Below are 230,686 nucleotides of genomic sequence, written 5' to 3'. Positions count from 1 at the left end.
ATAAGAGTTTAAATTTACGCATAAATCCATTTCGTCTAAAGTTTGTTGATAGTATACGGTTTTGTACTGAAAAATGGGAACCAACTGATGAATTACAATAGCGTCGACCTGAATGAACTGGTGGAATATTGCAATCAGACGCTGCGCTCTGGTGATTTCAAGGATTATTGTCCTAATGGCTTGCAGATTCAGGGGCGTCCACAGGTGCAAAAAATCCTGACAGGTGTCACAGCCTGCCAGGCCTTGCTGGATGAGGCTGTTGAGTGGCAAGCTGATCTGGTTCTGGTACATCATGGTTACTTCTGGAAGGGCGAGTCCGCCGTACTGACCGGGATTAAACATCGACGTATCAAAACACTGATGGTGAATGATATCAGCCTGCTAGCCTATCATCTGCCCCTGGATGCCCATCCAACCCTGGGTAATAATGCTCGGCTGGGTTTACGTCTGGGGCTGGAATCTGAAGACAGCATGGAGCCAGGTAATCCGTTGGGGTTGGGTAATATTGGTCATGTCAGTGAGCCTTGTACACTCAAGTCTTTTTCCCGACTTATTGCACAGCATCTGGAGCGTGAGCCTCAGGTGATTGCTGGCGGGGAGCATAAGGTGAGTAAGGTTGCCTGGTGTACCGGTGCAGCTGAACGTCATATCGACACTGCGCTGGCCTTGGGGGCGGATACCTATATCAGTGGAGAAATTTCAGAACCGGTGGTGCATATTGCCCGCGAGGCCGGTATTCATTATATCGGTGCAGGTCATCATGCTACGGAGCGGTACGGTGTTCAGGCGTTAGGCGAGCACCTGGCCCGCCATTTCGGTATTGAACACCGCTTTGTGGATATCGCCAATCCCGTATAAGCTCTTCGGTGGCAGTTTTAATCTTTCTGATTCGGTTTTACCGAGGTTGTTTCGTCATCATTTAAACCGGGATCAGGGTAAGGCGGAGTCTTAGGGGTTTCTTCTTGCTCTTTTTTAAGTCCGTAGCCGTCAGACAGGGTGCCTTGATCATTGGGTTTTTTCGGAGCCCAATCTCTTGGGGCTTCGGGTTCTGCATCAGCTGACGTCTGCTTATCAGCTTCTTTGGCGTTGCTTTCAGGTGGCTGCTGATCCGCCGCTTTTTGAGTGGATGAATCAAGTGCGTCGTCAGCGCGGGTGGCTTCCAGTTTGGGTTGCAGAGACGACTGTAGTGAACGTCCCGGTTGCTGGTCAGGACAAAGATTCTGAGCGCCGGTAGCCAGGTGCTGGTGTACTTTACGGTACTGATCGGTTAACTCATTGACCAGTGCCGCGGTCTGCTCGAAATGCGAGGTGACTTCCTGCTTATAACGGTCCATTTCGGCTCTTGAACCATTCAATTCTTCTTCGAGGCGCTTGCGCTTGATTTCAGTACCACCGGATTTACCCAGCAGGTATCCAATCAATACACCGACGGCAAGTGCAACCACAGCAACGATCCAGATAGTTTCCTGTTCCACGTGACTCTTCCTCTTCTTATCCTGATTGATGTAATTAGCTTATCCCGTTTCGGGCGTGGCTGTAAAATCATCCTTGGTCTTAAACACAAAACGGGAATGTTTTGTGTTAAGGATTTTCCTGCGGTGTGGGTTTCCAGTGTATCTCACTGCCACCGTTTTCCCGTGCCAGGGTTCGTGCAACCACGAACAATAAATCGGATAGTCGATTCAGGTAGCTGACCCCCATGGGGTTGATGGACTCCTGATTCAGGCTGCTCAGTTCGACGATTCGCCGTTCCGCCCGACGGCATACCGAACGTGCCAGATGGGCTGTTGCAGCGGCACGGCTGCCGCCGGGTAAAATAAACTCTTTCAGAGCCGGTAGGCTGGTATTTAATTGATCCAGGCAGGTTTCCAGGCGTGTGACGGTTTCCAGGGTGATGACGGTATAGTTGTCATCGGCTATGGCCAGTTCACCACCCAGATCGAACAGATCATTCTGGATCTGTGCCAGGGTGGTATTTAGCGAATGACTGATATCCAGTTCAGCAATTAACAGACCTATCAGACTGTTTAGTTCGTCAACATCGCCCAGGGTTTCAATACGTGGGTGGGATTTTGGGATACGTTTGCCATTGGCTAATCCGGTCGTGCCTTTGTCGCCACTGCGAGTGTAGATACGGTCGAGTCGGTCAGACATAGTGGTGTGCCTTGGTTGTGAAGGGTTTGAGTTTAAGTATAGCGGGTTCAGTGGTTGTGCTGGTAGTTGCTAGTGCTGCTGGGCAGGCAGGACTCCCCCTTCAATTTGACACGCCGTGAACACATCCTTGTGGGCTCGCTGCTGCCATCCATGGCAGCAGCGGTCAGCTTGAAGGGGAAGCCCTGCCGGCCTTCTCGCTTGCGGCCTCCGCTCTCCTTAAAAGCGGTAGGTCAGGCTGGTTTCGACGTAGCGGCCTGGGGTGTGGTATCCAAGGGCTTGTTCGTAGTCTTGATCGAACAGATTGTCGATTTTTGCGCGTAATGTCCAATCGGATGATAGCTGCCAGTGAGCATGGGTGTTTAGCAATACGTAGCCGCCCATGCGTTGGCCGCCAAAGTCATAACGTTTGCTTTGACCTTCAAGCGTAGCGCCTGCTCCCCAGTTTGATACAGCATAGTCAATATCGATCCGGCCATGTTCACGTGCTCGACGCAGCAATAGCGAGTCATCTTCACGATTGATTGGGTCCTGAAGCGTCAGGGCCCCGGAAAAACGCCAGTTGGCGAGTTGGTATCCCAGTGTGACTTCAGCACCTCTGATACGTGACTCATTGATGTTGAGGTTTTGTCCCGCTGACCAGACAATCAGGTTATCTATTTCATTCTGGAATAAGCGCACTTCAGCATTAAAGGCCGAGCCTGGCTGATAGCGCCAGAAGAGTTCATAGTTAATTGACTCTTCCGGCATAAGATCCGGGTTGGCTCCCCAACTGGCGGGACCGTAGAGTTCCATTAGGTTAGGTGCCCGGTATCCTTGGGAAATGCTGGCCCCAATATTGTGAGCACTATGCAGTTGCCAGTCCAATCCCAGGTTACCTGTGGTCTGATTACCGAAGAATTCATCGTCATCATGACGCACCCCGGCTGACAGTGTCCAGGCATCGGTCAGGCGATAGTGAGTCTGTGCAAATACACCGAAGATATCCCGGCTGTCCTGGGTGAAGCCGGAGCCTTTCAGTATGCGCTCTTTTTGCGCATCAAATCCGCTGACCAGGCTGAAAGGGTCAGTCGACAGTGTTGCCTTGATGCCGAGCTGATCACGTTGGGTGTGTGTTCGACCGTTGTTCTGGCTTTCAAAAAAATCTTCGCGATCTTCTTCCACCCGTTGTAACAGTGCTTCCATTTGCCAGGCGTTGGTTAATTGATGTGTCCAGCCCAGACTGAGTGTTTGCAGGGAATAATCTTCCTTGCAGTTATTTGACGCCGCTGGCCAGATTGAGCAGCTGTCGTACTGGTTGTCGCCCTGACTACGTAGATATCCGGCAGACAGGGTGTTGCGCTCGTTCAGATCGTGTTCAAGCTGCAGGCGCAGACCATAATGCTCATAGCCATCCTTTTCGCCGGAGGTATCAGCTGTTCTGGCATTGATGCTATCAGAGCCACGGTAACTCAAGGATGACGTGAAGCGTGTGGTGGCATTGGCTGCGCTGAAGTTGGCATCGGTCAGCCGGGTGTTTTGCTGTCCCACCCCTAGGCGAATTTCACCCGTGGTTCCGGGAGTGTTCGCTTTTCGAGTAATAATATTGATGACACCGCCAATTGCATCAGCACCCCAGACACTGGATTGTGGGCCGCGTACAATTTCCACGCGTTCGATCTGATTGACGGGTAAGTATTGCCAACTAACACCGCCACTGGTTGGGTTGTTGATCTTGACACCATCGATCATTACCAGCGTGTGGTTGGAGTTGCTGCCGCGCATAAACAGGCTGGTTATCGAACCGGCACCACCGCTACTGGCGAACTCAATACCCGCATGTCCCCGTAGCAGTTGCGCGACAGACTCGGGTTGCTGGCGTTCAATGTCCGCACGGGTGATAACGGTCGTGGCGGCCTGGGTCTCATGCAGGGGCTGCGCCATGCGTAGCGGCGTGGTGACAGTGACCAGCAGGGGCTCGAGTTGCACTGTGTTGGCCAGAAGAGGTGTGCTGACACTTGTCAGGGCCGTGAGTAACAGGGTGTGTCTGTACAGGGGATGTTTCAAGTTTGTATCCTCATACGCTAAGTAGGGCGTGATGAGGGAGGGAAAGCCAAAACACAGCACCACCCAGTACCAGGTGGTTCCGTAAGTTTGACTGGGTGAAGCCCTCCGCAACACCAACAGTAATCTCACTGAGGCCGGTATCCGGGCTTGATGCGGCGCAGAGCGCGCAGTTCATCGCGCCTTCCCATGTTTGAATAACACAGTGGCGTTTGCGATGACAACATCTTACCGTTGCGGGGGCAGCACAGGCTTTTGACGGGTGTCAGCACCTGTTTCCCGTTTAATCGCGTGTATCAATCACGCGACACCTCAGTGAGCATATCAAAAAATCAACGCCATTATAGGGGCCTGGATAGATGAAGTCATCCTGGATTTCCGTTATTCTGCCAGCCTTTGCAGGCAGAGACGGTACTTAAAAAATCATGGGGGAGGGGATGCCATACAGACGCAAGAGGTTGTGGCGTGTGTTACTGTTGGCCTTGCTGCTGAGCTGGGCGCTGGTAGTAAAATCTGAACCCGTGAGGTCGTCGGAACCTGTGCCGGAGTTTGTGCCACCTTTCCCGGAGCGTATCCTGTCACTGGATTTGTGTATGGACTGGATACTGGCATACCACGTAAACAAAGCTCGTGTCGCTGGACTATCGCCCTTGCATAAACGCTACCCTTTGCCTTTGAAGCTGGATGACTGGCCTGTACATGATGGTTCGCTGGAGCAAATTTATCAGTTGCAACCTGATCTTGTTCTGGTGGGGGAGTACAATGCGTTGTTATTGCGAAACCGGCTGAAGACTCTACAGTTGCCGGTAGCGGTCGTCTCGCTGCCTCAGTCGCTTGAGCAGATTGAGGATTATGAACGCACGCTGCTGCAACTGATCGGCTTGCCAGCCAATCTTGCTACTCCTGCCCCAAATGAACAGCCGCTCGACCTATCAGCTCCACGCTTGTTGCTTCTGGGGGCTAATGGTATAGGGACAGGTTCCGGTACTTTTGAAGATCAGATTTTGCGCCAGGCCGGTTGGTCTAACTATCTGACCGATAAAGGTTATGTGTCACTGGATCTTGAAAAGTTGGTCAGCGATCCCCCTGATGCGCTGCTCTGGGCATCACCGGATAGTCCTTCATTGGCCAATCGTTTTGCTGAACATCCGGCATTGGCAGGACGTATTCCTGAGCCGCGCTGGTTAACCACCGACTACTGGCGTTGGCAGTGTCCGGGACCCTGGACCTGGGAATTGATTGAACAGTTACGACAGGCACGAGAGGTGTGGCATTGATTCAACTGGTTTTGCTGTTGCTGGTGTCTTTGACGACCCTGCTCTCGCTGTATATAGGCTCAACCGATGTGGCTGTATGGGCGGGTTTATTGGAGTGGGTAACCGGTGTGGATAGCGTGGCAGCGATTGTGATCGGTGACATACGGTTGCCGCGCACGCTTTTGTCCATGTCGGTGGGTGCCGCTCTCGGCCTGAGTGGTGCGGCGTTGCAAGGACTGCTGCGTAATCCTCTGGCTGATCCTGGCTTGACCGGAGCGAGTCAGGGAGCGGCATTAGGGGCGGCATGCGTATTCTATTTTGGTTTGTTTCCTCTGGCCGGTGGTGCGGCTCCTGCACTGGCGGGGTTACTTGGCGCCGGGCTGGCAATGTCGTTAATGTTGTTTCTGGCGGGTACGGCACGTCAGGGGATGGTGATCATGGCGGGGTTAGCCATTTCAACGCTGACCGGTGCGTTACTGGCGGCTGTATTGAATTTTGCGCCTAATCCTTATGCTATGCAGGAGTTGGTGTTCTGGTTATTGGGATCAGTATCTGAACGAGGGCTTGAGCATCTTTGGCTCTTGCTGCCTGCCTTGCTGGTGGGTGGCGGGTTGATCTTAAGTCAGCGCCGTTTATTGCTGGGGTTAAGCCTGGGGGAACAGGTGGCCCGCAGCATGGGGTTTTCTTATACCCGCGGCAGTCGTCTGATCATACTGGGTGCTGCCTTGCTGGTGGGTACGTCAGTGGCTGTGGCGGGTGCCATTGGCTTTGTCGGGCTGATTGTCCCGCATCTGCTCAGACCGCTGGTCGGTAACCGGCCTGACCGGGTGCTGGTGCCTTCCGCACTGATGGGCGCGATTCTTGTTTGCCTGGCTGATATAGCGGTACGTTTGCTGCCAGCCGGACCAGAGCTGAAGCTGGGTGTGCTCACCTCGCTGCTGGGAGCGCCTTTGTTTATCTGGCTGGTATGGCGGGAGCGCAGGCGATGGCTTTGATCGAAGTCAGCGGGCTGACAGTCGACACCCGGCTTAAAGCCATTGATCTGGCAGTGCAGCCAGGCGAGATGCTTGGGCTAATTGGCCCCAATGGTGCCGGTAAAACCACCCTGCTGCATTGTCTGGCGGGTATTGAGCCCTATCAGGGAGACGTTCAGTTGCACGACGCCCCACTTGAAAAGCTCTCAGTACAGCAGCGAGCAAGGCAGATAGGTTTGCTGCCGCAACGTTGCCAGAGTGCCTGGGCGCTGAGTGTGCGCGATATTATCAGCCTTGGACGTCTGCCGTGGGGTGATGAATCTAAGACGCCAGTGGAACGGGTGGCGCATCAAACCGGTGTGACTCAGTGGCTGGACCAACCGGTAGATAAATTGTCGGGTGGTGAGCAAGCCAGGGTCTGGCTGGCCAGAGTGCTGGCAGGGGAGCCGCAGCTATTGTTGGCAGATGAACCACTGGCCAGTCTGGATCTGTATTATCAGTGTCGAGTACTGGAGTTGCTACGCCACTATGCCCAACGACACCATGGCGTGATCGTGTCACTGCATGATTTGGCACAAGCGGCGCGTTACTGTGATCGCCTGTGTCTGCTACATCGAGGGCAGGTATATGCGCAGGGCACTCCGGCCGAGGTGTTAACGGTAGATAATCTACGTGCAGTATACCAGGTAGAGGCTTGTGTTGATTTGCAGGCCCATCCTCCCATTATTTCTGTGATCGGATAGCTGTGATGTCGCTGAAAAAAAGTAAAAATCCGGATGAAGTCTGTTACCCGTTCATACAGGAGTCTTCGTGTCTGTGTGATTATGAAGTCATCACCGATGAGCTGTGTGCCTTGCTGGGGATGGCCCTGTCCGCCCTGGGACCGGAGATGGACGATATCGCTACTGATCTGGAGCGGCTTCAGCCGCTGGCCTTTCATGCTAATGGCTCTATTCGTGGTCGTCTGGCTGTTGATGAAGCGGATCTGCTCTGGCTTGAGGAGCGGCTGAATCATTACCGCACGGAAGTGGCCGGGCGTAACAGCGGATTTGTGCTACCGCGCGGGGATGTGCCGGTACCACAGCTGCATCAGGCCCGCTCAGCCAGCAAGAAAGCTATTCGCGCATTAGTGCGGGTTGATGCAGAAGGTATCAGGGTGCCTGAAGTGCTGCCGAGGCTGCTTAATATGCTGTGTAATTTCAGCTTTGTGCTGACGCAGGTGATTAATCAGCGCCGTGGAGTCGAGGAGCCGGAATTCATCAGTAAAAGCTATGCTGTCCGGAACTCCCATCAGTAAACTTATCCGCGGGTCAGCTTACGCGCCGGAATACAGATATTCGGGTCAGGGATAATATCGGTTTCCGGGTCTTTGTCCGGGTAGGGCAACTGACTGAGAATATGGCGCATGGCATTGAGTCGGGCACGTTTCTTGTCATCCGACAGAATCACCGTCCAGGGCGCTTCGGGTGTATCAGTATGGCGGAACATGGCATTTTTGGCATCAGTGTAGGCATCCCATTTATCCAGTGACGCCATATCGATCGGCGATAATTTCCACTGTTTCACTGGATCCAGACGTCGGGACTGGAAGCGCTCGAACTGTTCATCACGGCTGACTTCAAACCACAATTTGAACAAGCGAATGCCGCTACGCACAAACATTTTTTCTAACTCGGGTGTCTCACGCATGAATTCCAGGTATTCTGACGGTGAGCAGAACCCCATGACCCGCTCGACACCGGCGCGGTTGTACCAGGAACGGTCGAATAACGCCATCTCGCCGCTAGTCGGCAGTTGTTTGACATAGCGCTGAAAATACCACTGTCCGCGTTCAACATCAGAGGGTTTTTCCAGGGCGATAACCCGCGCATGGCGTGGATTAAGATGTTCCATGAAGCGTTTTATAGTGCCACCCTTACCCGCCGCATCACGCCCTTCAAAGATAATCACGATGCGTTGTCCGGTTTCACGCATCCAGCTTTGTACTTTTAACAGTTCAATCTGCAGCGCACGTTTTTCTTCTTCGTATACCTTACGTTTCATTTTTTTGTCGTAAGGATAGTCGATCTCTGTATAGGTTTCGGTCATGGTGCTGTCCTGATCTTTGTTCGGTTGGATATCACCGACGCTTTCATCAAAGTTTAACATGCTGACTGCCAAGTTGAATCGACCTTTTTCAGCCAAGTAGGGCTAGGTTGCAGATAAGGCGCGCACCTGTGACAGTAAGGCCTTATTACAGGGCAGGTCGATGCCTAGCTGGTCGGCCTGCTGACAGACGTAACCGGTGATGAACTCGATTTCTGTGGATCGTCCATGCGTAACATCTTCTAGCATGGAGGAGCGATTACCCGCCGTAGCTTGCGCTACGTTGGCTGCTTGATCAATCAAGTCGGTTGCAAACAGTGTCATGCCGAGGGCGCGGGTCAGGGTGTCGATCTCTGTACAAATTTGCTGCATCTGCTGATAAAGCTCGGGGATTTCGATCAGAGCACCATTGTGGCAGCCATGCAAGGCGGTCAATGGATTGATAGCACAATTGATCGCCAGTTTGCGCCAGAGGGCTGTTTGAATAGTGTGCATATAGGTGGGTGTAGGAATTTGTGCGGCCCAGCCGACTGGAAGTTCTGTTGCTGGTGTATTTAACGGGCCGATCTGGGTTTCTCCGGCGGCAACACAGATAAGCTCAGCCGGATTGGGGCGCCAGGCCCCTGCGGTGGTGACTCCAGCCCAGAGATTGACTGAGGGGTAGTGCTGTTGAATGCGGTCGTGCTGTCCCATGCCATTTTGTAGTAGCAGGATCGTGGCGTTTGGCGTAAGTCGGCCAGCTACTGAAGCGAGTGCCATTTCTGTGTCATAAGCCTTGGTGGTAATCAGCAATTGGGAGATGGTTTCGGTTGCTGACGCTGGCTGTATTGGCAGGCTATAAGTGCGTCTGGCTTTACCCTCCAGGCAATGCAGTTGATAATAGTCGTCAGGTTTTGGCAGGCGCAGAATAAGGCTGACGTCCTGACCGGCTTGCAACAGCCGGGTCGCGAACAGGTTGCCCATAGCGCCCGCGCCGAGAATATGCCATTTCATAATTAATTTCCGTTTACCTGAGGCGGGTGTGTTGATCACCCGCTCAATACTGACAGGAGTATAGTATGCCTTCATTTGACATAGTTTCCGAACTGGATTCGCACGAAGTGACCAATGCCGTGGATCAAGCTAACCGGGAACTGACAAGTCGCTATGACTTTAAAGGTGTTAAAGCTGAATTTGAGCTGCAGGACGAAACCGTAACGCTGGTTGCTGAGGTGGATTTTCAGTTGCAGCAGATGCTGGAAGTGTTGCGTGCGAAGTTAACCGCTCGCAAAATTGATATACGCTGTATGGAGGTTAAAGATCCGGATCTCAGTGGCGTGAAGGCCAAACAGACAGTTATTTTGCGTCAGGGGTTGGATCAGGTGCAGTGTAAAAAAATCACCAAGTTGATCAAAGACAGTAAAATGAAAGTACAAAGTCAGATTCAGGGTGAGAAGGTGCGGGTGACAGGTAAGAAGCGTGATGATCTGCAGGAAGCGATGGCATTGCTGCGTGAATCCGATGTGGAGCTGCCGTTGCAGTTCAACAACTTCCGCGATTGACGATTAGAGAATAAAGTGAAGGCTGCACCAGCATATCGGCAGCAGCCTTTTCTCAGGCGCGGCGTTAGATACGCAGGCCGCCGTCTACTTCAAAGCAACGACCGTTGACATAGTCGTTTTCCAGAATGAAGCTTACTGTTGAAGCAATCTCTTCTGGTTTACCCAGACGCTTGGCAGGAATGCCCGCTGCAATTTTTTCCAGCGCTTCAGGTTTCATGCTCATGACCATTTCAGTACCGATATAACCCGGTGCAATGGATGCCGCGCGAATACCGTAGCGAGACAGTTCTTTAGACCAGGTAACGGCCATGGCCTGCACACCGGCTTTTGTGGCTGTGTAGTTAGTCTGGCCCATGTTGCCTGAACGGGAAACAGATGAAATATTGATGATGCAGCCCTGAATGCCCAGTTCAATCATTTTGATGGCGGCTTCACGACCACACAGGAAGGTACCTGTCAGGTTGACGTCCATAACCAGGTTCCACTGGTCCATACTCATTTTGCTGACGACAGCACCATCTTTAACTTTGATAAACAAGCCGTCACGGGTAATACCAGCATTGTTAACCAGACCGTGTACAGCACCAAAGTCAGTTACAATATCAGTAAATAGCTTTTCAACATCGGCTTCGACCGAAACATTGCAAATGTAGCCGCGAGCTTCTGAGCCCTTTTCCTTGCACTGCGCAATGGTGTCATCAAGATCTTGCTGGTTCAGGTCGGCCAGTGCCAGTTTGGCACCCTTGGCAGCCAGTTCCAGTGCCATCGCACGACCCAGGCCACGTCCACCGCCAGTTACGACGACTACTTTGTCTTTCAGATCCATAGTTTAATCCTTATTGATTGATTAATATCACTTACATATTGTGCGCCGCATCATGCTGCAGTGCAACAATTATTCAGTTATAAGTGGAGTATATTAGTAGGTTATGGGTAATAAGTAAAAACCCTTATAGCAGTAAAAGGGCTGTACCCTTTTTCAGTGCCCTTTTTTGCAGTGCCTCGCTGCGGTGGTGGTATCGCTTTGATGTGACGCGCTTTTCGCCATCCGTGGCCGCTCGACAGCCGCCTTCCCTGGCGGCTGACGGTCACCTCCAAGTGCTACCACCACCCCGCCCATATTCCTCTGCCAAACCAACTTAAATCTGGCACATGGGTTGATAGGGCTGATGGGACCCCACTAGCCCAAGGCCAATAGCCATGAATCTCAGCATGGTGCTTGTGAAGAGATCCTTGTCTGTGAAGGTGTTTCGCTTGCACCCTTTGATTGAATATGATCACATGATCGGTTAGCAAGCGAGGATCTTTATGCGGGTTATCTTTTTACTGTTTATTATTGTTCCAATCATTGAAATTACCCTGCTGATTAATGTCGGGCAACTGATCGGCGTCTGGTACACCGTCGGGCTGGTAGTGTTATCAGCTTTTATTGGCGTGAACATGTTGCGTATACAAAGTCTTGGCACCCTGATGCGCGCTCGTCAGCGCATGGATCAGGGTGAAATACCGGGTCAGGAAATGGGCGAAGGTATTGTGCTTGCCGTAGGCGGCGCCTTGCTGGTGACACCGGGTTTCGTAACCGATGTGGTAGGCTTTTGTTGTCTGATCCCATACACCCGCAAGGCGTTGGTACACTTTTTGAGTCAGCGTATGACGGTTGTGACATCTATGCAGGCCACCTCAACCCAGGCACCTCACTCCCCACCGTTTGATGGTACGCCAGGCCGCTCTGAGTCGACACCTCGCTCCGGTGATATTATTGACGGTGAGTACACCCGTAAGGACTGAAATTTTTTTCAGTGTTGATATTGAAATCCCTCTTTGCCCACCCCACATATGCGTCAGGGTTCAGCGCCCTGGCTCACTGAAATTTTTTTCAGACTCCCTGTTGAATTTGACCAAGGTTGGCCTTAACTAACTGTCATCCTTCAACAGGACAATGTCAGACGCTGACAATTAAAAAATCAACAATATTAAATCTGTTCCTACATACCAGGAGAAAAACCAGATGAACATTCGTCCACTTCATGATCGTGTCGTTATACGTCGCAGCGAAGAGGAAAAAACCACTGCAGGCGGTATCGTTCTGCCGGGTTCCGCTGCTGAAAAACCTAACCGTGGCGAAGTATTAGCTGTCGGTCCAGGTCGCACCCTGAATAATGGTGATGTTCAGGCGCCATCTGTCAAAGTGGGTGACAAAGTGCTGTTTGGTCAGTATGCCGGTTCTAACGTCGTTAAAGTCGACGGCGAAGATCTGATGATCATGCAGGAAAGCGAAATTTTTGCGGTGATTGAAGACTGATTTCAGCATCTTTAATACCAATTATTTTTACTTTAAACAGAATTATTGAACAGGATTATTAAGAATGGCTGCTAAAGACGTACGTTTTGGTAATGATGCCCGTCAGCGCATGCTGGAAGGGGTTAATATTCTGGCTGATGCCGTAAAGACAACCCTGGGCCCGAAAGGCCGTAATGTGGTGTTGGAAAGATCTTTCGGCTCACCGGTCATCACCAAAGATGGTGTATCTGTTGCCAAAGAAATCGAACTAAAAGACAAGTTCGAAAATATGGGCGCACAGATGGTCAAGGAAGTCGCTTCCAAGGCTAATGATGTAGCGGGTGACGGTACTACTACGGCTACTGTCCTGGCTCAGGCAATCGTTAATGAAGGCCTGAAATCTGTTGCGGCTGGCATGAATCCGATGGACCTGAAACGTGGTATCGATAAAGCCGCAGCGGCTGTTGTGGCTGAGCTGGCTAAGATGTCTGTACCTTGTACTGACTACAAAGCGATTGCTCAGGTTGGTACGATTTCTGCCAACTCTGATTCCGAAATCGGTCGTATCATCGCTGAAGCGATGGAAAAAGTCGGTCAGGAAGGCGTTATCACGGTTGAAGAAGGTTCCGGTTTCGACAACGAACTGGATGTGGTTGAAGGTATGCAGTTTGATCGTGGCTACCTGTCTCCTTACTTCATCAATAATCAGGAAAACATGTCAGCTGAACTGGAAGATCCTTACATCCTGCTGGTTGACAAGAAAATCTCCAATATCCGTGAGTTACTGCCAGTACTGGAGCAGGTTGCCAAGTCTTCCCGTCCGCTGCTGATCATCTCTGAAGACGTTGAAGGCGAAGCCCTGGCGACACTGGTTGTTAACAACATGCGTGGCATCGTTAAAGTCGCCGCGGTTAAAGCACCTGGTTTCGGTGATCGTCGCAAAGCCATGCTGCAGGATATCGCTGTTCTGACCGGTGGTCAGGTTATCTCTGAAGAAGTGGGTCTGAACCTGGAGCAGGCGGGTCTGGAACACCTGGGTCAGGCTAAGCGTGTCAATATCACTAAAGAGAACACCACTATTGTTGATGGTGCCGGTTCGCAGGCCGATATCGAAGCGCGTGTTCAGCAGGTACGTGTGCAGATCGAAGATACCTCTTCTGATTATGATCGTGAAAAACTGCAGGAGCGCGTGGCTAAACTGGCCGGTGGCGTTGCTGTCATCAAAGTCGGTGGCGGTACTGAAGTTGAAATGAAAGAGAAAAAAGCCCGCGTTGACGACGCCCTGCATGCAACCCGTGCAGCCGTTGAAGAAGGTGTGGTTCCTGGCGGTGGTGTTGCGTTGATTCGTGCACTGGATAACGTCGGTAAACTGCTGGGTGATAACCACGATCAGAATATCGGTATCGAGTTGGCCTTCCGCGCTCTCGAAGCACCGTTGCGTCAGATTGTTGCCAACGCTGGTGGTGAAGGTTCTGTTGTGGTTTCCAAAATTCGCGAAGGTAAGGGTTCGTTCGGCTTTAATGCCGCCAATGACCAGTACGGCGATATGATGGAAATGGGTATTATCGATCCAGCTAAAGTGACCCGTGCAGCATTGCAGGCGGCGGCATCCATTGCTGGCATGATGATTACCACTGAAGCCATGATTGCTGATTTGCCGGAAGACAAGCCTGCTATGCCTGATATGGGCGGCATGGGTGGTATGGGTGGTATGGGCGGAATGATGTGATCTAATCACTCTCTGGCCAGTCACTGACTGATCCAAACCCCGTTGTCTGTCAGCAATTACCTGAGGTAAGCTGACAGACAACGGGGTTTTTGTGTTATATAACCCTGATGAATGTGATTAAGTTTGAACAAACAGGTGCGGACCTAGTGAACCATGAGCGATAAACTGGAACCACGATTTAATCCGGAAAGCATCCGGGAAAGTGTTCGAAACCCAATAGCACCGCTTGACGATGAGCCGGAGCCACACCATCCACAGCAATCGCGACGCGGCAGTGGCTTGCTATTGAATCTGGTGTTATTGATTCTGGTGCTGGCCTTGGGTGGGTTGGGATGGTTGCTGCTTGAGCAACGCCAGGTGTTGGATGAATATCAGCAGCGCTTGAGTGTGCTGGAATCCCGCCTATCCATCAACCAGGATACCCTGGAGCGCTCCGGCGATACGTTGCAAGAGCAATTGACTGCATTGCAGGAGGTACAAGCCGCCGATCGTGAGACTTCACAGTCGCAATGGGAGGAGTTGCTACAGCGTGTAGAGCAGGAAATTTCTCAGCGTGAGCAGTTAGAGAAGCAGCAGCAACAAAGCCTGGAGCAACTGCAAAACCTGTCAAATAATGTGGCAGAGCTGAGTGAGCCGCTGGTCGAACTTGAGCGTCTGCAAGGTGAAATAACGGCTCTGCAGCAACAGGTAGCACAGTTATCTGATCTTGTCGGCTCAGGTGGTGCGACAAACGATGAGCGCAGTGAACAATTACAGCACCTGGTCAGCCAGGTTTCAACCTTGACTGAGCAACAGCAGCAATCAGCAACACAATTGAGTGAATTTAAGACACAGCTAGCTTCATCGAAACAGCAATATCAGTCGCTGGAAGGTGATATCAAGCGTCAGTTTTCTGCACTTGAAGCTGAGTTGGTCGCCGAGCAAGCGGCACGTCCTGAATATATGGCTGTGATGGAGATCGGTATGTCTGAGTTGCGTGAAGATATTCGTGCGATTAACAATGCGCGGCAATTAATAAACCGTGATTTGTTGCAGTTGCGTGAACAGCTCAACCGTTTGCAGCTGCAGTCGAACTGAGTCCCGAATGGACCGTTGAATTGCCTTTGTGGGCTGAAATCGGCACAATAGCGCGCTTAATTTCAGAGTAGAGTGATCATGCGACAACCAGAATTACTGTCCCCGGCCGGGACGTTGAAAAACATGAAATATGCCTTTGCCTACGGGGCCGATGCGGTCTATGCGGGGCAGCCTCGCTACAGTCTGCGGGTGCGTAATAATGATTTCAATTACAATCACCTAGCCGAAGGTATAGCTTATGCGCATCAGCGCGGCAAGAAATTCTTTGTCGCCAGTAATATTCTGCCGCACAACGCTAAGCTAAAAACCTATATGGATGACATAGTCCCGGTGATCGAAATGGGGCCGGACGCACTGATTATGTCGGATCCCGGTTTGATCATGCTGGTCAAGGAGCGCTTCCCGGATCTGCCCATTCACTTGTCTGTTCAGGCTAATACCATGAACTGGGCCAGTGTGAAGTTCTGGCATCAGGCGGGTATTGAGCGGGTGATTTTGTCGCGCGAATTATCCTTGGATGAAGTAGAAGAGATACGCCAGCGCTGTCCGGAGATGGAAATCGAAGTCTTTGTGCACGGTTCACTCTGCATTGCCTATTCAGGCCGTTGTCTGTTATCCGGTTACATCAATCATCGCGACCCTAACCAGGGCACCTGCACCAATGCCTGTCGCTGGAAGTATGATGCTCACGAAGCCAAACAGGATGATTCCGGTGATATAGTGCCGGTACAGACCTTTGAGCCGACCCTGGGTGAGGGTCAGCCAACAGACAAGATTGTGCTGTTGCAGGAAGCGTCGCGCCCGGACGATTATATGCCTGCCTTTGAAGATGAGCACGGTACCTACATCATGAACTCCAAAGACCTGCGTGCCATTCAGCATGTGCACCGGCTGGCCGCGATGGGCGTGGATTCATTGAAAATTGAAGGGCGTACCAAATCACATTACTATGTTGCCCGAACCGCCCAGGCCTACCGTAAAGCCATCGATGATGCCGTGGTTGGCAAGCCGTTTGATATGGAACTCATGGATGTGCTGGAAAATCTGGCCAATCGTGGCTACACCGAAGGTTTCTACCGTCGCCATGTGCATGATCAATACCAGAATTATGAAACCGGTAATTCGGTGGGTGTGCATCAGCAATTTGTCGGCGAAGTGCTCAGTCATGATGTGGACAAAGGTCTGTTGCAGATTGATGTTAAAAACCGCTTCGAAACCGGTGATACCCTGGAACTGATGACACCCGCCGGTAACAAACGCTTTCGCTTGAGTGAGTTGCTCGACAAGCGCGGTACTCCAGTGGATGCGGCTCCCGGTTCGGGTCACAAAGTCAGCATTCCCCTCGATTTTGATACCGACATGACCTATGCCTTGCTGATGCGAGACCTCCCTAATGCACCGGTGCGTAATTAGTCTGACTTCATGAGTACTGATTTAAGCAAGTACCACTTTCATCGTGCATTGCGACCTTTCTCGTTTCCGGTGGCAGTGACGGCTTGCCTGGTTGGCATAGCGGCGGCTTATGCTGAAGGCTACTGGTTACCGCTGAATGTGCTGCTGATACTGCTGGCCGGTGTGTTGCTGCAGGCTGGTGTGAATCTTATCAATGACTATGCTGACCTGAAACTGCTGCCTGCTCATCAGAACACCGAGGTGCAATTGGCTTGCCTGCGCATCCATAACAACTTTCGCCTGGGGCTTGCATGTTTCCTGCTGGCAGCACTGATCGGGCTTTTTCTGGTGTCTGTGACGGGGCTGTCACTGTTATGGATCAGTCTGGTCGGTCTGCTCGGTGCATTGGGGTATACCTTAGCGCCCATACACTATAAAAACCGTGGATTGGGTGTAGTTATGGTGTTCTGGTTAATGGGTGTGCTGATGATTACTGGCAGCTATCTGGCCGCAGGTGCACCCTTTGATCTGCGTATTGTCTGGTTATCCTTGCCACTGAGTTGCCTGGTAGCGCTATTATTGCTTAGTAATGAGCTGCGTGATTATGAAAGTGATCGTGCCGATGGGTTGGGTACACTTGCTGTACGTTTGGGTTACCCTCAGGCGGTTCGGCTTTATTGGTTCTTGCTTGTGGCCGCGCTGTTGATGACGCTGGCCCTTAGGTGGGTAGGTTATATGAACCTGATCTGGCCCTTGGCAGCGGTGTTGTTATTACTACCTAAACCCTGTCGATTGCTGCATGCACCTGCCAATGAGCGCGTTGCATTGACTCCGGCAACAGCCCTGCTGTTGTTGGGATTTGGCAGTATTTACTGTTTTCTGTTGCTGGCATAGGTCTATCAGTTACTTGGCTGTACTTAATAGTGCACTCTCAGCTAAAGCGTGTCAGATAATTTGCCAGTATTTCCTCTAGTCTCAGGGTCACCTGTCCCTTGCATTCTGTGCTGAAGTGAAAGCCGCAAAATTCTTTCCAAAGCAAGGTGTTGGCTGTTTTAAGTACTTTAAGCTGTCCACTCTGCACCGCTGGATCAACCAGAGGTTGAGGTAACCAGGCCCAGCCGGCATTTTCCATGACCGCGTCCCGAATCAGTTCATACTGTGTCAGGGCCAGATAGTTACTGCTGTTGAGTATATCGGGAACCAGCTGTTCATCGGCATCCACAAACGCCAAGGTTACCTGGGTTTGTGTGACGAGATCTTCAGGTGTTACTTCTGGTAGACGAGATAAAGGGTGTTGGGTGCTGGCAACCATGATCAACCTTAGACCTGCCAGAGATGCAACCGCGATGCGGTTATCAGTGTGTTTGTTTAGATCCAGACCATAGGCAATATCCACAGTTTGCGAGGACACCAGGGCGGGTAGTTCCTGAGGTGGTGCCAGATATACTGAAATCCCCGTCAGAGGGAAGCGCTGTTTCAGTGAGCGCATCGCCTCAAGCCAGAAGGCTTCAGGTAAAGAGTCATCACGGGCCAGTCTCAAGGTGGTTTCAATCCCCCCTCTCTCCAGTTCGCAGCGCGCCAGGATTTGGCGATAGGTGTGCAGAAAGCGCATACAGTCAGGTTGAATGGACCAGGCTAGATCAGTCGGGTGCACTGATTTACCTGAGCGTTCAAACAACTCAGCATTCAAATCATCTTCTAAGGCGCTGATGGCAGCGCTGATCGTTGTGCGACTGCGATTTAGCCTGCGTGCTGCATCAATAATTGATCCTGATTCCAGTACCGCCAGAAACGCTTCAGCTTGTATGGGCCTCATGGTGATTTGGTGCTCGTAAAGTAGATTCTCAAGAGACGGTTTTTTGGTCGCTAAGCGACTCATTCATCGCTAAGTTAACGGATAAAATCAGCTTTTACCATTAATTAACAGTAAAAATGCCATGCAATATGGCGTAGATGATGAGGTTGTGATGCTTTTCCTTAAAGTTGGCCGTGAAAGGTCAACGCTGATTTTTTCGGCATGTGTCTCAGGTTTTTTTGCACTCACAGGCGTCATTTGGGGGCTGTGGACTGATTCCTTGGCAATTCTGTTTGATGGTGCTTATTCATCTGTCAGTCTGGTTTTATCCATGCTATCGGTAAAGGCATTGTGCTGGGCAGAGTCGCCGGCAAGTAACCGCTTCAATTTTGGCCGGATTCTCGCTGAACCTTTGGTAATCGCCATTAAAGGCTTCATCATCCTGCTGGTGTGTCTGGTTTCGCTGGTCAGTGCCCTTAATGCGCTGATGACCGGAGGGCGAGAGATAATGACTGATATGGCAATAGGTTTTGCCTTTTTCAGCGTGATTGGCTGTGTGTATACCTGGCGCTATCTGAAGCGCTGTAATCTCATTCATCAGTCTGCACTGGTAGACGCAGAGGCAAAACAGTGGTGTATGGACAGTCTGCTCAGTGCAGCGGTGCTGCTGGGCTTCATGATCGTCTGGGGCCTTTCCCAGACAGTCTATGCGCACTGGGCTGTGTATGTGGACCCTCTGCTGGTGGTGTTGGCATCTGTGTACATTATGGCAGTACCTGTGCGCATGATGTTGCAGGGGATGCGAGAAATTATGATGATTTCGCCTAAGCCTGATGTGCGGAAAAGTGTTTACCGCACCTTGTCAGTGATCGGTATTCAACCATCACAATGTAAAATGGCCAAAGTGGGCAGTTATTTGCTTCTGGAAGTCACCATCGGCATTGAACGTGTGCAGCAGATGGAAGGTTTACAGCAGCGGATTGATCTGCAATTAGAGGGTTTTCCTTTGGAAGTTAAGACACAGGTTCTCTTTTATCCTAAGTAGCAGCGCGGTGGACCTTCTCAGCCCAGTGATGCAACGTAAAGCACTGGCAATAACTGGTTTTCTAGCTTGTTTTTTAGCGTGCTGTTGTTCCAGTAGAGCTTATTTAATTAGGGTAGTTACTTGTTATTGCTAATAATCTATTACTATGATGATTTCTTTAATATTATATAAGTGAATACCCTTAAAGAGAGAGTCTTATGCGAAATATGAAATTAAGTGTGTTGCTGACGGCGGGTTTTTCTGTAGTTGCGGTGATTCTTCTGCTGGTGGGTTTGCTCAGCATCATTGCGGCTTCTCGTATGAAGGCTGATGTGGTTAACCTGGGTGAAGTGCGTTTGCCTGCAGTGCACATGCTTGGAGATATAAACGAAAAGCGCATTGAAACGCGATCTCAAACGCTGAGTATGATGTTGCAGAATGAATGGACGGTAAATGCCGGGCGAGAGTTAACTGATCTATTGAATCAGCGCGATGCATCATGGAAGTATTTGGATGAGGTTATGGCGGACTACGATGCTATCCCCAGGACTCAGCAGGGTGAAGCGATGTATCAGCGCCTGCTCAGTGCGATACGTAACTGGCGTGAAGCTGCGATGCGGATGGATGCCGCCGTACTACGTATGAGTCAGGCAGGATCTGCCGATGCCTATCAGCAGGCTTATGCCGAGTTTGAACGACTTTATGAAGCCTTAATTCCTATATCAACGACCATGAACCAGCAACTGGAAGAGTTAATTAATCGTAATTTACAGATTTCAGAAGATACTGTTATTGACGCGATTGCTGAAGCCGAGTTGAATATGGTGATTACGATAACTGTTGTAGTTGTCGGTTTTCTCGTTGCACTGGCCGCGGGTATTCTGATCACCCGTCGGGTCATGGGACAGCTGGGTGGTGAGCCAGCTTATGTGCAACAGGTGGTGCGTCAGGTCGCTGATGGTGATCTGACAGTGAAAATCGACGCCTCTTCTGCTGGTAAAGACAGCTTGTTAGCCTCATTTAACGATATGGTTAATACACTGAAGAGTCTAATGAAACAAATCTCTGATGCTTCAGTGCAGGTGTCTGCGGCGGCAGAAGAGCTGTCTGCTTCCAGTAGCCAGACCAATACCCAGGTGCAGCTACAGCAGATGGAGATTACTCAGGTTGCCACTGCGATGAATGAGATGGCAGCCACGGTGATGGATGTTGCCAAAAATGCCTCTTCAGCTTCCAGCGCAGCGCAGTCAGCACATGCTGAAACCAAAAATGGCATGGAGGTGGTGACGCAGGTGGTCCAGGTGATTAATCAATTGGCCGCCGAAATTGAAAAATCAGCCAATAGCATGACTCAACTGGTTAAAGACAGTGATGAGATTGGCTCGGTGTTGAATGTGATTCAGGAAATTGCTGAACAAACTAACTTGCTGGCTCTAAATGCAGCGATTGAAGCGGCCCGTGCCGGAGATCAAGGTCGTGGCTTTGCCGTGGTGGCTGATGAAGTTCGTTCACTGGCCAGTCGCACCCAGGCGTCAACCGGTGATATTCAGGCGCGCATCAACCGGGTGCAGGAAGGTTCTGCTCAGGCTGCTAAACAGATGCAGCAGGGCAAGCAGCAAAGCATGCAAACCGTGAAACAGGCGAACAATGCCGGAGAAGCACTCAACGCCATCAATGCGTCTGTGACCGCGATTAATGATATGAATGCGCAGATCGCTACAGCGGCTGAAGAACAATCCTCGGTAGCTGAAGAGATCAATCAGAATATTACTAACATCACCCAGGCGATTGATGAAACTGCAACAGCGGCGAATCAGGTGACCTCAGCCAGTCAGGAACTGGCGCGTCTGTCAGCCAGCCTGCAACAACACGTTCAGCAGTTTAAGCTTAGCTGAGTGTCCTCTTTTCACGACCAGTAGCACTACGACTAAAACCTGACGGGAATAACGTCAGGTTTTAGGTATAATGCCCGTTTTCGGATGTCGACCCAGTTGCACATCTGCCTGTCAATTAATTGAAAAATGCCTGACCGGAGAAGTTCCCATGAGCGTAATTCGCCAAGATGATTTCATTAGCAGCATTGCTGATGCGCTACAGTTTATCTCCTATTATCATCCGATTGATTTTGTCAAAGCGGTACATGAAGCCTATCTTCGGGAAGAAAATCCGGCGGCCAAAGATGCCATGGCACAGATTCTGATTAACTCACGCATGTGTGCTGAAGGTAAGCGTCCGATCTGTCAGGATACCGGCATTGTCACTGTGTTCCTGAAAGTCGGCATGAATGTTCAGTGGGATGCGCAGATGAGCGTGACTGACATGGTCAATGAAGGTGTCCGCCGTGCTTACCTGAATCCGGACAATGTGTTACGTGCCTCCATTTTGGCTGATCCGGCGGGCAAGCGTCAGAACACTAAAGACAACACCCCGGCGGTTATCCATTATGAGATAGTCGAAGGAGATGAAGTCGAGGTACATGTCGCCGCGAAAGGCGGTGGCTCTGAAAATAAATCCAAGATGGCGATGCTGAATCCGTCAGACAGTATCGTAGACTGGATTGTCAAAACCGTACCCACCATGGGTGCTGGCTGGTGTCCGCCGGGCATGCTGGGCATAGGTATCGGTGGAACGGCCGAAAAAGCGGCTGTAATGGCGAAAGAGTCGCTGATGGACCCTATCGATATTCATGAAATCCGTGAACGTGGTCCGCAGAACCGTGTTGAAGAGCTGCGCCTGGAGATTATGGATAAGGTCAATGCACTGGGTATCGGTGCCCAGGGTCTGGGTGGTCTGACGACTGTACTGGATATCAAGATCATGGATTACCCAACCCATGCGGCCTCTCTGCCTGTGTGTATGATTCCAAACTGTGCGGCTACGCGTCATGCACATTTTACCCTGGATGGAACAGGTCCAGCCGAGTTGACACCACCGAGCCTGGAAGACTGGCCCGAAGTCACCTTTGAAGTGGGCAGCAATACCCGTCGTGTTAATCTGGACGAGATCACCCCGGAAGAAGTGGCTCAGTGGCAGGTCGGTGAAACTGTTCTGCTGAATGGCAAAATGCTCACTGGCCGTGACGCCGCCCACAAGAAAATGGTGGAAATGCTCAACAACGGCGAGACCCTGCCAGTTGACCTCAAAGGGCGCTTTATCTACTACGTCGGTCCGGTTGATCCGGTCCGTGATGAAGTTGTAGGCCCCGCTGGTCCAACGACCTCAACCCGTATGGATAAGTTCACTCGTCAGATACTGGAGACCACTGGTCTGCTAGGTATGATCGGTAAATCCGAGCGTGGCCCAGTTGCCATTGAAGCCATCAAAGATAGCAAAGCGGTGTATCTGATGGCCGTAGGCGGTGCAGCCTACCTGGTATCCAAAGCGATAGTCGGTGCCAAAGTCCTGGCTTTCCCGGAACTGGGTATGGAAGCTATCTATGAGTTTGAAGTCAAGGATATGCCAGTAACCGTGGCTGTCGATGTAAAAGGCGAATCCGTTCACAACACCGGCCCGGCCAAGTGGAAAGAGATTATCGCCAAGAGCGCATAATATCGTGTTCATTTCGGCTTGATGGGGGCCTCTGTGGATTATTTGACCTCTGTAGGTCATAGGGCTAATGGGATCGGATCTGTCTGACACGCCATGAACCCATCCATGGGGGCTCCAGTGCGCCTTCCCTGGCGCACAGGGTCAGCCATATCCGATCCCATCAGCCCACACCACTTGGGTGCCAGCATCAAGTTGGCTTAAAAACGGAGTGTTTGGAAAATCCTTGCCATGCTGTTCCACTCCTTCCAATATTTGGATTGGTACAGGCTTTCGGCGGGGGTGGTGGTATCGCTTTGGTGGGACCGACTGGCGCCATGGCCGAAAAATGCTCCTGCATTTTCGGCATTCCCGCCGTCCATGGCGGTCAGGGCGCCAGTCGAGCGGTCATGGATGACGAAAAGCGTGTCACATCAAAGCGATACCACCACCCCAGCGTGGCACTAACCCTCATCACTATCCTGCATGGAATCACCAAAAGGGTACTGACCCCTTTACTTAAAGATATGGCGACAACAATCCCGCTGCCGCATTTCGTAAGCGTACCGGAAGTGACTGCTGTTGCAGTTCGCTCAGTGTCACAGGTATAGCTTGGGCAAACTGGGTATCAAAATGCTGATTCAACTGCTGTGTCAGCCAGTCATCATAACACTCCACATTACACTCAAAATTCAGCACCAGACTGCGGTTATCCCAATTAGCGGAACCGAACAATGTCCAGCTTTCATCCAGCATAAACAATTTAGAATGAATGAAACGCTCCGGTCCGAACCTGACTTCAACACCCTGGCGCACCAGCTCCAGTAGATGGTGGCGGCAGGCCCAATCAACCAGTTTCAGGTTGTTGCGCCCGGGTAACAGCAGCTGGATTTGAATGCCCCGTAGTGAAGCGGTAATCAGGGCTTCTTCCAGGCTGGCATCGGGAACAAAGTAGGGTGTCATGATGCGTATCCGGGTTTGTGCTGATCCTATGGCACCTAACATCAGTTGTCGCAGGGTATTGAAGCGGTCATCCGGCCCATCAGCAATGGCGCGAGCCAGGGTACTGCCGGGTGTTTCGGGTGGGCTGAACCAAGGGTGCCCTTCCAGCTTTTCTCCCGTGCTTGAGTACCAGTCTTCTGTAAAAATAGTTTGCAGTTCAGTGACGACTGGACCTTCAACCACAAAGTGAATGTCTTCAATGGGAACGCACTGGCGCTTGTTGCGACAGTGATGATCACTGATGTTCATGCCGCCGGTAAAACCAATACGACCATCTATAATCAGTAGCTTGCGGTGGTTGCGCAGGTTAAGAAAAGGCATAGTGCGTGGCCAGTTGGGTGGCATGAACTCGGCATAGTGCAGTTCTGCGGTACGCAGGCGTTTTTTTAGGGTCGGGAAGGAATAGCGAAATCCCATGTAATCCACTAGCAACCGAATGGCTACCTGGCGTTTGGCGGCACGACTTAAGGCATCTATAAATTGTTTGCCCAGTCGGTCGTTACGTAAAATAAACGTGCTAAGGGTAATGCTCTGTTCCGCTGCATCTATGGCGGCCAGCATGCGTGGATAAGCTTCATCGCCATTGAACAAGGGGGTAATTGCATTGCCCGCCAGCAATGGTTGGTTAGAGACCTTATCAGCCAATCGCGATAAAGTTTGCATGGGTTCCGGTACGCATTGCGCAAGCATATCCGGTAGAAAGGGCTGTAGGCTGTCACGGCGGTGATCGGCCAGATTTTTTTTCCATTCAGTGGCGCGTGAATGCAGGCGGTTGATTCCGAACAGCAGGTAGGTAAATGCCCCTAATACTGGAGCTAGCCAAACTAATCCCATCCAGGCAATACTGGCGCGGCTGTCACGCTTGGTCAATAGAATATGAATTGAACAGACCAAGGACAGAATGAGCGGAATTCCGACCAGTAATAAAATTATGACAAGGTCGAGTAAATCAGTCATTTCATAAGGATGCAATCAGCTGAACCCGACCCTGTAAGGGGATCGGGTTGGCATTTAGAGCGTGTCAATATAGGCGCGCAATGCATCAGCGGTTTCAGGGTGTTGTAGACCGAAGGCAACATTGGCTTGTAAAAGCCCGGCCTTATTACCACAGTCAAACAGCTTGCCTGCCATGGAATAGGCCTGCAGGCCAGATTCCGACAACAGGGTTTGCAGAGCATCGGTTAACTGTATTTCGTCACCGGCGCCTGGCTGAGTGTCTTTGAGCAGGGTCATAATACGTGCGGGCAGAATGTAGCGTCCGACAATAGCGAGATTGGATGGGGCGGAAGCAACATCTGGCTTTTCAACCATACCGCGAATATCGGCGCTTTGGCCTGGGTTTACAGAAACTCCGGCACAATCGACGATACCGTAGCGCTGTACCTGATCTTCTGGCACACCCTCAACCATGATCTGTCCCAGTCCGGAAGCTTTCCAGGCGGCTGCCATAGAGGACATGTCGCGTTGCTGGCCGGCATTATCGATGAGCATATCCGGTAACATCACCGCAAAATCATCATCGCCAACTACTGGCGCGGCGCAGAGTACCGCATGCCCCAGTCCCAGTGCTTTGGGCTGGCGTACACTGATTACTTCGACACCTGGAGGCAGAATGTCACGAATGCTTTCCAGTAACGCTGTTTTGCCCTTACGACTTAGTTCGGCTTCCAACTCATAGTGATGATCAAAATGATCTTCAATAGCTTGTTTACCGCTGCGAGTTACCAGAATGATCTCGGTAAAGCCGGCGGCAATGGCTTCTTCGACAACATGCTGAATCACCGGTTTATCAACCACGGTCAGCATTTCTTTGGGTACGGCTTTACTGGCAGGTAGAACTCGGGTCCCGAGTCCGGCTACGGGGATAACAACTTTACTTAACATCCTTGGCTTCCTTGTGGCTAGTATTTAATGACGTAGAAGTGGCGGGTGTTCAATATCGGCCGATGAAAAGTCATCCAGACTGGGTTCTACCGGTATCTGGTAACTTCCACTGGCCCATTCACCCAGATCGATTAAACGACAACGTTCACTGCAAAAGGGGCGCGAAAGATTCTCCGCTGCATAAAGCGAAGGTTTGCCACATTGTGGGCAGGGTACTTCACGTTTTGTCATAATATTCCATGTACTTCATGTGCTTTTATTAATAGCCCTGGATTTAAGCTGTTGGTGAAGCAGGGCCACCTGTGCTTCAAGGCTGGCCAGGTTACCGCTATTATCCAGAATAAAGTCGGCGCTTTCCACCCGTTGCTGCCGTGGCATTTGAGCGGCGATGATTTTACTTGCGGCGGCGGCTGTCATGCCATCGCGTTGGCAACTGCGTTCTAGCTGAATATCTTCAGGCAAATCAACCACAACCACCGCTTGTGTTAGCTGATGTTGATCGGTTTCCAGCAGCAGGGGAGAGGATAAAATAACATAATCATCCTGCTGGTGAGATGCCAGCCAGTTAAGGATTTGCCGTCGTATTAGTGGGTGTAGCAGCGCTTCGAGCCAGCGACGTTTGTCTGGATGATCAAACACCTGCTGACGCAACCAGCGTCGATTCAACTGACCGGCATCATCCAGTGCCTCAGCACCGAATTCGGTTTGAATTGCTACGAGTGCCGGTTCACCCGGTTCGACGACATCCCGGGCCACCTGATCAGCATCGATAACGGCGACTCCCAATTGCTCAAACAGTCTGGATGCAGCGCTCTTGCCGCTGCCGATTCCGCCAGTTAATCCTACAGTCAACATAGTGGCTAACGCTCCTTGGTTGAGAGCAAGATTAGCATTTTAAAGGTTACAGACAAACTGCATTGGCCATTTTAAAATGCTAAAATAGCGTATTTTTCTGTTGGGTTATCCTGGTTAATGAACCGCTCCCCTGATCTTTTAAATGGACCTATGCGCAGCGTATTGGTGCAGATGACCGTCCCGATGATGTTCGGGATTGTCAGCATCATGCTGTTCAATCTGGCCGATATCTGGTTTGTCGGACAATTGGGTACTCTGCCGATGGCGGCGTTGGCCTTTACCTTTCCGGTTTCTTTTGTGGTTATCAGCCTGGCGATTGGGTTGGGAATCGGAACGTCTGCAACCCTGGCACGGCGTATCGGTCAGGGTGATATCGGGTCAGCTGCACAGGTGGCTACCTCGATTCTTTTTATTACTACGTTTCTGCTGATCCTGGTGGGCTTTGCCGGGCAGTTTGCTATTGACCCCGTTTTCAAGCTAATGGGAGCTGAACCTGAACTGCTACCCCTAATTCGAGCTTATATGCAGATCTGGTTCGCCGGTTCAGTGTTCATGGTGCTGAACATGGTGTGTAACAGTATTTTACGTGCAACCGGTGATGTACGGGGTTCAGCCATGATTATGCTGCTGGCTTCGCTGTTGAACCTGTTGCTGGACCCTTTGCTGATTTTTGGTCTGGGTCCGTTTCCAGCCTTGGGCATACAGGGCGCTGCACTTGCCAGCGTCATTGCCTGGAGTATCACCACGCTGATTGCACTGCATCTGTTGCATCACCGTCGACATATGCTGACCTTACGCTTTCCATCACTGCTAACACTGCTGCGCTACTGGCGTGAACTTTTCAGTATCAGTGTGCCCGCCGCGCTGTCTAATATCACCACGCCGGTTGCCAATGCGGTGCTGACGGCTATGGTTGCCCGACACGGTGCCGAAGCTGTGGCGGCTTTTGGTGTGGGGAGTCGTCTTGAGTCCTTGGCTTTGCTGGTGTGCCTGGCCTTGTCGATGAGCTTGCCACCGTTTATCAGTCAGAATTTCGGCGCCGCTCAGATGCAACGGATTAAAAAAGCCTATGCATTGGCGATACGTTTTGCCTTGGGCTGGCAGGTGTTGATTTACTTGTTACTGGTGCTCTTTTCGGCGCCGTTGGCGGCCCTGTTCAGTGATGATGCTGAAGTGATCCGGCTTATCCGCTTGTGGATTCTGATAGTGCCGTTGGGCTTTGGTTTCCAGGCTACTACCTTCTTGAGCGCATCGGCATTTAATGCGCTGCATCAGCCGATGCTGGCGCTTAAAGTCAGTCTGATTCGCTTATTTCTGATGTATCTGCCGTTGGGTTGGTTAGGCAATCAGCTGTTTGGACTGGAAGGACTGTTCAGCGCGCTGGTACTGGCAAATCTATTAACCGCCATCATCGCCTGGATGTGGATGCGACAGAAGCTGACAGGCCTCCTTCAGATCGGGGCTTAAGTGCGCTGAATAACTGTTACCGAGTGAATGAAGCTAGTAGGATGAAGTTTTGGCTTTTGCTGTACGGCAAAATTTAGAGGCCTGTTCCAATGAAACTCTTTACCTGTACGGCTTGTGGTAATCTGATCTACTTTAACAATGTGTGCTGCACACAATGTGGAGCCACCCTGGGGTTTTTGCAGGATACCCAGCGCTTAAGTGCCATAGTTCCCGCGGGTGATGGACTTTGGCAGCCGGTAGGTGATACGCGGCTTTACCGTATGTGCAACAATTATACCGGTGCAGGGGTATGTAACTGGATGCTGGAAGCTGAAAGTGAGCAGCATTTCTGCCGTGCTTGTGACTTGAATCAAACTATTCCAGACCTATCCGTTCCAGGTAATACCGAACTCTGGCGCATTATGGAAACGGAAAAGCGCCGTTTAGTGTATTCATTGCTGCAACTCAATTTACCGTTAATGTCCCTTAAGCACCATTATCGTGGCATGGCATTTGAGTTTCTGGCAGACCCTCATCCCAGTTTCAGTGAGCGCTCTAACGTCATAACCGGGCATAACCGGGGATTGATCACGCTTAATATTGCTGAAGCAGATCCGGCAAAGCGAGAACAGATGCGGGAACAAATGGATGAGCCGTACCGCACCATACTGGGCCATTTTCGGCATGAATCCGGGCATTATTATTGGGACCGGCTAGTGAAAGATAGCCAGTGGTTACATCCATTTCGTCACCTGTTTGGCGATGATACCCTCAACTATACCCAGGCACTGGACAGACACTATCGCTTTGGTGCCCCGGCAGACTGGCCGTCACGTTTTGTCAGTGCTTATGCCAGTTCACACCCTTGGGAAGACTGGGCTGAAACCTGGGCGCATTATCTGCATATTGTCGATACCCTGGAAACGGCTTATGAATATGGCTTGCAGATACACCCGCGTGTCGGCAGTCAGCATTCGATGAAAGTCAGTCATGATTTTAATCCCTATCACGAAGGGGCGTTTGATACCCTGATTGAGCATTGGTTACCGCTGACATTTGTGATGAACAGCCTGAATCGCAGCATCGGCCATGATCATGCCTATCCCTTTGTGCTGGCCCCGGCCACCATTGAAAAGCTTCGCTTTGTGCACCGTGTAGTGCATGGCTGTAATCTGACAGCGGTTCCTGAATAAGAATAACTTTACCTTGACAGTCAGGGGGGCAAACTTGTTAGGGTCTAAAGGCTATCTTTAATTAATGAAGTTTATTGGCTCGTATAAAAATACTTGATAGGAGTTATTTGAATTTTCAGGCTACAGGAGAACATTGATGCAAAAAAATTTGGATAAAGGCTATATAGCCCTGCTTGGCTGGAGCCTGAGCGCTGTGGAAGCGGCTGAGAACTTTGACCGCCGCTATGTGGTCGTGGCCCCTGATTGGGCTGAAGAGTACTGCACACAACACAATATACCCTATGTCGCCTGGAATTTTGAACGCCTGAATGATCGTTCGATGGAAATTGCTGAAACTCTTCAGGAAATGGGAGTCGATGTTGCCATTCCCATTTTTGAAGAAACGGTGGAGTGGGCCGGTGCAATCAACTCAGTACTGCTGAATAATCCCCGCTTGTTAGGTCAGGCCATGTTGATGCGTGATAAGTCATTGATGAAACGACGCGCTCAACTGGGTGGTATTCGTGTTGGTATTTTTGAAGAAGCGCATGACCGTGAAGATGTAGTGCGTTTTCTGCGCCGTGTCAATCAGACATTGCTGAAGCTTGATGGTGATCCGAATGATCCGATTCACTTTAAAGCCTTTGATAAGGCCGGTTGCCTGGGGCATCGCGTGGTGCGCACACCGGATGATGTTGATGCGATTCCGGATGATGAGTTTCCAGCGTTGATGGAGTCCCATTTGGATGGTTGGGAATTTGCCGTTGAGGCCTGGATTCATAATGGCAAAATTTGTTTTTTAAATATTTCCGAGTATGTCACGCTGGGTTATTCCGTGTTTGTACCCGCTTCACCGGAGCTGGAAAAATACCGCGATCAAATTAAACAGCAGATCGAAAAGCTGGTTAAAACCTTTGATATCGAATTCGGTTTGATTCACCCCGAGTACTTTGTTACTAGTGATGGTGAAATGTATTTTGGTGAAGTGGCTTATCGTCCGCCAGGCTTTAAAGTGTTTGAACTGCTGGAGCGGGTGTATGGCTTTAATGCCTATCAAGCCAGTATGCTGGTGTTTGATCCGAAAACCACCGAAGACGAAATTCGTGAGTTCTTTCCTAAGGAAGTGGTCGATGCCAAGGGGTTTGCCGGTTGCTTTGGTGTTTACCCTCGCCGTCGGGTTGTCAGCCGTCTTGAAATTCCTGAAGAAACCGAGGATCACCCCTATTTTGAGTCGCATGAATTAACCACGCCAGCCCAGGAAACCGTGACCAAGCGTACGGCTTTTGGCACCCATTGGGGGTTAGTGTATTTTGTTGGATCTGAAGCGGATGAAATGAAACGTTTACTTAAGCATCAGGAAGAGCTGGATTTTTATGTCTGATGTTGGATTGGTAGTCATAAAAGGGTGAACATGTGAGTCAGGGTATTGAAGAATTAGAACAGACTAGCCCGAAACTTGTCGCCTTGCTGCAGAAGCTGGATGCCAGTATTGAGCGCCTGACGCAGGCACCCGAGTTTGCTAAATATGACAAGCTACTGGGTGTGCTGGACCTGGTCAGGCGAGTTTTGCTGCAACCGGGTGGCTGTGCCGCATTGGAAGTCAGGGCTGAAGGTATTGAACAGGCGGGTGTGTTTGCTGGATCTGACTGGCAAACACCGCAGATTCTGGTGCCTTCGTTAACGTCACACTCGCTGCAAAGTGCCGATGCCAATCTACTGGTAATAGAAGCACTCAGTGAGATTCGCCTTCTGGCTGTTGCTAAGGATAATTATCGTCATCCATTGATCTCTGCTGAGCAGGCCCACCACTACCTGACGCAGGTTATGGCGATTAATCTGGCCTTGTTATTCACTCCGCCAAGTGAAGCTGAGCGAGAAACACAGGGGCGCCTGGCACAAATTCCACGGTTGTTGTTTGAGTATCTGGCTCAACGGATCGGTTATGAGCATGTGATTGATCAGCTGGTTGACGAAATCTGGCGTATCCTGCAGCAGCGGCCCATCCAGGTTGATGCGGTCAAGCGCATGGTGACTCAGATTGCAATCTGTCAGCATAATCCGGATATCGACCTGGGGAGTAGCGGGCAAGGTGCGGCACGATTGGTCAGTAGCCTGTTTGGCACCACCCAGGCGTGCCGTGAAGACCCTGGAGTGGATGTCTACAAAGACAGACTTGCGACTATGGATAGTCAAGCCTTGCAGTCAGAAGCTACCGGATTTGCCAGAGCCATGCATGATACAGGGTTAGTGTCACCCTATCATGCCGTGTTGCTGCGTCACCTGCTAGCTGTGGATGACTACTTGCTGATCGAGGCGTTGGGCTTGTCTTCAACCGGACGGGATTGTTTCATGTGCTTCCGCCAGTTGATCCAGGCGCTGATTCGTCAGGTTATTCTTCCAGCTACGGCTCAAGGCATTTATGGTCTGGCGTTGATGTTGGAGCGTGGCATTCTCTATCAGCCTCCGGTCGCGCCGGCACTCTGGCGACAGTTAGGGCTGCCCTTGTGCAAAGAAGCTCAAACTCGGTTAGCCTTAGCCTTTGGTGATCAGGTATCCGTTAGTGCACGTTTACTGGAAGGCGTGCTGTGTATTCTGGGGCAACCACTTGGTGTAGGTCAGGGTAACAGCCCGACCTGTCAATCGGCCCGGGCCCTGTCTATGTGGGCCTACAATGATCCAGACTATCTGCTGCAGATGCTGGTCTGGGCGGCCAGGGATGATGAAGTCGTTATGCACTTTGAAGGTCAGACGATCTCTTCACGTGACTGTCAGGCGGGTGTCGCTGGAGAAATGCCCATAGACCTTGATCCGGTTTCCCTGCTACTGGTGCCGCATCTTGATCGTATCTATGCCGAAATGGGGCGCCGCTGTATCGGACGGGAAGGGGACCCGCATCGCTGGGTTAATCCCGAGTTTCATGGCTGGTGGTCGGGCCGTGGATTTCGTATCAATATTGATGTGGCAACGGGTAAATTTCAGGATCTGGATGAGTTTATCCGGGCATTTTATGCCTGCTACCATCCCTATTTTAATGGTAATCAACCGCTTATACATCCACAACCTGCTGGTATTGCCATTACCGATTCAGCGGCACGTTTTATCGGTTGGCATGCGATCACCTTGCTGCGTGTGGCACTGGATCCTGAGGAGGTTATGCGGGTGTATTTCTATAACCCGAATAACGATAGTGGGCAGAACTGGGGTGATGATGTTGTAGTCAGTACATCCGGCAGGGGCGAGCGCTTTGGTGAAGCGTCGTTGCCGTTTGCACAATTTACCTCACGGCTATACATCTTTCATTATGATCCGCTAGAAGGCGGCGCCTTGGCTAAGGTGCCTCAGGATGAGTTGGACGAGGTGCAGGGTTATATGCAGCGAAGTTGGGGTATGGATCGTCAGCCTCCAGATGTGGCGCTACAAGCGGCGGCACAATAAACGCCTGATATCGAACCTAAAAAAAGGGGCCATCCATTGATGGCCCCGGTAATACAGGCTTGCTATTGCGCCATCAATGGATCACTGATACCCACCAGATGCAGCGCGATTAGGGTTATCAGGCCTGCCATGATCAGATAATAGACCGTCGGAATGATGGTCATGCGAAGGGTTTGTCCTTCACGTCCCAACAAGCCCACAGTCGCTGATGCTGCAACCACGTTGTGGATGGCAATCATGTTACCTGCAGCGGCACCAACAGCCTGTGCAGCGATCAGCATGGCACTGGATACGCCGATTAACTGGGCTGTGTCAAACTGGAACTGAGCCATCATCAGGTTGGATACTGTGTTTGAACCGGCGATGAAAGCACCCAGTGCCCCGACTGTGGCGGCAAAGAAGGGATAGACATCACCGACGCTACCGGCTACCAGTTCGGCCATGGCGCGAGGCATGGATGGCAGGTCGGCCAGGTTAACGCCAGAGTTGATCAGAATACGCACCATCGGGATGGTGAACAGTAATACAAAGCCAGCACCCAGCAGGGTTTTGGATGACTCACTCACCGCCGCACGCAACTCACCGAATTGCATCCGATGTAACAGGAAGGTGGCCAGTACAACCATAATCATGATGCCACCTGGCAAATACAGAAACTGTATGCTGCCGGATACACCAGCTTCACCGAGAATATTCTGCCAGCCCAGTACCAGGTTCTGGGTGAAGAAGGTTTTGACATCCGCGTTGACGCGAGATAAAACCAGTAATGCACCCAGTAGCAGATAAGGAAGCCATGCCAGACCCACCGACATAGGGGCTTTGGCTGTCAGGCTGTCGAGTTTAATTTCGATATTACCCATCCACTCAACTGGCCACTCGCTGGCAGCAGCAAAATCCCAGCTCTTTTTCGGCAGCAGGAAACCGGCTTTGGCTGCGGGTACCACGATCAACAAGCCAACCAGTGCACCAATCATGGATGGGAATTCTGGTCCCAGGAACACGCCAGCGGCGGCATAAGGAATAACAAAAGCGATACCGGCAAACAGGGCAAAGGGTGCCATTGCCAGACCCTCGCGCCATGAGCGGTTTCTACCGAAGAAGCGTGTCAGCATCATCACCATAAACAGAGGCATGACGACCCCGATCAACGCATGGGTAATGGCGACTTCGGAGGTGATCAAACGATAGAAAGTTTCCCAGTCAGAGCCCTGAGCAACCAGTGCTTCAGTGATGCCAGCGCGATCCAGACCACCCGTAACACCCACAACAATAGGCGTGCCTACCGCACCAAACGAAACCGGTGTGGACTGGATCATCATACCTACCATCACCGCCCCGAGTGCGGGGAAACCCAGTGCAACCAGTAAGGGAGCTGCCACGGCGGCGGGGGTACCGAAACCTGAAGCGCCTTCGATAAAGCAGCCGAATAACCAGGCTACAATGATCACCTGTACACGACGGTCCGGGCTGATATTGGAAAACCCACCGCGAATGGCGGTAATCGCGCCGGAATGCTTGAGGGTATTCAGCAGCAGGATGGCGCCGAAAATAATCCACAGGATGGCACCGGTAAGAATTAAGCCTTGCAGCGTTGATGCCAGCACGCGGTTAAACGTCATCTCCCAGGCAGTGAGAGCGATCGCAGCGGTAACGACAAAGACCACAGGCATGGCGCGTCTGGCAGGCCAGTGCAGTCCGACCAGCAGAATGGCTGCCAGTACCAACGGCGCAAATGCCAGTAAAGAGAGTAGAGTGGAGTTCATAAAGCCTTCTCTAGTTTGATTAATTGTTTAATTATACTTGTTTGGGTAAATTGGTATGACCAATTATTCGGTGCAGTCAATAAGGTTAGGGACTTGTTAAATGCGAGTCAATCAATCTGAGCCAAACTTAGACCTTTGTCTAGAGTGGAAGAATAACCGTATTTTTTCACTGTATAGGCTAGTCCCGTCATCATTGAGCGACTATGCTTAAGGAGAAAGGCTTGCAAAAGATTGAGTTGCTGGTCTTCGCTATGAAGTGCAATGCTTCGTGCTATGCCATGACCGGCAATAACAATAAAACCGACAGTGTAAATGGGATGTGAACTATGACAAAAAGAGTTGCTTTGGTTACAGGTGGAACAGGCGGTTTGGGAACCTGGATTTGTCGAGCCCTGGCAGATGCAGGATTTCGTGTCGTGGCGGGTTATAACAGTGGCGGCAATCACGATAAGGCCAAAGCCTGGCAGGAAGATCAGCGTCGTGATGGTTACGAAATAGATGTTGCTTATGGTGATGTGACCAATTCGGCTTCCTGTGCTGATTGCATAAAAACGGTAGAAGAACTGACTGGTGGCAGTGTTGACGTTCTGGTAAATAATGCCGGTATCACTCGTGATGGTATGTTCAAGAAAATGTCCTGGGAGCAATGGAATGAGGTGCTGTCAGCTAACCTGGATAGTATGTTCCATATGACCCGTCTGGTAATTAACCCAATGCTGGAAAAAGGCTTTGGCCGCGTTATCAATATTTCTTCCGTTAATGCGCAGAAAGGCCAATTTGGTCAGTGTAACTATTCAGCTGCCAAAGCCGGTATTCATGGTTTTACCAAGGCTCTGGCACAAGAGGTCGCTGCCAAGGGGGTTACTGTGAATACTCTGTCACCTGGTTATATCATGACGCCAATGGTGGCGAAAATATCGGAAGATATTCAAGCTAAAATCTGCTCAACCATACCGGTTGGGCGTTTTGGTAATCCGGAAGAGATTGGCCGAGCCATCGCTTTTCTGGCGGATGAAAACTCCGGTTATATCACCGGCTCCGATCTGTCAATTAATGGCGGTCTGCATATGAGTTGATTGGCCTGGCTAATCTGATAGAGTGAGCCCCGTATTGGGGCTTACTCGTTATGCGACAGTAAATTAGCGAAACGCTGTTGCAGGGTTTCGAACTGTTCACCAAACTCTGCCTCATTCCATTCATCAATAACCCGTTGAACTGCGATCTTACGTTCGCTATCCGAGCAGGGTTCCAGCGCCTCCTGTAAGCGTTGCATCTGGTATTCCATTCTTAAGTATTGATCACTTTCCGGACTGGGCTGATTAAACAGTATTTCCAGACGTATGCAGAGTAATCGTGCGGCTGTTTGCCGTTCTTCAGCTGAAGTGAAGTCTTCTGAATCCTGGTTTTCAGTCTGTTGTAAGGCCCGGAGTTGGGCAAATACCTGATCACCATGATAGCGAAAAGCTTCCCAGAGCTTGCGCTCCTTGTGTTTTGCCGTGCTGCCAATGGTCTTCCAGGCTTGTTGCAAGGCTTTGATGCCTTCAGTCGCTGCGACTATATCCTCTGACTGGGATAAGGCTATGGCTTCATCAACCAGTGCTTGCTTTTGTGCGGCACAGTGGCTGCGGTGTGTTTGCAGAGCCTGTTCAGCCTGGTCTAGCAATTGCTGAAAGCGCGTCTGCAGCAGTTTTCCGGGTGCACGGTCAACTGGTGAAAACTCACGCCATTCGTGCTTGGCTTTTTTCAGTATCTGCTCTAGCGCTCTCCAATCGGGCTGTGACCAGTCCAGGGCGCTGAAGTAAGTTTCCAGGTGTTGGCAAATTAATTCACGCTGTGACAGATTCCAGGCACGCAATCGACTGAGCTCTTTGTAGTAAGCATCACAGGGCTGGTAAGCCTGGCGCGATGCTGCGTGGAAGCGCTCCCAGAGCGGCTTGACAGGAGTTGGTGATTGCTGGTCAAGCTGCTTCCATTGCTGTTGTAATTCACGTATCTGTGTTGCCAGATCTACCGGTTCCAAGGCACTGTCAATCAGTGCTTCCATGGCCATGCATAGCTGTTCTTTCTTGGAGATAGCCGCAAACTGTTGCCAGTCTGTCATCTCGTTGACCTGGGCGGTAAGGCTGCGAAACTGCTGTTGTAACGATTCGGTTAAGTGTAGATGTTTAATCTGCTTGTTAAGTCGCTCAAGTTGCTCTTGTGCCTTCTGGGTTTCACCTTGGTTGATATGACTATCCAGCAGGTTCAACTGATCTTCTATTGCAGCCAGTGCGGCCTTATCCTGCTGTTTTAGTTGTTGCAGGCGTTTTTCAGTCTGTTGCCCAATAGCTGTCAGTTGTTTGAGATCCAGAGATGCCTGTAGAGCCGTTGGCCAGGAGTGCAGTTTTAGTGCCTGCTTGATGGCTTTATGGCTCTCTTGCAACGCATTCAGGTCATTGGCTGCGTTACCTTGCTCCACCAGGCTGCGAAAATGCATGCTCTGCTGTTGCAGCATCCGGCAGGCATCGATGATGGTGACTAGCTTGTTCGCCTCATGGCGCTCAGCCTGTGTCAGTTGATCAGCGTGATCTGCCATGAGGCGTTGTGCTTCGTTGTCTAACTGGGTCAGGTAGTGTTGTGACTTGTTTTGTTCAAGTGAATTCTCGGTCAGTTGTGCTAGCAGTTCAGTGAGTAGATCCTGACATAGGCCTAACTGTCTTGTGGCCTCAGCACGAACAGCTTCAGCATGAGCCAGGGCAGCCTGCTCGATATGCTGCTGTTGCAAAATTGTTTCAGCCTGATGAACCAACTGCTGGTAGGTTTCAGCAATGTCAAGGGGTTGATGACCTGACAGATCATTCCACTGGCTTTGCAGGGCTTGAAAACGAGCACCGAAATGTTGTCTGTCTGTGCTATTGATTAAGGCGTGTAAGTTATCCAGTAGCAGCTGGCGCTGTTGCAAAATAGCCTGCTGTTCTGCCTGGATCTGTTGGCTGCGCTTGTGTATATCACGGGTAATGCGATAAACCGCCTTATCATGATCTTTTGCAAAGTGGCGTACTTTTTCAAGACAGTCTGTATCAGCTAACTGAGTCGCAGCCAATTGACGCGTTGCCGTCAGTGGGGCGCGCATGGCAATGTCAGCCAGAAAGACTTCATTGTGTATGCGAGGGAGGAGTGCATGGTGCAGCCGTTCACTCTGGCTGTGACAGATTAGCAGGCTGAGGGCTGCTTCGTTCTGCACAGTTTCAAATTGACTGGTGTTTATAATACCTTGTTCTGATAACGCGATAAGTCTGGATGCTGCCAGTTCGGCTTGTGCCGGGTCAGTATCTTGTTCAAGCAGTTGAATTAGAAGCTGCTGATCTGTAAGGCGTGTTATGGCAACGGTTCTGACTTTAGGGTCCGGATCATGGTAGGCAAGCTGCCTGAGTTTTCCGGCATCAGATTTCTTGTTGGGGTTGAGTTTTGTTGCCGCGATGCTGCGAACAGCAGCACTCGGATGACGCCATCTGGGTTTTAACAGGTCTACAAACATCAATCACCGTAACCGGACGTTAAGTCCAGCAATCCTTAAGTATGCCAAGCTAATGCTAAGGCGGACTATTCTACCGGTGGCAGGTGCCGCAATAAAAGCCTTGATTGCAGCGTATGATGAAATAGTTTTTCAAACGCTCAAGTCAACCTGCTGAATCAAGCCTGCTTTCCCTTGCTCTGACAGGTAGATACCGCTGGAGCGGATTACGCCGAGGCGCTCTTCACCTAGTGAGCCGTTCAGGGTAAACGGTGTGTCCGCATTACCCAGATAAATGGCACCTAACCCAGCATCTTTCAGGCTGATCAGTTGTTGGCTGTTACCTTCTCCGGGTTTTAGCCAGAGTTGCAGGTGCTCAAAGATAGCATCATTTTCATCGATCCAGCCATTACCGTCGTCGTCATGTTCTGCCAGTTCGGCAAAGCCATCACCTGTGGTGGCCCCAAAAAGCTCGCTACCATCGTTGATATGAGCGTCACCATTACGGTCAAGTGCCAAAAATGCCGCATTACCTGCCAGTTTTGGAATCAGTTCTTGCTGACCATCCAGCGTTAAGTCAAACTCAAAGCGTTCTTGGCTGAGTTCGGCGGCTTTGCCATCAAAACTAATGACCAGAGGATCTTTGAGGGCGCCGCCCAGTTGCAGTGAAAATTCCCGGTGCTGAAGTAATTCACGACTCATATTCACGGAAATGTCGATCTGAATCTGTTTGCCATCGGTGCTGGTGACCTGCCCAGTGGCCTGAAAAGCAGTTTGCTCCTGCTGATAAAAGCTTTCTGATACCTGATAGTCCAGACTGGCTTGAACTGGCACTTCCAAGGGTTGAATCGTCGCTGTAACCGGTTGTGTCGGCTGTACTGGCTGGGCCTCAACAGTGGACTGTTTTGGCAGGCGCAGGTCAATGATGGAAAATTCAATATCCTTACCGGTCAGATTGCGAATCAGAGACTGAATTAACGAAATACGTAACCTATCTTCTGCTGAGAGCACCAGAATATCACCATCCTCAGCGCTGTGACTAATCCCTGCCGAGGCGTCATTGGCCGCTGTTTGATTGCGTTCATTGGCGGCCTCGACTTGTGCTGATAAGCGGTCAGCTTTGACTGCCAATGCTGGATTTCCAGCTTGGCTACGCAGCTCGTTATAGGTCATGAGTTGAGCAGTTTCAACGCTCTTTTGGCTGGAGTAGCTCAACTCAGTCATGTGCCCTGTTGAGCGATCCGGAAGGCTGACATGCAGCTGCTCATTGCGTTGATAGCGGCTTTGCGCCTGGTGTGATGATGTGAACTGCAAAGAAGACGATTCAATACGCATGGTGATAACCTCAGTCGATTTTGAGGTTATCGGCCACTTTGAATACTTCTTAACCAGAAAAAAACCTCAGGTGGGGATGAGTTCCAAGTCACCATCAACGTAGTACCAGCGGCCACTATCCTGGCGAAAACGCGAGGTTTCCCGGAGTATTCCATTGCCATCAGGACTTTCAAAGTGTGCCTCAAAGCAAACTTCGCCTTCTGTGTCCTGCGGTTGGCCAGCCTGAGTCTCAAGAATAGTCAGTTGGGTCCAGTTGGTAATCTGTGTTTGTTCCACCAGTAGTTCGCGATCTTCTTCACGACGAGTTTCTGGTGCAGTGGAGTCGATAAGATAATCAACTGCACCGACAAAAAAAGCAGAATAACGTGAACGCATCAGCGCTTCAGCCGATTTGGCTGGTCGACTGCCGTTAATGGCAGGTGCGCAACAAAAGTTGAAAGGTTTACCCGATTCACACGGGCAGAGTTGATCGCTGCTGGTTTGATCCTGCAACATAGGATGATCCCCGGATTATTAACTGATACTCTTCAGCATAACACGGTAGCAAAGCCGTATGAACGTTACGGATAATCGACTATAGCATGAGATGGTGAGATGGCGCAGGCACAAGCGGGTAGCTTTTTTTGGCATGATTATGAAACCTCTGGTACGGATCCCAAGCGTGACCGACCTATGCAGTTTGCTGGTGTACGCACCGATATGGATTTCAATGTAATAGGTGAGCCACTGGTGCTTTACTGTGCACCTGCCGATGATTTTCTGCCACATCCCATGGCGTCTCTCATCACCGGCATCACCCCGCAAAAGGCTATGGCAGAAGGGGTGTGTGAGGCAGAGTTCATCAGTCGCATTCATGCTGAATTATCCCAGCCCGGGACTTGTGCTGTGGGCTATAACAGTCTGCGTTTTGATGATGAAGTGACGCGCTATACGCTCTATCGCAACTTTTTTGATCCCTACGCACGTGAATGGCAGAATGGCTGCTCTCGCTGGGATATCATCGATATGTTGCGTCTGGCACGAGCACTGCGTCCGGATGGTATTGTCTGGCCAACCTATGAATCAGGTGCCCCCAGCCTGCGGCTTGAGGACCTCAGTCGCGCTAACGGGCTGGTACATGACCAGGCTCACGATGCGCTGTCGGATGTCTGGGCGACACTGGCGCTGGCAAAGCTGGTTAAGGAAAAGCAACCCAAGCTGTTTGAGTTTGTTTTTTCCCAGCGCTCCAAGCAAGCGGTGCGGCAGATGCTGGACACGCAGTCGATGAAGCCGGTGCTACATGTCTCTTCACGCTACCCGGTAGAGCAGGGCAATCTGGCCGCAATAGCTCCCTTGGCACAGCACCCGATCAACAGCAATGCCGTGATTGTCTGGGATCTGCGCCACAACCCAGCGCCCTTGCTTGATCTCACGGTTGAACAACTCCGTGCAGGTCTATACACCCGTCAGGATGAACAGCCTGCTGATGCGCCCCGAGTGGCGCTGAAACTGGTGCATGCTAACCGTTGCCCAGTACTTGCACCGGCCACAATGCTCAGTCCGGCAGAAGCGCAGCGACTTAGCATTTCCGGTGAGCTGTGTCGGCAGCACCTGGCCATGCTGCGTGACAGTCGTGCTGTGTGGCAGGAGAAATTACAGGCAGTTTACGCTGAGTCCGCATTTAATGCCGAAAAGAACCCGGATCATATGCTCTATAGTGGAGGCTTCTTCAGTGATTCAGATCGGCATCTGATGGAAGAGGTGCGACAGACACCTCCAGAGTTACTGGCTGGATTGAAGCTGCCCTTTCAGGATCAGCGTTTACCGGAGCTTTTGTTGCGCTATAAAGCACGTAATTTTCCCTTTAGCCTTACCGAAGATGAGCAGCAGCAATGGGATGAGTATCGCAGTCGACAATTGCTCGGACCCGATAATGATGACTGTCTGACCATGACCGGGTTGTTTGATGAGCTGAATCGTATTGCTAGTGAACGTGAGCTAACATCAATGGAGCAACAGATACTTGAGGATCTGGCTATGTATGCTGAATCTATCTATCCGATGGAGTTCTGACCGGTGAGAAATTTCTGTCTGTGGTGTCTGGTGGGGCTCATGCCATTGGCCGCTCTGGCAAATGAATCTCCAGATTATAGTGTGATAAAACCAGATGCTTATGAGGGCGGACGTTTTCATGCCCGGGATGTATTTGAAGGGCGTGAAAGAGGGTACTATGATCCTGAGCCCATGTTGGAAGTTTATCCGTCTGAACCTGCTGAACCCCTGGAACCTGTAGTCATCATGTACTCAGAGCCTGATGAGGTCTATGAAGTCCAGGAGATGTTTAACCAGCCCGAAGAGCCACCCCCGCTGACCGGCGAAGATCGTATCTTTTCAGAAATTACCTCTGATGTTCGTGAGCAGCAGTGTTTTGCGTTAGGGCTGAGCCAGGATTGCGATCCGGACGTCGGTTTTAGCGGTGAGTTGACCTTTGAAACGGAAAGTGGACAGACAGTCGGTGAAGACATGCTTGGTGCGTCCAATTTTTATCGACGTCTGGAGGCAATGGAAACAGAGCCTGAACCGGAGGAACGGTTCAGGCTGCTGGAAGAGTCGTTTACACCTGATTTGAATGTATTGTTCGACTAATCAGTGGAAATGGCTTTCGCTACGTTGTTGTTGCAGGCTTTGATAGCCACTGAGATCCGGAATTATCGGCACAGCATCACCTTCGGGAAGTAAACTTCCAAAGCTGCGGATCTGATATTGCCGGGTTTGCAACTCTGCCAGTAACGTTATCAGGTCATCACGGCTGATTTCAGAAACCTGCTCAGCAATCTGTTGATGGGTTGTGAAGGCGCCATCACGGTCCAATTCCCGCCAATAGCGCTGAGAGCGCTCAGACAACTTGGTATCAGGTTGTAGCAATCGTGAGCGCAAGCTCTGACGAAAATCGTCTAACTGTTCATCACTCAATTCTTGCAGCTGGCTGTGCATAGCAATCAGGAAATTATCAAAATGCGTTTCCAGTTGAATGGGGTCAGCCATCGGTGATTGCACAATAAGAGCCAGGCCGGGTACATCCACCATCGGTAGGTAATTGGCAAATACGATATAGCCCAGTTGCATATCCGTGCGTAAACGTGAATAAAACGGGGTAGAAATAATCTCATTCAATAGCGCAACAGCCGCTCGATTTTCCAGACTTCGATCACTGGCTTGCAGATAGCGAACCAACGTGGCGTCGTTATGCGCCAGTTTCAGTGTATCGGTAAGTGGTGTGTTTAATGGGATTTCTACAACAGGCACCCGGATACCGGTTACCGAACGCGTATCTGATAATAGTTGAGACTGAATCTGCTGACTCATGTTCAGGGCGGTATCTGCGGTTATATTACCATGTGCCAGTAGGCGTACTTCGGCCTCGGTAAACAGCTCTGAGAGAAACTGCTGCAGTTGTTCGGGGGTTACGTTTTCCAGGGCCGCCAATCGGTCTTCTGTGCTCCAGCGCGACATGAGAGCTGTGAAGAGCTGTTGCATGGCTAGCTGATAAGGCCCCTCCTGGCGTTGATTGATCAGGCGTTCTTCAAGTTGCTGACGTACCCGCTCAAATCTGGCCGGAGTGATTTCAGGGTGCTGCATCTCCTGCAGCAGGGCGTCCAGCAGCAGGGGCTGTTTATCATTGTAACCGGAAATTTGCAGCGAGAAGCCGCGCAGGTGTGGGTAGAGTGACACATTCAGGCCAGCTAACGATGCATCATAGAGCATTTCATTCATCTGATCGTTGAGTACTCGGGTGTAAAGTTCCAGCATAACGGCGTTTTCTGCACTGGCCAGTGCCAAATGGGTCATGAAGGCAAAATACACATCAGCACGGGGGCGCTGGAACTGTTGATCCTGTTGATACCACAGGCTGAAACCGGGTTCATCGCGCAGGGCTATAGGTAAGTCGCTAGCCGGATCATCACGTTCTGTTAAAGCCAGAGAATCGGGAATAAACGGATTCAGCTGGCGCAATTGCAGATCGGTATCCGGGTCGGCTTCCTGCCAAAGACTCAAGCGCTGTGCATCAATAGAGGCAAAGCGGTAACCGGCATTATAACGCGTCTCGGTCAGCTCCGGCGTGACCTGCGGGTGTTGCAGGGTTAACAGAAGATTGTCGGGGGTAAGTTGCTGCAAGTAGCTATCAATGAGTGCTGGCTCAAAACTTTCCAGCAGATAGTTTGCATTCAACAGGTTTTCGGCTGGATAGCGCTGCTGCATTTGAGCCAGCATCATCACTTCATGAATGGGCTGAGGTTGGTCGCGGAACTGAAACTGCAGCGCCGCCAGTTCACTTTCTTCCTGGTAAAGGCTGGCATTAAGGCCCTGTTGCCGTAGTAAATTGACATAGCCAAAGAACAGCGTAGTAATGCGATCTATCTGATCGAGGCCGTCATCGGTTAGCTCGATATTGACCTGAAAGCTGGCCTGGCCGGGAAGATCAATGGCAGTATAGGCTGATACGCCGGTTGCCAGTTGTTGTGATTTCAACAGGCTGAATAGACTGCCTTTTCCCTCATAACCCAGTAGACTGCCAATAAAGTACAGAGGTTTACTCCGCCAATGTTCACGAGTTGGCGCAACCGGAAAGGTTAGTGATAGGGTACGTTGTTGACGCAGAGTCTGTATTTCAAGTTGTAAAGGCAGTTGCTCTTCAGAAAACAAGGGCGCTTTATCGACATAGGGCTCGGCCTGGAAATTGGCAATATCACTGAAGCGCATTTCCACCAGTCCGCGCAACTCGTCCAGGGATTGCGGACCACTGACAACCAGGCTCATCAGATTGGCTGAGTAGTACTGCTGGTAAAAATCGATCAGCGCGTCGCGTATCTGAAGGTTTTCACTGTCTGACAGGGAACGTAAATCGCCTACAGCAAAGTTGCTCCAACCATGTTCTGCATTCATGACCTGTTTGGTGACTTCATGTACGCGACGGCTATCGTCCCGGCGCTTGGCCTGAAATTCAGAGTCAACTGCGTGACGCTCACGTTGCACATAGTCTGCAGTAAATAACGGGTCGATAAAAAAGCGTGAAAACCTATCCAGAGCACCTGCGAATGCTTCGGGACGCACATCAAAAAAATAATTGGTGTTTTCATAAGCGGTGAAAGCATTGTGTGATCCACCGTTGGCGCTGATATACGACTGATAGCTATCAGCTTCCGGGTATTTTTCTGAGCCCAGAAACAGCATGTGCTCCAGGAAGTGCGCCAGACCGGGAATTTCTACCGGGTTAGCACCCGAGCCGACAGCAACGTCCATTGATGCGGCCGCCTTTTCAGCTTCTGGATCGGAAATTAATAATACTTTCAGTTGGTTGGGTAAGATAAAGGTTTCAAGTGACCGGGTGTCATAGGGGCTTTGGATAACCTGAGCTGGAACAAAACCGGAAAAGCTGATCAGAAACAATAAAAAAACAACGCGGAGCATTTTGAATCCTGTAACCCCTGGCATAAGATACCTGTAAGTCTTTGAAGGCTGAAGTTGATATACGATAAGACTGGCCGGTAGTCGTATAGTTCCCGACTACCGGCTGTCCCTAATTACACTCTGTCACGGAAGTAGTTCTATGAACCGGGAAAAAGTGATTTTTGCATTCTTTATTATACTGGCGCTGACATTAAATTTCGGCTTTTTTGTGGGTGAAGTTGATAATATAAATCATCATGATGTCTGGGAGTTGTTTGCAGCGCTGGTTGTCAGTCTGGTTTGTACGGTGCTTAAGTTCGGGGATCGCACCCATCTTGGTGCATTGATGCTGTCTACCAGCCTGGTAGCGGATCTGCAGTTATTGATTGCGGCCTTTATCTGGGGTTATGGCGTGAATATTCATGAAGGGGGTATGACACCTTCCATTACCGCCAGTATGGTCTCTTTTGCTGCCGGCGCACTGATTGCCAATGTGGTATCGGTCATACTGCTGATGGTCGAAACTGTGATTGTGCGCCGCTGATCATGCAGAATAATATTCTCTATCTGGTTTTACGTCGACTGCGTACGCCGCTGATTATATTGATAATAGTCTATGCAATTACCATCGCGGGTTTCGTACTGATTCCGGGGCAGGATGATCAGGGTGAGCCTTGGCGCATGGGTTTCTTTCATGCTTTTTACTTTGTGTCTTACATGGCAACGACGATCGGTTTTGGTGAAGTGCCTTATGTCTTTACCAATGCCCAGCGTATGTGGGCGATGGTCAGCATGTATTTATCTGTTTCGGCCTGGTTGTATGCAATTGGTGCCACCTTGCAGATTTTTCAGGAAGCCGCGTTTTTGCGTCTGCTGCGCTTGCGTCGCTTCATTAAAGAAGTGAATGCATTTGATGAGTCGTTCTGGCTGATTTGCGGCTATGGTGTTACCGGTAGTCTGGTTGTCCGGGAATTGGCCGCTCAGGGGATCCGGTCAGTCGTTGTGGATATTAATCAGTCCAGGGTCGACAGTCTGGAGCTTGAGAATGCGCTGGTGTCTGTGCCAGTGCTTTGTGCTGATGCTTCTAAACCAGATAATCTTGAATATGCCGGTATCCGGCATCCCTGTTGTCAGGGGGTGATGGCATTAACTAACAGTGACAATGCCAATTTGTCGATTGCCATTGCCAGTAAGCTGCAATACCCCAAGCGACAGGTGTTCAGTCGCACTCAATCAGCTTTGCATGCCGCCAACCTGGCTTCATTCGGGACGGATCTGATTGTTGATCCATTTAAAGTTTATGCTGAGTATCTGGCGCTGGCGGTGAGTTCGCCGAAAAAACATCTGGTCTTTGACTGGCTGACCAACCCGCAGCACCGCGCCTTATCCAGCCTGTATAAGTCGCGTCAGGGCCGCTGGATTATCTGTGGTTATGGACATTACGGGCAGGCTCTTTATCAGGCTTTGGTGCAGGTGGGGGTTGCTATTACTGTGATAGAGCCTGATGCCCAACAGCTTGATGCGCTTGACGATATTGTTGTGGGTGTCGGGACGGAAGCCAGCACCTTGCGTCAAGCCAGGGTGGAAACTGCCGTGGGTATTGTGGCTGGCACAGCCAATGATGCCGACAATCTTTCTATTATCATGACCGCGCGCGAGCTCAATCCAGAGCTGACTTGCGTGGTGAGTCAGAACCGACACTCAAACGAACGGGTGTTCCAACATGCAAACTGTGATTTTGTGATGAAGTCGGGGGCTGTTATTGCCAGTCGCATTATGGCCCACAGCCGCTCAAACCTGTTGATGGTTTTTATTGAACATCTGCTGCAACAACCCGATGTTTGGGCTCATACCTTGCTGAATCGTTTGAATCGCAGTGTCGGCGATGAGCGTCTGGAAATATGGGAAGTGATTGTTAATGAAGCCAAAGCGCCTGCCGTGTGCAATTTTATAGCGGCTAAGGGACGCTTGGAATTAAAATACGTGATGAAAAATCCGCATAACCGACAAGCAATGCTTGATTGCATTCCACTGCTGTTGCAGCAGGGGGATAGCCTGGATTATTTACCCGGTGAGCTGCACGCATTACAACCGGGTGACAGAGTATTATTTTGCGGCCGTGCTGAGGCAGGGCGCAAGATGGAATGGCATTTAAATAATTACAATATGCTGCACTATGCTGTGACGGGCAACGATGCAGGTAATAACCTGTTGGCCCGTATGCTACGAAAATGGCATGCAGATGAGTGATGTGATTGGATTATTGCTACCATAAAGTCAAGACTATCAATTAGTCGTATTTCCCCTTATATTTGCCCATAATAATTATATTAGAATCTATGAAATAAGTGCATGTAAAGTGAGGTGCTGATGAGCCGTTTTACACTTCCTGTTATCGCTCTTCTGCTGGGATTATTTCTATTGCCTGTGAATGCGGAAGCCAAACGTTTTGGTGGTGGCATCAGTGGTGGAAAGTTATTCTCTGCTCCTCAGCGTCAGGCTTCTCCGCCTGTACAGCAGCAACGCCAGGAGGGCGCGCCGAGCCAGCAGGTTACGCGTCCCGGAATAGGTGGGCTGATGGGAGGGCTGCTTGCCGGAGGGTTACTTGCGGCTTTATTTATGGGTGGAGCCTTTGATGGTGTGCAGTTAATGGACATTCTGCTGATAGCCGGATTCGGTTTTTTGATTTTCAAATTTTTGAAAGGACTGCGGGGTGGGTCTAGCCATCATCGCGGGGCCTATGCCGGGTCGGGTACATCAACTGCTTTGGATGATGGACAGACTCAAGCATCCATGTCGCGCAGCGGGTTTATGCCGGAACCTCCTGTGTCTGGTCTGGCTACAGGCTATATGATGGAACCTCTTGATCTACCGGAATGGTTTGATCAGGATGCTTTTCTGCAGGCTGCCCGGAAGCACTTTACCCACCTGCAGCGTGTCTGGGATCAGCGGGACTGGGAAGAAATTGCCACTTATACTTCTGATGAAATGCTGCTGTTGCTGCAGCAGGAGCGTGCCGGTCTGGCACATGATCAGCACACAGAAGTGGTCTCGGTGATGGCAGAACTGATCAACTTTATCGACAAGGGTGATTATGTGATTGCCAGTGTGAATTTTTATGGTTGGCTGCGGGAAGAAGGTAACGGTGATACCACTGAGTTCAGTGAGATCTGGCATCTTGAGCGGCGTGTGGATGCGCAGTCGGGTAATTGGATGATTGTCGGTATAGAGCAGCCCTCCTAAATGCTAGCAGGCAGCCACTGACCAAGAGTTTGGCTGCCTGTTTTGATGTAATCAGCTATGATCGCGCAAAAATACCGGTGAATCAGGGCTGGAGTCTTTCGGGCTGTAGTAGTAGCCATCCAGATCAAACTTCAACAAGGCTTCCACTGACTCTATCTGCTGTTGAATCAAAAAACGGCTCATCAAACCACGTGCTTTTTTGGCGTAAAAGCTGATGATTTTATACTGTCCGTTTTTCCAGTCTTTGAATACCGGGGAGACAAGCTGACCCTTCAAGCGCTTTTTATTAATGGCCCCAAAGTACTCATTCGATGCCAGGTTGATAATCAGCGGATCACTAGCCTGAGTGGCTTCTGCATTCAGGTGATCGGTGAGTCGATCTCCCCAGAAATCATACAGATTGTTGCCCTGGTTTGTTTTCAACCGAGTGCCCATCTCCAATCGGTAAGGCTGCATCAGATCCAGGGGTTTTAACACCCCATAAAGCCCAGACAAAATGCGCAAGTGTTGCTGAGCGAAGGCAAAATCCTTGTCAGACAGACTCTCTGCATCCAGGCCGGTATAAACATCACCTTTGAATGCCAGTATCGCCTGACGCGCATTATCAGTTGTATGCTCGGCTTCCCAGCTTTCATAGCGGGCAACATTCAGGCTGGCCAGTTTATCGCTCAGTTTCATTAACTGGGCAATATCCTGAACAGAGTAGTCCCGAAGTTGGGCAATGAGCTGTTTAGCATCGTCAGTAAATTCCGGCACAGAAGTTTGCTCGGTAACGGGCTTTGAGTCAAAATCCAGTGTTTTCGCTGGTGATATCAATATCAGCATAGTGGCAGATAGATTCCTGTGTCAGTTAAAGATTTGCGTCCGTATCAGCCACGCAAACGGGTGTTCAACTCATCAACTACTTCAGCCCAGTCAGAGTCATTGGCGATGGCATCGCGAAGGAATACGGCCTGTGCCTCATTCCAAAAAGTGGCATCTTCCAGCTTCACCTTGTCGGAGAAAAGTTTGTGGGTGTTGATGAACTGATCTATGTGGGCATCCGTTGATGCCAGCCCAAGCTGTTCGAACAAGGTATTAATTGTATGCGTAGACGTATCCATATTCACCTCCGGTGAATTTATACCAGTTTATTTTTACAGTAAGTTTTGGCTAGAGCAATGACTTTGTCAAAGCGCTGGTTAACCCTTAAACGCCTTTCGTGTATGCTTAGCAACCTAAACTTAAGTCATGTGTCACGGGTCTGTCATGGGTAAAAAAACAGTTTTAACCGGTATTACTACGACCGGTATTCCGCATATCGGTAATTATCTGGGTGCGATCAAGCCAGCCATTGATGCTAGCTGCAACCCTGAGTATAACAGCTATTTTTTTCTGGCCGACTATCACGCCTTAATCAAATGCCAAGAGCCACAGCGGGTGGCTGAGTCGACCCGTGCCATAGCGGCTACCTGGCTGGCGTTGGGGCTGGATACGGATAAGGCCACCTTTTACCGTCAAACTGATATTCCTGAAATTCAGGAGTTGACCTGGATACTCACCTGCCAGACTTCGAAAGGGTTGATGAACCGTGCGCATGCTTACAAGGCAGCCGTGGATGCCAATCGTGAGGCTGGCAAAGACGATCTGGATGATGGTGTGACCATGGGGTTGTTCAACTACCCAGTGTTGATGGCTGCCGATATTCTGATGTTTAATGCCGATATTATTCCGGTGGGTAAAGATCAGATACAGCATATAGAAATGGCACGGGATATCGCTGGGCGCTTTAATCATCAATTTGGGTCACTACTGACCTTGCCGGAAGCCCAGGTCGATGAAGAAACCCAGTTGATTCCCGGGTTGGATGGACGAAAAATGTCCAAGAGTTATGACAATACGCTGCCGTTGTTTTCCAGCCCTGATGAGCTGTACCGGCTGATCAAGTTGATCAAGACTGATTCGCGCGCACCGGGTGAGCCCAAAGATCCTGATACCAGCACCCTGTTTCAGCTTTACCGTTGTTTTGCTAATGAATCCGAAACAGCGCAAATGCGTCGGGCATTTGAAAATGGTATTGCCTGGGGTGATGCTAAGAAACAACTGTTCGAATACCTGGATGCGACTCTGTCAGGCCCGCGCCAGCGTTACCATGAGTTGATGAATGATCTGGGTTACGTTGAGTCCATACTGCACAAAGGTGCTGAGAAAGCACGTGCTCAGGCAGCACCCTTGCTCAGCCAAGTACGCATTGCCGTCGGGATTCGTCCTCTGACTTATGTGGCGCCTTCCGCTGCAGATTCAGCACAGAAAAAAGAGAAGTCTGCAGAAGCACTGGAGCGTGCTGAAGCCGGATGGAAACGGGCTATTTTGCTGCAGTTACAGCCGCTACTGGATCAAGTGGCAGCGGCTGAAGACCCAGCAGCAGCGGCAAGGGTGCTGGTGGCTGAGAAAGCTGCAGAGATGGAGAGCTTAAAGAAAAAAGCCCGTCAGAAAGCCGAGAATGAACTTGAACTGCTACAGGAAGCGCTGGTGGAGTGGCTTTGATATGCGCATGATTGGACGATTACTGGCACCGCTGATCTTCTGGATTGCCTATGCACTGTTTCGCTCGCCTTTTGCCCGTGGCAGTAAAGCACGTCATGACTATGTGATGAAGCTGTTTCGTTATGCCGCTGATCATCAAAGTCGACGCGCTTTGTCGGTGTATGGGCATCTGCTGCATTTTCGGGGTGAGGGGGTGAGTAATCGCATTCAGGGTGCCATCTATCTGCAGCAAGCGGCGGATCTTGGCGATATGAAAGCCCAGTATCAGATGGGACGAATCTTTGACAGCGGCTTTGAAGGTTACTTTCGAGTCGATGCGCAAAAAGCACGTCACTACTATTCTCTGGCAGCGCGTCAGGGGCACAGTCTGGCCCAGACGCGCTGCCAGGAGTATGAAAGCGTTAACGATTGATGCGTTTTTTCATCTCGACAGTGAAACGCATGGTTTCTGTACCACCTGCAGGCAGGTGCATGCTCCAGGTCAGTTGACCGGCACCGTCTTCCTGCATTTGATGGTTAGACTCCTTTAACTCCCATTCCTGCTGAAAGCCCGCACTCAGATCAACGCTACGTCCTTCGTTTCCGGCGTTGGTGATGCTGACCTCCTGTTGTATTGTAATGCTGTCAAAGCCATCACTGAACAGGGTTTGACGGCGTGTGATGTTCAGATCAAATGCACGGCCCAGTGACAGAGTGGCTTCTTCACCGGCAGCCAGATTACCCAACTGTGCGGCACCGATAAACTGTAACTCACCTTCGCCATCCGGGCGGAATACCCGCGCCTGACCCGCCGGTAAGGGGGAATTACTGCTATCCAGTGAGGGCGCTTCAAGTACCAGCTGTACTTCGGGTTGCGTCTGGTAGCGTTGTTGATCCATGGTTGGCCACAGGTTGAAATGGTGGCGATAGATCATTTTAACTGGCAGATCGTCAAACTGTACCAGTGGTAACTGTTTGGTTTCATCAGGTTGCAGCGTTACTTTATAGGGTAGGCGGTAGAGGTAAAAATCCTGCATCTGTTCGGGTGCTTTGGCCTGGCTCGCCATTGCATCACTCATTGCCATCGCGCGCATCATTTCTGGCTGCTCCCCTGTGGGTGCGTTGATATCACCCGCTATTAGTCGAAGATCAGCATCCTGGAACACACTGCCAGTGTGGTTATACACAGAAGCTAAGCCTTCGGCAGACAGTGTCTTTCCCCGGCTGTCCAATGTTAATACATAATCCATCTGCCAGCCGAGACCGCGGCTGAGGTAATTGAGTTGGGCGATGCTTTCATTTTGCGTACCGGCGCTGACAAACTGCAGCCCGGCTTGTCCTTTCAGACTCTCCGGTAATTCCGCTGGGAAGATAAAACGCCATTCCGAGCTGTGCATGGGAATAGATTCAATGCGCCCATCACGTCGGACCAGTGCTTGCTGCTCTATACTCAGGAGTTCCACGGTACTGATACTTTCCTGACCCGTAGCCTGATTGATTCGGGCCAACTGAATAAACTTGCCCAGATGTGCTTGCAGCAGGGCGTTGTAGTTTAACGGGCTTTGCTGCAGACTTTGTTCGAGTATCTGACCGGCACCCTGAATACGCAGTGTTTCCGCAAGCATCTGCTGGCTCACATCTTCAACGCTGATGTGCTGACCCGGTGACAGGGCAGGCATTCGGCGTTGATCCTGAATCATAGCCAGGTCCTGATTATACAGGGTCAGAGCCAGATGAACCTGATCGGCTGCATTAATAACACTGGCTTGTAAGGGTGATGACGCCAGTCCGAGGCTTAAACAAAGTGAAGATATTTTAAAAAAACCGCGCATCACAAGGCTCCTGTGACTAAGGTGAAGCGTTAGATATTGGGGTGGGAAGGTCCAGTGCGACTCGGAAGCCCCAAGTGTTACGGGCCGTATCTGGCGGATGCCGGTAGCGACTGGATGAGCGCGTCAACCGCGCCAGATCGAACCAGGAACCACCACGTATCACCCGATAACTGCAGTCACCACTGAGTAGTGCTGATCCATCCTCCGGGGCTCCGCGATAATGATCACTGTAGCAGTCCTGCACCCACTCATCGACATTCCCGTGCATATCTTTCAATCCCCAGGCATTGGCTGGCAGCTGTCCGACAGGGGCGCTTTGTTGACCATCCCATTGAGTTCCACACTCATCACAGACTGCCATCGCCGGAACAAGTTCATTTCCCCACCACCAGGCCGAGATGGTACCGGCACGAGCGGCATACTCCCATTCGGCTTCAGTGGGCAGACGATAGGGTTCTCCGGTAACGGCTGCAAGCCAGGCCGTATAAGCCTGGGCATCCTGCCAACTGACATTGATTACTGGTCGTGAGCCGCGTCCCCAGCCTGCATCATCGGGTAAGGGGCGGTTGGTAGCCAGCGCAAACTGATCATATTCATCAAAGGTTACTTCGTGTACGCCCAGAGCAAAGCTGTAATCGATACTGACGGTACGTACCGGACGTTCATTATCATCTCCCATACGATTCAGGTCGCCCATCAGGAAGGTATCTTGTGGTAGTGTCTGCACCACCGGCGCATAGCCTGCTTCCCCAAAGTGATCCCTGAAACGTGCCAGTCCGTCTGGTTGCTCCAGGGCCTGGCGTGATGTGTCCTGTGCAGCCGGGCTGGGGGCAACCGCTTCTGATTCGTTCAGAGCTGGCAAGGGTTGGGTCAGTTCATCGATGGAGGTTTCGACAGGCTGTTCTGAGGTGACGGGTGAGTTAATACGCGCCTGCTCAAGTTCCTGCTGAAGAAGATCGCGTTGTTCAGTGAGTGTGCGAATCGCTTGCTGTTGTTGCGGGTCCGGTTGTTGTAGCAGCAGGCTGAGCAACAGGCCCAGTATCAAGCCGCTGCTGAACAACAAGGCCGCGGTAACTTTGGGACTCAGGGGAATTTTTTGCAGCAATCGTATGATCGGCTGAAAAGGCTGTAGCCAACCCGTGGGTATCAGTTTTTTGACTCGGGAAATAGCGTTAATAACACGGTTTGGTTTATCCACCGATGGGGGGGCAGGGTGTGCATCTTCAGGCGTATTGGCTGCAGTATCTTCTTCTTCACTGAAAAGTGCTTTGAGCAGCTCAAGTATGGATGCCGGTCGGCTTTGTTGATCCGGGTTAAGGGCCGATTGCAATGCGCTCCATTGTTTGGCTGACAGACTGTTGGGTGCTTTCAGTTCGCGTTGGAAGCGGGCTTTTTCGTCATCATCTGGCAAAAAAGCCGGTTTGTCTGCATAAAGCTGGTAAGCCAATGCGGCAAAGGCATACACATCCGAACGCAGACTGGTAGGTTGAGGGTCAACAAAGCCTTCCGGTGCCTGATACTGACGGTAAGTCGGTTTACTGGGCATAAGATCAAAATAATCATCCACAACATAATGCCAACTGATCATCATCACCCGGACGCCGCGTTTGCTGCTGATAAATATCAATTCAGGTGCCAGACTGGCATGACTTTTGTGGATTTCCCGATGAAAAGCATCCATAGCCTTGCCCATCTGGATTAACAGACCTTGCTTTTGCATAGGCTTAAGCTGGGCGGCTTTACCTGACGCAAACATATCAGCGAGTGTTAGTCCATCCACGGCTTCGAAGGCTAGAAAAAACAGACCTTTAGCGCTGAACAGTCCGTAGCAGTCGAGAGCATTGGGATGCTTGCACTTCCGGCAGACAATGATCAGTTTACGCAGCCGCTCAACAAATTCTGGCTGGCGGATCAGTACATCGGGGAGAAACAACAGGGTAACGGTTGGGCGTCCTGAAGAAGCCTGATCTTCTGCCTGCCAAAGCGTGCCGTAAGGATGAGGCCCTAGCTCAGTTGTTAAGCGAAAGCGGTGCCGTTCGGGGCCAACAAGAGCCCCTATTTCGAGCAGAACACCAGAATCATCCATGTCATTCACCTCAAACGCCTGTTGTTACAGTATGTTAATTGGCTGTATCCAGCACTGGCAATGATTTGATCAGGCTGTCCAGCGCCTTCATTTGGGTCAGATAACCTTCCAGTTTTGCCAGAGGCAAGGCGCAGGGACCATCACATTTTGCCTGGTCCGGATCCGGGTGTGCTTCCAGAAACAACCCGGCAATCCCCTGGGATAGTCCGGCTCTGGCCAGTTGAGCGGCCATTGCCCGGCGACCATCGGCTGAGTCAGCCCGGCCGCCAGGCATCTGCAGGGCGTGGGTGGCATCGAAAATAACCGGATAGCCAAATTCTTTCATGATGGTGAATCCGAGCATGTCGACAACCAAATTGTTGTAGCCGAAGCTGGTGCCGCGCTCACACAGCATTAACTGGTCGTTGCCCGCTTCTTCACACTTATGCAGTATGTGCTGCATTTCCTGGGGTGCCAGAAACTGTGCTTTTTTGATATTGATCACCGCACCCGTGGCAGCCATTGCCTGAACTAAATCGGTTTGGCGTGACAAAAACGCCGGTAGTTGAATTATATCGCAGACTTCGGCGGCTGGTGCAGCCTGGGAAGGCTCATGTACATCGGTGATAACCGGTACCTGAAAGGTTTGCTTGATTTCCTGCAGGATCTTAAGCCCTTCATCTAGTCCGGGGCCTCGATAAGAGTGCAGCGAAGAGCGATTGGCTTTATCAAATGACGCCTTGAATACATAGGGTATGTCGAGCTTTTGTGTGATTTCGACATAGTGCTCTGCAATACGTAACGCCAGGTCACGAGACTCCAGTACATTCATGCCACCCAATAGTACCATTGGGTTGTCATTACTGATGGCCAGCTTACCCACCTGAATCGTTGTTTGTTTCATGTAAATACCCTGTGGAATCCAAAAAGTTATTTCATTATAGGAGGCTATAGAGATCAAGTCTTGCTGCTATCCATCTGACTATAATACCTGAGCCATTAACAGTTCTATACAAAACCAGAGCGCTGCGAGCATAGCAACCAGACAGAGCAGCGCACGTTGTCTGAAGCGCTTAATCAGCCTGGACTCATCCTGTGTGGAGATTAGCAGCGGATGGCCAGGCTTCCCTGGGTGGGTCAGGACGTGCATATCTGGCAGGTTATTCTGATACTGACGCTGCATCTCGGCCTCTTCCAGCGCGGCTTGACGTACAGCTTGCCATTCAATGGTAGAAAACTCAGTCGCCCCAGGTGCCGCAAAACGCGTCAATAACAGTGCGTGATTGCGTTTCCAGTCGCGGATAATATCGGCTTGTAGCTTGTTTAGTGTGGCTGTGTCGCGCCCTCCGCCCACTGTCTGGAAGTGTCCCAGTGCATAGACTTGTTCATGTTCCATGATCAAATGTTCGGTATAGCGGTATCGACTGCCAGACAAGCTGGGTGAACCTAAGGAGGTAGCGTATTTCAGTAAAGATGATGGATTGGGGGTGCTGCCATGCCATATGCTGCGCTGGGCTACATCCATTTCAGCTTTTTCCGGGTCTATCAGACAGACGCCGGTGCCATCATTGATCTGAAACCAGGCATCAGAACTGCCGCGTTCTGCAAGTTTCCAGCCGCCCTTGCCCCCATCGGCCTGACGGTCAATACGGTAACGGTACCAAACACAGGGGCGGCCGGATAAAGGGGCTTGCAACAGTCCCCCCTCACCGCTGATTACATGACCAATAATTTCGACATAACCCTGAGGAGCCGAACGTATCATCGCCGTGGGCGTGTCGGTAATCAGCCGGTAACGGCGTAAGTGCCGGAACATAAAGAACAGCGCCGCCAGAATACTGAGCCCACAGAGGGTGATACCCAATACCTGTTCTTGGCGGTCAATATAAAGATCCAGAAACATGTGTGTAAGTTAGCTAAACAGCTTTTTCATATCTGGATCTTTCAAGTCAGCCTCGTCAAATTCCAATAATGTAGCGGCAAGAAAACCTAACCGTCTGGCAATGAGGATATCCGGGAACTGCTCAATACGAATGTTCAGGTGATTTACTGAATCATTATAGTATTCACGTCGATCTGCGATGCCAGACTCAAGAGAGGTGATGCGGCTGTGCAGGTGCTGAAAAGATTCACTGGCACGCAGTTCAGGGTAGTCTTCTGCCACGGCGAACAGATTGCCCAGACCCAGACGCATCTGTGTTTCTGCCTGCCCCAGTGCGGCCACATTGCCTGCTTCTCTGGCATTGGCAACGGCCGAGCGGGCTCGCATTACTTTTTCCAGTGTTTCCTGCTCATAGGTCATGTGTTGCTTACAGGTTTCAACCAGCTTGGGCAGTTCATCATGACGTTGCTTTAACAGCACATCAATATTTGACCAGGCCCGGCTGACATTATGTTTCAGACGTACCAGGTTGTTGTATAGAAAAATGCCGTAGAAAATTACCAGCGCCAGCAGCACAAACACAATTAGCCAAAAAGGATCCATAGCGTAACTCCCTGTGAAAAAGAAGCTCTACTATAACTGAATCGACAAGGCTGAAAAATACGTGCGGCCGGTTTCAGATGTCCAGGAAGTAGACGACCAGGCTTTTAACCAAAAAAACGCCCAGGCCCAGGCCCAGAGCGAGAAATAGTATGAAGGTGCCGAACTTTCCGGCTTTGGACTGTTTCGCCAGGTCGTAAATAATAAAAAAAATAAACGCACCAAAGCCCGCCAATCCCACGTTAAGCATGATCATTTCAACTTCTGCAAGCCGCATATAGATTCCTCTGGACTGATTGAGAGTGGACAGTCTACAAATACATGTCGGTGATTGGAAACTGTTGGATACCTGGAGTTCAAAAATTATTGGAAAAGTAATTACACATAGCACCCAGGTTTAATTCAGGGGTGATTGTACTGATTACAGCCGAGCGTTATAGTGTTTTCTTATAATTAATTCGAACAACATCTAGTATTTGGTTATAGATAAGGCTGCCATGTCCTCATCACGTGCTCGTTTACATTCGTTAGGTATCGCCAGTGCACTCCGGGAATCCCTGCGTGAAGGTTATACTCGCCGTGACTTTAGCGGTGATCTGATTGCCGGAGTTACCGTCGGTATTATTGCCATTCCACTGGCGATGGCGTTGGCTATTGCCAGTGGTGTTAAACCGGAATATGGTCTTTATACAGCCATCATTGCCGGTTTTTTGATCGCGTTAACTGGAGGATCACGTTACAGCATCTCCGGGCCGACGGCGGCTTTTGTGGTGATTCTCTTCCCGGTGACTCAAGCCTTTGGCTTGAGCGGGCTTCTGGTGGCGACGCTGATGTCCGGTGTCATTTTGGTGGCTTTGGCGGTTGCCCGCCTGGGGCGTTTAATCGAGTATATTCCTGAGTCTGTCACCCTGGGTTTTACCTCCGGGATAGCCATCGTTATAGCCATACTGCAGATGCAGGATTTTTTTGGTTTGCAGCTCAGTGAAGTGCCGGAAAGCTTTGTTGGACGTATTCTGCTGTTGTTTTCGGCATTGCCCGGTTTGAATATGGCGAATACCAGTGTGGCGCTACTGACACTGCTGGTACTGATTTTCTGGCCACGCCTTAAGCTGCCAGTCCCCGGACATTTACCGGCGCTGCTGGGTGGTACGTTTCTGGCCTGGCTGTTTATCCAAATGGGTATGGATGTCGATACTATTGGCAGTCGGTTTAGTTATGAACTGCCGGATGGCACGCAGGGGCAAGGGATCCCACCTTTCTTACCGTCATTCGAGTGGCCCTGGTTGCGTCCCGGACCTGATGGTGAGCCGTTGATCTGGTCCTGGGCGGTTATTCGTGAACTGCTGCCAGCGGCTTTTTCGATTGCTATGCTGGGTGCAATTGAGTCACTGCTTTGTGCGGTGGTGCTGGATGGTATGAGTGGTCGGCGTCATCATGCTAATGGAGAATTATTAGGTCAAGGTCTGGGTAATTTGATTGCACCGTTTTTTGGTGGTATTACCGCAACAGCCGCGATCGCCCGATCAGCGACAAATTACAAAGCGGGTGCAAAATCTCCTATTTCGGCGATAGTGCATGCACTGGTTGTACTGGCTGGATTGTTGATTCTTGCCCCCTGGCTGTCCTGGTTACCGATGGCGAGTATGGCGGCACTGTTGGTTATAGTTGCCTGGAATATGAGTGAGGCTCACAAGGTCGTGGTGCTGTTAAAGCGTGCTCCGGTGGGCGATATTCTGGTACTGATGACTTGCATGTCATTAACCGTGCTGTTTGATATGGTGCTGGCAATTTCGGTTGGTATCGTCATGGCCTCTATACTTTTTATGCGTGATTTGGCAGGCATGACTCGCTTTCAGGATATATCCATGCAACGCAAACATGTGCCTGAGGGGCTGCCAGAGGGTTGGGGTGTATTGAAACTGTCCGGGCCGCTGTTTTTTGCTGCGGCGGAGCGGGTGTTTGATGAACTGGCCGAAAGCGTGAAAGGGTATCGGGGAGTCGTGTTGTATATGGATGGTGTGCCGTTGTTGGATGCGGGCGGCATTAACGGCTTTGACCGCTTTAGTGCTTTTTGTGAGCAGCAGGGGATACGCCTGGTCATCGCTGATTTACAGTTTCAGCCACTGCGAGCCATGGCGCGAGCTGGCATGAAGCCTACTGAAAATCTCAGCTTCACTGCCACACTGGAGGAAGCGCTGGCGCGGCTAAACAGCGCTTAACTCAGACGGGTGGGCCGATAGTCCGCCATCCATGCCACCAAGGCTTCGGCTGGCATGGGTCTGGCGAAGTAGTATCCTTGCAAAAACTCACAGCCGAGGCTAAAGAGTACAGCGCGCTGTTCAGCCGTTTCGACGCCTTCAGCGATCAGCCGCAGCTTAAGGCTTCGCGCCATCGAGATGATGGCTTCAACCAGCAAGGCATCTTCATTAGCCAGCGTCAGGTCACGGACAAACTCCCGGTCAATTTTTAATGTGTCTATGGGGAAGCGTTTCAAATAGCTTAATGCTGAATAGCCAGTACCAAAGTCATCAATTGCCAGGTGAACACCCAAGTCACAGAAAGATTGTAGCCAGGCTATGGTTTCGTCGCTATTGTCCAGCAGCATGCCTTCGGTGATCTCCAGTACCAGTTGTTCGGCTGACAGTTTGGCTTGCATCAGAATGCGGCGTAGCAACGGGGCATCCATCCCCAGGTCGCGTTGACGACCGGATATATTCACTGACAAATACAGTTTCAGCCCTTGCTGCTGCCATTGACTGACCTGCTGACAGGCGGTTTCGAGCACCCACTGACCGATAGGACCTATCAGGCCGGTATCTTCTGCCAGTGGAATAAATTGTTCCGGAGAAACCATTCCCAGGGTTGGATGGTGCCAGCGTAGCAAAGCCTCTACGCCGGTGACTCGCCCGGACTGGGTTCGAACCAGCGGCTGGTAATAGATTTCCAGTTGTTCATGCTCCAGGGCCAGACGTAGGTCCTGTTCCATCTCCATCAGCGTATTGGCATGCTCTTGCAAACTGCTGGTGAAAAACTGAAAGCGATTACGACCGGTTTGCTTGGCTCGGTACATGGCCAGGTCAGCGTTGCGCAACAGAGTGTCGGGATCGTCGGACTCACCTGGATACATGGCGAGCCCGACACTGGCCCCGATGATGATGTCACGACCTGCCAGTGTAAAAGGATCAGAGAGGCGGCGAATGATTTTTTCAGCCACCAGAGCAGCATCCCGATCCGAATGTATATTGTGCAGCAGGATAACGAATTCATCACCGCCGAAACGTGCCACTGTATCGCTTTCGCGAACACAGCTTGTTAGTCGCTTGGCTGCTTCCACCAGCAGTTCATCGCCGTATTCATGGCCAAGGGTATCATTGACGTATTTAAAACGATCCAGATCGATAAACAGCACGGATATGGTTTGCTGGTCACGTTCTGCGGTAATAATGGCGACTTCCAGTCGGTCCAGCAGCAGGCTGCGATTAGGTAGCTGTGTCAGCGCATCATAGTAAGCCTGGTGGCGAATATGTGCCTCGGCTTCTTTGCGGCTGGTAATGTCGGAGAACACTGAGACAAATTCAGTGATTTGGCCTTCATCATCATGCAGTGCAGAAATTGACAGCCACTCAGGATAAACACTGCCATCCTTACGGCGGTTCCAGATTTCACCCGACCAGCAACCTTCGCTATTCAGGCTGCTCCACATGTCATCATAAAATACACGGTCATGGCGGCCAGAGCTCAGCAGGCTGGGGTTTTGTCCGCTGACTTCATCAGCGCTGTAGCCGGTAATACGCTCAAAAGCAGCATTGACAACTTTGATCGTACCTTGATGGTCGGCGACCATAATGGCTTCATTGCTGGTTTCGAAAACGGCAGCGACCATACGTAGCTGTTCTTCAGTTCTGAGGCGCTCGGTAATATCTTCCTTAACTGCAATGAAATGACTGATTTCACCCTCATCGGTTCGCAGGGGGGAGATGGAAGTGGAATCCCAGAATAGGGTGCCATCCTTTTTACGGTTCAGTAGCTGACCTGACCAGGTGTTGCCATCACGCAACTGTTGCCACATCTCGGTAAAAATATCGGCGGATACTTTACCGGATTTAAGAATATTATTATTTTGTCCCAGCAGTTCGTCTGAGGTGTAACCGGTCATCTCTGAGAGTTTCGGATTTATGTATTCTATGATGCCCTGGGTATCCGTGATCATCACCGCACTGGGGCTTTGTTCCAGTGCGCGCCCAAGTTGACGAAGTTTCAGATGTGCTTGCTGGGTTTCGGTTATGTTGGTGCGTACACTGGCAATCCCACCTTCTGCTGTGGGGTTGTTGCTGGCCTGGTACCAACTGCCATCCGGTGTATGCTCCAGGTAGTTTTGGGTGGTATCCAGAGGGACGGCTATGGGTGACGAGGTGGTTACACCCTGTGACTTATTAATACTTTGCAGTGTTGACCAGTCTTCTGCATTACGCTGTTGCAGCCAGGGATAAAATGCCAGCCAGCGCTGGTTATACAGCACTAGTCTGCCGTGCTTGTCGAACAGTGCAAAGGCTTCAGATAGGCTATTTACGGCATCCTGCAGACGTGTGCGAGCTTGCTCAGAACGGTTGTTGAGCTGTTGCAGGCGTCTGAACATCTCGCCAAGCAGTAACATTAACAGGCAGGTTAACAACAACAGTGTCAGGGTAAAGACTTCAGCATGACGTGAACGTTGGTTGTAGTGATTCTGGTAGCTTTTCTCCAGGGTACGCAACTGACTACTGGTATCTACATGGTTAAACTCATCCCGGAACTGGTGCAGGCTTTCCAGATGGCGCAGATTGCTGTTGGCCTGGTTAGCAAAGGCCATCAGTGCCGGTTGATTGTCAAGGGTTGCAAGGTGCAGTTGCTCTGTGGCTTGGCGTAATTCAGTCAGTCGTTTCTGGTCCGGGAATAGGTGGTAGCGAAACAGTTGACTCATCAGCCTTGCTGCGTCATCACGTTGAGGGTGATTCTGATCACGCAGCTCTTCTACCAAAGTTGGCATATAAAGCAAGGCATTACGGATCAAAGCTGCATAATGCTTGATCTCTTCAGTTAATGCATACTTGCGTTGCTGGAGCTGATAGTAACTCTCTAATAGCTCAATAGAGGGCTGGTTGAGCCCTTGATTGAAAGCACTCTCTGTAGTGAGCATTTGATTCATCAGTTGATCATGTTCCCGGCGGAAATTGACCTGAGTGTCATACTGATGTTGCACGCCTGTGGCGATTAGCAGTGTTTGCTCATCCAGAACGGCGTCCAGTTCACGCAGTTGCAGGAGTTGATCCAGTCGTTGGGTGTGATCGACGCTATTAATTGCACGCGTTTGAAAAAACAGGGCGATCATGATGGCTATGATCAGCGTGAGTAAGAGCAGGAATGGACGTGCCATGGATTGCATCAGTGTTCCACCACATCAAGCCGAGGGTGCTCGCCTGTAAGTGAACGGATGAAAGCAGCAATATTGGAAATGTCTGCATCGTTCAGCTCGCGCCCGAGTTGAAAGCGTGCCATGACGGCAATGGCATCTTCCAGAGTCTCTGCGCTGGAATCGTGAAAAAAGAAGCTGTTCAATGAGGCTGTACGCAATCCGGGCACCTTGAAAACATAACGGTGATGTTCTTGACCCGTCACATTGAAACGACCCAGATCGGCTTGAGATATAGCCTCTCCCTTCAACTTAAAATAGTTTTCCAGTGATCCCATGCGAGCAAACATATTGCCTCCGACGTTGGCGCCTTGGTGGCAACTGATACAGCCCAGATCACGAAATGTCTCGTAGCCGCGTTGCGCTTGCGTACTGATGGCGTTTTCATCACCCTTGAGCCAGCGATCAAACGGTGCATTGGTGAGCATCAGGGTACGCTGAAAGCTAGCCAGTGCGCTACGTATATTGCTGGATGTGATGCCATCTGAGAATATGGCGTTGAATTGCTTGAGTAGGTCTGGGTCCTGGTTCAGCTTACCTATTACTTCTTCCCAGTTGCTGGCCATTTCTACCGGGTTATGTACAGGGCCATTGACCTGCGACTCCAGATCACGAGCGCTACCGTCCCAGAACTGCACATGGTTGAGCTGGCTGTTATACACACTAGGTGAGCGGATATGGCCCAAGGCTCCGCCCACACCAACGGAAAAGGGGCGTTGATCTGCGCCGTTACGTGCCAGGTCATGGCAACTGGCACAACTGATGGTGTTATCAGAAGATAAGCGGCTATCATGGAATAGCTGATCACCAAGTTTTACTTTTTCTGCATTCCCGTTTGGTGCTTCGGGTACTGGTAAGATGGCATTACTGGCAAGCACCACACCGCAGAACGTCACTGCAAGGCACAGTGTTGCGGATTGGCTAAAACGTAAAAACATACCATGTAAGGTCAAGCGTATCTCCTGGGCCTGGTGTGGCCCTGCATTAATATTACCGTTTCATGATCCTGTTTGTGTGGGAAGAATTCAACTCACCATCGATCGCTTGGTTGTGCTGCGTCAATAAAACGCAGTGTCTTTAGTATAACTCATAAGCCTTGCGGTATTTGCCGACATAATCAAACACTCTTTCACTCACAGACCAGTAGTGCTTGTGTTGTCTGGCGATGACAAAGTCAGGGTGTTTTAACTGAGTTGCAAAGGCCAGTGCCTGTTGTGCTGAGTTGATTTTGCTGCGCGGTTTGTCGTCATGTCTACGCCTGAATATATGATTAAAAACCTTCTGCTGAGCCGGTTGGCTCAAGTCAAAATATTCACTGAGTGTTTCACCCTCTTCATCATGGTAGGTCACTCGCAAACGTTCATCCTGTAGGGTGAATGTCATACCGGCACAGCGGAGAATTCGGGCATTCTTCAACGATAATGCCCGTTTCAACAGGTCGTCATGATCAATGAGTATACTCTTGCACTGCTCACAGCGTCTTGCAGTGATATCGTTTTCTGCGTTGCATTGCGGGCATTCGCGAAAACGGAACCGAAAATGGCACTGATTATCCAGGGATTCACCCACCAGGCCTTGGCAACGGCGACCAAAGTGTTCCACAACCTGGCCTTGGTCATCGGTGCGTCCCCAGAAGGTATTGGCAAAACCACATTCCGGGCAAAATACCTGCACCGGCTCGGTATTGGCTGCTGGTTTGGGAGAACCGACCTCGGGGCTAAACAGATTAAAACCATTAGCGGCATAGTCTATGATTAAGCAGTCGGATTTACCGGGAAAGAGTCGCAGCCCTCGTCCGGCAATTTGCTGATACAGGCTGACCGAGCGGGTCGGGCGCAAAATGGCAATTAAATCCACATGAGGCGCATCAAACCCGGTCGTCAGAACTGAAACGTTAACCAGATACTTGATCTGCTGTTGTTTGAAGGCTTGCAGCATCTGATCCCGGTCGACTGTGTCTGTATTGCCGGTGATCAGACAAGCCTGTGCCCGCGGCAGGTAGCTCAGAATTTCTTCAGCATGCTCAATGCTGGCAGCAAAAATCATTACTCCCTTGCGTCGGACGGCCTGTTCTACGATCTCTTCGCAGATAGCCCGGGTGACCCGAGGATATTTGTGTAGCAGCCGATTAACCTCTTCGGTGTCATAATCACCTGCACACTCGTTACTGAGCTGGGAAAAATCATAATGGCGAGTGGCTGCATCAATACAAACCGGTGGGGTCAAATAACCTTCGCGAATAAGCTGGCTGAGGGGCAGCTCATAAATACAATGCTCAAAGGTGGCGCTGAGTGTGTCTCTGACAAAGCCACGATAATCCCGGCGGTAGATCCAGCCTTCACCCAGCCGATAGGGGGTAGCGGTGAGACCGAGTAATTTTAAAGCGGGGTTATGCTGGCGCAGATGCGTCAGCACTTGCTGATACTGACTGTCTTCATCGTTACTGACACGATGACATTCATCAATAATTACCAGTGAGAAGGCTCCACTAAATGACTGGGTGTGTCCGGCTAAGGATTGAATGCTGGCAAAAGTAACCTGGTGCTGATGGTCCCGACGCTTCAATCCAGCCGAAAAAATACCGGCTTGTAGTCCTAGTGCGGCATATTTAGCATGGTTTTGCTCGACCAACTCCCTGACATGGGTCAGCACCAATATGCGTTGGCGAGCAAGACGCGCCAGTTCGGCAATGATCAAACTCTTGCCAGCACCGGTCGGTAATACAATTACAGCCGATTCTGAGCTGTGTCTAAAGTGACTCAGCGTTGCTTCGACTGCCTGCCGCTGGTAATTACGTAGTATAATCGGTTGCATTCAAGGCCTTGTATGCTGCAAGTGGCATCGTCGAGGATTCGCTATATATGAATACAGGAAGCAATCAACCATGATAACAATTGTAAAAGCTGATCTCACCCATCCTGAGCATGCCGATGCGTTGCTGCAGCTGCTTTGTGAATATGCTTGCGATCCTATGGGTGGAGGAGAGCCTTTAGCGGAGCAGACGGTTAACAGCCTTGTTACCGAGATGCAAAAAAGGCCTCACTTGCATAGCTTTATTGGGTTTTCAGGTACAGAACCTGTGGCTTTAATGAATACAGTGGAAGGCTTCTCTACCTTTGCGGCTAAACCCCTGTTGAATATTCATGATGTGGTGGTCAGTCGCCCTTACCGTGGCCAGGGTATTTCACGTCTTTTGTTTGAAGCGGCAGAAACGTTTGCGAAAACACAGGGATGTTGCAAGCTGACACTGGAGGTACTGGAAGGAAATGAAATAGCCAGAAATGCTTACAGCCGTCTGGGCTACAAGCCTTATCAGCTTGATCCTGATGCTGGTAATGCGCAGTTTTGGGAAAAGAAAATTTAGAAATAATTCTGTTTTTTCTGTTTTTTCTTTGATAGAATTCTGTTTAACGAATCGCTTCAGCGAGATTCAACAGGAGATCTGAGTTACACCCCAGGACGGTGGTGCAACTCACTGCAACGCAGGCCTCAATCAGCCTGCGTTTCTTTTTCCTGTAAAAATTCCTCACTCAGGTAGAGCTCATCGTTACTGTTTACGCCCACTCCCCGACTGATGATATCAGCAGCGATTTGCTGTGCTTCTGTGAGTGAGTGCATCGTATAGGTGCCACATTGATAGGCATTCAGCTCCGGAATCTCTTCCATCGATTTAACCTCAAGTACATCCTGCATGGCAGCGGTCCAGGCATTCGCAACCTGTTGTTCTGTCGGGGTCCCTATCAGGCTCATATAAAAACCAGTGCGGCAACCCATAGGCGAAATGTCGATGATTTCAATCAGGTCACTGTTCAGGTGGTTGCGCATGAAGCCGGCAAACAGGTGCTCCAGGGTGTGGATACCTTTTTCGGATAAGATTTCACGATTAGGAATACAAAAACGCAGATCGTACACAGTGATTGGATCCCCGGATGGGGTTTGCATCATTTTGGCAGTACGTACCGCAGGGGCCTGCATACGGGTATGATCCACACGAAAACTGTCGAGTAAGGGCATAAGAAACTCCTGATTTCATTTGCATACAATGTAGCATATACGCCGCTCGGACGGTATTCAGATGCCCAGGTCGTCAGACGGTTCTGTTGAAAACTGCGCAATACAAGTGAGTAGTTGGTTATCCGACAAAGGTTTACTGAAATAAAAACCTTGGTAAAAATAGCAGCCGAGTGCCTCAAGTTTTTGCAGTTGCTGCTCAGTTTCGACACCTTCAGCAATCACATTCATGCCGAATGCCTCGCCCATGGCCAGCACACTGCGAATAATGGCTTCATCACTCTGGTTATTCAACAGGTCATGAATAAAGGCCTTATCCACTTTGATTTGATCGAAAGGGAGTTTCTTCAGGTAGGACAGTGAGGAAAACCCGGTGCCAAAATCGTCCAGAGAAAAGCGAATGCCAGCCTGCTTCAGGTGGTTCATTTTGGTAACCGCCTCATCGGTATAGTCAATCAGCAGACTTTCAGTTAATTCCAGTTTTAACCGGTTGGCTGGTGCGTTGGTATCGGTAATATGACCAAGTACCCGTTCGGCAAAATCACTGCACTGGAATTGCCGAGCGCTAATATTGATGGCCAGCGTCCAGGTTGCTGTGAAGGGGTGCTGTTGCCAAATGGTGAGCTTCTGACAGGCTGAGGCGATTACAAAATCACCTATTAGCAAAATCAAATCAGATGATTCCGCTAGAGGAATGAAGTCGGCCGGTGAAATTAATCCCCGAATGGGATGTTCCCAGCGTATGAGCGCCTCACACCCAGTGATTTGCCGATGCTGATTGTATTGTGGCTGGAAAAAAAGCCGCAGTTGATTATGCTCCAGAGCCTGGCGAAGATCATTTTCAAGTTGCACCACCTGGTCCACTTGCTGCTGCATGGCTGGATCATAAAAGCTAATGCTGCTGTGGCTGTTAAATTTAGATTGGTTCTTGGCCAGATCGGCACGTTTTAGCAGTTCATCGGCCGTACTGTCGGCATCAGCACAATGCACGATACCCATGTTAGCCTGGGTGTAAACCGCTTCAGCCTCAATGGAGAAGGGCACCATGAAAACTCTTTCCAAGTCTTTGGTCAGATGTTCTATATCAAACAATGCCTGTTCAGCAGAATGTTCCCGAAACTCACACAAAATCACAAACTCATCAGCCGCCAGTCTGGCCAGGCTGGAGTAGACCGGTAAGGCTTCTGTAAGGCGGGTGGCCACTTCACGCAGTAGTTGATCACCGGCCCGTCGTCCCAGGCTGTCATTGACCAGTTTGAAGTTTTTTAAATCGATTAATATCAATGCAAAACTATGATCTTGCATACTGCTGCGTGTCAACGCTGAGTGGATGCGATCACGAAGAAGGTCAACGTTAGCCAATCCGGTGAGCTGGTCGTAGAGCGAAAGGTGTTCTATGATTTCTTTGGACTCTTTCGCCTGAGTGATATCGGAAAAGGATGCCACAAAATTAAATTGTACCGCATGTGTACCGGGTACTTTGGTGATGCTGAGATGTTCCGGAAAAATTTCTCCGTTTTTACGTCGGTTCCAGATTTCGCCCTCCCAGTAGCCCTGTGTATTAAGCGCATGCCACATGGCTTTATAAAAGTCTTGATGATGGTAACCCGAGCTGAAAATGGAAGGGTTGTGACCGACTACCTCCTCTTCGCTGTATCCGGTGATTCGGGTAAACGCCTCATTAACACGCAGAATTTGGTTGTTCTCATCAGTGATGGTGATGGCTTCATGAGTGTTGAATGCGGCGGCGGCAATGCGCAGATTAGCCGCACGTTTTTTACGCTGGCGAATATCGTAGCTGACCCAGGTGGCGGCTATCAAAATACTTAATACCAATGCCAGTATGATTTCAGACAGATACTTGTCGACAAAGTCGCGCATATCGAAGTGAGAGATACGGTCAGGGTGCACGCGTAGTTCCAGAAGGATGTGTTCCAGGCCAGCGTAATCAACCGGTGGTATAAAACCAAAGTAGCCACCACTGCGGGCAGCGAGTGAGTCAGGTGAAATTGTAAAAAGTGCCTGGGTTACATCTCGAACGACTAATGGGTCCAGTGAGGGCATAGCAGCAAAAGCCCACTCAGGAATAAGCGGGGTTGAATGGATCAGTGGTAATTCAGCGTGTTGTTGTGGATGGATAATTTGCAGTTGATCCATAGATAACTTGCCAGCCTGAACCATTGACTCTAATACCCCTGAGCGTACAAAGGCTACGTCAACCTGCCTGCTGAGTAGCATCTCAATGGCTTTGTCTTGTGGTTGGCCCGTGAATGTCAAACTCTGAACGTCCTGAGGGAGGCGTATGCCGGCTTGATTAAGCGTCCAGTGCTGTATGCGATACGCGCCGAGGGAGTGAGAATGTACGGCGGCCACGCGTTGTCCACGTATCGCATCCAGGCTATTGAGTTCCGGACGATCAGCCAATGCCACTATCACGCCAGCAAAGCGGGCCAGAGGTTGCTTGTCTGAAACCGGCATGAGTGTCGCTGAGGCTGAAACCCCTGAAGAGGATCGCAGCAAAATGTAATGTTCAGGTTGGGTGAGAATAAAGTCTAACTGTTGTTTGTGAACTGCTTCAGTCATGCTGTCCATGAACAGAATCTGCAGCTCCAGATCATACTGCGGGAGCACACGATCTAGGTGCTTCAATGTTTCCTGCCACTGCTGTTGCGTCGATTCCAGGCTACGGAAAGCCAGTATGCCGATGCGCAATTTTTCTGTCTCAGCGGCACCGACAAGTTGTGCACAACTGATCAGCAGTAAAGAGACAAACAAGCCAAAAAACTGCAATGCAGGCTTGATCCGTATGTGCAACAGCGGGTACTCCTTCAGGGCTGGTTCTAACAGCATTTGAATTCACTAACCAATATTGGTCGTTAGTATAGTGTAACTGCTGTTTAAATAAATTGTTGCATGTCAAATACCTCGAGTATAAAGCGGAAAAAACGGAAAACAGTATTGCTTTCTGATTATTCCGTATACAATGCACTTAAGTAAGTTGTGACTAATAATGAACATTGAATTGACTTGGAACTGAAAGGGCAATCAAAATGCGGACAGGCTCCGTGAATCAATGAAGATGGTCTGGCACAGATCTTCGGATAGCTACTGATTGTGATCGGCTGTTTTGAGGTGTTTACAAGGTGATAAATCATCTGATGAAAAAGTACAATCAGCAGCAATTGCTTGAAAAACAACGAACTCAATTTCGTTGGGTAATGATTTCATTAGCTTTTCTGTGTGCCTTGGTTTTTGTTGTTTTAGGGATATGGGTAGTAAAAGGTACAGAAGAAGATCATCTGGTGCGCTCAGCCAGAGCCTATGCAAAAGCAGTTGATTCGTTCCGTGCTTTTTACACCGATGTGATCGTGAAGTCTGTTATTGGAAACCCTTGGGTTGAAGTGACCGAGCACTACCGTGATCAGCCTGGTGCCATTCCCATTCCGGCCACGATGACCATCGACCTGGTTGAGTTCATGAGCTCTCAGGATGAAAATATCAGTGTACGCCTGATCAGTGATTTTCCATTTCCGCAAAGGGCTTCACGGACTCTGAGTGAGTTTGATCTAGCAGCATTGAATGTGATCCGCAATCAACAGGCAGATGAATATTATAATTTTTCTTATGATCAAAATCGTAAAGAGTTGAGTTTTGCATCTCCCATTATTATGCAGCAGACCTGTGTGGCCTGTCATAACAATCATGTAGATTCGCCAAAAACTGATTGGAAAGTAGGTGATGTACGTGGAATACAGGTAGTATCAATACCTAGTGAGGTGGTGTTGAATAGCAGTGACTACCGATTATATTATCTGATTGGCTTTGTACTATTTGCATTTTCTGCTGCGGTGAGTGCGTTGTTTTACATGGATTCCCGTATACGTAAAGTATTTAGCTTGCTGCAAACTAAAAACAGTGAGTTGGAGGCAACGACAACCGAGCTCAAGCAGCAGCAAAAGGCGCTAGACCAGCATGCTATCGTCAGTATGACAGACCTGAAGGGTGACATTATTTATGTTAATGAGCACTTTAAAACAATTTCAGGCTATGCTGACCATGAGTTGCTTGGTGAAAATCATCGAATAATCAATAGTGGTTACCATGCACAAGCCATGTTTGAAAATATGTGGAATCGGGTCTGTTCAGGGCAAGCCTGGCATGGTGAATTAAAAAATATCAATAAGTCTGGCGAGTATTACTGGGTAACGGCGACTATTATGCCACTCTATAATGCAGACGGTGAGATGGATAGGTTTATCTCTATTCGTACAGATATCACTCAACAGAAAAAACTAGAGCATGATCTTAAAAGCAGTAATGAAGAACTCTTTGCTCTGAACCTTGTTCTCGAAGACGCGCGGCGTGAAGCTGAAGCCGCGAGTCAAACAAAGAGTGCCTTTCTGGCTAATATGAGCCATGAAATACGTACCCCGATGACCGGTATTATGGGCATGACTGATCTTGCTTTAGATACCCAACTCACCGCAACTCAGCGAGGCTATCTCGACGTTGTTCGCTCATCCTCGCAGGCATTGTTATCAATTCTGAATGATATTCTTGATTTCTCTAAAATTGATGCTGGTAAATTACAAATAGAAGTTGTTAAGTTTGAGCTGAAAGAGTTGGTATGCTATTGCCTTAAACCTGCCGCTGTTATCGCGCGTAAAAAAGGGATTTCGCTACGGCTGGATATGCCGACGAATATCCCGGATATCTGTATTGCCGATCCAATTCGGCTAAGGCAGGTATTGGTTAATATCTGTGATAATGCGATTAAATTTACCGAGGCCGGTCAGGTGACTGTGTCGCTGCGTTGGACTGCAGATACGCATGCTACAGGACACCTGCATATTGATGTGACAGATCAGGGAATAGGAATCCCAAAGGAAAAACAGCGCCTCATTTTCGACGCCTTTGCGCAGGCTGATAATACCACTACGCGCTCATTTGGTGGTACAGGTTTAGGTCTGTCGATATGTATGAAGCTGATCGAATTGATGCAGGGTCATATGGGCGTAGTCAGTCAAGTCGGCAAAGGTAGCCGCTTTTGGTTTGAGCTGCCTTGTCAGGGGGCTGAGTATAATAAGAAAATACTGAAATCAGTCGAAGTCCAATCTGTTTTTATACTGGATAAACAGATTAATAATAATGTAGTTAATGCCTGTCTTGATAGTAAAAATGTGCAAATAAGCTACTTTGATAATAGAACTGAATTCGTTGAAAATATTTATTTGGCTAGTGACAAGAACGTTAAATGTTTAATTAACAATTGTTTTGGTGACTTTAGTGCTGTTGAGATAATTCATGATTTAATAGCGCATGATATAAAGAAACATAATATTATCCTGATCGCCGATCATGTATCGGAATCTGAAATTAATGATGCTCAAACCTTGGGTGTGAGTCAGTTGCTGACACACCCTGTCGCCCCTGTTGAGTTATTTAATATGCTGGAGGGAATTGAGCATGTTCCTGTGAAGGAAAGGGTGGCTGACGCTTCGGAGTGCTTGAGTATTCTTGTGGCAGAGGATAACAAGGTCAATCAAAAATTAATCACCGCCCTTATAACAAAACAGGGTCATACCGTTACCCTGGTGGAAAATGGCTTGGAAGCCTGGCAAACGTTTATGCAGAACACTTACGACTTGGTGCTGATGGATATGCAGATGCCAATCATGGGCGGTGTTGATGCAACCCGCAGTATTCGTGAGCATGAAACAAGTCATCAGTTGCCTCCCACACCTATCTATGCCATGACAGCCAATGTGTTACCGGCTGACAAGCAAGCATGCTTGTCAGCCGGCATGAATGGTCATTTGGGTAAGCCAATCAAGGTGACAGAGCTAACAACACTTCTTAATAGTCTGATGAAGTCAGGTGTCCCATGATTGAAATATTACCAACAAAAATACTTATTGTAGATGATTCAGCGATTGAGCGCTTGAAAATAAAAGGCTATTTAGGAAAACGTGGTTATCACATTATAGAGGCTGCTAATGGGGTAGAGGGAGTCGAGTGCTTTATACAGCACAAACCTGATTTGGTTTTAATGGATGTTAACATGCCCGTGATGAATGGTTTTGACTGCATTCAGAACATCCGAGCCTATGAGAAAAATATGGTAACACCGATCCTGATGTTGACCGGTGATGATGATATGGAATCAATAGAGTGGGCTTTTGAAGTAGGAGCCAATGATTTTTTCCCTAAACCTATAAATTTTCCACTCCTGCATCAGCGTATCCGCTATGCATTAAGAGATGCTAACAGAGAGCGCGATTTGCGCAGAATAACTGGGCTGCAAGAAACAGCAAGAGCGCTGGCTGGTTTATCTTTTTGGGAGCTGGATGCTAAGCAACAGCAGTTTATCTGGTGTGATGATGCTAAAGCCATTTTACATTGGGTTGATGAATTGAGCCCTGATCCAGAAAAGGCTTTAGCAATTGTTCATCCGGATGATCAAAGTCGACTGAAGGCCGTATTCAAAGATGCATTGGATACCGGGTTGAAGTTTGATATTGAAGTGAGATCACCAGGCAGTCGCCAGGACTACCAGTTAAAAATTGTCGGACAACGTGATGGTGAGCAAGCCCGGTTGGTCGGATCCTTTCAGGATGTAACTACGCAGCGTCGCCTGGAGCAACAATCCAATTTTCTCAATTATCATGATTCGGTAACCGGGTTACCTAACAGACGCCTGTTTCAGCGGGACCTTGAAGAGTCTATACAGCTTATTGTTAGTAACCGCAGTGCTGTGACTGTTGTGGTTCTGGAAGTACTCAGATTTCAGCAACTGGTCGAAACCTATGGCACGGATGTAACTGATCAATTGTTAGTGCTGCTGGCAAATCAGCTAAAGAGCTTTATGCCTAACGATGCGCTTGTAGCAAGACTGGATGGCGGTGTGTTTGCACTAAAGTTGATTGTAGAGGTATCCATTGAGCATCATGAACAAATATTGTCTGAATTGAATCAATGGATAAAACACATTGACCGGGCCTGGATGCTTGATAATAGAGAAACTTTTTTAACCTACACCGCTGGCATTAGTGTGGGGCAGGATAAGACAACCGATGCATCTCTGCTGTTGCGCATGGCGCAGCGTGCTCAGCGTCTACAAAAGCCCTCGGGTAGTATTACTATCGGTTTTTATGAACAAGACCATGAAGACAGCTTGCACAAACGCCTCAAGATGGAGTCGGATTTACGTGAGGCTCTGGAACAACAGCAGTTCTATTTGGTTTATCAGCCGCAGGTTGATTTAAGTAATGACCGTGTCGTGGGTGTGGAGGCACTGATCAGGTGGCGTCATCCGCAGGATGGCATAGTCCCACCGTATGTATTTATCCCCGTATTGGAAGAGATGGGATTAATTAATGCCCTCGGCGAATGGATTTTACAGGAAGCTTGTCAGCAACAAGTGGGCTGGATGAACGAGGGGGTCTCGTTGCGAATGGGGATTAACCTTTCACCGGCACAGTTTGAACAGCCCGACTTACCTGGAAAAATTATTGCCATAGCTAAAGCCTGTGGTGCACAACCGGAACTTATCGAGTTGGAAATTACTGAAAGCTTAGCTATGCACAACCCTGATGAGACCATTGCTATACTAAAACGGTTGCGAGCCTTTGGGTTTAAAATTGCCATAGACGATTTTGGTATAGGTTTCTCATCTTTGGAATATTTACTCCGCTTCCCACTGGATACGCTCAAAATCGATCGTGCGTTTATCAAAGATATTACCGCTGGACGCAGTGACAGAGCCATCGTGCGAGCCTTAACATCCTTATGTCAGGGATTAGGGCTGACCACTATTGCCGAAGGCGTCGAAAACCAACGGCAAAGAGATTATGTGGATGCGTTAGGTGCAACTGAAATACAAGGGTATTTAATCACACCCCCCTTGGAATCAAAGCAACTGATCAGCTTTATCAAAAGAAGAATGACGGAACATGCATCTAATAACCCAAGAAACACTGGAGAGTAGATGTCTATGGATGTTTTTTTTGAGGCTGAACCTTCAGTCGAAGCTTTTGAAAAGAAGTTGCACGGTATCTATGAGCAAACCCAGGCTTCTACGGTTCTGGTATTTGCAGCGGATGAAAATAACTGGACAGCTGAAGCTCTGAATCCAGTGTTGCTACAAGCTAAGGCAAGTGTACTGGGCGGGATTTTTCCTCAAATTATTTATGCGCAACAAAACTATTCAAAGGGTGTTGTTTTTGTTGCTTTGCAGTCCGCCGTTGAGTGGGCAAGCCTCAGCGGTTTGAGTGATATCACTAACAATTTTGATAGACAACTGGAGCCCCTCGCCGAGCACTGGGAGGCTATGCCTGTTCCTGCGATCCAACTGGTACTGGTTGATGGTTTATCAACCTGTATTAGCGCGATGATTGACGCGCTGTTTATGAACTTTGGCCTGGTTAATAATTTCATCGGCGGTGGTGCCGGTTCGCTTAGCTTTATGCAGAAACCTTGTTTATTGACCCCCAAAGGGATGCTGATGGATGCCACACTGCTGGTCAGGCTGCCTTTGGCGAGTGGTGTTGGTGTATCACATGGTTGGCAAGCGATTTCTCAATCCTTCAAAGTGACCTCGTCCGAAAAAACCTGCGTAAAACAACTGGATTGGAAACCCGCATTTGATGCGTATCAGCAAGTTGTTGAAGCGCATAGTGGGCAAGAGTTCAATGCAGATAATTTCTATGACCTTGCTAAGTTTTATCCATTTGGGGTCAATAAACTTGATGCTGAAATGATCGTCAGAGATCCGCTGATGCTTAGTACAGATCAGGCTATGGTGTGTGTAGGTGAGGTGCCGGAAGGCTCTTTTGTGCGTATATTAAATGGTACAGAAGAAAGCCTGCTGGCGGCAGCGGCAGAAGCCTGTAAAAGGGCACAAGCAGCACATCGCCAGCAAACGGATCATCCGGTGCAACTGGGGTGTTTTATTAATTGCATATCACGGGTGTTATTTGAGGGTGATCACCTAAAGAATGAAATAGCTAAGGTGTCTGGCGACTACCCTTTATTTGGCGCACTGACACTCGGTGAAATCGCAAATTCAGGTAAGGATTACCTTGAGTTTTATAATAAAACCGCGGTGCTTGGGCTTCTGTCCGAGGTTGAGAGCTGAAGGTCGTCTAGTGAAGCAGTCACAGCAAATCGAAATTCTTTTTGAGATCTCTCTGGCAATCGGTAACAGCCTGAATTTAGGGGTGATGCTTAAAGAGACATTGAAAACTCTGATGCGCGCCTTAAATGCGAATGGATGCGTTGTCTGGCGCTTTACGGGCAGGGATGAAGAGCTTGAGCCCCTGTCAGCCGCGGTGTGTTCACTTGAAGTTCAGTGGCAAACCGAAATGAGTTTACCCCGTCGGTTTGACCAGCAGGAAGCGGTAACGTCAATTCGTTCCGCCTTGTGCTTTCCGGAACAGCGCCCTCGTCTAGGGGGATTTTGGGCAGAGTTTCCTCAGGTATTCTTAGATAATACTCAAGTCCGTTATGCCTTTGCCTTGCCAGGGTTTGGGGTCTTACTGCTGCAGAAGAGCACTCCGGTGCTGACGGACGATATGCTGGCTTCACTGCAAAAGCTCATGCACAAGCTGGCCAGTGCAGCTAATGCCTGCTTGTACGATGAACAGTTAAAAGCTCAGATTAAATCAGCCGAAGCGGCAAATGTTGCTAAAAGCCAATTTCTGGCCAATATGAGCCACGAGATTCGTACTCCGATGAATGGGGTGATGGGCATGCTGGATCTGGTATTGGAAACGGAGTTGCAGCGAGAGCAGCGAGAGCATCTTGATTTAGCCAGACTGTCTGCAAACCATTTGCTGGAGATTATTAATCACATTCTGGATCTGTCTAAAATTGAGTCAGGTAAGTTCGATCTTCAACCCGAAAGTGTGGATCTATACGAGCTCATAGGCACCTGTGTTAAAGCCTTGGCTTCAAGAGCCTGGTCGAAAAATATTCAGATTCATTATGATATTTCAGAAAATCTGCCGCAGTATGTCTATGTTGATCCGGCGCGTTTGCGGCAAGTACTCATCAATTTGCTGGGTAACTCCATCAAGTTCACCGAAAAAGGTGAAGTACGTCTTAGGGTGATTTATGCCAATCATTCCCCTGAAGCCAATGAATTTCAGTTCCAGGTAACAGATACAGGGATAGGTATATCCGAACAGCGTCTTGACTCAATTTTTAATCCTTTTGAGCAAGTCGATGCTGCAACAAATCGTAAATACGAAGGTACTGGATTAGGGTTGTCCATCACCAAGCAGTTAGTTGAGATGCTGGGTGGTTCAATCGATGTACATAGCCAGTTAGGGCAGGGCTCTACATTTTTTGTCAATCTGCCGCTGGCCATTGTCACTGCGCCAGAGCTACATCAGGCAATCGATATAGACTGGTGTCAGCAGCGTGTGTTGTTGGTGGATGATGAGCCTGCTAACCGTCGAGTGATTGCGGCGATGCTGAAAACGACAGGTGTTCAGGTTGATGTTTGCTCATCTGGGCCTGAAGCTGTGTTTAAAGTGAGTCACGCTAATCGTGCGGGTCTACCCTACGGTGTTGTATTGATGGATGCCTGGATGCCAGGCATGAATGGCTATAAAACCACTGAGAAGTTGATCCAGGATCAGTTGTTGCACAATACACGGGTATTGATATTGACGTCTTCAGCCGAGGCCGGAGATGCGCAGCGCTGCCGTGATATGGGAATATCCGGCTACATGACCAAACCCGTCACGCTGGCAGAGCTCAAGCGAGCGCTTCAGGATCAGTTGAGCTTGCAGCGAGAGGCGCCCAAACAACTCCAGCCAGGAGCTGCCGCGTTGGCGGGCATGAAAGTACTGCTTGTAGAAGACAATATGATCAACCAGCGTATTGCGGTGAAACTGTTGGAGAAAAAACAGATGCAAGTTACTGTGGCTGGAAACGGCATTAAAGCTATAGACTGTTTTCAGCAGCAACATTTCGACCTGATATTAATGGATATGATGATGCCAGAGATGGATGGCTTGGAGGCCACGCAAAGAATTAGATCGCTGGAGAAAAATAATCCTACTCTTTCCCGAACGCCTATTGTTGCCATGACGGCCAACGCGATGGATGGAGATAAAGAGCGCTGCCTTGCGGCGGGTATGGATGGCTATGTCTCGAAGCCAGTCAGGCCTGATGCCTTGTATGAGGAAATGTTGAAGCATACCGAATACATGCTAGCCGCGGAGTCTTGCCCTCCGCTGGCGCAACTCCAATCCCTGGATGAAATGATTGAATCTCTGGAAAAAAATTATCTCCAGTCGGACCAACAGATTTTACACACAACCCACGCTACAAGGGAGCCTGGACAGATTATGCAAGAACACAATGAGTCGCTTTACGATTGGGATCAAGCTCTGGAGTTGATCGGGGGGGAAGAAGAATTATTACTGTCGGTGCTGGAAATGTTTCTGGATGAAGTACCAGAGTATCTGGCAACACTGGAGGCTTCAGCACAGCAGCAGGATCAGAAAACCCTCGTGAGAACAGCACACACGCTAAAAGGGTTACTGGCAACCTTTTGTGCCGGCTCGGCGACGCAGGCATCTTCTGCCGTTGAGCGGCTAGCGAAACAAGGTGAAAATCCACAGGGCTCAGTTGCTGAACTGAAAGTGATCATGGCCAAGCTGATTCCTCAATTACAACAGCGACTGCATGGTTAGCCTATGCTTGATCATAATGATTTAACTGCCGATGGACGTTATTGCATAGCTTTACAGCCTATATGCGATGCAGAGTTTAAGCATGTAGGTGATGAGCTGCTTTATCGTGCTTATGGTGGAGCATTAAAAGCGGACATCACCGACCCCTTGGTTGCCACGGCAAGAGCCTGTAGCACAGCCTTTTATGAAATAGGACTGCATGCCCTGGTTGGGGAGCGGCAGTTATTTCTGAACGTGTCAGTTGAGTGGCTGGCGCAACCTGATTTAATGCCATTACCTGCTGATCAGGTGGTGATTGAACTACCTGATTGTGAAATTGACACACAGCTCTGGCAGCATATCGAGAGTGCAAAAGCCTTGGGATACCGGGTAGCTGCTTCGGCCGAGACCATTTTAAGTGTCGGTGATAAGCTGGCGGATCTGATCGACATTGTAAAAGTGGATGTACGTACAGAGCAGGCCTTTGACAGCATCGAATACTTCCGGTCACATAACTTAATCCTTCTGGCTGCATTTATTGAAAACTCAGAGGCCCTGAATAACTCGGTTGCGCTGGGGTTCGATTTATTGCAAGGCTATTTCTATGCTATTCCCGAGCAATTTCAGACTCAAGCCGCTATAAAACGACAGGGTAATCGTGCGGCCGATATGCGTCTTATCAGAGAGTTATATGCGCAAGAGGTTGATATAGGGCACCTTCAATCCTTGATAGTACAGGACCCACATTTATGTACTTTGCTTTTCAAACGGGTTAACTCGGCATCGGATCGGCGCATGAATACCATCAGCAGCGTCAGTCAGGCGATCATGCTGATGGGGTTTGAAAAAATGCGCGCACTGGTCGCCACACTGTTGCTGGCCAATAATGAACCCGTTAAGCGGTTATTGGTGTTCAAACTGCTTATTAGAGCTTCGTTGGCAAAACGTCTCGCTACCCGGGTAAACGATGTCGATCCAGAGATAGCCTTTACCTGTGGTCTATTCTCTTTGATGCATCAACTGGAAGGGTCTGAGCGCTCTGTGTTGCTGGCAGAATCTGGTTTGGATAGCCAAATAACCGAGGCATTACTGCAACATACGGGAGATCTTGGTAAAATAATGAAAGTTATTGAGTCATTTGAAAGTGCACGCATGGAGCGCCGATCGTTAAAACTTGTGGAGGCATTGAATCGCGAGTATCTGGCCAGTGTAGCCTGGGCTCAGGAAATGATGTCATTAACACAAGACTAGCACTGATACGTGATCTTATGCTGCAGTATAACCAATAGATCTCATAGAGTCTGAATACATATCAATGATATATACTGATGAACGGCTTGCTCGAACCCCTCAGCAACTGCAGTTGTTAAAACAGCAAGGTTACATCCTTGATGCTGCTAATGAAATGATAATCACCGTGTCATTGGATGAGCGTCTGCTGTTTTTGAACCAGTCTGGCAGACACTTGCTGGGAGTATCACTGGAAAGAGACCTGACATCTGAGCCTCTCTACGTTGCTGATCTTCATTCGCCTAAAGTATATGAATTCCTCCGAGAGCATGTGTTTCCGGCCTTGCTGAAAGATACAACCTGCTGGAAAGGTGATATTGAGTTCAGGGATTTAAATCATCAGCCAATACCGGTGTATCTTACGGTAATATCGCACCTTGATAGTGATGGCAAGGTCGCCTCGATTACAGGCCTGGCTAAAGATCTACGTGAACAGAATGCATTAGAAATTCAACAGCGCCTGGCTAAACGAGTATTTGATAATACCATTGAAGGCATTTTTGTGACTGATGCCTCAGCACGCATTTTTCAGGTGAATCCAGCCTTTACAGAGATAACCGGCTACAGCCCCGAAGAGGTTCTTGGTAAAACCCCTCGTCTACTGCGTTCCAATCATCATGATGCGGCTTTTTATGAAAAACTTTGGGCTGAAGTCGCGCTGAACGGAAGCTGGCAAGGCGAAATCTGGAATCGTCGCAAGGATGGCAGTGTATATTTACAGTGGTTATCAATTAACTGTTTGAAGAACAGCCAGGATGAAACCGAATACTACGTAGCGGTATTTCATGATTTGTCGGAGCTACGTGCGCGCGAAGCAGAAATTGAGTACCTGGTTAATCATGACCCGCTGACTGGTCTGGGTAATCGCAGCCAGTTTCGAGATCGCATCGAACAGGGGATTCGCAGTGGGTTCGGGTCACATACCAAAATGGCGGTGATTAAAATTGATCTGGGTGAGATCCAGTTAATCAATGACAGCCTTGGTCATGCCTGTAGCGATCGCTTGATTAAGCAGGCAGGCGATCGTTTGAAAGAATTGATCTCCCGAAGAGATTCACTGGTACGACTGGGCGCCGATGAGTTTGGCCTGGTGGTGGCCGATGTGCGCCAGATGCTGGACATCAGTCAAATGGCCTTTGATTTGAAACTGCAATTACAGGCACCCTTTATACTGGGGGGCGAAACCCTGTATATGAACCCTTCAATAGGGATCTCATTCTACCCAGATGATGCTGATAACGTTGAAGACCTGCTGCGTTGTGCGCGCACCGCCTTGCAGGAAGCCAAAGCCGCCGGACGCAACACTTTCTGCTTTTATAATCAGGACATGAGCCACCAGGCGCGAGACCGTCTGGTGCTTGAACAGGCACTTAGAGAAGCCGTACTGGGTAATGCGCTGAGTCTTAATTTTCAGCCAAAAGTGTTGCTGGAGACCGGAGAGGTTTTTGCTGTCGAAGTACTGGTTCGCTGGCGTCATCCAGTATTGGGATTTATTTCACCAGCGGTATTTATTCCTATTGCTGAACGTTCCGGGCTGATTGCCGAGTTGGGGAACTGGGTTATGCAGGAAACCTGTCGCCAACTGGAAATGATGAAATGCTCAGGCCTAAAAGTTCTGCCAGTGGCAATCAATCTGTCTGTCTATGAACTCGAACGGCCCGGATTTGCCAAACACTTGATGGACCCGGTCAAAAAATTTGGGTTGGACCCGGGCTTGTTTGAGTTTGAAGTGACTGAAACGGGATTAATGTCTCGCGAAGAAGCGGTCATAGATGCATTAAAGCAGCTTCGTGAGGCTGGTTTTAATGTGGCGTTGGATGACTTTGGTACAGGTTATTCCAGTCTGTCGTATTTGCGCAAGTTACCCCTCTCCACGCTAAAGATAGACCGAGCTTTTGTAATTGATATGACCAACGATAAAGTGGCGGCCAGTATTGTAAGAACTGTGATAGCGCTGGCAGAAAGTCTGGAATTGGAAGTGATTGCTGAGGGGGTTGAAACCCTGGAGCAGCAAACTATGCTGTTGAATTTAGGTTGTAAAAAGGCACAGGGCTATCTTTTTTATAAACCTTTAAGCTTGGAAGATTTTTATCAGTTACTTGCCGAAAGCGGCTAGTTTTACCTGGGCTAATGTAAATGATTTTAATTTCTATGGCTGTTTTTTTAGGATAAACGTTAATATTTACAATCAGGGTAACCTTAGTAAAACGCTTGTGTTTTTCACACCGGTTTTTTTTTCTGTGAATCTGTGAGTTGTTCAGTTAGTATTCCCTGAATTCAGATAATAACCGCAACACTCATGTGATGGGCCAGGTCGGAGAGAGGCCAGCTACCGAAATGTGGTAGCCTTATTTTTCGACCAAAAAAAATGAGATCTACACATGAGTTATCGGCAGCTGACCGAGGGACAACGATACCAGATTTCTTTGCTGCTCTCACAGGATTTTTCGCAGCGAGAGATTGCAAGAAAGCTAAACATTGCACCTTCGACCGTCAATCGAGAGTTGCGACGTAACAAAAATGAAGCAGGTCACTATGACCCCGATAGAGCTCAACAGCGCTCATTATTTCGCCGTTTAAAGCCAAAAGCTAAGCGAATATGTGAGAACACAAGGAATGCCGTTGAGTTCATGCTCGAACTTGACTGGAGTCCTGAGCAGATATCGGCTATTTGCACCAGGATTGGTTACACCGTCAGTCACGAGTGGATCTATAACTATGTACTGGCTGATTTTAATGAGGGTGGCACCTTGTTCACCCACCTGAGACATCGGTTGAAACGTTATAAAAAGCGGCTTCACAAGCAGCGGGGCCGTATCCTGGGTAGGCGCTCAATACACGATAGGCCTGGGATTATTGATGATCGAGGCCGCTATGGAGACTGGGAAATAGACACGGTCATTGGCAAACAAGGAACGGGGGCTATCGTAACTATTTTAGAGCGAAAAAGCCGCTTTTATTTAGTTAGGAAAGTGACTAGTAAACGTGCCGATGCGGTGGCTGAAGCAACGATAGATATGCTACAGCCTTTCAAAGCTTTGGTTCACAGCATTACCGCCGACAACGGCTTAGAATTCGCTGACCATGAACGCATTGCTCGTGAACTGGAAACTGATGTTTACTTTGCAGACCCCTATGCGTCTTATCAGCGTGGCGCAAACGAAAATGCAAATGGGCTCTTGCGTCAATACATACCCAAGGGCACGGATTTGCGGACAGTAACCCAAGCCTTGATTGCAAAGGCTCAAGTAAGGCTGAACCTGCGTCCCAGGAAAATACTGGGTTTCATTCAACCAGACGTAATTTTTAAAGAGCAATTGCGACAGAATATAAGCGGGTGTTGCAGTTAATAGTTGAATTCAGGTTCTGCACGTATACAAGGTACTTTAAGTTTTTTGTTCCCTGCAGTTTGAGGACCTTTTTTGCGGATTTCATATTTCATTCCTGCTCTAATACTGCTGGCATTTATTTATGCTGGCGCCGGTGTGTTGGTTGCTGATTCTGGTTTGCATGACCAGATTGTTCCGTTATGGATTCCTGCAGGTATCGGACTGGCAATTGTTATTCGTTTTGGATTGCCATTCCTGCCGGGAGTATTTCTCGGGAGTTTGTTGTTCAATATTTGGTTGCCCTTGGGGTGGCAAGAATTTTTTGACCCCGAAGCTATGCTGGTAGCGATTGTTATTGCCTCTGGTGCTACTTTGCAGACCGCGTTAGCGGCTTACCTGATCGAAAAATACAATGCCCATCCATTGCGTCCTCAGAGTGGTCGCGGTCTGGTTAAATTTATTCTGTTTGCCGGCTTTTTAACCTGTACCCTGAATGCCACGGTTGGTACTTTTGCTGTGCATAAAATGGCGAACACTCAGGGCAGTGCCGGTTTCTTTAATGATTGGTTGAGCTGGTGGATGGGTGATTCCTTTGGCGCTGTTCTGGTTACCCCCTTGCTGCTCGTGCTATTGGAGTCGAAGGTACAGTTAAATACCAAACGCCGGTTGCGTCTGTCTGCACAGTTAGCTCTGGTTATTCTTGCAGTGTTAGTCATCAATAAAATCTTTTTATCTCATTTGGACCAGCAGTTACGGCGTAGTTTTGAGCAGGATGTCAAAGTGCTGGATGCGCAGGTGCAAGCTGTTGTGCAGCATAACCTTGCCGATTTGACCCGTCTGGGTAAGGAATTTTCAGGGCCTTTGGGTGCTGATCCAGATGTGTTTCGGGATATGGTCGCTGAAATTCAGCAATATAACCCCTCTGTACGGGCTTATTCCTGGGATCCGATTGTTGCCAAGGAGGAACTGGATACCTTTGAAGTGTCTACCCGGCAGCTACTCAATGAGCCTGATTATCGTGTCTATGGTGAATCCTTACGTGTTGATGATCCGTTGATTCCGGTACAGATGGTCGAGCCGCTAGAAGCCAATCGTGCAGCGCTGGGTTTTAATCTGCTATCTATTGAGGATCGACGACGCTGGGTCATTGCAGCGCAGGAGCAGGGGCGCCCGGTTGCAACACAAATACTGAATCTGACCCAGGCACCGGATGAACCGGGCATGCTGATTTTGCACCCGGTATATATATTATCTGATCAGCAAAATCCGCTGATGGGTAATATGCTGCTGACCGGTTTTGTTGTGGGTGTGTTTACCGTCGATAAGATGTTTTCGGCGGCACTGGAAATGTCCGATATTGAGCATATCAATTTCAAGCTGTTTGAGTCAGGTGCACAGTCTCCTTTTTTTACTACCACAACATCGAGCCAGCCATCCCGGTCACTGTTCAATGATCACTTTCAGATCTCTATCGCACAGCAAACCTGGGATGTGTATGCAGAAGCAGGCCCCGACTATCTGGCGATGAGTCCAGCCAGCGATGCGCAATTGATGCAAACCCTGTTGGTAGTGGTGGGCTGTATGGGGGCCTTGCTAGTACTGAGTATGCACGATCGTGAGCGGCTGCTAATGGACCTGGTTCATAAACAAACACGAACCCTGGCACATCAGGCCCGACATGATGTTTTAACAGGTTTGCCTAACCGCTACATGCTGATGGAGAGAGTCAGCCAGCGGATTCATGATGTGTCTGAGCATAGCTTCAGCTTACTGTTCATTGACCTGGACAGATTTAAAATGATCAATGACAGTCTGGGACATCAGGTTGGTGATCAGTTGTTAAAAGGCATGGCGAATAATCTTAATCGTCGACTGGTCAATGGTTGTGAGCTGTTTCGTACCGGCGGTGATGAGTTTATTTTACTGGTCACTGGCGAAGCATTGCGTGCTGAGCAGGAAGCCGAACGGTTTTTGAATCTATGTACTATTCCCTTGCAGATTGATGGCCACAAACTGCAGATGACGGCCAGCATCGGCATCAGTCATTTTCCTGAACACGGACAGGACCTGGATACGCTGATCAAACATGCCGATACCGCCATGTATAAAGCCAAGGCCCAGGGTAAAAACTGCTATGAGCTCTACAGCAGTCAACTGACAACTCAGGCAGTACTGTCATTTCAATTGGAACAGGATTTACGCATTGCGCTGAATACCCGCCAGTTGCTCTTGCATTATCAACCACAGTTTTCACTGAAAAGCGGTGATCTATGTGGTTTGGAAGTATTAGTGCGCTGGCAGCATCCGGAAAAAGGCATGATGCCACCCGGTGAGTTTATTCCACTGGCAGAAGAGACAAACCTGATTATCCCCCTGGGCTGGCAGGTGATTGAATTGGCCTGCGAGCAGATTCTGGTCTGGCAGGAGCAAGGCAAGATGGTGCCTCCTGTGGCGATCAATATTTCGCCCAAACAGCTGCTGGAAGCAGACTTCATTGAACATATTAATGCCATTCTGGCGCGTTTCGGTATAGCGCGCAGTCAAATTGAGCTGGAAATTACCGAAAGCCTGATTATGCAAGATCCGGATTACGCTATAGAACAGCTCAACAGCCTGCGTCAAGCGGGCTATCGTCTGGCGATTGATGATTTTGGTATCGGTTACTCTTCACTCAATCGTCTCAAGCAACTACCGCTGGATCGCCTGAAAATTGACTATAGCTTTACCCGAGATATCGGTACCAATCCCAAAGATGAAGCGATCATTCTGACTGTGATTGCGCTGGGTAAAAGTCTGAATATCGAAGTGCTAGCTGAAGGGGTAGAAACCGAAGCGCAACTGGCTTTCCTGAAAGCGCAGGGCTGTGACAGCGTGCAAGGTTTTCTGCTGGGACGTCCTGTTCCGGAACAGGAATTGCTGTCCTTGCACGCTGCCTGATTGTTTGCGGTTTACCCCTGTGGAGCGGCTGCTGAAATACTGTACAGCAGGTAGCCGGTATAACTGATGAACACCAGTATTAACGCCGCACCTTCGACCCGGTTAATACGTCCAATCCTGCCTCTGAAACCATAACCCATCACAAACAGTGCAAAGGTGAGCGCCGCCATCACCGGCCAGTCCCGCGAGAGTAACGCCGGGTCAACATCTAATGGGTGTATCATACCGGCAAGACCGACAACCGCGAGAGTATTGAACAGGTTTGAGCCGATCACATTACCCAGTGCCAGATCATGCTCCCCTTTACGGATAGAGGCGAAAGCTGACGCCAGCTCGGGTAGAGACGTACCGACAGCGACAATGGTCAGACCAATAATCAGATCGCTTACACCCAATGATGTAGCAATATCAACCGCGCCCCACACCAGAATGCGCGAACTGACCATTAGTAGAATTAAACCCAGTAGCAGCCAGAATATAGCCTGTTTCAGCGTCATTTGACCGGCAACATCCTCGACTTCTGTCGTCCCGATAATGGGCTCTGCACGGCCTTTGAACCCTTCGCGAAGGCTCCAGCCCATAATCAGCGCAAATACAATCAGCATAATGCCGGCATCCAGACGAGAAATCTGACCATTTAACAGCAATAAGCCGGATAACAGTGTAATGCCTGCCAGTATGGGGAGTTCTTTACGTAATACCGATGCATTGACTGCAATCGGGCTGAGTAACGCGGTGAGCCCAAGAATCAGACCGATATTGGCGATATTGGAACCATAAGCATTACCCAGCGCCAGGCCCGGATTACCCTGCGAGGCTGACAAGGCTGAAATGAATAACTCAGGCGCCGAGGTGCCAAAACCTATAATAACCATCCCGATCAATAACGGCGGCATACCGGCATAGCGTGCTGTCGCAGCCGCGCCATCGATAAAGCGGTCAGCACTCCAGACAAGCAGCGCCAGACCGAACAAAATTGCAACAATCGGTATCAGCATGGAATAGGGCTCCAAAGCGTTACATTAATGTAAAAAAGGATTGATGTTACAGGGTATCAGGTTGTCCACAAGGGTCAGTGCTCTGCTGATTGAGCAAATTCTGCTGGTCAGATGCCAGTTGCTGGCTCTCTCCCTGGCAGGAAGCATTCAATACATCCGCCGTCCAGGCAGGCAGGGCCGGGTTAATCCGATAGTAAACCCATTGCCCACGGCGCTGATCTTTAAGCAGCCCACAATTACGCAACTGAGCCAGATGGCGTGAGACTTTGGGTTGTGATTCCTGTAACGCTGTCATCAGCTCACACACGCACAGCTCACCGCGCTGCTGCAGCAGATTAATGATGCGCAGGCGAGTTGAATCACTCAGGCATTTAAAAAAAACAACGGCGTCCATAGTCTATCCAGTTGGCTCTGTTCAGAAAAAACGGATTATAACCTATCTTTGACGGCATTCCTCTTGTGCTTTGCAGTTAGTCTGTTAAAATGCGCCGCTCAATACGAAACGGTCAGGTGTCCGAGTGGCTGAAGGAGCACGCCTGGAAAGTGTGTATACGGCAACGTATCGAGGGTTCGAATCCCTCCCTGACCGCCAATTTCCCTTTTAATTCAAAGGGTTATGTCAAATCAAGCTGTTGAAATCGTTAGGTCATGTAAATGTGCCAGTTAACGGTGACAGTACGAGGCGACAGCCATGCCAGCACATATTCCGCACACCTATCGCAAGCCTTCCGGTGTTTATTACTTCCGCTATGTCTTTCCCAAGTCCTTTTTGGAGCAGTTTCCAGCCATTGGCGCTGATCTTCGATTTTCCTTAAAAACCAGAACGCATGCCCAAGCCAAACTGCGCGTATACCAATATGTAAATATTGTCAATAAATCTATTGACCTATTTGTAAGGTGTTATTATAATACGCAGTTATGTCGATTTCATATATTCAAAAAAGATATATTAAATAGGTATAATATCAATTTAAATAATATAACCATATTTTCAGGAGACGCGCCATGCAACCGGCAGGTCGTAACAAAAAAGGACTTTTACACTATGATGGAACTCATTCGCCACACCCATTCCGACGGTAGTATCACAGCATTTAATTTCGGCTCACCTGAGCGCGATGTTGAAGCACTGGCTTTACTTAAAACCAAAGAGCGTTACTTCGCGCATAAGCTAATTCAACAGGATGATATTTCCTGTTCGTTTCCAGTTAGTGATTTCATACCTCAAAGCCCCACGTGGTATTTCAGTCCCGTCACTGAGCTAGACACCTATTCTCCAGACCCTGTACCTGACGTGCCCGACGAAGTGTGGGATCACCTGATTGGATCAAAATTAGAACCAGAATCCGAACCAGACACTTCATTGAGTGCGGATGAAGCCCACGTTGAGCCAGTATCAATTTCCCCTGAACAGCCAAATGAATCCACGCCGATTCCTGAAGCTATGTGCCAAGAGGAAACCATTACAATTGAAGCACTAACAGCCAGATTTTTTGCAGACAATGTTGCGCAGGGTGTGTACATCGAGGGTGATGCGACTTATCGGAAGTACCGTGGCTATATGAAAAATGTGGTGGAAGCTGTTGGGTCAGATACATTGGTGCATACCTTAACACCTCGCAGGATTATGGAGATTCGTAACGTTATCTTACGGTTTCCCAAGCGGCGTAATGATGGAGGTAGGCAGCATCGTACACTCGAAGATTTGCTGGCTGATCCGACGGTTGTGCGTATTAAAAAAGATATGGCGTCTGAATATTTTGACCGATTTAAAGCGGTACTGGATCATGGCTGCATTCTTGGGTATTTGACCAGTAATCCGGCGGATAAAGTGAAAATTCGCAAGGTTAAAGGGCGCACGGGTACTGGGATCGAAGAAGACGACAGCCGCCATCCTTTCAGTGATGAAGATCTGATTAATATTTTAAAGGGTTACATTTATCACGGTGACTACGATGTTGCCCCCAGAAAACTTTATGATGCCCATTTTTGGGTACCCTTGATCGCGATGTATACCGGCATGCGGGTAGGTGAAATCTGTCAGCTTCAAATATCTGACATTCATACCGAAGGTAAACGCTGGCATGGTCGGGTGTTCGACCAGCCGTACATTCAAGTATGCGCTGAGCATGAAACACAGCGCGTTAAAAACGAAAATGCGACGCGAAAAGTACCCATCCATCCGCGCCTCATTGAGATAGGTTTTCTCGATTATGTTGCATTTAGAAAGCATGAAGCAAGACGGTTTGAGGATCAACGCCTGTTTCGTCATATGCGCTATGAATCCAGCTCTAAGTGGGGGCGTGTAATCAGTCGCTGGTTTAACGGTGATGGTGAAAAAGCTGGCGGTGGATACAAGCATAGGGTGCTGGATACCAAGGATCAGGATGGAAAAGTATTCCACAGCTTTCGTCATACAGTGATGGATATTTTCCGTAGCACCCTTGGCTCGAAGGGTAAGCACATCACTTCGGCTTTATTGGGGCACGAGGAAGAGGGAAGTTCAGCGGCTTATGGCGATGGCTACCAGCTGGATCGCTTATCTGAGGCTATGTACACGTTACGTTATTCAGACGAAGTCGAGGCACTGGTCAGCAGCCTGCGATTCGATGATTACGTGCAAAAAATGATCAAGTACGGGATGGAAGGCTACGAACGCAATACGCGTATTCGGTGGCCGAAACAGGACGCTGCCGCCTGATGGCTGGCAGTGTTTTTTGGGGGTTCCAAGGGGGCTTGCCCACTGGCCGACGTCTTATGAAAATCGCCAGATTTTCATAAGACATAGTCGGTCACTTGGTCTTTGACCAAATGCTTTTAAATAAATAAAACAAGGAATTGAAAAATGAAAAGGATTTTTAATTATGGCTGGATATCAGTTTATACACTATGAAGCTTATGCGCGAACCGGAAATGATAAAAAACGGAGCTTAGTTTCTATCGCCAAAGAAGCGGATTGCGACTCAGGCAACCACCCACACGTTACCGCACCACAGCCACCGGAATATCTGCTTGGGTCATCCTTCGTTGACGCGGCTGAAGCTATTGTAGCCGCTACGGATGCCAGCAAGGTTAACCACAGTGGCAAAAAGCGAAATGTGCGAAAAGATGCAAATATTGGTATTGGTTTAATTGCCAGCCACCCCGTATCCATCGAAGACCTTAATGCAATGGCAGAGCCTGAACGAATGCAGGCAATAGCTGAAATTAAGGAATGGGCCGAGGATGCCGTAACCTTTGCAGAAACAGAATTCCCCGGACTGGTTCAAGTGGCCGCTCTTCACTGGGACGAATCGCATCCGCACATCCATATCCTTATTGGTAGTACAGAACCCACGGATGACTTTGAAATAATTCATAAGGGGGAGCAGGCCCGTAAAAATGCACAAAGTAATGACAGAACAGGGAAGGGAAAAAAGCTGGGGAATGACGCATACACCAAGGAAATGCGCCGATTTCAGGATCAATACCATGCAGAAGTTGGCATTTTTTACGGTCAAGCTAGGCTGGGACCAAAACGTAGAAGAAAAAGTCGTGCGGAATGGCGAAAAGAGCAAGCTCAACTGGACTGCGTGGCAAAATCCCTTCAAAGGGGGAAAAGTGTTGATCACCAAGTTGAAATGGCGTTATCAGCTGCCGCCGATCAGGCCCAACATATTATTGATACCACACAAGAAGAAGCCGTACGCCAGCGAAAACTGGTGGAGCAGAAAAAGCAGATAGCTGAACAAGAACTCGCTCAGGCGCAGCAATTGAGAGAGCAGGCAGAGCGAGAAGCCAAAGAAGCCGCTGGATTAAAGCAGGAAGTAGCTAAACTCAAAACCACGTTGGATGAACGTGTTCGTGATCTATCCAAGTACGATGGTTTTTTTGGTCGGGTACTCGGTTGGTTTGGGATACGGCAGAGGATTGAGCAGAGAACTGAAGCCAAGCTAAACACCCAGCTAGTTAAGCTCCGCAAAAAAGTTGATGAGCTGAGTTCACAGGTAGGTAAAGAAAAATCCATGCAGCGTCAGCATCGTGTGACAGCTGATGCTCTAAAATCGCTTCAGAGCGCACTTTCGCTGTCAGTTGATGATTACCCTCACCTGCAAGAAAAGGGTGCACTAGAAAAGCATTTTGTGTACATTCAAGAATTAGTGGAAGCTAATCAAGTACCTGATAAGTTGCAGGAACAGATTGATGCTTACATCGAGGAGTTGCAGATGACACAGTTCAAGAGCCATGTGCAGTCATCGACATTATCAAGTGATTTAGATATGTGAGTGGTTGATTGGGAGCATTAGCAGGTGTCACATTACTGGTAAGCATGCTTTGAATTTTGCGGCGGTAACAAGGCTAACCTGCTAAGAATTGTTATGAGGTACGGTACTTCATGACTGAGCTGTTAAATTACTATTCGCGTTAATCAGAATAGGGAGAAGCAATGAGCACTTTTATAATTACACCAAAGGTAGATGAAACCCAAGAGTTCATCGAGATAGCAAACGACTTCTCTAATCCACTTGACTTGGTCCGTGAAGCAATTAGTAATTCTTATGATGCTGGTGCGATAACAATACATGTTTCTTTTGAGGTCGTAAAAAAATACGGTGAATCAATATTAAAGATAATTATTAAGGACGATGGCTCTGGAATGACCAAAGAGCAGCTTCAAAATTTTTTTGATCTTGGTAATTCAACACGCCGAGGGGACAATGATAGTATTGGCGAAAAAGGTCATGGAACCAAAGTCTACTTCAATAGCAATAGAATCGAAGTAAGGACGTCTTGTGGTGGTATTGGATATTTAGCTGTAATGGATGAACCATTTAAGAAGCTTTTTGATCGTCAGATTCCAAAAGTTGAAGTGGAAAAAAATGATGATGTAGAAAAAGGTACGGAAATAGTAATATTCGGCTATAACAATAATAGAAGAGATAAATTTACTCATCCTATATTAAAAGACTATGTAAGTTGGTTTACTAAGCATGGGGCAATTGAAAGCCAATTCAGTGATTCATATGGAAGAGTTGAACTTTTTCTAAAAGGCCTAGGTTATCAAGAATTCGAAAAAATCGAACAAGGCCATCATTTTCCAGATGATAGCAGGGATATTAATAAATTATTCGAATCTCACCTCACGCAAGCCCCTGATTACTACTCAAAAAAAATAATTAGAAAAGGTTTCTTGAAAAATTATCCTGAAATAAGCTATCAGGCGATATTCTGTATTGAAGGAAAGTACGCAAAGTATAGCTACAATGACATGTTGCGACGCAGGGGATATAGCGCCCCTGAAGGTGCTTATACCATACAGGAACGGTATGGGTTGTGGCTCTGTAAAGACTACATGCCAATTCAAAGAAAAAATGAATGGATTACGCACAAAGGTTCAGAGTATACAAAATTCCATGCTTTCATTAACTGCCAAGAAATGCGTTTGACAGCAAATAGAGGCTCTGTAGACAACACACCAAGTGAGGTTCTTCAGGATATTAAAGAAGAAGTAAAAAAAATCTATGATGATGTTATTAAAAGTGATGAATGGACAGCAATGGAATGGCTAGAGGAAGAGGCTTCATCGTATCAAACTACTGAAAAAGAAAAGAAGAATTTTGACTGGCGAATAAAGAAAATTAATCGCGCGAATGTAGCAGAATATAAAGAGATTAAGTTGGTAGAGCCAGAGCGAGAGAGCGGTGTTTTTTCTATATTTCTAATGTTATCTCAAATAGAAAAAGACTTATTCCCCTTTGTTGTTATTGATTATGACACTCATGATGGTATAGACGTAATTGCGAAAGGAGACAGTTCTACGCCTATCGCAAGTGCCAAGCTATTTTATGTTGAGTTCAAACGTACCCTTAGTAAGGGATTTAATCATTCCTTTGAGAATTTACATAGCGTTGTTTGCTGGGATACCAATATTAAGCATGATGACGTGCTTAGCGATATCAATAGCGAAGAGCGGAAAATGCAAATTGTTGCTCCAGAAAGTAATGACGACTATACACGGTATTTCTTAGATAATCCCAAAAAAGCCCATAAAATTGAGGTTTTTTGCTTAAAAACATATCTGAAGGAAAAGTTGGGGATAGAGTTTAGACCGAGATCATCAAATGCCGTAATTTAACAAGGCTAAGCACGGTGGCGCATTTTTCGTTGCGGCTTGACCTCCAAAAAAACACCGTGACGTTGGCGGTTCTTAGAATTTTCGGAGGATAAGTGGTGAGCTTGGAAGTTAAATTTACCAGATGGACAATGCCTTCGATTGAAATGCTACTAATCCATCAAACCCGTAGATTTTTTCCTAAGTTAAAAAAAGGTGTTCTCAAAAAATTAGCATATAGATTTATTGTAACAATGTAAAATTAGCCTAAACCAGAATGTTAAACACCTTATAGGGTCAGGGGTTTATTGAATACTGTTTTTAGCGCTCTTAAACTTGGTTTTATAGAATATATATGGAGGTCTTGAAGTAATGATCGAATTAGCAATTGATGGACAGATTTATCAAGCCGACTATGTTGTAGTAGAAAATGTTGTAACTGTATATGGTGATAATGGGTTTCAATCAACCCAGCTTGGTGGCTTGTCTGAAGAAAGAGTAGCAAAAATTCTACTCAAAGGTCTGATACAAAAAGGTCTGATTAAGCCTGTTGAATAGATATATAACTAACGTAACCGTGATTATAAATGGAGTTACTATAATGTGTAATGATGATGAAGAGTTGGAGCTCGACCTTTATAGTCTCGGATACAAAGCATTTAATGAGGGCGACCCCTCTGATTCTTCTGAAAGTATAGAGTGGCAGAGAGGTTGGATGGATGCAGAAGATGATGATAAAGAACGTAAGCAAGCTATCGCTCGCCGTAATAATGAGACATAATTGCAAGCAGGCATCTTAACAGTTTTTTCGTTTCGACTTTGCTTCTATTGCATAGTCGCACGGGTCCTTCGAGCATTAGGTTTGATGTAAGGGTTAGTTGGATTTTAATTTTATATCTGAAATATACAAACTTTACCTGTGAGAGTTAAATGAATGATTTATTGATAGGGGCCCTTATTGCTTTAATATCTGTCTATTCTGGACATCGGTTGTCTATTAGTATGGTAGTAAGGAGGGGTAGCGCACTTGAAAGTGGTTTGTATGCTGAGTTTTCAATTCTTAATAACTATTTGAAAGGCTGGCTTTTAAAACTATATGATGAGTACAATAATCCTCTCCGCGATAAATATTCTCGCCTTATGCCATTTGATCTTGATTATTTCAACAATATAGTTGTAGAGCTTATTGCAGTAAATAAGTCGCTAACAAAAGATCAAAGGTCTTTTATTGTTAATGTTAGAAATAGAATGGACACGATCAAGCAAAAAGATGTTGATAGAGCTTCTGTAATAGAAAGAAATATTGATGAGTTAAAATTTTTTGTGAATAAAAATGATACTGCATATTTAATTGCAGATGTCGCTGAGACGATATATTATTTGGATAAGTTCTGTGAGGAAAAACGAAATTTTTCAATTGTTAGGAGTGATATGAATTTTGACCATATTAAATATGGTTTGGAAAAGTCAGGTGTGATTATGAGTGAAAAGGTTTGTGTTGATCTGCTGAGGTATGCTAAGGGTTAATTGCATGATCCGGTTCTAGTAAAGAAGTTACAGAATTTTTTTGAAATTTTATAATTTAATTTCTTGTATTATTGATTTATTTCATCCTGTAAATTTCTCCAAAGAGGTTTTATTTGACGTTTGATTGTTTTGGATTCCATTATTTCGGCAGCTCTAATTGCATACCGAATGAAATTTCTTTTACCAAGGTGAGAATATCGGTCATACAGCTTTCTTTTATATAGAGTAGTGGTTTTTTTTCCACGTCTAATCTTAGTTTTATTTCGCTTGCGGCAGGTTGACTTTGCTAATGTAACTCCACGCTTCATCCGTTCTGAGAAACGAGCGAATGCTGCTGATCTAATAAATATATTTTGTCCGTTGAAAAGAAATCCTAAATACTGAAGAGGCTTCTCGCTGAAGAGGCTGCCTGAACTATCATAGTCAAAAATTCGTCTCTCAGTTTTCTTAGTGTTAATGGTAAGATTAAGCGCTTTAATATCACGTGCTACCATTCCTGCTACACTGTCAGTGAACTCTTTGGGAACAATAAATAGCATATCATCACAATATCTAAAGTAATGTCCCCCCCATTCATTTACGGCTTCAGCCATATGCTGATCAAATTTCAACATGTATATGTTAGAAAGTAATGCACTAATAGGAGAGCCTTGAGGGATACCCATGGAGCCATCATTTTTCTTAATTAGAGCTCCTGAACGAACTAAACGATCGAATTCTTTGGGTGAACAAACTCTTTTCCTACCATGTTTTGGGTTATGTTTCGCTATACCCAATGTACTGTAAAGCTCGTCTCGGTTGACTGACGCATAATGGGTTAATGAGCGAAAAACACGATAATGATCCAGTGGAAGTTGGCTCTTACCCAGCAAATCACACCAACGTTTCTTAAGAAGCATGTGGTCTAAATTGTCAAAGAAACCTGAGATATCTACGCCAACAACGCCGCAGGGGCCAAATGCTCGTATTGCATTGAAAGCATCATTTGCAAAATGGATGTTTGACTTTCCCAAAGACCTAAATGCCAAGACATTTTGTTCTAGTCCGAGCCTTAACAGCTCCTTTTCATAGTGGGAAGATAGTATATGTGAATAATATGCGTAAATATGACTATCTAGATGAGCTGCATAAGCAATAGGACGTTCTTTCGTTTTCTTTTCCAATACACCTGCATCTGATTTTGCTAGTTTTTCCACAATAATTTGGTAGTCAATCAGAGGCCAAAAGGAATACTTAGCAACTGCTGTCGGGTTCTTGACGATGAAAGACGCTTTTTTAAACCCAATTGGGAGGTCGAAGTGAAGGTAGCCGCGTTGACGGTACCATGGGTGCTTCCTTTTATCCATGAATCAACCTTGTAGCTAGCAAAACCAAGTGAGGCATCTGACTGCGGCATCTTAGCCCCACTTGGCTTAACTGGTGCAATTTAATACACCTTTTGGCCAGCGTTTAGTGTGCTTGCCCACTAACGCAAGGCGAACCGCACATGTTAGACATGAATTATGATGTCTGTATCACAGTGGAGATTACAATGAATTGCAACCTTGCCGACTGGATGACGTTAGTTGCCATGGAACTTATCGCATTGTGCGACGGTCTAATGGTACTTGACATCTTGTGACACTCCCTTCGCCCTTTGACGAAGGCACATCAATAATAGGATTTATTTAAAGCAATGTACAGTAGCTGCTGCTAATAATGATGTCTATCTGGATCTGGTCTTTGCCAGAATGGTATAGGTTAGGGGTAAACAGAGTGATAAATTCAGGCTTGACTATTGCAAAATCCAGATCTACTATGACGTTTGAAAGTTGCATTTATATTTCTTTACGAATCATATAAATCAATAGCTTATAGGTTAATTAGGGTGTTCTAATCCGTTTAACCGAATCCCTCCCTGACCGCCAATCCTCGTAAAATCATAGGCCTGGAGTTAGACAAACTCCACTCCGCCTGAAAACTTTCTGTAAAGAATTGCCCGCCCAGTGTTATGGCATTTAACGGTGACACTTGCAGCTGGGAAATACATATCATCACCACTTGCTTAATCATTCAGAAAACCATCCGGTGTTACCTCCTTCCTATCGACGAGTAATTTCCGTATATTCCGAAAATTCTGATGAGTCAAGTCCAAATCCACTCTGTACACGACGCACTTACCCAGCGTAGCTACTTAACCATCTTTATTCCGGTTAGCTCCAAAAGACGCTGTATTAATTAGGGTTATTGCTTTACAAATATATATTTTCATATAAGCGTGGTAACACACAGACTTATTTTTGTAACTTGGATATAGTGCACTAACCGGAACTTTCGGAAATGGCTATTGTTGCGAATAATTTATGGAATTTATGGATTTCTAGTGTCTGCCTGGTAGTGCCGCTTTGGGTCAAACAACCTTTTGTGCGGGTTGCTTTCAATACACATTTATCAATGAAAACTTTGAGCATTCTGAATAGTTATGCCCGCGGATCGCCCGTCTAAGACTGTAAATAACCTAAATTGAAGGCGTGCTCGTGAAAGTTAAATTAATTACTGCTGCTATAGCTGCTGTCATCGTGTCGTGGGCGCCGCATAGCTTGGCGCGTCAATCAGTCGCACTGCCATATCTGTTCGGTGTTGCCCCAGGTGATAGCGTGGGGCAGGAAACCGGACTTGATACGACAGGTGCCGCTCTCCTGACTATCAATCCGGATATCAACATCAACACGCTTAATGATGTCGGTGGTGGTATTACCAACGATGGTGACAATTTAGCCAGCATTCTCTTCCTGGGTAACTCGACGGTCACAGGATTTACGGGCACAAGTTCGCAACGGTTTAACGCCATCACTGCGGGTGCTAATGCGACAACGGTGAACTTGAACGGGGATGTTTTTGTAACCACGTTTAATGTAAGCGGGACAGGAACCGTTAATTTCAATGGCAACGTCAACTCCGGTATTGTTGCGGCCAGCACTATTATTGCTAATGATGGCTTTATTAACATCGGTGCAAATCAACAGTTCAATAGTGCCATCACAACCAATACTGCCAACACTGGTACTTTGACATTCAACAGCGGCAGCAGCGTGATTGGTGCCATTGGTGGCGCAAGCGGCCTGAAGCAGATCAATGTTGTGGGTGGCAATGCTGCAGTGACGGGTGCCGTACAAGCGCGCGAGTTCAACCTTGGCACGAATACCTTGAATATTACTGGGGCCTTAACCACTAACGCTGCCGGCACGATTTCGACCACGTTTGCCAGCGATGCTGTATTCGGTAAGATTGTCGCGACGGGTGACTCTGCCATCAATAGCGGTGGTGTTACCGTGATTACAACTGTTACCGGCGCACTGACAGAAGGCACCACTTACCGGATTGTGGAATCGCCGTCTGGCACTGATGCGGCGCCGGTCAATGTTATCAACAATAGCCCGCGTTACACCTTTACCGGTTTACCGACGACTCTGGGCAACGTGGACATTCAATTGACTGGAATCGCACCTCTGGAAACCCTGGTTACCGATCCTGGTGCTGTGGCCGTTGCTCCGATTCTGGATGTGAATGCAGCGGTTGGCTCCGATCTTCGGGACATCCAGGACGCAATCGCCGTACTTCCCACCGCGGATGCCATCAATGATGCGTTGGCACAACTCGCCCCCGGTAATACCAATCTGGCAGCGCCTTGGGTGACTGCGCAGACGACACGCCTGTTTGATGATCTTTGGATGGCGCAGGTGGATCGAATCCAGACAATCTGTTGCGATACCAGTTGTGATGATCCCAACAACCCTGATAAGCCGTTAGACTTGAATGCCTGCATGGACGCTGACCAAGAGGGTCAGTGGTGGGCGGAGGGTTTCGGCAGCCAAGGCGAGCAGGGCAGCGTTAATAATATGAACGGATACGATACTGAAGCCTTCGGCCTGATGCTTGCCTATGATAAGCCGCTGAGCCATCAGACCCGTGTTGGTTTTGGTGGTGGTTATGCGACGAGCACCATCGATGGTGACAACTCTTCGGGCAGCACCGATATTGACTCATTTCAGATCACTGGTTATCTACATCACGCCCCAGGCCCCATGTTTGTCCAGGCCGCAGTGACGGTTGGTGTTAATGCTTACCAAAGTGACCGTAATATCGTATTTCCTGGAGTGAATCGTACGGCGAAGTCTGATTACACCGGGCAGCAGTACGCTGGTATCGTCACCGTAGGACGGCATTATCAGGTGAACGAAACAATTATCACGCCGCTCGCTTCATTGCAGGCGTCCCATGTTCGTGTTGGTAGCTATACGGAAACGGGCGCGGATGATCTGAACCTGAGTATCGATAGCCAGGATTACAATTTTGTTCAGTCTACCCTGGGTGTGAAAGCGGAGCGTGTGATTCGCTCAGGCAACCGCACTTATGCTCCCGAAGTGCACGCCAAGTGGAAGCATGATTTCAACTCCACTACGATGGCACAGGACGCGACATTCACTGGTGGAGGTGGAAGCTTTAATGCGCAGGGGATCGAGCAGGATAGGGATCTGTTCAATGTTGGCGCGGGTGTCACGTTTCTTTCATGTAATTGTGAAAAGGATGCATGGGCGGTCAAGGCACTGTATGACTATAACTGGAACGACAGTGAATACTCATCTCACCAGGTATCTCTCATCGCAAGCCTGAAGTTCTAAATAGCCACTGTTCTGAATCAAATAGCAGCGCCCCGGCGATGCTATTTTTGTTTGTAACTACTTAATTTTTTTTGATTACACTCAGATGCGCAAAGTCGTTTTGGCAATGCACTTTTTAGTGGTTAACCAAGAGGTCTGTAATGTCGAAACGTGTATCAAAATATAATAAAACAACTATGAGTCTAGCTGTTGGCTCTATTGTTTTACTTTCTGGATGGGTCAACGCATCCTCTTTCTCTGTTGATGGTACTACCATTTCCTCAAATGGGGCGGGGTTTTCTCAGCAGTCTGCTAACACTTATTACCTACCCAGTGCCAATGGCGAGTTAACAACCCTAACTTTTTCTGATGGTAGAGGTCTCACGTTAACATCCAGCGAACAGTCAGCCTTTGCTAGCTCAAGCAGTGCTAATGTTGTTGGCATTTTATCAGGCGGCTCAACCGTTAATGCCGTTCTTGGGTATGGAAATGCATCTACTATAACTATAGCTGATGCAATTAGCGGTCAGAGCCTTGTCACTGGTAGATACGGTCAATTAGGTGCTGGTCTTGGGTTTGAACCTGCTTTTGTTTTTGACTATTCCAATGGTGAATTAGCAATTAGAGCTGTAAAATCTATCAGTGGTATAGATAACACTGGCAGTTTTACTTTTACTTCTGGACCAACCTATTTTTCTTTAGGTAGCTTCCTTCTTGCCATGGCTACACCTTCTTATACATTGGCGGATGCAGCCCCTTCTTTACTATCAGCTTCTTACGGTTTGACAGCTAACCTAACCACGACCAGCTTGCTTCTGCATGGCGCACACAGTCGTCCTATGGGTCGTTATGTAGCTCCTCAGCAAAGAACCTTTTGGGCGGCTGGTGATTTTGGAACAGATAACCATGGCGATCGGGATGGTAAAATTGGGTTGGCTGAGTTTGGTGCGGGTTACAACTATGGAACCGTTCAACTGAATGCGGCTATCGGGCAAACATGGGCTGAGCAAAACCTGATTAATTCAGGTGAAGTTGAAGTTGATGGCATGTATCTGATGTTGGAAAGTATCATTCCACTGTCTTTAGAGCGTGGAATGTATGCAACGTTAAGCGCCTATCATCACTGGGGTGATATTGATATTAACCGTGGTTACTTAGTGGGTGGGGCACAAAACTTCTCTTCAGGTAGTGCGGATAGCAATACATGGGGGCTCCGTGCCCGTGTTGATTGGGTGGATGCTTTTGCTGTTAAAAGCACCAATTTAAGTCCATATGTTGATCTTTCATACAATCACTCTACCCTGGATGCGTATACTGAAACCGGTGGTGATTTTCCAGCTCAATTCGATAAGCGTAAAGATGAGATTACCGAGTTACGTCTAGGTGTTAATTCGGCAACACCGATAAACTCTTCTAAGCTGGATTTTGTCACTAACCTGGAGGCTGTTCACCGCTTTGATGACAGTGCCTCTAATACGGCTGGACAGATTGTTGGAGCTGGCTTTAGCTTTAACGTTGCGGGTCAAGCATACAAGCAGAATTGGCTGAAGGCGGGTGTTGGTCTTGAAGGTGAAGTGGGTGCTGGGAAGCTGTCGGTCATGTTAAATGGAACATCCAAGTCAGAGCTGTCTGATGCGTGGTTGGCTGTATCGTATACCCTGGCCTTCTGAATTTTGACCAAAATGCGCGACAAGCCCCGTACTTTTAGTGCGGGGAAGGATAGCGCTGGGAGGCGGCAGCCTCCCTTAAAGTGGTCGGGTTTGCTGCTCAATATAATGCCGAATGACTGAGATAGGCGCACCGCCAACGCTACCGGCGTAGTAGCTTGGACTCCATAGTGCGTTTTTCATATACGCAGGCTTGATTAACTCTGGGTGCAGTTGCTTGAGCCTCCTACTCGACACACCTTTCAGGCTATTAACCAGTTTCGACACGGACACCTTCGGCGGAAAGTTCACCAGAAGGTGAACATGGTCGGCCTCACCATTAAACTCCACAAGCTCCGTCTCAAAGTCCTCGCACACGCTGCGAAAGATACTTTCCAGCGACCTAAGATGTTCATTAGTGAACACAGCGCCTCTGTACTTTGTAATAAAGACCAAATGAGCATGTAGCTCAAAAACGCAGTGTCTGCCTGTTCTGTATTGGTTGTTTTCTTTCATAGACCAATTATAATTGAAGATATGAAGTACACCAAGACCCTTAAAGTTCGCGTCCGAGACAAGCATCGCCCGCTACTGAACCAGATGGCACGGTCGGTCAATTTCGTTTGGAACTATGTAAACGAACTCAGTCGCCGCTCTATCAAAGAACGCGGTGTGTTTCTGTCCACCTACGATATTCAGAAGTACACCCAAGGTGCGCATAAGGAACTGGGGCCGCACAGCCACACAGTTCAAAAAGTGGGTGCTGAGTACGTTACCCGCCGTAAGCAGTTCAAAAAGAATCGCTTGAACTGGCGCAAGTCAGGCGGTACTCGCCGCTCGCTCGGCTGGATTCCAATCAATACAGGTATGGCGAAGTGGAAGAACGGTCAGATCTACTATAACGGTCACTACTTCAAAGTCTGGGACAGCTACGACCTAGCGTTGTACACGTTTAAGTCTGCATCGTTCAACGAGGATGCCCGAGGGCGCTGGTATTTCAATGTAGTGGTTGAAGTTGAGGTGGACGTGCCAGCAGGTCAGGACAAGATCGGTATCGACCTTGGACTGAAAGAGACTGCCACTTGCTCAGACGGCACCAAGCTAGAGGCTGGTCGGTTCTATCGTGATCTGGAATCGAAGCTGGCTGTTGCACAACGTGCCAGAAAGAAGAAGCGAACCAAAAACATTCACGCTAAGATTGCCAACCAGCGCAAAGACGCGCTGCACAAATTCAGTCGGACGCTGGTCAACCGTGCGGGTGCAATCTACGTTGGCAGTGTGAAATCATCCTCGCTGGCCAAAACCAAGATGGCCAAGTCAGTGCTGGACGCTGGCTGGGCTATGCTGAAAACAATGCTGGAATACAAATGCGATAGCGCAGGCATTGTTTTTAAAGAGGTCAACGAGTCGTACACCACCCAAGCCTGCTCGTGCTGCGGTTGCATTTCCGACAGCAGTCCGAAGGGTAGATCAGGCTTGCGAATAAGAGAATGGACTTGCAGTGAGTGCGGTGTCACTCACGACCGCGATATGAACGCGGCCAAGAACATTCTTGCGGTCGGGCATGGCCGTCCTGTAGAGGGAATCCCCGTGCTTTAGCGCGGGGAGGATGTCAATTCAGCACTCTTGAGCATCTTTAGTTCTTTAACTATGCCTCTACTGCCAGGCTTTGATGAAACATGTCTCAGCCTATAGAATGATCAAAAATTCTATTGGTGCACCCATGGCAACAGCAAGCGCAGTACATATTTTAGTCAAAACCGAACAAGAAGCAGAGGCATTAAAACAAAAACTGGCAAAAGGTGCCGATTTTGCTGTGTTGGCCAAGAAACACTCTATTTGCCCATCTGGAAAAAAAGGAGGGGATTTAGGGGAGTTTCGTAAAGGGCAGATGGTTAAAGCCTTTGATCAGGTTGTTTTTACCAAGCCCTTGTACAAAATCCACGGCCCGGTGAAAACCCAGTTTGGCTATCATTTAATCAAAACACTCTATCGTAGTTAACGAGAAGGGAAATCCAGAGATTGCCAGAGAAGAAGAATGCGTAGTCCTGAGGTTAGTCGAGCCTATTGTTCTCGGCAATATAAACAGCGTTAGTATGTCCAAATTTTATCGTCGCGGTCCTGATCATCGTTATGGTGAGGTGGTTAGTTTTGTAGAACTGCGCAGACGTTTTAATTTCCGTAGTATTGAAATCGGTCGTTGGGTTAAACCGGCAGAGAGTGAACAGGCCGCTATGCATTTTTACGATGCATTGTGTGACTTGATGCACATACTCAATGCCAATGAAGAGGTGGTATCCCTCAGAGGCTGCCTGGCATTCCAGTATGGTATCGGCGGTCGTCCTGGTGTGGCGGCGCACTATCAGCCAGCGACTCGCTGCTTCTCATTAGCCAAGAATGCAGGACCGGGCAGTATCGCACATGAATGGTTTCATGCACTGGATCATTATCTCGCGGACAAGTGCTTTAGTGACGCTCCGCGTGGTTTATTTGCATCCAGTGCCTGGCTGCATGACTGTACCCCCGTGCCCCATCCATTGAATGATTCACTGTATGCCTGCTTTAAGGCGATATTTCTGGATTCCAGCGGGACGCAACCGAGCCCATTGTTTAAGGCCTCATCAGCAGTAGATAAGCAACTTAATAGCGTCTACTGGAGCCTGCCAGAAGAGATAGCCGCGCGTGCGTTTGAAGCCTATGTGCAGGACCATGCCATCTGTAACCATTTTCTGGTGAAGGGTACGAAAGCCTCGAAAGAAGCTGAGATGGGTTTATTTCCACAGGGCGAGCAGCGTGAGCAGAGTAATCGGGCCTTTGCTGAGTATTTTCAACGTCTTGGCAGGGCTATTGCTCGGTCAAACCAATCCTAGTCACACTAGCTGATGGCCGATCACAGCGCGACCTGGTTGCAGGTTTTATTAACTGCTGTTTTAAAGTACAATCCCGCACAGTTTTAGTGGCTATTGAGTGGAAGCTAAGCCAGGTTAACAAAACAATTGTCTGTAATAGATCGGATTTTCAGACTGGCTACATTTGTAAATGATGTGAATTATGCCGTTTCTGGTGAGGTGTTCGTTCTGTATCACGTCACATTGTTTTGTTTTTTGAGCAAATGATTGAAACAAGGATGAAAAAAATGAATTGGTATATTCAAGCCTTAAAAAACTATGCGGACTTTAGTGGGAGAGCTAGACGAAAAGAGTATTGGTTTTTTGTCTTGTTTAATTTTATCTTCGCAGCAGTTTTGGGCTTTGTTGACGGGCTAACAGGTAGCTATATCCCCGAAATCGGTATTGGTATTCTGGGCGGGATATACTTATTGGCAATGTTTATTCCAAGTTTATCTGTAACTGTCAGACGACTTCATGATATTGATAAAAGTGGCTGGTGGCTTCTTATAGCATTTGTACCCTTGCTTGGTTTGATTGTGTTGCTCGTGTTTTTGTTTATGGGCAGCCAGTCGGATGACAATCGGTTTGGTGCAAATCCCAAAGTAGTCGTTGCTTAAGAAATAACCAGATAACCCCAAAAAGCTCAGCATGGCTTTGCTTTTTGGGGCAAAACAAAGTTTATCAGCCATCAACCCGCTCTTTTTACTAGCCAAGGGCGCCGGTTCAGGCAGTACCGTGAATCAACGGCCCGACAACAAGGTGTCGGTGCTGACCACCTCGGCATAGGCGAAGGCCAGTGCGGCCATAAAGGCGGCGTGCACCTGGAGCGCAGGAACCTGCACACCATTAAACTCAACTCCTAGCGTTGCACAGGCATCATGTACCAGGGTGTTGCTGTAGCCTAAATCCGCTGCAGCGCGGGTGATGGCGTCGATGCAGATATGGCTCATGGCACCTGTGATCACCAGGTTAGTAATGTCTTCACGCTGCAGCAGCGCGTGCAGTTCAGTCCCCTTAAAACTGTTGACTTCACTTTTTAGAATCTGAAACTCACCATCAGTTGGCTGCAGGCTGGTATGAATATTGGCACCGTCACTGCCGGGAACAAAAAAAGGCGCGTCGGTGGATGGGAATTCATGCCGTACATGAATGATCGCTAGTCCACGCTGGCGAAAGTCAGCCAGCACGCGAGCGGTTTTGATGGCGGCTTCTTCTACGCCATCCAGAGTCCACTTGCCTCCGGGGAAGTAATCGTTCTGCATGTCGACGATAATCAGTGCGGTTTTGCTCATGTTGTTCTCCTGTTAAATGCTTGTCGCTCATCCTAACGTTTCCTGTTACGCTTTTCCGGTGGCGTAACTGACAATTCCAGGGCCAAAACTGACATGCCTAAGACCATTCTTGTCGCTATTCTAGAGATCCCCGGTACTGCGCTCTCGGCTGTGCATGGCCTGACCGATCTGTTCATGTCGGCTAACCGCATGCTTGTTGAGTTGCAGCAGACGCCTGAGCTGCAGTTCCAGATAGTCCGGTGGCAACTTGAACAGGGGCAACTGTCGCCGCTGGATACCGTGGAGGTCGCGCCTTCACTTGTCATCGTGCCACCGGTATTGGAAGGCCAGGCTTACCTGGAGCCGCAACCTATGGTTTGTGCTTTTCTGCAAGACTTGCACCGACAGGGCGCGTTGGTCTGCTCCGCCTGCGCTGGATCTTTCCTGCTGGCGCAGGCGGGTCTGCTGGATGGACGCAAAGCAACGACACATTGGCACCTGGAAAGCGTTTTCCGGCACCACTATCCCGAGATAGACCTGGATATTAATGCGCTGTTGCTGTCGGATTCCGATCTGGTGACCGCTGGCGGGGTGATGGCCTGGATAGACCTGGGGCTGCATCTAATTGGACGCTATGTGCCTCCCTCTGTCGTGCAGGCGTTGGGACGTTTTCTGGTGGTGGACACCGGGGCGCGTCAGCAGAGTTATTACCGCTTCTTCATGCCGGAGATGTCGCACGGAGATGCCCAGATTCTTAAGGTGCAGCATCATCTACACAAATATTATCGCCCCAAGTGCTCTATCACCGAGATGGCCGAGCTGGCGGGTCTGACCGAACGCACCTTTATGCGTCGCTTCCACCGCGCAACAGGCTTTCGCCCTGCTGAATACCTGCAGCAGCAGCGACTGAATAAGGCGCGTGAAGCGCTTGAGAACAGTAGAACACCCGTAGAGCGGGTTGCCTGGGATGTGGGTTATGAAGATGTTAGTGCTTTTCGCAAAATGTTTCATAAGCAGACTGGGCTGACGCCTAGTCAATATCGGGAAAGGTTTAGTATTTGAAGTAGTCAGCGCTTGCTGACTGTTGAAGTGTTCATCTATCAGCTTCGCCTTGGATGTCTGGATCAGCCGCCCGGCCGTTGAATCGCTTTGCCACTGGAATAGATCGGGTGAGATTGACTATGTCTGGCTGCAAAATGGCTAGGTTTTGGGGTGGCTAGGGTAGTTTTACAGTGAAAAAAGAGGCGGAGGTTTACTTTCTATATATTTGCACTAATATATTCATTATTGAATTAATTCAAATATGGATAAATCTTATGCACACGCGAATCACAGAACGGGAAGTCTTGAAGAGAAAGCTTGAAGCACAAGTGAACATCCACATGCCCGCTCCTAGAAGGATCGGCAAGACCTGGACTATCAATAGGCTTGCCGAAGACCTGCGCAAGGCTGATTGGCTGGTTGTGGAGCTGGATGTTCAAGGGATGTCTTGTCCAGAAAGATTCGCACACCGTCTTTGTCAAAAAATTCAGGGGCAAATTCCGCAGGCAACAGGTCTCTGGACTGGGTTTAAGCAGCGTATGGAAAACCTTGTTGTTGGGGATTGGAGTGGAAACCCTTTAGATGCCTTGAGTAGGATGGCTCCAATTCCCTTCCTGGAAGCACTCATCGAGGTGTTGTCCAAAGAACACAAAAGGTCCGCCATATTCGTTGATGAAATAGCCTTCTTTGTGCTCGCTTTTGCTGATAAGGATCCGACTGGGGCTAAGGAGTTTTTCTACCAACTGCGCGGTATTCAGCTAGCGAATCCATCAGTTCGCTGGCTCTTCACAGGCTCCATCGGGCTAGATGTGGTTGCTGAAAGGTTCAGGCTTGGCGGGGCTTTCGTTGATCTTGAGAGGTTTATCCTAGAGCCATTCACGGAGGATGAGGCTCGTTCCTTCTTGCGTGATGAAACGACCCAAGTTGCCTTCAATCATCGCTTTCGGGCCAGCGACGAGGACTTCGATTACATATTTGGGGAGCTAGGGTGGCTTGCACCCTACTACCTCAAGCTCGTTGGTAATGAGGTTCGCCCGTCTGGTTCTCAGGAAGATGGTGTGCTTACTGCGACGCGAGATGACTTTAAGGTAGCCATAGATCGCCTTCTCGAGCCAAGCCGTAAAGCCGACTTTGCCGTTTGGAAAGAGCACGTTGATAAGAACCTCCCGCAACCTGACAGAGAGATTGCGCGCAAACTCCTCAGTAAACTCTCCCAGGGGGCTGATGGTGAAACGTTGGACACGCTGATTGCGAATTTCCACCCTGAGAAGGCCAGACAGGTACGTACTGTCCTCGATATCCTTCGGAATGATGGGTTGGTGCAGAAGGTGGCAGAGCGTTATTGCTTCCGCTCGGGCTTGATCCGTCGTTATTGGAAGGAGTACGAGGCACAATGACCCTTACATCACCCCCGTCGCTTTACAATCAGTCATTGCAGAGTGATGACGAATTCGTCACAAATTTTGTCGCCCGACGAGAGGTGCTGGAGACGCTCAGCCGCCGACTGGAAGTCAATGGTGCGAAAAGTGACGGTCAGCACCAAATTCTCATCGGCACAAGGGGGATGGGCAAGACGTCGCTGTTGCGTCGCTTGGCAATTGAGATTAATCGCAGTACAGAATTGTCTTCGCGCTTCATACCCCTGATGTTTCGCGAAGAGCAATACAACGTTCTTTGCCTTCGCGACTTCTGGAAAAACTGCGGTGAGTCCCTTGCAGAATGGGCTGAGGCGCATGGCAATGTTAAGCTTGCGGCACAGCTAGACGACGCGCTTTGCTCGGATGCATGGGCCGACGATGAAGGGGCGGCTGATCAGTTCCTTGCCGAAATGAACGCTCTCGGAAAGCGTGCAGTGCTCATGGTCGACAATCTTGATTTGATCGTCGATGCTTTAAATGATACTGATCGATGGACCCTGCGAAGTAGCCTTCAGTTACGGGACGGTCCGATCATAATCGGTGCAGCCACCCAATCGTTGCGTGAAAGTGCTGATCGTAATGCGGCGTTTTATGAATTTTTCCAGCCCAGTTATCTTGAGCCCCTGAGCTTGCCCGAGACGGAGAGGTGCATGCGCGCGCTTGCGCTGGGGCGAGGTGAGTGTGGTAAAAGGGTTGTGTCTATCCTTAACTCCGATCCGGCACGACTGAAAGTCCTGCATCGTCTGACAGGAGGCAATCCACGCGTACTGGCGCTGACCTATCGCTTTCTGGAAACCACCGACACTAACGATGCAATGGGCGATCTCGAAAAACTGCTGGATGAAGTAACCCCTTACTACAAAGCACGGATAGAGGAGTACCAGACGCCACTTCAACGCGCTACGATCGATGCCATCGCTCTGCACTGGGATCCAGTTACTACGGGGCAGTTGTCAAAGATCACAGGACTGCCCAGCACAACCTTATCCCCTCAACTGATACGGCTGCGCAAGGATGGCCTGATTGAAATCACCGAAACCTCCGGCTCATATTCCGGCCACCAGGTTACCGAGCGTTTTTTGAATATATGGTACCTGATGCGTCATGGCACCCGGCGTAACAAACAACGGATGCGCTGGCTGGTTGCTTTCCTTTCTAGCTTCTATTCGAGTAACGATTTGGATGCGCTCGACCGGGAGGCAAGAGCCACTGGTTTGGTTAAAAGCTGGACCAAGGATTATGCTGATGCTTTCGAGCAAGCAAGGCAACGTACAGTGTTTGGTCAAAATGAAAGCTCTTCCCTGGCCATGCGAAGAAGTGCAAAGATTGGTCAGGATGGCGAAGAAGTCACTGCTCTAATCAAGGAAGCCTGGGCGATGTTCAACGAGGCTGTTTCCCTTAACCAAAGCAGCGATACAGTGGCGGAAATCGAGACCTATGATGCGATAATTGAGCGTTTTAGCGACAGCAACTTACCGGAAGTGCAGGAACTGATCGCCAAGGCGATGTTCAACAAGAGTGTTACCCTTGGCCAAATCGGTGATACGGCGGCGGAAATCGAGACCTATGACGCGCTCATTGCGCGCTTTGACGACAGCAACTTACCGGAAATGCGGGAACTGATCGCCAAGGCGATGTTCAACAAGGGCGCCCTCCTTAGCCAAAATGGTGATACGGCGGCGGAAATCGCGACCTATGATGCGCTAATTGAGCGTTTTGGCGACAGCAACTCACCGGAAGTGCTGGAGCAGGTCACCAAAGCGATGTTCAATAAGGGCATCTTCCTTGATCAAAGAGGTGACACGACGGCGGCAATCGAAACCTATGATACGCTCATCGCGCGCTTTGGCGACAGCAGCTCAACGATATTGCAGGAACAGGCTGCGAAGGCCATGGTCAACAAGGGCGTCTTCCTTGGCCACAGTGGTGACACGACGGCGGAAATCGCGACCTATGATGCGCTCATTGCGTGCTTTGGCGACAGCAGCTCACCGATATTGCAGGAAATGGTCGTCAAGGCCATTGTCTACAAGGATATCGCCCTTTGCCAGAACGGTGATACGGCGGCGGAAATCGAGACCTATGATGCGATAATTGAGCGTTTTGGCGACAGCAACTTACCGGAAGTGCAGGAACTGATCGCCAAGGCGATGTTCAACAAGAGTGTTACCCTTGGCCAAATCGGTGATACGGCGGCGGAAATCGAGACCTATGATGCGCTAATTGAGCGCTTTGACGACAGCAACTTACCGGAAATGCGGGAACTGATCGCCAAGGCGATGTTCAACAAGGGCGTTACCCTTGGCCAACGCGGTGATATGGCGGCCATCGAAACCTACGGGCAAGCCTTGGCTTTGATGCAGAGTCTTGATACTGATAGCAGCAAGCGAGAGGGATCAAATATTGCGATCCGACTTGGGAATGTGCTGTTCGACCGTGGAATTGACAAGGAACGTTCTGAGGCACTTTTCCTGCAAGCAGCTGAGCATAATCCGCTCTCGGCCTACGCTAACCTTTTTTGGTTATACATTTCTACGGGGCGGGTTGATGAAGCAAAACAAGCCCTTCACAGGCTTGATAAACTTCCACTCAAAGAGCGCGTTCTGATTGATTCGGCTCTGGCATTTGCAGCCGAGAATTTTGGAGAAGCCACTGGCCATATGCAAGCAGCCCTGACTGAAGATCTTACTGACGGAGATTTCAATTTCACTGATGATATTGAACGCCTTATCCGTCTTGCTATTGCCAAGGGATTCGGGGAGCGATTGATTGCCTGGTTTGAAAAGACTCGACTCGCTGAGCGCTATGCTCCCGTCTATGTCGCTCTGCGGGCTGCAGTTAGGGGTGAGAAGATGTTGCTCGATAGCAATCCCGAAGTGCGCCAAACTGCTAGCGAGATTTACTTGCGCTTGATAGGCGGAAATAGCTCTAAAAAGGGGAGAAAGCCATAGCGATTAGTAATGTGATCCTGAGTTGATGTATCAACCCTAAAATTTCTAATCTTATGAGATTAGTACAAAAACTCGGAGTTATTTTATGTATCTGGTGGTTGTGTATGTTCCAGAGAGTCATGTTGATGAGTTGATCGAGTCGATGTCGGCTGCCGGTGCCGGGCGGATTGGAGATTATGATCAGTGTGCCTGGAAGGTGCTGGGGCAGGGGCAGTTTCGGCCCTTGGCGGGGGCGAACCCTCATATTGGGGCGGTGGGGGCTTTGGAGCGAGTACCGGAATTCCGGGTAGAGATGGTGTGTGAAGAGTCGGTGATCAAGGCGGTGATGACGGCCATGCTGACAGCCCATCCTTATGAGGAACCGGCGCATCATGTGTTGTCAATTTTGTCAGCTAAGGATTTCTGAGTATGAAAATGTGCTGGCAGTATTTTGTTGCATGTCAGCATTTAGTAGTTGAATTCATGGACGATGTTTTACAGAAATTTCTGATGATATTTTTAAAATATCAAAAAGAAATGCTACTGCGCTATCTATTCTTATGGTGGATCTTGATAAATTTAAAGCCATAAATGATACCTTTGGTCATAAAGTGGGGGATGATGTTTTAGTGCAGTTTGCAACTATTTTGGAGCAAGCTTTGAGAAAGAGTGATGTTTCTTGTCGATTTGGGGGGGGATTTGTTGTTTTGCTTCCTGATACTAATATGGAAGGTGGGCTAAAAGTTTCTGAAAATATTAGAGAAAAAGCTGAGCAGGCTTGTATGTATCTAAATTCTGATTTAAAAGTGAAATATACTGTCAGTATCGGTGTATCCCAGATAGATTTTACACATGAGCTTAATATCGATAAAGCACTGCAACGAATAGATGAGGCGCTTTATATTGCAAAAAATAATGGAAGAAATCAGGTGGCAGTTAAATAGTTATCATTCAGTAAAGCTGCCAAGTATGCAGCAGCGTCCTTGCTGGCTACTACTTGGCTACATAGGCATTCTTTGGTCTGAGTAGGGTGGTTTTTCAGTGAAAATGGGGGGTATACTTCCTATACATTAAAACAAAACAGGGAGGAGGCTTCTTGTCTGCTCTTCAAAAAAATATTTGGGCAATTTTTTATTTTTTACTTATTGGGGCTCTGTTTTTCCTAGGGTATGTTTCTTATGCCAAATGGGAAAGTATCCACGAAAAATATGCCGCTGAGCAGGTTAATCAAGTCAGGCTTGTCTCTAATGCTATGCACGCGCTACTGCTCTCCCAGGAAACTTCCCTTAACATTTTGGGGCATCAGCTCCTTAAAGAGCAAGATGCTGCACTTTTGGATGCGTTATTGGCCCTCAATCCTTCAGTAGTTGCCTATGGATTTACCGACCCGGACGGAACCTACTTACATGTAAATTCACACTTTGACAAAACAAAACTTCCCAACCTGCGCCAAAGTCCTCTTACACAAGACTCCTTTGATTACACTCTCACCCAAGACAAAATGGTGCTTGGGCGGACATATTTTATTTCTGGGGGAGGACGCTGGGGTATCCCTATACGTAAGACAATTTTTAATGGAGGTGATAACCCACTGGGCGTGATGACCGCTGGGCTTAGCATTGAGGGGGCCTTTAAGCTTTTTACAGAAGAGCTTTCTTTGGGGGCGCACAATGACGTCATGTTTGTGCGTGATCGTGACGGATTTGTTCAGTACCACTCTTCAGCGCAGACAACCTCCAAGGCTGTATATGCCTCCCCTCTTCCTCGGACATTTCTTGATGGGCTGATGGAGCAAATGAACTGGTCTAATAGATCCGGACACTTTAATTAGCGACAATATCAGTCAGCTATTGAGGTGTCATTATGAGTCAGAAACGAACCTACAAACAGTACTCGGCAGAGTTCAAAGAAGAAGCCGTCGCGTTGGTCACAGATCAAGGTTATACGATTCCAGAAGCGGCCAAATCCTTGGGTATTAATACGAATATGCTTTATCGCTGGAAAGATAAACTAGAAGCTAAAAACAGTGGCAACCAAGTCACTGAGACCGAACGAGAAGAACTGCTTAGGTTACGCAAAGAGAACCGTAACCTACGGATGGAAAAGGAGATTTTAAAAAAGGCTTCAGCCTTCTTCGCGAAAGAAATGAAGTAAAATTTGATTTCATCGCGGCTGAGTCAACCCATTACCCAATTGCTGTTCTTTGCCAGGTAATGGGTGTGAGCCGCTCGGCCTACTATGACTGGCAAAAACGGCCTGGCAAGCTTATACCGGCTGAGGAGTTGACGCTTAGACGCCGGATGAAAAAGCTGTTTAAGCGCAGTCGTTCAAGCTTGGGGAGCCGAGAGATGATGAAAAAACTACGCGGAGAAGGCTTTAAAATTGGTCGCTATCGGGTGCGTAAACTCATGGAGCAAATGAACCTGATTGTACATCAGCGCGTGGCCTACAAAGTGACCACCAAGCGCAAATTCAGCGATGCGGTTGCTGATAACTTGTTGAATCAGAATTTTAATCCCACAGGGCCGAATCAGGTGTGGGCTGGTGATGTGACGTATTGCCGAACTGAAGAAGGCTGGATGTATCTGGCGGTGGTAATGGACTTATATTCCCGCCGTATAGTCGGCTGGCATATAGATAAGCGCATGACGACCGATCTTGTCAGTAAAGCGCTGATGAAAGCGTTTAATTTGCGGAACCCTCCACCTGGGCTGGTGTTCCACAGCGACCGAGGCTCTCAGTACACGAGTCGTCGGTATCGTAAACAGTTGGCCGATTACAACATGCGGGCCAGCATGGGAGACGTGGGTGCATGTTGGGATAATGCCGTTGTAGAGCGCCTCTTTGGAAGCCTGAAGCATGATTGGCTACTGAAAATCCCACAGCCCACACGGCAGCATATGAGAAATGACGTGGCGGCCTACATGCGTTATTACAACATAGAAAGATTACATACGGCCAACGGTGATCGTTCACCGGTGGACTATGAAAACGAGCTAAAAAAGTGTCCGGTTTTAGTTGACCAGTACAAAATTATGGAAACTTATCGAGCTTCTCCTCAGAACATTAAAATGAATCGCGAAATTTACCTTGTGGACAAGGTGCTTAGTCCTGAGGGTGTTTTGGAGCAAATAGCCATCAAGTACGACCCACGTTACGAGCTGTGGGTGGTGTCACAGATTGACCATAGACGTATGGAGAAGGATTTTTTTGAGATTTTTCTGGTTTATCTTGCTGTCTTTCTTGCTTCTAATGGTGTGCTGTTTTTGTTTTTTAAAATTATTGCCTCTGCTGAAAAACACAGACGAAATGACCTCATCCACCAAGCAACCCACGATGAACTAACCTCCCTGCCTAATCGCAGCTATCTTAAAAATGAAATACCTAAATGGATTTACAAGGATGCACCACCTTTTAGTCTTTATTATTTGGATATGGATCATTTTAAAGATATTAATGACAGTTTTGGGCATCATTATGGGGATGCGTTGCTTGTTGAGTTTTCTACTCGAATTTTACGTATAGTAGGAAATGAGGGTGTTGTTATTCGCCAAGGTGGTGATGAATTTATAATTTTGAGTCGGCGAACGGAAACGCAGGATATTTTGGAGCACGGGGAGGAAATTTTAAAAAATATTTCTCTAGTTTATCATATTGATGAACTTAGTTTTATTATTGGTGCAAGCCTTGGTATAGCCAAATATCCGTCACACGGTGTGACGCTGGATATGTTGTTGCGTGCTTCTGACATTGCCATGCATGAGGCCAAAAAATACAAAAACAGTGTTAGGCTTTTTTCACCCTCAATGCAAGAGAAATACCTTGGTCGCATCCGTATTGAACAAGCCTTACGCAAATCCCTGGATAAGCAGGAGTTTTTTATGGTTTACCAACCTCAGCTTGATGCAAATGGGTGCATTTATGGTGTGGAAGCCTTAGTGCGATGGGAGCATCCGGAGTTTGGGCTTGTATCACCTGCGGAGTTTATCCCTATCGCTGAAATGGCGGGGATTATGCCTAGACTTGGACATTTTATTTTGGCGACAACCCTGAGAGAGATGAAACAATTACAACAAGAACTGGGAGTATGCTTTCAAGTTTCTGTCAATATTTCCGTGAGGCAATTCATGGAAAAAGACTTCTTGGAAAAACTCACTAGAGAGATAGAACTATACAGGTTTAACAAGATCGCATTATGTTTAGAGATTACAGAGAGCTTGTTTATTGAAGATATCGATTATATTTTGCCACTCTTGTATAAAATGCGTGAGATAGGATTGAGTATTTCGATGGATGATTTTGGTACGGGTTATTCGTCGTTAAACATGCTGCGTACACTGCCTATTGATGAACTAAAGATTGATAAAAGTTTTGTTGATACTCTTTTAGATGATACGGCCGCCCAAAAAATGATTCAAAATATCATTACTATAGGTAAGAATCTCGAGTTACATGTTTTGGCTGAAGGTGTGGAGACTAACGCCCAAGAAAAGCTTTTGAAGTCCTTTGGCTGTGACCGTTTTCAAGGCTATTTGTACGCCAAGCCTTTGGCGTATGAGACTCTCAAAGATTTTTTAAAATCCCAGCCATTGAACCTTTAAAGGCAATGGGCAAGGCTTAGGTGTAAAGCATTGCTCTTTTATTATTTTGTTGTTGCGTTTTATGGTGGTTTGACTGTGTCTTGCAAGGGCCATCATTCAGTCAAACCACCAGGCAGGCAATAGCGACTGTACTGGCTGACGGCTAAATCGATCATCGATCAGTTCCACCACACCCGTGTCTTCCGGAGTACGTATCAGGCGTCCCGCCGCTTGAATTACTTTGCGGATGCCAGGGTAAAGGTAGGTGTAGTTATACCCCTGACCAAAGCGTGCCTGCAGGCGTTGGCTCAGTTGCTCGTGAAAGTCGTCGTAGGGCGGCAGGCCCAGTGTGGCGATGAACACACCGACCAGTGCATCGCCAGGCAGGTCGATCCCCTCCGAGAAAGCACCACCGAGTACCGCAAAGCCGACTTTGCCGCGTTCTGTCCGGAAGGCTTGTATAAATTCAAGCCGGGCCTGTTCGGCCATACCGGATGACTGGGTCATGATGGGTATGTCCGGGCAGTGTGCCACAAATGCACTGCGTAGTTGTTCCAGATAAGCAAAGCTGCTGAGGTAGACCATATAGTTGCCCGGCGTCTGGCGGTACTGCTGCCGGATACGCTGAACTATCGGTTGAATTGAACTCTGCCGGTCATTGAATCGGGTGCTGATGCGGATTATTCTGAGCTCAAGCTGTCTGGCCGAGAAGGGGCTGGGAATGGATTGCCAGCGGGTTTTCTCCGGTAAACCCAACAGATCACGGTAGTAGTGCGCGGGATTGAGCGTGGCCGAGAAGAGCACAGAGGCCTGGGCCTGGCGAAAACGCTGGGTTAGAAAGTCAGCCGGAATCAGGTTTTGTATCGACAGGCTGGCTTTGAAAGTTGGGCGTTTTCCTTTACCTTTTTCCTGCTTCACGGTCAGCGTACAGAGTGAATGATCGGCAAAGAGTTCCGCCAGTTTCATAAAACCGATCGAATCCAGCAGCAATGACTGTAGTTCTGGCAGCACTGGATGGTCTGTCATGTAATCGCTCAGGTCTCTGACCAGGCGTTGCAGGGCGCCGTTCAGTTCAGTCGGCACCTCAGACAGATGAAACTGTACAGTCTGTAGGTCAGAGCTGGCCTCCGTATCCAGATGACTTTTAATCAGCTGGCGCCAGGCGCGTTGCACTGCCCGGAAGGTGGTGCTGAGTTCCTTGGGTGCAGTGCGGGCGACATGGCGAAACTGCGTCTGACTCAGCTGACTTGAGTACATGCTGCGGGCGCGATCGATCAGGTTGTGGGCTTCATCGATCAACGGCACCACCCGCCAGTCATTTTGTCGAGTCAGTCCATAGAGCAGTGCCTGCTGATCAAAGTAGTGGTTCACATCACCGACCACCACATCTGACCAGCGTGCCAGCTCCTGAGCGAGATAGTAGGGGCAAATGCGATGCTCTGCTGCGAGCATCTGGATACTTGATCGGTCTAACCAGTTGGCATTGACTGCGGCTTGTCGAGCTGCGGGTAATCTGTCGAAGAAGCCATCGGCTAACGGGCAGGATTCACCCTGGCAGGCGCGATCCGGGTATTCACAGGCTTTATCACGCGCGGTCAGTTCAAGTATTCTCAAGGGTAACGGGGTATCCCTGGATGCCTGCAGGCTTTGCAGGCTGTCGAGAATCAGCTGGCGACCGGTGGTTCGTGCGGTGAGTATAAACAGCCTGTCGAGCTGCCGCCTGGGCATGGCCATCAAGGCCGGGTAGCTGACGCCGATGGTTTTGCCGATGCCAGTAGGTGCTTCCAGCAACAGCGTATGCCCGGTACAGATGCCTTTATACACCGTCTCACTGAGTTGGCGCTGGTGAGGACGAAAGTCCGTAAAGGGGAAGGTCAGCGTCATCAACGCCTGATCGCGTAGTTGTCGATGCGCAGACTCCTGTTGGTGCCAGTCACGATAACGGCTGCACAATTCTGTCAGAAAATCATCCAGATCCTGACGCTGCCACAGCTGCCCAAACGGCGTTTCCCGATCCTGAGTAATATCGTAGTAGACCAGGCGAAGCTGGACCTGACGCAGGTTATCGCGTTGGCAAAGCAGGGCGCCGTATACCTTCAGTTGTGCTTCATGCAGGTGGCGCTGACCCGGGCCGATACGGGCGAGATCGCCGCGGTGGGTTTTGATTTCTTCCACCAGGGGTGTGTGCTTATTTGCTAGGTGGTCTGGCAAGTAACCGGGTAAGTAGCCATCCGCACGACCGCGCAGGTGAATGTCCAGGCATTCGCCTTCCAGCAGGTATTCAGGTTGGTAGCTGTTGGGTCTTCGGGACTGCAGGGTTTTGTGCCCTTGTATCCCTTCATCTGCGGTGGGTGAGGGGGTATAACGATGCTCCAGGCTGCCTTCGCGCGCGGCAAATTCGCACAAGGAGCGCACGGCCACTTTCACGTGTTTTCCTCATCCCAGCGCACATGCAATACACTCACCGGAATGTCGTGTTCCAGCATGGCCTGCATCCACAAACGCTGATGATCCTGCAGGCGATCGCCTGGGCCTTTCACTTCAATGAGGCGATAGCATCCGGTTGCTCGATTCAGTTCAATCAGATCGGGCAGGCCACGACGGTGGTGGCGTAGATCAAGCAGCAGGTGGCGAAAAATCGCTTCAAGGTGCATGGCCGGGATCAGTGCAAGTGCAGTTTCAACCAGCTCAGGCTGCAGGCTGGGCCAGTAGATCAATGAGCAGCTGATACCCTGTTTCTGTTCAAGGCGCTGCAGAATAGTGTCCCGATAAGCGCCTGTGCTTAACTGCTCAAAGGCTGACGCAATCAACTCGGTCCGACCTTCACTAAAGTCGGGTCGGAACAGGTCCGCGGGGCCGGACTGAAACGGGTTGAAAAAGGCACCACGTAAAGGCGCATACAGGGCTGGCCAGAACAACAGCGCAAACAGGCCGGTAAACAGATGGTTTTCGACATGAAACAGCTGGGTATCTGCATCCGACAGGAATTCAATCACGGCACTTTCTACCCTGATATACTCAGGTTTGGGCAGAGTCAGCGAATGGACCGGCACCTTGATGGATTCCGGTGGACTGAAATCCAGGCCAGCTTTGCGCGCACAACGCTGCTGAATACGCCGTAACCCGACCCGGATTTCAGGCTGGCGTATCTGCTCATGCGCTTGCGTCGCCAGGGCAAATACCTGCTCGGCCAATTCACGTTTTTCCAGCACTCTCAGGGTGCGTAAGTGTGCTTCACGGTGTTGGCTCTGCTGGTAAAGCCGCAGTGCCAGTTCTATCTGCTGACGCCGCTCAGCTTCATGCCCGAGCTGAAACAGCACTTTCTGATAGCGGTAGTGTATCCAGTCACAGTCAATTGGCTCGGGTAGGGATTGGCACAGGGCTTCGATGTCTTCACCGGCCTCAACCCGTTCTCGCAACTGCTGTAGCTGCAGATACAGATCGACCTCGCCACGACGCTGAAACGGCCTGGATTCTGGGGTGAATGACACCGGTTCAAACTGCTGCAGGCCCAGCTCGGTCAGCACAAATTCAGACCAGCTCTGATAGAGGTTGCCAAAGAACATCAGCCGCAGACGATCAAACAGGGGATTGCAACTCAGTTCCACCAGTTCAAAGGGTGGTTCTGGCCACCAGCTGTGTAGCTTTTGCTGATCTGCATTCTGTTCAAGGAGCATCGCCACCAGATCCGATTTGCGCCTGGATGCAGTCAGACTGCGTTCAGGCAGACGGTAGCGAGCCAGTAGCAAGCACTCTTCGCGTCGACAGAGATCGCACAGTGCTTGTAGTGATAACTCAGGTTGATCATCAACCAACTCTGCCATTCGCAGTTGTTGCAGAGCGGCTTCCAGATCAGGCACTTCGTGGTAATTCAGATTATCCTTGCGGAACAACACCCCTTTACGCATCACCATACGGATCAGTAACGCCTGGGCAGATTCATCCAGTAACAAGAGCTGCTCCAGCTGCTGAATTTCGTCTGGCAGCAGCAGATCGGCATACTGCTTCAGACACAACTGAACGACCTGCTGGGCATTGCGCAGGTAATAGAGTGGATCGTCCAGTGAAGTAGGTGAAAGGCTAGTAAGGTCCATGGGGATATTGTACGGCATGTCAGTTCAGGGTTGATTGGGTTGCCGTCGAAAAATTTTCATGGTTCTGACTGTTTGATGAGACTGGTATAGGCCAGTAGTTGATGGTGGCGTATTAGCAGGATTACCTTGCACTTGTGCGCATTGTTGTGCGGTTGGCCCGGAGCTGTATTTGCGCAACAAAGCTTGAGACACAAAACTCGGAAAGAATCGTTTCGTAATGTGTCCTGGGTCACCTGTATTGTAAACTGTGCCGCTTTGGGTTGGCTGATTACTGAACAAGGACAGCAGTTGCTTCGATTACTAGGTAATTTACTGTAGTCGGCATTATTTTTTGCGAAGCTGCGTTCCTTTGAGAGCAAAGGATAGTCTAGTAGGCATTATTAATAGCGTGTAGACTGAACATTGGATATAAATATTCTGGGGAGCATGGATGCTGTGAGCAATCAGAAACCAATCAGCCAGCAAACGGACTACAAGCAGTGGCTGGGTCATATCAAAACGTCGTTCCGTCAACGTCAACTCAAAGCCGCCGTGGCGGTCAACACTACCTTGCTGGAATTTTACTGGCAGCTGGGCGGTGAAATCGTTGAAAAGCAACAACTCAGCCAGTGGGGTGAAGGTTTTTTGATCCAGCTCAGTCAGGATCTGATGGCTGAGTTTCCCAAGATTAAAGGCTTCTCAAAACGTAATCTGGAACTGATTAGGCAGTGGTATCTCTACTGGAATCAGGATCTTGCAATTACGCAACAGGCTGTTGCGCAAATAGTGCTCATTCCGTGGGGGCACAATCAAACTATTATTAATAAGTGTAAAGTACCCGGCGAAGCTTTGTTTTATGTCAATGCTACCCAGCAGCACGGTTGGAGCCGCAATGTGCTGATACACCAGATTGAAAGCCAACTGTGGCAACGCAAAGGAAATGCTGTCTCTAACTTTCACCATACACTACCGCCTATACAATCTGACTTGGCTAAGCAGAGTTTGAAAGACCCATACGTGTTCGATTTTCTAAGCTTGACTGACGATGTACAGGAGCGAGAACTGGAGCAAGCCTTGGTCAAACACATTACCGAATTTCTGCTTGAGCTAGGTGCAGGCTTCGCTTATGTGGGTAAACAGGTACATTTGGTTGTGGGTGAGCAAGACTTCTACCTCGACTTGCTATTTTACCATCTTAAATTGCGCTGCTATGTGGTGATTGAGCTCAAAGCTACCGACTTTACTCCTGAACATGCTGGAAAGCTGAGTTTTTATCTGACGGCAGTGGATCGACAAATTAAAACCGGGCACGATAACCCCACCATTGGCTTGCTGCTCTGTAAAACCAAAAACAAAGTTATTGCCGAGTATGCACTGAGTGATATTAATAAACCTATTGGTGTGACGGAATATCAGTTAACCCAAGCCCTGCCTGAAAATCTGAAATCGAGTTTGCCGAGTGTTGAAGAGATAGAGCAGGAATTGGCGAAAGAATTAGGTGATGATTAAATTTCTGTATGTTTAGCTGAATAAGGAATAGGTATTGAATGCTGCGACTACTAGGTAACATAATCTGGTTTGTTCTGGGTGGTCTGGTGATGGGCCTGGCTTGGTGGTTGGTGGGGCTGTTGGCACTGATTACCATTGTCGGTATTCCCTGGGCTCGCTCCTGCTTTGTGATAGGTTTGTTTACCTTCTGGCCGTTTGGCAAGCAGGCGGTTAACCGTCGTTACGTCAATGGTCGGGAGGATATTGGCACCGGTTGTCTGGGGATGGTGGGCAATATTATCTGGTTTATTTTTGCCGGTATCTGGTTGGCGATTGGCCACCTCATATCAGCCTTGCTTTGCTTTATCACCATTATCGGTATTCCGTTTGGAATCCAGCATATGAAGCTGGCACTGATTGCGCTGGCGCCTGTGGGGCAAACGATTGTGGATATTGATCGTCAATGGCAGTAACTAACACGCTATGCGCTATTTAGCAGGCTGCATCGATATATCAGGTTGCGCAGGTGCAATTTCGTTGTGATCGCAGAAGGTGTGTTTCATCACTCGGTCCCTGCACAAAGATAGTCGCTGGTGCAGGGATCGGGTGATGTATAGCTAATTCAGGTAGTATTAATATATAAATAGAGTAATTGAAGTCACCATATCGCCGATATCATTAGTTAATATTTCTATTTCGGTATCACCCTTTACATTTTCATCATAGTCGTTAAACCGAAAACCTATATCTGTTATATGGTTTTCTATTACATTCTTAGGAATGGTACAGTTCATGGTTGTATATAAAGGTTTGTTTCCATCGCCTGCGCTATATATGAAGACAGGTTTGTCTAAACAAAACTCTGTCATGTTAGCTAGCTCGGACGGGGTTAAAAGATAATAGGCAATATCCTTGTGAGTGTATTCGTAATACTCTGAAAAAATAACACGGACTATGTAAAAAATACTTCCAAATGTGATTGTCAATAATAGTATTATAATCGGCGTGCGCATTTTATTTTATCTCTTTAAAGAGTGGGCCGAGTTTTGCTGGTGTGATTGTGCTCAGCTCAGGTGGCAAAACACCACACACTGGACCTCCTTGATCAGGAGGAATTGGATATAAAAAAGGTAAAAGAGTATGGTTTTTATTATTACCTACAGCGCCATATCTGTCCCAAATTTGAAGTGCAATATCTTTACTAACTGGCTGGCAAATTTGTAAGTAATCAATATGGGGGTTGAGTGCTCTATAAAAACTGATTAAGTTGGATACTAAATCTTCAGCGCTATACCCACTATCAGTTGTCCAACTGTAGGGCCATCTGGACTGCATAGATTCAAAAGTATGAGATGCATCTAAGAATATTGCGAGTGCAATTGATTTTGCTTCGTTAGGGCTAATGTTCTTCTTAATGTCGTATTTTTTTCGTACGCCAGCTCCAATTGTGATTTTGAATTTCGATAATCTCATTTCTTGGTTGTAACTAACCCTGAAAAATCCCTGTTCTGCTCCTTCCTCAGTCTGTTCATGAAGCATTTTAGTCCAAAGATCTCTAGGTCCTTTTGGTCTAGCATGCCCTAGGTCGATCCAGCCACATCTTCTCGTATAGATTAGTCCGGTGTTTTGGCTAAATGCCAGAGATCCGTCAATAATATCTGTCCTTTTTGACATGAAATAAGTTCCTTTTTAAAATAATAAATATTATTTTTTGTCATGATTTATATTATTGCTGCCGCGAATGTAGAATTTAGGGCAATGGGTAGGTGTTTAGCTGTTTTGGCTACCCATCCTTATGTTTATCTAAATTCCTTAAATCAAAAATATCAACCTATAACTGGTTTTGTTCGAGACAATATTTTTTGATTTCACTAAGCATATAAGGCGGTGTATATGGAAACACTACCAAGCCTAGTGGTATTTTTTCAGGAAGCAAATTTTATTCTATCATCTCAATTTTTGGAGTTCAAATGCTACGCTATTTGTAAAAACTCGATGATGTAAGAGAGTCGTTACTGATTCTTTGGCTAACCTTACTTCACCCAAGGTAAATCTTTCCAGCAGGTAGTGTAGGCAGGTGACAGGTTCTCGCGCTTCATCTTCCAGTCTTTTTTCGTGCCCTGTACTGCAAAAAACACCCGTCCTTTGCCGCTGTGGTTTATGGTGTCCAGCACCGACATCAGTGCTTCGGCATTGGCATGGCTGCGATACTCCTCAAACAGGCTGGGCTGAAAGGTGCCTGGCTCATAAAAGTCTGACAGCATTACCCCGGCTTTCATATAACGGTAACCCTCCCGCCAGGCACTGTTTAACAGCCGTACAGCTGCGGCCACCAGGTCGCGAGTGTCATCGGTGGGCAGGTGCAACTCCGTAGTAAGCGAAGGGGTGTATTGCTGCTCGGATGGGTTAAAGCGGTTGGTGCGCAGAAACAGAGTCAGCACTTTCGCGCGGCGTTGCTCTCGACGCAGCTTTTCTGCTGCGCGAACCGTGTACTCGCTAATCGCTTCGCGCATCGGTTTGAACTCGGTAATGCGCTCACCAAATGAGCGGCTGCAGATAATCTGCTTTTTGGTCGGCGAGATACTGTCTAAATCCAGGCAAGATTCACCGTTCAGCTCACGCACGGTGCGCTCGACTACTACAGAATAATGGCGACGAATCTGCTTGGGCGGCGCATTCGCCAGATCCAGCACCGTTTGGATGCCCTCTGCTTTCAGGCGCCTGGATAATCGCCGTCCAATGCCCCAGACTTCATCAACGGGTAGTAATGCCATCAGCTTGCGCTGCCGACCAGGGTAGGTCAAATTCACCACGCCACCCGTAGCCGGGTAGTGTTTGGCAGCATGATTGGCCAGTTTTGCCAGGGTCTTGGTGGGTGCCATGCCAACGCAGACGCTGATCCCGGTGCATTGATAGACGGTTTTACGCAGCTGTTTACCAAAATCTTCTAGCGATAGCAGGTGATCAACGCCGGTCAGGTCTAGAAAGGCTTCATCAATGGAATAAATCTCCACACGCGGTGCCAGGGACTCCAGAATACTCATCACTCGCGCTGAAAGATCGGCATAGAGTGCATAGTTGCTGGAGAAGACCGTAATGCCATGCTGTCGGATCAGCTCCTGCACCTGATACGCAGGCACCCCCATCTTGATTCCCAGTTCCTTGGCTTCACGTGAGCGTGCCACCACACAACCGTCATTGTTCGACAGCACCACCACCGGTTGGTGTTTCAGGTCGGGGCGGAACAGCTTTTCGCAACTGGCGTAGAAATTATTACAATCCACCAGCGCAAACACAGCAGGGCGTTCAGGCATAGGACTCAACGCCGCATCTGTCGGACGATATTGGTAACCACGCCAAAGATCTCAAAATCAGACGCCTCCGTAATCAACATCACCGGATAGGCCGGATTGCGTGGCATCAGGCAGGGATGTGGCGTGGTGTTCAGCTCCTTCACTGTCATTTCACCATTGATACTGGCGATGATAATATCGCCATGTCTGGCCTCCAGTGAGCGATCCACCACCAGCACATCATTGGGGGCGATCCCGGCATCACGCATCGAATCCCCCTGTACCCGCACAAAAAACGTCGCCGCTGGATGACTGATACACAACTGATTCAGATCCAGGGTTTGCTCCACGTAATCCTGCGCCGGCGACGGGAAGCCTGCTGACACACGTTCCAGATATAACGGAATACGCAATGCTGATGCCTTAAGCAGATCCGTGTCTGCGAAACAACCGATCAGTACCACAGCGCTCATGCACACCTCATTAAAATACTGTTTATACATACAGTATCTCTCAAGGGGCACGAAGCAGGCAAGTGGTAAATGTGAGGCAGTGGAGGTAGTCTATTTGTTTTTCTGCTCCCGCCCAGTGAACGTTAATCTGAAAGGGGTGTGCAAGTGAACAAAATTTTAAGATGTCTGTATAGCGGCACAACTTATTTTGTGCAAGAGTTTGTAGGGCAAATCATTGCGGCTGTGATTCTATTGGCAGCTTTGGTTTCTTGGTTTTATTTTTCATCTATATATGCCGCCATTCCAGTGGTTCTATTAGGTTTTTTAGCTTGGGGTGTAGTGAGCAAGGCTTTTAAAAAAAGCAAATCAGGAAACCCTAATGATGCCAGTCACTAGGACTGCCTATATGCCGCTTTATGTTGTGGCAGCCCTTGCTGAAGAGCTTATAGCTGATTGGAGTCTGGTAATGAATGGTGAAGATCCTTTCAGAATTCAGCCGCTACAATAGAGGTTTAATCATGCATCCATCTGTTAGAAGCGTCACGCCGCTTGAGAATTATCTACTATCAGTAGAGTTTGCCAACGGTGAGCAGGGTATCTTAGACATGAAGCCCTACTTGGATTTTGGGGTCTTCAAACGACTTACAGAGCACAATTCATTCAATCAGGTTCGTGTGTCTTTCGACACCATAGAGTAGAGCTCAGGGGGTAGACCTTGATCCTGAGTTTGTTTATCAAAAAACTAAGCGTTTGAGCGCACAACAAAGCGTCGCAGCTGATGTGCAATCGCACAACTGAGCTTTGCTTTATCAACACGCTGGTTGCCGAAGTGCTAAACACTAAGGAGTAAACGGTGCTGAAACCGGTCATACAGCAAGAAGCAACAGGATGCGGCATTGCATCTGTGGCTAACATACTGGGCAAAAGCTACTCAGAAATGAAGAGCATAGCCAATGCTATGGGTATCTATGCTGACGATAAATCGCTGTGGTCGGATACTCAGTATGTCAGGACGCTATTGTCTCATGCCGGGGTCGAGGTCTCTGCTGACGAGGTTCCGTTTGTATCTTGGGATGCATTGCCGGATTTAGCGTTACTGTCCATAAAGCACCATCAGGAAAATGGTAAAAATTTCTGGCACTGGGTTGTGTTTAAGCGTGTAGACGGCCAGTCTTTAGTACTGGATTCGGCCAGTTATCTGCCAACCAATGTTCGAACAGATTTCAATCAGATGCACCCCAAGTGGTTTATCGAGATAAAGAATATATAACCGACCCTTTAAGCCGTTCCTGCGGACCTGGGCAGAGGATATGGGGATATCAGGAGTAGCTGGCATGAATTATATTGATATGCTTGTGCTGTTTGTCGTGATGCTGGTATTGGCACTTGTGCCCAGCAGCAGTGTAGCCCTGGTGGTGGCTCGATCTTCGACAGCCGGATTCTTGAACGGTGCTGCTGTGGCATTCGGCATTCTGGTTGGTGACCTTATTTTTGTATTTTTGGCCATTTTGGGCATGGCAGCATTAGCTGAAACAATGGGTAGTTTTTTCCTGATCTTGAGGTATATGGCGAGTGCGTATTTAATCTGGCTGGGTATCAGCCTGCTGAGGTCCAATACTAGAGTACAGGTCTCCACTGGCCGCTCAGCTTCAACACTATCAGCCAGCTTTTTCTCTGGTCTAATCATTACTCTCGGTGATATAAAAGCCATTTTTTTCTATGCAAGCTTGTTTCCTGCATTTGTCGATCTGACGACTATCGCTACGTCAGACATTGCAACGATTATTGTGTTGACTGTCGTTGCAGTCGGCGGTGTTAAACTGGGTTATGCTTATTTCGCCAGCAGGATTCTGTCCTGGACTAAGGGCAGAGCACCAGGCGTTGTTAAAAAGACCGCTGGCGGTTTTATGGTTGGTGCAGGCACATACCTTATGGTAAAAGCCTAATGAATTGAAAATCCCACGTTGGAGGTTGTAGATGGAAGATGATTTTGAAGTTGAAATGAGTGCTTTAAGCCAGGAGCTGACGGCTGAGGGTAAAACTGTTCAGGTCGATATTTACCGTGGCGACACGGGAGGCTGGATTCTTGAAGTGATTGATGAATCGGGTGTTTCGACAGTCTGGGAAGATGAGTTCGATACAGAGGAAGCCGCACTGGATGAAGTTAAGGCGACCATCAGAGATGAAGGTATCGATTCGTTAATTGGTATGGATGTGTAAATGACACAGACTTAATCATACCGGGTTCCGTGGTGCGGATGGGGCTGGCATAGGAAACAGCCCGTTAACAGAGAACTCCTCCAGATAAAAGTTGAAAGTCTGTTGGGAACCCATCGCTTTAAAGGTTACCTGTTCCTGGGTTAGTTCACAAAACCAGTTGTCTCTGGATTGCGGCGCCTGGTCAGTGAATGCGGCGGGTGTAAAGAGGGCTGCGCACAGTTCATCACGAGCTGAGCGGGCCGATAGATATTCAAAGGCTTCTACCCCAGCTTCTCTCATGTCGGTACCTAATGCTTGAGTCCGAGAATACTCAGTGCGGTGACGCAATGCTGCCGTGAATGCACTCAAGGGTGGCTGTTGAAGCTGGATACCTTTATCGGTCTTATAACCCACTGTGAACACCGTATGCTCGGTATTCAATTTTACTGCTGGTGCCGTTCCTTCCATTGAGCGGAGAAACACGAAGCGGTAGAAGGCGGATTCAGACAGGTCACCACACGCATAATTCCCTGAACAGTTTGTACCTGTATAGCAGGAACACCGCCAGTAAGCTTGTTCTGTGAGCGCATGAAATGTTTGATCCAGACCTGGTCACCCCCGGTGAGTGCAAATAGTGCCCGGGCGGCTCTGATCAACAGTAGGGCCAGTTCACCTTGTTTACTGTCGGGACTCAGGTCCAGGTTTTGCTTTAAGCGTGTTATCGCGGTTCTATGCACACCAATCACCTTGCCCAGCTCATCTTGCTTGAGTGTCAGCTGTTATTTTATCTCTGCCACAGCCTCCAGCACTGCTTCACAACAGCGTCAACATGCCTGTTGATTTCCTCACCAGGTTGTCTGGGTGGAAGTTGATGCAAGGCACGCACTATGTCCAGTCCTGCAAGCATGCTCAAAAACAACTCGGCGGCATGCTCAGTATCAGTACACTCTATACGTCCTGCCTCTTGTTGTATTTTTAACCAGCCGCTCAAGGTGTCTAAGGCGTTTTGAACACTGTTGTTGTACATGCTGTGCAGTAGATCCCGATCTACTTCGTGCAGGCTGCCCAGCAAACGCAGAAAATTGAGGTGTTCATGGCTGAGTACGAAATGTGCCAGATTTAGTGCAAAGTCATACAGTGCTTGCTGAGGTGTTTGGTCCTGCTCAGGTTCGATAACCAGGTATTGAAGTAATGTATTGCACTGGCGATGAATGATGGCTTCGATCAGTGTGTTTTTTTCGTTAAAGCGGTTATAGACCGTTACTTTTGAAACGCCTGCATTGCGTGCCACCGCTTCTATCGAGAATTTAGCTGGGCCCTGGGTGAACAGAAGTTCTGTGGCGGCATCCAGAATAGCAACTTCTTTGTTGGGATCGACAGGTCGTCCTGATCGTGACTTACAAGGCACTTTTTTATCCATTTCAATTAGTGTACGATGGCGTTCATTAATCATAGTGTATTCTTGAGTCGATTACCATGCATAGACCCTTATTTTTTATGGCTATTGTGTTGCTAATGCTGGGCTGTAGTCCAGATAATGGCGCATCCAATGCACCACAGTCTGCGGCTCCCTGGGTTCGAACTCTGGTAGTGAGTGATGCCTCTTCTGCTTTTCTGAAGCTATCCGGCACAGTAAAAGGGCGCTATGAAACACCCGTTGCCTTTCAGGTTTCGGGCCGTATTCTGGAGCGCTATGTTGATGCGGGTCAGCGGGTCGAAGCGGGGCAGTTGCTGTTCCAGTTGGACCCGCGTGATTTGTTAGCCTCGGTGCGAGTGGCTGAAGCTGACATGAAAACGACTGAAGCGGCATTGGCAATTGCACGCAGCGAGTTGAATCGTCAACAAACACTGGTAGACGGCCAGTTTGTCAGCCGCCAAACCCTGGAGCGTTATGAGCTGACACTGCGTGAAGCCATCAGTCGTCATCAGGCGGCTAATGCTGTGTTGGAGCAGGCACGTAATGCTGTGGATTATGCTGAACTGCGTGCTGAAAAAGCGGGCATACTGAATGCCGTGACAGCTGAGCCAGGACAGGTGGTCATCATGGGGCAGGCTCTGGCTACTCTGATTGACGATAGCTCACTTGAAGCGGAGGTATATCTGCCTGAAGGTGAGGATGCTCCAGCGTCTGGTAGCCTGTTGATTGATGGTGAATCATTAGCGATTACTTTGCGGGAGGTGGCAGCTTCGGCTGATCCTGACAGTCGCAGTTGGCGGGCACGTTATCGTATTGAGTCGCGCTCTGATGCCTTAAGTCTGGGCAGTGTGGTACAGGTCAGGCTTGACCAGCCACTGCAGGAGACAACCTTTAGTGTGCCCCTGGGCGCACTGGATGAACGCAGTCAAGGCGCTCAGGTCTGGCAAGTAGTTGAGGGGCAGGTGCAGCCTGTGCCTGTGGAGGTGCTGGAGCTGAGCCAGGAATATGCCCGTATTCGCGCTTCCCTGACGCAGGGTAGTCGCATTGTTGCGCTGGGCACGCATTTATTAACGCCGGGCATGCAGGTCAGGGAGCAGGCGCGATGAATTTTCCCAATTTGTCAGCCCTGGCAGTGCGTGAACGCTCGGTAACCCTGTTTTTTCTTCTCCTGTCTGTCTTTGCCGGTGTCTATGCGTTTTCATCTTTGGGGCGTGCCGAAGACCCATCCTTCACTGTACGGGTGATGGTGGTGTCGGCTATCTGGCCCGGTGCCACACCGACCGAGTTACAGGATCAGGTTGTTGACCGTCTGGAGAAACGCATTCAGGAAGTGGAGTACCTGTATAAAATTGAAACCACGATACGTCCGGGTCGGGCCGATTTACAGATAGAGTTCGAGGACTTTTCACCCAGTGAAAAGGTGCCTGATCTGTTTTATCAGGTACGTAAGCGCATGCTGGATGAAGCCGGAAGTCTGCCTGCGGGGGTCATAGGTCCGATCGTTAATGATGATTTTTCAGATGTGTATTTCTCGCTGATTTCACTGACGGCACCGGGTATGCCGATGCACAGCCTCACCCGTGAAGCGGAATCTGTCCGTGATCGTTTACAGCGTGTGCCTGGCCTGCAAAAAGCGCTGTTACTGGGCGAGCGCAGTGAGCGGGTGTTTATCGACTTTGATATGAACCGCCTGAATAACCTGGGGTTGTCAGCAGAGCAGATTTTTGCCGCGATTGAAGCCAGTAATCGTATGATGCCGGCTGGCTTTGTTGACCTGGACGGGCCACGCGCCTACCTGCGTGTGGATGCTGATCTGGCGGACCTCGATCAACTGGCTGCTTTGCCGATACGTGTGGGTGACCATCTGCTAAAGCTGTCTGATCTGGCGGATATACGGCGAGGTTACGAAGACCCTCCCTCCTATATGATCAGAGCGGATGGTGAAGCGGCCATATTGCTGGGCGTGGTGATGCAGGCCGGTCAGAACGGCCTGGAGTTTGGTGAACGTCTGACGGCCTTTATTGATGCTGAACAGGCCGCGTTACCCCTGGGTATGTCTTTACATATGCTGACCAATCAGACCGAAGCGATCAGTCAGGCCGTTGATCTGTTTCAGATCAAGTTCCTGGTGGCAGTACTGGTCGTTATGGCTGTCAGCATACTGGCGATTGGCTTTCGTGCGGGTCTGGTGGTAGGTATTGCCATCCCCGTTACCATCGGCCTGACCTTCCTGTTGATGAAAATTACCGGGATCAATCTGGATCGTATCACTCTGGGTGCCTTGATTATCGCCCTGGGGTTACTGGTGGATGATGCCATCATCGCCATTGAAATGATGATCGTTAAAATGGAAGAGGGCTGGGAGCGGGTGCGCGCGGCCAGTCATGCCTGGAGTGTGACGGCCGCCCCTATGCTGTTTGGTACGCTGGTGACGGTAGCGGGTTTTGTCCCGATCGGCTTTGCCCAGTCAGGTGTGGGTGAATATGCCGGCAATATCTTTTGGGTGCTGGCCTTTGCACTGCTGGTTTCCTGGCTGGTGGCTGTGACTTTTACGCCTTATCTGGGAGTGAAGCTGCTGCCATCCTATACTCAGCATCAGGCTGGAGATATCTATCAAACACGTTTTTACCAGTATCTGCGAGGCGTGGTAAACACCTGTGTGCGTTATCGTAAAACGGTCGTGCTGTCGACACTGATGTTGTTGATACTCAGCGGTGTGGGTATGGCAACGCTGGTACAAAAGCAGTTTTTTCCAGGTTCAGACCGTCCAGAGGTATTGATCGATATTTACCTGCCGCAGGGCAGTGCAATCGGCACGACAGAAGCCACGGTAAAACGCCTCGAAGCCATATTGGAAACGCTGCCCGAAGTGAAAAGCCTGTCATCCTATATCGGTGCGGGTGCGCCTCGATTCTTTATTTCGGCTAACCCTGAACAGCCTGATCCGGCCTTTGCCAAGATCATTGCCATAGGCCATGATGCCGGTGCTCGTGATCGTATTATGGCGGAGATGAATCGTCACCTGGAGGCAGGTGAGTTTCCTGAAGCACGGGTACGCGTTACCCGTTTGCTATTTGGACCGCCGGTTATCTGGCCTGTCAGCTTTCGCGTGCTGGGCCCGGATACTGAAGTCTTGCGTTCCATCGCTCACGAGGTGCGTAATCTGATGGCGGCGCATCCCAATACCGTGATGCCGCACCTGGAATGGGATGAGCGTACACCCGCCTACTATCTGGATATGGACCCTGACCGTCTGCGGTTAATGGGACTGACGCCGACCGAGGTTGCGCAGCAACTGGCGTTTCAACTCAATGGTTTTAATGTCACCGATGTGCGTCAGGATGTTCGCAGCGTACAGGTGATCGCGCGCAGTGCACGCGAAGGGGGGCTGTTACCCGAGGCGCTAGAGCTTAAGACAGCGGATGGGCGCAAGGTGGCGCTCAGTCAGTTGGGCGAGTTGAGTATCCGCTATGAAGATCCGGTGATAAAACGCTATAACCGTGAACCCTTTCTGGCTGTACATGCCGATGTACAAGGAGCCCAGCCACCTGACGTGACCCATGCGATCTGGGCTGACATGCAGTCGCTGCTTGCTGAATTACCACCGGGCTATCGTATCGATATAGGTGGATCGGTTGAACAGTCTGGCAAAGCGGATAGCTCCATCCAGAAGCTGCAACCGCTTATGCTGGCGCTTATGCTGATTTTCATCATGCTGCAGATGCGCTCATTTACCGGCACGTTTGTGGTGATTGCGACGGCTCCACTCGGGTTGGTAGGAGCGGTGGCAGCACTGCTGTTGTTTAACCAGCCGTTTGGTTTTACCGCGCTGCTGGGGTTGATCGGTTTAAGTGGTATTTTAATGCGCAACACCATGATACTGGCGCAACAGGTGCAGGATAACTTCGATTCCGGTATGCAGGCGGGCGCCGCTGTGGTTGAGGCGGCGGTGCAGCGTTCCCGTCCGGTGGTACTAACCGCTCTGGCGGCGGTGCTGGCTTTTATTCCGCTGGCCCTGGATCTGTTCTGGGGACCCTTGGCCTATGTGCTGATTGGCGGTGTCGCTGTGGGTACGCTGATTACCTTGCTGTTTGTACCAGCGCTCTATGCACTGTTGTTCAAAGTGAAAACCCCTGAGTGAGCTCCATGAAACTTTCACAAGGTGACGACTAATGAAATTTGATTCTCATGTAAATAAAACGTATTATCATTACTATTAATATGAATGAGCCCACTCTATTCAGGAGACGATACAATGAGAGTCTTGATGTTAGCGTTAGTAATGCTGTTCTTGCCTGTGTTGGCTCAGGCGTCCAGTTGTGAACTGAGTATCGACAGTACTGATCAGATGCGTTATTCCAAAGCTGAGCTGACGGTTCCGTCGGACTGTGAAACCGTTACATTGACGCTCAATCACACAGGCAGCCTACCGAAAACCACTATGGGACATAACTGGGTGCTGGTTGAAACCGATCAATTGAGTGCACTAGCAAAAGATGCCATGGCAGCCGGACCTGCTAACAACTATGTACCGTCTGATGATGAGCGTGTACTGGCAGCGACTGAGTTAGTTGGTGGCGGAGAAAGCACTTCAGTAGAGTTTTCAGTCGCTGATTTAAAAGACAAAGACTTGAGCTTTTTCTGCTCCTTCCCAGGTCATTTTGCGTTGATGAAAGGCAAGTTTATCATCGAGTAAACGCGGCCCTGCTCTAGCTAAGTGGGTAATGCAGCATCGCTGTCATACTCACTTAGTCCTTCCGAAACACCACCGATAAATTATTAGCTGGCATGGGGACAACGGTTTCTCGTGTCAGCCCATTCACCTCAGCCAAGTGAGTGACTTCGTTCAGATTACGGATTCCCCAGAGCGGATTACGCTGACGCAGTGATACATCAAAGGCCAGGTTGCTGTCGACAGGGCTGACATCGTCCTGCCAGAAGGGACCGTATAAATAGAGTATCCCTGCGTTACGCAACAGCTTGTTGGCCAGTTGCATAAGGCCCTCAGTGGCTTTCCAGGGCGCAATATGGATCATATTGATTGCCAAAAGAGTGTTGTAATCACCCGGTGTCATCTCTATAGGTGCTATTACATCCAGGTGGCATGCCGGTAGCAGCTTCGGATGGTGATCGCGCTGCCGCCAGGCTTCAATACTACTGATAGCTGTCGGATCAATATCGGTGGGTTGCCAGTGGGTTACTTGTGGCAGTTTAGCGGATAGGTACACCGCGTGCTCCCCAGTGCCTGAGGCAATTTCCAGTACCCTCGCCGGATTGGGCAGGTAAGTCTGCAATACCTTAAGAATAGGGTCCCTGTTGCGCTGTGTGGCAGGGGCATGATGAAAAGGCTGGACTGGCTTCACGATGGGTATGGCTCCCTATAAAACAAAAGGCCCTGTATCAGGCAGGGCCTTAATTTACTGCAAATAAGCGAGAGGGTCACGTCTTCTTAGAGTGATGTGTCGAGTAGCATCATCAGTACAAACCCCAGGATGAGCCCGTTGGTGGCAAAAAACTCGTGGCCTTTACGGTGTGACTCAGGAATGATCTCGTGGCTGATGACAAACAGCATAGCTCCCGCTGCACCTGCCAGACCCCAGGGCAGGAGGTGTGTGCTGAACTCTAGCAGAGTGGCGCCCATGACCGCCATGACAGGTTCTGCAAGACCTGTCAGTACACCGATAGTGATTGAGAACAGGCGAGTGTAGCCCACGGCGATCAGTGCCATGGCAACCACAAAACCTTCCGGCATATCCTGAATCGCAATTCCGGCCGCTAATCCATGGCCGTCATTGGCTGCGTAGGCGGCACCAATTGCCAGCCCTTCCGGAAAGTTGTGTAGAGCAATGGCTAGCACAAATAACCAGCTCTGGCGCAAACGTGTGTTAGAAATGCCGTCTGCGCCCTTGATAAAGTGCTCATGAGGAACTATTTTTTCGATTAACAGCATCATGGCGGCACCGACTAACACGGCCAGGGCAACCTGACCAGAGGCCAGGAGACTAGTACTACTTTGGCCTTCCATCATTTCCATTGAAGGCAAAATCAGTGAGAAAATGCTGGCGGCGAGCATTACACCGGCACCAAAACCCATCAAACTGTCGATAAAACGCTCAGAGATGCGGTTGGCGAATACGGCCAGGCAGGCACCCGCTGCCGTAGAGGCGGCTGCTAGCATACCGGCATAAAATGCATAGCGAACCAAGTCCCGAGCCTGCAACAGTACAATCAGCTGGTAGATCAACAAAGCGAAGCCCGCAATCAGAATCAAAGTGCCAAGTAGCTTTTTCAATGGAAGCCGGGAGCTACCGGAGCGGGTGGATGTCAGAATTTGGGTATTCATGGGTGCCCCTCATTTCATTTAATAATAATCATTATCATCTAATGAGGTGCAAGTCTCCAGTAGAATTGCTCAATAATCTGATTAAATTTTGGCTATGATCTACGGGGGAGGAAATTCTGTATAAATAATATCGATATTGACTGCATTTACACCTTGATAAATATAAGGTTATAGTCCGCTGGACTATAGTGTTCCTAAAGAAGTACAACATCCGTAATAAGGCTGCTTTAGCTATGACCTCGACTCCAGATGATGCGAATACGGCGTTTGAAATATTTCCCTGGAATCCGCAACTTGAGACGGGTATTGCGATTATTGATGACCAGCATCGTAATCTGGTGGCCTTGCTGAATAAATTAGGTCAGCAGTATGTGCAGGGCGTTTCCAAACAGGCTATCGAACAGATTCTCAAAGAACTGTCCGACTATGCTGACTACCATTTCCGAACCGAAGAAATGATCTGGAAGTCCTCGTTAGACGGAGATGACTGGTTTTCGGGTCATGTTGTTAGTCATCAGCATTTTTTTGCAGAAATTCAGTTATTACGCACCAGTGACCTTCCATTTCATTTGTTGCTTGAAGAGCTGTTTTCGTTCCTAACACAATGGCTGGCTTATCACATTCTGGACAGTGACAAGCGTATGGCTAAAGCGGTTCATGCAATAGCTGATGGGTTAAGTGTAGTTGATGCACGCCAGCGCGCCGATGATGAGATGAGGGGTGCCACGGCGATACTGATCAAAACCGTGTTGTCTATGTATGAGAAGTTATCTTCCCAGGCGATGCAGTTAATGCAGGAAAAGCATGCCCGGCAGAAAGCGGAAGCAGCGTTAGATCTCAGTGAGCAACGATGGAAATTTCTGTTGCAAGGCTCCCATGAAGGTTTTTGGGAGTGGGCTGAACAGGATGCAAACGCCTTGTTGCCAGATCAGTTAACTCAATCGCTATTGCAGCAGGCAGAAGCTGAGCGAGGTGATATTCACGAGGAGGATCTGCTGCAACTACGCACGGCCCTGTCAGATTTATGGCAGCCCAACCATGATGAGGTAAAGGTTACCTACCGTATCGTGCTTCCCACTGGTGCGCTGCGTTGGATGGAGCTACGCGGTAAAGTCATTCAACGTGATAATGCCGCAAAACCTCAACGGCTCATTGGTACGCGGGAAGATATCACTGAACGTGAACTGATCAGCCAGATTATCAGGCTGGGACATGAGGCGCTATTCATAAGTGATGCAAGAAATCGTATTACTGCTGTTAATCATGCGTTTACTGAGCTTACCGGTTACACGGAAGACGCTGTGCTGGGGCAACCCCCTAGTATGCTTGCTTCAGGTCTACATACGCAGGAATTCTTTAGCCGGATGTGGCAGGTGTTACAGCGGAATGGCCTCTGGGAAGGCGATATCTGGAATCAGCGCCCCAATGGAGAGCGCTACGCCTTGCATCTGTTTATTCAACGTCACGATGGTGCGGATGGTTCACCCAGCCATTATGTAGCGACCGGGTATGATGTGACCGAACGCAAGCGCTATGAAATGGAATTGCAGGAACAGCGTAAGCGCCTGCAAACCGCACTGGAATCTGTTCGAGGGGGAACCTGGGAATGGGATCTTACAACAGATGTGTTTATTGGTGATGCACGCTGGAGAGAAATGCTGGGCTTAAGTTTGGACGATACGGGTTTGACCAGGATACAGTTCTGGCAAAATGCTGTGCATCCAGATGATGTTTCACGTGTATTGACGCTGATTGATGAGCATATTCGCAGCAGCGATGAGTTATGCGAAGTTGAATATCGCATGCAAACCCAGTCTGATGAATGGATATGGGTCCGATCTCTGGGACGCGTAATGCAGCGAGATGAGGCTGGCGTGGCAACGAAAGTTGTAGGGATTAACATCGATATTACCCAACAAAAAAATCATCAGCAAGAGCTCGAATATGTCGAGCTACACGATGTGCTTACTGGCTTGCCTAACCGCAACCTGTTTTTACAGCTGCTGAAAACCACCATGCTGACATCGGAAGATGATAGACGCCTGATGGCCGTAATTTACCTGGATATTGATAACTTTGCCGAAATCAATGATCAATATGGTGTTGAAACAGGCGATCGTCTGATTGTAGCGATCAGTCAACGTGTACGCGATTCGGTCAGAGAACATCAAAGTCTGGCGCGTATCGGTGGTGATGAGTTTGTGTTGATACTTACCGGTTTCAGTCAGGAGGGCGATATCGCGTCACCGGTAAAACGTTTGTTAATGCACCTCGCCGAACCCATGCTGATTAATGGTTATTCGCTGGAGTGTTCCGCCAGTATCGGTATCGCTTTTTACCCGCAGGCGCATAAAGTGGATGCCGATGGATTGATCCGTCAGGCTTCCCAGGCACTTTATCAGGCCAAACAAGCCGGTAAAAACCGCTATGCAGTGTTTGATCCGGATAATGATTCCATGACCCGCAGAAAACTGGAAAAGATTGAAGCTATCCGGCAGGGATTATTACAACAACAATTCGTGCTCTACTATCAACCCAAAGTGAATATGCACACCGGTCATGTCAGTGGAGCCGAAGCACTGATCCGTTGGCAACATCCACAAAAAGGCTTGTTGCTGCCGGGCTATTTTATCCCTGTTATTGAGCAGCATCACCTATCTGTGGCGATAGGCAACTGGGTACTGGAATCGGCATTTCGACAGCTGGATCAATGGATTGAAGTGGGATTGCCCAAAGATTTTGTTGTCAGTGTCAATATTGGGGTGGTGCAATTACATGATCCGTCATTCAAAGAGTATCTGGTTGAGTTGCTTAAGCGCTATCCCCGTGTCAGTGCGAACCAACTGGAACTGGAGATCCTTGAAACCGGTGCCATTGACGATATATCTTATGTCTCCGGTTTGATTTTAGAACTGCAAAGCTATGGGTTTACCTGCTCACTGGATGACTTTGGTACGGGTTATTCTTCACTGACTTTTCTGAAAAATATTCCGGCACGGACGATCAAAATAGATCAAAGCTTTATTCGCACCCTACCGCATGATCCCGAACACTTTATGATAATTAATAGCATTCTGGGGCTCGCCAAAAGCCTGAATCGACAGGTGATCGCTGAAGGGGTCGAAAATATTTTGCATGGTGAACTGCTGTTGGAGTTAGGGTTTACGGCGGCACAAGGCTACGCCATCGCTAAGCCCATGCCTGCCGAAGTGTTACCTGATTGGGTGGCTACATGGCAGCCCCCGCAGGCATGGAAAAGCTGCACTGCCTTGTCAGTAGACAGGATACCCTTGCTGTTGGCGGAAATTGAGCAACGTAGCTGGATGGTGGCACTGCAGCAGTATTTCGATGGCCAGATCGATTGTCCGCCATCACTGGATGGCTGCGAAGTGGTTGATGGCATAATACCGCAGATGTGCCTGCCTCAGGCTGGTGTTAGCGATACCCGTTGGCATGATGTCCAGAGCCGTTACCGGCAACTGCTCGACGAGGCACGCTCTCTGGTCTGGCTTTATCAGCAAGGGCAGATAGACCGCTTGCAGTTCCGTTTTACCGGATTCAAGACAGCCGATAAGCAATTTATTCAACAGTTGCGTTTGATCAGAAGGGAAGCTTAGTGTTTTCTGGCAGAACTGCTATATGTCTACATCATTATAGGTTCCTGGCTGAATTACCAGGATATTAGCGGGTAGGTAGTTATGCAGGCTTGCTGAGCCTGACTGACACTGGAAATTATAAATAGCTCCGTCATTAAGCTCAAAAAAATCTTTTTCAATTATATACAAGCCAAGTAATATGGGTGTGTTAAATAATCTTAACGGTTTCCGAAGTAGTAAGAGAAGCTAGCGTTTGAATATATCTTATCTGACAATGCCTGGGCGCATCATAAAGCATCGACGCTTGGCTCTATTGTTTCTAACCCTCTTGTGTGCGCTTTTTGCCGCTGTGTTCCTTAGTCTTTGGAGCAGCTTTAAACATTCAGTGGAGCAGACGCAGCAACGTATCATTTTCCAGAGTCAGTTATTGGAACGTAGCGTTACCCGGACACTGGACTCTGTCGAGTCTGCAATGATATCGCTGGATACGCTGTTTTCTCAACAGGCTGAGGGTGGCGTATCGGTTGCACCCATCGAAGGGCTGCGTCAGCGCGTTGATGAAATGATTCATTTTGCGCCACATATTCGTCAGATCATTATAACCCAAGGCACCGGGGTGCTCGTTGACAGTACCGGCAGAAGTGAAGGTCGAGAGATAGATTTGGGCCGTATCGGCTTGGACCCTAATACCGCAGACGGATCTCGAATTTCGAGACTCAGGATCATCAGCAGGGTTGATCAGCATTTTTTATCCTTGTTTGATCAGCAGGAAGCCATATCCCCCCACCCTGTTATGGTAACCGGACTTCGTTCAGGCTTTCAGTCCTTGACGGGTGAATCCTATTGGATTCTGGTTGCATTGAACCCTGAATATTTTACCGATTTCTTTCTGACAGAAGAGGTGGAAAATACCCTGCAGCAGGAAATCAGCTTACTCAGTTATGATGGCGAGCGGCTTGTTTCCATGCTGCCTAACGCAGCAGAGTTACCGCCGGTCGGCACTTTTCTGCAATCTGGACGGCATCAACAGCTGTATTTCACTCCGGATGCGCTGCATGCCTGGAGCCTTTCATCACGTTATCCTTTGATTATTTCTGTTACCCAGTCACAGCGCGATTTTGTCAGGAGCTGGTGGCAGAATAATCAGGCGATGCTCCTTGTACTCTGTGCTTTGGTGATGTTGATGCTGGTGAGCATGGCGGTATTGGTTCGCGAAGTGATGCATCGTGTATCCATTCAGCAACAAATGGCACTGCTATCCAAGGCCGTTGATCAGTCCAGTGCGGCGGTGATTTTGACTGATAACACCCAGCGGGTTGTGTATGCTAATCCTGCCGTTGAGCGGCTGTTCGGCTACTCGGCAAGTGACATGTTGGGGAAAAATCCACGCTTTCTGGGAAGCACTTGGACAGATCGGTCTACCATGGATAGTCTTCGCCAGGCGTTACAACAAGGTAGCGATTGGGAAGGTGAGTTGATTAACCGCACGGCAAAAGGCGAATTAATGCCGGTGGCGACCCGAATATCTGCCGTACTCGATGAAACCAATTCAGTCAGCCATTTTGTAGGCGTGTTGGAAAACATAACCGAGCGTAAACAGCATTTAGAACAATTGCATCAGCAAAATATCAAACTTAGTCAATTGGCAACAGTGTTTACCCATGCGCATGAAGGGATCATCATTTGCTGTCCGATGGGCGAGATTCTGGAAGTGAATGATGCATTTTGTGTGATCACTGGATATGACCGTGCAGATGTACTGGGTAAAAATCCCAGATTGTTACATTCAGGTCATCATGATGCCGAGTTTTATGAATCTATGTGGTGGTCTATCAATACCAATGGGCATTGGAGTGGTGAACTATGGAATCGGCGTAAAGATGGTGAAGTGTATGTCGAGCACATAACAATCACCGCGGTACAAGATGACTCTGGAGACGTGCTGCACTATGTTTCTTTGTTCAGTGATATCAGTCGGCAGAAACAGCAGGAGCTTCGGTTACAAAAGCTGGCGCACTTTGATCCGCTGACCGGCTTGCCAAACCGTTCATTGCTGCATGATCGCCTTCAGCAGGCCATGCATCTGACGCTGCGGCGCGAACGCTTGATTGCAGTGGTGTTTATCGACCTGGATGGTTTTAAGCGTATTAATGATGATTTTGGCCATGCGGCAGGAGACAGTTTGCTCTGCTTCCTGGCGGAGCAGATGAAGCAGACTTTACGAGAGGGCGATACCTTGGCGCGTATCGGTGGTGATGAGTTTGTCGCCGTATTGACCGATCTGGCCGATACCCAGGCCTGTGAAATTGCGCTCAGCCGCTTACTTAAGGCGGCTATGCTGGAGCATCAGTACAAAACTGAATATTTTCATGTCTCCGCCAGTATGGGAGCAACCTTATATCCTCAAGTGGAAACAGTTGCACCTGAGCAGTTATTGCATCAAGCCGATCAGATAATGTACGCGGCGAAAGAGTCAGGTAAGAATCAGTTTCAGATTTATGATTCTAACCAAAACACGGTTATACAAAAACAGCTTTGTCTTTCCTGAAGTTTGGGGCGGGTGGACAATTGACTCCAACCCGCACAAACCTGATAATCCAGCGTCTATTCCACAGGTTTTTTCCATGCCAAATCAAACCACATCACCTGTAGCTCCAGTGCTTCAACCCGGCGTGATCCGGATGTTGCTGTTGGTGCTGTTGTGGTTGATTTTCACCGCCTTGCCCACGCCCACTTTGGGTGATTCGAAAACCGGCTTTACCGCCGAGGCGCAGCCTTGGGCTGTGCTGCTGCAGTCACAACAATCTCGTAACTTTAGCGTTGAACCGTCGGATGAGGATCAGCAGCAGGTCTCAGCCGATCCTGGCCAGTTGTTTGCCCTTTTTGTTGGTCTGCTACTTTGGCTGTGTGGCCAGCGCACTGTTGAGTCCACGCGTGTTACCGCCGTTGGCGTGTCTGCGCGGCAGTTCTATCGACCCCTTCTGAGAGCCCCGCCACAACAATAAGCGCTGCATATGCACTGTCTGATTCAGGCAGTAACGCTTATTCTGTTTCTATTGGGGTAACCTATGAATAATTTTTACCGGCGAGCTGCACTCTGTGGCTTGCTGATCCTATGCATGCTGTTGAGTGCCATACCAAATCTATTACCTTCTACAGTGGCAAGTCACTTGCCAAGCTGGTACATCCATAGCACCCTGTCATTGGGCCTGGACCTGCAGGGAGGCTCGCACTTGCTGCTACAGGCCGATGGGCAGGCGATGCAACTGCAGGCACACCAGGGGCTGGCTGATGAAGTCGCTGATGTGCTGCAGCAGTCAGGAATTACCTTTCGCTGGGTTGGGGCACCGGAAGATCTGCGCTTGGTGTTTAATAAGGAAGCGCAGTTGCTGGAGGCTAAACAGCAATTGCAACCGCTGTTTAGAGATGCTGCAACCGGCATACGGCGGGTCGAACTGCTACAGGATGGCCACCAACTGAGTCTGCAAATCACCCAGGACTGGCAAAATCACCTGATGTCTGAGGCGATCGAGCGCAGTCTGGAAGTGGTGCGTCGGCGTCTGGATGAAACCGGGCTGGTTGAACCCAGTATCACTCGTCAGGGGCGCGAGAGTATTTTGGTGCAAATGCCGGGTGTAGCAGATCCTGCCGAGGTGCGCGCATTGCTCGGAACCACCGCAAAAATGACCTTTCATTGGTTGGCGGATGCGGCTGATGCTTCAGTCTTAACGGCGATCCACTGGGATGCCACCGGTGAACAACGCTATAGAATCGAGACAGCTGTGGCACTGGAAGGCCAGCATATCCGTGATGCACGCTTGGGCTTTGATCCTGAGACTGGGGCCGCCGTGGTGCATTTTACCCTGGATACTGAAGGGGCTCGGCTTTTTGCCGACATGACGCGGGCAAACATGGGTCGTGCCTTGGCGATTGTACTGGATGATACAGTGATCACCGCACCGGTTATTCAAGGCGTGATCAGTGGCGGTTCTGGTGAGATTAGCGGCTCTTTTACCCCACGTGAGGCGGGTGATTTGGCACTGTTATTGAGAGCGGGTGCTTTGCCTGTGCCTTTACAGGTCATTGAAGAACGCAGTGTGGGACCGGATCTGGGCAGCGATGCCATCTCGATGGGGGTTACAACTGGCATGATCGGTGCCGCCTTGGTGCTGGCTTTTATGCTGGCCGTCTATGGCAGTTGGGGCGCGATTGCTTGTGTCGCCTTGATAGTGAACCTGGGCCTGATACTCGGCGTGCTGAGTTTGTTGCGTGCAACACTGACCTTACCTGGTATTGCCGGGATTATTCTGACGCTGGGTATGGCGGTGGATGCCAATATCCTCATCAACGAGCGTATTCGAGAGGAGGCACGCAAGGGCTATTCGGCGGCCATGGCGTTGAAGGAAGGCTTCTCACGTGCCTGGAGTACCATTCTTGACTCCAATCTAACCACGTTGATTGCTATCAGTCTGCTGTTTTTCTTTGGTAGCGGGCCGGTGAAGGGGTTTGCCGTCACTATAGGTATAGGTCTGCTGACCTCGTTGTTTACCTCAATCACCCTGACTCGCTTACTGATGGAATGGCGCATTCGTGGCAAAGCACGTCAGCCGCTTAAAATAGCCGGTGTCCAGTGGCTGGATCGCCTGAGCCAAACGGTTCCCGATTTGATGCGCGCGCGTCGGCTTGGACTGGCCTTGTCTCTGGCGCTGTCCCTGGCATCGGTGGCACTGTTCGTTCAGCCTGGGATGCACTACGGCATCGACTTTACCGGAGGCACGCTGGTTGATGTACGTGCGGAAGGGATGAGCACTGAATCACTGCGCCATCAATTGGCTGAACAGGGGCTGGTGCAAGCCAGTATTCAGGAGTCCGGTGAAGCCGGGCAGTATCTGGTACGTTTACCCTTGGCAGAACAACAGCAAGCCGTCGCCACGGCCCAGGTAGAGCAACTCAAGCAGGCGGTGTTAGCCGCACAACCAGAGGCCGATTTTCCGCGCACCGAACTGGTGGGGCCAAGGGTCAGTGGTGATTTCAGTGATATGACGCTACTGGCAATTCTGATTGCAGGCGGGGGAATGCTGGGCTACCTCTGGTGGCGGTTTGAATCCCATTTTGCCTTGGCCGCTACGCTCACCATTGCCTTGGATCTGACCAAAACCATCGGTTTTTTTGTGCTGACCGGCGTTGAGTTCAATCTGACGGCGGTAGCGGCGTTACTGGCGCTTATTGGCTATTCCGTGAATGACAAGGTGGTGGTGTTTGATCGCATCCGTGAGAATCTGCGGCTCACACCGGACAAGCCGATGCTGCAATTGTTGAATGAAAGCATAGGTTCGACGCTGACACGGACTGTATTCACCTCGGTAACGACGCTGTTGGCATTGCTACCGATGGGGATTGCCGGTGGCAGTGCGGTGTCCAGCTTCGCTTTGCCGATGTTGTTTGGGGTGGTAGTGGGCACGGCTTCGTCGATTTTCATCGCCTCGCCCTTGCTTTATTTGCTGGCTCAGCGACGTATACGCCAGGGCCTGCCTCAGTTACGCCCGACGGCAGAGGCATTACGGTGTGAGTTGGAAGTAATGCCCTGAGAAGATCGGCAGGTATCAGTTGCTCATCTGCTGATATCTGCCATATTTCTGTCATAAATGTCGCGTACAAAGGGCTCTTTCATTCAAGAGACTTTGAGCATGCTGTCCAGACTCACGATTGCAAAAAAATTACTTCTTCTGGTGTTGGTGCCGCAGGCTGCATTGATTCTGGTCCTGCTCGCTAGCCATTTCAGCTCAGTCGAAAAAGACCGGTTATTTCTGACGCTGTATGATGAACATCTGGCGGTGCTCTCGGATGTATTACGTGTACAGCGCCTGGTACAGACTGAAGGGATGGCTCAGCTGTCACAATATCGAACTGGGTGGGACAGTATGGCCAACACTCAGACGGCTATTGATGAGTTACTTAAAACAGCAGAGCAGCATTGGTCTGTTTTTCAGCAATTGCGGCCTGAGCAATTGGATCAGGATGAAAATGAGATTCTGGATACGCTGGATGCCGGCTTTATAAAAGTGACTGCACAGTATCGTGCTTGGGTAGAGCCGGTTGGCAGTGATGCCCTGGCCATCCGCATTCTTAATGAGTCGACGATCAGCGCTGAGGTCTCTCAGACTATTGAGCCTTTCAGCCAGATGGTGGATCGGTTTGTCCAACAACAAATTGAGACAGCCGACAGTGTTCGTGTAACCGCACAACGGCTGACCGAGCAACTTGTTTGGACGTATCTGTTGGGTGGAGGGGTTATCTGTATTCTGCTGTTTGCACTCGGGCTGCAGGTTCAGCGCTCTATTTTAGGACCAGTGAGTCGCCTCAGGGATCTGTTAGTGGACATTGAATCTGATTCTGATTTATCACGGGTTGCAAACGAGCAGGGGAAAGATGAGGTGGCTGCCGCCGCTCGTGCCTTAAATAAAATGCTATTTCATTTCAAAGGACTGGTGCATGAGATCAGCGATAACACTGAACAGTTGCGTGTACAGGCTGATCGGACACTGGATATCAGTCAGCAGGTCACACAAGGCGTGGAAAGCCAGAGTCAGCAGGCTGTTTCGCTGGCTTCAGCGGTGGAGCAGATGTCAACAGCGATTGAACAGGTGAATCAGAATACCGTCAATGCGGTGACCTTGGCTGAGGCCGCCCAGAGGGTGACTGTTCAGGGGAGAGAAATATCCACCCAGAGTATGGCAACAGTTGAACATCTGGAGCAGCATTTGAGCCATACCCAGACGGTGATTCAGGAGTTGCATGATGGATCCAGAGAGATTGCCCAGGTACTGGCTGTGATCCGGGGTATTTCCGAGCAGACTAATCTGCTGGCACTGAATGCGGCGATTGAGGCAGCGCGTGCCGGCGAGGCGGGCCGCGGTTTCTCTGTTGTAGCCGATGAAGTGAGAACCTTGTCGTTCAATACCCAGCGGGCAACCGAATCGATTAATGGCATCATTGAAACACTTCAGCTGCGTGCAGAACAAGCTTCAGGGGTGATGAAAACAGCCTATAATCAGGCCAGTCATAGCGTAAATCAGGTGCGTGAAGCCGATCAGTTATTTGGTCAGATAAGCAATTCAGTCAGTGAAATTGTGACGTTGAACAACAGTATTGCGACTGCCAGTCAGGAGCAGATAAATGTCACACAACATCTATCCTCGGCCATGCAGCAACTGAATCAGGATATAGATGGCCTGAACCGAACGGCTGCTAATTCAGCAGATGCCAGCCAGGCGTTACACCTACTTGCAGGTGTGTTATCTGAGGGATGTCAGAAATTCAAGCATGCCTGATTTGATTTGCCGAGGGTTGCCAGATACTGACAGTCGCCTGTTTGATGCTATCATCGGTATTTTTCCGTCAGCATTTAGTACAGGCAGTTGTGGTATGAAGATACTTATCCTGGAAGACAATGCCATTTTGGCCCAGGGGCTTAGAAGCGTTATTGAAGAGGCTGGTTATTCCGTTGATCTGTTGATGGATGGTAGTCAGGCGATTGCATGGCTGAAAAGCGGTCAATATGACCTGTTAATGCTGGATTTGGGTTTGCCCGGCATGGATGGTATTGAAATCTTGCGTTATTTGCGTCGTCACAATAATCCGATACCGGTGATCATCATCACGGCTCGTGATCGGCTGGATCAACGTATTAGTGGTCTGGAAGAAGGCGCGGATGACTATCTGTGCAAGCCCTTCTCACTGGAAGAGGTGGTGGCGCGTGTACGGGCAGTAATCCGTCGTAGCCGTTCCTTTTCCGACAATCGTCTGAAAAATGGCGATCTGGAATTGTGCCTGGCGTCGCGTACCCTGACTCTGAAAGGAACTGAAGTTATATTGCATCGCCGCGAGCTGGCCGTGCTGGAGTATTTGCTCCTTAATCGCGGACGCTTGCTGAGTAAGGATCAGGTAGCTGACAGTATCGCCTCATTTGAACAGGATGTCAGTGCCAGTGCCATCGAAACTTATGTATCCCGTATCCGCAAGAAGCTCGGCGAAGCCGCAGCCATTCGCACTGTACGTGGTTTGGGGTACCTGATGGATAATCTGGATTGAGGCTATGATTCAGTCTGTTCGTGCCAATCTGATTCTGTGGTTTATCGTGCCGTTGATTCTAATGATTCCACTCTCACTGTATGTCAGTCAATATGTTCTGACGCAGCGGATTGATGACAGCTTTGATGCCATGCTGCACCTGGGTGCGGAACGTTTTGAGGAGCGTTTATTTTTTGCCGAGGGTGATGTGCGGATCAATATGCACTATTTTTCCGTAAACTCGTTGGGCACCGGGGGACAGGGTAAGTTATTTTACCGTGTAAAGGATGCTCAGGGACGTCTGTTAGCTGGGTTTAAAGGCTTGCAGGGGCCTGGTATCGCATTTCCGGGAGAGGGGTTTTATGACACTGTCTTTGCCGGCACTGAGTTGCGTGCGCTACGTTTATTCATCCCGGTTCGGGGCGCCTCAGCCGGGGAACTGGTCGAAGTGATTGTGGCTGAGTCGCGTGAAGGACGTGAAAATCTATTACAGGATTTCCTGTCAAATCTGTTGGTGATCAATGTGGCGTTGGGGCTCAGCGTGTTAGCCATTGCACTGTTTGCTATACATCAGGGTCTGACGCCACTGAAACGTATTGAGTCGGCGTTACGAAGTCGCTCCGCACACGACCTGTCTCCAGTGGATGAGCAGGTACCTGCTGAGGTGAGTATGTTGGTGGACAGCATCAATCACCTGATGGTCAAGATCAAACAGAACATGCAGCATATCCAGCAGTTCAATGCGGATGTCTCACACCAGTTGCGTACGCCGATATCTGAAATCAGGGTATTGGCAGAAATATCGGAAAAACAGTGTAATGATCCGCTATTGAAGCAGAATCTGCAGTCAATTCGAAAAACCACAGATTATGCGGCGCGTACTACGCAGCAATTGCTTAAATATGCCAAGACCAAAAGTGATCTGGTCGATCATGCCGCGCTAAGTGTTCAGGATCTGCAGCCGGTCTGTCATGAAGCCTGTGCGCGTCTGCTTAACCGTATTCTCAAACGTGGACAGGAACTGGAATTTATTGCCGATGAACGTGAATTTCCGGTGCGTTGCGATCCGATCATGGTGCAATGGCTGCTGACAAACCTGATTGATAATGCCAGTTTGCATGCCGGTGGTCCGGATGCAGGCTATCATGGAACTATCCGTGTGCGGCTCAATGAGGTAATGGGATCGGCCTGCCTGAGCGTAGAAGATGATGGAGTCGGGATTCCTGACGCCGCTATGCAGCATGTTACCGAGCGTTTTTACCGGGTAAACCGCGATGAAAAAGGCAGTGGATTGGGGCTGTCAATTGTCAGTCAAGTGGCGCAGACGCATGCTGCACAGTTGCAGCTGCGTCATTCTGAGCAGGGTGGATTGCTGGTATCAGTGCTGTTTCCGTTGGTAGAGGCGATGACGGAGCAATAGGCCTAACGGGTAATTAAGCAACCGGACGGTCAAGGTAATGTTCATATAAAGCAGCCAGTTCAGTTGTCACCGGCCTTGGGTCGCCACCGCCCGTCTCTTATCTCGGGAGTGGCGGCTGTTGGGCTTGGCATAGCCGCGGGTGACTCCGATCTTAATGATCACACGTTATCTCGCCAGAACATGGCACTGCAAACCTTAATTGCATGGCAATTATTGGCCTCTTGCCTGGGGCTAAGGCGGCAAATCACTGCCGAAGTTTACGCTGTTCCCTGACATACAGGTGTACTTCTGTGATCTGCATCGCTATTGATATAGGCGGAAAACGAACATACCAACCGGTTGCTCAGGCAGTACTGACTAAAAAGAACTGATTGATCAATATACTCACAAGGTGAGTGAGACGAATGGCGGGAAATTTGCATACTCTGGTGAGAACATACTTGGCTATGAAACTCGACAGATGGGTTTGATCACTATGATAGGTTGATTGGCTGAAATTACAGGCTGACAGTGCTTTTGTAGGTTTGCCTGGCTGTAATTTTTTAAATTTAAAGGAAGGAGTCTGTTATGTCTTCAATAAACGATATAGTTAATAGTTTTAATACAGGCTTTTTTAGTACTGCCATAAAGAGCCGCGAACCTATAAATCTTGAAGTCAATAAACCAGAAGAGCTCGCAGACTTTAAAGAAGTAATGAGAGTCGTAAGTACTAAATCTTCTACGCCTCCTCCTCCTTCTAAATACGTCCAACTTGATGGATTCACCACGGGGGCAAATGGCAGTTTAGTACCAACCAAAATTACTCTGGAAGGTGTTTATGCTCACGATTCATTTTACGATGAAAATGGCAAGTGGGACGTAGAAGCAGAAGCTTATAGAGAAAGAGAGCTTGTATATAAAAAGGAATTTATTAATAACTGGATAAAAGATAATGGTTATGATGAGTTTCACGATACAGATATTTTAATGAAAGTACTGTTAGCTAAAACTGAACTTTAATCACACTTTACCACTCCCGGCCTTGCTGAGACTCTAGTATGGCTGCATACAATGGATACGCCGCCTGCTTTCAGTGGATAAGTATGAGGTCTATTGCCCGCTCTGGAATAGCAGGGTCGGCTCGATGCCACCTAACAGTTGTGGCCAAGGCAATAAAGCATCTATCCGAGACAGAAAATCTATGTCAGTTTTTTCGGGCATTATGCATGTGTGTCAATTTCGGGAGAATTACCCATAATCTCGAATCTTTCTAAAAATGAGAGTGCAGATAGATTATTTTCATTTGAAAATCCTTTGGATTTGTTAAACTCGATATTACTGCGTATCGCATCAAACATATTAAATTTCTCGTTCATAATAGGGTCTGACTCGGTGGGGTTCCGAAACGTACCGTTTCCAGTCGGAATTAACACCACGCTATGTGAAAAGAATACGGAGGAGAGGTCCGCGTCCCCCGATTTCATGAGTGCATTCGCCATTGCACGCGCTTCGTTCCGAGACATGCTGCTTGGATCTATAGTTTGAGCTAAATCTCTTAATGAGGTTGTTTTTTGCGGCTCCGTAACGTTATTTGTCATGCCAGGAGGAAAGTTATTGCCGCCTTTATTGATATTTGTTGACGTTGTTGCCTGAAAGCCACGAATAATCGACATGTTTATCTCCTACTGAATAGAAGTCTGATGGAAAGCAAAATCTAAGCCATGTCGCCGTTGTATCGGGTGTAGCATAGCAAATGGCACCACAGGTTGACCGTCTTTGCTTTTATCTGATTCGCTATGACGCCGGTTAGCTCAATGGTCCTTATTACTTGAAGGCAGAGATTTGGCGACTTTACCAATGCTTAATCCTTGAATTAGAATTGAGAACACCACAACAGTATAAGTAAGTGCAAGTAAGATATCGCGTTCAGCCCCCGCAGGAAGCTGAAGTACCAATGCCACAGAAATTCCTCCACGTAAGCCTCCCCACGTCAGTACTTTCCATGCGCCGGCGGGAAGTTTGAGTTGTTGACCCTGAATTCAACTCCGAAGTGCGACACCCGCATTATGCCGCCTGAATTGATTCTTGGAACACCATCTCAGGCTGCCTGAACCCAAGGAACTTTCGCGGCTTTAGATTTAAGCTTTTTTCTGCTCGTCGTACATCCTCATCTGTAATCAATCTCAGATCAGAACCTTTGGGTATGAATTGCCTCAGCAGACCGTTAAAGTTTTCATTTAATCCCCGTTCCCATGACGAGCAAGGATGCGCAAAATATACATCTGCATTGAGTGCTTCGGCTACTGCTTTGTGTTCAACGAACTCACTATCGTTATCAGCTGTAATCGTATGGACATGGGCCACATATGGCATGAGCATATCGATAATTGCATCCCGTACATCTACCGCTCGTTTGGCATCGACCCTGCGTACCAGATACATGCGCGTTTTGCGTTCAGCCAATGTGACTAAGGCTCCGGTTCCATGCTTTCCCATCACAGTATCCACTCCCCAGTCTCCAAAGCGTTCCCGTGTTTCAACGATCGCTGGCCGGTCATCAATCAAGCGTGGATCCGGTATTACCGAGCGCTTGCTATTGCTACCTTTACGGTAACGTTTATGCCCTTGACACAGAAACCTGTAGAGCTTACCACCCAAGACCTTATCTGTGGCGACATGACGGTAAATCCACTCGTGACTTACTGGCAAACCAATGGGCTTGCTGACGCATAACTTCCTTGGGCAAAAAGGGCCGATATCTGGTATCGTTTACCTTCGGTCAACTGCTGATAACTCATGGTGATACTTACTTCTGCTTTGGCGAGTTGAAGCGTACCACTTTCAGCAGTTGGCTACCTCTCTCCGTTCAACCATGAGTGTCGCACTTATTATATGAATCCCCGGCTTGCTTGAAACGTGTGGTTACTTCGCTGTTGATCTTGGTTCACTCGACACGGGTGGCAGATTAATGGAATTGCCGTTTGGTGCACTGGCGACACACAATCTGATCAAAATTTGATCCAAAGCACCGCCGCTATTATCCATGCCGGTTACAGTCGTGGTGCAACAAATTTTCACTGGTATCAGTCTTGTTTCCGTTGGTGGCGCAGCAAGAGTTGGCTGAGTAGCGGTGTTGACAGGATGAGTAAAAACATCCGGATCAGGTGGATATACACCACATAGATGGGATCGATACCTGCCGCAGTAGCAATCAGTGCCATTTCACCTACACCGCCAGGTACCAGCGCCAGAAACGCATGAGACAGCGGAATACCTGTCAGCTTCCAGGTCAAGAGTCCAAACAGCGCAGCGATCAGCATGCCCAGCGTAGTGGCCAGCACAGCATAGCCACTGACCTTGAGCAGGGCACGCAGACAGGTGCCAAAGAATCGACTGCCAATCGATGATCCCAGTACCACAAAGGTAATGATCATGACCCAGCCAGGCAACTCGATATGGATGACGGTAAGAGACAGCAGCGCACTGGTCAGTAAAGGGCCCAGAAACTCAGCCATCGGCAGACGCAATTGTTTTGCACCCCACCAGCCAACAGGTACCAGACCAATCCACAACAGATCCAGCCAGTTGCTGGCCTCCACGGTCGGACTGGCCAGTGTCTGTCCGGGCATGAAGTAGAAAATCATGGAGGTGCTGATAACCACCAGTGTGATACGTAGTGTTTGCGCAATAGCGATCCAGCGTGCATCCCCACCCAGAAGATCGCCTTGAATCACCACAGCGTTCATCGTGCCTGGCAATGACGAAAACAGCGAGGTTACGGTATCGAGTCCGGCCAGACGCTTGAACATCCAGGTGTTCAGTAGCAGCGTAAAGCTCACTGACATTAGCATCAACAGGACGCTGGGGTACCAGGTGATCAGTTCTTTCAGTAACCCGGATTCAAATCGGGTTCCCAACCAAAAGCCAAGCACGCCCAGAAAAAATCGGTTGGCCTGGCGATTTACTTGCACTTTCACCCCTTTAAGTGCCAGTAGTGAGACCAGCATTAAGGGGCCCAGCATCCAGGGCAAGGGCAGCCCGAGCCACCAGGCGGCCCAGCCGCCCAGTGCACCTAATAGCAGGGTGTAAAGTGTTTTCAAACCGCCTCACTCATTCAGTTACGCTTTTTACCGGTCGGCGGATGATCAATGCCAGCAAGTGACGCCCAAACAAGGACAGTAGTAACAGTCCGATGATGGCCAGCGTTACCGGGCGTTCCAGCACATAGCTGATATCACCGCCACTAATCTGATAGCTGTGCAGCAGGGCTTTTTCAGCCATAGCACCCAGCAGTATGCCAATCACAGCCGCCGGGACTGAGTAGCCGTAACGACGCATCAACCAACCAATGATAGCAAATGCCAGTACGGTAAAGGGTCCAACAAAATTTCCCGTCAGACCAAATGACCCCATGACAGCCAAAACTAATACCGTTGGGATCAGGTAGCGCATTGGTACTTTGATGATATTGGCCAATAGCGGAATAAACAACAGACCCAGTATCATCAGGAAAAACACCTGGGCAAAGTTGGCAAAGATGATGGCATAAACAATATCGGTCTGCTCACGAATAAACTGTGGGCCGCCGGTAATGTTGTGCATGGCGAAGGCGGCAAGCATCACCGCTGTGGCTCCACCACCGGGAATGCCCAGTGCCAGCAGAGTCGCCATGGAGCCTGCTTCGGAAGTACTGTTGGCCGATTCAGACGCCACAATGCCTTTTGGATTACCCTTGCCGAATGAATCTGGATCAGCGTCACGGCGTTTAGTTTCTACATAAGACAGCAGGTTGGAAACCGAGGAGCCAACGCCTGGAACAGCACCGACGAACACGCCAATCAAACAACCGCGCAACATCACCAGTGGGGATTGGAAAGCCATTTTGAATCCGGAAATGATCTTGCGCAGATCCACCTTGCGTGATGCTTTATTGTCGACGATATATTGTTTATTGGCTAGGCGAAAGAGTTCTGAAGCGGCAAACATCCCCATCATGGCGGGAATGACCGGGATACCATCAAACAGATAGAAACTGCCCAGGGTACCACGCGCCATGCCAATTTCATTAAAACCTATGGTACCGATCAGCAGGCCAACAAATCCTGAAATCAGACCCTTGAGCATATGTTCACCACGCAGGCTGGCGATCAGTGTCATGCCCCATAGAATGACCATGAACATCTCGGATGGCCCGAGTTTCAAGACCATCAGGCTGATTGGCTGAATCATCACAAACAGGATTAGATAACCGACCAGTACCCCGAAGACAGATGATGCCAGAGCGATGCCTAGGGCCTGGTTATGCTTGCCTTGTTTGGCCATCGGATAGCCATCAAATGCTGTGGCAATGGCCGACGAAGTGCCGGGAATATTCATCAGAATAGCGGGAATACCACTACCAAAAGAGCCCCCGGTAAAAATAGCAGTCAGAAACAGCATCGCCTGTAAAAAATCCATATACAGGGTCATTGGCAGAAAGATAGCCATCGCCATAGAGATCTGCAATCCGGGTGTAGCACCGAAAATCAGGCCAATGATAATACCGGGAACGACGATCATCCAGGGTGTGAAACTGCTGAGTAGCATGGACAGTGCCGCAGCACTGGCAGCGAAATCGATCATGAGAACTTCACCTTGTACAGATTATCAGTCGATGGGTAGGAAGGTCATCGGCATGGGGTAGGGCAGCATCAGCGCAAAGAACAACGCGATTGCCAGACCGAAGCTGATGCTGTATCCCAGCACCCAAAACCAATTACGCTCGTTTTTCATGCGCAAGAAAATCGCCACGAACAAAATACTGCCCAGATCGAATCCCAGCCAAGGCAGGGTCAACACATACACCGCAAAGAGCACAATGATTGGCAGAATTTCTTTGATCGGGTCGTCATCAACCGGTTCAAACAAGTCGCCACGCCAGAGACTGATGACCAGTTCAGCGACACACAGGATCAGTACCGCCACAGCAACCGGCAGAATTAACAGCAGATTGGGGGTGGTAAAGGAAACACGGATGGCATCACTCAGATACCAGAGGGTAAAGCCAGCCAGTCCAAGCAGCATGCACAGTTGGCCAACATCTTTTTGAGTCTTGTTCATGAGTCACATCCTGCTGCCCGATGACCGGGCAGCGTTGGTGGATAGGGCCGATTAATTCAGGATATGTGCGTAACTACGGAAGGTTTCAAAGTTGTCCCGCATTAGCTGGTTGGACTTTTCCGGGCCAATCCAGACGCCACCAATTTCCTGGCTACGCAGCTCATCTTGTAACTCTTTTTTGGCCAGTACATTCTGCATCGCTTGGGTAAGCTTACTGAAGCGCTCAGGGTGACGGCGTTCGAATTCAGCACTGACAGCAAAGCCGCGCATTGATCCTTGCAATACCGGCACTTCAATATTCAAAGGCTGTAATGCTTCATTGACTGTCGGTACATCCCACTGTTCCACCCGATCTTCACTGACAATTGCCAGAGGGATCAGGAACTCACGGATACTCTCACTGCCTTGAGCGCTGATCAAAACCAGGTCAACCTGCCCACCGGCAACAGCAGTGCGAGCTTCACCACCACTGTTATAAGTCACCAGATTCAGGCTGTCCTGGGGGATATCGTAAGCTTCCAGGAGGATGCGTGCCATCAGGTGGCCAGCCGAACCCTGCACCACTGAGGCGCGTACTGTACCTGGCTCATTTTTAATGGCGTCGAGCACTTCGGGCAGACTGGTGTAGCCACTGTCTTTGTTGACGGCAATCAGATCCTGATCAAACCACTGAAAATTAATGTAAGAAAAATCTTCCACGCTGTAAGTCGCGTTACCTGACAGAATGGTATTGTTCAGGTAGGGCGCAAAGGTGGAAGAAAACAGATGGTAACCCTCGTCTGGTGCATTGAGAATGTAGTTGGCGGCAATCTGGGTACCGGCACCGGGACGGTTGGTCACGCGAACAGGAACACCCAGCTCTTCTGCAAGGTAGTTACTCATAATGCGAGTCATACGATCAGCACTTCCACCAGTACCGAAGCCGACAACCGCTTCGATAGGGCGGTCAGGATAACCGCTGGCGGTCGCCGAAGTGGCGGTAACCAACAGGGGGATAGTCAGGGCGCAGGCGGCCAGTTTCAGGGTTTTGCTAAAGGATATTGCCATGGTAAAACACCTTCTAGTTATTGTTTAGATATGTGCCGTCCAAGTCAGAGGGATTGCGTTGGCACTTTGGCACTATAGGGAGCAAAGCTGTCATAAAGCTGGCAAGTGAGAGATAAATTCAATTCTTTAGACCAAAGTATAGGTGTTGCGGCACCTAAACTGGTGTGTGGATCTCAATATTTTGTCATAATTGAGTCTATACACTTCAGTTATTTGTTAAAGGTTTTAAACTGCCCTACTTCTTTGGTTTACTCATCAATATGTCTTTCTGATGCGCTTTCTTAAAAATTGGATGCGCACTGGTCGATTGTTTTTTCTTGTCAGTGGCTTGCTGGCTCTTTTGTTTATTGGTCTGGATTTCGGCATTGAGCAGCGCAGCCAGCAGCAACTGTTGACACAGTTGGAGCTTGAGGCGCAGGGGTTCCGTAATGGCTTTGAAATGTCGCACCGGGATCTGCAACTGCAGATGCTGACGCTAGCCTCTTTACTGGCTGAAAATAACCGAGTTCAAACACTTTTTCACCAGGGTGCTCGTGTTCTTGATAGTGAAGGCGGTGGCGCGGGGCAAGCAGAAGCCGCGTTCTGGCGATCAGCGTTATTCAACTATCTTGGTTCTCGTTGGCAACTGATGCAGGATCAATATGGATTGCGGCAATTGCAATTTCATGTTGGCCCCGGTGTGACTTCGTTCCTGAGAGTACACAATCCAGGTATGTTTGGGGATCAAATGTCTGGTATCCGCCCTGTTATAGAAGATGTGTTACAGGATCAGCAGCCGAGAAGTGGTTTTGAAACGGGTCGAATCTATTCGGGTATTCGAGGAGTGGTACCTGTCTGGTTTAATCCACCTCGACAGCCCCGCCAGTTTGTCGGTGTGCTGGAAGCGGGTACTTCCTTTGATACACAATTACAGCGTTTAGATCAGCAGTACAGTGCTGGCTTCGCGGTGTTACTTAAACGTGACTATGTTGAGCAGCAGGTGTGGGAAAGCTATAGAGACGATAATAGTTTCCACCTTCCTGAGGCGTGTAACTGTTACATAGAAGCCAGTTCGCGTGATGAAATACAGGATTGGTTGCAGCAAGATCTGTTTTCGCCTCTGGTTGATGATGCTACTCAATCAGTTTTATTAAAACTCCCTGGTAAGCATGTGCACTTTACCCGTTTTGTTCTAGCCGATTATAACAGCCAGAAATATAACGCAGTGCCTGTTGGATCTGTGTGGGTTTGGCAGGATAAATCAGCGTTGATATTGGCTATTCACCAAGAGCGCTTGAAAATGCGCGTGGCATTGGTGCTGGTGTATATGGTCGCCTTAGGGCTGTTGATCTGGCTGTTGCGGTTAACCCAGCGTCGCTTACAGTGGCGTGTAGATGTGGCGGTTCAACAACAATTGAATACCGCCAGAGCGCTAGAAGTCAGTGAACAGCGCTATCAGAATGCACTAGGTGCTGTAAATGATGGCTTGTGGGAAGCTGATTTTGTAACGGGTGAGTTACATTGGGATTCACGCTGTTTTGAGATGCTTGGCTATGCTGAACCGCGTGATCTGGTTATCGATGATTGGTATACATTTATTCATCCAGAGGACTTGCCAAGTATACAAAATACCATTGAGGAGCATCTGGCAAACCAGCAGTCTTATAGCATTGAGTATCGTGCATGCTGTGCCGATGGTTCCTGGCTATGGGTTGAAGGACGTGGAAAAGTTATCCAGTGGCAAGGGGATAGCCCGCATATCATGACGGGTACTGTGACGGATATTTCAGCGCGTAAGCATGTAGAGAGTGAGCTGAGACGACTTTCTGTGACAGACAGCTTAACGGGGCTGAGTAACCGTCGTTATTTTTTCAAACGCCTGTCTGCTTTGCTGGCGGCATGCCAGCGTAAGTCCAGACCCATGGCCGTGCTGATGTTGGACATCGATCACTTTAAAGCTGTAAATGACCAGCATGGGCATGCGGCAGGTGATGCCATACTTATGGAGTTTTCAAACGCTGTCAGTCAATTGCTGCGCCAGTCAGATCTGCTGGCCAGACTCGGGGGGGAGGAGTTTGCTATTCTGCTTCCTGAGACTGATGCGCAGGGTGCATGGGAGCTTGCTGAGCGTATCCGTCAGGTTGTTGCGGCTGCCCGTGTTGAAATAGCCAATACCCAAGTGTCGGTAACCGTCAGTATTGGTATCAGTCAACGACTTGACTCAGATATCAGCGAGGATGAGGTGATAGTCAGGGCCGATAATGCTTTGTACCGGGCTAAATCGCGCGGACGTAATCGTGTTGAAAGTGATGCCGCCTAATTGCTGTATCCGTGAAATCATCTATAATGAAAAAAATAGAAAACTCAGAAAAAATAAAAAGCGAGGAAGGTGAATGTTTAAATATAAACTGCTGCAAGGGATTGCCTTGCTTGTCCTGATGAGTTGTGGTGTCCATAGTGCGCTGGCTCAGACCCTCGAAGGACCGGTTGTTTTAACGCTGAGTGGTAAAATTACTCATACCAATTCAGATCAAACCATGCAGTTTGATCGTGCCATGCTTGAGGCGCTGCCACAGGTCAAAGTAGTAACACAAACACCGTGGTTTGATGATGTGAGTGAATTTGAGGGGCCTTTGGCGTCCGCCGTTCTGGAAGCAGCAGGCGCTGATTTCAGCGCTAATATGCGTGTGACGGCACTGAATGATTACAGTGCGGTAATTCCGGCGTCGGACTTTAAAGATCTCGGTGTGATCTTGGCAATGAAACGTAATGGCAACGTGTTGCGTGTCCGTGATAAAGGACCGTTATTCATTATCTATCCATTTGCTGAGAATCCTGACCTTAACTCAGAGGTATACTACAATCGATCTGTATGGCAAATTAAGTCCATAGAGCTATATTAAAGCGGATTGATTCAGGGGTAGCAGGGTTTGGCGTTAGAAAAACAGGTTTATTTTCGTCGTACTTTCTGGCTGCTGTTGCTGTCTACTTTGGTTTTTCTGGTAGCCGCTTTTTTTATTCTTAATGCCATGCATGACCGTTCACGGCAATTGCTGGAAGCCGCGCGGGAGGACGCGCTTTGGGCCAGCTATCAGTTGGATCGCGAAAATCTTAAGTTGTCCCCGTTACTTAGCCACTTTGCTGTTTCGCCCGATACTTCAAACTGGCTGGCGCTTGAACTGCGTTTTGAAATTCTATATAGCCGAATACAGTTGCTCCAACGCGGCGAAATGAGTCAATTATTTGGTGATGAAACGGGTGATTTGTCACCTTTTTCACGTGAAGCGGTCGACATTATTCTGGAAATGGACGGTTTTTTTGCACAAGGACCTGATGTTGTCAAAGAGCATATCCAGTCACTTATCTCCCTTTCTGAACGCTTATCGCAGGTCACTGAGCGTATTGTTGTCGATATGAAAGGGCTGGCTGCTTTACGTATCAATGAAGAGCGAGCCGAACAACGAAAAATGTATCGGTATGTGACGCTGTTGATCGTTCTGATTACTATCAGTATGAGTGTTTTGATTCTGCTGTTATTGCGGCACATGTCGTTTGCTGCCAAAGCGCGGGCCAAGGCTGAAGCATTGGCAGAAGAGCTGCGGGTTGCCGTTAATCAGGCTCAACAGGCCAGTCAGGCTAAATCTGATTTCCTGGCTATGATGAGTCATGAGATCAGAACACCGATGAATGGTGTTCTGGGCATGTCGCGCTTACTGATGGAATCTGATCTGGATACTGAACAAAAACATCTGGTCAGAACCCAGTACTCCAGTGCAAGCGCTTTGCTGTCCATCCTCAATGATATTCTGGACTTTTCCAAACTGGAAGCCGGTCGTATGGAACTCGACACCGTGCCATTTGTGCTACAGGATCTGGCGCAGGAAGTGGTGGCTTTGTTTCAGGCGACGGCGCAAAGCAAAGGAGTGCAGTTGCAATTGCATTTTTCAGAGCAAATCTGTTGCGGATACGAGTCAGATCCCGGACGTTTGCGTCAGGTGCTGCTGAATCTTGTGGGCAATGCGATAAAATTTACTGAGAAAGGACAGGTGGATGTGTACTTTTCTCATCCTGAAGCGAATAAGCTGAGTTGTCGTATCGTTGATACCGGCATCGGTATGTCTGCTGATGCAGTTAGTAAGCTGTTTACGCCTTTTACACAGGCAGAGTATTCAACTTCACGGCGTTACGGTGGGACCGGCCTGGGGTTGGCTATCTGCAAGCGCATCATTGAACAGTTGGGGGGCAATATCAGTGTTCATAGTGAACTTGGGAAGGGGAGCTGTTTTGCTTTTGTCGTACCGATCAAATCTGTAGATGTACCAGAACGGTCGGTTGTATCGATCAAAAGCTGTGCGGCTGAATCTAAACTTGATTTTTCTTCATCTGAGCAATTATCTGGTCATGACGAGACGGTAAAAAAGGCATCTAATACGCACAGGATACTGTTGGTTGAAGATAATAAAGTTAATCAGATGGTGGCTACTGGTTTACTTAAAAAGTTGGGCTATCAGTGTGTTGTTGCCAATAATGGCAAAGAGGCTATCGAGCAGGTAATCGCTCAGAGTTTCGATCTGGTATTGATGGATATGCAAATGCCGGTCATGGATGGCATCACGGCGACTCGAAAAATTCGAGCGTTGGATCACCCGGCAGCCTCCGTCGCAATTGTGGCAATTACTGCCAATGCCATGCTTGAAGATCGGGAAGCCTGTTTCAGTGCCGGTATGAACGACTTCCTCAGCAAGCCTTTCAATAAAGAAGATCTTGCTGAAAAAGTGGCGCATTGGTTAGGCATTGCCTCAAGCGGCTGAGTACCTGGTTTGATTATACTCTTAGGGTTTTTCAAAAAACTGGCTCGGGTCTGATGCCCAACTAATACGATTTTTCCCGGCGGCTTTGGCCGCATACATTGCCTGATCGCCTGCGGCCATGAGTTGATCAAGTGTCAGTCCATTAATGGGGAAACAGGCAATACCGATACTGATACCCAGGCCGAATTCCGAAGACTCAAATTGTATGGGTTGGGCAACGCACTGCAGTATTTTGTCTGTCACAGTCAATACAGCATCAATACTGTCAACATTTTCCAGTAATACAATAAACTCGTCACCGCCGATACGGATGACACTATCGGTACCTCTGATAATACTCCGGAAGCGGTTTGCCAGTTCAATGAGGGTTGAGTCTCCCGCTTGATGCCCATGCAGGTCATTGATCTCTTTGAATCCATCCAGGTCCATATAGAGCAGTGCCAGAGTATCCTGATTGCGTTCGGCTCGAGCAACGGCCTGATTAAAACGATCATATAACACGACCCGATTGGGTAACCCGGTCAGACTGTCATGTTGAGCAAGCATTCGATACTGAGCTTGTGATGCTCGCAAACGCTCAGTCATACGCATCAATTGCCAGACCATAAACGCTGTCAATATACCAAATGTGGCCCCAATTGAGCGTGCTGTCCAGATAAGTTTATTGGCTGGGTCTGCTTGTGATTGATCCGAGATAGCGACCATTTCCCAGGTACCATTGAGTACACTGATAGAAGAGTGTATTGCATCCCTGTGTTTAAAGAGAGCTTCATCGCCATAAAAAACCACACCATCGGCACCCGTACCTTCCAGGCTACGCAGAGCAATGTTGAGACCGAGTGAAGGATTGAGTATGCCGGAGGCTTCAAGCAGTGCTGAAAAATTAATAGGTGTACTCATCAGCCCCCAGTAATGTTTTTTGCCCTCAGAGGCGCGTAGATAGATAGGCACACGATGAATGATGGCAGAGTCACCCTGTGCTAATTCATAAGGGCCGGCCAGAACCGGCTCAGCCGTTTCCATCATTATCCGTGTGGCCAACCCTTGTTCCGGGTGATTGATCAAGTCGAGCCCTAGTGCAGCTTCATTGCCCTCTAATGGATAGATATAGCTAATGATATTGTCTGGTGCCAAGGTGATGTGTCTAATCAAACTATTCTGCTCAAGCAACTGTTCACTTAGTTGAGTAAAAAACTCATCACTGATTTCACCGTTGCTACTGACGAAGGCAATCAGACCAGCAGTAAGGTTTGTCGCACCATTAAATGCACCTTCAATATTGGCCCTGACTTCGGCAAGACGTTCAACATTGAGGGCTTTCTGCTGTTGCTGCAATGTGCTCTGATACAGGCCGCTCATGGTGAAAAACACCAGCGTCACCAGTAGGCCCAATATAGGCGCCAGAATAATGCGAAGCGTGCGCGGTGGTAGCGTATTGCTCATGCTTTTTTTCTCTGACTGGGTTTTGTGCACATAGTTATACCACTTAATAGGAGCTGTTTTTTAGTATAACTTTTTGCAGCGCAGCAGAATAGTTGGTTGTTCTTTAAGCAATAAAAAACCCTCTAAAGAGGGTTTTTTGAAGGTGTTGCCAATTATGTAATCAGCCTGGACGTTGGACCCAGGATTGACACCAGCCTGTGGGTTCAACAGAGAAGCCCTGGAACAGGGTGCAGCCTTGAGTATCAGGTTGCCAGAACATGCAGTTCTCACAAACTGAATCAGGCTTATGCGCTGGATGATCAGCAGCGTCAGCCGAATTTTTTACATAATTGAGTGCTTTAGCGTTGGGCGCATCTTCACTCAGCGGTGGCAGAGTGGCAGCGAATGACTGCGAAGTCAGAACACCCATGCCCAGTGGCAAAGCAGCCAAACCGAACATGCCTTTTTTCAGAAAACCACGACGACTCGTGTTAGCCATAATATTGACCCTTTTCATTGACGGTTGAACCCGCGCCCATTCTTTTGATCGGCTGCGGATTGGAAGTTGATAAGTATATTAGAACTCGCTTGGATTGCCAGTGCAATGATACAAATCAAGATTCTCAAGTGTGACACAGGTTTTTTACCTGGGTTCACATGTATTTGTAAAGGCAGCGCCCTTATAGGTCTTTGCTTTATAAGATCATACGGCACATAGGATGAATGCGATCTGAATAGATGGGTTGGGTTGGGGTATATTTTTATGTCAAATATGTCTCTTGTGGTGTTTTTTGACATGTAAAAAATGACAGTTTATGACTTCTGTTCAACCAAATTAAGGCTGTTATATGTACAAGTAATTGAGTAAGTCCTTTTTATTATAAAGCTTATTATCAGAAGAGGCTTGCCGTTTTTAATATGGCACTTATTTTGCTATATACCTGACATTTGTGCGTTTTGTGCAGAAGCTCATGAATATGTAGGGCAGTATATGAATAAAAAAATAAAATGGCTCCGATACGGACTATCGGCACTGTTGCTTGTGCCTGTCACATTGGCTGTTGCCAGTTCAACCGCTGACCACAGCCAATTCGAAGCGCTTCAAGGGCCTTTCAGTACAGGTCAGGAAGTTACGGCTGCCTGTCTGAGCTGTCATACCGAGGCCGCCAGTCAGATTATGAAAACTCGTCACTGGACCTGGGAATATCCCGATCCTCTGACCGGTGAAATGTTAGGTAAAAAAACCATGATCAATGGGTTTTGCATCGGTGATCGCTCTAATGAAGCCTTCTGCCAGAGCTGTCATATCGGTTATGGCTGGGAAGATGATACCTTTGATTTTAATGAACCCACTCAGGTTGATTGCCTGGCTTGTCATAATACCGGTGAGTATAAAAAGATCGCCGGTATGGCAGGGCATCCAGCCTATGAAAACCAGGAGTGGCCCGAGGGTTCAGGTAAGTTTCTGGAAGCTGTTGATCTGGTAAGTGTGGCTCAGGAGGTTGGACCTACGTCCAGAGAAACCTGTGGTAGTTGTCACTTTTATGGTGGCGGTGGTGATGGCGTTAAGCACGGTGATCTGGATTCATCTTTGGTGCATGCCAGTCATGAGCTGGATGTCCATATGGCTGAGGATGGTTTGAACTTCAGTTGCAGTGATTGCCATCAGACAGATGAACACCAGGTGCCGGGGAGTCGCACCAGTATGACGGCGGCTGATACTGGTCCGGCGATGATGCGTGGACACCCGCAAGGTGATAGAAACCCTGCCAGTTGCCAATCCTGCCATGGTAGTGAACCCCATGAATCCAGTTTTGCACATGCGTCGCGTCTGAACCAGCACGCGGAAACGATGGCGTGCCAGACCTGCCATATACCGGCTTTTGCACGCGGTGGTGTGCCGACAAAAATGGGCTGGGATTGGTCAGAAGCAGGGCGGCTTACAGAGGATGGCAAGCCCTTCGTAACTCGTGATGAAACAGGACATGCTATTTATGACAGCCGCAAAGGCAGTTTTGTGCTGGGTGAAAATGTGCAGCCGGTGTATCAATGGTTTGATGGACGTGTTGACTATATGCAGCCGGATACCGTCATAGATCCGAGCAGTCGAGTGCCGATCAACCAGTTCCTTGGGGAGCCGGGGGCGGCGAATGCACGGATCTGGCCGGTAAAACTCTTCCATGGTAAACAACCCTACGATACTGAACTGAAAACCTTGTTGGTTCCCGAGGTGGCTATCCCGAATGATACGGCCTTCTGGTACAACTTTGATTGGGATAAAGCCTTAAAAGAGGGGGCTGAAGCCAGTGGAAGACCATTTAGTGGCCAGTATGACTTTGTCGAAACCTCCATGGTTTGGCCGATTACCCACATGGTTGCACCCAAAGAGCAGGCGCTGGACTGCGCTTCTTGTCATGCCGATGCCAGTCGTCTTGAAGGCGTAGCGGGTATTTGGATGCCTGGGCATCACCGCTATCGCTTACTCGACTGGTTAGGTTTCAGCCTGGCTGGATTAATTATATTGGGGTCGGCAGTTCACGGAAGCCTGCGCGTACTCACCCGCAATAAAGGCCGAGGACACTAAGATGCAAACTCCCATTTATCTGTATACCCGCTTCGAGCGCTTCTGGCACTGGAGTCAGGCTGGCTTGATTATTGTTCTGTTATTTACCGGCTTTGCCATTCATGGCAGCCATCAACTGATTGCGTTCAAAACCGCTGTGGAAGTGCATGAGGTGGCTGCTTGGTTACTGATTACCCTATGGGTGTTTGCGATCTTCTGGCACTTCACTACAGGGCAATGGAAACATTATATCCCTACGCATAAAAACCTGGTGGCGATGGCGCGCTACTACGCTTATGGTATGTTTGTGAAGCAGCCACACCCGTATCATAAAACCCCGGAACGCAAGCATAATCCATTACAGCGAATCGCCTACCTGCTGGTAAAGCTGGTTATTAATCCACTGATCTGGCTTTCAGGCCTGGTGTATTTGTTTTGGGGGAGTGCCAGTGAATGGCTACCACTGACGCTGGATGAGGTGGCATTTTTACACAGCCTGGGTGCTTTTATGATGCTGTGTTTTCTGTTTTTGCATATGTATTTGGCAACCGTTGGGCATACGCCCTTGGCGCATATTAAAACCATGATTACCGGATGGGAGGCACCACACACCGATGAGGCGCCGGGTGTGGAGCCCGAGGATGATGCATCCCCGGTTCCAGAAAAGTTATAATCTACTTGAATTGCAGCGGTTACTTGCCAGGTGCCTGATTGAGTAATTGCTGTAATGACCCTACGGCGCCCAATACGCTGGATGATTCAAATGGCAAGAACACCCGATCACCGTTTTTGGCGATATTCGGTAACGTATTGAGGTATTCAAGTCCCAACAGATAACCTATGACCAACTGGTGATCTATCTGTCCATCACCGGCTGCAACGATCTGGTTGATGGCTTCGCGCTCACCTTCAGCCCGCAGGATGGACGCTGTTTTGTCACCTTCGGCTACCAGAACTGCTGACTCTTTTTCGCCCTGTGCACGCGCTATAGCGGCTTCACGCTCACCGCTGGCCTGCAGAACCAGGGCGCGACGTTCGCGCTCTGCTGTCATCTGTTTGCGCATGGCATCTTCAACGTCACGGGGAATGTCGATATCCTGAATTTCGACGCGGGTCACTTTAACGCCCCATTTGTTTCCGGCTTCATCCATGACGATCTGCAATCGGTCGTTGATCTCCTGACGAGATTCAAACAATTTATCCAACTCCATTCTACCAACTTCGGAACGTAGTGAGGTTTTTGCCAGAATTTCGATCGCCTGAACCAGGTTTTCAGCCTGATAAACTGCTCGCTCAGGATCAATCACCTGAAAATAGAGTGCGCCGTTAATCGTGACGCTGACATTGTCACCGGTGATCACTGACTGGCTGGGAAAATCCAGTACGGTTTCACGTCGATCAATACGGGTTTCTTCTACAATGGCAGCTACTTGCTGATTATTAATCAACTGGTAGCGACGCATTTTGATGGACCGGGGCAGGTCAACAAAGGGGATGATCCAGTTAATCCCGGGTGACAGAGTTTTGTGATAGGAACCCAAGCGCTCAATAACCACCGCTTCGGATTGCTGCACAATTTTCAGTCCCTTGATGATTAGCAGGACCGCCATCACCGCAATAACAAGTGAAATCAGTAAAATAGCATCCATAACATATTCCTTTTAAGAGTTTAATTTCAGTCAACCAGGGCAGTAATGCCATCGAAGCCCGTCACTGTGACAGGTGTACCAGGAGGGAGTTCACGGCCACTGACAGATCGCACAAAGTAGGTATCACCTTCGACTTTAACTTTCAGTTGCCCGTTATTGTCGAGCAGGATGATGCCGCCTAGTGGTTTGCTCTCGCCAGCCAGTGCGCTGTGCCGCCGCGAAGGTGCCCAGTGGCGCATTATTTTGCGCAGTAATGGAGCCAAAGCTGCCGCACTGATGGCAAAGGCTATCCATTGCAGGGGGGCTGGTGCATTCAAAAGGGCTGCTAACATGCCGATCAGTGCTGCAAGGCCCAGAGCGAAGGCGAAAAAACCTGTTCCGAGAAGCTCCAGTATCATCAGAGAAAGTGAGGCAAGCAGCCAGAAGTGCCAGGGTTCCATTTACGTTCCTTATAGTTCAGATCAATGACGCACTAAGCTTAGCACTTTAGCTCAGTCTGCAGGAGTTGATAGGGGCTTTCTATGCAAGATAATTCGCAGAAGAATCCCTGTGAATACTGATAGTGTCATGATAGCCACCATCGGCATAGGCGTACCATCACCCAGCAAACCAAGCAGTGCGCCGGACAATCCGCCCAGCGCAAAACCACTCGCGCCGACCAGGGCCGTTGCGGTTGCCGCACTTTGTGGAAAAAACTCCATAGTACTGGCCATGCCGTTAGAAATAACAAAGCCCTGCAGGCCGATAAACAGCATCATTGCGGGCACTAACTGCCAAAGTTGAAGCTCGATGAGTCCAATCATTGCCAGCAGTGTGCAACCTATAATCCACTGTGTCCATTGTGCTATTGCCATCATGCGCTGCGGTGTATAGCGATGTACGATGCGGATATTGACCTGATTGCAAATCAGCAGTATCACGACATTGGCACCAAACAGCAGCGGAAAAATGGATGCGCTGGCATCAAAATGTTCCATATAGACACCGGCCGCACCGGTGATAAAAGCAAACATGGCGGCATAGCTGAAGGCAACAGATGCTAGAAATCCGAGTGCCCGACGATGGCGGATAATTTGCAGATAGCGCCGCAGGGGTGAAATTGCCGGAAAATCCTGTTGCTGTCGGGTTTCCGGCAATTTGAGTCGTAACGTCAACAGCAGGGTGATGGAGTAAACCAGCAGCACCAGGAAAATACCCCGCCAGTTGCTGATATGCAGTAGCAGGCTACCAAGTACCGGCGCCAGCATAGGAGCTACCATCATGATCGCTGCAATCTTCGACATAGCCCGGGCACTGTCGGCCCCGCGGAAAAGATCACGGACAATCGCAGCGGAATTGACGACACTGATGCCGCCACCAAAAGCCTGAATAAACCGGGCGATCCAGACAGTCTCGATTTGTGGGCTGATCAGAATGCCGAGCGTACCCAGAATAAACAAAACCAATCCGGTAGAGATAGCTGTACGACGACCATAGTGGTCTGAAAACGGACCTCCGCTCAGTTGACCAAAGGCAAATCCAGCCAGAAACAGGCTAACCGTTAGTTCGATATGTTGTACCGATACTTCCAGGTCAGCCGCCATATTAGGGAAGGCCGGCAGGTAAGCATCTATCGCCAGAGGAGCTAAAGCTGTAAGCCCGGCAAGCATCCATAGAAGGCCGGGAATTGAGCGTGGTAGTGATGTCATGTTCAGAGATCTTTATGCGTCGTGTGAAGCCGTCACAATCTATATAAGACTGATCGGTTTAAAAGTATCTGCCTACTGTAACGCATTCTGCGCATTAAGGGCAGAAAAAAATCCAGGCTGTGGTAATCTTCACGGCAGATATATTCATTAATACTGAGACTCTATGCGGATTTTACATACGTCAGACTGGCACCTTGGGCAACATTTCTTCGGAAAATCCCGTCTTGCGGAACACCAGGCCTTTATTGACTGGCTGGTACAAACGGTTGAGCAGCAACAGATAGATGTGGTGCTGGTGGCGGGTGATATTTTTGATACAGGCACACCGCCCAGTTATGCCCGTGAACTTTATAATCAATGTATTGTTAAGCTTCAAGTGCTGCAGGTGCAGTTAGTGGTGTTGGGTGGAAATCATGATTCCGTGGCGATGCTTCAGGAGTCCCGCGAGTTGTTGGCATGTCTGAATGTACAGGTGATTCCGGGTTACATGGCCGATCCCGAAGACCATTTGATAGCCCTCTATGAGCGCAACGGTACTCAACAGGCCTGGCTCTGTGCATTGCCCTATCTACGCCCGCGGGACCTGCTGCAAAGTCAGTCCGGAGAGACACAACAACAAAAGCAACAGCAGCTGCAGCAGGCTATTCAGCAGCAGTATCAGCGTATCTGGGAATTAGCCGCTATACAAACCACACGCTTGCCAGTAGTAGGCAGCGGCCATTTAACTACAGTCGGTGCCAGCCTGAGTGAGTCAGTACGAGAGCTGTATATCGGTATGCTGGATGCCTTTCCGGCTGATGCCTTTCCGCCGTTTGATTATCTGGCGCTGGGGCATATTCACCGGTCGCAACGGATCGCTGGAACAGAGCATATCCGTTACAGCGGATCACCCATTGCGTTGAGTTTTGATGAAGCCAGACAGCAAAAGCAGGTATTGATAGTTGAACTGTCGAATAAAGGCTTGCAGCAGGTAGTAGAGCTACCCGTGCCAGCGTTTAGACAGTTGATCTCCTTGCGCAGTGAATTGGACGCTCTGCCGAATCAGTTTGCTGAGCTGGCAGGTGACGCGAGTGATGACTGGCCGGTCTGGGTGGAAGTTGTGGTACAAGCTGATGCCTACCTGGCTGATCTGCAGGCGAGGATTGAAGCCTTGACCGATGAACTGCCGATAGAGGTTCTGCGCGTGCGCCGGGAACGCTTACAACCCGCACAAGGGTTTGCTCGCCAGGCGAAAGAAACCCTCAGTGAGTTATCAGCCGATGAGGTGTTTGAGCGACGCCTGGCCCTGGAAGAGCTGTCTGAGTCTGATGTACAAGCCTTGACGCTGCTACACCGGCAATTACTCAGTGAGCTGGAGACCGGGGAGCTGCCGATATGAGAATCCTCAGTTTACGCTTAAAAAATTTAAACTCGCTTAAAGGTGAGTTTTTGATCGATTTTCGCCAACCCCCGTTTACCGAGACCAGCCTGTTTGCGATCACCGGTGCAACCGGTGCTGGCAAAACCACGCTGCTCGATGCGCTGTGTCTGGCGCTCTATCACCAGACCCCGCGGATGAAAGTCATTTCAGCCGCCTCTAATGAGCTGATGACCCGACATACCGCCGAAGCGCTGGCTGAAGTGGAATTTGAAGTCAAAGGTGTAGGCTATCGGGCGTTTTGGAGCCAGCGCCGCGCCAGAGAACAGGCCGATGGTAAGCTCCAGGCTCCCAAAGTCGAGTTGGCTGAACTGCACAGCGGTAAGCTGTTGTCGACCCGGATACAGGAAAAACTGCAACTGACGGAAACCCTGACCGGGTTGGATTTCGAGCGCTTTACCCGCTCCATGCTGCTGGCGCAGGGGGGATTTGCAGCTTTTCTCAATGCCGGAGCCAATGAGCGAGCCGAACTGCTGGAAGAACTTACCGGTACCGAAATTTACGGGCGCTTGTCAGCCGCCGTGTTTGAGCATACCCGCATTGAAAAGCAGCAACTGGATTTACTGCAAAGCCAGGCAAGTGGGGTGATGTTACTGTCCGATGAGCAATTGGAAGCCCTGCAGGCCTCCCGTTTGCAACTGCAGCAGCAGGAGCAGACGCTAATTCCTCGGCAGCGTCAGTTACAGACTGCGCTGCAGTTGATGCGTCAGGTGCATGACACGCAGCAGCGACTTGCGCAGCTTGATCAGACGCGTACCACCCTGCAGCAGGGCTGGCAGCAGCAGGTGCATCAAGGGACCCTGCAGCTATTGCTGGCTCAGCGAGTGCTGGAGCAAGAGACGCTATGGCATCAGCAACAACATGAGGCTCTGGAAAAAGCACAGACAGACTTGCAGCGGGAGCAGCAACAGTGCCAAACCGACATCCGTGAGCTATTGGCTGAGCAGACAGAAGCACAGCTGCAACAACAGCAGAACGACCTGACCAAGCGTCAGGGGCACCTGGATGCCTTGCTCGACCTTGAAAAAGTCAGTCAGCGGCAAGCGGTGCAAATGACACAGCTGGTTGAGTTATCAGAGGCCAAGACTACCGGGCTGACCGAGTTGACCCAGCAACGCCAACCACTGAGAGACACCTACACACATATACGTGATCAAGTTAAAGACAAGGAAGTTCTGCTGCGTCAGGAAGAGCGCATTAAGCAACTGGAAGCCCATCGGCAGGCCTTGCAAGCGAATGAGCCTTGTCCCCTCTGTGGCTCCCGGGAACACCCGGCCATTGAAGCCTATCAAGCGCTGGATGTGTCAGCCACTGAAGCGGCGTTGCAGTCACTGCGTGATCAACTAGAGCTGGTCAGAGAACAGGGCAGCCAGCTCACCGCCGAGATAGCCAAAGTCCAGGCTGAAGCCGACGGTTTGACCCGGCAGATCGAGGCACTGAAAACTGAGCAGGGTAATACCGCATCACGCTTGCAGCACTTTTATCAAATACTGGTATTAGAACCTCAGCAAGAGGCCACCAAAACCCTGTCGACGCAGTTGATGTCTGAACAGCAAAGCCTGCAGCAACGTCTGGATAGCCTGAACAAGCTTAAACAGCAACAGCACGCCATTGAGCAGCAGCTTACCAGGCAACAGCAGCAACAGCAGGCACAGTATCAGGCGGATGAAACCCGCCGACAACAGGCGCAGCAATTGCAGGATCTGCAACAGCGTTTTGAGGCTTTGGCAGGGGCTGATAACCCTGCTGTCAGTGACCCTGAGGTCAGGGCTGATCAGTCGCTGACGCAGTGCCTGGCCGCTATCCGCAGCCGCCTGTCGCAACTGGAGCAACAGCGCAGTGACCTGCACCAGTTAGAAGGGCAGTCTCTGTCGCTGCAGGAATCTCTGAAAACAGCATTGGCCCAGCAGTCGGAAACCCAGCCTGAGGCTGTGTTACAGACTGAGGCTGATCAACTGGCCGATACCCTGCGACAGACTTCCATGCAGTTGGGGCAGTTGCAGCAGCAGTTAAAGCAGGATCATCAGCTCAGGGAAACGCTTGGCGCGTTGCAGCTGAAAATAGACCAGCAGCAACAGCAGTGTGATCGCTGGCAACAGCTTAACCATCTTATTGGCGCTAAAGATGGCGCTAAATACCGTCGCTTTGCCCAGGGACTGACGCTGGATCATCTGATCAGCTTGGCCAATACGCAGTTGGAGCGTCTGCATAACCGTTTTCAACTGGCTCGCCGGGAAGCAGCTGAGCTGGAAATTGAAGTGATCGATACCTGGCAGGCCGATGCCCGCCGGGATACGCGAACCCTGTCCGGTGGCGAGAGTTTTCTGGTCAGTTTAGCGCTGGCGCTGGGACTGTCTGATCTGGTTAGTCATAAAACCAGTATCGATTCGCTGTTTCTGGATGAAGGTTTTGGCACCCTGGATGCAGAAACCCTGGAAGTAGCACTGGATGCGCTGGATAACCTCAATGCCAGTGGCAAGACCATTGGTATCATCAGCCATGTCGAGGCTTTAAAGGAGCGTATACCGGTGCAGATCCGTGTAAGCAAACAGCAGGGGCTGGGCAATAGCCGTCTACAAGTGACGGGGTGAAACCGGCTACGAAGCGTAAGGGCGCGCTATAAATTATTAATTGCACAAGCTCGGTTTTTAGCTCGCATAGTTACAGGGATAATTTACATTATGCTGCTCTGTGCTCGTGTGCCACGCAGGTACCGCTTCAGTCCAGATTTCCAACCCTAACTCCGGCAGGCGGTTGATCACCATACTGCGTGGGTCGGCGCCAGCAAGCGCCGTTAGCGTGAGACTTATACTCAGAAGAAAAGTTGTGATTGCTGTCAGGTAGCGCCGTGCCCTGTTCATTTTGCTCTCCACGATTTAAAAAGGCTGATCATCGGTAAAGGTCTTCACCTTCAGCCCAGCCTGTTCCAGCGCTGCAACAAGCGTATCGGCGTCTTTTATTTTGACCGCCAGTGCATAGTAGGCGTCCTCGCCGGTGAGCGGAGCGATCAGGCGGTATCCGTGCGGCGCCAGCCACTGATGGAAGGTATAGAGTACCTCCCAGACTCGCTCGGGGCGGTTCAGCGTAACCGGGTCTGGTGAAAAGGCATCATCAATGCCGAGGGTGCGCGCGATCGCCTCACAAAAGCTCAGAGCGCTCTCGTCATCCTTCCAGTCCACGTGCAGCAGGGCCAGGCGGCGGTAGGTGGTCAGCAGTTCCATCTCCCACTGCGCAGCGGAGAAGGCGCAGAGAAAGCCGCCGGCCTCAAGGGTTTCCTCTTTCCGCTCTTCATTCAGCCACTCGACCAGAGCATTCCACAGACTGGCCTGCAGGCTTTTGGGCAAAGAAGCTGCCATCCGCTCAAACAGCGGCTGCCAGGGGGCAAGCAGCTCGGGCGCGGGCTTGCGCTTGGGTGAACGCTTGGGCGGCTCCGGCAAGGCGGGCTCTTTCAGTGGCGGCAAAATGATAGGCTCCCCCCGGTATTGGGCGCAGGCCTTCATCAGATCGGTCGGGTAAAACTCATGATCGATAAAGCTGCTGTCATCGATATTCAGCGCAGCAACCACGGCGGCGGCTGGGTAACACCAGAAGCCTGCCCATTCTTCCAGTAGATGATCTGGTTGCGGGTAATGAAGGCCCGGTATCTTGTTTTTGAGCAGTAGCTTTTCCCATTCGTCCAGGTAGCGGGCAATCATTTCTGGACGTTTTTCCGCAGGGGCATCAAATACCGCGTAGAGCTTTTTATAGACGGATTTGTTGGCAATCTCGTCGGCCAAGGGGCGCTTGGGGTCATACACACTGAGTAATCGGTCGACGAATAGATCACAACCAGAGGAAATCGCACGGGTGTTACGACCGATTAACTGAGGCTTTTCGCCCAGGGCGTGGGCGAGAGCGAGGAGCATACTTATCTGTAGAGGGTGCGCTAAGTCTATTTTCGGATGTTCTAAACCGCAGGCTTGTATGCTGTCTTCCAGCATACTTAAGCGCTCACGGGTTTCCAAATAAGCCTGGCGTAGCGATTCAATGCTATCGCCACGTGCGTAGAGGGATCGTAAAAGCCCTAAGGACCGATAGCAGGATGCTTCATAGCTTTTTACACGCAGGTCAGTACGGCCATTAGAGCGATTAATTCGTCCCGCAATATAGTCTTCACTGCAATACTTCTGTGCAGCTTTTAATGCGTAGTCGATACTGCTGGAGAGATCGATGTCAGAGTAAAATCGGTTTTGTCTCATCGGCTAACCCTTATTGGTAGAACTCGTATTCGTCACCTGCACGATCCACGGTGACCTTAGATGTGGATCCGGGCCTATCGTGGATTTCATAAAACTTTGTCTGCCCGCTAGCGCTAGTTCCTGCATATAGGCGAACGACAGAGCCATCGTTCTCATCTAAGCCTTTAAGCACTTGATCGAGCGTTGCATCGACTGTAAGAGCTAAGGGGGTCGCAGCTCTTGCCATAAACTGCGTGAATTTTTTCAGCCGCTGGGCTTGGAACATGTCAGCAATATAAATTCGTGCGTCAGGCTTAAGGCGGCCACGGCCACGGCCACGGCCACGGCCACGGCTGCGTAGGGCGAGGGTGATGCCACGGTTTGCATTACTGAGAGCATTGCCCCGGTTTCGAGTACGCATGATCACAGGCGAGAGTTGGTTTATTGCGATTCTATGTTCGCTGATCAATGCATCGTAGGCCTGGATGGCATCGCGGCGAGCGACAGCTTTCCTTTGGTGTCTAGGGCCAGCACCTGGCATATTGGCTGCGACGGGCTTTTGAATGGCAATGAGTGCGTTTTCGTAGCGCACTAAGGCTTTATGAAAATTCGAAAGGTTTTGGTATTGCGCATTAGAGACAAGATTAGAAGCACCTACCAAGCTTAATACGCCAGATAGTGCTTCTTCAGACAGGTATTTTTCCCAGAACTCTGCTTCTCTGTGTAATTCTTCGTCTTCGGAAGCTGCCGCTTCCATCACCCAACCACGTTCATGAATCGATTGCTGGTTAATAATAGTGATGATAGATGGGGCAGAGGGTTCAGATAAATCTAAGGTGAAGGCATGGCCTTGATAAACACGGCCACTAGGGCCTATTCCATTAACGCGAGAAAACTCACTAGTGAGTTCGTCATTAGCATCAATCAGATCAGAAATATGGCAGGCTTGAGAGTTAAAATAAACTGTGGGCATGGCAATGTCCTTATTGTGAGTCGATCATCCTTGCGGGTTTTTATCATGCCCTTATATCAAATAAAGGCTACTGCGTTTATCTATTAGCGTCAATACATGCTGTTTGGAGTTCAATTTCATCAAAATCCATCCTGCATGTGTGGCTGACATAAAGGTTGCAATCCAGTGGCAAAATGACTTTTTTGGGGTGTTAAATGAATGTCGAAACTAGGATTAATAGCCGGTCATTTCCAGATAGCCGACGCCGCTATGGCTGCCACTGATGTGTATCGGCCCTTCCCAATAAGGGATGCCGGTATCCATCCAGGCATTCGGGTTAATGGCCTGGGCTTCAAGCTCAATGCCTAGGTGCGGTATTTCTAGTTGCCACTTAATAGGTAAATGACGTCCGGCCACCGCGTGTGATTTTCCAGGAGTCATCCGGATCTGATCCGGCTTGAGAGGTTGTGTTGCTCCGGTAGCACTGATCCAGGTGCCGGAATAGTAATGCGCGCCATCGGCATGGCGTAAACGAAATAACATTAATTTATCGCCACTATCCAGGTGCATGGAAAACCAGTCCCAGCCCTGCTGGTCCGCGGCCAGCGGTTGACTGCTCCACTCCCGATCCATCCAGGCCTGGCCGGTAACGGCGTAAGTCTGGTTATCGATCAGCACCTGGCCCTCGGCTTGATAGAAGGGCTGGCTGAAATAGTGCGAGGCTTGCCCTGCCTCGGATTTGAGGCTGAAACCCTCGTCACCCTGCAATACCGGGTCGGCCTCTGTGCTGAGCGCTAGTGTGTAACTGAAATTATCACCCTTGGCAGACAGGGTGAATTGGCTGAGGTCGCCTGTTGTGCTGAGCAGTTGCCAGTTATCAATCCAGGCTTTTAGTTCTGAGGTATCTACCCCGGCCTGGCCAATGCCGCCGCGAGCATAGGTTTCTGCTGAATAGTGCTGGTGTTGTCGGGTGAGGCCAGCATGTCCCAGCCAGAGGTGTTGGTTGGTCCAGCCACTGCGCTCTGGACCGGGAGCCATGGTCTGGCGAAACAGCGTCCATTGCAAACCGAGTACCTCGCCCTCTGAGTCGGTCAGATTGGCGGTGATATACCACCACTCAATGCGGTAGTCCGGGTGCTGGCCAAAATCCTGTGGGAGTTCCAATCGCGTATCCGCACGCACCTGGGAAAAGCCCTCTACCTGGCTACCGAGTCCGGCAAAGCCTTGTGCAGGTTCCTCTTGACTGCATCCACTCAGGAGTAAACCGCCCAACAGCAGCCAACCCGGGTGTTTAGTTATCATGGCTGAAGCTCCTGAGCAGGTCTGACGGTGAGCTGAAATGCAGGCGTAGCAGTGGTACCAGTGCCGCCAGGAAAGCGGCGATTAGCGTAACCCCAATCAGCCACAGCCATTGAGCTGGAAACAGATGCCAGGGCAGTTTCCAGCCAAAGGCGCGTACGTTGATCACTTTGACCAGACAGAGGTTCAGTAGCAATCCGAGCGGGATCGCCAGTAATGCGGTAAGCATCGCCAGGCTTAACAGTTTGATCAACTCATAGAGCATCAAGTGGCGCCGGCTAATACCACAGGCCCAAACGGGAGCAAGTTGGCTCAGGCGCATTGATGATAGCGTCAGCAAGCTACTGAACAGTGCGATTGCAGCGACACCCAGAATAAACAGGTTCAGCGCCTGAGTGGCGGCAAAGGTCCGTTCAAACAGTTGGGTTGAGAAGCCTTTTACTGCCTGCTGATCGAACAAGTTGCTGGCATCCAGGTTGAACTGCTCTGTGAGCGCTTGCATTAGGACCTCTACATTTTGGGGATGGGCTCGCAAGGCATAACTGCCAGCCACTGCATCCGGCCAGTGTTGCAGCATTCGCTCGATCGACAGCATCAACTGTCCCTTGGGGTTACCATAGTCGCTGTAGATGGCGGCGATGATAAAGATCTGATCGCCTTCAGTGGCGGGTAGCTGTATCGAATCACCGGGGGATAAATTCAGATTCCGTGCCAGTTGTTCGTTGATCAGCACTGCCGGTTGTGTGGCGACCTGTTGCCAGGGGGAGGGCAGGCTACTCAGCAGTGGCCAGTGATCAGCATAGGTAGCGTGGGGTTTGAACCCCCGGAGCTCGACAGGCCAGCCCTGCAGGCTAATCTCCGTGCGGCGTGAAGGCAGCAGGGCCTCAACATCGTCGCGCTCGCTTAACCAGCCTTCCATAGCCTGAGCCTGTTGTGGATTGTCAGCGCGGAGATAAATTTCCGCCGCCAGCCGTTGATCCAGCCAGCCGCTGAAGGTTTTACGAAACCCTTCCACCATCCCGCCGACCCCAATGCTGGTTGATAGTGCCAATAGCAGCGCCATGAGTGCCAGTGACAGCCCAGGTAGTTGTAGCCGTGCATCGGCCCATAGCCATTGCGAGACCGGTCCCTGACTCCTGGATTCGGCCAGAGTCAACAGCCGCTTCAGGCAGGCGGGCATTAACAGCGCTGATCCAAACAACAGACACGTCAGTAGCATAAAGCCACTCATCAGACTCTCCCCCCAGAGCATCAACAGCAGCGCGATAAGCCACAGCAGGGCACCTGTTAGGCTCAGCCAGGAGCATATGTAAGGAAAGTACTTCACCTTATCTTGTGCCTGAGTTGCGGAGGGTTTAATCAGTCTTATAAGAGGCAAAATGGCAGCCAGCAAAACCCCACCCACGGTCATTGCCAGACCGCTCCACCACCAGACGGGTTCCAAGGTGAGGCTGTCAGTGACCTGAGCGCCATAAAGCCCACGTAAACTGGCCGCCAGGTCGGGTAGTAACAGGCTGGCAATCAGATAGCCACTGATTAAACCTGGAAGCGCCGCCAGTAAGCCCAGTAGCAGCAGTTCGGCCAGTAGCCAACCGAGAAGCTGGCGTTGACTGACACCACAGCTGTGCAGAATCTGTCGCAAGGGGCGGCGTTGTGCAAACGCCAGATTGATGCTTGAGTAGACAATTAACAAGCCCACCACAAACGCCAGCAGACTCAGTGCGGTCAGGTTAAGGTGAAAGCTGTCTGTCAGCCGGGCCAGATCGGCTTCATCTTTCGCTGTTATTAGCTTTAGGTGGGGTGCAAGGGTATCGGGCAGTGGGCCAGGGGGATTGGCTGTCAGTAACAGTCGGGAGACCTTCCCGGGCAGCGCCAGTAGCTGCTGTGCCAGATGAATATCGGCGATCAGTTCCTTGTCGTTGAGTGCGCTAGTGACGTGTAGATGGGGTAATTCAGATGACTCAGCCGATTTGAATAACTCAGCAATGTCAGGGTTTTGCCACAGCTGTTTCAACTGGTCGGCGGTTGCCTGGGACACTAAAAGTTGTCCCGGCGGTGTTAAAAAACGCTTTAGATCAAAATTGCCGGGTAAGCCACGCGGCGATTGAGTGGTGGTGAATGTCAGTGTCAAGGGTTCTAATCCGATGATGCGCAGGGCTGGGCCATCGGGAAGTTGAAGTGAGCCTTCCAGCAGTGGAGTCACTTTCCAGCCAGCGCGGCGCAGGCTGATGTAATAGGCTTCGGAAAAATCGGTGGCGTCACGGCTAATCAGTTGCGTCTGCGACAGACTGTTAAAACGACCGGCTGCCTGGTCATAACTACTGCGTGCTTGCGCGTTTAGTGCCTGTACTCCACTCCACAGAGCCGTGGCGGCAATCAGCCCGCAAGCCAGCATTAATAGCTGCAAAGGATGTCGGCGCCAATGACTGAGCAGCGCGTGAAGCACCCAGACGTTTGTGAAGCGTGAAGTCGTCATTGCAGTTGACCGTTATGCAGGGTCAGGCGTCGATCAAGGAGGCCTGCCAGTCGATTGCTGTGGGTCACCATCAATAGACTGGCGCCGCTATCTCTGACCAGTTCCAGAAAGAGCGTCATCACCACATCACCAGTGCGCTCATCCAGACTGCCGGTGGGCTCATCGGCCAGAATAACGGCAGGCTTCACCGCCAGTGCACGACCAATAGCCACACGTTGCTGCTGTCCGCCGGAAAGCTGATGAGGGTAGCGGTCTGTCAGCCTGCCGAGTTCCAGACGCTGAATCAGTGTCTGTTGCCAGGTCAGGTCATGGTTTCCAGCGATACGCGCCTGAAAAGCCAGGTTATCCTTTACGTTAAGACTGGGTATCAGGTTGAGTTGTTGAAACACTATGCCCAGATGCTGGCGCCGGAACAGCGCTCTTTGGTGGTCGTTCAGCTGCAGCAACTGCTGCCCGGCAAGCTGTATGCTCCCGGCATCAGCCTGCTCCAGCCCAGCCAGTAATTGCAGTAGGGTAGACTTGCCACAGCCGGATTCTCCCATTAGTGCTAAACTTTCACCCTGAAGCAAGGTCAGATTCAGGTTAGAAAACACCTGCAGGGGTCCCTGGGGAGTGTTATAGGTTTTACATAATCCGGTAGCTGTCAGCATAGCGTCGTCCGCTTAATTATTTCCCGATGCTACGGGGTTTTGATTGGGAAAGCTGTGGTAAAAGTATACAATTCTTTCTTTTACGTAGAACAAGTGCAAGAGGAGCTTTATGGCGGATAATCATGGATTGAAATGGCTGTTGGGGTTGGCAGGTGTTGTGGTGATACTTGCCGGACTTAAAACTGCCGAGGCTATCGTCATTCCGATTATGCTGGCACTCTTCATTGCTATTATCAGTACGCCCTTTCTGCGCGGTTTAACGCGCCGTGGCGTGCCTTCGTATATGGCGGTGCTAATTGTTCTATTTGTATTGATCATTTTTGGTGGTGCTCTGGGGATGATTGTCAGTCAATCGATTGACTCGTTTCTTATGCGCATGCCGCAATATCAGGAACGCTTACAAACCCTCACAGTCGACTGGTTGCCGTACCTCGAACGCTGGGATATCCCGGTTAACCGGGATATGGTGATGAATCACTTTAATCCATCTCAAGTGATGGGGCTGGTAGGTACGACACTGTCTGGAATAGGATCTTTGTTGACCAATCTGTTTTTGGTGATCTTTATCGTCATTTTTATTCTGCTGGAGGAGGCGGGTTTTTCCGACAAAGTGAAGGCGGCGCTGCCTAACGCAGAAAAGTCTCTGCGTGACGCTCAGGGTTTTATGAAACAGGTTAACCAGTATCTGATGATTAAAACCACTATCAGTTTTCTTACCGGTGTGCTGGTGACTTTGTGGCTCTGGTGGCTGGATGTCGATTTCCCGGTTTTGTGGGGATTGATTGCCATGCTAATGAACTACATACCCAATGTGGGTTCATTGATCGCTGCCGTACCGGCTGTGTTGCTTGCCTTGGTACAGTTAGGTGTGACTGACGCCATGTTTGTTATTGCGGGCTATGTAACAGTAAACATGGTGATGGGTAATCTGGTTGAACCTCGCTTTATGGGGCGTGGATTAGGTCTGTCACCCCTGGTTGTTTTTCTCTCTTTGATTCTTTGGGGGTGGCTGTTTGGGCCGGTGGGTATGTTCTTGTCCATTCCCCTGACGATGATTGTCAAAATTGCACTTGAACAGAATGAAGGGACCCGTTGGGTTGCTATTCTGTTGGGTAATGAAGTTCCGAATACCTCCGAATAACCGCGTTTTTCAAGATACTGATCAATTATGCTTACCACTGCTCGTACCCTGTTATCGCTTTATGCCAGCTATGGTTTGTTGGTTCTGGCAAATGCACTCTTCACTACACTGACCAGCTTACGGGCCGATCTTGAAGGTTTCACCGTGCAAACGGTGGGTCTGATCATGGCCGGTTACTTTCTGGGGATGTTTCTGGGAGCGCGTTACACTTCCAAAGTGATCCAGCGTGGGGGACATATTCGGGCGTTTGCTGCGTTTGCCTCATTTATGTCTTTGTCTCCGCTGATGCATGTGCTGTTTATTGATCCCTGGGTCTGGTGGGTGTTGCGTCTGATTGATGGCTTTTGCCTGGCAGGTCTGTTTATCATCACCGAAAGCTGGCTGAATGCGCGTTCGGATAATAAGACACGTGGCAGCATAATGGCGATCTATATGGTGGTTAACTACCTGGCGTCAGGGCTGGGGCAGTTGTTTCTGCTATTTGCATCGCCGGATTCCTTTGAGGCCTTTGCTGTGGCTTCAACCTGTTTTTCTCTATCACTGTTGCCCCTGATGATGACCCGTACAGAGGCACCTATCCCACATCCGGTAACCGGTTTTACCGTTAAGCCTCTACTCAAAGTGGCGCCTGCCGGTTTTTTTGGTGCCGTCTGTGCTGGTTCTGTTAATGCTGCTTTCTTTGCCATGGCACCGATTTATGTGCAAACACTCAATTATAGCGTACAGGAAATCTCACTGTTTATGATGGCTGGGGTCTTTTCTGGTCTGGTGCTTCAGGTGCCACTGGGTAAGCTGTCAGACCGAATTGAGCGACGCAAGGTACTGGCGGGCGTGTGTTTTGGTGCTCTGGTGTTTAGCCTGCTGATGGTGATGCAAAGCTTTTTTCAATTGCCGTTTTATTGGCTGTTGATCAATGTATTCTGCTATGGCTCACTGGTGTTCGTGATTTATCCTCTGTCGGCCGCGCACGTGAATGACTGGAGTGAACCGGACCAACTGATGCAGACCTCATCAGGTCTGATGATAGGTTATGGTAGCGGGGCGATTTTCGGTCCCTTGCTGAGTTCTTCACTGATGTCCTGGATAGGGCCAGCTGCTTTGTTTGCTTATATTGCACTTAATTTGCTGGTGATGATGTTCTACGCTATATACCAGTCCAAAGTGGCCGGTCTGCAGCGCGAGAAAATGGAGTTTGTACTCCAGCCTTCGATACAGTTCCCGACCGACGAGCTTTATACCGCAGCACAGGATGATCTGACGCCGGTGCCTGAGGAGTTGTATCAGACTGAGGACTCACTAGAGGATGATTCTGTCACTGGAGTGGCAACTGCAGATGAAGCGTCTGACAGTGAAACGGGCGAGGATAATTTTGAGGATGAGGCAATTGCAGAAGGGTCGGTTGCACAGGTCTTGGCTGCTGACGAGGTGGATGCCATTACCGATGACGCAGATGTGTCTGAAACGCAAGATGCTGATGAGCCGATCAGTACAGAATCACTGATTGAAGCCTGGGAGCAGGAACAGCTCAGTGAAGCTGGCGCGGTTCCTGAAGCTGATGAGCAGATGCTGGTTCAGGAATCCAAACCAGCACCCACAAAGGATTAGCGGTAATCCTCAACCGGTATGCAGGCGCAGAACAGGTTGCGGTCACCGTAAACGTTATCGATACGGTTGACGCTCGGCCAGACTTTAGCCTCTTTTAGCCACTCGGCGGGGAAGGCACCCTGCTCACGGCTGTAGGCACGTTCCCAGTTTGGGTCCATCAGATCGGCCTGCGTATGCGGTGCATGGCGCAGCGGGCTTTGTTCCGCGGTGAGTTCACCGGCTTCAACGGCCGCTATTTCCTGACGTATCTGAATCATGGCATCGATAAACCTGTCCAGCTCAGCTTTGGGCTCAGATTCTGTTGGCTCGATCATCAGCGTGCCAGGTACCGGGAAGGACATGGTGGGCGCATGGAAGCCAAAGTCCATCAATCGCTTGGCAACGTCTTCTTCGGTGATACCGGTGCGCTCTTTCAGGGGGCGCAGATCGATGATGCACTCATGTGCCACGCGACCATTGCGACCGGTATAGAGTACCGGGAAGTGTTCGTTAAGGCGCTGGGCAATATAGTTGGCGCTCAAAATGGCCACTTCAGTAGCCTGGCGCAGACCGGTCCCTCCCATCAGACTGATATACACCCAACTGATGGATAAAATACTGGCACTACCCCAAGGCGCAGCTGATACCGCGGTATTGCTGCGGTCATTATTATTGACAGACACGACTGGGTGGTTGGCCAAATGGGGAACCAGATGGGCTTTAACCCCGATCGGTCCCATGCCTGGACCACCGCCGCCATGTGGAATGCAGAAGGTCTTGTGCAGGTTCATGTGGGAGACATCGGCACCTATCTCCGCCGGTTTGCTGATGCACACCTGAGCATTCAGGTTGGCACCGTCCATATATACTTGGCCGCCACAGTCATGCACGATGGCACAGATCTCTTTAATCTCTTCTTCAAATACGCCATGCGTAGAGGGGTAGGTGATCATTAGAGCAGCGAGGTCGTTTTTGTGCTCCAGCGCTTTGCTGCGAAGATCTTCTACATCCACGTTGCCCTGCGCATCACAATCCACCAGTACCACTTTCATATCGACCATCGCCGCTGAGGCTGGATTGGTGCCGTGGGCCGAAGTTGGAATCAGACAGACGTTACGGTGCCCTTCTCCCTTGGCGCGAAGATAGTTTCGTATTGCCATCAGACCGGCATATTCACCCTGTGCACCGGAGTTGGGCTGCATGCAGATGGCATCAAAGCCGGTAATTGCGCGCAGCATTAAATCCAGTTCATTGATCATCTGTTGATAGCCTAGTGCCTGTTCGCGGGGTGCGAACGGATGCATATTGGCCAGTTCAGGCCAGGTTACCGGCAACATCTCGGCGGTGGCATTGAGTTTCATGGTACAGGAGCCCAATGCAATCATGCTGTGGACCAAAGATATATCTTTGTTTTCCAGTTTTTTCAGATACCGCAGCATTTCGGTTTCACTGTGGTGGGTGTTGAAGACTGGATGGGTCAGAATTTCATTATCCCGTAGCAGTGAGGCTGGCAGTGACGCTGAACCCTTCTGCACCAGTTCAAGATCTATGGCTTCGATATCCAGTTGATGCGTTTCGCCCAGAAGCGCTTTCCACAGGGTCAACACTTCTTCACGAGTCGTGCGTTCATCACAGGTAATGCCTAGCTGGGTGTCGCCGATTTTGCGCAGATTAATGCCGAGCTCAGAGGCGCGTTCATAGGCGCTATCGCGTGAAAAGCCCAGATCCAGAGTCAAGGTATCAAACCAATGGTTGTTAAGCAGGGTAACACCTTTGGAGGTAAGACCTGCTGCCAGAATATTTGTCAGGCGGTGAATACGTGAGGCGATGATTCTTAGCCCTTCAGGACCATGGTAAACAGCGTAGAAGGCGGCCATATTGGCCAGCAATGCCTGAGCGGTACAGATGTTGGACATGGCTTTTTCACGGCGAATATGCTGCTCACGCGTTTGCATTGCCATACGCAGTGCCGGTTTGCCACGACTATCGACTGATACACCGATGATACGACCCGGTACTGAACGCTTGAAGGCATCGCGGGTGGCAAAATAGGCCGCCGATGGGCCACCGTAACCCATGGGTACACCAAAACGCTGCGATGAACCGAATACCACGTCGGCACCTAGATCACCCGGTGATTTCAACAGCACCAGCGCCATAATGTCTGCGGCGGCGCAGAAAAGCGCTTTTTGTTCGTGAGCTTTGGCAATTAATGCCTGATAGTCTTTGAGGTTGCCCAATGTATCGGGATACTGCACCACAACACCAAAGTAGTCATGCAACTCCATCAGGCTGGCCACATCACCGACGACAACATCAATACCCAGCGGCTCTGCGCGAGTCAGAATAACGCTGATGTTCTGTGGATGCAGATGTTCATCAACGATAAAGACATTGGCTTTTTTCGCCTTGGACATGCGTTTACATAGCGTCATGGCTTCGGCAGCTGCTGTAGCTTCATCCAATAGAGACGCATTGGCCAGTTCAAGCCCGGTCAGGTCCATAATCATCTGTTGGAAAGTCAACAGACCTTCCAGGCGTCCCTGAGAAATTTCCGGCTGATAAGGGGTATAGGCAGTATACCAGCCTGGATTTTCCAGCACGTTGCGGAGAATTACATTGGGGGTGATGGCATCGGTAAAGCCCATACCGATCATGGAACGCTGAACAATATTCTGGCTCATAATCACTTTCAGCCGTTCCAGAGTTTCGGCTTCGGTACGCGGGCTGTCCAGTTGCGCCGGAATATCACAGCGAATAGAGGCAGGTACTGTGCGCTGAACCATATCTTCCAGGGTCTGAAACCCGGTAGTTGTGAGCATAGCCTGCTGTTCTTCAATAGAGGGGCCGATATGACGTTCAATGAAAGCATCATGATGTTCAAGGGTGTGTAGCGAAAGTGACTGTGGGCACATTACTAAGAAGTCCTGAATGAGTTCTGGCCTGCTCGCGCACTTGAGTGCGAAAGGCCTGCTCAGGGGTAAATTCCCTGAAACTGAAAATTTTAGCCGCTAATACTAACCGTTTTTGCGCTAAAAGTGGGCAAAAAAATGGTCGTAGACTTGGGCTGATAGGCTCGGATCTGGCTGACACGCCGTGAACCCATCCATGGGGCTCCAGTGCGCCGTCCTGGCGCGCAGGGTCAGCCAAATCCGATCCCATCAGCCCCCACTACCCCAGCGTAGCACCACGAAAAAGGGTACTGATCCGAATGCCATTTAATGCAATGCAGATTTCATGTTGGTGAAAATAATAGCTTCTGTAAGATAGGCCGTGTTGAGTTGAAGGAGCTGAGCCTTAATGCTGGGCGTGGTTACAACCTTTGGACGCAATTTGTGCTGTAACATGCGTTCAACCATTTCGTCCAATGCAAAAATCGCGGTTAAATCCATAAAATCGACTTTGCGGCAGTCAATGATGATGTCCTGTGTATCAATGACCTTATCGACAGTTTCGATCCGGTCAAGCATATGACTGGCAGATCCGAAGAATAACGGGCCTTTGACTTGTACTACACGAACACCCGGACCTACTTTTTCCACATGATGGGAATGATGGCCGTTGCGATCATCGAAGCTGATATCAGATTCTCTGGCTACCCGCTGTGTTAGCATGCCCATTGCCAGAACCACGCCCACCCCAACTGCCATCACCAGATCCACGAGTACTGTCAGTGCAAAGACCGTCGCCATAATCAGTGTTTCTGGTCGAGGGGCTGTCTTCAGTCGTTTCAGCATGCGATAGTCAAGAATATCGAAGCCGACTTTGATCAATATACCAGCTAAAACGGCTAGTGGAATTTGTGATGCCAGGGGCGCAGCCCCCATCAATAGAGTCAGCAGAAACAAGGCATGAATAACACCGCTGAGCCGGGTGGTGCCGCCTGAGTTTACGTTAACCACCGTTCGCATGGTTGCGCCAGCACCAGGCAGTCCACCAATCAGAGAGCAGAGCATATTGCCGAGACCCTGGCCGATGAGTTCACGGTTGGGTTGATGATGGGTCTGGGTAATGGAGTCTGCCACCAGTGATGTCAGCAGGCTATCAATACTCCCCAGTAATGCCAGAGTAACCCCCAGTGTAACTATTACACTCCAGTCCTGTAGGGTGAAATTGGGCAGTTGCAGGTCAGGTAATCCAGTGGGGATATGGCCGATTTCAGCCACATTGAAACCGGCAAAATAACTCAGTAGCGTACAAACAATCAGTGCAATCAGTGGTGAAGGCACGAAGCGACTAATCTTTAATGGGGTTAGAAAAACGATCCCGAGTGTTAATAAACCCAGACCCAAAGCTTCAGGATTGATGTTGTGAAATGTGTCCCCTAGTCGACTGAGGGCAATCAGTGGCGACGCTGATGCCGGTGCCCCCAGAAGCGGGGCAAGCTGCAATATAATGATGATTACGCCGATGCCACTCATGAAACCCGAAATTACTGGGTAAGGAATAAAGTGAATCAGCGCGCCAGTGCGTAGCAGTCCCAGAACAATTTGTAGCAGACCGCCGATCAGCACAACCGCTAGTGCCATCTCGAAACTGCCGCCAAACGTGGTGATTGCTGAAGCAAAAACCACCGTCATTGGGCCGGTGGGACCGGAAATTTGTACCTGTGTTCCCCCGAATAATGCCGCTATCAGCCCCAGGGCTATCGCACCATAGAGGCCAGCGGCAGCCCCTGCCCCAGATGCAACACCAAATGCCAGCGCCAGAGGAAGGGCAACAACACCAGCAGTGATGCCGCCAAAAACATCACCTTTTAGAGAAGGGGAGAGCAAGCGATACATACAGCCTAATCCAAATTCATTTTTATAGTGTAACTTTGCACCGCCTATCGTTGCTTTGCAATCCACACATATAACCTGGCCCCAATGGCACTTTTTAAGTGCGACATTATGTCTCAAGCCAGACTAATGGATTTCCACTACAATCCATCTCGTTTCAAACTTTCGCCCTTTCGCAGCACCTCCTCATCGGCCTTTTTCCCCTTCAGGTCGACAGAGGTCAAAGGTGTAGATACAGATCAGGGAACATGCAGGAGCTAAGATGAATCGAACACCCCAATATTCGCTGTTTCAGTTGAGGCAATTAGCCGTTGCAGTTGCTTTTGCCTCGATTACCCAACTAGTCAACGCTGAGCAGTTCCAGATGGCTACTGTGTTGGTAGTGGAGAAGCCGGCACCAGCCGTACTGGACAATTCCGTGCAGCAACCTCCATCCGTCATTGAGATGCTTCGTGCCGCTACTAATGACAGTGCCAGCTTGTTACGTGACATCCCTGGCGTCAGTCTTTACGGTGCGGGTGGCGTGTCCAGCCTGCCAGCAATTCATGGTCTGGCTGATGACCGTCTGCGTATTAAGGTCGATGGTATGGACCTGATTGCCGCATGCCCAAACCACATGAACCCCCCTTTGTCCTATGTTGAGCCAAGCAATATCGGACTGCTCAAGGTTTATGCTGGTATCACTCCGGTCAGTGTGGGAGGGGATAGCATTGGCGGTACTATTATTGCGGAAAGTCCCGCACCTGAGTTCGCCCTCTCTGGTGAAGGTTATATCACCAAGGGTGAAGTTGGTACTTTCTATCGCAGCAATAATGCGGCTTTCGGAGGTAACCTTAGTGCCATTTATGCCACGGAAGATCTGAATATCAACTATAGCGGCTCATGGAGTCAGGCAGACAACTATACAGCGGGTGACAATTTCAAGAATTTTGTCGAAACAGGACGCCCTGGCCATACACTGGATCTGGATGAAGTGGGATCTACTGCATACGAAACCCAGAATCACGCGCTGAGCATCGCCTTCAGGACTGGTGATAATCTGTTTGAAACTCGATTCAGCTATCAGGACATGCCGGAACAACTTTATCCCAATCAGCGTATGGACCTGTTGGAAAACACCCAGAAACTAGCCAATTTCGCCTGGACTCGCGAATTTGATTGGGGGGTGATGAAAGCGCGTGCCTACCATGAAACCGTCGATCACTTTATGGACTTTGGCGATGACAAGCGTTTCTGGTATGGCGCGCTGTCCAACCCGGATGGACAGGCCTGCAGTCCGATCGGCTTTATGGTCGATGGTACTGCGACTACCTGTGCCGCTGGTATGCCCATGTACTCCGAGAGCGAGAATAGTGGCCTGAGTCTGAAAGCCGATATCAATCTGAACCCCGATCAACTCTTGCGCGTCGGTGCCGACCTGCAGCGTTACCGTCTTGACGATTACTGGACTGCGTCTGGCGGTGGTATGGGACCGGATATTTTCCAGAATATCAATAATGGCCAGCGAGACCGCTCGGCGCTGTTTGCTGAAGTGGAATCCAGCCATAACGAACGCTGGACTACCCTGTTGGGCGCACGTTATGAGCGTGTAAACATGGATGCCGACGAAGTACATGGTTACAGCATGATGGCAAATCAGGGAGTTGAATCGGCAGCGTTTAACACCCAAAGTCGTGACCAGACTGATGATAATTTGGATCTGACTGCACTGGCACGCTACCTGTACAGTGATACTCTGGATATTGAGATGGGGTTGGCTCGCAAGGTCCGTTCCCCCAGTTTGTACGAACGTTACACCTGGTCCAGTTGGGCCATGGCGGCGACCATGAACAACTTTGTTGGTGATGGTAACGGCTATGTGGGTGACGTTAACTTGAAGCCGGAAACTGCCTATACCGCTTCGGCGACATTCGACTGGCATGCCAGTGACCGCCGTTGGAGCATCGCAGCCACTCCGTTCTTTACTCACGTGGATGATTATATCGACGCAGTTGCTTTGCCTGCTTGGGGTGATGATCAGTTCAACGTGCTGCAGTATGCCAATCAGTCTGCTCGCCTGTACGGAATCGACTTGTCCATGCAGATGCCTCTGGCGTCGAATGACTGGGGAGCCTGGGGACTTAACGGTGTGATCAACTACACCCAGGGGGAGAACCGTGATACTGGTGACGAGCTGTACAACATTATGCCGCTGAACGGACGCTTCACACTGAGCCATCAGAAGGGTGGTTGGGACAATGCTATCGAATGGGTGGTTGTGGATGATAAAAGTGATGGTGCTGATGTGCGCAACGAAATCACTACCTCTGGCTATAGTCTGATCAATTTGCGTTCCAGCCATAGCTGGAATCAGGTACGCCTGGATTTCGGCGTGGAAAACCTGTTTGATCGCTACTATACCTTGCCAACTGGCGGTGCATACACCGGACAGGGCCGAACCATGTCCATGAACGGCGTACCCTGGGGTATCGCTGTACCGGGCATGGGCCGCTCCGCTTATGTCGGTGTGAAAGTGACCTTCTGATCAGCGCTGCTGATAGTGGGTATTGGTGATCAGGCTGGATGAACGACTCCATGTTCTGGTCTGATCACTAAAATTAAAGGTGATGGGCAGAACTCCCCCTGCGGGATTCATAAGGCATACTCTGTAAGCAGTCCATTCACCGCTGTTATCCAGCATGAAGGTTTCAGGTCCTTGAAGTACCAGGCCTTCCTGCCCGCTGACACTGACATACATCTGCGTTAAAGCAGGAGCGAAACTCTCTGCTTTGATCTGATAGAAGTTGCACAGTGATCCATCGGAAAACTCCCGGTACAGACTGTCGCGATCGCGACGAATTTCAACCACCAGATCTTTCTTGTTCACTAGCGCGTATCCAGTAGAACTGAAGGCAATCAATGTAACTGCAAAGTAACCTAGCAGACGTGGACGCCAAAAACGCTGAGGTTGTTGCTGTTCTTGGGCGGCTGCGAAACCGATCAGTCCGGTCGGACGTTGGGTTTTTAGCATCACCTGATCGCAGGCATCGATACAGGCACCACAATCGATACAGGCGGCCTGTAATCCATCGCGGATATCTATGCCAGTGGGGCACACCTGTACACAAATATTACAGTCTACACAATCTCCCACTGACCCTTTGGCTTGTTGTATGGCACTGCTGAGTTTTATTGATCCTCTGGGCTCACCGCGTTCAGCGTTATAGCTGACCTTAAGTGATCGATCATCCATCATCACGGCCTGAAAACGTGAATAGGGGCAGGCATGTAAGCAAATTTTTTCCCGTACTAACCCGGCGTTGATATACGTTAGCAGTGTCATGCAGACTAACCAGCCAACCAGAGTGGTGGATGCCTCTGCACCGGCCAGTTGAGCGACCAGGTCTCGGATAGGCATAAAATAACCGGTGAAGGTGATCGCGGTGAGTAGCGCAACAGTCATCCACAGGGTGTGTTTTACGATGCGTCGGGCGAGTCTGGCTCCACGGAGTGGCATATTTTCCTGACGCTGGCGCAAAGACGCACGCCCTTCAGTCCAGCGCTCAATGCGAATAAATATCCAGGTCCAGATAGTTTGTGGGCACGCAAAGCCGCACCAGACACGGCCCCAGATCATGGACACAAAAAACAGCAGACTGGCCGCGGTAATCATCATCCCTGTCAGTATATGCAGGTCGTACCAGGAAAAATGTGTGCCGAATAGCAGAATGCGTCGCTCAGGGAAGTCGAACATCAACCAGGGCGTACCCTTGGACTGTACCCAAACCAGACCGAAAAACAGCGCCAGTAATGGCCAGCTGATCAGGCGTCTGAGGTTCTGAAAGCGTCCTTCGGTGAGGCGTACATGAATTTTTCGTCCTTCAAGTCCGTAGGAGTCGTTAATTGGACGAAGTGGTATTTGAGCTGATGGTGACTGATGCATGATTCATGGTCCTCTTAATTTACTGCAGGCAGTGTAAGTAGCCTGTATAAATAAGGACAGGGACAAAAAAATAATAAATAATAGGTACAGATGTGAATGCTTATTGAGGTGATTATGAAGCAGGATTATGCCTACCTTGAACTCGAAGCCTGGCTCTATTCCCGGATGCAAGCGGGTCGTTGGCAAGTAGGAGAGCGGTTGCCCTCTGTACGTCACTTATGCCGGGAAAAGCAATTATCTAAAGCGACAGTGCTGCACGCTTATCAGCGCCTCGAAGCTCAAGGGCGCATAGAGGCACGACCGCGCTCAGGCTACTTTGTCTGTGAGTTGCCGGGTTCGGCGTTGGATCAGTCTGTAGTGGCGTCGACGGCTATTCCCGGGCCTGTACCGGTTAACAGCAGTGAGTTGCTGACTGATATTATGCTGCAGGGGGCTGCGTTTGATCTGTTGCCTGGTGGTCAAGCAGAGCACATTTCAGCCGGTTTGATGCTGCTGAATCGATCGATTGGGCGTGCTCTGCGCCAATCGAGAGGGAAAGCACATCAGCGCTATGAGGAACCGGCAGGGTACCTGCCGTTGCGTCAGACGCTGGCGCAACGTTATCAGCGAGATGCCTGTCAGGTCAGTGCCGAAGAGTTTTGTATTACTAGCGGTTGTCAGAATGCGCTGTTTTTGTCCTTAAAAGCCTGTTGCCGACCCGGTGACTTGGTGGCCGTAGAAGATCCCGGTTTTTATGGTGTGATTCAACTGCTGGAGCAACTGCAACTCAAGGCTGTACAAATACCCGTCCATCCGCAGACTGGAGTGGATCTGAATGCATTGGAGCGGGCACTGCAGCATTGGCCCATTCGGGCCTGTGTCGTAACACCCTGCTTTGCTACACCGGGGGGATCATTAATGCCAGAAGCCCATCAGCGGCGCTTGCTTGCCTTAGCCAATAAGCATGAGATAACCCTGATTGAAGATGATATCTATCGTGAACTGAGTTTCACCGGGCGTTTGTCACCGCTGAAAGCGCTGGACGAGCAGGATCGGGTGATTTTATGTGGTTCCTATTCAAAAGCACTGTCTCGTGATCTGCGTTTGGGATGGGTGCTAAGCAAGCGCTGGCATAAACGCATTGTTTACTTGCAATTGATAACGCAACTGGCGAACAGTCATTTCGTCCAGCAAGGCCTGAATGATTACTTGATATCGGGTGATTATGACCGTTACTTGCGACAGTATATCAGTGAGCTCTATCGTCAGTCACAAGAGTGGATGCAGGCACTGCAAAGCCGCTGGCCGGAGCGCATCCGCGTTGATGTCCCTCAAGGTGGGTTATGCCTTTGGGTAGAGTGGCAGCAGCCAATTGATACGCTGGCACTTTACCCCCTGGCTCTAAGGCAGGGGATAGCGATTACCCCCGGCCCGTTGTTTTCCGTCAGCGGTGACTTTCGCCAGGCGTTGCGTCTGAGTTTTGCACAAGCCTGTAGCCCTAAACACCAGTCCGCGCTGGAGAGTTTACAGACGATGATGGACCAACAGTCAGCTCAAAGAGACTGACTCAGGCAGTCTCGGGCCGCGGCTTCCCAACTATCAGGAACAATAAACAATCGACGTGTTTCCTGTTTAGTCTGAGGATCGATAACCGCGACTTGCAGAGGATGTGTCAGATGGGTGGACAGGTGGATAACGAGCTGATTATAGTCATAGTTGTCATGGTTAGCAGGCTGCTCGGCAAACCATTGTCGGCGCTCCAGACAGCGGAAGTGTGCGGCGCTCTTAAGTTGGTGGAGTTGAGCCTGTGCCAGCCAGGCGGGTTGACCCGTTGTCGCGAGTGCCATGGGCTGAAACAGTCGTCCGCGACATACTGCTTGAGCCTGGTCTACCTTGATGCCTCTTGCTGCAAGCTGTGCTTGTGCTGCATCGCTGCCGGATAGTGGCAGTTGATGATTGCAGGTATGCTGATATTTATCTATCAGTCGGTCTTTCAAGCCGGGACCGATATAACATGCCAGATTGATGTCTGATGGCCGTTGCGCAACGGCAAGGTAAAACTTAACCGTCAGTTCAAGGTGATGCACTTCATGGCTGTGCCGATTACGGATCAGCAGATCCAGTTCGCCTAGTGTGTGATTATCCGGAGCTTTTATCTGTAGATTATGCACCAACAACTGATAGTCAGGGTGATGATTAAAGTAGAAGTGCCATAACTGTTCAAAATACTGACCCAGCCTGGGTTGATACGGATGGTGTACCTGTTGCTGCAGGTGGCGTAGCAGTGGAGCTGGTTGCTGGTCAAGTTGCTGAAGCAAGTGCGTAAACCAGCGACTGGAGTCCTGCCAGTTTTTAAGGCAGGGAGCTTCCAGTAATGTTGGACTGTTGATTGCCCAATACAAATCTCTGACAACCGGATGGTGCAGGGATAAGTGCATGCTGGATGTTGACGCTGCCTGTCAACTGAACAAGCCGCGGGGGCGTTTTTTCAGTTGCAGCACGACCAACATCAGCAGGAAACCAAACAGTAGTGCTGATTGCATTGGAATGGTCAGCCCCATAAATGTCCAGGATATCTCGGCACAGTCACCAGAGCCTTCAAATACAGTCCGTAGTGCAGAAAATACCGGTTGTGTTTGCAACAGAAACTCCAGACCCGGACCACAGGCCGGTACCTGATCAGATGGTAGGTTCTGTAGCCAGACATGGCGTAGTTGTACACCGAAACCCACGAGCGCAGTCAATAAGTTCAGGCTGCCATAAACACGCTGGCCTGCCTGTTTGGGGTTGTGAACCAGGCCAAGGAAAAAAATAATAGCCATGGTAATGACAATAATTCGTGTGATGACACAGAGCGGACAGGGCTCCAGTTCCAGGTGGTTTTGCAAAAATCCGACGGCAAACAGCATGGCTGCTACGCAGGTGACTAATCCTAGCAGATTGATTTGACGATAACTCAGCAACTCGGACTCCTTATCAGGACATTATTTGCGGCGCCACTGCCCGTTTTGATCCTGAAGGTATTCTCCTGTTTTTGCACGTCCCTGTAAACGCTGACCTGCACGAATTTCAAATACTTCCAGTGTAACTGAGGCTTCTTGTGCCGACTGCTGGTAAAGTGCCCGGCGCTGTTGATTGATATCGGTTACCAGTGAGTGAAGCTCAGTCGATGGGCTAGCTGTGACAATGCCTACGTAGCCGTTGAGTTGCTCGCCTATCAGACCCTGGGTTTTGGCTTGCTCGAGAGATAGAGCCCAAGCTGGCAGTGATGCCAGTAAAAGTACCATGATCCAGATAACGCGTTTGTATGCGTGTAACATGACTATCTCCTAGAAAAGATCGCTGTTTTCTTCCAGCAGGTTATCAATTTCCCTGTCGACCTTGACCAGTATTTCATGCTGAATTTTAACATTCAGATTGATGGTGATCGGATCTTTGGGTGCAGCAAGTTGTACGGTTGGTGTACACGCAGCAGTTGCCAATATTAGCAGTAACATTACTGCAAACCGGGGAAAGACTGAAATCATAAGCGCCTCACGTTACCTGAATTTTGAATGTTTCAGGACTAGTGTAAACAATACAGGCTTAACCTATCCCTAACAAACCCTTGTGTATGCAAAAAAACTACCGTTGAAAATGATTGTCGACAGCATCACTGATGCGTCCCGTGATCTGTAATGCTTTCAGCAGTTCCGGAATATTATCTTCAATCGTCAGGGTCAGATCGATTGGACGTCCTTGTTGCCACTCGGGGTTATTGCCTTGTAATCGGGTACTCAACAGTAGGTCGCCATTAGGGTGGTAGTCAACCTGCATATCAAGCAGTTGGTAATGTAAATTACTCAGTGCATCAAGAGCCAAGCGTAAGCCTATATTAGAGGCCGCCATTGCATCCAGGTTTTCATCTGGCTGGTAGCGAATAAGGCCGGCTTGCACTGTGCCAACATTGCCACCCTGGATACGTATACCCTCTGAGGTGATCTGAACGGGTAGCTGTCCGTCAATCAATCCTTCACCATAGAGCCCCTTTTCCGCATAAAGTTCCAGTATTGAGCCCAGATTAAAGTCACGCAGACTGATCAGGAAAATCATATCGGGCTGGCCAGGATCAAAGCTCAGGGCAGGCAGGTAAATTTGCCCACCCAATAGTGATGCGGTGAACGGTGCGACTGATAGCTGTGTTTGTTTTACAGTTTTTACTAATTCATACTTTAAAGGGGACAGTTGTACCGGCAAGCCTATGTATATTTGCGCTGCGCTAATTTGCCCCGTGCTGTTTAGTTTGCCTTGGTGATTTAGCTGCAGATCAGACTGCCAATGCAGTTGTTCTATCTGGTTGTTGCCATACAGCAGGTCGGCAGATGTCAACTCCAAGGCTGCCCGCAATGTCCAATCGTTCTGAGTAAGATTCAGGCGGCCCGTAGCTTTGAATAGGCCTGCCTCCAGGCTGAGAGATGATGGGAAAGCTTCAACAAAAGGACGTAAGGCACTGACCAAAGCCGGTGCTGGTGTCTCTGTAAGTGTCCAATCCACCTCGCCTCTGAGGTTCGTATCCAGTTTGGCCTGGGTGTTGATTGAAACTGGCAGTTGTTCTGAGTCAAGTGATCCCGACAGAATGATCTGGCTGAAATCAGCGGGTACAGTAAACTGCCCCTGAAAACTTGCATAAGGCAGTACAACGTCAGTCGGTTGTATAGTGATTAGGGGGAGTGACAGACTGCCCTGCAGTGCCTGTCCAATTTTTCCACTCTGCAATTGCAGTTGCAGTGGCAAGAGGTTGAAGCGTTCCAGCACCTGGTGTTTTAGGCCTTCGCCATTTACCACCCAGTTCGCGGAGCTATACAGCCAGCTATCAGGTTGGCTAAGCTGTCCGCTCAGTGTTGTATTACCAACAGGTTGCAGTAGTATTCGGCTGGCGGAAATATCGCCTGTTGATAATTGATGCAGGGTGATGCGGCTGCCTTCAATTAGGGTCAGGTTGAAGGTATTTTGCTGCAAGGTTAATTGTGCATCAACATCCAGGCTAATCTGCGTAGCCAATGTCTGGTCAAAACTGGGGTGGAGTCGGGTGGTCAGAGACAGTTTGCCTTCCAGCACTTGCAGTAATCGGCTGGGTGATAGGGGGAGCAGGCGGGGCAGATATAAACTGGAGGAAAATGCCAAATAGTCATCTGCTGGTAGTTGCACTGCCAAAGGCAGCTTAACCTGATGCCGTGACAGCCAGTCCAGGAGTGCTCCAGCGTAAAGTTGATGTCCCAGGTTAAGGTGCCAGCGGTTGTCGACAAATTGAAAATCACCGCTTATTTCGTAGAGAGTTTGTTGCTCATTAACTTGTAAGTGTATGGACAAGTTACGGCCTAGCGTCGCTTGAATATTGCCCAGAACCTGTTGATCCCGCTGCAGAGAAAGGCGGGTATGCAGCTGTTGAGAATTTAATGTGAGTTCACCAACCCCTTCAAATACTGGGCCTTCATCGGTTTGATAGCTCAATACCAGTTCAGCGATTTGAGCTGTTTCTGCTGGGAGTAAGTCGAATAAGCCGTTTGCAAGTGCTGGGTCGAGATCAATCAGGCTGGCCTGAAGAGTCTCTAAGCGTTCTGGTAATGTGGTATCGATCAGAATCTCAGCAGACAGGTGTTGGATGTGAATAGATTTCAGAGATCCTTTTGTCAGTAGTGCTTTGAGACTGAAGTGGATCTGAATATCACTGGCATGTAAACGAATACGGCGTTGGCCGTCAGTGCGCGTCAGAGTAATCTGGTTAATATCAATACGACCTGCTTGCGGGTGCTGTAGGCTGACGTCTACCGATTCAAACCCCTGAGATGTAATCCAGTGTTCAAGTGCTGTCCTCGACAGCATTGGCGTGAGCAGGTAGGCGCTAATCAGTAGCGTGCTGAGTAAAATTAAGGGTAACAGCAGCAATAACAGCAGCTTTTTGCGCACTCCCGACTCCTTAGTTTACCGATTTAACCTCGTTTACGTACGACGTTCATTCCGTCCCTGATGGTTAGAAATACATTTTCAACGTCAGGATCTGTCGCTATACGGTGGTTGGTTTCCACCAGAATATCATCTAACTCAGATTCAGGTTGCAGTACTTTACCTGACCAGAGTACGTTATCGAGAATAATCAGCCCACCTGGACGAGTACGTTTTTTAACCTCTTCATAGTAATGCAAATAGCTGCGCTTGTCGGCATCAATGAAAGTGAAGTCCAATTCTATGTCGAGGGAATCCAGGGTGTCGGTAGCACGACCAAAAACAACCTCTATTTTGTGGCCATGTTCACTGCGTTGAAAGAAGTGTTTCGCCATGTCGATAGCACGAGGATTGGTTTCACAGCAAATAAGCTTTCCATCATCTGGCATGCCTTCGGCGATGGATAAGGCTGAATAGCCAGTAAACATACCTATCTCGAGTGCGTGTTTGGGCTGCACCAGGCTTGCCAACATTTTCAGGGTACGGCCAACCAGTCTCCCTGAAAGTTTTTGCGGCCAGCCCATATTTTCATTGGTGGCATCAATCAACTCCTGCAACAGAGCGGGTTCAGCTTGGGTGCTGACGTAAGCATAGTCCTCTACAGCTTCATCGATAAGAAATTCGGGCATTCGGGAAACCTGATACTGAGCAATATTCGATTGAAAATAGAGGTAATTGTATCATTATTTATGCGAAGCAGATGCTTTGCCGTACAATAGTGCGCTTCTACGCCTTATTGATACAGGAGCCCCCTGATGACTGATTCATTGTTGATATTTCTACTGACTGGTTTGGTGTCCATGTCGGCTGCTTTGAGTGCCGGTGCGCTTAATAAAATACCCGAGGACAGAAAGCCGAGTTTTTTAACTAACCGGAACGGTCTGGTGACGGTAATGGTGTTGGGTAATATTTCAGCACTGACCCTGATAGGGGCACTGGCCTATGGTTTTTCACGTCTGGAGTGGTGGGTTCCTTTGAGTTGTGTCTTTATTTCTTTTCCGGTAGTGCATTTTGTAGCGATTCAGCGTCTTCTGGGTGATCTGGTGAATGTGTTCGTTTCCGGAATTCTTGCAGTTATTTCTGCAGCGGTATTAGTGTATTTTTGGTAAATCAGGCTGAAATAGGGTTTTTAAAAATATTAAAAGCCTTCCAGGTTAAATTCAACATACCATCCTGATGATTGGTGAAAAATCAATATTTAATGTTGATATGATGGCGATATATCAAAATTAAGTTTTGAAATATCGCTTTTTATTCAAAACTTAATCTTGATTTAAATGAGAAAAGTGAAGATGAAAAATATGCTGCTGTTTATTTTTTGAGCGGCAATAGTATTCACCTTTGCGGTAATTATCTGTTTGAAATTGCATGGAAATGCTGTTTTAGGCGGCAATTCTTTGCCATCTCCATAAATAAAAAATTGTTGAAAGAATGATTAAAGCTCGGTGATAATAAGCCGATAAGATGTTTATTATCACTGGTGAGGAAGTTGGTCCGTTATTTGCAATTTTTTACAGATAACTTGTAATGCCAACTTTTCTGAGCTGACTATTGGGAACGCACAAACACTATGCTGACAGTGAACAATATGATCGTTGCCCTAGATATAGGTACATCCAAAGTGGTGTGTCTGGTGGGCGAACTTCGCACTGACGGCAGTATTGAGATAGTAGGAGTGGGTAATCACGCATCCGCCGGTATGAAGCGAGGCGTGGTGGTTAATATTGAGTCTACGGTCAGTGCTATACGCCGCGCTGTTGAAGAAGCGGAATTAATGGCTGGTTGCAAGGTTCACTCCGTTACCGTTGGTATGGCCGCTGGGCATATCAGTAGTCTTAACTCCAATGGCATTGTTGCTGTGCGGGATCGCGAAGTGACAGAGCAGGATCTGGAACGGGTAATCGAAGCCGCCAGAGCGGTAGCTGTACCGGCGGACCAGAAACTGCTGCATATCTTGCCACAGGAATACATGATTGATAATCAGGATGGCATTAAAGAGCCACTGGGTATGTCAGGTGTTCGTCTGGAAGCTAAGGTCCATCTTGTCACTGGAGCGATTAATGCCATTCATAACCTGGAAAAATGTATTCGCCGCTGTGATCTTGAAGTGGATGGCATCGTGCTGGAGCAGTTGGCCTCCGGCTATGCTGTATTGACTGAGGATGAAAAAGACCTGGGTGTCTGCCTGGTAGATATTGGTGCCGGTACGGCTGATATTGCCGTCTTCACTAAAGGTGCTATTCGTCACACGGCCGTGATTCCTATAGGTGGTGATCAGATTACCGGCGATATCGCTATGGCATTGCGCACCCCGACCCAGCATGCGGAACAGATCAAAATCAAATATGCCTGTGCTCTGTCGCAGCTTTCCCAGTCAGATGAAACTATCCGAGTACCCAGTGTGGGTGATCGTCCGGCTCGTAATCTATCACGCCAGGCGCTGGCTGAAGTTGTTGAGCCTCGCTATGAAGAGATGTTTGGCCTGATTCAGGATGAACTGCGTCGTTCCGGTTTTGAAGAGCTGGTGGCTGCAGGCCTGGTGTTGACCGGTGGTTCTGCACGTATGGAAGGTGCCGTTGAGCTGGCTGAAGAGATTTTCCACATGCCGGTCAGATTGGCGGTTCCGGATGGGGTGCGCGGTATGGAAACACTGCTGCACAACCCTATCTATGCGACCAGTATCGGTATGTTGCACTACGCGCGACAGGCGCAAAGCAATATGAATGAGTCTGGACTAACGGTTCCGGAAGCGGCTAGACACCCAAAGGCGTCTGTGCCGGTTGGTAATGTATTCGGACGCATGAAAACCTGGTTGCAGGGTAATTTCTGATATATGAGACCCGTCACAGAACGGGGATTTTCCTGGAGGGATGACTATGTTTGAACTGGTTGATAGCTTACCGCAAAGCGCGGTTATCAAGGTTATTGGTATTGGTGGTGGTGGCGGTAACGCTGTCGAGCACATGCTGACAACCGACGTTGAAGGCGTCGAGTTTATCTGTGCGAATACTGATGCTCAGGCATTGGCTAAATCGGCAACGCGTACAGCCCTGCATATTGGTAGTGGGTTGACGAAAGGCTTGGGTGCGGGTGCTAATCCGGAAGTCGGACGTCAGGCGGCTCAAGAAGATCGTGATCGCATTGCAGAAGCACTGGCGGGTGCTGATATGGTGTTTATTACCGCGGGTATGGGCGGTGGTACCGGCACAGGTGCGGCTCCGATTGTGGCTCAAGTGGCTAAAGAAATGGGAATTCTGACGGTGGCTGTCGTGACCAAGCCCTTCGCTTTTGAAGGACGAAAGCGTCAGCGTATCGCCGAAGAAGGCATTCGCGAGCTGCAGGAGCATGTGGACTCACTGATCATCATTCCGAACGAGAAGCTGCTGCCGGTACTGGGGCGTAACACCAGTTTGATTGAAGCTTTTAAAGCGGCCAATGATGTTTTGAAAGGTGCTGTACAGGGTATTGCCGATCTGATTATCCGTCCGGGTATGATCAACGTCGACTTTGCTGACGTGCGTACAGTGATGTCTGAAATGGGTATGGCAATGATGGGTACAGGTTATGGTCGTGGTGAGTCACGCGCGATCACCGCTACAGAAGCTGCTATCAATAGCCCATTGCTCGAAGATATCGACCTGAAAGGCGCCAGTGGCATATTGGTAAATATTACCGGTGGCTTGGATCTGAGCCTGGGCGAATTCTCCGAAGTAGGGGATATTGTTGAAGGCTATGCCTCAGATGGCGCAACCGTGGTCGTCGGTACGGTTATAGATCCGGAAATGAGTGATGAAATTAAAGTTACGGTCGTGGCAACTGGTCTGTGCAAAGCTCAGGAAGCGGCCAGGGTTTCTGGTAGTGACACCCGCTCTGGTGGGACGTCTTCAAGAAAGTCAGGTGACTACGGGCAGCTCGACCTGCCGAGTGTGGCGCGGACGCGTCGTGACGAAAAACCAGCTGCAGTAGCCAAGGCGGTTAAAAAGCCTGAAATGGCTGCGCCGCTACCCGAAGAGATGAAGAGAACCGGGACGGACGATATGGATTTTCTGGATATTCCGGCATTTTTGCGCCGTCAAGCTGACTAAGCGCTAGTTTTTTAACCATCCAGGTTGCCGCCTACCCGTTATCGGGAGGCGGTTTTTTTATGTTCAAGTTCAAGGGGTCAGGTCTCTTGAATATAAATGCCACGGGCGCAGGGGTGTGCAGCGGCGCATTAACAGCTATAGCTGACCTGTTGTTTACGCTCTGGGCATTCAAAGCTCAGTTGCACGGCTTTTAGTTGCAGCCCGGCTGTGTTCTTGTTGTTGTTTCCGTAGCGTGGATCCCCCATTACCGGATATCCGAGCTCGGCCAAGTGCCGGCGTATCTGATGGGTTCGGCCTGTGGCGATGGTGATTTCCAGCTGACTTTGATTCAGCTTTTCATCATAGGCCAGACGCCTGAAGCGGGTGCTGGCTGGTTTGCCATCCAAGGGGGTGACTATCTCGCCTTGTGGGGGTGTTTGGCCCGCTACCCAGGCCTGGTAGACCTTATTAATCTGCTGTTGCTGAAACAGATTGGACAGAGTGGCTGCAGCCGCTTTGGTATGGGCAATCAGCATCAGTCCCGCTGTTTCTCGATCCAGGCGGTGTACCAGAAATACCGGTTTATTCAGTTGCTGCTCGACCTGACGTAGCAGTGAAAGGTGGTCACCAAAGGCGGTGCCCTGAGACATCACCCCTGCAGGCTTGAACCAGATGCTGTAGGACTTTCGCTGTTCCAGGCAGAGAATGCCTTCCGGCAATGATCGCGAAAGAATATCCGCGTCATAGCTGAGCAGGAGCTGATCACCGGCTTGCAGTTTCTCGCTGGCACGTCTCAGGCGCTTGCTGTGTTTGCGTTTGAGTACTACGGCACCTTTACTCATCGCATCTTTGATGCGCTGTTTAGGTAGCTCACTAAGACGGCTCAGCAGGCTGGCGGCATCGCAGCCTTGTTCTTCAGGCAAAACCTGGTGTCGGAGTTCTATTGCCATGTGTGCAATTCCCGGATCTCAGCGTTGCAGCAGTGGTGTATAGCCACTGGGCACACCCTTACTGACCACAGCCACGGCATCGTGATCATGCAGGCTTTCATGGTGTTCGACGCGAATCCAGAAATCCAGATAGGCTTCAGCCTGATTAAATGCAGTTTTCAGGCGCCTGGCTGCATCTTCACAGAACATCATATTGGCGCCATTCAATCGGGCAAACTCCTGTTCGTCTTCTCGTTTAACGGCGGTTTGCACTGGAGTTTGCAAGGCATGCTCTGTCCGGTCGATCAGATCAAGCAGTGGGAGAATGTCATGTGCCGTCGGGTCAATTTTAACTTTTAGCTTGGCATAGCTGCGCTGGCTATGGGGTGTGGCAACACTGCCGCGTTCAGAGCGTAACCAGTGTTCAATCTGTTCACGACTGACCAGTTCTTCATCAGCAAAGTCGTCACGAAACGCTTCCTGTAGTAACTGACGTGACAGGGCGGCTGAGCAGGGGCAGGTGGATGAGTAGGGTACTGATACCGAAAGTTCCAGCGAGAATGTATCGTTTTTCTGAATGGCTTCGATGCTGCTGGGATAAGGTTTCCAGCCGGTGTAATCACTTTTCAATGCGGGGCGCTGTAAAGGGTATTCAAATGACAGTTTGAGAATAGCCGCTTCGCTTATTCCGCGGTGACTATCGCAGACGCGTTGAAGTAGCTTCTGTATGGAAGCGGGTGTAAGTGCTTCCTGTGCCGCAAATTCATTCAGTAGTAAATACAGGCGCGACATGTGAATTCCTTTCACTTCCGGATTCACTATATCAACATGGATATCCAGATGAGCAATTACTGGCTGTAACTGGCCGCCTGGTTGGCAGACATTCAAAGGTAGAGTGATGCGGCTCATGCCGACCCAGTCCAGAGTTTCGCGGCTCACCGGTGCGGTGTGGGTGGCGACATCTGGCATCTCGATTCGGGCATTCATGGCGGGTCTCGTTGTAGATCTAGGTTTGAAGTTGGCTATTATCGCCGGATCGACCTGGATTGCAAAATGTAAACTGTAAGGTTATTGCAATCTGTTCATATTAGTTCAACACAGCACTTTCAAATTAGTTGCTGGGGGTGCTCAATCGGGAGGGTTAAACCCTCCTTGACGCTTTCCATAACGATGTAGCTCTTGGAATTTTTTACACCGGGTAGTTTCAGCAGCATGTCGCCCAGTAATGCCCGGTATTGGGTCATGTCCTGCAGGCGGGCTTTGAGCAGGTAGTCGGCATCACCGGAGACCAGATGGCATTCCAAAATATAGGGTAGATCGGAGATGGCTTTACTGAAACGCTCAAAAGCATCGGCGGATTGATAGGATAAAGATATTTCTACAAACACCAGCAAGTCATAACCCAGTAGCTCCGGATTGACCTGTGCATGGTAACCGGTTATCAGGCGGTCTCGTTCAAGGCGCTTAACCCTTTCCATGCAGGGGGTGGTAGACAGACCTACGCGATCAGCCAGATCGGTATAGGAGATTCTTCCTTCTTTTTGTAATACATTCAGTATGTTGCGATCTATGCGGTCAAGTTTTCGTTGACCTGGTTTGGGTGATTTTGACACAGAGGTTTTCCCTTTATATTTAAACTTTATAAGAAAATTATCTGATTAAATTGCAATAATAAATTATATATCTAATGAATTTGCATTAGTATATAGCATCTTTTAACTGATATCGTTTATGCGTCTGTTTTAGTGTGAACGCTTTGCTATGCTGTGGCGGTGCCCAGCTAACTATAAATCAATTGTTAACCTTTGGAGAGATGTGCATGACAACAAAAACCATTATTAGTACTGAACTGGCTCCTGCTGCGATAGGTCCATACTCTCAGGCAGTTAAGGCTGGTAATACTGTATACATGTCAGGTCAGATTCCGTTGAATCCTAACAGCATGGAAATGGTCACGGAGTCATTCGAAGCCCAGGCTGTGCAGGTATTTGAAAATCTGAAAGCTGTCGCTGAAGCGGCTGGTGGTTCACTGGCCGATTGTGTCAAGCTGACTATTTTGCTGAGCGATCTGGCCAACTTTGCTCAGGTTAATGAAATCATGCAGCGTTACTTCACTCAGCCTTATCCAGCACGTGCTGCTTATGCTGTTAAAGCCTTACCGAAGGATGCGGATATTGAAGTGGAAGCCGTAATGGTCTTAGCTGACTGATCTGTAACCTGCGTTAAGGCCTTACCAGGAGCAGTGCATGGCGCGTAATCTTATAGCTCAGGTGGATTTGTCTGCCATACGTCATAATTATCAACTGGCGCGTGCACAGGCTCCTCAAGCCCGTGCAGTTGCCATTATCAAAGCTGATGCCTATGGGCATGGTGCTATTCAGGTAGCCAGGTCGCTGGAGTCGGAGGCGGATGCCTTCGGAGTCGCTGCGATTGAAGAGGCGCTGGAGTTGCGTGATGCGGGTATTACCCGGCCAGTACTGTTGCTGGAGGGCTTTTTTGAAACTGAGGAATTGCCTTTAATACAGCAGCATAAACTCTGGACGGCACTCCATAGTATCGAACAACTTGAGAAGCTGGAAGCCTACCTGGAAAGACACCCTGATAGCCGGGGATTGCACGTGTGGCTGAAAATCGACTCAGGCATGCATCGCTTGGGTATCGAACCGGCGCTCGCCGCAGGAGCATTGCAGCGCTTGCAGGCGTTACCTGCAGTTGAAAAGCTAGTGGTCATGAGTCATTTTGCCTGTGCTGATGAACCTCAGCGGCCACATACTGAACGTCAGTTACAGCAGATCGATAAGGCTGTAGCCGGTCACTCAGTGGATTTGAGTTTGTGTAACTCGGCAGGGGTGATGCACTGGCCTCAGGCTCACCAGCAGTGGTTGCGTCCAGGTATTATGCTTTATGGTGCCAGTCCTTTTACTGAACCACAAACTGTGGCAAGCAGGCTGCGTCCTGGTATGACGTTGACCACGGAGATTATTGCTGTACGGGATGTGCAGGCAGGTGAGTCTGTGGGCTATGGTGCCAGTTGGGTAGCTGAAAAGCCGACTCGTATTGGCACGCTGGCCGTGGGCTATGCTGATGGCTATTCCCGGCATGCACCGAGTGGTACACCTGTGTGGCTAAATGGGCGGCGTACGGCGCTAGCCGGGCGAGTATCCATGGATATGTCGACTATTGACCTGTCGTTGCATCCAGAGGCCAAGCCTGGAGATCAAGTCGAGCTTTGGGGCGCCAATGTCACTGTCAACGAGGTGGCTGACTGGTGTGGCACCATACCTTATACGCTTTTGAGTGGCCTGACCCGGAGGGTTAAGCGACGCTATACGGATGATCAGCCATTCTGATACTGAGGGCTTGCTACTCGAGAATACGTTGTAGCAAGCGCTTTACCAACTGTGGTTCGAACGGCTTATCGACCATGGCATTAACGCCACTCTGAGCTACATTGCTAAGGTAGGCTTGATTGGATTCAGACGTCACCATTAACACGGGTAAATGAGACAGGGTTTCGTGACTGCGAATATATTCTGTCAGTTGCAGCCCGTTCACTTCTGGCATGTTGTAATCGGTCACCACCAGATCAAAAGGCTTTTCAGCCAGTATGTTTATGGCTTCTGAACCATCGGTCGCTTCTTCAAAATGCTGTATGCCCAGATTAGTCAGCACACGGCGGATCATTTTTCGGGCCATGCGGCTATCATCAACCACCAGTACGCGTAAACTATCGGGGTCATAACACTCCAGTGTCAATTCATCGGCAGAAAGCAGATCCAGGGTTGCGCTGATGGCCGATTTGAGGTTCGCGTTGGTAAAGGGTTTCGGCAATATGGCGATAACACCGGATTGACGAAAGCTTTCCAGTTGCTCTCGACGGGTTTCGCTGGATATCAACATAAAAGGCAGTTCGGTGTAACCGGGGGTGTTATGCATCCAGTCGAGCAGATCCTGAGCCGTGCCGTCGCTGAAATGCAGCGCGCTGACAATCAGATCAGGTTTTATCCGCTGTACGGAGGCTTTGGCTTCAGCGATTGAGTCTACACTGTCAATGGCCATTACACCGGCGGAATTGAGTTGCTGGGTAATTATTTTTCGCTGTAACTGCGACGGTTCAACCAAAAGCAGGTTGAGATGACTGGCAGAAAGTGACCGCATGCTGACCTCATGAATTCCGGACGTTTAAGTCAACAATAGCAGTATGGCTAATTTTTACCAGTCCAGATCGTCAGGTATTTGAAATTGTTCGTATTCGGCTTCTTCTGCCGCGATCTTGTCACGACGCTCGGTATCTTCTTTTATAACGGCGTTAGGGTCACGTTGAATGATGCGTTCTGCTATCTCATATGGCACCAGTTCAAAGCGATCATCGACACAGACTAGCGCTATACGTCGGCTGGCTAGCTGGCGTTGCAGGTCGGCATTAATCCAGAGTTGCTTGACCTTGTCCTGGCTGATGAAGTAGTAACGGATATCACCGTCTTTAGGCAGTCTGATACGGTGTTGATCAACCAGTTGGCGTATCTCAGCCTGGCCAGCACGTTGCACTTGAGCCTGCTTGCGCGCCTCATTGAGTGCGCGATCTTTCTGCAGTTTCTCTTGTCGTGCTGCTTCAACGCTGGCAGTGTGCTGGCCATTATCCGGCTTGCTGCCTTGTTTGGATTGCTTACGCTGTTCCAGCTCAACCTGCTTGATCTGTTTTTTGCTGGCTATGCCTGCTTTGAATAACTGATCTTTTAACGAACCTGCCATAACTCACAAACCCTGCAGCACAAAAAATAAAGATGGCTAAGTGTAACACGATGCAGGGTATCTGGAATCCTGTTGCCGAATTTGAAAAATAGTAACAACAGAATTTGCATTCCTGAGCTCGCCTGCTTATACTTCGCGCCGATTCTGTTAATTCAGATCACTGCGTTATGGTGGCTCTGCCGGTCCTCTCGCAACGATACACCGTGAACCTGGTCAGGCCTGGAAGGGAGCAGCCACAGCGGTCGACTCGTGTGCCGGGATGTGGCTGGTGGAGCCGCCTCCAATTCCTAATATCAACTTGATATTAAATGGCTTTTTAGTTGTTCTCTCATGCTTGCACTCAAGTGCGACACAAAGTGAGACACAATGGCCAAAGCAATCACCTACCTCGAACAGTCTCGTCATGCTGTTTATTACTTCCGCATTCGCGTGCCTAATTCTCTGAAAACAAGCTTTCCCTGTTCTGAAGTTCGCCGTTCCCTTGGCACCAAGTGTAGGCGTTTGGCTATCCTTCGTGGAGCCAAGCTACTGGAACAGGTGGAGGAGCTATTTAGCCAAGCTGGAAGAGGTGAGATCATAGACCTGAAGCGTTTGTCATGGTCTGAACCATTTGAATTTTCACGTCCTCCCGCTGTTGTTAATGCTTCGGTGCTCGAGCTCGAGCCCGAGCGTACTAGTCCTAAGATGTCTATTGCTTTTCAGCGATACCTTGAAACTCAGAAACTTGAAGGAGTGGGGGAGAAAACACTAGGAGACAAGCGTTCTATCTTTGAACTGTTAGTTCGTGTTGTGGGTGATATGCCAGTACATTGCTTCCAGCGCAAGCATGCCCAGAAGTTTAAAGAAATTGCCTTAAAGTTGCCGCCACGCTCTAATCGAAAATGCAATGTTACTTTGGAGCGTTTGATTACTGAAGCAGAGACTACTATCAGTACGACTACCTTTAACAACTATATGAAGTACTTATCAGCCTTTTTCACATGGCTGTTGCAGGAAGAGTATAGTGATAAAAACTACTTTGACGGACTTAGAGTCAAGCAAAGAACAAAAGCTAGTTTAGGCCGAAGCATATTCAGTGAAGAGGATTTGAGGCATCTTTTTTGTGGTGCTATTCCCCTGTGTGATCACCCCAGACCTTATCAACATTGGCTCCCGCTGCTGGCGCTCTATAGTGGTGCTCGAATGGGTGAGCTCTGCCAGCTTTATGTCGATGACATTATGGAGATCAATGGAATTCATTGTATCTATATCAGGGAGGGCAGGGCAGATCAGAAGTTGAAAACACCCTCTTCAGAACGAGTTATCCCGATTCACTCCAAGCTAAAAGATGCCGGATTCATGGGTTATGTGAAGCAGCGAAGACAGCAAGGGCCAGATACTCTCCTGTTCGACCTGGTTAAGCATAAGCGGCATGGGTACGCAGCCACTCCTTCAAAATGGTTTGGCCGTCTGAGGGAAAAGCTAGGCTTTAAAGATAACAGGATAAAAGAGCGAAAGGATTTTCATAGCTTCCGACATACAGTGGCTGATCACTTGAAGCAGCTTGGAGTTGCTGAGAGCTTGGTGGCTGGGTTGCTGGGGCATCAGACGGGAGGAATCACCTTTAGCCGGTATGGCAAGGACTTCAAGCCTGAGATGTTACAGCCGGTTGTGGAGCAGCTTGCCTTCAATATCGACCAGGATTGGTCCTGATTTGTCTCACACGTGATACTTCTGGTTAATAATTGATCAGTTTTTCTGGTATCTGTCTGCTGTAATCCGTTTTTAAAATAACTATTTTTTATAACCAGTAGGCTTAGATCGGCTTGTAAATGCACATGTACACCAGAAGCCATCCGCAGTCGTTCTAAGGGCCGTTCAAGGTTCATGGTTGTGTTTGTTTGATTGATTTTAATGCTGCCCTAGTGGCTGTTTTGGCATCTTCTGATGGCGCTGTGTAGTGGTGGTCGGTCTTCAGTTGGAAGATGCTGAGTGAAGTAGGGTTGGGGCAGTTTATTGTCGCTTTTAATTACGTGAAGGGAATTGGTTTTACTTGATCAAAAATGATTAGCCCATCATATAGAAGAACGAGAAAATAATAATCTGCCTTCAATGGTGTTACGTGTGTGTGGGGGGCATCCGGCTCGCTCTAGGGTGTTTAGCGCTACCGGTAGTGCGTTCACCGCTGGATATTGGCTGTTATTCCTGATGGGATTTTACGCCTTCCTGGGAGTGTTCAAGTGGTGTTCAATTATTAGCCTATAGATGCAAAATTAGGTAAAAATTGATGCTATATAAAAACATTAAAATCAATAACTTATAATTAACCCATCATATAGATAAGAGCGAGATAGAAATAACAAGAGAGAATAGTATGTAAGAGCATATAGAGCATATAGAGCATATAGAGCGCTCTAGAAAGTTTAGCATCTCTCCCCTCCTGATCTCCTGATCAGGGTAAACATTAGTAGTCCTTTCCATCTGAAGTAGTAGGCATTCAGCCTGATTGCCCTTCCGTCTTCTATCCACTCATCCCAGTGCATCTGCTCCATTTAATCAGCAACTCAAAAGGAGGTATCGATAATGACTAACGCTATAAGCAATAAGCACACTGAGAAACGTACTACAGAGAATGGCCTGAGCTTTGAAGAACTGCAAGAGGCCTTTGCCCTGTGTTTGAAGTCAGAGGCGCTGATCAGGTTAAAGGGCCGGTCCAATGAGGCAGGAAGCCAGATACCTTTTATGCATCTTGGAGCCGGTAACTACAAGCAGGTCAGTATCAATGGTAGGCGGCACAAGTTCCACCGAATAATATGGGCGCTTGCCAATGGTCGCTGGCCTGTTGGGATGGAAGTTGATCACATCAATCGGGATCCACGTAACAATCACCCGGACAATCTTAGGGAGGTTTCCTATTCTCAGAACCAACGCAATTGTAGTCCTAACCGGGATACTGGGTTTTATGGGGTTTATCGAACTCGTAGTGGGGGTTATCAGGCAGGCGTGAGTACAGATGGAAAACGTTTCATGTCAAAGACTATACCTGATAAAGAAGTGGCAGCCTTTGTAGCGGATGTGCTGACAGTCGTAGTATATGGTCCAGATCCAATTACTATTCAGCGACTGAACACAGATCGCTTTCCGCTATTCTTTGCAAGTGCTGTTAGTGCTAATGATCTGCACGGTGCAGTTGATGCAGCAATTAGTGCTTGTCAGTGTGAATAGCTGTGTTATGCAAGCCTACAAAGTATCAAAGTACTTTGTTTAGTGTGTGAGCTAATTCAAAAATAGACCCGCTATTATGCGCGCCCTTCTTCGTCCTTGCTTTCTGCTCATTTCCCCCACTGGGGCTTTCTCAGTGGTTCAAAAGTGCGCGTCAGCAGGTCCTGGGTAGTGGTCGAAGAGCTACAGCATGGGAGCTTGCTTATAGTTCAGCTGTCCTTGTAGTCGCTTAAGGGGTGTTTGGTGTATCATCCTGGCTCCTTGAGCCTGTCTAAGAAGCTCATCATGAAGCTAAAGGTTTGCTGGGTCACACATTTCAGCTATCTGAGCTTGTGTCGGCATCTCTTCTTGCTCCATTAGGTGCAGGACGGTGTACAGCGCAGAACAGCACTCGAATTACCGCTAAGCTATAATCTAGACGGTAATTAAAATTACCAGAAAGCAAAGTCATTATCTATTCGGACCGATACCTGTAAAGGACAGATTAAATTTTGAGCTGCACAGAGTTAAATTCTTCTCCCTCTTGAGCGGTGCGCCACAAGGTGCGCCACAATCGGCTTGCCAAAGAGTTTACTGTATGGTCAAATAATTGCTCAAATTAACAGTCGTGTTAGCTATCAGATAACACTGAAAAGCCTATAGCTGCTGGTCTTAGCAACGATACACCGTGAACCTGGTCAGGCCTGGAAGGGAGCAGCCACAGCGGTCGACTCGTGTGCCGGGATGTGGCTGGTGGAGCTGCCTCCATTACCCCTCGTTTTTATCGTTTAAATAATCGCCTTATATTTTTCTGAATTATCTTTTGTACTTCACTGAATCAGTGACTCAACGGTTTGATGGCAAAACCGATTCTTGCACTCACCGATGATCAATTGCAACAGCTTATCGACAAGGGGCAATTTGAGGAAGTTGTCAAAGATGCCTAAGAAATATCGCAGCGATGCATTGGCTGCCATCCATGAGACGATGGAGGCTATTACGTGATAACGCAGAATATATTGCGGTAACAGTTATCCGTAGTTTAGTTGCTCCGTTGATATTTATTTGCTGGCATACTGGTCGACACTGGCAGCTAGGTGATTCAATTCGTTTAGAGAGTCCTCAAAGACTTTATTTGAAGTGTTGTCGGATATAGCTAGTTTGCTCCATTTAAACGCAACCTCCTCTAGGGTGATGATCGCGGATTGATTTGCTTGTAGCAGTTGTTCAATGGAGTCGTTCTGTTCATTGTGAAGCTTAACTTGCTTGTCGGCCAGTTCGGTATTCGTTTCCCTAGGAGAGCCGCTCTTATGTATTAACACTAGGCTTCTAAGGTTATCAATGGCTCCCAGAAATACGTCTTCGGCTGCACTCGCGTAGCGTGTATAGGTCAGTTCGCTAGGGTTGAGTTTTTGGTTTAGAACCCATATCAGCTTGTAATACCTATCGATAATCTTTTCAAGTTGGTCTATGCCGAGTTGGTGCTTAATATCAACAAGATCCAGTTCCAGCTCACTCACAGTTTTGGATAGCTCAGGGTTAAGGGTTAGGAGCTTGGTCCAGTGTGATGATTGTTGATACAAAGAAGGAGCTCCTGTCGATTTTTGGCTTAGCGCCTTAAAGCAGTTCTTTATTTTGTTTAGAATAGCGTCCCGAGCAAAGCTCCAGCCTGTATAGCTTATTGGGAAGATAGGTAATCCGGCTCGCTCAAACATTTTGTAACGATCAAGGTGAAGTATATCTCTACGCTCCCCAGGAAAACCCACCAGATCGATAGCGATGGAGTCAGTGCCTAACATGGCTACTAAATCCATAGGGATCCCTGCGATAGGGTAGTTACGCGCGATGGTCATTCCCTGCGCCCGCAACTGATTCGTTAACTCTTCGATATTCTTGTCTCTAGCTAAGATGTCTGTTGCTGGAGGGGCAGTCGATCGGCTAATAGATTCTAAAAACAATCGTAATAGATTGTTTTTAGGAAGGTCTGCTATCTCTGCGGAAAAAAATACCAGTTGTAGGTGCCTAGCTCGAGTTACAGAAACGTTAAAGACATCCGGACGATTCAAATAAAGATAGGTTCCACCGGCTGAATTACGATCAACCGCACAGGATAGCAACATCATATCCCGCTCTTCTCCCTGGAATGAATAGGGTGTACCGGCACGCAGTTTATGCTGAGTGATAACGGCTAAGTCAAAGGTATCAAAAATAAGATCTTGCAGTTTCTCGGCTTGATCACGAAAAAAAGTTAGCACACCGATAGAAGATCTGTATTCTTCCGGTATGTTTTGTTGTTCCTTAACTAGGCATTTAAGTCTCTCGATAATGGCGAGAGCTTCCTCAATATTAATACCCTTGACACGCTTTGCGTTCGCAACGTTGATAACCTCGACAGGAGGATTTTTATTTAGAACCGGCTTTTCAGTCATGATGCGGAGATTGCCGTCGTAAAACATGCGATTGCTGAAATCAATTATCTCCGGAAGACTACGGTAGTGCTCGTCGAGCATGACTAGATCATGTTGAGACGAAATGGCTTCGTTAGCATAGTCGATCATGCTTTTATCGCGATAATTCAGGTCGATACTCTGAGTTGAACCGAGTCCCAGTTTTTGTTGGATAACATTTTGTTTGGTTGCTGAAAGAAATGAAATATGGCGAAGCTGTTTAGGGTCACCTACTACAACGGCCTTTTTTGCTCTGTACAGTGCAGGAATGCAGGAAGCAATATTACACTGAGTAGCCTCATCAATGATGACCAAATCAAAAAGCTCTTTCTTTAGCGGGAGGGCTTTATGCAGGGACGAAAAAGAACAAAGCCATACGGGTAACGCTTGGAGCAAAATAGAGTGGTTAATTGCGGAAAAAACAGCTTCTTGCCGCGATGAAGTTCTGGCGCGTAAGGCTCTGTTGAAACGGACTAATTCAGGTCGGTGATCGCGTAAAACCCTGTGTATAGATTCAAGATAGACATTATTGATATGCCTAGAGAGTGTCTCTTCGCGTTTTCTATGGTCTTGTTTTATTTTTTCAAGGCGGTCATACAGCAAACCATATTTGCCAAAGCGCGAACGTTGACGCCATACCCTAAAGCGACCTAGCAAACTAGCGGTCTTCCCTTGATGGATATATCTGTCAAGAATAATTCCATCAGACGCTGCGGATCGATATAGTGAATTAAAAAGCTTTTCATCTTTGTGAATCTCGCTTTTTATTTGCATAAGCTGTCTTAACAGGGAGTCACTGGGTTTTTCTAGGCCAATACCTTTAATCAAGTCTGTAATGGTTTGTTTTAGGTGCTTGAGGTAATCCCTAGAGCCTGCACGGATGATGGCATTAGAAGATAGCCCAAGACTTTCAACCAGTTTTTCTTGTACTACATCTACCGCAAATTCATTCTCGGAGACTACTAAAACCGACTCTCCTTGCATAAACCGCTCTAAAACAATGCAGGCAATGGTATAGCTTTTTCCTGTTCCCGGTGGGCCAATGATCAGGCTTAAGGTTTTTTCTGCTGCATTCTTTAGGGCTGCACTTTGCGCCGTACTTAATATACCTGGAACCTGATCAAGACAGCTAGGCTTGGATTGTGCGATGGTGTTTTGTTTGTTGAGCAGTAATTGCTCTAAAGGAGCCGAGATTGAAGTGTCCTGGGAAATGGTGACCAATTCATCAATCACTCCGCGTGATGACAGCGGGTTTTTTGAGAGCAACAGGGCGCCGCCGTCAACAAGCGTAAAGTTCGTTGTTGAGGCTTTGCGCTGAAGAGACTTAAGGCTGTCCGTATTGGCATCGTTTTGCTTGATCCGAGACACAGATACATCATTGCAATGTTCGTTTAGCCACTCTTCAAGCCAGTTTGTGGTGCTTATTTTTTCAATACTCAAGGCTACATCGAGACGATGTGTAGCATCCCTGTCCTCCACAAGACGGTAGAACAACGTGGTGTTCAGGCGTGCACTGGACAGGTCTAGACCAACAGTATAGTTGGATCCCGTTTTTGTGAGTGTTGCATCAAATAGAAGTAGAGGCGCGCAGATTCTTCTGGCTCTACCACCTAATCCTTGGGATAAAGACATTTTTCCTATGAGGAAGTGACAACCGTATAGAAAGGTTTTCTCGCGCCTATAGGTTTCTATAGATGCTGCTAGGTTAGTAGCATAGTGTGAGTCTAGAGTGATGGCGTTCCCTTCATATAACGCCGCTCGTTCAAGTGAATTACTTAATCTCAGAAATTCGAAATCTTTCGAGAAAATATCCCAAAAGCCTTGTTCGCGATTATCGGATTGATAGCATTCCTTGAAGTAGTCTACTAGTGTTGAGTGCATTGAGTTTGGCAATATCCTTTCTTTCTTAGCGCACAGTGTTGCTTGCCGTTCCTTTAGTGTGATTCGAGATGTATCTCATCCGAAACACTCTCACTGGCTTCTAGCTTTTGAATGCGTTGATCTAAGTCGGACGTTAATCGGTCCATTTCTTCGATTGACTGACCCATTTCCGGCAAGGCTTCTCGACGAAACCGGTTAATGTTGTCTAGTGCAGACTGGACGTCAGCAAACGCACTTTTTAATTTCTCGATATCAAGTTGGCTACTGGCCGCTTGTTTATGTATCTCAACACCTTGGTTTTTTAATTTACTTGCGGTTTGCGCAAGTAAGTTATCTGTTGTCTTGTTGACTGACTCTACTCCACAAAGTACATTTTTTTGAGCCTGTAGCGCCAAAGTTAGTGTCGCCGCAATATTCAGGGCTGTTACTGTGACGTTTAAAGAGCGGGAAACGCCGCGAATTAGTTCTCTGTTGTTACGGATGAGAATTTCGCTGGTTAAGAATCCCTGCTGGTTAACGGCGAGTTGTTGCTGCAGGTCCACGATGCGTTGGCGCAATGGGAAAAGAATGTCTTCCTCGATAAAATGGCGTTTCATCTCGTCTAGAGTGGTACCGGTTTCTAAACGGGCAGTTACTTTTTTATCAATCAGTATACCCAAGGCGATGTAATCTTGGAGCTTAAACGTGAGTTCCCGCATCGCAATTTGATCACCTTTGAGTGTGGTATTGTCACGTTCTAATTGGGCTTGTCCATTCTGCAAACTTTTTATGATGCTTTGAATAACAGCATCAACACTCTGATATCTTGCGAACCAACGTGAGATGGGTGTACCCACACCTGGAATTTTAGCAAGAAGGCGACGGATGGCATTTGGAGTAAAGTCAATGTTGTTTGGGTTGATTAGATTGGTTTGTTCCTGAAGAGCCAATAATGATTTTGCCACACCACCGCCATCCTCAGCATCATTAACTAATTGTGTCATAGGCTGTTTGAGTAAGGCGCTACGTCGAGTGAGCTCTCGCTGTATTTGTGCACCTAAGCCTTTTAACGCCAGCGCCTTTTGCTGTTGAGCGCGAAGGTCTTTAGGATCCATATTGAACAGGCTGTTGACTATGTCATCAGATTGTTTCTCTAAAGTAACGCTGGTATCGTTTTTTCTGATGGATTCATCATCCATATGAAGGGTGTTCTTTGTCTGGAGTGACAGTTCCTGAGTCATGGCAGCTCTCCCTAAAATAGTTTGGTTTTACTCAAAGACACCCCAATGAATCTATACTTTTAATGTGCTTCAATGAGGATTAATACCGCTTTCTCTAGCAATTGCTACAGACTGACTGTGGCTGAATCATTGCCCGGAAAGCATTATGCTGCAACTAGGTGGTAAATTGAACCTGAATGATAAACCACTTGATGATATAAGCTGTCTTTAAGTTGGTAAGGGCTGATGGGGGCACGATTTTTTAAAACCTGATCTATTCGCTACACTGAAGAGTACAAACTTGTGCTGCAGATTCCTCTGCAGTGTCCAGGCTGTTTATGGAACCTTCTGTGAGCCGTCTTCTGATTTTGAATAAAAGAGGTATGTAATGGGGTTGCTGGTAGACGGTGAATGGGTTGATCAATGGTATGACACGAAATCATCCGAAGGTCGGTTTGTGCGCAGTGAAGCACAGTTTCGCAACTGGATTACAGCTGATGGCAGTCCTGGGCCTACTGGAGAGGGGGGCTTTAAAGCCGAGCCGCAGCGCTATCATTTGTATGTATCACTGGCCTGTCCCTGGGCACATCGTACGTTGATATTTCGGGCGATTAAGGGGCTGGAGTCATTTATTTCAGTATCTGTAGTCAATCCGTTGATGCGCGAAGATGGTTGGACCTTTGCTGAAGGCGAGGGCGTTATCGCTGATCCGCTGCACCAGGCTGATTATTTACATCAGATCTATACCGCAGAAGATGCGGACTATACCGGGCGAGTCACTGTGCCGCTGCTCTGGGATAAGCAGCAACAGAGGATTGTCAGTAACGAGTCGGCTGACATCATCCGTATGCTGAATAGTGCCTTTGATAGTGTTGGAGCAATACCTGGCGATTACTACCCGCAAGCCTTACGTGAAGAAATCGATCAGATTAACGAGCGGGTATATGACAGCGTGAACAATGGCGTTTATAAAGCTGGGTTTGCGACCACGCAGTCAGCCTATGAAGAAGCGGTGCAACCATTATTTGATACTCTGGATTGGCTTGACGAACAATTATCAACACGTCGTTTTTTACTCGGCAACCAACTAACCGAGGCTGACTGGCGCTTATTCACTACGTTAATTCGCTTTGATGCGGTTTATCACGGGCACTTTAAGTGCAATCTGAGACGGGTTGATGACTACCCGCACCTGTGGGGCTATATTCGTGATTTGTATCAGCAGCCGGGTGTCGCGGAGACGGTCAATATGGCCCATATCAAGACTCATTATTACGCCAGTCACACCATGATCAATCCAACTGGCATTATTCCGTCAGGGCCTGTGCAGGACTTTGAGCAGCCACCTCAGCGTCAATATTACTAAAGTTTAATGTTGCGATGCGGTAAGTGTTTATATCTTATGCTTATATAGTCTAAAAGAACTAGAAAATTACCTCTTAAGAAGCATAGTAGGGGGGGGAGTCAAGGACTATACTGAGCAACCATCCTGACAGTGCGTTCGGCACTGTCAACTTAATGCTTCCAGAAGTGAAATATCATGACTGCCAGACGAATGATTATTGGAGTATCGGCTTTTCTGCTGGCTCTATTTAGTACCTCTACCTGGGCTGCCTCCGGTCCGCTTGATTTGACAGCCACTACAGCCGGTTATATTGCTTTGGTGGTGTTTGTGCTGGCGTATATGCTGGTGATGAGCGAAGAAAAACTACATTTACGTAAATCCAAGCCTGTGCTGGTCGCAGCAGGGGTGATCTGGGCGATTGCTGGATGGGTTTATGTTCAGGCAGATCTGGCGGGTGTGCCAGAAGAGGCCTTTAAAGAGACGTTGCTCGAATTTGCTGAGTTGATGCTATTTCTGCTGGTGGCGATGACCTATATCAATGCCCTGGAAGAGCGCCGCGTATTTGATGCACTACGATCGTGGATGGTGCGTAAGGGCTTCAGTTATCGAACGCTGTTCTGGATGACAGGATTGCTGGCCTTTTTTATCTCGCCGATTGCCGACAACCTGACCACGGCCTTATTGATGTGTGCGGTGGTGATGAAAGTGGGCGAGGGCGATAACCGCTTTATCAATCTCTGCTGTATCAACATAGTGATTGCCGCCAATGCGGGCGGTGCCTTCAGTCCCTTTGGCGATATCACCACCTTGATGGTCTGGCAGGCAGGACTGGTGCGTTTTGATGAGTTTATGGTGCTGTTTATACCTTCGATGGTTAATTTCCTGATTCCTGCCATCATTATGACCTTCTTCATTGGTAACCATAAGCCCAAGGTCCAGGATGAAGAAGTCGAGCTGAAACGGGGTGCTAGACGTATTCTGGTGCTGTTCTTGCTTACCATCGCTACGGCGGTTGCAGGTCATATACTGCTGCATTTGCCACCTGTTCTGGGCATGATGGCCGGTCTTGGCTATCTACAGTTCTTTGGCTATTTCCTGCGTATGACCTTGCCGGGTTCACTGGCGAAGAAGCGACTCCTGGCTGAGCATGCTGGAGACAAAAAACGTCTGGAGCGTTTGGGGAGTGTCGTACCGTTTGATGTGTTTAACCGCGTCGCCCGTGCTGAGTGGGATACCCTGTTGTTTTTCTACGGCGTCATTATGTGCGTCGGGGGTCTGGGCTTTATGGGCTATCTGGCGATGATGTCAGAAGTGCTCTATTCCCAGTGGGATGCCACCTCTGCCAATATTGCTCTTGGCTTTATTTCAGCAGTGATCGATAACATTCCAGTGATGTTCGCGGTGATTACCATGGAACCACATATGTCTCATGGACACTGGTTGTTGATTACTCTCACAGCGGGGGTGGGGGGTAGCCTGTTGTCGGTAGGTTCTGCAGCGGGTGTTGCCTTGATGGGGCAAGCGCGCGGAGTTTATACCTTCATGGGCCATCTGCGCTGGATGCCAGCGATACTGTTGGGTTATGTGGCTAGCGTGCTGGCACATCTGTGGTTAAATCAGGCCTTATTCAGCGTGTATTGATCGATGTTTTGCCTGGACTGAGGTAAGACTTAGAGCAGTAGTCATGGTAGGATAACGCCTTTATCAGGGTGACTTGAGAGAGAGCAAAACCCGACTATGAGCTATCAGGTACTCGCGCGAAAATGGCGACCGCGAAAATTCAGTGAAATGGCTGGGCAGGAGCATGTGTTACGTGCTCTGGTGAATGCACTAGATAATGATAGATTGCATCATGCCTATCTGTTTACCGGGACACGTGGGGTAGGTAAGACCTCCATTGCCCGCTTGTTTGCCAAGGCATTGAACTGTGAGGAAGGGGTTTCCTCTACACCCTGCGGTGTGTGTACGGCTTGTCGTGAGATTGCCGAAGGTCGGTTTGTCGACCTGATTGAGGTGGATGCGGCATCCCGTACCAAGGTAGAGGATACCCGAGAGTTGCTGGAAAATGTGCAATATGCACCCAGCCACGGGCGCTATAAAGTGTACCTGATCGATGAGGTACACATGCTCTCCAGCAGTTCATTCAATGCACTGTTGAAAACCCTCGAAGAACCGCCTCCGCATGTTAAATTTCTGTTAGCGACCACCGATCCGCAAAAATTGCCGGTAACGGTACTGTCTCGCTGCTTACAGTTTAATCTGAAGAATCTTAGTCCTCAGCGCATTGTTGAGCATCTGCACTATGTTCTCACTGAAGAGCAACTGAGTTTTGATGAGCCAGCGCTTTGGTTGCTGGCGCGCAGTGCCGATGGTTCCATGCGTGATGCCTTGAGCTTGACTGACCAGGCGATTGCCTTTGGTTCAGGTATGGTTTCTGAGGCTGATGTGCGCACCATGTTAGGTACCATAGACCAGCGGCTGGTGTATCAGATTATGATCGCGTTGGCGCAACATGATGCCCGTGGTGTTATGGATGCGGTACAAGCACTTTCCGAATTTAGCCCGGATTACAGCTCAGTTTTAGCGGACCTGGTCAGTCTGCTGCATCGTGTGGCCCTGGCTCAATTACTTCCCGATGCCATCGACAACAGCCTGGGAGATCAGCAGCAGGTTATGGAGCTCGCCGCGTTGCTGCGTGCGGAAGATATCCAGCTGTATTATCAGATTGCCCTGATGGGGCGCAAAGATCTGCCCTATGCGCCGGATCTGCGAGAAGGGCTGGAAATGGTGTTGTTGCGCATGCTGGCGTTTCGTCCGGCTTCTTTGCAGGTATCAACGCCTGCAGCTGAAAAACCCACAACAGTGACAGAGAGGCCTGCTGGTATTGATTCAACGAGCAATTCGCCCGTTGAGACGGCTGCAACTGTAACGGCCCGATCAAATCAGGCTGAAGTGGTACCCCCCTGGGATGAAGCACCTCCCTGGACGGATGATGAGGTTCCTTCCCCGGTAAAAAAGCCTGAGGCTGCTGAGACTCCGGCAGCCCAATACGCTGAGCCTGCCCCAGAAGCTGCAGAGCTGGTGCCGCCGGTTGTCACACCTTCATTATCCAGTAGGGAAATGTCTGCTGTATCACCTGAGGTTGTCGTTGACACGCCTTTGGTCGTGCCTTCGGCCGTTGTAGATGAGGCATCTGAAGCGGTTGTGCCAGTGAGCCTAACGGAGCTGACCTTGACAGATTGGGTCCGAGTTGCGCCACTTTTGGCGCTGACGGGTATGACTGCGAGTATATGCCGTAATTTGTCACTGGAAAGCGTTGATGCTGAGACATTAAGCTTTCATTATCCACCTGAGCAGGGCGCGTTGCTGAATAGCATCCAAAAAGAGCGTATTCAGGAAGCGTTACAGGTGTATTTTAACGCGTCGCTTGAAATACGCTTTGTTCAAGCGGAACAAACCCACGAAACACCAGCCCAATACAGTAATCGTAAAAAAGCGGAACGCCAGGCTGAAGCGGTGATTTCTATGCAGAAGGACCCGATGGTTCAGCGTATAATTGAACAGTTCTCTGCCGAGCTGGACACAGCTTCTGTCAGACCCATTGATTAGTTGAGGATAGTATTATGATGAAAGGTATGGGCGATATCATGAAACAAGCCCAAAAAATGCAGGAAGAGATGCAGCGTGCTCAACAGGAAATTGCCAGTGCCGAAGTGCAGGGTGAGTCTGGAGCTGGGCTAGTCAGTATTGTAATGAATGGCCGTCATGATGTGAAAAGCGTCAGCATCGATAGTAGTCTGATGGAAGAGGATAAAGAGATCCTTGAAGACCTGATCGCAGCCGCCGTAAATGATGCTGTTCGTAAAGTAGAGGCGGACTCGCAGCAACGTATGGCTCAGATCACCGGTGGCATGCAGATGCCACCAGGCTTTAAGATGCCCTTCTGATGTCATTCAGTCCATTGCTGCTGCAGTTGATCAATGCGCTACGCTGTTTGCCTGGAGTCGGCCCCAAGTCAGCGCAGCGTATGGCGTTACATCTGCTGGAACGTGATCGTGATAATGCCCGGCAGTTGGCTGAGTCCTTATTGCTAGCCGTTGAAAAAATCGGTGAATGTGAAAAATGCCGTACGCTATCTGAAACCCCCGTGTGTGAAATTTGCACCGATGTCAATCGTGATAACAGTGTGGTGTGTGTGTTGGAGTCACCTGTTGACCTGCTGGCTATCGAACAGAGCGGTGGCTTTGGGGGGGTGTATTTTGTGCTCAAAGGGCATCTGTCACCCATTGATGGTGTAGGGCCTGAAGACCTGGGCATTCCTCAGTTGCTTGAGCGTATTGATCAGGGGGAGGTAAAAGAGTTGATTCTGGCGACCAATCCGACAGTGGAGGGAGAGGCGACAGCCCACTATATCTCTGCACAGATTGAACGCGAGGATATCCGCATCACCCGTATTGCCCATGGCGTGCCGGTTGGTGGTGAACTTGAATTTGTAGATGGCGGTACACTCGCGCACGCCTTGGCGGGGCGGCGTGTAATTGTCCGGGATAAGGCATGACACAAATTACAGAGGCTTATAAGGCTGATCAACTGGTATTAAGTGCGCGTGAACCTGTGTGGATTCGCGATACCGAAACGCTGATTCACTACTGCAAGCAGTGGGCAGAATTACCCCTTATTGCGGTCGATACCGAGTTTATGCGGGTGGATACCTTTTATCCGATTCCTGCTTTGATCCAGGTGGCTGATGAATATCATTGCTACCTGATCGATCCCCTCAGTGTTGAGGATATGTCGGCATTTGCCGCCTTGTTAGCTGATGTGCGCGTGCTTAAGGTGCTGCATGCCGCCAGTGAAGACCTGGAGCTGTTTCGTCATCACTACGGTGTCATCCCCGAACCGCTTATGGATACCCAGGTAGCGGCAGCATTTGCAGGTTGGGGCTTCAGTATGGGGCTGCAGCGTATACTGCAGCATGCGCTGGATATTACCCTGGGAAAGGCGCATACCCGCTCCGACTGGCTGCAGCGTCCTTTGACTGATGAGCAGATATTGTATGCAGCGCTGGATGTTGCTTATTTGCCTACTATAGCGATGCAACTCAAAAGCGAACTTCAAACCAGTGGTCGCTACGAATGGATGCTGGATGAGTGTCGTATGCTGGGTCAGTCTTCTCGGGATAATGATCCAGGTGGGCTTGAGTACTATCGTCGTTTTACCCAGTTGAATATCAACTCGGAAGTGACTCTGGCGGGTTTGCGTGACTTGGCTGCATGGCGCGAAAGGGTGTGTCGTGAGCGTAATCTTTGTCGGCCTCATGTACTGAGAAATGAACACCTGATAAAAATTATAGAATGCTGGCCGCAAACCCTGGAACAACTGAATGCTCTGGGTTTGCTGCGCCGTCAGAATCTCAAAACAGATGGTGAGGCTATTTTAGCTGTGCTGTCACAGGCTGAAGCGTCTGCAAAACAAAACCCTCCAGAGCCGATCAATTTGCCACTGCATATCTACCACAGTGCGACGCTGAAACGCCTCAAAGTGATCGGACGAGAGGTGTCGAAGGCACAGCAAATCATGCCGGAATTGCTCGTACGTCGGCGTGATCTGGAAAAATTGATTAATTCAAAAGATGATCAGGGGCATTTTCATTTGCCGGAAACACTGAGTGGCTGGCGTAAGGCGCTGATCGGTGATCAGTTGCTAAAGGCTTTAGAAACGCAACAAGATACAAGAGTGAACGCATGTTAGTTTGTTCGATATACCGTAGTTCGCGCAAGGATGAAATGTACCTTTACGTCGATAAACGTGAAGGTTTGAAATCAGTGCCGGATGCCCTGAGCGAAATGTTTGGTAAAGCCCAGCATATTATGGACATGCCAATTATAAAGGGACGTAAGTTAGCGCGTGTTGATGTTGATAATGTGCTGGAGTCAATCCGTGACAAAGGTTATTTTCTGCAGATGCCGCCCCCGAAAGAGGATTATCTGTTGGATTTGTATCCCAATCGTCCTGAGACCGGAGTGCGCTGATTTTGGCTCAGGAGGTCTTTTGGCAGCGAAAAGCCCTGCATGAGATGACCCCGCAGGAGTGGGAGTCTTTATGCGATGGTTGTGCACTATGCTGTCTGCACAAAGTTGAAGATGAGGATACCGACGAAGTATTTTACACCACAGTAGTGTGCCATCTGCTGGATGATCAAACCTGCCAGTGTACCCGCTATAGCGAGCGTACGCGCCTGGTGCCCTCCTGCGTGCAATTGCGACCGGAAGATGTATCTGAGTTCCACTGGTTACCACCCACTTGTGCCTATCGTCTGGTGCATGAGCGCAAGCCCCTGCCTGAATGGCATCCACTGCTGAGTGGTGATTCCGCGTCGGTCATTAATGCAGGGGCGTCTGTTCTGAGTGTTTATGAGGTCAAGGATGATGAGATTGAAGAAGATGATTTAATTGATTATGTGGTCGAAGAGGCGGTATTTTTTCGTTCAAAAAGCTGAAATTTGAATTTGTACTGAACCTCATGCTGCCCCTGCACTGACGGCGATTCTCGGCAATACAGGGTTATATCTTATTGTCGCTCAACTGTGGCCATTTTAACTCCCGCGAAAATCAACAGGCCTCCGGCCGTGCGATTTATGCTCTTGATGATAAAAGGGGAAATAGCCACTTTATTAGATTTGTTTCCCAAATATGCATAAAGCGAGTAACAACATAAATCTATGATTAGGGTTATGAAACACAACATTGCAAATTGCGGCAGTACAGGGCGAGAGATGTCTATAAACTGCGGCAATATGGCTGAAAAATAGAGCAGCGCTTTAGGATTTGAGGCTTCCAGGATGAACCCTCTGATAAAGGTCTTGTGGTAGCTAGCAACTTCCCGCCTTGATGGAGAGATGGTGAGTGGTCCAGCGGAGCCCATAATTGCTCCAAAGCCAAGATAAAGAAGGTAGGCAACGCCAATCCACTTGATTGCTGTGAACAAAACGTTTGATGCAATGATAAGTGCAGCAATTCCTGTCGCTGATAGAGCAAAGAATACTACGTTAGCAATGGCAATTCCCAAGATGACAGAAAATGATTTTTTAAATCCATTGGATGCGGCTTCGCCAGTAACAACAATTGCAGCAGGGCCTGGAGAAATCACCACCACGATAGTGGTCGCAAGGAACAGCAAGAGTGTTTCTATCGGAATCATCATGGCTTCCTCGGTTGTTGAAAAATATAACAAGTGGTTATCATATCGTTATCTGGCTATTTAATTGATAGCCAGATTGATGAATTTTAATAAGGCCAGATAGGATGAGCAGCATCTCCTTTTCCAGTGTGACGATCAGCCTCAGTACTGATGATCAGCTTCCTCTATATCTGCAGATCGCCAGACAGATCAGACCGCTAATAGAGCAGGGGCGGCTTAGGCCCGGAGAGCGGCTACCTTCATCCAGACAACTGGCACAGGATTTGGGAGTTTCCCGTACTACCAGCAGCAACTGCTATGACCTGCTGATATCCGAAGGGTATCTGCTGGGAGTGCCAAAAAAAGGAGTATTTATTGCTCATCACTTACCTTCACTAATGCCTTCGCTAATGTCTGAGCCGCTAGTACCCGTTAACGCAGGGATTCATCCGGATATTTCAGATGATGGGTTACGCTTTGACTCAGGAGCCGATGTCAGTCTGTTTCCAAACCAGATCTGGAGACGCTGTTTGCAGCAGGGCTGGTGTGAGCCGCCACGGCAGCTGCTTGAGGGAACAATGCAGTCGGGTCTTCCGGCCTTGCGAGAGGCTGTGGTTGGTTACCTGCATGTGATGCGCGGACTCAGTGTGAAACCCAATCAGGTGATTATTACAGCAGGTAACCGCGATGCGATCAGCCTATTGCTGAGTGCACTAAAGCGTATCAGTGGATATTCATCGCCCTCCGTTTGGTTGGAAAACCCTTGTTATCCAGCACTGGCGGAGAGTGTTAGTAGTATGGGAGTTAAGCTGGATGCCCTGACTATTGATGCCGAAGGCGCTGTTTGCCCGCCGAAAATGTCTGGTCAACTAGCCGCTATTCTGACACCGTCACGACAATATCCACTGGGTGTAGTAATGAGTTCCCGTAGGCGTCAGGAATGGCTGGATCTTTGCAGTCAGCATAATCAATCCGGCCAGACCTTATGGTTGATTGAGGATGATTATGACAGTGAGTTTATCTATCAGGGGAGGGCGCAGGCACCCTTGATGAATGCTGATACTCAGCAACACACGCTGCTAGTGGGCAGTTTTTCCAAGATACTGTTTCGTTCGCTTCGCATTGGTTATATCGTCGCGCCGGATCAACTGGTTCCAGCATTGTTGAGCAGTCAGCAGGCGCTAGGCAGTATGGCATCGCTGCCATTGCAACCAGCGCTTGCAATATTTCTGACACAGGATTATTTTGCCACTCATCTGCGTAAGATGCGTCGTGTGTATCAGCAGCGCAGAGACCATCTGCTGCAGCTGCTGCACGCTAAGCTGCCGGATGAGTTTCAGATCACTTCGACATCTACAGGTATGCATTTGGTAGCACACCTAAATCCTGAATCAGATCTGACAGATGATCAATTAGCTTGGGTAGCATCGGATCTAGGGTTGACGTTGGAGCGCTTGTCCAACCACTACTTTACAGGTGAGCCACAGCAAGGCTTATTGCTTGGTTTCAGTGCGTTGTCTGAGCCTTATATGAATGAAGGCGTTGAACGCTTGCTACAGGCGATACAGATAATCAGAAAAAGCCGATCTACTCTACTCAAAGGTCGGATGAAATATTCGGACTAATCAAGAACGTACATCCGAGCATGCGCCGCTACTGCGCATCCCTGCGCTAACGGCTGTACATAAAAAAAGCATCCGAAGATGCTTTTTTTAGGTCAGTTCAGGCAGTTAATCAGTTGTTCTGATTATTAGCAGCCATCTGCTGTTTGATCAGATCACCGATGGTGGTCGGACCGGGTACATCAACTTCCTGGTTACGAACAGCGCTGATAGCGGCTTTTTCTTCCGCCTGGTCTTTCGCTTTGATCGACAGGCTGATGACGCGGTTGCGACGATCAACGTTGATGATCTTGGCTTCGACAGCGTCGCCTTCTTTCAGGATGCTGGTAGCGTCTTCGATGCGCTCGGCAGATAGTTCAGAAACTTTCAGCTGCGCTTCAACGCCTTCGGCCAGTTCTACAACCGCACCTTTAGCATCAACGCTCTTCACCGTGCCGTTAACGATAGTGCCTTTTTCATTTGCAGCAGCAAATTCAGCAAACGGATCGCTTTCCAGCTGTTTGATGCCCAGAGAGATGCGCTCTTTCTCTGCATCAATAGACAGGATAACCGCTTCAACTTCGTCGCCTTTCTTGAACTGGCGCAGTGCGGTTTCAGCATCGGCTTCCCAGGAGATATCAGACATGTGAACCAGACCGTCAAGATCGTTATCCAGACCGACAAAAATGCCGAAGTCAGTAATGGTCTTGATGGTGCCCTGGACTTTATCACCTGCAGCGAACTGCTCAGAGAAAGAGATCCATGGGTTGATGGTGCACTGTTTGATGCCCAGAGAAATACGACGACGCTCTTCATCAACGTCCAGAATCATCACTTCAACTTCATCACCGATCTGAACGATCTTGGATGGGTGGATGTTCTTGTTGGTCCAGGACATTTCTGAAACGTGAACCAGACCTTCAACACCGTCTTCGATAGACGCAAAGCAGCCGTAATCGGTCAGATTGGTTACGCGAGCAGCCGTTTTAGTGCCAGCTGGGTAACGGTTTTTGATCGCTTCCCATGGATCTTCAGACAGCTGTTTCAGACCTAGAGAGATACGACCGGATTCTTTATCAAACTTGATGATGCGAACAGAGATTTCATCACCTGGATTGAGCATTTCGCTTGGGTGAGAGATACGTTTCCAAGCCATGTCAGTGATGTGCAACAGACCATCTACACCACCCAGATCGATAAAGGCACCGTAGTTGGTCAGGTTCTTAACAAAACCTTTAACCACTTGACCTTCTTCTAGTGTTGCCAGCAGCTCATCGCGTTGAGCGCTGTTGGCTTCCTGCATAACGGCACGACGAGAAACGACGATGTTGTTACGCTTAGGATCCAGCTTGATCAGTTTGAATTCCAGTTCCTTGCCTTCAAGGTGGTCAACGTCGCGTACGGGACGAACATCTACCAGTGAACCAGGCAGGAAGCCCTGAATGTTGTTGACAGTGACAGTAAAGCCACCTTTGACTTTACCAGAGATGTAACCGGTAACGGTTTCTTCGGCGTCAAATTTGCTCTGAAGAACTTCCCATGCTTCTGAACGCTTGGCTTTCTCGCGTGACAGACGTGTTTCACCGAAGCCATCTTCAACGGCTTCCAGGGCTACTTTAACCGTATCACCAAGCTTGATTTCAAGTTCGTTGTTGTCGTTCAGAAACTGAGAGCGTGGGATGATCGCTTCAGATTTCAGGCCGGCATTGACGGTTACCCAGTCGCTGTCGATATCAACGACTTCGCCCGTAACCAGGGTGCCTGGAGTCATATCCAGAGATAGCAGGGATTCTTCAAAAAGATCAGCAAAGCTTTCGCTCATGAAATTGTCCTATAGTTCGCTGCAAGAGGTGCAGCTTCCAGCCTGTATCGCCAGTTATACAGGGTCGGTTATCAGTCATCGCTTTTCTGACACTAAACTGGCGAAGATGTCAGAACTACGAAAAAAGAGGTCAAATTATACAGAGGATTGAGCCTAGTGAACAGGGGGTGAGCAAAAAATGCGCAATCAGAGCAAATTTGCCATATTGGTATTTAACGCTTCGCGCAGCTCGCGCTGACAGGGTGGCAGAACTACATCCAGATCTTCCTGAACAATAGTCGGTAAACGGTGTTGTTCGGGATTGCCGAAGTAATCACGAATCTCCCGCTCTTCACTAAAGTCGTTCGCGGCTAATTGAACCGCATCTCCCACGCAAAACATAAAGGCTGGTAAGTAGTCTACTACGATTTCAGTACGTTGAACGGCATCCAGCATCAGTTGGTTAGCCTCAACAAAGCGTTGATATTCCATGCGACCAGCGGCAGCCATAATTTCCAGTCGAAAGTTGCTGAAGCGCTGGGCATCAGCTGATTGTCGAAGGTAGGTGTGCAGCATGCGCTCGACACGCTCCAGTTCTTGAGAAAAATTTTCCGGCATGAAGTATTCCGCCATGCGTCGGTCTTCTTCATAGGTCTCCAACTGGGCTTCCAATGCTTCAATCTGTTGGCGAAGCGTGCGGTTTTCAATGATCAGATTTTCTCTGTCTCTGACCAGACTGTGAACGATTCGCTCGCTGGGTGTCAGGTTTTCATCTGCAAAAGTTGAAGGTAGCTGAGCTTCGCCAAGTAGGCCTTCAGAGGTTTCATACTGCGAAGTACCGTGAAGGTCAAAACCAAATTTCTCCAGATCAACCTGTTTTTGTTTGAATTGTTCCGCGACAAACTGATAAACGAAAAAACCGACAACAGCCAGCAGCAACACCCCTAGGGGTGCTGCTGCAAACAAAAGTAATTTTTTTTTGTTCCGGGGCTTTTTCGGTTTACTTGGCTCCGGTGAGGGGGGGGTATCCTCAGTTGCCATTCACTATGCGACCCGTTGCTTGAGCGGTTTGAGATAAGTGTAGATCAATGAAATCCACCATGATTTCAGCAGTTTCCATCAGGATGGACTCAGCTTCCGGGTTAATTGTGCGGCCCTGGGCATCTGTAGGCAGCAACTCGTCCAGTTCACTTAACTCACGTATGGGCGGTTCATCTTTGGCCATACGACGTTGATTTTCAGTATCAATTTGCCATTGTTCCACTTCATCCCGCAGAGCGCGTACCTCATTGATATTCAGTGGTAGCTGCGTTTGCTCGCGCTGTTCACGACTGCGTTCCACCTGTTTATTCATAAAGGCAAAATCCGGGTCATGGGTGATGCGGGCTTGATGACGGCTGATCAGTTCATCTAAAAATGGAGATAGGCTTGGGAAACGTCCATGACGCACTGGGTTTACTGTGTCCCAGGGCAGGGCGCCTTCGAGAGCACTTTCACCGATTTCCTTTTCATCAAACAGTGTGGGGAAAAGAATATGGGGTTCTACACCTTCATTTTGAGTGCTTTCGCCGGAAATACGGTAAAATTTGGCGTGCGTCAGCTTCATCTGACCATGTTCTAGTGGCAGTAAAGTTTGTACTGTGCCTTTACCAAAGGTGCGACTGCCGACTACCAGGCCACGATTGTAGTCCTGAATGGCGCCAGCAAAAATCTCGGATGCAGAGGCGCTTAAACGATTAACAATCACCGCCATCGGGCCATCCCAGGCTACTTTGGGATCAAAGTCACCCAGAATATCCACACGGCCACTGGCATCGCGGATTTGTACTGTCGGCCCGCGGCTGATAAACAGGCCTGTCAGTTCATTAGCTTCACGTAGCGAGCCACCACCATTATTACGAAGATCCACGATCAATGAATCAATGTTTTCACTTTTCAGTTCTTCAAGTAGCTTTTCTACATCACGCGTAGTGCTTTTGTACTCTGGATCGCCAGCCTGCATTGCAGTGAAGTCAATATAAAAGGCAGGAATTTCAATAACGCCAACTCGATAGGGTTGGCCATTACGTTGTAATTCCAGAAGACGTTTTTGTGCTGCCTGCTCTTCCAGTCTGACTTTATCCCTGACAATGGTGATGGTGCGACGAGCATTCCGATCAATCGAATCGGCCGGTATAATCTGGAGTCTGACCGTACTTTCGCGCGGCCCCCTGATAAGATTGACGACTTCATCCAGGCGCCAGCCAACCACATCCTGTATCGGACCTTCGGCATCCTGACCTACACCGACTATGATGTCTGAAGGACTGAGTTGTCCTGCACGATCAGCCGGGCCACCGGGTACTAAGCGTACCACCTTGGTATGTTCATCTTCTCCCTGCAGTACGGCGCCGATACCTTCCAGCGACAGACTCATATTAATCTGAAAATTTTCCTGGTTGCGGGGTGACAGATACTGACTGTGAGGATCAAATTCATGTGCTATGGCGTTGGCATAGCGTTCAAAGACATCTTCATTATTGGTTTGTGCCTGACGATTTTGCTGATTTTCATAGCGTTGAATCAGCGTTTCACGTGCCTCGGCAACCGTCTGATCGGCCAGTTTCAGGCTGATCATCGCATTTATCAGACGTTTGTACCAAAGCTCATTCATCTCATCTGTTGTCTTTACCCAGTCGGCTTCAGTACGGTCTGTCTCTATGCTGTCATGGGTATTGAAGTCGAAACTATGCGATTCATCCTGTAAGACCTCAAGCATATATTCGAGACGTTCCATCTGGCGCTGATGAAAACGGTTATAGATGGCAAAACCTGTTTCGCTGTTGCCCGTCAGTATTTCAAGACCGATTTCTTTCCGGACAGGTTCAAACTCTTGAATATCTGACTGATAAAAATAAATCCGGGAAGGATCAAGATCGGTTAAGTAGCGCTCAAAAATATCTGAGGAGAGTTTCTCATCCAGTTTCTTGCCGCTGTAGTGATTCTGCTGCAGTGCTGAAATGACATCTAAAAGTGCTTCTTCATGCTCTGGTTCTGCCGCGTAGCGTGCTTGTACCGGGCCGACAACAAGCAACAACGCCAATACTAGGCCGGTCAACAGGGGTTTAATTGTAAATCTGGTCATTGTCTGAGTCATTCCTGATTAGTCCATCTGCGGATTAAGACAGCACTTTTGTTACGGAGTTTCCTTGTCTTTTGGTTCTATACTACCGGATGTGCCAGTGTAGTCATCGGCTGGACTAATGTAAAATTGAGTTAAATGTAGTTTTTAATGATGGAGAGGTCTGTGAGCAATAATTTTAACAAGGCAGTATTCAACCAGGCCCTGCTGGGATTTCTGGATGCGTCACCAACGCCTTTTCATGCCGTGCAACAAATGACAGACTTACTCGATCTATCGGGGTTTCAAGCCCTGGATGAAAGAACTGTCTGGCAATTAGCCCCCGGTGCTGGCTATTACACAGTACGTAACGGTTCATCAATTATTGCCTGGCGTCAACCGACAGACTATAAGGGTTTTTCGAAAGGGTTTCGGTTTACTGGCGCACATACCGATTCACCCTGTCTGAAGGTTAAACCCCAACCGGAAATGTTGCGTCAAGGTTATTTCCAGTTAGGTGTGGAAGTCTACGGCGGGGTGTTATTAAACCCCTGGTTTGATCGCGACCTGTCGTTAGCCGGAAGGGTGACTGTACGCGATACCCAAGGCCAACTCGTCAGTCATCTGATCAATTTCGATAAGCCAGTGGCGATTATTCCCAGCCTTGCTATCCATCTTGACCGGGAAGCCAATTCGGCACGTAGTATCAATGCGCAAACGTTTTTACCACCGATACTGGGGCAATTGACGAGCAAAGCAGATTTTCGTGCACTGTTAAAACAGCACCTGACGGATCAGGGCGTGGATAATCTGGATGCGGTGTTGGATTATGAACTGGCCTTTTATGATTGCAACAAAGCCGCCTTGGTAGGGTTAGATCAGGAATTCATCTGTTCGGCCCGATTGGATAATCTGTTGAGCTGTTTTATTGGTTTACAGGCCTTGCTGGCTTCAGCGGCGGGTCCTGGACAGGTATTGATCTGTAATGATCATGAAGAGGTAGGTAGTGCCAGTGCTTGTGGCGCGCAGGGACCGCTGCTGAGTCAGTGGCTGGAACGTGTTTTGCCCGCCGAGGTTAACCGTTATGAGGTGCTGGCTAATTCATTGTTTATTTCTGCGGATAACGCGCATGGTGTACACCCAAATTTTGCTGATCGTCATGATGATAATCATGGCCCTCAACTGAACAAGGGACCAGTGATCAAAATTAATGCTAACCAGCGTTATGCCAGTAACAGCGAAACCAGTGCGTTGTTCAGGCATCTCGCAGAACAGGTGGGTGTGCCGGTGCAGAGTTTTGTCGTGCGGAGTGATCAGGGCTGCGGCAGTACTATCGGACCCATTGTTGCCACTGAAACCGGTATTCCAACGGTGGATGTCGGCGTTCCTCAGTTTGCCATGCATTCCATCAGAGAGACCGCCGGTAGTGATGATGCCCGGAATCTGGCGCGGATACTGCAAGGGTTTTATCAAACCGAAACTCTATGAGTTCAGTCGTTGCGCTCCTGGCGGTTAACACGTATACGCGGTTTGAGGTCAAGGTTCTGGCGATAAATCTCCAGTTCCTCTTCTGTTTCCAGGCCACTCATCAGGCGATGGCTATCAGGATCATAACAGTTGATCAGTTCATCCTTGATGGTTTTTGACCAGACGGGAACACCTACAAAGTAGCCAGCCCGGCCAATGGCATGGGCGGCGACCGGGGCGGTGATTAAGATAAACATAATCACCGCCAGACTTTTGGCAAATACCACAGCATCAAAAAAATGAAAGCTGACGGCGATCATCATCAAGTTTATACCTAGTGCACCAGCTTTGGTGCTGGCATGCATGCGGGTGAGCAAGTCAGGCAGGCGTAGCACCCCAATAGCGGCCAGGAGAATAAACAGCGAGCTGGACAGCATCAGGATTTTTATAATCCACTCAATCATCTCGTGGGCCTCCTCGTTCCAGAAAACGCGCAAAACCTATCGCGGCAAGAAAAGCCGTCAGTGCCGCGACGATAGCAACATCAATAAAACTGGCGGTATCAGTGTAAATGGCATAGGCACCGATCATCGCGACAATGACAGAGGCGAACATCTCCAGTGCTACAATGCGGTCAGGCAGTGTCGGGCCTAGAGTCAGACGGATAAAAATCAGTATCATCGCCAAACTTAGAAAGGCAAAGGTCAGGTAAATGACTAGTTGCACGCGTCCTCCTATTAGTCTTGGTTAGCGCAGGATCTCAAGCACCCGACGTTCCATCTCTTTGAGGCCATCACGGACTGCCTGTTCATCGTCCAGAAACATGGCATGAATAAACAGTACGCGGCGATCATCTGATACATCAAGGCTGAGCGTACCCGGTGTCAGTGAAATCAGGTTAGCTACCATACTAATCTCCATTTCTGTATTGGCTTCCAGTGGCATGGCAATGACGCCTGGCTTCATGTACCAGATGGGAGTGATGATATCGAACGCCACTTTCAGATTGGCTATGAACAATTCTTTGAAAAAAAAGCACATAAAGCGGATCAATCGCGGCAAACGGCTAGTGTAGCCACGCAGTATTGGAACCTGGCGTTGCATCAAGCCAAGTACCAGATAGCCCACCACCAGACCGGCGAACAAATTGAAGCCACTCAGGTCCCCTGTCAGCACCACCCAAATCAATGCCAGAAGCAGGTTCCACA

General features: G+C 49.2%; 187 protein-coding genes, 1 tRNA gene, 2 other RNA genes, 3 pseudogenes and 1 riboswitch (2 of these 194 cut by a window edge). Of the genes and pseudogenes, 108 read left to right on the top strand and 85 right to left on the bottom strand.

The genetic code is table 11. From position 1 onward, the window contains the following. Positions 1–22: the start of a trypsin-like peptidase domain-containing protein gene (locus F5I99_RS13720; RefSeq protein ID WP_151056912.1), read on the bottom strand. It extends 1,124 nt beyond the left edge of the window; only the first 22 of its 1,146 coding nucleotides appear in the window; its start codon is at positions 20–22; the stop codon falls past the left edge of the window. 65 nt (positions 23–87) lie between these two features. Between F5I99_RS13720 and F5I99_RS13715 the strand changes: the two genes are divergently transcribed. Beyond that, the gene (locus tag F5I99_RS13715) at positions 88–858 is read left to right on the top strand and encodes a Nif3-like dinuclear metal center hexameric protein (RefSeq protein ID WP_151056910.1); all 771 of its coding nucleotides are present in this window, start codon (positions 88–90) and stop codon (positions 856–858) included. Positions 859–875: 17 nt separating this feature from the next. Here F5I99_RS13715 and F5I99_RS13710 read toward each other — a convergent pair whose 3' ends face one another. The 3 genes from F5I99_RS13710 to F5I99_RS13700 form a co-directional block, all read right to left on the bottom strand. Beyond that, the gene (locus tag F5I99_RS13710) at positions 876–1,475 is read right to left on the bottom strand and encodes a YhcB family protein (RefSeq protein ID WP_191905857.1); all 600 of its coding nucleotides are present in this window, start codon (positions 1,473–1,475) and stop codon (positions 876–878) included. Positions 1,476–1,581: 106 nt separating this feature from the next. Continuing rightward, positions 1,582–2,154 carry a cob(I)yrinic acid a,c-diamide adenosyltransferase gene (locus tag F5I99_RS13705; RefSeq protein WP_151056906.1) on the bottom strand — a complete coding sequence of 191 codons (573 nt, stop codon included), beginning with the start codon at positions 2,152–2,154 and terminating at the stop codon, positions 1,582–1,584. A gap of 216 nt (positions 2,155–2,370) precedes the next feature. After that, positions 2,371–4,197, bottom strand: coding sequence for a TonB-dependent receptor plug domain-containing protein (locus tag F5I99_RS13700; protein WP_151056904.1), 1,827 nt, complete (start codon positions 4,195–4,197; stop codon positions 2,371–2,373). Between the two features lie 115 nt (positions 4,198–4,312). Then, a riboswitch (cobalamin riboswitch) is annotated at positions 4,313–4,524 on the bottom strand. Positions 4,525–4,631: 107 nt separating this feature from the next. Between F5I99_RS13700 and F5I99_RS13695 the strand changes: the two genes are divergently transcribed. From F5I99_RS13695 to F5I99_RS13680, 4 genes are read left to right on the top strand one after another with little or no spacing between them, the layout of a single operon-like run. Continuing rightward, positions 4,632–5,471 (top strand): ABC transporter substrate-binding protein, encoded by an 840-nt coding sequence (locus F5I99_RS13695; protein ID WP_151056902.1) that lies wholly within the window; start codon positions 4,632–4,634, stop codon positions 5,469–5,471. Continuing rightward, entirely contained in the window at positions 5,468–6,445 is a 978-nt protein-coding gene (locus F5I99_RS13690; protein WP_225307418.1) for a FecCD family ABC transporter permease, read from the top strand. The genes F5I99_RS13695 and F5I99_RS13690 overlap by 4 nt, the downstream gene beginning before the upstream one ends. After that, positions 6,436–7,167 (top strand): ABC transporter ATP-binding protein, encoded by a 732-nt coding sequence (locus F5I99_RS13685; protein ID WP_151056900.1) that lies wholly within the window; start codon positions 6,436–6,438, stop codon positions 7,165–7,167. The genes F5I99_RS13690 and F5I99_RS13685 overlap by 10 nt, the downstream gene beginning before the upstream one ends. 5 nt (positions 7,168–7,172) lie before the next feature. Beyond that, complete coding sequence (locus F5I99_RS13680) at positions 7,173–7,721, top strand: ATP:cob(I)alamin adenosyltransferase (protein ID WP_151056898.1); 549 nt, start codon at positions 7,173–7,175, stop codon at positions 7,719–7,721. 2 nt (positions 7,722–7,723) lie between these two features. Here F5I99_RS13680 and ppk2 read toward each other — a convergent pair whose 3' ends face one another. Together ppk2 and F5I99_RS13670 are read right to left on the bottom strand one after the other, a co-directional pair. Continuing rightward, the gene (gene ppk2, locus F5I99_RS13675) at positions 7,724–8,572 is read right to left on the bottom strand and encodes a polyphosphate kinase 2 (protein WP_151056896.1); all 849 of its coding nucleotides are present in this window, start codon (positions 8,570–8,572) and stop codon (positions 7,724–7,726) included. A gap of 42 nt (positions 8,573–8,614) precedes the next feature. Beyond that, on the bottom strand, positions 8,615–9,502 hold the full coding sequence (locus tag F5I99_RS13670) for a ketopantoate reductase family protein (protein WP_191905856.1): 888 nt from the start codon (positions 9,500–9,502) through the stop codon (positions 8,615–8,617). Between the two features lie 65 nt (positions 9,503–9,567). Here F5I99_RS13670 and F5I99_RS13665 point away from each other — a divergent pair, with 65 nt between their 5' ends. Further along, a complete protein-coding gene (locus F5I99_RS13665) occupies positions 9,568–10,050 on the top strand; it encodes a YajQ family cyclic di-GMP-binding protein (protein ID WP_151056892.1) in 483 nt (160 codons plus the stop codon). A 64-nt stretch (positions 10,051–10,114) separates the two neighbouring features. Here F5I99_RS13665 and F5I99_RS13660 read toward each other — a convergent pair whose 3' ends face one another. Continuing rightward, positions 10,115–10,876, bottom strand: coding sequence for an SDR family oxidoreductase (locus tag F5I99_RS13660; protein WP_151056890.1), 762 nt, complete (start codon positions 10,874–10,876; stop codon positions 10,115–10,117). Between the two features lie 482 nt (positions 10,877–11,358). Here F5I99_RS13660 and F5I99_RS13655 point away from each other — a divergent pair, with 482 nt between their 5' ends. The 6 genes from F5I99_RS13655 (at position 11,359) to F5I99_RS13630 (ending at position 17,423) form a co-directional block, all read left to right on the top strand. Then, a complete protein-coding gene (locus tag F5I99_RS13655) occupies positions 11,359–11,838 on the top strand; it encodes an FxsA family protein (RefSeq protein WP_151056888.1) in 480 nt (159 codons plus the stop codon). A 220-nt stretch (positions 11,839–12,058) separates the two neighbouring features. Beyond that, complete coding sequence (locus tag F5I99_RS13650) at positions 12,059–12,352, top strand: co-chaperone GroES (protein ID WP_036524620.1); 294 nt, start codon at positions 12,059–12,061, stop codon at positions 12,350–12,352. Positions 12,353–12,416: 64 nt separating this feature from the next. Next, positions 12,417–14,060: a chaperonin GroEL gene (groL, locus tag F5I99_RS13645; protein ID WP_151056886.1), complete on the top strand. Its 1,644-nt coding sequence runs from the start codon at positions 12,417–12,419 to the stop codon at positions 14,058–14,060. A 153-nt stretch (positions 14,061–14,213) separates the two neighbouring features. Further along, positions 14,214–15,137, top strand: coding sequence for a coiled-coil domain-containing protein (locus tag F5I99_RS13640; protein WP_151056884.1), 924 nt, complete (start codon positions 14,214–14,216; stop codon positions 15,135–15,137). Between the two features lie 78 nt (positions 15,138–15,215). Next, positions 15,216–16,550, top strand: a complete 1,335-nt coding sequence (trhP, locus tag F5I99_RS13635; protein WP_151056882.1) for a prephenate-dependent tRNA uridine(34) hydroxylase TrhP — start codon at positions 15,216–15,218, stop codon at positions 16,548–16,550. A 9-nt stretch (positions 16,551–16,559) separates the two neighbouring features. Then, positions 16,560–17,423: a prenyltransferase gene (locus tag F5I99_RS13630; protein WP_151056880.1), complete on the top strand. Its 864-nt coding sequence runs from the start codon at positions 16,560–16,562 to the stop codon at positions 17,421–17,423. 37 nt (positions 17,424–17,460) lie between these two features. Here F5I99_RS13630 and F5I99_RS13625 read toward each other — a convergent pair whose 3' ends face one another. Continuing rightward, the gene (locus F5I99_RS13625; RefSeq protein ID WP_191905855.1) at positions 17,461–18,345 is read right to left on the bottom strand and encodes a LysR family transcriptional regulator; all 885 of its coding nucleotides are present in this window, start codon (positions 18,343–18,345) and stop codon (positions 17,461–17,463) included. A 151-nt stretch (positions 18,346–18,496) separates the two neighbouring features. Here F5I99_RS13625 and F5I99_RS13620 point away from each other — a divergent pair, with 151 nt between their 5' ends. The 3 genes from F5I99_RS13620 (at position 18,497) to F5I99_RS13610 (ending at position 22,897) form a co-directional block, all read left to right on the top strand. After that, positions 18,497–19,369 (top strand): cation diffusion facilitator family transporter, encoded by an 873-nt coding sequence (locus F5I99_RS13620; RefSeq protein ID WP_151056876.1) that lies wholly within the window; start codon positions 18,497–18,499, stop codon positions 19,367–19,369. 197 nt (positions 19,370–19,566) lie between these two features. Further along, the gene (locus F5I99_RS13615; protein ID WP_151056874.1) at positions 19,567–21,243 is read left to right on the top strand and encodes a methyl-accepting chemotaxis protein; all 1,677 of its coding nucleotides are present in this window, start codon (positions 19,567–19,569) and stop codon (positions 21,241–21,243) included. Positions 21,244–21,391: 148 nt separating this feature from the next. Beyond that, positions 21,392–22,897: a fumarate hydratase gene (locus F5I99_RS13610; protein WP_151056872.1), complete on the top strand. Its 1,506-nt coding sequence runs from the start codon at positions 21,392–21,394 to the stop codon at positions 22,895–22,897. A gap of 495 nt (positions 22,898–23,392) precedes the next feature. Here the strand turns inward: F5I99_RS13610 and cls are convergent, their stop codons facing one another. From cls to coaE, 4 genes are read right to left on the bottom strand one after another with little or no spacing between them, the layout of a single operon-like run. Beyond that, positions 23,393–24,832, bottom strand: coding sequence for a cardiolipin synthase (cls, locus tag F5I99_RS13605; RefSeq protein WP_151056870.1), 1,440 nt, complete (start codon positions 24,830–24,832; stop codon positions 23,393–23,395). A gap of 54 nt (positions 24,833–24,886) precedes the next feature. Further along, entirely contained in the window at positions 24,887–25,759 is an 873-nt protein-coding gene (galU, locus tag F5I99_RS13600) for a UTP--glucose-1-phosphate uridylyltransferase GalU (RefSeq protein WP_151056868.1), read from the bottom strand. A 24-nt stretch (positions 25,760–25,783) separates the two neighbouring features. Next, complete coding sequence (locus tag F5I99_RS13595) at positions 25,784–25,990, bottom strand: DNA gyrase inhibitor YacG (RefSeq protein WP_151056866.1); 207 nt, start codon at positions 25,988–25,990, stop codon at positions 25,784–25,786. Between the two features lie 15 nt (positions 25,991–26,005). Further along, a complete protein-coding gene (coaE, locus tag F5I99_RS13590; protein WP_151056864.1) occupies positions 26,006–26,614 on the bottom strand; it encodes a dephospho-CoA kinase in 609 nt (202 codons plus the stop codon). A 117-nt stretch (positions 26,615–26,731) separates the two neighbouring features. Here coaE and F5I99_RS13585 point away from each other — a divergent pair, with 117 nt between their 5' ends. The 4 genes from F5I99_RS13585 to F5I99_RS13570 all read left to right on the top strand — a co-directional run bounded on the left by F5I99_RS13585 (position 26,732) and on the right by F5I99_RS13570 (position 32,667). After that, positions 26,732–28,081: an MATE family efflux transporter gene (locus tag F5I99_RS13585; RefSeq protein ID WP_225307417.1), complete on the top strand. Its 1,350-nt coding sequence runs from the start codon at positions 26,732–26,734 to the stop codon at positions 28,079–28,081. 89 nt (positions 28,082–28,170) lie between these two features. Next, on the top strand, positions 28,171–29,253 hold the full coding sequence (locus F5I99_RS13580) for a zinc-binding metallopeptidase family protein (protein ID WP_151056862.1): 1,083 nt from the start codon (positions 28,171–28,173) through the stop codon (positions 29,251–29,253). A gap of 136 nt (positions 29,254–29,389) precedes the next feature. Further along, on the top strand, positions 29,390–30,613 hold the full coding sequence (locus F5I99_RS13575; RefSeq protein WP_151056860.1) for a carboxylate--amine ligase: 1,224 nt from the start codon (positions 29,390–29,392) through the stop codon (positions 30,611–30,613). A gap of 32 nt (positions 30,614–30,645) precedes the next feature. Next, positions 30,646–32,667, top strand: a complete 2,022-nt coding sequence (locus F5I99_RS13570) for a hypothetical protein (protein WP_151056858.1) — start codon at positions 30,646–30,648, stop codon at positions 32,665–32,667. 62 nt (positions 32,668–32,729) lie between these two features. Here F5I99_RS13570 and F5I99_RS13565 read toward each other — a convergent pair whose 3' ends face one another. Next, positions 32,730–34,430, bottom strand: a complete 1,701-nt coding sequence (locus F5I99_RS13565) for an L-lactate permease (protein WP_151056856.1) — start codon at positions 34,428–34,430, stop codon at positions 32,730–32,732. Between the two features lie 326 nt (positions 34,431–34,756). On the opposite strand from F5I99_RS13565, the gene phbB reads away from it, so the two are divergent. Continuing rightward, the gene (gene phbB / locus F5I99_RS13560; RefSeq protein WP_151056854.1) at positions 34,757–35,506 is read left to right on the top strand and encodes an acetoacetyl-CoA reductase; all 750 of its coding nucleotides are present in this window, start codon (positions 34,757–34,759) and stop codon (positions 35,504–35,506) included. A gap of 41 nt (positions 35,507–35,547) precedes the next feature. Here the strand turns inward: phbB and F5I99_RS13555 are convergent, their stop codons facing one another. The 3 genes from F5I99_RS13555 to F5I99_RS13545 form a co-directional block, all read right to left on the bottom strand. Continuing rightward, on the bottom strand, positions 35,548–37,947 hold the full coding sequence (locus tag F5I99_RS13555) for a DUF349 domain-containing protein (RefSeq protein ID WP_151056852.1): 2,400 nt from the start codon (positions 37,945–37,947) through the stop codon (positions 35,548–35,550). 129 nt (positions 37,948–38,076) lie between these two features. Further along, positions 38,077–39,258 carry a hypothetical protein gene (locus F5I99_RS13550; RefSeq protein ID WP_151056850.1) on the bottom strand — a complete coding sequence of 394 codons (1,182 nt, stop codon included), beginning with the start codon at positions 39,256–39,258 and terminating at the stop codon, positions 38,077–38,079. Between the two features lie 66 nt (positions 39,259–39,324). Continuing rightward, on the bottom strand, positions 39,325–39,753 hold the full coding sequence (locus tag F5I99_RS13545) for a YchJ family protein (protein ID WP_151056848.1): 429 nt from the start codon (positions 39,751–39,753) through the stop codon (positions 39,325–39,327). 99 nt (positions 39,754–39,852) lie between these two features. Between F5I99_RS13545 and sbcB the strand changes: the two genes are divergently transcribed. Together sbcB and F5I99_RS13535 are read left to right on the top strand one after the other, a co-directional pair. Next, complete coding sequence (sbcB, locus tag F5I99_RS13540) at positions 39,853–41,310, top strand: exodeoxyribonuclease I (RefSeq protein ID WP_151056846.1); 1,458 nt, start codon at positions 39,853–39,855, stop codon at positions 41,308–41,310. A 3-nt stretch (positions 41,311–41,313) separates the two neighbouring features. Beyond that, positions 41,314–41,883, top strand: a complete 570-nt coding sequence (locus tag F5I99_RS13535) for a hypothetical protein (protein ID WP_225307416.1) — start codon at positions 41,314–41,316, stop codon at positions 41,881–41,883. Here F5I99_RS13535 and F5I99_RS13530 read toward each other — a convergent pair whose 3' ends face one another. Next, a complete protein-coding gene (locus F5I99_RS13530; protein WP_191905854.1) occupies positions 41,884–44,706 on the bottom strand; it encodes an insulinase family protein in 2,823 nt (940 codons plus the stop codon). Between the two features lie 139 nt (positions 44,707–44,845). Here F5I99_RS13530 and F5I99_RS13525 point away from each other — a divergent pair, with 139 nt between their 5' ends. The 3 genes from F5I99_RS13525 (at position 44,846) to F5I99_RS13515 (ending at position 47,928) form a co-directional block, all read left to right on the top strand. Next, positions 44,846–45,229 carry a DUF6394 family protein gene (locus tag F5I99_RS13525; protein WP_151056840.1) on the top strand — a complete coding sequence of 128 codons (384 nt, stop codon included), beginning with the start codon at positions 44,846–44,848 and terminating at the stop codon, positions 45,227–45,229. Between the two features lie 2 nt (positions 45,230–45,231). Further along, entirely contained in the window at positions 45,232–46,935 is a 1,704-nt protein-coding gene (locus F5I99_RS13520; protein ID WP_151056838.1) for a potassium channel family protein, read from the top strand. A 120-nt stretch (positions 46,936–47,055) separates the two neighbouring features. Continuing rightward, a complete protein-coding gene (locus tag F5I99_RS13515) occupies positions 47,056–47,928 on the top strand; it encodes a Tim44 domain-containing protein (protein ID WP_151056836.1) in 873 nt (290 codons plus the stop codon). Positions 47,929–47,979: 51 nt separating this feature from the next. Here the strand turns inward: F5I99_RS13515 and yaaA are convergent, their stop codons facing one another. Further along, complete coding sequence (gene yaaA / locus F5I99_RS13510; protein WP_151056834.1) at positions 47,980–48,753, bottom strand: peroxide stress protein YaaA; 774 nt, start codon at positions 48,751–48,753, stop codon at positions 47,980–47,982. A gap of 44 nt (positions 48,754–48,797) precedes the next feature. Beyond that, entirely contained in the window at positions 48,798–49,031 is a 234-nt protein-coding gene (locus F5I99_RS13505; protein WP_151056832.1) for a DUF2789 domain-containing protein, read from the bottom strand. A 145-nt stretch (positions 49,032–49,176) separates the two neighbouring features. Between F5I99_RS13505 and F5I99_RS13500 the strand changes: the two genes are divergently transcribed. Then, complete coding sequence (locus F5I99_RS13500) at positions 49,177–50,454, top strand: tryptophan--tRNA ligase (protein WP_151056830.1); 1,278 nt, start codon at positions 49,177–49,179, stop codon at positions 50,452–50,454. A gap of 1 nt (position 50,455) precedes the next feature. Further along, positions 50,456–50,866 (top strand): tetratricopeptide repeat protein, encoded by a 411-nt coding sequence (locus F5I99_RS13495; protein WP_151056828.1) that lies wholly within the window; start codon positions 50,456–50,458, stop codon positions 50,864–50,866. On the opposite strand, the gene F5I99_RS13490 is transcribed toward F5I99_RS13495, so the two are convergent. The 6 genes from F5I99_RS13490 to F5I99_RS13465 all read right to left on the bottom strand — a co-directional run bounded on the left by F5I99_RS13490 (position 50,856) and on the right by F5I99_RS13465 (position 57,089). Next, positions 50,856–52,265 (bottom strand): DUF4139 domain-containing protein, encoded by a 1,410-nt coding sequence (locus tag F5I99_RS13490; protein ID WP_151056826.1) that lies wholly within the window; start codon positions 52,263–52,265, stop codon positions 50,856–50,858. The two genes, F5I99_RS13495 and F5I99_RS13490, sit on opposite strands and share 11 nt — an antisense overlap. Before the next feature lie 16 nt (positions 52,266–52,281). Beyond that, positions 52,282–54,351 (bottom strand): SUMF1/EgtB/PvdO family nonheme iron enzyme, encoded by a 2,070-nt coding sequence (locus F5I99_RS13485; RefSeq protein WP_151056824.1) that lies wholly within the window; start codon positions 54,349–54,351, stop codon positions 52,282–52,284. Between the two features lie 34 nt (positions 54,352–54,385). After that, positions 54,386–55,234: a 3-deoxy-8-phosphooctulonate synthase gene (kdsA, locus tag F5I99_RS13480; RefSeq protein WP_151056822.1), complete on the bottom strand. Its 849-nt coding sequence runs from the start codon at positions 55,232–55,234 to the stop codon at positions 54,386–54,388. Positions 55,235–55,312: 78 nt separating this feature from the next. Beyond that, positions 55,313–56,233, bottom strand: coding sequence for a GIDE domain-containing protein (locus F5I99_RS13475; protein ID WP_151056821.1), 921 nt, complete (start codon positions 56,231–56,233; stop codon positions 55,313–55,315). A 9-nt stretch (positions 56,234–56,242) separates the two neighbouring features. After that, complete coding sequence (locus F5I99_RS13470) at positions 56,243–56,815, bottom strand: LemA family protein (RefSeq protein ID WP_151056819.1); 573 nt, start codon at positions 56,813–56,815, stop codon at positions 56,243–56,245. 73 nt (positions 56,816–56,888) lie between these two features. Then, entirely contained in the window at positions 56,889–57,089 is a 201-nt protein-coding gene (locus tag F5I99_RS13465) for a DUF2788 domain-containing protein (RefSeq protein WP_151056817.1), read from the bottom strand. Positions 57,090–57,309: 220 nt separating this feature from the next. Between F5I99_RS13465 and dauA the strand changes: the two genes are divergently transcribed. Next, positions 57,310–59,031, top strand: coding sequence for a C4-dicarboxylic acid transporter DauA (gene dauA / locus F5I99_RS13460; protein WP_151056815.1), 1,722 nt, complete (start codon positions 57,310–57,312; stop codon positions 59,029–59,031). Here dauA and F5I99_RS13455 read toward each other — a convergent pair. The 3 genes from F5I99_RS13455 to F5I99_RS13445 all read right to left on the bottom strand — a co-directional run bounded on the left by F5I99_RS13455 (position 59,028) and on the right by F5I99_RS13445 (position 65,075). Continuing rightward, positions 59,028–62,234 carry an EAL domain-containing protein gene (locus F5I99_RS13455; protein ID WP_151056813.1) on the bottom strand — a complete coding sequence of 1,069 codons (3,207 nt, stop codon included), beginning with the start codon at positions 62,232–62,234 and terminating at the stop codon, positions 59,028–59,030. The two genes, dauA and F5I99_RS13455, sit on opposite strands and share 4 nt — an antisense overlap. Further along, entirely contained in the window at positions 62,234–63,214 is a 981-nt protein-coding gene (locus F5I99_RS13450; RefSeq protein WP_225307415.1) for a cytochrome-c peroxidase, read from the bottom strand. The genes F5I99_RS13455 and F5I99_RS13450 overlap by 1 nt, the downstream gene beginning before the upstream one ends. Positions 63,215–63,338: 124 nt before the next feature. After that, positions 63,339–65,075 carry a DEAD/DEAH box helicase gene (locus F5I99_RS13445; protein ID WP_151056811.1) on the bottom strand — a complete coding sequence of 579 codons (1,737 nt, stop codon included), beginning with the start codon at positions 65,073–65,075 and terminating at the stop codon, positions 63,339–63,341. Between the two features lie 70 nt (positions 65,076–65,145). Between F5I99_RS13445 and F5I99_RS13440 the strand changes: the two genes are divergently transcribed. After that, positions 65,146–65,625: a GNAT family N-acetyltransferase gene (locus F5I99_RS13440; RefSeq protein ID WP_151056809.1), complete on the top strand. Its 480-nt coding sequence runs from the start codon at positions 65,146–65,148 to the stop codon at positions 65,623–65,625. A 125-nt stretch (positions 65,626–65,750) separates the two neighbouring features. Here F5I99_RS13440 and luxS read toward each other — a convergent pair whose 3' ends face one another. Beyond that, positions 65,751–66,275, bottom strand: coding sequence for an S-ribosylhomocysteine lyase (luxS, locus tag F5I99_RS13435; protein WP_151056807.1), 525 nt, complete (start codon positions 66,273–66,275; stop codon positions 65,751–65,753). A gap of 57 nt (positions 66,276–66,332) precedes the next feature. Then, on the bottom strand, positions 66,333–69,122 hold the full coding sequence (locus F5I99_RS13430; protein ID WP_151056805.1) for an EAL domain-containing protein: 2,790 nt from the start codon (positions 69,120–69,122) through the stop codon (positions 66,333–66,335). Between the two features lie 308 nt (positions 69,123–69,430). Here F5I99_RS13430 and F5I99_RS13425 point away from each other — a divergent pair, with 308 nt between their 5' ends. From F5I99_RS13425 to F5I99_RS13390, 8 genes are all read left to right on the top strand, one after another. Then, on the top strand, positions 69,431–72,160 hold the full coding sequence (locus F5I99_RS13425) for an ATP-binding protein (protein ID WP_151056803.1): 2,730 nt from the start codon (positions 69,431–69,433) through the stop codon (positions 72,158–72,160). Beyond that, positions 72,157–74,259, top strand: coding sequence for a two-component system response regulator (locus tag F5I99_RS13420; protein ID WP_151056801.1), 2,103 nt, complete (start codon positions 72,157–72,159; stop codon positions 74,257–74,259). The genes F5I99_RS13425 and F5I99_RS13420 overlap by 4 nt, the downstream gene beginning before the upstream one ends. Continuing rightward, the gene (locus F5I99_RS13415) at positions 74,260–75,408 is read left to right on the top strand and encodes an FIST signal transduction protein (RefSeq protein ID WP_225307414.1); all 1,149 of its coding nucleotides are present in this window, start codon (positions 74,260–74,262) and stop codon (positions 75,406–75,408) included. It begins immediately after the preceding gene. A 10-nt stretch (positions 75,409–75,418) separates the two neighbouring features. Next, the gene (locus tag F5I99_RS13410; RefSeq protein WP_151056799.1) at positions 75,419–77,977 is read left to right on the top strand and encodes a hybrid sensor histidine kinase/response regulator; all 2,559 of its coding nucleotides are present in this window, start codon (positions 75,419–75,421) and stop codon (positions 77,975–77,977) included. 3 nt (positions 77,978–77,980) lie between these two features. Next, positions 77,981–79,207 carry an EAL and HDOD domain-containing protein gene (locus tag F5I99_RS13405; protein WP_151056797.1) on the top strand — a complete coding sequence of 409 codons (1,227 nt, stop codon included), beginning with the start codon at positions 77,981–77,983 and terminating at the stop codon, positions 79,205–79,207. A 64-nt stretch (positions 79,208–79,271) separates the two neighbouring features. Further along, on the top strand, positions 79,272–81,362 hold the full coding sequence (locus tag F5I99_RS13400; RefSeq protein WP_151056795.1) for a putative bifunctional diguanylate cyclase/phosphodiesterase: 2,091 nt from the start codon (positions 79,272–79,274) through the stop codon (positions 81,360–81,362). 265 nt (positions 81,363–81,627) lie between these two features. Continuing rightward, positions 81,628–82,596, top strand: a complete 969-nt coding sequence (locus F5I99_RS13395) for an IS30 family transposase (RefSeq protein ID WP_151053932.1) — start codon at positions 81,628–81,630, stop codon at positions 82,594–82,596. Between the two features lie 72 nt (positions 82,597–82,668). After that, positions 82,669–85,512 carry a bifunctional diguanylate cyclase/phosphodiesterase gene (locus tag F5I99_RS13390; protein WP_151056793.1) on the top strand — a complete coding sequence of 948 codons (2,844 nt, stop codon included), beginning with the start codon at positions 82,669–82,671 and terminating at the stop codon, positions 85,510–85,512. Between the two features lie 11 nt (positions 85,513–85,523). Here the strand turns inward: F5I99_RS13390 and F5I99_RS13385 are convergent, their stop codons facing one another. Beyond that, complete coding sequence (locus F5I99_RS13385; protein WP_151056791.1) at positions 85,524–86,510, bottom strand: calcium/sodium antiporter; 987 nt, start codon at positions 86,508–86,510, stop codon at positions 85,524–85,526. A 46-nt stretch (positions 86,511–86,556) separates the two neighbouring features. Continuing rightward, a complete protein-coding gene (locus F5I99_RS13380) occupies positions 86,557–86,904 on the bottom strand; it encodes a metalloregulator ArsR/SmtB family transcription factor (RefSeq protein ID WP_151056789.1) in 348 nt (115 codons plus the stop codon). Between the two features lie 110 nt (positions 86,905–87,014). On the opposite strand from F5I99_RS13380, the gene F5I99_RS13375 reads away from it, so the two are divergent. From F5I99_RS13375 to F5I99_RS13345, 8 genes and pseudogenes are all read left to right on the top strand, one after another. Next, positions 87,015–87,102 (top strand) — tRNA-Ser (locus F5I99_RS13375). A gap of 99 nt (positions 87,103–87,201) precedes the next feature. Beyond that, positions 87,202–87,354 (top strand): annotated as a pseudogene (locus F5I99_RS19985) (DUF6538 domain-containing protein); the annotation flags it as partial. Positions 87,355–87,555: 201 nt separating this feature from the next. Further along, entirely contained in the window at positions 87,556–89,211 is a 1,656-nt protein-coding gene (locus tag F5I99_RS13370) for a site-specific integrase (RefSeq protein WP_191905853.1), read from the top strand. Between the two features lie 163 nt (positions 89,212–89,374). Next, positions 89,375–90,775 (top strand): plasmid recombination protein, encoded by a 1,401-nt coding sequence (locus F5I99_RS13365; RefSeq protein WP_151056785.1) that lies wholly within the window; start codon positions 89,375–89,377, stop codon positions 90,773–90,775. Between the two features lie 161 nt (positions 90,776–90,936). Then, complete coding sequence (locus F5I99_RS13360; RefSeq protein ID WP_151056783.1) at positions 90,937–92,625, top strand: ATP-binding protein; 1,689 nt, start codon at positions 90,937–90,939, stop codon at positions 92,623–92,625. 348 nt (positions 92,626–92,973) lie between these two features. Beyond that, positions 92,974–93,159 (top strand): hypothetical protein, encoded by a 186-nt coding sequence (locus F5I99_RS13355; protein ID WP_151056781.1) that lies wholly within the window; start codon positions 92,974–92,976, stop codon positions 93,157–93,159. Between the two features lie 43 nt (positions 93,160–93,202). Continuing rightward, a complete protein-coding gene (locus F5I99_RS13350; RefSeq protein WP_151056779.1) occupies positions 93,203–93,382 on the top strand; it encodes a hypothetical protein in 180 nt (59 codons plus the stop codon). Between the two features lie 149 nt (positions 93,383–93,531). After that, on the top strand, positions 93,532–94,128 hold the full coding sequence (locus tag F5I99_RS13345) for a hypothetical protein (protein WP_151056777.1): 597 nt from the start codon (positions 93,532–93,534) through the stop codon (positions 94,126–94,128). A gap of 68 nt (positions 94,129–94,196) precedes the next feature. On the opposite strand, the gene drt2 is transcribed toward F5I99_RS13345, so the two are convergent. Next, positions 94,197–95,474, bottom strand: a complete 1,278-nt coding sequence (drt2, locus tag F5I99_RS13340; RefSeq protein WP_151056775.1) for an antiviral reverse transcriptase Drt2 — start codon at positions 95,472–95,474, stop codon at positions 94,197–94,199. Positions 95,475–96,644: 1,170 nt separating this feature from the next. Between drt2 and F5I99_RS13335 the strand changes: the two genes are divergently transcribed. After that, positions 96,645–98,789, top strand: coding sequence for an autotransporter family protein (locus F5I99_RS13335; protein WP_151056773.1), 2,145 nt, complete (start codon positions 96,645–96,647; stop codon positions 98,787–98,789). A 140-nt stretch (positions 98,790–98,929) separates the two neighbouring features. Continuing rightward, a complete protein-coding gene (locus F5I99_RS13330) occupies positions 98,930–100,438 on the top strand; it encodes an autotransporter outer membrane beta-barrel domain-containing protein (protein WP_151056771.1) in 1,509 nt (502 codons plus the stop codon). Positions 100,439–100,513: 75 nt separating this feature from the next. On the opposite strand, the gene tnpA is transcribed toward F5I99_RS13330, so the two are convergent. Then, positions 100,514–100,930: an IS200/IS605 family transposase gene (tnpA, locus tag F5I99_RS13325; protein WP_151056769.1), complete on the bottom strand. Its 417-nt coding sequence runs from the start codon at positions 100,928–100,930 to the stop codon at positions 100,514–100,516. A gap of 21 nt (positions 100,931–100,951) precedes the next feature. On the opposite strand from tnpA, the gene F5I99_RS13320 reads away from it, so the two are divergent. The 4 genes from F5I99_RS13320 (at position 100,952) to F5I99_RS13305 (ending at position 103,922) form a co-directional block, all read left to right on the top strand. Continuing rightward, the gene (locus F5I99_RS13320; RefSeq protein WP_151056767.1) at positions 100,952–102,013 is read left to right on the top strand and encodes an RNA-guided endonuclease InsQ/TnpB family protein; all 1,062 of its coding nucleotides are present in this window, start codon (positions 100,952–100,954) and stop codon (positions 102,011–102,013) included. A 124-nt stretch (positions 102,014–102,137) separates the two neighbouring features. Beyond that, the gene (gene ppiC, locus F5I99_RS13315) at positions 102,138–102,416 is read left to right on the top strand and encodes a peptidylprolyl isomerase PpiC (RefSeq protein ID WP_233282106.1); all 279 of its coding nucleotides are present in this window, start codon (positions 102,138–102,140) and stop codon (positions 102,414–102,416) included. Between the two features lie 94 nt (positions 102,417–102,510). After that, the gene (locus tag F5I99_RS13310; protein ID WP_151056765.1) at positions 102,511–103,284 is read left to right on the top strand and encodes a CLCA_X family protein; all 774 of its coding nucleotides are present in this window, start codon (positions 102,511–102,513) and stop codon (positions 103,282–103,284) included. A 266-nt stretch (positions 103,285–103,550) separates the two neighbouring features. Next, positions 103,551–103,922, top strand: a complete 372-nt coding sequence (locus tag F5I99_RS13305; protein ID WP_151056763.1) for a DUF805 domain-containing protein — start codon at positions 103,551–103,553, stop codon at positions 103,920–103,922. A gap of 123 nt (positions 103,923–104,045) precedes the next feature. Here F5I99_RS13305 and F5I99_RS13300 read toward each other — a convergent pair whose 3' ends face one another. Further along, positions 104,046–104,597 (bottom strand): cysteine hydrolase family protein, encoded by a 552-nt coding sequence (locus tag F5I99_RS13300; RefSeq protein WP_151056761.1) that lies wholly within the window; start codon positions 104,595–104,597, stop codon positions 104,046–104,048. A 93-nt stretch (positions 104,598–104,690) separates the two neighbouring features. Here F5I99_RS13300 and F5I99_RS13295 point away from each other — a divergent pair, with 93 nt between their 5' ends. From F5I99_RS13295 to F5I99_RS13260, 8 genes and pseudogenes are all read left to right on the top strand, one after another. Beyond that, positions 104,691–105,638 carry a GlxA family transcriptional regulator gene (locus F5I99_RS13295; RefSeq protein WP_151056759.1) on the top strand — a complete coding sequence of 316 codons (948 nt, stop codon included), beginning with the start codon at positions 104,691–104,693 and terminating at the stop codon, positions 105,636–105,638. A 170-nt stretch (positions 105,639–105,808) separates the two neighbouring features. Next, a complete protein-coding gene (locus F5I99_RS13290; protein ID WP_151056757.1) occupies positions 105,809–107,014 on the top strand; it encodes an ATP-binding protein in 1,206 nt (401 codons plus the stop codon). Beyond that, on the top strand, positions 107,011–109,986 hold the full coding sequence (locus F5I99_RS13285; RefSeq protein ID WP_151056755.1) for a tetratricopeptide repeat protein: 2,976 nt from the start codon (positions 107,011–107,013) through the stop codon (positions 109,984–109,986). Before F5I99_RS13290 ends, F5I99_RS13285 begins: the two co-directional genes overlap by 4 nt. A gap of 85 nt (positions 109,987–110,071) precedes the next feature. Then, positions 110,072–110,392: an NGG1p interacting factor NIF3 gene (locus F5I99_RS13280; protein ID WP_151056753.1), complete on the top strand. Its 321-nt coding sequence runs from the start codon at positions 110,072–110,074 to the stop codon at positions 110,390–110,392. A 52-nt stretch (positions 110,393–110,444) separates the two neighbouring features. After that, positions 110,445–110,909, top strand: a complete 465-nt coding sequence (locus F5I99_RS13275) for a GGDEF domain-containing protein (protein WP_151056751.1) — start codon at positions 110,445–110,447, stop codon at positions 110,907–110,909. A gap of 152 nt (positions 110,910–111,061) precedes the next feature. Then, positions 111,062–111,796, top strand: coding sequence for a cache domain-containing protein (locus F5I99_RS13270; RefSeq protein ID WP_151056749.1), 735 nt, complete (start codon positions 111,062–111,064; stop codon positions 111,794–111,796). A gap of 32 nt (positions 111,797–111,828) precedes the next feature. Further along, positions 111,829–112,970 (top strand): annotated as a pseudogene (locus F5I99_RS13265) (IS3 family transposase); the annotation flags it as partial. Positions 112,971–113,000: 30 nt separating this feature from the next. Next, positions 113,001–114,566: a putative bifunctional diguanylate cyclase/phosphodiesterase gene (locus tag F5I99_RS13260; RefSeq protein ID WP_325063024.1), complete on the top strand. Its 1,566-nt coding sequence runs from the start codon at positions 113,001–113,003 to the stop codon at positions 114,564–114,566. A gap of 96 nt (positions 114,567–114,662) precedes the next feature. On the opposite strand, the gene F5I99_RS13255 is transcribed toward F5I99_RS13260, so the two are convergent. Together F5I99_RS13255 and F5I99_RS13250 are read right to left on the bottom strand one after the other, a co-directional pair. Continuing rightward, on the bottom strand, positions 114,663–116,972 hold the full coding sequence (locus F5I99_RS13255) for an ATP-dependent DNA helicase (RefSeq protein ID WP_151056747.1): 2,310 nt from the start codon (positions 116,970–116,972) through the stop codon (positions 114,663–114,665). After that, entirely contained in the window at positions 116,969–118,657 is a 1,689-nt protein-coding gene (locus tag F5I99_RS13250; protein ID WP_225307413.1) for a VRR-NUC domain-containing protein, read from the bottom strand. Before F5I99_RS13250 ends, F5I99_RS13255 begins: the two co-directional genes overlap by 4 nt. Positions 118,658–118,750: 93 nt before the next feature. On the opposite strand from F5I99_RS13250, the gene F5I99_RS13245 reads away from it, so the two are divergent. The 3 genes from F5I99_RS13245 to F5I99_RS13235 all read left to right on the top strand — a co-directional run bounded on the left by F5I99_RS13245 (position 118,751) and on the right by F5I99_RS13235 (position 120,579). Next, positions 118,751–118,957: a DUF1294 domain-containing protein gene (locus F5I99_RS13245; protein WP_151059196.1), complete on the top strand. Its 207-nt coding sequence runs from the start codon at positions 118,751–118,753 to the stop codon at positions 118,955–118,957. A 117-nt stretch (positions 118,958–119,074) separates the two neighbouring features. Continuing rightward, the gene (locus F5I99_RS13240) at positions 119,075–120,127 is read left to right on the top strand and encodes a PDDEXK nuclease domain-containing protein (RefSeq protein ID WP_225307412.1); all 1,053 of its coding nucleotides are present in this window, start codon (positions 119,075–119,077) and stop codon (positions 120,125–120,127) included. A 38-nt stretch (positions 120,128–120,165) separates the two neighbouring features. Continuing rightward, on the top strand, positions 120,166–120,579 hold the full coding sequence (locus F5I99_RS13235; protein ID WP_191905852.1) for a YccF domain-containing protein: 414 nt from the start codon (positions 120,166–120,168) through the stop codon (positions 120,577–120,579). 159 nt (positions 120,580–120,738) lie between these two features. Here F5I99_RS13235 and F5I99_RS13230 read toward each other — a convergent pair whose 3' ends face one another. The 4 genes from F5I99_RS13230 to umuD form a co-directional block, all read right to left on the bottom strand. Next, on the bottom strand, positions 120,739–121,119 hold the full coding sequence (locus F5I99_RS13230) for a hypothetical protein (RefSeq protein WP_151056743.1): 381 nt from the start codon (positions 121,117–121,119) through the stop codon (positions 120,739–120,741). A 1-nt stretch (position 121,120) separates the two neighbouring features. Then, on the bottom strand, positions 121,121–121,780 hold the full coding sequence (locus F5I99_RS13225; protein ID WP_151056740.1) for a DUF4056 domain-containing protein: 660 nt from the start codon (positions 121,778–121,780) through the stop codon (positions 121,121–121,123). 359 nt (positions 121,781–122,139) lie between these two features. Then, entirely contained in the window at positions 122,140–123,420 is a 1,281-nt protein-coding gene (gene umuC / locus F5I99_RS13220) for a translesion error-prone DNA polymerase V subunit UmuC (protein ID WP_151056738.1), read from the bottom strand. A 5-nt stretch (positions 123,421–123,425) separates the two neighbouring features. After that, on the bottom strand, positions 123,426–123,872 hold the full coding sequence (gene umuD / locus F5I99_RS13215) for a translesion error-prone DNA polymerase V autoproteolytic subunit (RefSeq protein WP_151056736.1): 447 nt from the start codon (positions 123,870–123,872) through the stop codon (positions 123,426–123,428). Between the two features lie 144 nt (positions 123,873–124,016). Here umuD and F5I99_RS13210 point away from each other — a divergent pair, with 144 nt between their 5' ends. The 5 genes from F5I99_RS13210 to F5I99_RS13190 all read left to right on the top strand — a co-directional run bounded on the left by F5I99_RS13210 (position 124,017) and on the right by F5I99_RS13190 (position 126,071). After that, positions 124,017–124,247, top strand: a complete 231-nt coding sequence (locus F5I99_RS13210; protein WP_151056734.1) for a hypothetical protein — start codon at positions 124,017–124,019, stop codon at positions 124,245–124,247. Positions 124,248–124,321: 74 nt separating this feature from the next. Further along, positions 124,322–124,549 carry a DUF2442 domain-containing protein gene (locus tag F5I99_RS19980; RefSeq protein ID WP_407670303.1) on the top strand — a complete coding sequence of 76 codons (228 nt, stop codon included), beginning with the start codon at positions 124,322–124,324 and terminating at the stop codon, positions 124,547–124,549. 155 nt (positions 124,550–124,704) lie between these two features. Continuing rightward, the gene (locus F5I99_RS13200) at positions 124,705–125,121 is read left to right on the top strand and encodes a hypothetical protein (protein WP_151056732.1); all 417 of its coding nucleotides are present in this window, start codon (positions 124,705–124,707) and stop codon (positions 125,119–125,121) included. A gap of 64 nt (positions 125,122–125,185) precedes the next feature. Next, positions 125,186–125,797 carry a LysE family translocator gene (locus F5I99_RS13195; protein ID WP_151056730.1) on the top strand — a complete coding sequence of 204 codons (612 nt, stop codon included), beginning with the start codon at positions 125,186–125,188 and terminating at the stop codon, positions 125,795–125,797. Between the two features lie 31 nt (positions 125,798–125,828). After that, complete coding sequence (locus F5I99_RS13190) at positions 125,829–126,071, top strand: hypothetical protein (RefSeq protein ID WP_013785947.1); 243 nt, start codon at positions 125,829–125,831, stop codon at positions 126,069–126,071. Between the two features lie 15 nt (positions 126,072–126,086). Here F5I99_RS13190 and F5I99_RS13185 read toward each other — a convergent pair whose 3' ends face one another. From F5I99_RS13185 to F5I99_RS13175, 3 genes are read right to left on the bottom strand one after another with little or no spacing between them, the layout of a single operon-like run. After that, positions 126,087–126,518, bottom strand: a complete 432-nt coding sequence (locus tag F5I99_RS13185; protein ID WP_233282105.1) for an RES domain-containing protein — start codon at positions 126,516–126,518, stop codon at positions 126,087–126,089. Continuing rightward, positions 126,494–126,826, bottom strand: a complete 333-nt coding sequence (locus F5I99_RS13180) for an antitoxin Xre-like helix-turn-helix domain-containing protein (protein ID WP_325063023.1) — start codon at positions 126,824–126,826, stop codon at positions 126,494–126,496. Before F5I99_RS13180 ends, F5I99_RS13185 begins: the two co-directional genes overlap by 25 nt. An 8-nt stretch (positions 126,827–126,834) precedes the next feature. Continuing rightward, positions 126,835–127,503: a TetR/AcrR family transcriptional regulator gene (locus F5I99_RS13175; RefSeq protein WP_151056728.1), complete on the bottom strand. Its 669-nt coding sequence runs from the start codon at positions 127,501–127,503 to the stop codon at positions 126,835–126,837. A 23-nt stretch (positions 127,504–127,526) separates the two neighbouring features. Between F5I99_RS13175 and F5I99_RS13170 the strand changes: the two genes are divergently transcribed. From F5I99_RS13170 to azu, 3 genes are all read left to right on the top strand, one after another. After that, positions 127,527–128,573 carry an efflux RND transporter periplasmic adaptor subunit gene (locus F5I99_RS13170; protein WP_151056726.1) on the top strand — a complete coding sequence of 349 codons (1,047 nt, stop codon included), beginning with the start codon at positions 127,527–127,529 and terminating at the stop codon, positions 128,571–128,573. Then, positions 128,570–131,608, top strand: a complete 3,039-nt coding sequence (locus F5I99_RS13165; RefSeq protein ID WP_151056724.1) for an efflux RND transporter permease subunit — start codon at positions 128,570–128,572, stop codon at positions 131,606–131,608. Before F5I99_RS13170 ends, F5I99_RS13165 begins: the two co-directional genes overlap by 4 nt. A 126-nt stretch (positions 131,609–131,734) precedes the next feature. After that, a complete protein-coding gene (gene azu / locus F5I99_RS13160) occupies positions 131,735–132,163 on the top strand; it encodes an azurin (protein ID WP_225307410.1) in 429 nt (142 codons plus the stop codon). A gap of 52 nt (positions 132,164–132,215) precedes the next feature. Here the strand turns inward: azu and F5I99_RS13155 are convergent, their stop codons facing one another. Together F5I99_RS13155 and F5I99_RS13150 are read right to left on the bottom strand one after the other, a co-directional pair. Then, entirely contained in the window at positions 132,216–132,830 is a 615-nt protein-coding gene (locus tag F5I99_RS13155) for a DUF938 domain-containing protein (RefSeq protein ID WP_151056722.1), read from the bottom strand. Positions 132,831–132,916: 86 nt separating this feature from the next. Next, positions 132,917–133,810: a ZIP family metal transporter gene (locus tag F5I99_RS13150; RefSeq protein WP_151056720.1), complete on the bottom strand. Its 894-nt coding sequence runs from the start codon at positions 133,808–133,810 to the stop codon at positions 132,917–132,919. 233 nt (positions 133,811–134,043) lie between these two features. On the opposite strand from F5I99_RS13150, the gene F5I99_RS13145 reads away from it, so the two are divergent. From F5I99_RS13145 to F5I99_RS13110, 8 genes are all read left to right on the top strand, one after another. Beyond that, positions 134,044–137,427 carry an EAL domain-containing protein gene (locus F5I99_RS13145; protein WP_151056718.1) on the top strand — a complete coding sequence of 1,128 codons (3,384 nt, stop codon included), beginning with the start codon at positions 134,044–134,046 and terminating at the stop codon, positions 137,425–137,427. 232 nt (positions 137,428–137,659) lie between these two features. After that, complete coding sequence (locus F5I99_RS13140; protein ID WP_151056716.1) at positions 137,660–139,954, top strand: diguanylate cyclase domain-containing protein; 2,295 nt, start codon at positions 137,660–137,662, stop codon at positions 139,952–139,954. Between the two features lie 76 nt (positions 139,955–140,030). Then, positions 140,031–140,411: a hypothetical protein gene (locus tag F5I99_RS13135; RefSeq protein WP_151056714.1), complete on the top strand. Its 381-nt coding sequence runs from the start codon at positions 140,031–140,033 to the stop codon at positions 140,409–140,411. 63 nt (positions 140,412–140,474) lie between these two features. Continuing rightward, positions 140,475–142,994 (top strand): protein translocase subunit SecD, encoded by a 2,520-nt coding sequence (gene secD / locus F5I99_RS13130; RefSeq protein WP_151056712.1) that lies wholly within the window; start codon positions 140,475–140,477, stop codon positions 142,992–142,994. Positions 142,995–143,093: 99 nt separating this feature from the next. Beyond that, positions 143,094–144,737, top strand: a complete 1,644-nt coding sequence (locus F5I99_RS13125; protein ID WP_191905851.1) for a methyl-accepting chemotaxis protein — start codon at positions 143,094–143,096, stop codon at positions 144,735–144,737. After that, on the top strand, positions 144,730–145,497 hold the full coding sequence (locus tag F5I99_RS13120; protein ID WP_325062992.1) for a response regulator transcription factor: 768 nt from the start codon (positions 144,730–144,732) through the stop codon (positions 145,495–145,497). The genes F5I99_RS13125 and F5I99_RS13120 overlap by 8 nt, the downstream gene beginning before the upstream one ends. Before the next feature lie 4 nt (positions 145,498–145,501). After that, a complete protein-coding gene (locus tag F5I99_RS13115; protein ID WP_151056708.1) occupies positions 145,502–146,896 on the top strand; it encodes a sensor histidine kinase in 1,395 nt (464 codons plus the stop codon). Positions 146,897–147,463: 567 nt separating this feature from the next. Next, the gene (locus F5I99_RS13110; RefSeq protein WP_151056706.1) at positions 147,464–147,895 is read left to right on the top strand and encodes a hypothetical protein; all 432 of its coding nucleotides are present in this window, start codon (positions 147,464–147,466) and stop codon (positions 147,893–147,895) included. Positions 147,896–148,095: 200 nt separating this feature from the next. On the opposite strand, the gene F5I99_RS13105 is transcribed toward F5I99_RS13110, so the two are convergent. From F5I99_RS13105 to F5I99_RS13070, 6 genes and pseudogenes are all read right to left on the bottom strand, one after another. Then, a complete protein-coding gene (locus tag F5I99_RS13105) occupies positions 148,096–148,548 on the bottom strand; it encodes a hypothetical protein (RefSeq protein ID WP_151056704.1) in 453 nt (150 codons plus the stop codon). Between the two features lie 391 nt (positions 148,549–148,939). Beyond that, positions 148,940–149,602, bottom strand: a pseudogene (locus F5I99_RS13095) (IS30 family transposase); the annotation flags it as partial. A gap of 356 nt (positions 149,603–149,958) precedes the next feature. After that, positions 149,959–150,975: an AbrB family transcriptional regulator gene (locus F5I99_RS13085; RefSeq protein ID WP_151056702.1), complete on the bottom strand. Its 1,017-nt coding sequence runs from the start codon at positions 150,973–150,975 to the stop codon at positions 149,959–149,961. 10 nt (positions 150,976–150,985) lie between these two features. Further along, on the bottom strand, positions 150,986–152,497 hold the full coding sequence (locus tag F5I99_RS13080; RefSeq protein ID WP_151056700.1) for a tripartite tricarboxylate transporter permease: 1,512 nt from the start codon (positions 152,495–152,497) through the stop codon (positions 150,986–150,988). Positions 152,498–152,521: 24 nt separating this feature from the next. Further along, positions 152,522–152,974, bottom strand: a complete 453-nt coding sequence (locus F5I99_RS13075; protein ID WP_151056697.1) for a tripartite tricarboxylate transporter TctB family protein — start codon at positions 152,972–152,974, stop codon at positions 152,522–152,524. A gap of 51 nt (positions 152,975–153,025) precedes the next feature. Further along, entirely contained in the window at positions 153,026–154,021 is a 996-nt protein-coding gene (locus F5I99_RS13070; protein ID WP_151056695.1) for a Bug family tripartite tricarboxylate transporter substrate binding protein, read from the bottom strand. A 271-nt stretch (positions 154,022–154,292) separates the two neighbouring features. Here F5I99_RS13070 and F5I99_RS13065 point away from each other — a divergent pair, with 271 nt between their 5' ends. The 3 genes from F5I99_RS13065 to F5I99_RS13055 all read left to right on the top strand — a co-directional run bounded on the left by F5I99_RS13065 (position 154,293) and on the right by F5I99_RS13055 (position 158,811). After that, positions 154,293–156,320, top strand: coding sequence for a sensor domain-containing diguanylate cyclase (locus F5I99_RS13065; RefSeq protein ID WP_151056693.1), 2,028 nt, complete (start codon positions 154,293–154,295; stop codon positions 156,318–156,320). 73 nt (positions 156,321–156,393) lie between these two features. Then, positions 156,394–156,903: an oxidoreductase gene (locus F5I99_RS13060; RefSeq protein ID WP_225307409.1), complete on the top strand. Its 510-nt coding sequence runs from the start codon at positions 156,394–156,396 to the stop codon at positions 156,901–156,903. 27 nt (positions 156,904–156,930) lie between these two features. Next, entirely contained in the window at positions 156,931–158,811 is a 1,881-nt protein-coding gene (locus F5I99_RS13055; RefSeq protein ID WP_151056691.1) for an ATP-binding protein, read from the top strand. A gap of 21 nt (positions 158,812–158,832) precedes the next feature. On the opposite strand, the gene F5I99_RS13050 is transcribed toward F5I99_RS13055, so the two are convergent. Together F5I99_RS13050 and F5I99_RS13045 are read right to left on the bottom strand one after the other, a co-directional pair. Further along, positions 158,833–160,254, bottom strand: coding sequence for a diguanylate cyclase domain-containing protein (locus F5I99_RS13050; RefSeq protein WP_151056689.1), 1,422 nt, complete (start codon positions 160,252–160,254; stop codon positions 158,833–158,835). Positions 160,255–160,414: 160 nt separating this feature from the next. Next, positions 160,415–160,732: a high-potential iron-sulfur protein gene (locus F5I99_RS13045; protein ID WP_151056687.1), complete on the bottom strand. Its 318-nt coding sequence runs from the start codon at positions 160,730–160,732 to the stop codon at positions 160,415–160,417. Between the two features lie 492 nt (positions 160,733–161,224). On the opposite strand from F5I99_RS13045, the gene F5I99_RS13040 reads away from it, so the two are divergent. After that, positions 161,225–162,817, top strand: a complete 1,593-nt coding sequence (locus F5I99_RS13040) for a tetrathionate reductase family octaheme c-type cytochrome (protein ID WP_151056685.1) — start codon at positions 161,225–161,227, stop codon at positions 162,815–162,817. Between the two features lies 1 nt (position 162,818). Beyond that, positions 162,819–163,469 (top strand): cytochrome b/b6 domain-containing protein, encoded by a 651-nt coding sequence (locus tag F5I99_RS13035; RefSeq protein ID WP_151056683.1) that lies wholly within the window; start codon positions 162,819–162,821, stop codon positions 163,467–163,469. A gap of 19 nt (positions 163,470–163,488) precedes the next feature. Here F5I99_RS13035 and F5I99_RS13030 read toward each other — a convergent pair whose 3' ends face one another. Genes F5I99_RS13030 through F5I99_RS13020 form a run of 3 tightly spaced genes read right to left on the bottom strand, consistent with a single transcriptional unit; the run spans position 163,489 to position 166,133 of the window. Beyond that, a complete protein-coding gene (locus tag F5I99_RS13030; protein ID WP_151056681.1) occupies positions 163,489–164,445 on the bottom strand; it encodes an SPFH domain-containing protein in 957 nt (318 codons plus the stop codon). 26 nt (positions 164,446–164,471) lie between these two features. Beyond that, positions 164,472–164,885: an NfeD family protein gene (locus F5I99_RS13025; protein WP_151056679.1), complete on the bottom strand. Its 414-nt coding sequence runs from the start codon at positions 164,883–164,885 to the stop codon at positions 164,472–164,474. A gap of 51 nt (positions 164,886–164,936) precedes the next feature. Continuing rightward, entirely contained in the window at positions 164,937–166,133 is a 1,197-nt protein-coding gene (locus tag F5I99_RS13020) for a multidrug effflux MFS transporter (protein WP_151056677.1), read from the bottom strand. A 163-nt stretch (positions 166,134–166,296) separates the two neighbouring features. On the opposite strand from F5I99_RS13020, the gene sbcD reads away from it, so the two are divergent. Together sbcD and F5I99_RS13010 are read left to right on the top strand one after the other, a co-directional pair. After that, positions 166,297–167,511, top strand: a complete 1,215-nt coding sequence (gene sbcD, locus F5I99_RS13015) for an exonuclease subunit SbcD (RefSeq protein WP_151056675.1) — start codon at positions 166,297–166,299, stop codon at positions 167,509–167,511. Continuing rightward, positions 167,508–170,141: an AAA family ATPase gene (locus tag F5I99_RS13010; RefSeq protein WP_151056673.1), complete on the top strand. Its 2,634-nt coding sequence runs from the start codon at positions 167,508–167,510 to the stop codon at positions 170,139–170,141. Before sbcD ends, F5I99_RS13010 begins: the two co-directional genes overlap by 4 nt. Before the next feature lie 285 nt (positions 170,142–170,426). Here F5I99_RS13010 and F5I99_RS13005 read toward each other — a convergent pair whose 3' ends face one another. The 5 genes from F5I99_RS13005 to F5I99_RS12985 form a co-directional block, all read right to left on the bottom strand. After that, the gene (locus F5I99_RS13005; RefSeq protein WP_151056671.1) at positions 170,427–171,788 is read right to left on the bottom strand and encodes a DUF6630 family protein; all 1,362 of its coding nucleotides are present in this window, start codon (positions 171,786–171,788) and stop codon (positions 170,427–170,429) included. 10 nt (positions 171,789–171,798) lie between these two features. Further along, positions 171,799–172,740 carry a hypothetical protein gene (locus F5I99_RS13000; protein ID WP_151056669.1) on the bottom strand — a complete coding sequence of 314 codons (942 nt, stop codon included), beginning with the start codon at positions 172,738–172,740 and terminating at the stop codon, positions 171,799–171,801. Between the two features lie 213 nt (positions 172,741–172,953). Further along, on the bottom strand, positions 172,954–174,021 hold the full coding sequence (locus F5I99_RS12995; protein WP_151056667.1) for a lipocalin-like domain-containing protein: 1,068 nt from the start codon (positions 174,019–174,021) through the stop codon (positions 172,954–172,956). Beyond that, positions 174,011–176,494 carry an ABC transporter permease gene (locus F5I99_RS12990; protein ID WP_151056665.1) on the bottom strand — a complete coding sequence of 828 codons (2,484 nt, stop codon included), beginning with the start codon at positions 176,492–176,494 and terminating at the stop codon, positions 174,011–174,013. The genes F5I99_RS12995 and F5I99_RS12990 overlap by 11 nt, the downstream gene beginning before the upstream one ends. Then, the gene (locus F5I99_RS12985) at positions 176,491–177,144 is read right to left on the bottom strand and encodes an ABC transporter ATP-binding protein (RefSeq protein WP_151056663.1); all 654 of its coding nucleotides are present in this window, start codon (positions 177,142–177,144) and stop codon (positions 176,491–176,493) included. Before F5I99_RS12985 ends, F5I99_RS12990 begins: the two co-directional genes overlap by 4 nt. 109 nt (positions 177,145–177,253) lie before the next feature. Between F5I99_RS12985 and F5I99_RS12980 the strand changes: the two genes are divergently transcribed. Continuing rightward, positions 177,254–178,285 (top strand): AI-2E family transporter, encoded by a 1,032-nt coding sequence (locus F5I99_RS12980; RefSeq protein WP_151056661.1) that lies wholly within the window; start codon positions 177,254–177,256, stop codon positions 178,283–178,285. A gap of 27 nt (positions 178,286–178,312) precedes the next feature. Further along, positions 178,313–179,890, top strand: a complete 1,578-nt coding sequence (locus F5I99_RS12975) for an MFS transporter (protein WP_151056659.1) — start codon at positions 178,313–178,315, stop codon at positions 179,888–179,890. Here the strand turns inward: F5I99_RS12975 and gcvP are convergent. Together gcvP and F5I99_RS12965 are read right to left on the bottom strand one after the other, a co-directional pair. Next, a complete protein-coding gene (gene gcvP / locus F5I99_RS12970) occupies positions 179,887–182,784 on the bottom strand; it encodes an aminomethyl-transferring glycine dehydrogenase (protein ID WP_151056657.1) in 2,898 nt (965 codons plus the stop codon). The two genes, F5I99_RS12975 and gcvP, sit on opposite strands and share 4 nt — an antisense overlap. A 303-nt stretch (positions 182,785–183,087) precedes the next feature. Then, on the bottom strand, positions 183,088–184,653 hold the full coding sequence (locus F5I99_RS12965; protein ID WP_151056655.1) for a SulP family inorganic anion transporter: 1,566 nt from the start codon (positions 184,651–184,653) through the stop codon (positions 183,088–183,090). Positions 184,654–184,912: 259 nt separating this feature from the next. Between F5I99_RS12965 and F5I99_RS12960 the strand changes: the two genes are divergently transcribed. Beyond that, positions 184,913–187,174 (top strand): TonB-dependent receptor, encoded by a 2,262-nt coding sequence (locus F5I99_RS12960; RefSeq protein ID WP_151056653.1) that lies wholly within the window; start codon positions 184,913–184,915, stop codon positions 187,172–187,174. Here the strand turns inward: F5I99_RS12960 and ccoG are convergent, their stop codons facing one another. After that, entirely contained in the window at positions 187,175–188,572 is a 1,398-nt protein-coding gene (gene ccoG / locus F5I99_RS12955; protein WP_151056651.1) for a cytochrome c oxidase accessory protein CcoG, read from the bottom strand. A gap of 114 nt (positions 188,573–188,686) precedes the next feature. Here ccoG and F5I99_RS12950 point away from each other — a divergent pair, with 114 nt between their 5' ends. Next, complete coding sequence (locus F5I99_RS12950) at positions 188,687–190,117, top strand: aminotransferase-like domain-containing protein (protein ID WP_151056643.1); 1,431 nt, start codon at positions 188,687–188,689, stop codon at positions 190,115–190,117. Here the strand turns inward: F5I99_RS12950 and F5I99_RS12945 are convergent. The 6 genes from F5I99_RS12945 to F5I99_RS12920 all read right to left on the bottom strand — a co-directional run bounded on the left by F5I99_RS12945 (position 190,105) and on the right by F5I99_RS12920 (position 195,162). After that, positions 190,105–190,989: a DUF1853 family protein gene (locus F5I99_RS12945; protein WP_151056641.1), complete on the bottom strand. Its 885-nt coding sequence runs from the start codon at positions 190,987–190,989 to the stop codon at positions 190,105–190,107. The two genes, F5I99_RS12950 and F5I99_RS12945, sit on opposite strands and share 13 nt — an antisense overlap. A 21-nt stretch (positions 190,990–191,010) precedes the next feature. Continuing rightward, positions 191,011–191,514 carry a disulfide bond formation protein B gene (locus F5I99_RS12940; protein WP_225307408.1) on the bottom strand — a complete coding sequence of 168 codons (504 nt, stop codon included), beginning with the start codon at positions 191,512–191,514 and terminating at the stop codon, positions 191,011–191,013. A 21-nt stretch (positions 191,515–191,535) separates the two neighbouring features. Beyond that, positions 191,536–191,871 (bottom strand): YdbL family protein, encoded by a 336-nt coding sequence (locus F5I99_RS12935; RefSeq protein WP_151056639.1) that lies wholly within the window; start codon positions 191,869–191,871, stop codon positions 191,536–191,538. A gap of 9 nt (positions 191,872–191,880) precedes the next feature. After that, on the bottom strand, positions 191,881–192,048 hold the full coding sequence (locus F5I99_RS12930; RefSeq protein ID WP_225307407.1) for a YnbE family lipoprotein: 168 nt from the start codon (positions 192,046–192,048) through the stop codon (positions 191,881–191,883). Positions 192,049–192,175: 127 nt separating this feature from the next. Continuing rightward, positions 192,176–194,497 (bottom strand): YdbH domain-containing protein, encoded by a 2,322-nt coding sequence (locus F5I99_RS12925; RefSeq protein WP_151056635.1) that lies wholly within the window; start codon positions 194,495–194,497, stop codon positions 192,176–192,178. A gap of 23 nt (positions 194,498–194,520) precedes the next feature. Next, positions 194,521–195,162: an O-methyltransferase gene (locus F5I99_RS12920; protein WP_151056633.1), complete on the bottom strand. Its 642-nt coding sequence runs from the start codon at positions 195,160–195,162 to the stop codon at positions 194,521–194,523. 126 nt (positions 195,163–195,288) lie between these two features. Here F5I99_RS12920 and F5I99_RS12915 point away from each other — a divergent pair, with 126 nt between their 5' ends. The 3 genes from F5I99_RS12915 to ftsZ all read left to right on the top strand — a co-directional run bounded on the left by F5I99_RS12915 (position 195,289) and on the right by ftsZ (position 198,618). Further along, complete coding sequence (locus F5I99_RS12915; RefSeq protein WP_151056631.1) at positions 195,289–195,642, top strand: hypothetical protein; 354 nt, start codon at positions 195,289–195,291, stop codon at positions 195,640–195,642. Between the two features lie 461 nt (positions 195,643–196,103). Further along, entirely contained in the window at positions 196,104–197,363 is a 1,260-nt protein-coding gene (gene ftsA, locus F5I99_RS12910) for a cell division protein FtsA (protein WP_151056629.1), read from the top strand. Between the two features lie 46 nt (positions 197,364–197,409). Beyond that, on the top strand, positions 197,410–198,618 hold the full coding sequence (gene ftsZ, locus F5I99_RS12905; protein WP_151056626.1) for a cell division protein FtsZ: 1,209 nt from the start codon (positions 197,410–197,412) through the stop codon (positions 198,616–198,618). 128 nt (positions 198,619–198,746) lie between these two features. Here the strand turns inward: ftsZ and F5I99_RS12900 are convergent, their stop codons facing one another. The 3 genes from F5I99_RS12900 to F5I99_RS12890 form a co-directional block, all read right to left on the bottom strand. Continuing rightward, positions 198,747–199,547, bottom strand: a complete 801-nt coding sequence (locus F5I99_RS12900) for an RluA family pseudouridine synthase (RefSeq protein WP_151056624.1) — start codon at positions 199,545–199,547, stop codon at positions 198,747–198,749. Positions 199,548–199,565: 18 nt separating this feature from the next. Next, positions 199,566–200,513 (bottom strand): GTP cyclohydrolase FolE2, encoded by a 948-nt coding sequence (folE2, locus tag F5I99_RS12895; RefSeq protein WP_225307406.1) that lies wholly within the window; start codon positions 200,511–200,513, stop codon positions 199,566–199,568. Positions 200,514–200,632: 119 nt separating this feature from the next. Beyond that, entirely contained in the window at positions 200,633–201,139 is a 507-nt protein-coding gene (locus F5I99_RS12890; protein WP_151056622.1) for an Lrp/AsnC ligand binding domain-containing protein, read from the bottom strand. Between the two features lie 206 nt (positions 201,140–201,345). Between F5I99_RS12890 and F5I99_RS12885 the strand changes: the two genes are divergently transcribed. Continuing rightward, entirely contained in the window at positions 201,346–201,735 is a 390-nt protein-coding gene (locus tag F5I99_RS12885) for a RidA family protein (RefSeq protein ID WP_151056620.1), read from the top strand. Between the two features lie 37 nt (positions 201,736–201,772). After that, on the top strand, positions 201,773–202,876 hold the full coding sequence (gene alr / locus F5I99_RS12880) for an alanine racemase (protein WP_151056618.1): 1,104 nt from the start codon (positions 201,773–201,775) through the stop codon (positions 202,874–202,876). Between the two features lie 13 nt (positions 202,877–202,889). Here the strand turns inward: alr and F5I99_RS12875 are convergent, their stop codons facing one another. Then, positions 202,890–203,684: a response regulator gene (locus F5I99_RS12875; protein ID WP_151056616.1), complete on the bottom strand. Its 795-nt coding sequence runs from the start codon at positions 203,682–203,684 to the stop codon at positions 202,890–202,892. A 54-nt stretch (positions 203,685–203,738) separates the two neighbouring features. After that, the gene (locus tag F5I99_RS12870; protein WP_151056614.1) at positions 203,739–204,278 is read right to left on the bottom strand and encodes a DUF2058 domain-containing protein; all 540 of its coding nucleotides are present in this window, start codon (positions 204,276–204,278) and stop codon (positions 203,739–203,741) included. A 177-nt stretch (positions 204,279–204,455) separates the two neighbouring features. Here F5I99_RS12870 and ffs (F5I99_RS12865) point away from each other — a divergent pair. The 4 genes from ffs (F5I99_RS12865) to ffs (F5I99_RS12850) all read left to right on the top strand — a co-directional run bounded on the left by ffs (F5I99_RS12865) (position 204,456) and on the right by ffs (F5I99_RS12850) (position 208,217). Next, an RNA gene (gene ffs / locus F5I99_RS12865) (signal recognition particle sRNA small type) lies at positions 204,456–204,552 on the top strand. Between the two features lie 92 nt (positions 204,553–204,644). Further along, positions 204,645–205,970 carry a site-specific integrase gene (locus F5I99_RS12860; protein WP_151056612.1) on the top strand — a complete coding sequence of 442 codons (1,326 nt, stop codon included), beginning with the start codon at positions 204,645–204,647 and terminating at the stop codon, positions 205,968–205,970. Positions 205,971–206,840: 870 nt separating this feature from the next. Further along, positions 206,841–207,482, top strand: a complete 642-nt coding sequence (locus tag F5I99_RS12855; protein ID WP_151056610.1) for an HNH endonuclease — start codon at positions 206,841–206,843, stop codon at positions 207,480–207,482. 640 nt (positions 207,483–208,122) lie between these two features. Beyond that, positions 208,123–208,217: signal recognition particle sRNA small type (gene ffs, locus F5I99_RS12850), an RNA gene on the top strand. A gap of 302 nt (positions 208,218–208,519) precedes the next feature. On the opposite strand, the gene F5I99_RS12845 is transcribed toward ffs (F5I99_RS12850), so the two are convergent. Next, positions 208,520–211,786 carry a DEAD/DEAH box helicase gene (locus tag F5I99_RS12845; protein WP_151056608.1) on the bottom strand — a complete coding sequence of 1,089 codons (3,267 nt, stop codon included), beginning with the start codon at positions 211,784–211,786 and terminating at the stop codon, positions 208,520–208,522. A 53-nt stretch (positions 211,787–211,839) separates the two neighbouring features. Further along, the gene (locus F5I99_RS12840; protein ID WP_151056606.1) at positions 211,840–213,006 is read right to left on the bottom strand and encodes a toxic anion resistance protein; all 1,167 of its coding nucleotides are present in this window, start codon (positions 213,004–213,006) and stop codon (positions 211,840–211,842) included. 367 nt (positions 213,007–213,373) lie between these two features. Between F5I99_RS12840 and F5I99_RS12835 the strand changes: the two genes are divergently transcribed. From F5I99_RS12835 to F5I99_RS12800, 8 genes are all read left to right on the top strand, one after another. Beyond that, positions 213,374–214,351 (top strand): glutathione S-transferase family protein, encoded by a 978-nt coding sequence (locus F5I99_RS12835; RefSeq protein ID WP_151056604.1) that lies wholly within the window; start codon positions 213,374–213,376, stop codon positions 214,349–214,351. A 174-nt stretch (positions 214,352–214,525) separates the two neighbouring features. Then, positions 214,526–215,971: a sodium:proton antiporter NhaD gene (gene nhaD / locus F5I99_RS12830; protein ID WP_151056602.1), complete on the top strand. Its 1,446-nt coding sequence runs from the start codon at positions 214,526–214,528 to the stop codon at positions 215,969–215,971. Between the two features lie 96 nt (positions 215,972–216,067). Next, positions 216,068–217,939: a DNA polymerase III subunit gamma/tau gene (dnaX, locus tag F5I99_RS12825; protein WP_151056600.1), complete on the top strand. Its 1,872-nt coding sequence runs from the start codon at positions 216,068–216,070 to the stop codon at positions 217,937–217,939. A gap of 14 nt (positions 217,940–217,953) precedes the next feature. After that, positions 217,954–218,277: a YbaB/EbfC family nucleoid-associated protein gene (locus tag F5I99_RS12820; RefSeq protein WP_151056598.1), complete on the top strand. Its 324-nt coding sequence runs from the start codon at positions 217,954–217,956 to the stop codon at positions 218,275–218,277. After that, complete coding sequence (gene recR, locus F5I99_RS12815; protein ID WP_151056596.1) at positions 218,277–218,888, top strand: recombination mediator RecR; 612 nt, start codon at positions 218,277–218,279, stop codon at positions 218,886–218,888. Before F5I99_RS12820 ends, recR begins: the two co-directional genes overlap by 1 nt. Beyond that, on the top strand, positions 218,885–220,081 hold the full coding sequence (rnd, locus tag F5I99_RS12810) for a ribonuclease D (RefSeq protein ID WP_151056594.1): 1,197 nt from the start codon (positions 218,885–218,887) through the stop codon (positions 220,079–220,081). The genes recR and rnd overlap by 4 nt, the downstream gene beginning before the upstream one ends. Beyond that, entirely contained in the window at positions 220,075–220,362 is a 288-nt protein-coding gene (locus tag F5I99_RS12805; RefSeq protein ID WP_151056592.1) for a YcgL domain-containing protein, read from the top strand. The genes rnd and F5I99_RS12805 overlap by 7 nt, the downstream gene beginning before the upstream one ends. A 2-nt stretch (positions 220,363–220,364) precedes the next feature. Further along, positions 220,365–220,829 (top strand): YcgN family cysteine cluster protein, encoded by a 465-nt coding sequence (locus tag F5I99_RS12800; RefSeq protein WP_151056590.1) that lies wholly within the window; start codon positions 220,365–220,367, stop codon positions 220,827–220,829. A 71-nt stretch (positions 220,830–220,900) separates the two neighbouring features. Here the strand turns inward: F5I99_RS12800 and F5I99_RS12795 are convergent, their stop codons facing one another. Next, positions 220,901–221,563, bottom strand: a complete 663-nt coding sequence (locus tag F5I99_RS12795) for a LysE family translocator (protein WP_225307405.1) — start codon at positions 221,561–221,563, stop codon at positions 220,901–220,903. Between the two features lie 71 nt (positions 221,564–221,634). Here F5I99_RS12795 and pdxR point away from each other — a divergent pair, with 71 nt between their 5' ends. After that, on the top strand, positions 221,635–223,134 hold the full coding sequence (gene pdxR / locus F5I99_RS12790; RefSeq protein ID WP_151056588.1) for a MocR-like pyridoxine biosynthesis transcription factor PdxR: 1,500 nt from the start codon (positions 221,635–221,637) through the stop codon (positions 223,132–223,134). A gap of 109 nt (positions 223,135–223,243) precedes the next feature. Here pdxR and rpsA read toward each other — a convergent pair whose 3' ends face one another. The 3 genes from rpsA to F5I99_RS12775 all read right to left on the bottom strand — a co-directional run bounded on the left by rpsA (position 223,244) and on the right by F5I99_RS12775 (position 228,035). After that, positions 223,244–224,932 carry a 30S ribosomal protein S1 gene (gene rpsA, locus F5I99_RS12785; protein WP_151056586.1) on the bottom strand — a complete coding sequence of 563 codons (1,689 nt, stop codon included), beginning with the start codon at positions 224,930–224,932 and terminating at the stop codon, positions 223,244–223,246. Between the two features lie 186 nt (positions 224,933–225,118). Then, a complete protein-coding gene (locus F5I99_RS12780; protein ID WP_151056584.1) occupies positions 225,119–225,952 on the bottom strand; it encodes a hypothetical protein in 834 nt (277 codons plus the stop codon). After that, entirely contained in the window at positions 225,942–228,035 is a 2,094-nt protein-coding gene (locus tag F5I99_RS12775; protein ID WP_151056582.1) for a carboxy terminal-processing peptidase, read from the bottom strand. The genes F5I99_RS12780 and F5I99_RS12775 overlap by 11 nt, the downstream gene beginning before the upstream one ends. A 150-nt stretch (positions 228,036–228,185) precedes the next feature. Between F5I99_RS12775 and F5I99_RS12770 the strand changes: the two genes are divergently transcribed. Continuing rightward, entirely contained in the window at positions 228,186–229,499 is a 1,314-nt protein-coding gene (locus F5I99_RS12770; RefSeq protein ID WP_151059181.1) for a M18 family aminopeptidase, read from the top strand. 2 nt (positions 229,500–229,501) lie between these two features. Here the strand turns inward: F5I99_RS12770 and mnhG are convergent, their stop codons facing one another. The 3 genes in view from mnhG to F5I99_RS12755 are tightly spaced (at most 21 nt apart) and all read right to left on the bottom strand, a layout consistent with a single transcriptional unit that may run on beyond the window. Then, a complete protein-coding gene (mnhG, locus tag F5I99_RS12765; RefSeq protein WP_151056580.1) occupies positions 229,502–229,942 on the bottom strand; it encodes a monovalent cation/H(+) antiporter subunit G in 441 nt (146 codons plus the stop codon). Further along, a complete protein-coding gene (locus F5I99_RS12760) occupies positions 229,935–230,204 on the bottom strand; it encodes a monovalent cation/H+ antiporter complex subunit F (RefSeq protein WP_151056578.1) in 270 nt (89 codons plus the stop codon). Before F5I99_RS12760 ends, mnhG begins: the two co-directional genes overlap by 8 nt. A 21-nt stretch (positions 230,205–230,225) precedes the next feature. Continuing rightward, positions 230,226–230,686, bottom strand: partial view of a Na+/H+ antiporter subunit E gene (locus F5I99_RS12755; protein WP_151056576.1) — the 3' portion only. The gene runs 13 nt beyond the window's last position; 461 of the gene's 474 nt are visible here — the last part of the coding sequence; its start codon lies beyond the right edge, outside the window; its stop codon occupies positions 230,226–230,228.

It is taken from the genome of Nitrincola iocasae, from assembly GCF_008727795.1.
Lineage (GTDB): Bacteria > Pseudomonadota > Gammaproteobacteria > Pseudomonadales > Balneatricaceae > Nitrincola > Nitrincola iocasae.
The sequence above is the reverse complement of the archived record's forward strand: the minus strand, read 5'-3'. Positions and strand labels throughout refer to the sequence as shown.

What these genes read in the sequence shown, in the direction of transcription:
- F5I99_RS13420 (WP_151056801.1), top strand. Translation starts at nt 72,157, where the DNA reads ATGATTGAAATATTACCAACAAAAATACTTATTGTAGATGATTCAGCG.
- F5I99_RS13465 (WP_151056817.1), bottom strand. Translation starts at nt 57,089, where the DNA reads ATGCGGCTTGCAGAAGTTGAAATGATCATGCTTAACGTGGGATTGGCG.
- F5I99_RS12945 (WP_151056641.1), bottom strand. Translation starts at nt 190,989, where the DNA reads ATGCACTTATCCCTGCACCATCCGGTTGTCAGAGATTTGTATTGGGCA.
- azu (WP_225307410.1), top strand. Translation starts at nt 131,735, where the DNA reads ATGTTAGCGTTAGTAATGCTGTTCTTGCCTGTGTTGGCTCAGGCGTCC.
- F5I99_RS13515 (WP_151056836.1), top strand. Translation starts at nt 47,056, where the DNA reads ATGAGCCGTTTTACACTTCCTGTTATCGCTCTTCTGCTGGGATTATTT.
- F5I99_RS13000 (WP_151056669.1), bottom strand. Translation starts at nt 172,740, where the DNA reads ATGCCCACAGTTTATTTTAACTCTCAAGCCTGCCATATTTCTGATCTG.
- F5I99_RS13045 (WP_151056687.1), bottom strand. Translation starts at nt 160,732, where the DNA reads ATGGCTAACACGAGTCGTCGTGGTTTTCTGAAAAAAGGCATGTTCGGT.
- F5I99_RS12835 (WP_151056604.1), top strand. Translation starts at nt 213,374, where the DNA reads ATGGGGTTGCTGGTAGACGGTGAATGGGTTGATCAATGGTATGACACG.
- F5I99_RS13445 (WP_151056811.1), bottom strand. Translation starts at nt 65,075, where the DNA reads ATGCAACCGATTATACTACGTAATTACCAGCGGCAGGCAGTCGAAGCA.
- F5I99_RS13610 (WP_151056872.1), top strand. Translation starts at nt 21,392, where the DNA reads ATGAGCGTAATTCGCCAAGATGATTTCATTAGCAGCATTGCTGATGCG.
- F5I99_RS13575 (WP_151056860.1), top strand. Translation starts at nt 29,390, where the DNA reads ATGCAAAAAAATTTGGATAAAGGCTATATAGCCCTGCTTGGCTGGAGC.
- F5I99_RS12980 (WP_151056661.1), top strand. Translation starts at nt 177,254, where the DNA reads ATGGCGGATAATCATGGATTGAAATGGCTGTTGGGGTTGGCAGGTGTT.
- F5I99_RS13500 (WP_151056830.1), top strand. Translation starts at nt 49,177, where the DNA reads ATGGGTAAAAAAACAGTTTTAACCGGTATTACTACGACCGGTATTCCG.
- F5I99_RS13655 (WP_151056888.1), top strand. Translation starts at nt 11,359, where the DNA reads ATGCGGGTTATCTTTTTACTGTTTATTATTGTTCCAATCATTGAAATT.
- F5I99_RS12820 (WP_151056598.1), top strand. Translation starts at nt 217,954, where the DNA reads ATGATGAAAGGTATGGGCGATATCATGAAACAAGCCCAAAAAATGCAG.
- F5I99_RS12805 (WP_151056592.1), top strand. Translation starts at nt 220,075, where the DNA reads ATGTTAGTTTGTTCGATATACCGTAGTTCGCGCAAGGATGAAATGTAC.
- F5I99_RS13305 (WP_151056763.1), top strand. Translation starts at nt 103,551, where the DNA reads ATGAATTGGTATATTCAAGCCTTAAAAAACTATGCGGACTTTAGTGGG.
- F5I99_RS13065 (WP_151056693.1), top strand. Translation starts at nt 154,293, where the DNA reads ATGCGCTTTCTTAAAAATTGGATGCGCACTGGTCGATTGTTTTTTCTT.
- F5I99_RS13415 (WP_225307414.1), top strand. Translation starts at nt 74,260, where the DNA reads ATGTCTATGGATGTTTTTTTTGAGGCTGAACCTTCAGTCGAAGCTTTT.
- F5I99_RS13110 (WP_151056706.1), top strand. Translation starts at nt 147,464, where the DNA reads ATGTCTTCAATAAACGATATAGTTAATAGTTTTAATACAGGCTTTTTT.
- F5I99_RS12900 (WP_151056624.1), bottom strand. Translation starts at nt 199,547, where the DNA reads ATGGCAATAGAACTCCGACACCAGGTTTTGCCTGAAGAACAAGGCTGC.
- dnaX (WP_151056600.1), top strand. Translation starts at nt 216,068, where the DNA reads ATGAGCTATCAGGTACTCGCGCGAAAATGGCGACCGCGAAAATTCAGT.
- ppiC (WP_233282106.1), top strand. Translation starts at nt 102,138, where the DNA reads ATGGCAACAGCAAGCGCAGTACATATTTTAGTCAAAACCGAACAAGAA.
- F5I99_RS13585 (WP_225307417.1), top strand. Translation starts at nt 26,732, where the DNA reads ATGAACCGCTCCCCTGATCTTTTAAATGGACCTATGCGCAGCGTATTG.
- kdsA (WP_151056822.1), bottom strand. Translation starts at nt 55,234, where the DNA reads ATGAAACAAACAACGATTCAGGTGGGTAAGCTGGCCATCAGTAATGAC.
- F5I99_RS12975 (WP_151056659.1), top strand. Translation starts at nt 178,313, where the DNA reads ATGCTTACCACTGCTCGTACCCTGTTATCGCTTTATGCCAGCTATGGT.
- galU (WP_151056868.1), bottom strand. Translation starts at nt 25,759, where the DNA reads ATGTTAAGTAAAGTTGTTATCCCCGTAGCCGGACTCGGGACCCGAGTT.
- F5I99_RS13010 (WP_151056673.1), top strand. Translation starts at nt 167,508, where the DNA reads ATGAGAATCCTCAGTTTACGCTTAAAAAATTTAAACTCGCTTAAAGGT.
- F5I99_RS13430 (WP_151056805.1), bottom strand. Translation starts at nt 69,122, where the DNA reads ATGCTGTTAGAACCAGCCCTGAAGGAGTACCCGCTGTTGCACATACGG.
- umuC (WP_151056738.1), bottom strand. Translation starts at nt 123,420, where the DNA reads ATGCCTGAACGCCCTGCTGTGTTTGCGCTGGTGGATTGTAATAATTTC.
- alr (WP_151056618.1), top strand. Translation starts at nt 201,773, where the DNA reads ATGGCGCGTAATCTTATAGCTCAGGTGGATTTGTCTGCCATACGTCAT.
- nhaD (WP_151056602.1), top strand. Translation starts at nt 214,526, where the DNA reads ATGACTGCCAGACGAATGATTATTGGAGTATCGGCTTTTCTGCTGGCT.
- F5I99_RS13295 (WP_151056759.1), top strand. Translation starts at nt 104,691, where the DNA reads ATGCCTAAGACCATTCTTGTCGCTATTCTAGAGATCCCCGGTACTGCG.
- F5I99_RS13505 (WP_151056832.1), bottom strand. Translation starts at nt 49,031, where the DNA reads ATGGATACGTCTACGCATACAATTAATACCTTGTTCGAACAGCTTGGG.
- F5I99_RS12920 (WP_151056633.1), bottom strand. Translation starts at nt 195,162, where the DNA reads ATGCCCGAATTTCTTATCGATGAAGCTGTAGAGGACTATGCTTACGTC.
- cls (WP_151056870.1), bottom strand. Translation starts at nt 24,832, where the DNA reads ATGACTGATTTACTCGACCTTGTCATAATTTTATTACTGGTCGGAATT.
- F5I99_RS13195 (WP_151056730.1), top strand. Translation starts at nt 125,186, where the DNA reads ATGAATTATATTGATATGCTTGTGCTGTTTGTCGTGATGCTGGTATTG.
- trhP (WP_151056882.1), top strand. Translation starts at nt 15,216, where the DNA reads ATGCGACAACCAGAATTACTGTCCCCGGCCGGGACGTTGAAAAACATG.
- ftsZ (WP_151056626.1), top strand. Translation starts at nt 197,410, where the DNA reads ATGTTTGAACTGGTTGATAGCTTACCGCAAAGCGCGGTTATCAAGGTT.
- F5I99_RS13350 (WP_151056779.1), top strand. Translation starts at nt 93,203, where the DNA reads ATGTGTAATGATGATGAAGAGTTGGAGCTCGACCTTTATAGTCTCGGA.
- F5I99_RS13115 (WP_151056708.1), top strand. Translation starts at nt 145,502, where the DNA reads ATGATTCAGTCTGTTCGTGCCAATCTGATTCTGTGGTTTATCGTGCCG.
- F5I99_RS13135 (WP_151056714.1), top strand. Translation starts at nt 140,031, where the DNA reads ATGCCAAATCAAACCACATCACCTGTAGCTCCAGTGCTTCAACCCGGC.
- F5I99_RS12840 (WP_151056606.1), bottom strand. Translation starts at nt 213,006, where the DNA reads ATGACTCAGGAACTGTCACTCCAGACAAAGAACACCCTTCATATGGAT.
- F5I99_RS13225 (WP_151056740.1), bottom strand. Translation starts at nt 121,780, where the DNA reads ATGTCAAAAAGGACAGATATTATTGACGGATCTCTGGCATTTAGCCAA.
- F5I99_RS13165 (WP_151056724.1), top strand. Translation starts at nt 128,570, where the DNA reads ATGAATTTTCCCAATTTGTCAGCCCTGGCAGTGCGTGAACGCTCGGTA.
- F5I99_RS13405 (WP_151056797.1), top strand. Translation starts at nt 77,981, where the DNA reads ATGCTTGATCATAATGATTTAACTGCCGATGGACGTTATTGCATAGCT.
- F5I99_RS13620 (WP_151056876.1), top strand. Translation starts at nt 18,497, where the DNA reads ATGCTTTTCCTTAAAGTTGGCCGTGAAAGGTCAACGCTGATTTTTTCG.
- coaE (WP_151056864.1), bottom strand. Translation starts at nt 26,614, where the DNA reads ATGTTGACTGTAGGATTAACTGGCGGAATCGGCAGCGGCAAGAGCGCT.
- gcvP (WP_151056657.1), bottom strand. Translation starts at nt 182,784, where the DNA reads ATGTGCCCACAGTCACTTTCGCTACACACCCTTGAACATCATGATGCT.
- luxS (WP_151056807.1), bottom strand. Translation starts at nt 66,275, where the DNA reads ATGCCCTTACTCGACAGTTTTCGTGTGGATCATACCCGTATGCAGGCC.
- F5I99_RS13625 (WP_191905855.1), bottom strand. Translation starts at nt 18,345, where the DNA reads ATGAGGCCCATACAAGCTGAAGCGTTTCTGGCGGTACTGGAATCAGGA.
- umuD (WP_151056736.1), bottom strand. Translation starts at nt 123,872, where the DNA reads ATGAGCGCTGTGGTACTGATCGGTTGTTTCGCAGACACGGATCTGCTT.
- yaaA (WP_151056834.1), bottom strand. Translation starts at nt 48,753, where the DNA reads ATGCTGATATTGATATCACCAGCGAAAACACTGGATTTTGACTCAAAG.
- F5I99_RS19980 (WP_407670303.1), top strand. Translation starts at nt 124,322, where the DNA reads ATGGTGAAGATCCTTTCAGAATTCAGCCGCTACAATAGAGGTTTAATC.
- F5I99_RS13075 (WP_151056697.1), bottom strand. Translation starts at nt 152,974, where the DNA reads ATGAACAAGACTCAAAAAGATGTTGGCCAACTGTGCATGCTGCTTGGA.
- F5I99_RS13345 (WP_151056777.1), top strand. Translation starts at nt 93,532, where the DNA reads ATGAATGATTTATTGATAGGGGCCCTTATTGCTTTAATATCTGTCTAT.
- F5I99_RS13150 (WP_151056720.1), bottom strand. Translation starts at nt 133,810, where the DNA reads ATGAATACCCAAATTCTGACATCCACCCGCTCCGGTAGCTCCCGGCTT.
- F5I99_RS13260 (WP_325063024.1), top strand. Translation starts at nt 113,001, where the DNA reads ATGGAAACTTATCGAGCTTCTCCTCAGAACATTAAAATGAATCGCGAA.
- F5I99_RS13190 (WP_013785947.1), top strand. Translation starts at nt 125,829, where the DNA reads ATGGAAGATGATTTTGAAGTTGAAATGAGTGCTTTAAGCCAGGAGCTG.
- F5I99_RS12915 (WP_151056631.1), top strand. Translation starts at nt 195,289, where the DNA reads ATGACTGATTCATTGTTGATATTTCTACTGACTGGTTTGGTGTCCATG.
- F5I99_RS13545 (WP_151056848.1), bottom strand. Translation starts at nt 39,753, where the DNA reads ATGTTGCAGGATCAAACCAGCAGCGATCAACTCTGCCCGTGTGAATCG.
- F5I99_RS13665 (WP_151056892.1), top strand. Translation starts at nt 9,568, where the DNA reads ATGCCTTCATTTGACATAGTTTCCGAACTGGATTCGCACGAAGTGACC.
- F5I99_RS13425 (WP_151056803.1), top strand. Translation starts at nt 69,431, where the DNA reads ATGAAAAAGTACAATCAGCAGCAATTGCTTGAAAAACAACGAACTCAA.
- F5I99_RS12875 (WP_151056616.1), bottom strand. Translation starts at nt 203,684, where the DNA reads ATGCGGTCACTTTCTGCCAGTCATCTCAACCTGCTTTTGGTTGAACCG.
- rnd (WP_151056594.1), top strand. Translation starts at nt 218,885, where the DNA reads ATGACACAAATTACAGAGGCTTATAAGGCTGATCAACTGGTATTAAGT.
- F5I99_RS12775 (WP_151056582.1), bottom strand. Translation starts at nt 228,035, where the DNA reads ATGACCAGATTTACAATTAAACCCCTGTTGACCGGCCTAGTATTGGCG.
- F5I99_RS13310 (WP_151056765.1), top strand. Translation starts at nt 102,511, where the DNA reads ATGTCCAAATTTTATCGTCGCGGTCCTGATCATCGTTATGGTGAGGTG.
- groL (WP_151056886.1), top strand. Translation starts at nt 12,417, where the DNA reads ATGGCTGCTAAAGACGTACGTTTTGGTAATGATGCCCGTCAGCGCATG.
- F5I99_RS13555 (WP_151056852.1), bottom strand. Translation starts at nt 37,947, where the DNA reads ATGTTTGTAGACCTGTTAAAACCCAGATGGCGTCATCCGAGTGCTGCT.
- drt2 (WP_151056775.1), bottom strand. Translation starts at nt 95,474, where the DNA reads ATGGATAAAAGGAAGCACCCATGGTACCGTCAACGCGGCTACCTTCAC.
- F5I99_RS13235 (WP_191905852.1), top strand. Translation starts at nt 120,166, where the DNA reads ATGCTGCGACTACTAGGTAACATAATCTGGTTTGTTCTGGGTGGTCTG.
- F5I99_RS13330 (WP_151056771.1), top strand. Translation starts at nt 98,930, where the DNA reads ATGTCGAAACGTGTATCAAAATATAATAAAACAACTATGAGTCTAGCT.
- F5I99_RS13035 (WP_151056683.1), top strand. Translation starts at nt 162,819, where the DNA reads ATGCAAACTCCCATTTATCTGTATACCCGCTTCGAGCGCTTCTGGCAC.
- folE2 (WP_225307406.1), bottom strand. Translation starts at nt 200,513, where the DNA reads ATGAATGCCCGAATCGAGATGCCAGATGTCGCCACCCACACCGCACCG.
- F5I99_RS12930 (WP_225307407.1), bottom strand. Translation starts at nt 192,048, where the DNA reads ATGTTACTGCTAATATTGGCAACTGCTGCGTGTACACCAACCGTACAA.
- F5I99_RS13385 (WP_151056791.1), bottom strand. Translation starts at nt 86,510, where the DNA reads ATGCTGATACCGATTGTTGCAATTTTGTTCGGTCTGGCGCTGCTTGTC.
- F5I99_RS13470 (WP_151056819.1), bottom strand. Translation starts at nt 56,815, where the DNA reads ATGGATCCTTTTTGGCTAATTGTGTTTGTGCTGCTGGCGCTGGTAATT.
- F5I99_RS12770 (WP_151059181.1), top strand. Translation starts at nt 228,186, where the DNA reads ATGGAGAGGTCTGTGAGCAATAATTTTAACAAGGCAGTATTCAACCAG.
- F5I99_RS12960 (WP_151056653.1), top strand. Translation starts at nt 184,913, where the DNA reads ATGAATCGAACACCCCAATATTCGCTGTTTCAGTTGAGGCAATTAGCC.
- F5I99_RS13040 (WP_151056685.1), top strand. Translation starts at nt 161,225, where the DNA reads ATGAATAAAAAAATAAAATGGCTCCGATACGGACTATCGGCACTGTTG.
- F5I99_RS13145 (WP_151056718.1), top strand. Translation starts at nt 134,044, where the DNA reads ATGACCTCGACTCCAGATGATGCGAATACGGCGTTTGAAATATTTCCC.
- F5I99_RS13300 (WP_151056761.1), bottom strand. Translation starts at nt 104,597, where the DNA reads ATGAGCAAAACCGCACTGATTATCGTCGACATGCAGAACGATTACTTC.
- F5I99_RS13400 (WP_151056795.1), top strand. Translation starts at nt 79,272, where the DNA reads ATGATATATACTGATGAACGGCTTGCTCGAACCCCTCAGCAACTGCAG.
- F5I99_RS13595 (WP_151056866.1), bottom strand. Translation starts at nt 25,990, where the DNA reads ATGACAAAACGTGAAGTACCCTGCCCACAATGTGGCAAACCTTCGCTT.
- F5I99_RS12965 (WP_151056655.1), bottom strand. Translation starts at nt 184,653, where the DNA reads ATGTATCGCTTGCTCTCCCCTTCTCTAAAAGGTGATGTTTTTGGCGGC.
- F5I99_RS12780 (WP_151056584.1), bottom strand. Translation starts at nt 225,952, where the DNA reads ATGGCAACTGAGGATACCCCCCCCTCACCGGAGCCAAGTAAACCGAAA.
- F5I99_RS13380 (WP_151056789.1), bottom strand. Translation starts at nt 86,904, where the DNA reads ATGGACGCCGTTGTTTTTTTTAAATGCCTGAGTGATTCAACTCGCCTG.
- F5I99_RS13285 (WP_151056755.1), top strand. Translation starts at nt 107,011, where the DNA reads ATGACCCTTACATCACCCCCGTCGCTTTACAATCAGTCATTGCAGAGT.
- ppk2 (WP_151056896.1), bottom strand. Translation starts at nt 8,572, where the DNA reads ATGTTAAACTTTGATGAAAGCGTCGGTGATATCCAACCGAACAAAGAT.
- F5I99_RS12855 (WP_151056610.1), top strand. Translation starts at nt 206,841, where the DNA reads ATGACTAACGCTATAAGCAATAAGCACACTGAGAAACGTACTACAGAG.
- recR (WP_151056596.1), top strand. Translation starts at nt 218,277, where the DNA reads ATGTCATTCAGTCCATTGCTGCTGCAGTTGATCAATGCGCTACGCTGT.
- F5I99_RS13005 (WP_151056671.1), bottom strand. Translation starts at nt 171,788, where the DNA reads ATGAGACAAAACCGATTTTACTCTGACATCGATCTCTCCAGCAGTATC.
- F5I99_RS13680 (WP_151056898.1), top strand. Translation starts at nt 7,173, where the DNA reads ATGTCGCTGAAAAAAAGTAAAAATCCGGATGAAGTCTGTTACCCGTTC.
- F5I99_RS13495 (WP_151056828.1), top strand. Translation starts at nt 50,456, where the DNA reads ATGCGCATGATTGGACGATTACTGGCACCGCTGATCTTCTGGATTGCC.
- F5I99_RS13170 (WP_151056726.1), top strand. Translation starts at nt 127,527, where the DNA reads ATGCATAGACCCTTATTTTTTATGGCTATTGTGTTGCTAATGCTGGGC.
- F5I99_RS12995 (WP_151056667.1), bottom strand. Translation starts at nt 174,021, where the DNA reads ATGATAACTAAACACCCGGGTTGGCTGCTGTTGGGCGGTTTACTCCTG.
- tnpA (WP_151056769.1), bottom strand. Translation starts at nt 100,930, where the DNA reads ATGAAAGAAAACAACCAATACAGAACAGGCAGACACTGCGTTTTTGAG.
- mnhG (WP_151056580.1), bottom strand. Translation starts at nt 229,942, where the DNA reads ATGATTGAGTGGATTATAAAAATCCTGATGCTGTCCAGCTCGCTGTTT.
- dauA (WP_151056815.1), top strand. Translation starts at nt 57,310, where the DNA reads ATGTCCTCATCACGTGCTCGTTTACATTCGTTAGGTATCGCCAGTGCA.
- rpsA (WP_151056586.1), bottom strand. Translation starts at nt 224,932, where the DNA reads ATGAGCGAAAGCTTTGCTGATCTTTTTGAAGAATCCCTGCTATCTCTG.
- F5I99_RS13025 (WP_151056679.1), bottom strand. Translation starts at nt 164,885, where the DNA reads ATGGAACCCTGGCACTTCTGGCTGCTTGCCTCACTTTCTCTGATGATA.
- F5I99_RS12950 (WP_151056643.1), top strand. Translation starts at nt 188,687, where the DNA reads ATGAAGCAGGATTATGCCTACCTTGAACTCGAAGCCTGGCTCTATTCC.
- F5I99_RS13365 (WP_151056785.1), top strand. Translation starts at nt 89,375, where the DNA reads ATGGCTGGATATCAGTTTATACACTATGAAGCTTATGCGCGAACCGGA.
- F5I99_RS12845 (WP_151056608.1), bottom strand. Translation starts at nt 211,786, where the DNA reads ATGCACTCAACACTAGTAGACTACTTCAAGGAATGCTATCAATCCGAT.
- F5I99_RS13250 (WP_225307413.1), bottom strand. Translation starts at nt 118,657, where the DNA reads ATGCCGTACAATATCCCCATGGACCTTACTAGCCTTTCACCTACTTCA.
- F5I99_RS13525 (WP_151056840.1), top strand. Translation starts at nt 44,846, where the DNA reads ATGAACCGGGAAAAAGTGATTTTTGCATTCTTTATTATACTGGCGCTG.
- F5I99_RS13105 (WP_151056704.1), bottom strand. Translation starts at nt 148,548, where the DNA reads ATGTCGATTATTCGTGGCTTTCAGGCAACAACGTCAACAAATATCAAT.
- F5I99_RS13320 (WP_151056767.1), top strand. Translation starts at nt 100,952, where the DNA reads ATGAAGTACACCAAGACCCTTAAAGTTCGCGTCCGAGACAAGCATCGC.
- F5I99_RS13580 (WP_151056862.1), top strand. Translation starts at nt 28,171, where the DNA reads ATGAAACTCTTTACCTGTACGGCTTGTGGTAATCTGATCTACTTTAAC.
- F5I99_RS13455 (WP_151056813.1), bottom strand. Translation starts at nt 62,234, where the DNA reads ATGCAATCCATGGCACGTCCATTCCTGCTCTTACTCACGCTGATCATA.
- F5I99_RS13080 (WP_151056700.1), bottom strand. Translation starts at nt 152,497, where the DNA reads ATGATCGATTTCGCTGCCAGTGCTGCGGCACTGTCCATGCTACTCAGC.
- F5I99_RS12985 (WP_151056663.1), bottom strand. Translation starts at nt 177,144, where the DNA reads ATGCTGACAGCTACCGGATTATGTAAAACCTATAACACTCCCCAGGGA.
- F5I99_RS13360 (WP_151056783.1), top strand. Translation starts at nt 90,937, where the DNA reads ATGAGCACTTTTATAATTACACCAAAGGTAGATGAAACCCAAGAGTTC.
- F5I99_RS13640 (WP_151056884.1), top strand. Translation starts at nt 14,214, where the DNA reads ATGAGCGATAAACTGGAACCACGATTTAATCCGGAAAGCATCCGGGAA.
- F5I99_RS12990 (WP_151056665.1), bottom strand. Translation starts at nt 176,494, where the DNA reads ATGACGACTTCACGCTTCACAAACGTCTGGGTGCTTCACGCGCTGCTC.
- F5I99_RS13695 (WP_151056902.1), top strand. Translation starts at nt 4,632, where the DNA reads ATGCCATACAGACGCAAGAGGTTGTGGCGTGTGTTACTGTTGGCCTTG.
- F5I99_RS13490 (WP_151056826.1), bottom strand. Translation starts at nt 52,265, where the DNA reads ATGCGCGGTTTTTTTAAAATATCTTCACTTTGTTTAAGCCTCGGACTG.
- F5I99_RS13660 (WP_151056890.1), bottom strand. Translation starts at nt 10,876, where the DNA reads ATGGATCTGAAAGACAAAGTAGTCGTCGTAACTGGCGGTGGACGTGGC.
- sbcB (WP_151056846.1), top strand. Translation starts at nt 39,853, where the DNA reads ATGGCGCAGGCACAAGCGGGTAGCTTTTTTTGGCATGATTATGAAACC.
- F5I99_RS13565 (WP_151056856.1), bottom strand. Translation starts at nt 34,430, where the DNA reads ATGAACTCCACTCTACTCTCTTTACTGGCATTTGCGCCGTTGGTACTG.
- F5I99_RS13070 (WP_151056695.1), bottom strand. Translation starts at nt 154,021, where the DNA reads ATGGCAATATCCTTTAGCAAAACCCTGAAACTGGCCGCCTGCGCCCTG.
- F5I99_RS13370 (WP_191905853.1), top strand. Translation starts at nt 87,556, where the DNA reads ATGATGGAACTCATTCGCCACACCCATTCCGACGGTAGTATCACAGCA.
- F5I99_RS12870 (WP_151056614.1), bottom strand. Translation starts at nt 204,278, where the DNA reads ATGGCAGGTTCGTTAAAAGATCAGTTATTCAAAGCAGGCATAGCCAGC.
- F5I99_RS13615 (WP_151056874.1), top strand. Translation starts at nt 19,567, where the DNA reads ATGCGAAATATGAAATTAAGTGTGTTGCTGACGGCGGGTTTTTCTGTA.
- F5I99_RS13475 (WP_151056821.1), bottom strand. Translation starts at nt 56,233, where the DNA reads ATGTTTCTGGATCTTTATATTGACCGCCAAGAACAGGTATTGGGTATC.
- ccoG (WP_151056651.1), bottom strand. Translation starts at nt 188,572, where the DNA reads ATGCATCAGTCACCATCAGCTCAAATACCACTTCGTCCAATTAACGAC.
- F5I99_RS12885 (WP_151056620.1), top strand. Translation starts at nt 201,346, where the DNA reads ATGACAACAAAAACCATTATTAGTACTGAACTGGCTCCTGCTGCGATA.
- pdxR (WP_151056588.1), top strand. Translation starts at nt 221,635, where the DNA reads ATGAGCAGCATCTCCTTTTCCAGTGTGACGATCAGCCTCAGTACTGAT.
- F5I99_RS13670 (WP_191905856.1), bottom strand. Translation starts at nt 9,502, where the DNA reads ATGAAATGGCATATTCTCGGCGCGGGCGCTATGGGCAACCTGTTCGCG.
- phbB (WP_151056854.1), top strand. Translation starts at nt 34,757, where the DNA reads ATGACAAAAAGAGTTGCTTTGGTTACAGGTGGAACAGGCGGTTTGGGA.
- F5I99_RS13125 (WP_191905851.1), top strand. Translation starts at nt 143,094, where the DNA reads ATGCTGTCCAGACTCACGATTGCAAAAAAATTACTTCTTCTGGTGTTG.
- F5I99_RS13020 (WP_151056677.1), bottom strand. Translation starts at nt 166,133, where the DNA reads ATGACATCACTACCACGCTCAATTCCCGGCCTTCTATGGATGCTTGCC.
- secD (WP_151056712.1), top strand. Translation starts at nt 140,475, where the DNA reads ATGAATAATTTTTACCGGCGAGCTGCACTCTGTGGCTTGCTGATCCTA.
- F5I99_RS13440 (WP_151056809.1), top strand. Translation starts at nt 65,146, where the DNA reads ATGATAACAATTGTAAAAGCTGATCTCACCCATCCTGAGCATGCCGAT.
- F5I99_RS13230 (WP_151056743.1), bottom strand. Translation starts at nt 121,119, where the DNA reads ATGCGCACGCCGATTATAATACTATTATTGACAATCACATTTGGAAGT.
- F5I99_RS13715 (WP_151056910.1), top strand. Translation starts at nt 88, where the DNA reads ATGAATTACAATAGCGTCGACCTGAATGAACTGGTGGAATATTGCAAT.
- F5I99_RS12935 (WP_151056639.1), bottom strand. Translation starts at nt 191,871, where the DNA reads ATGTTACACGCATACAAACGCGTTATCTGGATCATGGTACTTTTACTG.
- F5I99_RS12860 (WP_151056612.1), top strand. Translation starts at nt 204,645, where the DNA reads ATGGCCAAAGCAATCACCTACCTCGAACAGTCTCGTCATGCTGTTTAT.
- sbcD (WP_151056675.1), top strand. Translation starts at nt 166,297, where the DNA reads ATGCGGATTTTACATACGTCAGACTGGCACCTTGGGCAACATTTCTTC.
- F5I99_RS13120 (WP_325062992.1), top strand. Translation starts at nt 144,730, where the DNA reads ATGCCTGATTTGATTTGCCGAGGGTTGCCAGATACTGACAGTCGCCTG.
- F5I99_RS13185 (WP_233282105.1), bottom strand. Translation starts at nt 126,518, where the DNA reads ATGGAAGGAACGGCACCAGCAGTAAAATTGAATACCGAGCATACGGTG.
- F5I99_RS13395 (WP_151053932.1), top strand. Translation starts at nt 81,628, where the DNA reads ATGAGTTATCGGCAGCTGACCGAGGGACAACGATACCAGATTTCTTTG.
- F5I99_RS13685 (WP_151056900.1), top strand. Translation starts at nt 6,436, where the DNA reads ATGGCTTTGATCGAAGTCAGCGGGCTGACAGTCGACACCCGGCTTAAA.
- ftsA (WP_151056629.1), top strand. Translation starts at nt 196,104, where the DNA reads ATGCTGACAGTGAACAATATGATCGTTGCCCTAGATATAGGTACATCC.
- F5I99_RS13050 (WP_151056689.1), bottom strand. Translation starts at nt 160,254, where the DNA reads ATGAGCAATACGCTACCACCGCGCACGCTTCGCATTATTCTGGCGCCT.
- F5I99_RS13630 (WP_151056880.1), top strand. Translation starts at nt 16,560, where the DNA reads ATGAGTACTGATTTAAGCAAGTACCACTTTCATCGTGCATTGCGACCT.
- F5I99_RS13650 (WP_036524620.1), top strand. Translation starts at nt 12,059, where the DNA reads ATGAACATTCGTCCACTTCATGATCGTGTCGTTATACGTCGCAGCGAA.
- F5I99_RS13530 (WP_191905854.1), bottom strand. Translation starts at nt 44,706, where the DNA reads ATGCTCCGCGTTGTTTTTTTATTGTTTCTGATCAGCTTTTCCGGTTTT.
- F5I99_RS13355 (WP_151056781.1), top strand. Translation starts at nt 92,974, where the DNA reads ATGATCGAATTAGCAATTGATGGACAGATTTATCAAGCCGACTATGTT.
- F5I99_RS13550 (WP_151056850.1), bottom strand. Translation starts at nt 39,258, where the DNA reads ATGCGTATTGAATCGTCTTCTTTGCAGTTCACATCATCACACCAGGCG.
- F5I99_RS13485 (WP_151056824.1), bottom strand. Translation starts at nt 54,351, where the DNA reads ATGGATGATTCTGGTGTTCTGCTCGAAATAGGGGCTCTTGTTGGCCCC.
- F5I99_RS13060 (WP_225307409.1), top strand. Translation starts at nt 156,394, where the DNA reads ATGTTTAAATATAAACTGCTGCAAGGGATTGCCTTGCTTGTCCTGATG.
- F5I99_RS13175 (WP_151056728.1), bottom strand. Translation starts at nt 127,503, where the DNA reads ATGATTAATGAACGCCATCGTACACTAATTGAAATGGATAAAAAAGTG.
- F5I99_RS13280 (WP_151056753.1), top strand. Translation starts at nt 110,072, where the DNA reads ATGTATCTGGTGGTTGTGTATGTTCCAGAGAGTCATGTTGATGAGTTG.
- F5I99_RS13030 (WP_151056681.1), bottom strand. Translation starts at nt 164,445, where the DNA reads ATGGATGCTATTTTACTGATTTCACTTGTTATTGCGGTGATGGCGGTC.
- F5I99_RS13520 (WP_151056838.1), top strand. Translation starts at nt 45,232, where the DNA reads ATGCAGAATAATATTCTCTATCTGGTTTTACGTCGACTGCGTACGCCG.
- F5I99_RS13705 (WP_151056906.1), bottom strand. Translation starts at nt 2,154, where the DNA reads ATGTCTGACCGACTCGACCGTATCTACACTCGCAGTGGCGACAAAGGC.